This is a genomic window from Streptomyces sp. NBC_00400, from assembly GCF_036048035.1.
GTDB lineage: Bacteria > Actinomycetota > Actinomycetes > Streptomycetales > Streptomycetaceae > Streptomyces.
On record NZ_CP107940.1, the window covers coordinates 7868223 to 8098908 of the forward strand.

General features: G+C 68.5%; 187 protein-coding genes, 25 pseudogenes and 3 riboswitches (2 of these 215 only partly in view). Of the genes and pseudogenes, 102 read left to right on the forward strand and 110 right to left on the reverse strand.

All coding sequences use genetic code 11. The annotated features are described in order from the left end of the window. The 3 genes from OHS81_RS34475 to OHS81_RS34485 all read left to right on the forward strand — a co-directional run. Window positions 1-234, forward strand: partial view of an alpha-keto acid decarboxylase family protein gene (locus tag OHS81_RS34475; protein ID WP_328389868.1) — the final stretch only. It extends 1653 nt beyond the left edge of the window; 234 of the gene's 1887 nt are visible here — the last part of the coding sequence; the start codon falls outside the window, past its left edge; it ends in the stop codon at window positions 232-234. 299 nt (window positions 235-533) lie between these two features. Then, window positions 534-1451, forward strand: a complete 918-nt coding sequence (locus tag OHS81_RS34480) for a LysR family transcriptional regulator (protein ID WP_328389870.1) — start codon at window positions 534-536, stop codon at window positions 1449-1451. A gap of 79 nt (window positions 1452-1530) precedes the next feature. Then, window positions 1531-1686 carry a hypothetical protein gene (locus OHS81_RS34485; protein WP_328389872.1) on the forward strand — a complete coding sequence of 52 codons (156 nt, stop codon included), beginning with the start codon at window positions 1531-1533 and terminating at the stop codon, window positions 1684-1686. A gap of 372 nt (window positions 1687-2058) precedes the next feature. Here OHS81_RS34485 and OHS81_RS34490 read toward each other — a convergent pair whose 3' ends face one another. The 3 genes from OHS81_RS34490 to OHS81_RS34500 all read right to left on the reverse strand — a co-directional run bounded on the left by OHS81_RS34490 (window position 2059) and on the right by OHS81_RS34500 (window position 4104). After that, window positions 2059-2292, reverse strand: a complete 234-nt coding sequence (locus OHS81_RS34490) for a hypothetical protein (RefSeq protein WP_328389874.1) — start codon at window positions 2290-2292, stop codon at window positions 2059-2061. Between the two features lie 343 nt (window positions 2293-2635). Continuing rightward, window positions 2636-3067 carry a hypothetical protein gene (locus OHS81_RS34495; RefSeq protein WP_328389876.1) on the reverse strand — a complete coding sequence of 144 codons (432 nt, stop codon included), beginning with the start codon at window positions 3065-3067 and terminating at the stop codon, window positions 2636-2638. 434 nt (window positions 3068-3501) lie between these two features. Beyond that, on the reverse strand, window positions 3502-4104 hold the full coding sequence (locus OHS81_RS34500) for a TetR/AcrR family transcriptional regulator (protein WP_328389878.1): 603 nt from the start codon (window positions 4102-4104) through the stop codon (window positions 3502-3504). 300 nt (window positions 4105-4404) lie between these two features. On the opposite strand from OHS81_RS34500, the gene OHS81_RS34505 reads away from it, so the two are divergent. The 4 genes and pseudogenes from OHS81_RS34505 to OHS81_RS34520 all read left to right on the forward strand — a co-directional run bounded on the left by OHS81_RS34505 (window position 4405) and on the right by OHS81_RS34520 (window position 9117). After that, window positions 4405-5220 (forward strand): SDR family oxidoreductase, encoded by an 816-nt coding sequence (locus OHS81_RS34505; protein ID WP_328389880.1) that lies wholly within the window; start codon window positions 4405-4407, stop codon window positions 5218-5220. A gap of 710 nt (window positions 5221-5930) precedes the next feature. After that, a pseudogene (locus tag OHS81_RS34510) lies at window positions 5931-6191 on the forward strand (ABC transporter substrate-binding protein); the annotation flags it as partial. 195 nt (window positions 6192-6386) lie between these two features. Next, window positions 6387-7286 carry a TauD/TfdA dioxygenase family protein gene (locus tag OHS81_RS34515; protein WP_328391634.1) on the forward strand — a complete coding sequence of 300 codons (900 nt, stop codon included), beginning with the start codon at window positions 6387-6389 and terminating at the stop codon, window positions 7284-7286. A 250-nt stretch (window positions 7287-7536) separates the two neighbouring features. Beyond that, on the forward strand, window positions 7537-9117 hold the full coding sequence (locus tag OHS81_RS34520) for an alpha/beta hydrolase (RefSeq protein ID WP_328389882.1): 1581 nt from the start codon (window positions 7537-7539) through the stop codon (window positions 9115-9117). Window positions 9118-9154: 37 nt separating this feature from the next. On the opposite strand, the gene OHS81_RS34525 is transcribed toward OHS81_RS34520, so the two are convergent. From OHS81_RS34525 to OHS81_RS34535, 3 genes are all read right to left on the reverse strand, one after another. Further along, window positions 9155-10558, reverse strand: coding sequence for an MFS transporter (locus tag OHS81_RS34525; protein WP_328389884.1), 1404 nt, complete (start codon window positions 10556-10558; stop codon window positions 9155-9157). 106 nt (window positions 10559-10664) lie between these two features. Then, entirely contained in the window at window positions 10665-11264 is a 600-nt protein-coding gene (locus tag OHS81_RS34530; protein ID WP_328389886.1) for a 2'-5' RNA ligase family protein, read from the reverse strand. A 152-nt stretch (window positions 11265-11416) separates the two neighbouring features. Next, a complete protein-coding gene (locus OHS81_RS34535) occupies window positions 11417-11842 on the reverse strand; it encodes a pyridoxamine 5'-phosphate oxidase family protein (protein WP_328389888.1) in 426 nt (141 codons plus the stop codon). Between the two features lie 84 nt (window positions 11843-11926). Between OHS81_RS34535 and OHS81_RS34540 the strand changes: the two genes are divergently transcribed. The 14 genes from OHS81_RS34540 to OHS81_RS34600 all read left to right on the forward strand — a co-directional run bounded on the left by OHS81_RS34540 (window position 11927) and on the right by OHS81_RS34600 (window position 24874). Further along, on the forward strand, window positions 11927-12082 hold the full coding sequence (locus tag OHS81_RS34540) for a hypothetical protein (RefSeq protein WP_328389890.1): 156 nt from the start codon (window positions 11927-11929) through the stop codon (window positions 12080-12082). 1134 nt (window positions 12083-13216) lie between these two features. Beyond that, window positions 13217-13870, forward strand: coding sequence for a hypothetical protein (locus OHS81_RS34545; protein ID WP_328389892.1), 654 nt, complete (start codon window positions 13217-13219; stop codon window positions 13868-13870). Between the two features lie 422 nt (window positions 13871-14292). Then, on the forward strand, window positions 14293-14913 hold the full coding sequence (locus OHS81_RS34550) for a sigma-70 family RNA polymerase sigma factor (RefSeq protein ID WP_328389894.1): 621 nt from the start codon (window positions 14293-14295) through the stop codon (window positions 14911-14913). A gap of 254 nt (window positions 14914-15167) precedes the next feature. Then, complete coding sequence (locus tag OHS81_RS34555; RefSeq protein WP_328391636.1) at window positions 15168-16046, forward strand: SigB/SigF/SigG family RNA polymerase sigma factor; 879 nt, start codon at window positions 15168-15170, stop codon at window positions 16044-16046. Between the two features lie 185 nt (window positions 16047-16231). Then, window positions 16232-16326, forward strand: a riboswitch (glycine riboswitch). Next, window positions 16327-16418, forward strand: a riboswitch (glycine riboswitch). It begins immediately after the preceding riboswitch. Between the two features lie 56 nt (window positions 16419-16474). Next, entirely contained in the window at window positions 16475-16894 is a 420-nt protein-coding gene (locus tag OHS81_RS34560; RefSeq protein WP_328389896.1) for a hypothetical protein, read from the forward strand. A gap of 48 nt (window positions 16895-16942) precedes the next feature. Beyond that, window positions 16943-17509 (forward strand): hypothetical protein, encoded by a 567-nt coding sequence (locus OHS81_RS34565; RefSeq protein WP_328389898.1) that lies wholly within the window; start codon window positions 16943-16945, stop codon window positions 17507-17509. A 162-nt stretch (window positions 17510-17671) separates the two neighbouring features. Continuing rightward, complete coding sequence (locus OHS81_RS34570; RefSeq protein WP_328389900.1) at window positions 17672-18052, forward strand: FAD-dependent oxidoreductase; 381 nt, start codon at window positions 17672-17674, stop codon at window positions 18050-18052. Further along, the gene (locus tag OHS81_RS37535) at window positions 18034-18522 is read left to right on the forward strand and encodes a hypothetical protein (RefSeq protein WP_443058809.1); all 489 of its coding nucleotides are present in this window, start codon (window positions 18034-18036) and stop codon (window positions 18520-18522) included. The genes OHS81_RS34570 and OHS81_RS37535 overlap by 19 nt, the downstream gene beginning before the upstream one ends. 238 nt (window positions 18523-18760) lie before the next feature. Beyond that, window positions 18761-19354 (forward strand): LysE family translocator, encoded by a 594-nt coding sequence (locus OHS81_RS34575; protein ID WP_328391638.1) that lies wholly within the window; start codon window positions 18761-18763, stop codon window positions 19352-19354. Between the two features lie 45 nt (window positions 19355-19399). Continuing rightward, on the forward strand, window positions 19400-19657 hold the full coding sequence (locus tag OHS81_RS34580) for an acyl carrier protein (RefSeq protein ID WP_328389902.1): 258 nt from the start codon (window positions 19400-19402) through the stop codon (window positions 19655-19657). Between the two features lie 19 nt (window positions 19658-19676). After that, window positions 19677-21068, forward strand: coding sequence for a TrpB-like pyridoxal phosphate-dependent enzyme (locus tag OHS81_RS34585; RefSeq protein WP_328389904.1), 1392 nt, complete (start codon window positions 19677-19679; stop codon window positions 21066-21068). A gap of 30 nt (window positions 21069-21098) precedes the next feature. After that, window positions 21099-23012 carry an FAD/NAD(P)-binding protein gene (locus OHS81_RS34590; RefSeq protein ID WP_328389906.1) on the forward strand — a complete coding sequence of 638 codons (1914 nt, stop codon included), beginning with the start codon at window positions 21099-21101 and terminating at the stop codon, window positions 23010-23012. Window positions 23013-23023: 11 nt separating this feature from the next. Further along, window positions 23024-24694, forward strand: coding sequence for an AMP-binding protein (locus tag OHS81_RS34595; protein WP_328389908.1), 1671 nt, complete (start codon window positions 23024-23026; stop codon window positions 24692-24694). After that, complete coding sequence (locus OHS81_RS34600; protein ID WP_328389910.1) at window positions 24695-24874, forward strand: hypothetical protein; 180 nt, start codon at window positions 24695-24697, stop codon at window positions 24872-24874. A 1154-nt stretch (window positions 24875-26028) separates the two neighbouring features. Here the strand turns inward: OHS81_RS34600 and OHS81_RS34605 are convergent. From OHS81_RS34605 to OHS81_RS34640, 8 genes are all read right to left on the reverse strand, one after another. After that, window positions 26029-26427, reverse strand: a complete 399-nt coding sequence (locus tag OHS81_RS34605; protein ID WP_328389912.1) for a hypothetical protein — start codon at window positions 26425-26427, stop codon at window positions 26029-26031. A gap of 147 nt (window positions 26428-26574) precedes the next feature. Continuing rightward, complete coding sequence (locus OHS81_RS34610; protein ID WP_328389914.1) at window positions 26575-26814, reverse strand: hypothetical protein; 240 nt, start codon at window positions 26812-26814, stop codon at window positions 26575-26577. Window positions 26815-26861: 47 nt separating this feature from the next. Further along, window positions 26862-28001: an inorganic phosphate transporter gene (locus tag OHS81_RS34615; RefSeq protein WP_328389916.1), complete on the reverse strand. Its 1140-nt coding sequence runs from the start codon at window positions 27999-28001 to the stop codon at window positions 26862-26864. Window positions 28002-28297: 296 nt separating this feature from the next. Then, window positions 28298-28846, reverse strand: coding sequence for a cysteine hydrolase family protein (locus OHS81_RS34620; RefSeq protein ID WP_328389918.1), 549 nt, complete (start codon window positions 28844-28846; stop codon window positions 28298-28300). Then, complete coding sequence (locus OHS81_RS34625; protein ID WP_328389920.1) at window positions 28843-29619, reverse strand: aminotransferase class IV; 777 nt, start codon at window positions 29617-29619, stop codon at window positions 28843-28845. Before OHS81_RS34625 ends, OHS81_RS34620 begins: the two co-directional genes overlap by 4 nt. 32 nt (window positions 29620-29651) lie before the next feature. Next, the gene (locus OHS81_RS34630; RefSeq protein ID WP_328389923.1) at window positions 29652-31127 is read right to left on the reverse strand and encodes an AMP-binding protein; all 1476 of its coding nucleotides are present in this window, start codon (window positions 31125-31127) and stop codon (window positions 29652-29654) included. Beyond that, complete coding sequence (gene pabB, locus OHS81_RS34635) at window positions 31121-33250, reverse strand: aminodeoxychorismate synthase component I (RefSeq protein WP_328389925.1); 2130 nt, start codon at window positions 33248-33250, stop codon at window positions 31121-31123. Before pabB ends, OHS81_RS34630 begins: the two co-directional genes overlap by 7 nt. Window positions 33251-33290: 40 nt before the next feature. Beyond that, entirely contained in the window at window positions 33291-34532 is a 1242-nt protein-coding gene (locus OHS81_RS34640) for a 3-deoxy-7-phosphoheptulonate synthase (RefSeq protein ID WP_328389927.1), read from the reverse strand. A 398-nt stretch (window positions 34533-34930) separates the two neighbouring features. On the opposite strand from OHS81_RS34640, the gene asnB (OHS81_RS34645) reads away from it, so the two are divergent. The 6 genes from asnB (OHS81_RS34645) (at window position 34931) to OHS81_RS34670 (ending at window position 41156) form a co-directional block, all read left to right on the forward strand. Next, a complete protein-coding gene (gene asnB / locus OHS81_RS34645) occupies window positions 34931-36766 on the forward strand; it encodes an asparagine synthase (glutamine-hydrolyzing) (RefSeq protein WP_328389929.1) in 1836 nt (611 codons plus the stop codon). Window positions 36767-36781: 15 nt separating this feature from the next. Continuing rightward, complete coding sequence (locus OHS81_RS34650) at window positions 36782-37483, forward strand: methyltransferase (RefSeq protein WP_328389931.1); 702 nt, start codon at window positions 36782-36784, stop codon at window positions 37481-37483. 27 nt (window positions 37484-37510) lie between these two features. After that, the gene (locus tag OHS81_RS34655) at window positions 37511-38452 is read left to right on the forward strand and encodes a diiron oxygenase (RefSeq protein ID WP_328389933.1); all 942 of its coding nucleotides are present in this window, start codon (window positions 37511-37513) and stop codon (window positions 38450-38452) included. A gap of 91 nt (window positions 38453-38543) precedes the next feature. Beyond that, window positions 38544-39071, forward strand: a complete 528-nt coding sequence (locus OHS81_RS34660; protein WP_328389935.1) for a hypothetical protein — start codon at window positions 38544-38546, stop codon at window positions 39069-39071. A 47-nt stretch (window positions 39072-39118) separates the two neighbouring features. Continuing rightward, a complete protein-coding gene (locus OHS81_RS34665) occupies window positions 39119-39523 on the forward strand; it encodes a transposase (RefSeq protein WP_328389937.1) in 405 nt (134 codons plus the stop codon). 460 nt (window positions 39524-39983) lie between these two features. Beyond that, the gene (locus tag OHS81_RS34670) at window positions 39984-41156 is read left to right on the forward strand and encodes a LuxR C-terminal-related transcriptional regulator (RefSeq protein ID WP_328389939.1); all 1173 of its coding nucleotides are present in this window, start codon (window positions 39984-39986) and stop codon (window positions 41154-41156) included. Between the two features lie 32 nt (window positions 41157-41188). On the opposite strand, the gene OHS81_RS34675 is transcribed toward OHS81_RS34670, so the two are convergent. The 4 genes from OHS81_RS34675 to OHS81_RS34690 are packed head-to-tail and all read right to left on the reverse strand — an operon-like array spanning window position 41189 to window position 57371. Further along, a complete protein-coding gene (locus tag OHS81_RS34675) occupies window positions 41189-41599 on the reverse strand; it encodes a winged helix-turn-helix transcriptional regulator (protein WP_328389941.1) in 411 nt (136 codons plus the stop codon). A gap of 5 nt (window positions 41600-41604) precedes the next feature. Next, window positions 41605-47595, reverse strand: coding sequence for a type I polyketide synthase (locus OHS81_RS34680; protein ID WP_443058881.1), 5991 nt, complete (start codon window positions 47593-47595; stop codon window positions 41605-41607). A 21-nt stretch (window positions 47596-47616) separates the two neighbouring features. Next, window positions 47617-53061: a type I polyketide synthase gene (locus OHS81_RS34685; protein ID WP_443058810.1), complete on the reverse strand. Its 5445-nt coding sequence runs from the start codon at window positions 53059-53061 to the stop codon at window positions 47617-47619. Between the two features lie 17 nt (window positions 53062-53078). Continuing rightward, complete coding sequence (locus OHS81_RS34690) at window positions 53079-57371, reverse strand: type I polyketide synthase (RefSeq protein WP_328389946.1); 4293 nt, start codon at window positions 57369-57371, stop codon at window positions 53079-53081. A gap of 1660 nt (window positions 57372-59031) precedes the next feature. Here OHS81_RS34690 and OHS81_RS34695 point away from each other — a divergent pair. The 8 genes from OHS81_RS34695 to asnB (OHS81_RS34730) all read left to right on the forward strand — a co-directional run bounded on the left by OHS81_RS34695 (window position 59032) and on the right by asnB (OHS81_RS34730) (window position 67718). Beyond that, window positions 59032-59925, forward strand: a complete 894-nt coding sequence (locus OHS81_RS34695) for a DUF4184 family protein (protein ID WP_328389948.1) — start codon at window positions 59032-59034, stop codon at window positions 59923-59925. A gap of 322 nt (window positions 59926-60247) precedes the next feature. Continuing rightward, a complete protein-coding gene (locus tag OHS81_RS34700) occupies window positions 60248-60373 on the forward strand; it encodes a hypothetical protein (protein WP_328389950.1) in 126 nt (41 codons plus the stop codon). 51 nt (window positions 60374-60424) lie between these two features. Continuing rightward, window positions 60425-61504, forward strand: coding sequence for an ABC transporter substrate-binding protein (locus OHS81_RS34705; protein ID WP_328389952.1), 1080 nt, complete (start codon window positions 60425-60427; stop codon window positions 61502-61504). Between the two features lie 14 nt (window positions 61505-61518). Continuing rightward, entirely contained in the window at window positions 61519-62589 is a 1071-nt protein-coding gene (locus OHS81_RS34710) for a FecCD family ABC transporter permease (protein WP_328391640.1), read from the forward strand. Next, window positions 62586-63398, forward strand: coding sequence for an ABC transporter ATP-binding protein (locus OHS81_RS34715; RefSeq protein ID WP_328389954.1), 813 nt, complete (start codon window positions 62586-62588; stop codon window positions 63396-63398). Before OHS81_RS34710 ends, OHS81_RS34715 begins: the two co-directional genes overlap by 4 nt. A 104-nt stretch (window positions 63399-63502) precedes the next feature. Further along, window positions 63503-64312, forward strand: coding sequence for a hypothetical protein (locus OHS81_RS34720; RefSeq protein WP_328389956.1), 810 nt, complete (start codon window positions 63503-63505; stop codon window positions 64310-64312). A gap of 114 nt (window positions 64313-64426) precedes the next feature. Continuing rightward, window positions 64427-65875 (forward strand): MFS transporter, encoded by a 1449-nt coding sequence (locus OHS81_RS34725; protein WP_328389959.1) that lies wholly within the window; start codon window positions 64427-64429, stop codon window positions 65873-65875. 16 nt (window positions 65876-65891) lie between these two features. Beyond that, a complete protein-coding gene (asnB, locus tag OHS81_RS34730) occupies window positions 65892-67718 on the forward strand; it encodes an asparagine synthase (glutamine-hydrolyzing) (RefSeq protein ID WP_328389961.1) in 1827 nt (608 codons plus the stop codon). A gap of 79 nt (window positions 67719-67797) precedes the next feature. Here the strand turns inward: asnB (OHS81_RS34730) and OHS81_RS34735 are convergent, their stop codons facing one another. Both OHS81_RS34735 and OHS81_RS34740 read right to left on the reverse strand, forming a co-directional pair. Further along, window positions 67798-68571: an MSMEG_1061 family FMN-dependent PPOX-type flavoprotein gene (locus OHS81_RS34735; RefSeq protein WP_328389963.1), complete on the reverse strand. Its 774-nt coding sequence runs from the start codon at window positions 68569-68571 to the stop codon at window positions 67798-67800. Window positions 68572-68636: 65 nt separating this feature from the next. Then, window positions 68637-69140: a flavin reductase family protein gene (locus OHS81_RS34740; protein ID WP_328389966.1), complete on the reverse strand. Its 504-nt coding sequence runs from the start codon at window positions 69138-69140 to the stop codon at window positions 68637-68639. Window positions 69141-69583: 443 nt separating this feature from the next. Here OHS81_RS34740 and OHS81_RS34745 point away from each other — a divergent pair, with 443 nt between their 5' ends. After that, window positions 69584-70837 carry a hypothetical protein gene (locus tag OHS81_RS34745; RefSeq protein ID WP_328389968.1) on the forward strand — a complete coding sequence of 418 codons (1254 nt, stop codon included), beginning with the start codon at window positions 69584-69586 and terminating at the stop codon, window positions 70835-70837. Here the strand turns inward: OHS81_RS34745 and OHS81_RS34750 are convergent. Both OHS81_RS34750 and OHS81_RS34755 read right to left on the reverse strand, forming a co-directional pair. Next, window positions 70821-72578 carry an asparagine synthase-related protein gene (locus tag OHS81_RS34750; RefSeq protein ID WP_328389970.1) on the reverse strand — a complete coding sequence of 586 codons (1758 nt, stop codon included), beginning with the start codon at window positions 72576-72578 and terminating at the stop codon, window positions 70821-70823. The two genes, OHS81_RS34745 and OHS81_RS34750, sit on opposite strands and share 17 nt — an antisense overlap. Window positions 72579-72639: 61 nt before the next feature. Continuing rightward, a complete protein-coding gene (locus OHS81_RS34755; protein ID WP_328389972.1) occupies window positions 72640-73194 on the reverse strand; it encodes a lasso peptide biosynthesis B2 protein in 555 nt (184 codons plus the stop codon). Window positions 73195-73748: 554 nt separating this feature from the next. Here OHS81_RS34755 and OHS81_RS34760 point away from each other — a divergent pair. Next, window positions 73749-74633: a DUF6424 family protein gene (locus OHS81_RS34760; protein WP_328389974.1), complete on the forward strand. Its 885-nt coding sequence runs from the start codon at window positions 73749-73751 to the stop codon at window positions 74631-74633. Window positions 74634-74747: 114 nt separating this feature from the next. Here the strand turns inward: OHS81_RS34760 and OHS81_RS34765 are convergent, their stop codons facing one another. Both OHS81_RS34765 and OHS81_RS34770 read right to left on the reverse strand, forming a co-directional pair. Then, window positions 74748-74996: a hypothetical protein gene (locus OHS81_RS34765; protein ID WP_328389976.1), complete on the reverse strand. Its 249-nt coding sequence runs from the start codon at window positions 74994-74996 to the stop codon at window positions 74748-74750. Further along, window positions 74993-76330 (reverse strand): S8 family peptidase, encoded by a 1338-nt coding sequence (locus OHS81_RS34770; protein WP_328389978.1) that lies wholly within the window; start codon window positions 76328-76330, stop codon window positions 74993-74995. Before OHS81_RS34770 ends, OHS81_RS34765 begins: the two co-directional genes overlap by 4 nt. Before the next feature lie 414 nt (window positions 76331-76744). Here OHS81_RS34770 and OHS81_RS34775 point away from each other — a divergent pair, with 414 nt between their 5' ends. Beyond that, window positions 76745-78319, forward strand: coding sequence for an esterase/lipase family protein (locus OHS81_RS34775; RefSeq protein WP_328389980.1), 1575 nt, complete (start codon window positions 76745-76747; stop codon window positions 78317-78319). A 99-nt stretch (window positions 78320-78418) separates the two neighbouring features. Here the strand turns inward: OHS81_RS34775 and OHS81_RS34780 are convergent, their stop codons facing one another. Further along, complete coding sequence (locus OHS81_RS34780) at window positions 78419-78910, reverse strand: hypothetical protein (protein ID WP_328389982.1); 492 nt, start codon at window positions 78908-78910, stop codon at window positions 78419-78421. A 159-nt stretch (window positions 78911-79069) separates the two neighbouring features. Here OHS81_RS34780 and OHS81_RS34790 point away from each other — a divergent pair, with 159 nt between their 5' ends. Beyond that, on the forward strand, window positions 79070-79594 hold the full coding sequence (locus OHS81_RS34790; RefSeq protein WP_443058811.1) for a TetR/AcrR family transcriptional regulator: 525 nt from the start codon (window positions 79070-79072) through the stop codon (window positions 79592-79594). Window positions 79595-79870: 276 nt separating this feature from the next. Here the strand turns inward: OHS81_RS34790 and OHS81_RS34795 are convergent, their stop codons facing one another. Together OHS81_RS34795 and OHS81_RS34800 are read right to left on the reverse strand one after the other, a co-directional pair. Continuing rightward, entirely contained in the window at window positions 79871-81595 is a 1725-nt protein-coding gene (locus OHS81_RS34795; protein ID WP_328389986.1) for a styrene monooxygenase/indole monooxygenase family protein, read from the reverse strand. Between the two features lie 75 nt (window positions 81596-81670). Continuing rightward, a complete protein-coding gene (locus OHS81_RS34800) occupies window positions 81671-82891 on the reverse strand; it encodes a styrene monooxygenase/indole monooxygenase family protein (RefSeq protein WP_328389988.1) in 1221 nt (406 codons plus the stop codon). A gap of 527 nt (window positions 82892-83418) precedes the next feature. Here OHS81_RS34800 and OHS81_RS34805 point away from each other — a divergent pair. Continuing rightward, complete coding sequence (locus OHS81_RS34805) at window positions 83419-84399, forward strand: AraC family transcriptional regulator (protein ID WP_328389990.1); 981 nt, start codon at window positions 83419-83421, stop codon at window positions 84397-84399. Between the two features lie 209 nt (window positions 84400-84608). Here OHS81_RS34805 and OHS81_RS34810 read toward each other — a convergent pair whose 3' ends face one another. Both OHS81_RS34810 and OHS81_RS34815 read right to left on the reverse strand, forming a co-directional pair. Continuing rightward, a complete protein-coding gene (locus OHS81_RS34810) occupies window positions 84609-85790 on the reverse strand; it encodes an acyl-CoA dehydrogenase (protein WP_328389992.1) in 1182 nt (393 codons plus the stop codon). Window positions 85791-86053: 263 nt separating this feature from the next. Beyond that, window positions 86054-86992, reverse strand: coding sequence for an alpha/beta fold hydrolase (locus OHS81_RS34815; protein WP_328389994.1), 939 nt, complete (start codon window positions 86990-86992; stop codon window positions 86054-86056). 218 nt (window positions 86993-87210) lie between these two features. Here OHS81_RS34815 and OHS81_RS34820 point away from each other — a divergent pair, with 218 nt between their 5' ends. Continuing rightward, a complete protein-coding gene (locus tag OHS81_RS34820) occupies window positions 87211-87795 on the forward strand; it encodes a TetR/AcrR family transcriptional regulator (RefSeq protein WP_328389996.1) in 585 nt (194 codons plus the stop codon). Between the two features lie 337 nt (window positions 87796-88132). Here the strand turns inward: OHS81_RS34820 and OHS81_RS34825 are convergent, their stop codons facing one another. Continuing rightward, complete coding sequence (locus tag OHS81_RS34825; protein ID WP_328389998.1) at window positions 88133-88627, reverse strand: cupin domain-containing protein; 495 nt, start codon at window positions 88625-88627, stop codon at window positions 88133-88135. 81 nt (window positions 88628-88708) lie between these two features. Here OHS81_RS34825 and OHS81_RS34830 point away from each other — a divergent pair, with 81 nt between their 5' ends. Then, on the forward strand, window positions 88709-89560 hold the full coding sequence (locus tag OHS81_RS34830) for a LysR family transcriptional regulator (RefSeq protein WP_328390000.1): 852 nt from the start codon (window positions 88709-88711) through the stop codon (window positions 89558-89560). Between the two features lie 272 nt (window positions 89561-89832). Here the strand turns inward: OHS81_RS34830 and OHS81_RS34835 are convergent, their stop codons facing one another. Next, window positions 89833-90789, reverse strand: coding sequence for a LysR family transcriptional regulator (locus tag OHS81_RS34835; protein WP_328390002.1), 957 nt, complete (start codon window positions 90787-90789; stop codon window positions 89833-89835). 71 nt (window positions 90790-90860) lie between these two features. Here OHS81_RS34835 and OHS81_RS34840 point away from each other — a divergent pair, with 71 nt between their 5' ends. Beyond that, the gene (locus OHS81_RS34840) at window positions 90861-91775 is read left to right on the forward strand and encodes a 4-hydroxy-tetrahydrodipicolinate synthase family protein (RefSeq protein WP_328390004.1); all 915 of its coding nucleotides are present in this window, start codon (window positions 90861-90863) and stop codon (window positions 91773-91775) included. A gap of 88 nt (window positions 91776-91863) precedes the next feature. Here OHS81_RS34840 and OHS81_RS34845 read toward each other — a convergent pair whose 3' ends face one another. Next, window positions 91864-92451: a TetR/AcrR family transcriptional regulator gene (locus tag OHS81_RS34845; RefSeq protein ID WP_328390006.1), complete on the reverse strand. Its 588-nt coding sequence runs from the start codon at window positions 92449-92451 to the stop codon at window positions 91864-91866. Between the two features lie 79 nt (window positions 92452-92530). Between OHS81_RS34845 and OHS81_RS34850 the strand changes: the two genes are divergently transcribed. Next, the gene (locus OHS81_RS34850; protein ID WP_328391642.1) at window positions 92531-93424 is read left to right on the forward strand and encodes an NADP-dependent oxidoreductase; all 894 of its coding nucleotides are present in this window, start codon (window positions 92531-92533) and stop codon (window positions 93422-93424) included. A gap of 306 nt (window positions 93425-93730) precedes the next feature. On the opposite strand, the gene OHS81_RS34855 is transcribed toward OHS81_RS34850, so the two are convergent. After that, the gene (locus tag OHS81_RS34855) at window positions 93731-94126 is read right to left on the reverse strand and encodes a helix-turn-helix domain-containing protein (protein WP_328390008.1); all 396 of its coding nucleotides are present in this window, start codon (window positions 94124-94126) and stop codon (window positions 93731-93733) included. Between the two features lie 113 nt (window positions 94127-94239). Between OHS81_RS34855 and OHS81_RS34860 the strand changes: the two genes are divergently transcribed. Next, window positions 94240-95586, forward strand: coding sequence for an LmeA family phospholipid-binding protein (locus tag OHS81_RS34860; protein ID WP_328390010.1), 1347 nt, complete (start codon window positions 94240-94242; stop codon window positions 95584-95586). A gap of 25 nt (window positions 95587-95611) precedes the next feature. Here the strand turns inward: OHS81_RS34860 and OHS81_RS37540 are convergent, their stop codons facing one another. Next, on the reverse strand, window positions 95612-95845 hold the full coding sequence (locus OHS81_RS37540; protein ID WP_443058812.1) for an SDR family NAD(P)-dependent oxidoreductase: 234 nt from the start codon (window positions 95843-95845) through the stop codon (window positions 95612-95614). Between the two features lie 84 nt (window positions 95846-95929). Further along, on the reverse strand, window positions 95930-96769 hold the full coding sequence (locus OHS81_RS34870; protein WP_328390012.1) for an SDR family NAD(P)-dependent oxidoreductase: 840 nt from the start codon (window positions 96767-96769) through the stop codon (window positions 95930-95932). Window positions 96770-96958: 189 nt separating this feature from the next. On the opposite strand from OHS81_RS34870, the gene OHS81_RS34875 reads away from it, so the two are divergent. Beyond that, window positions 96959-97879 (forward strand): helix-turn-helix transcriptional regulator, encoded by a 921-nt coding sequence (locus tag OHS81_RS34875; protein ID WP_328390014.1) that lies wholly within the window; start codon window positions 96959-96961, stop codon window positions 97877-97879. A gap of 100 nt (window positions 97880-97979) precedes the next feature. Here OHS81_RS34875 and OHS81_RS34880 read toward each other — a convergent pair whose 3' ends face one another. Beyond that, window positions 97980-98381, reverse strand: a complete 402-nt coding sequence (locus tag OHS81_RS34880) for an erythromycin esterase family protein (RefSeq protein ID WP_328391644.1) — start codon at window positions 98379-98381, stop codon at window positions 97980-97982. Window positions 98382-98441: 60 nt separating this feature from the next. Next, the gene (locus OHS81_RS34885; RefSeq protein ID WP_328391646.1) at window positions 98442-98906 is read right to left on the reverse strand and encodes an erythromycin esterase family protein; all 465 of its coding nucleotides are present in this window, start codon (window positions 98904-98906) and stop codon (window positions 98442-98444) included. Between the two features lie 320 nt (window positions 98907-99226). Here OHS81_RS34885 and mdlC point away from each other — a divergent pair, with 320 nt between their 5' ends. The 4 genes and pseudogenes from mdlC (at window position 99227) to OHS81_RS34905 (ending at window position 104863) form a co-directional block, all read left to right on the forward strand. Further along, window positions 99227-100846, forward strand: a complete 1620-nt coding sequence (gene mdlC / locus OHS81_RS34890; RefSeq protein ID WP_328390016.1) for a benzoylformate decarboxylase — start codon at window positions 99227-99229, stop codon at window positions 100844-100846. Between the two features lie 308 nt (window positions 100847-101154). Continuing rightward, window positions 101155-101397: pseudogene (locus OHS81_RS34895) on the forward strand (LysR substrate-binding domain-containing protein); the annotation flags it as partial. A gap of 1137 nt (window positions 101398-102534) precedes the next feature. Then, entirely contained in the window at window positions 102535-103533 is a 999-nt protein-coding gene (locus tag OHS81_RS34900; RefSeq protein WP_328390018.1) for an NAD(P)H-dependent flavin oxidoreductase, read from the forward strand. Window positions 103534-103960: 427 nt separating this feature from the next. Beyond that, window positions 103961-104863, forward strand: coding sequence for an FG-GAP repeat domain-containing protein (locus tag OHS81_RS34905; RefSeq protein WP_328390020.1), 903 nt, complete (start codon window positions 103961-103963; stop codon window positions 104861-104863). A 320-nt stretch (window positions 104864-105183) separates the two neighbouring features. On the opposite strand, the gene OHS81_RS34910 is transcribed toward OHS81_RS34905, so the two are convergent. From OHS81_RS34910 to OHS81_RS34940, 7 genes are all read right to left on the reverse strand, one after another. After that, the gene (locus OHS81_RS34910; RefSeq protein ID WP_328390022.1) at window positions 105184-105315 is read right to left on the reverse strand and encodes a hypothetical protein; all 132 of its coding nucleotides are present in this window, start codon (window positions 105313-105315) and stop codon (window positions 105184-105186) included. A 214-nt stretch (window positions 105316-105529) separates the two neighbouring features. Continuing rightward, entirely contained in the window at window positions 105530-106555 is a 1026-nt protein-coding gene (locus tag OHS81_RS34915) for a hypothetical protein (protein WP_328390024.1), read from the reverse strand. Window positions 106556-106838: 283 nt separating this feature from the next. Beyond that, on the reverse strand, window positions 106839-107534 hold the full coding sequence (locus OHS81_RS34920) for an alpha/beta hydrolase (RefSeq protein ID WP_328390026.1): 696 nt from the start codon (window positions 107532-107534) through the stop codon (window positions 106839-106841). A gap of 187 nt (window positions 107535-107721) precedes the next feature. Next, the gene (locus OHS81_RS34925) at window positions 107722-107958 is read right to left on the reverse strand and encodes a hypothetical protein (protein ID WP_328390028.1); all 237 of its coding nucleotides are present in this window, start codon (window positions 107956-107958) and stop codon (window positions 107722-107724) included. 124 nt (window positions 107959-108082) lie between these two features. Continuing rightward, the gene (metE, locus tag OHS81_RS34930) at window positions 108083-110401 is read right to left on the reverse strand and encodes a 5-methyltetrahydropteroyltriglutamate--homocysteine S-methyltransferase (RefSeq protein ID WP_328390030.1); all 2319 of its coding nucleotides are present in this window, start codon (window positions 110399-110401) and stop codon (window positions 108083-108085) included. A gap of 165 nt (window positions 110402-110566) precedes the next feature. Continuing rightward, a riboswitch (cobalamin riboswitch) is annotated at window positions 110567-110794 on the reverse strand. A 170-nt stretch (window positions 110795-110964) separates the two neighbouring features. After that, window positions 110965-111834 (reverse strand): 3-hydroxybutyryl-CoA dehydrogenase, encoded by an 870-nt coding sequence (locus tag OHS81_RS34935; protein WP_328390032.1) that lies wholly within the window; start codon window positions 111832-111834, stop codon window positions 110965-110967. Next, the gene (locus OHS81_RS34940) at window positions 111831-113186 is read right to left on the reverse strand and encodes a malate synthase (RefSeq protein WP_328390033.1); all 1356 of its coding nucleotides are present in this window, start codon (window positions 113184-113186) and stop codon (window positions 111831-111833) included. Before OHS81_RS34940 ends, OHS81_RS34935 begins: the two co-directional genes overlap by 4 nt. A gap of 369 nt (window positions 113187-113555) precedes the next feature. Between OHS81_RS34940 and OHS81_RS34945 the strand changes: the two genes are divergently transcribed. Continuing rightward, entirely contained in the window at window positions 113556-114962 is a 1407-nt protein-coding gene (locus OHS81_RS34945; protein WP_328390035.1) for a short-chain fatty acyl-CoA regulator family protein, read from the forward strand. Between the two features lie 267 nt (window positions 114963-115229). On the opposite strand, the gene OHS81_RS34950 is transcribed toward OHS81_RS34945, so the two are convergent. Further along, window positions 115230-115880, reverse strand: a complete 651-nt coding sequence (locus OHS81_RS34950; protein ID WP_328390037.1) for a carbonic anhydrase — start codon at window positions 115878-115880, stop codon at window positions 115230-115232. A 374-nt stretch (window positions 115881-116254) separates the two neighbouring features. Between OHS81_RS34950 and OHS81_RS34955 the strand changes: the two genes are divergently transcribed. Beyond that, window positions 116255-117511, forward strand: a complete 1257-nt coding sequence (locus tag OHS81_RS34955; protein WP_328390039.1) for a PP2C family protein-serine/threonine phosphatase — start codon at window positions 116255-116257, stop codon at window positions 117509-117511. Window positions 117512-117685: 174 nt separating this feature from the next. Here OHS81_RS34955 and OHS81_RS34960 read toward each other — a convergent pair whose 3' ends face one another. Together OHS81_RS34960 and rpmF are read right to left on the reverse strand one after the other, a co-directional pair. Next, window positions 117686-118861, reverse strand: a complete 1176-nt coding sequence (locus tag OHS81_RS34960; RefSeq protein ID WP_328390041.1) for a GTP-binding protein — start codon at window positions 118859-118861, stop codon at window positions 117686-117688. Between the two features lie 9 nt (window positions 118862-118870). After that, a complete protein-coding gene (gene rpmF, locus OHS81_RS34965) occupies window positions 118871-119041 on the reverse strand; it encodes a 50S ribosomal protein L32 (protein ID WP_328390043.1) in 171 nt (56 codons plus the stop codon). Window positions 119042-119304: 263 nt separating this feature from the next. On the opposite strand from rpmF, the gene OHS81_RS34970 reads away from it, so the two are divergent. Further along, window positions 119305-121221, forward strand: a complete 1917-nt coding sequence (locus OHS81_RS34970; RefSeq protein WP_328390045.1) for an NAD-binding protein — start codon at window positions 119305-119307, stop codon at window positions 121219-121221. Between the two features lie 159 nt (window positions 121222-121380). Here the strand turns inward: OHS81_RS34970 and OHS81_RS34975 are convergent, their stop codons facing one another. After that, window positions 121381-121941, reverse strand: a complete 561-nt coding sequence (locus OHS81_RS34975) for a universal stress protein (RefSeq protein ID WP_328390047.1) — start codon at window positions 121939-121941, stop codon at window positions 121381-121383. Between the two features lie 370 nt (window positions 121942-122311). On the opposite strand from OHS81_RS34975, the gene OHS81_RS34980 reads away from it, so the two are divergent. After that, a complete protein-coding gene (locus OHS81_RS34980) occupies window positions 122312-124945 on the forward strand; it encodes a sensor histidine kinase (RefSeq protein ID WP_328391648.1) in 2634 nt (877 codons plus the stop codon). Between the two features lie 383 nt (window positions 124946-125328). Here OHS81_RS34980 and OHS81_RS34990 read toward each other — a convergent pair whose 3' ends face one another. The 5 genes and pseudogenes from OHS81_RS34990 to OHS81_RS35010 form a co-directional block, all read right to left on the reverse strand. Further along, window positions 125329-125469 carry a hypothetical protein gene (locus tag OHS81_RS34990; RefSeq protein ID WP_328390051.1) on the reverse strand — a complete coding sequence of 47 codons (141 nt, stop codon included), beginning with the start codon at window positions 125467-125469 and terminating at the stop codon, window positions 125329-125331. A gap of 22 nt (window positions 125470-125491) precedes the next feature. Further along, entirely contained in the window at window positions 125492-126268 is a 777-nt protein-coding gene (locus OHS81_RS34995; protein ID WP_328390053.1) for a GNAT family N-acetyltransferase, read from the reverse strand. A gap of 195 nt (window positions 126269-126463) precedes the next feature. Further along, window positions 126464-127273 (reverse strand): SDR family NAD(P)-dependent oxidoreductase, encoded by an 810-nt coding sequence (locus tag OHS81_RS35000; RefSeq protein WP_328390055.1) that lies wholly within the window; start codon window positions 127271-127273, stop codon window positions 126464-126466. A gap of 501 nt (window positions 127274-127774) precedes the next feature. Further along, window positions 127775-129580, reverse strand: a pseudogene (gene kdpB / locus OHS81_RS35005) (potassium-transporting ATPase subunit KdpB). After that, a pseudogene (locus OHS81_RS35010) lies at window positions 129580-129747 on the reverse strand (potassium-transporting ATPase subunit KdpA); the annotation flags it as partial. The pseudogenes OHS81_RS35010 and kdpB, both read right to left, overlap by 1 nt. 148 nt (window positions 129748-129895) lie before the next feature. Here OHS81_RS35010 and OHS81_RS35015 point away from each other — a divergent pair. Continuing rightward, window positions 129896-131209: a cytochrome P450 gene (locus OHS81_RS35015; protein ID WP_328390057.1), complete on the forward strand. Its 1314-nt coding sequence runs from the start codon at window positions 129896-129898 to the stop codon at window positions 131207-131209. A gap of 104 nt (window positions 131210-131313) precedes the next feature. On the opposite strand, the gene OHS81_RS35020 is transcribed toward OHS81_RS35015, so the two are convergent. Further along, entirely contained in the window at window positions 131314-131736 is a 423-nt protein-coding gene (locus OHS81_RS35020; protein WP_328390058.1) for a MerR family transcriptional regulator, read from the reverse strand. 55 nt (window positions 131737-131791) lie between these two features. On the opposite strand from OHS81_RS35020, the gene OHS81_RS35025 reads away from it, so the two are divergent. Both OHS81_RS35025 and OHS81_RS35030 read left to right on the forward strand, forming a co-directional pair. Then, on the forward strand, window positions 131792-132763 hold the full coding sequence (locus OHS81_RS35025; RefSeq protein ID WP_328390060.1) for an SDR family NAD(P)-dependent oxidoreductase: 972 nt from the start codon (window positions 131792-131794) through the stop codon (window positions 132761-132763). Further along, window positions 132760-133433, forward strand: a pseudogene (locus tag OHS81_RS35030) (DDE-type integrase/transposase/recombinase); the annotation flags it as partial. The gene OHS81_RS35025 and the pseudogene OHS81_RS35030, both read left to right, overlap by 4 nt. Here OHS81_RS35030 and OHS81_RS35035 read toward each other — a convergent pair. Beyond that, the gene (locus tag OHS81_RS35035) at window positions 133405-134721 is read right to left on the reverse strand and encodes an erythromycin esterase family protein (RefSeq protein ID WP_328390062.1); all 1317 of its coding nucleotides are present in this window, start codon (window positions 134719-134721) and stop codon (window positions 133405-133407) included. The pseudogene OHS81_RS35030 and the gene OHS81_RS35035 sit on opposite strands and share 29 nt — an antisense overlap. A gap of 304 nt (window positions 134722-135025) precedes the next feature. Between OHS81_RS35035 and OHS81_RS35040 the strand changes: the two genes are divergently transcribed. The 3 genes and pseudogenes from OHS81_RS35040 (at window position 135026) to OHS81_RS35050 (ending at window position 136705) form a co-directional block, all read left to right on the forward strand. After that, on the forward strand, window positions 135026-135550 hold the full coding sequence (locus OHS81_RS35040) for a DUF1877 domain-containing protein (protein WP_328390064.1): 525 nt from the start codon (window positions 135026-135028) through the stop codon (window positions 135548-135550). A gap of 101 nt (window positions 135551-135651) precedes the next feature. Then, window positions 135652-135792, forward strand: a pseudogene (locus tag OHS81_RS35045) (DUF4265 domain-containing protein); the annotation flags it as partial. Between the two features lie 127 nt (window positions 135793-135919). Continuing rightward, window positions 135920-136705, forward strand: coding sequence for a hypothetical protein (locus OHS81_RS35050; protein ID WP_328390066.1), 786 nt, complete (start codon window positions 135920-135922; stop codon window positions 136703-136705). 182 nt (window positions 136706-136887) lie between these two features. Here the strand turns inward: OHS81_RS35050 and OHS81_RS35055 are convergent, their stop codons facing one another. Next, entirely contained in the window at window positions 136888-137652 is a 765-nt protein-coding gene (locus OHS81_RS35055; RefSeq protein ID WP_328390068.1) for a YqjF family protein, read from the reverse strand. A 375-nt stretch (window positions 137653-138027) separates the two neighbouring features. Here OHS81_RS35055 and OHS81_RS35060 point away from each other — a divergent pair, with 375 nt between their 5' ends. From OHS81_RS35060 to OHS81_RS35070, 3 genes are all read left to right on the forward strand, one after another. Continuing rightward, window positions 138028-139932, forward strand: a complete 1905-nt coding sequence (locus OHS81_RS35060; RefSeq protein WP_328390070.1) for a S9 family peptidase — start codon at window positions 138028-138030, stop codon at window positions 139930-139932. Window positions 139933-140234: 302 nt separating this feature from the next. Beyond that, window positions 140235-141938, forward strand: coding sequence for an amidohydrolase (locus tag OHS81_RS35065; protein ID WP_328390072.1), 1704 nt, complete (start codon window positions 140235-140237; stop codon window positions 141936-141938). 31 nt (window positions 141939-141969) lie between these two features. After that, the gene (locus OHS81_RS35070) at window positions 141970-142743 is read left to right on the forward strand and encodes a helix-turn-helix transcriptional regulator (RefSeq protein WP_328390074.1); all 774 of its coding nucleotides are present in this window, start codon (window positions 141970-141972) and stop codon (window positions 142741-142743) included. A 276-nt stretch (window positions 142744-143019) separates the two neighbouring features. Here the strand turns inward: OHS81_RS35070 and OHS81_RS35075 are convergent, their stop codons facing one another. Further along, window positions 143020-143613: a TetR/AcrR family transcriptional regulator gene (locus OHS81_RS35075; RefSeq protein ID WP_328390076.1), complete on the reverse strand. Its 594-nt coding sequence runs from the start codon at window positions 143611-143613 to the stop codon at window positions 143020-143022. 90 nt (window positions 143614-143703) lie between these two features. Between OHS81_RS35075 and OHS81_RS35080 the strand changes: the two genes are divergently transcribed. Both OHS81_RS35080 and OHS81_RS35085 read left to right on the forward strand, forming a co-directional pair. Then, on the forward strand, window positions 143704-144129 hold the full coding sequence (locus tag OHS81_RS35080) for a nuclear transport factor 2 family protein (RefSeq protein ID WP_328390078.1): 426 nt from the start codon (window positions 143704-143706) through the stop codon (window positions 144127-144129). Beyond that, window positions 144126-144974 carry an NAD(P)H-binding protein gene (locus OHS81_RS35085; protein ID WP_328390080.1) on the forward strand — a complete coding sequence of 283 codons (849 nt, stop codon included), beginning with the start codon at window positions 144126-144128 and terminating at the stop codon, window positions 144972-144974. Before OHS81_RS35080 ends, OHS81_RS35085 begins: the two co-directional genes overlap by 4 nt. A 178-nt stretch (window positions 144975-145152) precedes the next feature. Here the strand turns inward: OHS81_RS35085 and OHS81_RS35090 are convergent, their stop codons facing one another. From OHS81_RS35090 to OHS81_RS35100, 3 genes are all read right to left on the reverse strand, one after another. Then, window positions 145153-146121 (reverse strand): alpha/beta hydrolase, encoded by a 969-nt coding sequence (locus OHS81_RS35090; RefSeq protein WP_328390082.1) that lies wholly within the window; start codon window positions 146119-146121, stop codon window positions 145153-145155. 399 nt (window positions 146122-146520) lie between these two features. After that, the gene (locus tag OHS81_RS35095) at window positions 146521-146967 is read right to left on the reverse strand and encodes a cupin domain-containing protein (protein WP_328390084.1); all 447 of its coding nucleotides are present in this window, start codon (window positions 146965-146967) and stop codon (window positions 146521-146523) included. Between the two features lie 30 nt (window positions 146968-146997). Then, on the reverse strand, window positions 146998-147729 hold the full coding sequence (locus OHS81_RS35100) for an SDR family oxidoreductase (RefSeq protein WP_328390086.1): 732 nt from the start codon (window positions 147727-147729) through the stop codon (window positions 146998-147000). Between the two features lie 343 nt (window positions 147730-148072). On the opposite strand from OHS81_RS35100, the gene OHS81_RS35105 reads away from it, so the two are divergent. Beyond that, window positions 148073-149656 (forward strand): MFS transporter, encoded by a 1584-nt coding sequence (locus tag OHS81_RS35105; RefSeq protein WP_443058813.1) that lies wholly within the window; start codon window positions 148073-148075, stop codon window positions 149654-149656. A gap of 138 nt (window positions 149657-149794) precedes the next feature. On the opposite strand, the gene OHS81_RS35110 is transcribed toward OHS81_RS35105, so the two are convergent. From OHS81_RS35110 to OHS81_RS35145, 8 genes and pseudogenes are all read right to left on the reverse strand, one after another. Then, a complete protein-coding gene (locus OHS81_RS35110; RefSeq protein WP_328390088.1) occupies window positions 149795-149920 on the reverse strand; it encodes a hypothetical protein in 126 nt (41 codons plus the stop codon). Between the two features lie 148 nt (window positions 149921-150068). Then, window positions 150069-150908: an enoyl-CoA hydratase/isomerase family protein gene (locus OHS81_RS35115; RefSeq protein ID WP_328390090.1), complete on the reverse strand. Its 840-nt coding sequence runs from the start codon at window positions 150906-150908 to the stop codon at window positions 150069-150071. A 231-nt stretch (window positions 150909-151139) separates the two neighbouring features. Then, window positions 151140-151652, reverse strand: coding sequence for a hypothetical protein (locus tag OHS81_RS35120; RefSeq protein WP_328390092.1), 513 nt, complete (start codon window positions 151650-151652; stop codon window positions 151140-151142). Between the two features lie 278 nt (window positions 151653-151930). Beyond that, window positions 151931-152848: a transposase family protein gene (locus tag OHS81_RS35125; protein WP_328390094.1), complete on the reverse strand. Its 918-nt coding sequence runs from the start codon at window positions 152846-152848 to the stop codon at window positions 151931-151933. A gap of 62 nt (window positions 152849-152910) precedes the next feature. Then, window positions 152911-153366 carry a hypothetical protein gene (locus OHS81_RS35130; protein ID WP_443058814.1) on the reverse strand — a complete coding sequence of 152 codons (456 nt, stop codon included), beginning with the start codon at window positions 153364-153366 and terminating at the stop codon, window positions 152911-152913. A gap of 35 nt (window positions 153367-153401) precedes the next feature. Further along, a pseudogene (locus tag OHS81_RS35135) lies at window positions 153402-153860 on the reverse strand (winged helix-turn-helix domain-containing protein); the annotation flags it as partial. A gap of 570 nt (window positions 153861-154430) precedes the next feature. Continuing rightward, on the reverse strand, window positions 154431-155378 hold the full coding sequence (locus OHS81_RS35140) for an NAD(P)-dependent oxidoreductase (RefSeq protein WP_328390096.1): 948 nt from the start codon (window positions 155376-155378) through the stop codon (window positions 154431-154433). A gap of 507 nt (window positions 155379-155885) precedes the next feature. Then, window positions 155886-156281 (reverse strand): VOC family protein, encoded by a 396-nt coding sequence (locus tag OHS81_RS35145; protein ID WP_328391656.1) that lies wholly within the window; start codon window positions 156279-156281, stop codon window positions 155886-155888. Between the two features lie 757 nt (window positions 156282-157038). On the opposite strand from OHS81_RS35145, the gene OHS81_RS35150 reads away from it, so the two are divergent. Both OHS81_RS35150 and OHS81_RS35155 read left to right on the forward strand, forming a co-directional pair. Next, window positions 157039-157347: a hypothetical protein gene (locus OHS81_RS35150; RefSeq protein ID WP_328390097.1), complete on the forward strand. Its 309-nt coding sequence runs from the start codon at window positions 157039-157041 to the stop codon at window positions 157345-157347. Continuing rightward, on the forward strand, window positions 157344-158279 hold the full coding sequence (locus OHS81_RS35155) for a proline iminopeptidase-family hydrolase (protein WP_328390099.1): 936 nt from the start codon (window positions 157344-157346) through the stop codon (window positions 158277-158279). The genes OHS81_RS35150 and OHS81_RS35155 overlap by 4 nt, the downstream gene beginning before the upstream one ends. 215 nt (window positions 158280-158494) lie before the next feature. On the opposite strand, the pseudogene OHS81_RS35160 reads toward OHS81_RS35155, so the two are convergent. Next, a pseudogene (locus OHS81_RS35160) lies at window positions 158495-158638 on the reverse strand (IS256 family transposase); the annotation flags it as partial. Between the two features lie 175 nt (window positions 158639-158813). Here OHS81_RS35160 and OHS81_RS35165 point away from each other — a divergent pair. Together OHS81_RS35165 and OHS81_RS35170 are read left to right on the forward strand one after the other, a co-directional pair. Next, window positions 158814-159125, forward strand: coding sequence for a hypothetical protein (locus tag OHS81_RS35165; protein WP_328390101.1), 312 nt, complete (start codon window positions 158814-158816; stop codon window positions 159123-159125). 148 nt (window positions 159126-159273) lie between these two features. After that, window positions 159274-159582, forward strand: a complete 309-nt coding sequence (locus OHS81_RS35170; protein ID WP_328390102.1) for an RICIN domain-containing protein — start codon at window positions 159274-159276, stop codon at window positions 159580-159582. 129 nt (window positions 159583-159711) lie between these two features. On the opposite strand, the gene OHS81_RS35175 is transcribed toward OHS81_RS35170, so the two are convergent. The 3 genes from OHS81_RS35175 to OHS81_RS35185 all read right to left on the reverse strand — a co-directional run bounded on the left by OHS81_RS35175 (window position 159712) and on the right by OHS81_RS35185 (window position 162695). Beyond that, window positions 159712-160152 (reverse strand): VOC family protein, encoded by a 441-nt coding sequence (locus OHS81_RS35175; RefSeq protein WP_328390103.1) that lies wholly within the window; start codon window positions 160150-160152, stop codon window positions 159712-159714. A 115-nt stretch (window positions 160153-160267) separates the two neighbouring features. Next, window positions 160268-161026 (reverse strand): alpha/beta hydrolase family protein, encoded by a 759-nt coding sequence (locus OHS81_RS35180; RefSeq protein ID WP_328390105.1) that lies wholly within the window; start codon window positions 161024-161026, stop codon window positions 160268-160270. 124 nt (window positions 161027-161150) lie between these two features. Then, window positions 161151-162695, reverse strand: a complete 1545-nt coding sequence (locus tag OHS81_RS35185) for an FMN-binding glutamate synthase family protein (RefSeq protein ID WP_328390107.1) — start codon at window positions 162693-162695, stop codon at window positions 161151-161153. A 335-nt stretch (window positions 162696-163030) separates the two neighbouring features. On the opposite strand from OHS81_RS35185, the pseudogene OHS81_RS35190 reads away from it, so the two are divergent. The 3 genes and pseudogenes from OHS81_RS35190 to OHS81_RS35200 all read left to right on the forward strand — a co-directional run. Continuing rightward, a pseudogene (locus tag OHS81_RS35190) lies at window positions 163031-163162 on the forward strand (flavin reductase family protein); the annotation flags it as partial. A gap of 317 nt (window positions 163163-163479) precedes the next feature. Continuing rightward, a pseudogene (locus OHS81_RS37545) lies at window positions 163480-163755 on the forward strand (hypothetical protein); the annotation flags it as partial. Between the two features lie 354 nt (window positions 163756-164109). Further along, window positions 164110-166242 carry a virginiamycin B lyase family protein gene (locus OHS81_RS35200; RefSeq protein WP_328390109.1) on the forward strand — a complete coding sequence of 711 codons (2133 nt, stop codon included), beginning with the start codon at window positions 164110-164112 and terminating at the stop codon, window positions 166240-166242. A gap of 607 nt (window positions 166243-166849) precedes the next feature. Here the strand turns inward: OHS81_RS35200 and OHS81_RS35205 are convergent. Then, window positions 166850-167050, reverse strand: coding sequence for a hypothetical protein (locus OHS81_RS35205; RefSeq protein WP_328390111.1), 201 nt, complete (start codon window positions 167048-167050; stop codon window positions 166850-166852). A gap of 92 nt (window positions 167051-167142) precedes the next feature. Here OHS81_RS35205 and OHS81_RS35210 point away from each other — a divergent pair. From OHS81_RS35210 to OHS81_RS35235, 6 genes and pseudogenes are all read left to right on the forward strand, one after another. Continuing rightward, window positions 167143-167906, forward strand: a pseudogene (locus OHS81_RS35210) (transposase). 376 nt (window positions 167907-168282) lie between these two features. Next, on the forward strand, window positions 168283-169890 hold the full coding sequence (locus OHS81_RS35215) for an IPT/TIG domain-containing protein (protein WP_328390113.1): 1608 nt from the start codon (window positions 168283-168285) through the stop codon (window positions 169888-169890). Window positions 169891-170697: 807 nt separating this feature from the next. Next, a complete protein-coding gene (locus OHS81_RS35220; protein ID WP_328390115.1) occupies window positions 170698-170940 on the forward strand; it encodes a hypothetical protein in 243 nt (80 codons plus the stop codon). A 173-nt stretch (window positions 170941-171113) separates the two neighbouring features. Next, window positions 171114-171392, forward strand: a complete 279-nt coding sequence (locus tag OHS81_RS35225; RefSeq protein ID WP_328390117.1) for a hypothetical protein — start codon at window positions 171114-171116, stop codon at window positions 171390-171392. A gap of 138 nt (window positions 171393-171530) precedes the next feature. Next, window positions 171531-172025: pseudogene (locus tag OHS81_RS35230) on the forward strand (IPT/TIG domain-containing protein); the annotation flags it as partial. Between the two features lie 1027 nt (window positions 172026-173052). Further along, complete coding sequence (locus tag OHS81_RS35235) at window positions 173053-174783, forward strand: IPT/TIG domain-containing protein (RefSeq protein WP_328390119.1); 1731 nt, start codon at window positions 173053-173055, stop codon at window positions 174781-174783. 699 nt (window positions 174784-175482) lie between these two features. On the opposite strand, the gene OHS81_RS35240 is transcribed toward OHS81_RS35235, so the two are convergent. The 3 genes from OHS81_RS35240 to OHS81_RS35250 are packed head-to-tail and all read right to left on the reverse strand — an operon-like array spanning window position 175483 to window position 178501. Then, window positions 175483-176430, reverse strand: a complete 948-nt coding sequence (locus OHS81_RS35240; protein ID WP_328390121.1) for an MBL fold metallo-hydrolase — start codon at window positions 176428-176430, stop codon at window positions 175483-175485. 50 nt (window positions 176431-176480) lie between these two features. After that, window positions 176481-177149 carry an NAD(P)-dependent oxidoreductase gene (locus OHS81_RS35245; RefSeq protein WP_328390123.1) on the reverse strand — a complete coding sequence of 223 codons (669 nt, stop codon included), beginning with the start codon at window positions 177147-177149 and terminating at the stop codon, window positions 176481-176483. A 26-nt stretch (window positions 177150-177175) separates the two neighbouring features. Beyond that, the gene (locus tag OHS81_RS35250; protein ID WP_328390125.1) at window positions 177176-178501 is read right to left on the reverse strand and encodes an MFS transporter; all 1326 of its coding nucleotides are present in this window, start codon (window positions 178499-178501) and stop codon (window positions 177176-177178) included. 198 nt (window positions 178502-178699) lie between these two features. On the opposite strand from OHS81_RS35250, the gene OHS81_RS35255 reads away from it, so the two are divergent. Together OHS81_RS35255 and OHS81_RS37550 are read left to right on the forward strand one after the other, a co-directional pair. Further along, on the forward strand, window positions 178700-179311 hold the full coding sequence (locus OHS81_RS35255) for a TetR/AcrR family transcriptional regulator (RefSeq protein WP_328390127.1): 612 nt from the start codon (window positions 178700-178702) through the stop codon (window positions 179309-179311). Between the two features lie 118 nt (window positions 179312-179429). Then, window positions 179430-179839: pseudogene (locus tag OHS81_RS37550) on the forward strand (Tn3 family transposase); the annotation flags it as partial. Window positions 179840-179899: 60 nt separating this feature from the next. On the opposite strand, the gene OHS81_RS35265 reads toward OHS81_RS37550, so the two are convergent. Beyond that, on the reverse strand, window positions 179900-181033 hold the full coding sequence (locus OHS81_RS35265) for an epoxide hydrolase family protein (RefSeq protein ID WP_328390129.1): 1134 nt from the start codon (window positions 181031-181033) through the stop codon (window positions 179900-179902). 460 nt (window positions 181034-181493) lie between these two features. Then, window positions 181494-182156: a TetR/AcrR family transcriptional regulator gene (locus OHS81_RS35270; RefSeq protein WP_328390131.1), complete on the reverse strand. Its 663-nt coding sequence runs from the start codon at window positions 182154-182156 to the stop codon at window positions 181494-181496. A gap of 516 nt (window positions 182157-182672) precedes the next feature. Here OHS81_RS35270 and OHS81_RS35275 point away from each other — a divergent pair. Then, window positions 182673-183062: a DUF317 domain-containing protein gene (locus OHS81_RS35275; protein WP_328390133.1), complete on the forward strand. Its 390-nt coding sequence runs from the start codon at window positions 182673-182675 to the stop codon at window positions 183060-183062. 8 nt (window positions 183063-183070) lie between these two features. Then, a pseudogene (locus OHS81_RS35280) lies at window positions 183071-183286 on the forward strand (transposase); the annotation flags it as partial. A 71-nt stretch (window positions 183287-183357) separates the two neighbouring features. Here the strand turns inward: OHS81_RS35280 and OHS81_RS35285 are convergent. From OHS81_RS35285 to OHS81_RS35295, 3 genes are all read right to left on the reverse strand, one after another. Beyond that, window positions 183358-184452 carry a winged helix DNA-binding domain-containing protein gene (locus OHS81_RS35285; RefSeq protein ID WP_328390135.1) on the reverse strand — a complete coding sequence of 365 codons (1095 nt, stop codon included), beginning with the start codon at window positions 184450-184452 and terminating at the stop codon, window positions 183358-183360. A gap of 7 nt (window positions 184453-184459) precedes the next feature. After that, window positions 184460-185491 (reverse strand): aldo/keto reductase, encoded by a 1032-nt coding sequence (locus tag OHS81_RS35290; RefSeq protein ID WP_328390137.1) that lies wholly within the window; start codon window positions 185489-185491, stop codon window positions 184460-184462. Window positions 185492-185602: 111 nt separating this feature from the next. Further along, window positions 185603-186025 (reverse strand): VOC family protein, encoded by a 423-nt coding sequence (locus OHS81_RS35295; RefSeq protein WP_328390139.1) that lies wholly within the window; start codon window positions 186023-186025, stop codon window positions 185603-185605. 157 nt (window positions 186026-186182) lie between these two features. Here OHS81_RS35295 and OHS81_RS35300 point away from each other — a divergent pair, with 157 nt between their 5' ends. After that, window positions 186183-187190 carry a helix-turn-helix transcriptional regulator gene (locus tag OHS81_RS35300; protein WP_328390141.1) on the forward strand — a complete coding sequence of 336 codons (1008 nt, stop codon included), beginning with the start codon at window positions 186183-186185 and terminating at the stop codon, window positions 187188-187190. Between the two features lie 690 nt (window positions 187191-187880). On the opposite strand, the pseudogene OHS81_RS35305 reads toward OHS81_RS35300, so the two are convergent. Further along, a pseudogene (locus OHS81_RS35305) lies at window positions 187881-188087 on the reverse strand (ATP-binding protein); the annotation flags it as partial. An 851-nt stretch (window positions 188088-188938) separates the two neighbouring features. Here OHS81_RS35305 and OHS81_RS35310 point away from each other — a divergent pair. The 4 genes and pseudogenes from OHS81_RS35310 to OHS81_RS35320 all read left to right on the forward strand — a co-directional run. Further along, window positions 188939-189271 carry a MerR family transcriptional regulator gene (locus tag OHS81_RS35310; protein WP_328390142.1) on the forward strand — a complete coding sequence of 111 codons (333 nt, stop codon included), beginning with the start codon at window positions 188939-188941 and terminating at the stop codon, window positions 189269-189271. Window positions 189272-189332: 61 nt separating this feature from the next. Continuing rightward, on the forward strand, window positions 189333-190136 hold the full coding sequence (trhA, locus tag OHS81_RS35315) for a PAQR family membrane homeostasis protein TrhA (protein WP_328390144.1): 804 nt from the start codon (window positions 189333-189335) through the stop codon (window positions 190134-190136). 32 nt (window positions 190137-190168) lie between these two features. After that, window positions 190169-190298, forward strand: a pseudogene (locus tag OHS81_RS37555) (SCO5918 family protein); the annotation flags it as partial. Further along, window positions 190295-191254, forward strand: a pseudogene (locus OHS81_RS35320) (IS1380 family transposase); the annotation flags it as partial. The pseudogenes OHS81_RS37555 and OHS81_RS35320, both read left to right, overlap by 4 nt. A gap of 9 nt (window positions 191255-191263) precedes the next feature. On the opposite strand, the gene OHS81_RS35325 reads toward OHS81_RS35320, so the two are convergent. Further along, window positions 191264-191467, reverse strand: a complete 204-nt coding sequence (locus OHS81_RS35325; protein ID WP_019072426.1) for a cold-shock protein — start codon at window positions 191465-191467, stop codon at window positions 191264-191266. 240 nt (window positions 191468-191707) lie between these two features. Next, window positions 191708-192046: a helix-turn-helix domain-containing protein gene (locus OHS81_RS35330; RefSeq protein WP_328390146.1), complete on the reverse strand. Its 339-nt coding sequence runs from the start codon at window positions 192044-192046 to the stop codon at window positions 191708-191710. 1002 nt (window positions 192047-193048) lie between these two features. Between OHS81_RS35330 and OHS81_RS35335 the strand changes: the two genes are divergently transcribed. Both OHS81_RS35335 and OHS81_RS35340 read left to right on the forward strand, forming a co-directional pair. After that, complete coding sequence (locus OHS81_RS35335; protein ID WP_328390148.1) at window positions 193049-193261, forward strand: hypothetical protein; 213 nt, start codon at window positions 193049-193051, stop codon at window positions 193259-193261. A 46-nt stretch (window positions 193262-193307) separates the two neighbouring features. Further along, window positions 193308-193664 carry a hypothetical protein gene (locus tag OHS81_RS35340; protein WP_328390150.1) on the forward strand — a complete coding sequence of 119 codons (357 nt, stop codon included), beginning with the start codon at window positions 193308-193310 and terminating at the stop codon, window positions 193662-193664. Window positions 193665-193769: 105 nt separating this feature from the next. On the opposite strand, the gene OHS81_RS35345 is transcribed toward OHS81_RS35340, so the two are convergent. The 11 genes from OHS81_RS35345 to OHS81_RS35395 form a co-directional block, all read right to left on the reverse strand. Continuing rightward, the gene (locus OHS81_RS35345) at window positions 193770-194078 is read right to left on the reverse strand and encodes an SCO5918 family protein (RefSeq protein ID WP_328390152.1); all 309 of its coding nucleotides are present in this window, start codon (window positions 194076-194078) and stop codon (window positions 193770-193772) included. Between the two features lie 49 nt (window positions 194079-194127). Beyond that, the gene (locus OHS81_RS35350) at window positions 194128-194532 is read right to left on the reverse strand and encodes a CBS domain-containing protein (RefSeq protein WP_328390154.1); all 405 of its coding nucleotides are present in this window, start codon (window positions 194530-194532) and stop codon (window positions 194128-194130) included. 46 nt (window positions 194533-194578) lie between these two features. Further along, the gene (locus OHS81_RS35355) at window positions 194579-196072 is read right to left on the reverse strand and encodes a DEAD/DEAH box helicase (RefSeq protein WP_328390156.1); all 1494 of its coding nucleotides are present in this window, start codon (window positions 196070-196072) and stop codon (window positions 194579-194581) included. 342 nt (window positions 196073-196414) lie between these two features. Beyond that, window positions 196415-196618, reverse strand: a complete 204-nt coding sequence (locus OHS81_RS35360; RefSeq protein WP_003973099.1) for a cold-shock protein — start codon at window positions 196616-196618, stop codon at window positions 196415-196417. Window positions 196619-197388: 770 nt separating this feature from the next. Beyond that, entirely contained in the window at window positions 197389-198381 is a 993-nt protein-coding gene (locus tag OHS81_RS35365) for a diacylglycerol/lipid kinase family protein (protein ID WP_328390158.1), read from the reverse strand. A gap of 202 nt (window positions 198382-198583) precedes the next feature. Further along, window positions 198584-199630, reverse strand: coding sequence for an NAD(P)-dependent alcohol dehydrogenase (locus OHS81_RS35370; protein WP_328390161.1), 1047 nt, complete (start codon window positions 199628-199630; stop codon window positions 198584-198586). Between the two features lie 23 nt (window positions 199631-199653). Then, window positions 199654-200919 carry a cytochrome P450 gene (locus tag OHS81_RS35375; protein WP_328390163.1) on the reverse strand — a complete coding sequence of 422 codons (1266 nt, stop codon included), beginning with the start codon at window positions 200917-200919 and terminating at the stop codon, window positions 199654-199656. A 61-nt stretch (window positions 200920-200980) separates the two neighbouring features. Beyond that, a complete protein-coding gene (locus tag OHS81_RS35380) occupies window positions 200981-202384 on the reverse strand; it encodes an NAD(P)/FAD-dependent oxidoreductase (RefSeq protein WP_328391660.1) in 1404 nt (467 codons plus the stop codon). Beyond that, window positions 202381-202599, reverse strand: a complete 219-nt coding sequence (locus OHS81_RS35385) for a ferredoxin (protein ID WP_328390165.1) — start codon at window positions 202597-202599, stop codon at window positions 202381-202383. Before OHS81_RS35385 ends, OHS81_RS35380 begins: the two co-directional genes overlap by 4 nt. 493 nt (window positions 202600-203092) lie before the next feature. Continuing rightward, window positions 203093-204922, reverse strand: coding sequence for a glycoside hydrolase family 15 protein (locus tag OHS81_RS35390; RefSeq protein WP_328390167.1), 1830 nt, complete (start codon window positions 204920-204922; stop codon window positions 203093-203095). Between the two features lie 227 nt (window positions 204923-205149). Next, the gene (locus tag OHS81_RS35395) at window positions 205150-205590 is read right to left on the reverse strand and encodes a hypothetical protein (protein ID WP_328390168.1); all 441 of its coding nucleotides are present in this window, start codon (window positions 205588-205590) and stop codon (window positions 205150-205152) included. A gap of 197 nt (window positions 205591-205787) precedes the next feature. Here OHS81_RS35395 and OHS81_RS35400 point away from each other — a divergent pair. Then, a pseudogene (locus tag OHS81_RS35400) lies at window positions 205788-206087 on the forward strand (transposase); the annotation flags it as partial. Window positions 206088-206134: 47 nt separating this feature from the next. Here the strand turns inward: OHS81_RS35400 and OHS81_RS35405 are convergent. From OHS81_RS35405 to OHS81_RS35430, 6 genes and pseudogenes are all read right to left on the reverse strand, one after another. Then, window positions 206135-207166, reverse strand: coding sequence for a protein-L-isoaspartate(D-aspartate) O-methyltransferase (locus OHS81_RS35405; RefSeq protein WP_328390170.1), 1032 nt, complete (start codon window positions 207164-207166; stop codon window positions 206135-206137). Window positions 207167-207251: 85 nt separating this feature from the next. After that, the gene (locus tag OHS81_RS35410; protein WP_328391662.1) at window positions 207252-207587 is read right to left on the reverse strand and encodes a lasso peptide biosynthesis B2 protein; all 336 of its coding nucleotides are present in this window, start codon (window positions 207585-207587) and stop codon (window positions 207252-207254) included. A gap of 64 nt (window positions 207588-207651) precedes the next feature. Next, window positions 207652-209388, reverse strand: a pseudogene (locus OHS81_RS35415) (albusnodin/ikarugamycin family macrolactam cyclase); the annotation flags it as partial. Window positions 209389-209503: 115 nt separating this feature from the next. Beyond that, window positions 209504-209839: pseudogene (locus tag OHS81_RS35420) on the reverse strand (transposase); the annotation flags it as partial. A gap of 167 nt (window positions 209840-210006) precedes the next feature. Further along, window positions 210007-210984, reverse strand: coding sequence for a NucA/NucB deoxyribonuclease domain-containing protein (locus OHS81_RS35425; protein WP_328390172.1), 978 nt, complete (start codon window positions 210982-210984; stop codon window positions 210007-210009). An 838-nt stretch (window positions 210985-211822) separates the two neighbouring features. Beyond that, entirely contained in the window at window positions 211823-212494 is a 672-nt protein-coding gene (locus OHS81_RS35430) for a hypothetical protein (RefSeq protein ID WP_328390174.1), read from the reverse strand. Window positions 212495-212694: 200 nt separating this feature from the next. Here OHS81_RS35430 and OHS81_RS35435 point away from each other — a divergent pair. Then, window positions 212695-213695: pseudogene (locus OHS81_RS35435) on the forward strand (IS5 family transposase). A 730-nt stretch (window positions 213696-214425) separates the two neighbouring features. Here OHS81_RS35435 and OHS81_RS35440 read toward each other — a convergent pair. The 5 genes and pseudogenes from OHS81_RS35440 to OHS81_RS35460 all read right to left on the reverse strand — a co-directional run bounded on the left by OHS81_RS35440 (window position 214426) and on the right by OHS81_RS35460 (window position 218677). After that, entirely contained in the window at window positions 214426-215259 is an 834-nt protein-coding gene (locus OHS81_RS35440) for a PIG-L family deacetylase (protein ID WP_328390176.1), read from the reverse strand. 1119 nt (window positions 215260-216378) lie between these two features. Further along, window positions 216379-216831, reverse strand: a complete 453-nt coding sequence (locus OHS81_RS35445; protein ID WP_328390178.1) for a VOC family protein — start codon at window positions 216829-216831, stop codon at window positions 216379-216381. A gap of 87 nt (window positions 216832-216918) precedes the next feature. Further along, complete coding sequence (locus OHS81_RS35450; protein WP_328390180.1) at window positions 216919-217209, reverse strand: hypothetical protein; 291 nt, start codon at window positions 217207-217209, stop codon at window positions 216919-216921. A 447-nt stretch (window positions 217210-217656) separates the two neighbouring features. Continuing rightward, window positions 217657-217920: pseudogene (locus tag OHS81_RS35455) on the reverse strand (IS5/IS1182 family transposase); the annotation flags it as partial. A gap of 88 nt (window positions 217921-218008) precedes the next feature. After that, complete coding sequence (locus OHS81_RS35460) at window positions 218009-218677, reverse strand: HAD family hydrolase (protein WP_328390182.1); 669 nt, start codon at window positions 218675-218677, stop codon at window positions 218009-218011. A gap of 194 nt (window positions 218678-218871) precedes the next feature. On the opposite strand from OHS81_RS35460, the pseudogene OHS81_RS35465 reads away from it, so the two are divergent. Next, a pseudogene (locus OHS81_RS35465) lies at window positions 218872-219978 on the forward strand (transposase); the annotation flags it as partial. Window positions 219979-219988: 10 nt separating this feature from the next. Here OHS81_RS35465 and OHS81_RS35470 read toward each other — a convergent pair. Then, the gene (locus OHS81_RS35470; RefSeq protein WP_328390184.1) at window positions 219989-221071 is read right to left on the reverse strand and encodes an amidohydrolase family protein; all 1083 of its coding nucleotides are present in this window, start codon (window positions 221069-221071) and stop codon (window positions 219989-219991) included. 96 nt (window positions 221072-221167) lie between these two features. On the opposite strand from OHS81_RS35470, the gene OHS81_RS35475 reads away from it, so the two are divergent. Next, window positions 221168-221812 (forward strand): TetR/AcrR family transcriptional regulator, encoded by a 645-nt coding sequence (locus OHS81_RS35475; protein WP_328390186.1) that lies wholly within the window; start codon window positions 221168-221170, stop codon window positions 221810-221812. Window positions 221813-222377: 565 nt separating this feature from the next. On the opposite strand, the gene OHS81_RS35480 is transcribed toward OHS81_RS35475, so the two are convergent. Both OHS81_RS35480 and OHS81_RS35485 read right to left on the reverse strand, forming a co-directional pair. Further along, window positions 222378-222599: a hypothetical protein gene (locus OHS81_RS35480; RefSeq protein WP_328390187.1), complete on the reverse strand. Its 222-nt coding sequence runs from the start codon at window positions 222597-222599 to the stop codon at window positions 222378-222380. Further along, a pseudogene (locus tag OHS81_RS35485) lies at window positions 222589-222732 on the reverse strand (cytochrome P450); the annotation flags it as partial. The pseudogene OHS81_RS35485 and the gene OHS81_RS35480, both read right to left, overlap by 11 nt. 59 nt (window positions 222733-222791) lie before the next feature. On the opposite strand from OHS81_RS35485, the pseudogene OHS81_RS35490 reads away from it, so the two are divergent. From OHS81_RS35490 to OHS81_RS35510, 5 genes and pseudogenes are all read left to right on the forward strand, one after another. Then, window positions 222792-223013 (forward strand): annotated as a pseudogene (locus tag OHS81_RS35490) (ribonuclease BN); the annotation flags it as partial. Between the two features lie 312 nt (window positions 223014-223325). Beyond that, window positions 223326-223595 carry a hypothetical protein gene (locus tag OHS81_RS35495; protein ID WP_328391664.1) on the forward strand — a complete coding sequence of 90 codons (270 nt, stop codon included), beginning with the start codon at window positions 223326-223328 and terminating at the stop codon, window positions 223593-223595. Between the two features lie 103 nt (window positions 223596-223698). Continuing rightward, window positions 223699-224115, forward strand: a complete 417-nt coding sequence (locus tag OHS81_RS35500; RefSeq protein WP_328390189.1) for a YjbQ family protein — start codon at window positions 223699-223701, stop codon at window positions 224113-224115. A 287-nt stretch (window positions 224116-224402) separates the two neighbouring features. Continuing rightward, window positions 224403-224993 carry a DUF5994 family protein gene (locus tag OHS81_RS35505; protein WP_328390191.1) on the forward strand — a complete coding sequence of 197 codons (591 nt, stop codon included), beginning with the start codon at window positions 224403-224405 and terminating at the stop codon, window positions 224991-224993. Between the two features lie 1985 nt (window positions 224994-226978). Next, complete coding sequence (locus OHS81_RS35510; protein WP_328390193.1) at window positions 226979-228493, forward strand: ice-binding family protein; 1515 nt, start codon at window positions 226979-226981, stop codon at window positions 228491-228493. A gap of 391 nt (window positions 228494-228884) precedes the next feature. Here the strand turns inward: OHS81_RS35510 and OHS81_RS35515 are convergent, their stop codons facing one another. Further along, window positions 228885-229025, reverse strand: coding sequence for a hypothetical protein (locus OHS81_RS35515; RefSeq protein ID WP_328390195.1), 141 nt, complete (start codon window positions 229023-229025; stop codon window positions 228885-228887). A gap of 113 nt (window positions 229026-229138) precedes the next feature. On the opposite strand from OHS81_RS35515, the gene OHS81_RS35520 reads away from it, so the two are divergent. The 3 genes from OHS81_RS35520 to OHS81_RS35530 all read left to right on the forward strand — a co-directional run. Then, entirely contained in the window at window positions 229139-229885 is a 747-nt protein-coding gene (locus tag OHS81_RS35520; protein WP_328390197.1) for an RICIN domain-containing protein, read from the forward strand. Window positions 229886-230287: 402 nt separating this feature from the next. Beyond that, window positions 230288-230578 carry an SHOCT domain-containing protein gene (locus OHS81_RS35525; RefSeq protein WP_328390199.1) on the forward strand — a complete coding sequence of 97 codons (291 nt, stop codon included), beginning with the start codon at window positions 230288-230290 and terminating at the stop codon, window positions 230576-230578. Further along, on the forward strand, window positions 230575-230686 hold the 5' portion of the coding sequence (locus OHS81_RS35530; RefSeq protein ID WP_328390201.1) for a tryptophan-rich sensory protein. 95 nt of this gene lie beyond the right edge of the window; only the first 112 of its 207 coding nucleotides appear in the window; the start codon lies at window positions 230575-230577; the stop codon falls past the right edge of the window. The genes OHS81_RS35525 and OHS81_RS35530 overlap by 4 nt, the downstream gene beginning before the upstream one ends.

Consider the following 230686-nt stretch of genomic DNA (forward strand, 5'->3'; position numbering starts at 1 on the left):
GCGGAGGTCTTCGGCTCCGCCAAGCACCCGATGAACGGCGTCACCGTCCGCACGCACGACGAACTCGCCACCCTGCTCCAGCGGATCGCCGAGCCCACCGACACCATCAACCAGGGCCCGGTCGTCGTACGGGTGCAGCTCGGGCGGCACGACTACCCCCAGGCGCTCAAGTACAAGATCGCCGAGAATTGTCCGCCGCCCGGCGGTGTACCGGGGGAGGGGGCCGCACGATGACCGGAGCCGCCGAACGGCGGACCGGAGCGGTGGGCCGGAGCGGCGGACCGGAGTGGCGGACCGGAGTGGCGGACCGGAGTGCCGGTGCCACCGCCGATTCTCGCGAAGGCGCTCCGGCACGCCATGAGCGGTCCGTCCGGGCCGCCTGACTGAGCGGTCCCGGGGCCGGCTCGCCGACACCTTCGGCGAGCCGGCCCCTTGCGTTCGGCCTGATGGGCCGCCAGTAGTCGTTCCGGAGCAATGAAAAGATAGGCACTCAATAATTGACTCAGCCGTAAAAGTGCAGCTCAGGAGCGTTAATGGATCTCAACCTGCTGCGAGCCCTGGACGCCCTGCTTCAGGAGAACAGCGTGACCCGCGCCGCGGAGCGACTCGGTACCTCCCCCGCAGCGGCCAGCCGCACGCTGGCCCGGCTCCGCCGTGCCGTCGGTGACCCCCTGCTGGTCCGCGCGGGCCAGGGGATGGTCCCGACCCCGCGGGCCCTGGAACTGCGGCAGGAGGTGGGCGTGTTGCTGCGCCACTGCGACAACGTCCTGCGGCCCGGTGCCGGTTTCGATGCCGTGCATCTCCAGCGGACCTTCACCGTGCAGGCCGCCGACCTGCTCCTGACGGGGCTGGCCGGGGTCCTGACCGACCAGGTCCATGCGGAAGCTCCGCATGTGGACGTGGTCTTCCTGCCGGAGGCGCTGGAAGGGGGCCCCGCATTGCGGCAGGGCTGGGTGGACGTCGAACTGGGCGTCCTCGGAAACCTGGACCCGGAGATCCGGACCCAACAGCTCACCCGGACGACGCTGGTCGGCATCGCCCGCAGCGGTCATCCCCTCTTCGGCGGGCGGATCGACGCCCGCCGTTTCGCCGAGGCCGACCACATCGGCATCTCCCGGCTCGGCAAGCGCCTCGGGCCCATCGACAGTGCGCTCGCGGAACTCGGCCTGCGGCGCCGGGTCGCGGTCGTGGTACCCAGCCATACGAGCGCGATGATGCTCGCCCGGGACACCGACCTCGTTGCGCTCACCCTGGCCGACTGGCTCCCCGACACCACCTCCGCACTGGGACTGCGCACCTTCCCCATCCCCCTCGACCTGGCGCCTCTCGACCTCGGGATGGCCTGGCACCCCCGCAACTCGAGCGACCCCGGACACCGCTGGTTCCGTGACCGCTTGGCGGCCGCGGTCCTGGCGCCGTCGGGGACGGGGACGACGACGGTTCGGCGCTGACACGGTCAGGCTCATCTCCGCCTGTGCGAAGCTGTCGGCGCCTGCTCCGGTCGAAGAAGTCCTGCGTACCGTCCGCGCGGTGGCGCTCGCCGATCGGTATCACGTGTGCCAGGACGCCGCAGTCCGGTTGCAGAAGGCGGGCAACGAGGAATTCCTGCGGCGGCTCAACCGGGGGCTTCCGCAAGCCGACCTGATCCTCGCTGACCGCGCGGTGCGGCACTCCCCAGTCGCGTGAGTGACAGCTCTCGACGGGATACCGCCACTGCTGTGGCCAGGCACTGGGGGACGGCTAACGGATGAACCCGTGACCCGGGTTCACCAGCTCGCCGGCGCCGCCGGTTCCACCACATCGGATGCGATGTACGCGGCGTATTACGCATCGATCGCTCAGGCCGACGAGAGCAGCGACGGCACCGTCCGGCACCGACTTCGTCCGGAGGTCGGTGATCACGCTTGTCCGACCGTGGCAGGGCCTGGCGAGACGCTACGGACCGGACAGGAGCGGCGCGCACCGGGGGCAGCGGCCGCTGGGGCCCCGAGGGGCAGGCGGGTGTGCTGAGGGAGCGGGTGTGATGAGGGGACGAGCGTGACCGTGGGGAGCCGGTGACTACGAGGTGTATGTGCAGCCGTGCCCACCGTAATACCACTCGTACTGGCCCATCACCCACGGGTCCGCCGTGATCGTGAAGGTGCCGTGCGGGGCGGGACAGTGGAACGTCGTGGTGACGAGGTCACGGCCTGGTGGAGGAGGCCCCGGCGACGCGGTGGCCGCGGAGGCGATGCCGGCGCTTCCTCCGCCGAGCAGTGCAGTGATGAACGCAATCGCGATGATCTTCTTCATTGTGTCTCCCAGTTCCCTCGCGTGCCGGAACTGCCTCTGCGGACGATACACGCAATCGCCCAATTCGGGACAAGAGGAAAATCTCCCGATATACAGAAGGGGCGGTCGAGCCCAGCCGCCGCAGGGCCTGAGGGCCGGAGCGAGCCCCGGCCCCGGGGCGGTTCCCGGTCTCCGGTCTCCCTGCCCTGTCTCCCTTCTCTGGTCTCTGGTGACGGCACGGTGCGGTGTGTGCTGCGGCGACTCGTCGAGGCCGTCCGTGCGCGATCAGGAGCAGCGCGGCGTGGGTGCTCAACCGGCTCGACGACGGCCCGGCTGCGGGGTGACGGCCCGGACACCGCGGTGGTCAGTGGGCGAAGGGTGGGGCGAAGCAGCCGGTCTCCAGGTAAGGACCGTTGACCTGCACCTGGTAGTTGGTCTTCTGGACGAACGCGGTGACGCAGGCGTCCTTGTGGACGTAGAGGCCGATCCGGGCGCCTTCGGGCGTGACGTAGTGGTCGGTTTCGAAGCGGGGTTCCATCCCGCGGACTTCGAGATACGCGCCGAGTTGCTTGCCTGTGGGGCCGGTTCGTTGTTCTTTGTAGCCGAGCGCGAGCATCGCCGAGCGAACGGTCTGGGGATCCCACTTTCTCTGCGTCCACAGGCGTTTGAGGACGGGGTCGATGCGGTGGGCTTCCCGTTGGGCGTCCCTTTCCCTGGCGGGGGACATGTCGCGGGGTTGGCGGCCGGCGTTGTTCTCGTTGTAGTGCGGGGCCCCGTCGTGCGCTCCGGGCTCCACGTAGGGGGAGGAGGCGCCGGATGCGGAGGGGCCGGCGCTGGGGGATGCGCTTTGGGATGTGCTGCGGGAGGCATCAGGGGATGCGCTGGGCGCGCCGGCCGCGACGCGCTGCCGGCCGCAGGCAGTGAGGGGTAACGCGGCGCTCAGGAGGAGCGCGGTGGCGAAGCGTCTTCGGCGTCGAAGTAGGGAGAGAGCCATGCGGATCACTCTGCCATGAGGGCACCCGCATGCGTCGGCATCGTGATAACTCTCGTCTGCGGCTGATGAATCACGAAATGAGAGGTCGGCCTGGTGACCTCTCCAGGGGAGAGGCGGATGGTGTATCACCGGCTGTACGCCGAGTCGCTGTTGCACCTCGGTGCCGAAGTCTCACCGCGAACATGCGCTGACCGTGGTGAGCAGGGGGGCCGGTTCCAGGGTCTTGCCGCAGCCTCCTACAGCTCATCAATGCGCAGATAGTCGAGCGCCCGACGCGTCAGCTCGGCGATGCCCTCCGGTTCATCCTGCTGGGCCCAGTACTCCAGGGCGACATGGATCGCGTCGAGCAGAGCGGTGGTCAGGAGTCGTACTTCCAGGCTGTCCGGTGACGCTCCCGTGCGGGCTGCGAGCACCGGCAGCAACTGGTCCTGCAGGTCCCGCCCGGCGGCCAGCCACCGCATCCGAATCGCCGGCACGCTGCCCATGACGCGCACCAGCCGACGGGCGCGCTCCGTGTCCGCGAGGTGCGGGAGCGAGGCCGGTGCGTCGAACGCCGCCTGCACCGTGCTGGTCAGCGGCTCATCGGCCGGCCAGGTGGCCAGAGCGTCGACGAGCCGGCCGAGGCTGTCGGTCAGCAGGGGAGTGAGTGCGTCCTCCTTGGCCGCGCAGTAGCGGTAGAAGGTGCGCAGCGAGATACCGGCAGCCGAGGCGATGTCCTCGACCGTGGTCGCGTCGTACCCCTGCTCGGAAAACAGGGTGGCCGCGGTCTCCGCGATCTCCAGCCGGGTCTCCTGCCGCCGCCGTTCGGTCAGCGACGGTCTCCCTCGCGCCGCCGTCATCCGTCTCTCCTCGCCGCGCGGTCCTGCCCCCGCCGCTGCCCCTGTCGCTCTCGCTGCATGCCGCGATTCTGTCACAGACCAGCTACTTGGCACGTTGTGTCAAAAAAGAGGTATGTTGACTCCGCTGGATCCATCGGATCGGTCGGATCGGTCGGATCGATTGGGTCGATTGGGGCAATCGGATCGACCGGATCGCTGAACGCCCGTACGGGCCCGGCAATTTGGGGTCAGGCGGGGGCAGGCCGGCGTGCGGTATGCCATCCCAACGGGCCAACCGGGCGCATCAGCAAGGAGCCGACCATGTTCCGTACCCCCTCTACCTCCCGCGCCTCCCGCACTTCGGGGCGTACGTACCTCATCACCGGAGCCGCCTCCGGCATAGGCAAGGCCACCGCATCCCACCTCCGTCAACAGGGCCACACCGTGATCGGGGCCGACCTCGCAGACGCCGACATCTCCGCGAACCTCGCCACCCCCGAAGGTCGTACCGAACTGATCGACCGGGCCCATGAGTTGACCGCCGGTCGGCTCGATGCCGTCGTCGCCTGTGCGGGCCTCGCGCACTTCGCTCCGGCCACTGTTCAGGTCAACTACTTCGGCGTGATCGCCACTCTCGAAGGGCTGCGCCCGCTGCTCGCTGCCGGCACCGATCCGCGTGCCGTCGTGATCTCGTCCGTCACTTCCGTCCACCCGCACGACACGGCCATCGTCGACGCCGCGCTCTCCGGCGACGAGGAGGCGACCGTTGCCGCGGCCCAGGCCGCCATCGACCGGGGCGAGGGCTATGCGATCTACCCCTCGTCCAAGGCTGCCCTCGCGCGCTGGCTCCGTCGCACGGCAGTCACCTGCAACTGGGCGGCCGCCGGCATCCCGCTCAATGCCGTTGCCCCCGGCACGGTCGTCACGCCGATGACGGAGGGCATGCTCGCCGACGCCGGTATACGCAAGGTCGTCGACACCAGCGTCCCGATGCGGCTGCACGGCCACGCCCGCCCTGAACAGATTTCCCCGCTGCTGGCCTGGCTGACCTCCCCGGAGAACTCACACGTCACCGGCCAGGTCGTCTTCATCGACGGCGGTGCCGAAGCCGTCCTGCGAGGCGACAGCACCTGGTAGTCGTCGTGCGGCTGCAATTGTGAACGAAATGCTGCGCGCGCATGGCAGGAGAATCAGAACGTGAGACAAGGGCTCTCACCGCATTGACGTGGCTGAATTTCGCTGCCAGCCTCCCAAATGTGAGCCACTCGGAGAACTTCACCGCACGCCTGCACGTCGATCTGCGACACCAGGCCAGTGCCCTTTGTGCCGCCGGTCGCTAGAGCTGCCGGCCGGCGTCAGCTCCTGAGCGGCCCCTGAGCGGCCCCTGAGTCCGGGCCCGGTGCACTTGCCCGCCTGGGAATTCCTCGTCGCTCGGTGACTCTCACCGCATACCCACCTGGAATCTCCCGGGTTTAGGCGCACGGGCCGAAATGGTTTCACCCCGCCATGCGTGCGCCCATCCCCTTGCCCTTCCCTTGCCCTTCCCTCTTCCCTTTCCGTTTTGGCACCTCGGGTGGTGTTGACGCCCTCCGGAAGCGGAACTGCTTCCGCCGCGCTCCACCCCCATTCGAACAGGACCTTTCCATGGGCACGCTGATCACCCCGTCGAGCCGACGACAGTTCCTCACCCTGCTGTGCCTCTCGGCGGTCGCGGTCAGTTGCGGCTCCGAGGGTGGCGGTGCGGCCAAGGACCAGACCAAGACCCTGCGATACCAAGGGTGGGCGGGGTCCGTCATCCTGCCCGAACTGGCCGAAGACCTCGGCTTTCTGGAGGACGTGAAGCTGAAGTGGGTCGGCAACACGATCAGCGGGCCACAGGACATCCAGTCGGCAGCCACCGGGCAGGTCGACCTCGGCGGCGCGTTCAACGGAGCGTCGTCAAACTCGCTGCGAGAAAAGCTCCCATCACGGCGGTCATCAGCTACTACGGCGTCGACAAAGCCGCGTACAACGGCTTCTACGTGCTCAAGGACAGCCCGATCCACACGGCCCGTGACCTGATCGGCAAGAAGGTCGGGATGAACACCCTCGGCGCGCACTCCGAGGCCATGCTCGACATCTACCTGCAACGTCACGGACTGTCGCAGGCGGACATCAAGAAGGTCGAGCCCTTGGGGGTGCCCCCGGTCAACGCCCCTGCCCCGACCCACCTGAATCCCGCGCCCCCAGCCCTCCCTGCCCCACCCCTTTCCCCCCTGCCCTCACCTCCTGAGATTGCCGAAACCCCTGAAAGGAATGCGCACATGAGCACCAGCACAGGCTTCGACATCCGCCGCATCGGCGGACGCGTCGGCGCCGAGATCGTCGGCGCCGACCTCTCCGCCGACCTCGACCCGGCGATCGTCGCCGAGATCAACGCGGCTCTGCTGGAACACAAGGCGCTGGTCTTCCGCGGCCAGCAACTGGACGACGCGGCACAGCTGCGCTTCGCCTCCCTCTTCGGTGAACTCACCACCGCCCACCCCACCGTCCCGTCCGTGGACGGGCAGCCCAACATCCTGCCCGTCGACGGGGACGAGGGCATCCGCGCCAATCACTGGCACACCGACGTCACCTTCGTCCGCACACCCCCGAAGGCATCGACCCTGCGCAGCATCGTCGTCCCGCCCTACGGCGGCAACACGCTGATCGCCAACTCGGCCGCGGCCTACCGGGACCTGCCCGAGCCGCTGCGCGAGCTCGCCGACAAGCTGTGGGCGGTGCACACCAACGCCTACGACTACGCCGCCCCGAAGACCGACAAGGCGGCCCAGCACCGCAAACAGTTCGTCTCGCGCACGTACCGCACCGCCCACCCGGTGGTACGCGTGCACCCCGAGACGGGGGAGCGCGGCCTGTTCATCGGCGGCTTCGCGCAGACCATCGAGGGACTGAACCCTTCCGAGTCCCGGGACCTGCTGCGCATCTTCCAGTCGTATGTGACGCGGCCGGAGAACATCGTCCGGATCACCTGGACACCCGGTGACCTGGTCCTCTTCGACAACCGCAGCACCCAGCACTACGCGCCCGACGACTACGGAGACCTCCCGCGCCTGCTGCACCGGGTGACCGTTGCCGGGGATGCCCCGGTGGGCATCGACGGCACCTCCAGCCGCGCCCTCGAAGGCGGTGACGCAGCCCACTACACACCCGCCGTGGCCTGACGCCCCCGGGCCGTCAGCCGCCGAGAGCCGGCTCCCTGCACCTCCTGGGGCACTCCCAGGAGGTGCACGCTGAGTGGAGCGTCGTATCCACCGGGTGATCAGGAGTGGCCGGTGTCACCCGGGCTGATGGCGATGTGTGGTCCCCCGTAGACGCTGCGTATGCCCTGTGCGCGATTGTGACGGGGCCGATAGCGCGGCCGTGAAGCCTGTGCGCATCCTTCCCGGGACCAGCGAGAGAGCGAGAACGGCGATGTCCATCCCCCGCAAGTCCATGGCCTTGACGGCCGGTGTGCTGGCCGGCACCACGTTGGTGGTGACGGTCTGCGCCGTCGGTGGCGCCGCGGCGTCCCAGTCCGGCAACGGCAAGGGCGGGAATGCATCCGCCCCGGTGCTGCCCGCGCGCTTCGCGCAGCAGAAGATCCAGTGGACGGCCTGTGGCGCGGATGTCACCGCCAAGGCCGTACCCGGCGCCGAATGCGGCTGGGTGAAGGTGCCGGTGGACTACGCCGCCCCGGACGGGAAGTCCGTCAAACTCCGGGTGTCGCGGGTGCGGGCAAAAGACCACAGCCGTCGGCTGGGGTCACTGCTCTACAACCCCGGCGGGCCCGGCGCGGGCGGTGCGGCCGACGTGGCCGACGGAAACTGGCAGGCCGGCACCCAGGCCCGGGCCCGCTACGACCTGGTCGGCTTCGACCCCCGGGGCATAGCCGGTTCCGGGCAGATCAAGTGCCCCGACGGCGTGCCGCAGCAGCCCGAGAACCCGCCGCGCACCGAGGCGCAGGCCAAGAAGGCGTTCGCCGACGCGACCAAGCGCGGCCGGGCCTGCCAGAGGGCGAGCGGCGCTGTTCTTGCGCATATGGACAGCGTGAGCGTCGCGCGTGATCTGGATGTGCTCCGTACGGTCCTGGGTGATGCCAAGTTGAATTACACCGGCTTCTCCTACGGCACCTTCCTCGGCCAGCAGTACATGAAGCTGTTTCCCGACAAGGTGGGCCGGATGGTGCTCGACAGCGTCGTCAACCCCGCGGCCGACATGCAGCAGGTTGCCCGCCGTGACGTCAAGACGTCCGATGACGCGATGCGTCGGTACGCCCGGAATCTCGTCGCCTGCGGGGACGACCGTCTGGGAACCACGGCCGGAGAGATTCTGCGGAGGGTCACCGGGTTCGCCAAGAAGCTGGAGCGGAAGCCACTGCGAGGGTCCGGCGGCGAGGAATTCACCGACGCCACCCTGTCCATGTATCTGGACACGGCGGTGACGGACGAACAGAGCTGGAAGCCGCTGACCAAGGCACTGGTCGCCGCCCTGCACGGGGACGGGGCCGCCTTCGAGCGCTTTGACAAGGAGACAGCCGGCGAGAGCGGTGGCAAGAAGCCGACGCCGCAGGAGCAGCAGGCCCAGGAAGACGAGTCCGCGAGCATGCCGGCGGTGCTGTGCCTGGACTCCCCGTCCGCGCCGAAGTCCCCGAAGGCGATGCTTGACATGGCCGACGCGTTCGCGAAGCAGTCGCCGCTGTTCGGGCGTTCCTTCGCCTGGCAGATGATCGACTGCGCGACGTGGCCGATCGCCCCCACCGGCGCGGCCGAGCCGATCAAGGCATCCGGGGCGGCGCCGGTGCTGCTGGTGTCGTACACCGAAGATACGCAAACTCCGCTGGCCAACGCGCAGGCGGTGCACCGGCAGCTGGCCCATAGCTCGCTGCTGGTCCGCAAGGGCCACGGGCACGCGGCGTACGCCTCGGAGAATCCGTCCACGTGCACCGACCGAGCCGTCGACAGGTATCTGGTCGGAGGAAAGCTGCCGGACAAGGTCGCCAACTGCCCGCGGTGACACGGTCGTGCCGCCTACTGCGGGTGGGGCGGACGCCTCACGTGGCCGCCGGGGACACCCGTTCTCCCGGCCGCTGAGCGCGCGGGCCGCGTCGCCGGACCCACCCCCACAGGGCCAGCAGGAGGCAGGCCGCCAGGCAGCCGGCTCCTGCCACGGCCAGCGGCCCGTTGCCGCCGGTCGCCGCGGCGCCACCGGGATCGGCCGCAGGGCCTGCGGCGACCACGCCCAGCCCGGCCGCGACGGTGATGACGGTCTTGGTCAACCCGGAGGCCTCACCGGCGCGTTCGGGCCGGATGACGCTCTGGGTAGCGGTCAGCGTCAGGGCATTGCCGACGCCCAGCGCCGCCCCGCCGCCGGTGACCGCCGCGAGATACGACGGCATTCCGGAGACGAACGCCGCGCCCAGCAACATCACCGCGCCCGCCCCCAGGCTCGTCGCCATGACCGGTACGGCGTGGGCGCTGGTCACCCGCCCCGCTAACGGCCCCGCGGCCGCCATGGCCACCGCGGGGCCGAGGAAAGCCGCCCCGGCCGCCAACGGCGTGAGCTGCCGGCCCTCCTGGAGCGAGAGCGGTACGACGAACAGGAACACCACCGTCGCGGCGTTGGCCACCGCGCCCGCCGCGGTCAACGCCACGAAGGCGCCATGACGGAAGAGCGCGGGGCTGATCAGCGGCTCGGCCGCGCGGAGTTCGATCCGTACGAACGCCGCCGACGCCAGCGCCATCAGGCACAGCGTGCCGACGCCGGCGGGGGACACCCAGCCCCACACCGGGCCGCGGTCGACGAAGACGGCCAGGGCCGCGATGGCGCCGGTCCCGGTGGCCAGCCCCGGCCAGTCGACGTGCCCGGACGCCGTGGTGTCCCGCGATTCCCGGGCCCGGCGGGCACAGAGCGCAGCCACCACACCCAGCGGCACGTTGAGCCAGAACACCGCCCGCCACGACACCGTCTCGGTCAGGGCGCCGCCGACGAACGGGCCGCAGGCGGTGGCCAGCCCGCCGATGCCCAGCGCCCACCCCGTGGCCCGGCCGCGCAGGGCGGGCGGGAACACGTTCGTCAGCAGCGCCAGTCCGGCCGGCATGATCAACGCGCCGCCCGCGCCCTGCACCACGCGGGCCGCCACCAGCAGCGGCAGCGAGGGCGCCAGTGCACACCACAGCGACGCCAGTGCGAACAGCGCCAGCCCCGCGATCAGCAGACGGCGCCGGCCGCACAGGTCACTCATCCGGCCCGCGCCCAGCATCAGCGTGCCGCATGACAACAAGTAGGCGCTGACCGCCCATTGCAACTGCCCGGTCGATACGCCGAGTTCCGCCTTGATGTGCGACAGGGCCAGGTTCAGGGCGAAGGAGTCGAGCTGGATGCAGAAGACACCCAACGCGACCGAGACCAACGCCCACCGGGCTCCCCTTCGCCCCTCGGCTTCCCCCGCAGACACATCAACTCCCGGCACCGTCGCAGCACTTCCCTCCCCGCTGCCCGGCCGGGCAGCAACGTCATCTCCTCCACCGCAGGGTGATCCACGGAGACCGAAGAGACACCCCCTAATGCTCCAGCAGCCGGCGGACCTCGCCCGTGCCCAGCGTGATCACGGCCCTGGGGCGCATAGGTCCCTTGCCGCGCCGGGAGAGCAGGACGACCTCCTCGACCACGGCCGACAGTGCGCCGAGCTGACCGGCGCACTCGATGGCCAGAGGCCGCGGATCCTGAGTGCGGCCGAGGGAAAGATGCGGAATGAAGCGACCGCCACGCCCGCGGCAGAGCGGGAACCGCAACCCCAGCTCCCGGTGCAGACGAGCCCACGGTGCCAGGCCCGCCGCGGCCGGATCGAGCCACACCGTCGCGTAATGCCGGTGCCGGAAGTACCGAACGCCGGCCAGACGCGCCGTGAACGCCGCGCTCTCCGCTGCGCCGGCGGAGAGCAGCGGCACAGCCCGTGCGAACTCCTCCTCCGGCGCGAAGCCGAACAGCAGATTGACATGCGGCGGCCACCGCCGTACCTGCGGATCATGCTCCCAGCGGATTTCCTGAATTGCCGGCCAGAGCTCCTGCGGCGGCAGCCACGCCACCGCCGTCCGGGCCGTCGGCGCCACCTCGAGCACATCCAGCGGCGCAGCCCCGCCGAACACCGGATTCCATCCCACGCTCCCATGGTCCGGGCCGCGCCCGCATCGCACGAGCCGACATGCCTGCAACGGCAGACTTGGCCGGCCGTGCATTGGGTGACGCGGAGCGAGGTGGAGTCCCCCCGCTGGGCATGACCAGAACAACGAGTCACTGATCGAAGAGACAACCTCTAGGCGGAACCCAGATCGGCCGACACCCAGTGTTCCGGCTGCATGTAGAGGACGACGTGCTCACCGAGCTGGGCGTGGTCGTACTCCACGAAGTCGGCGACCTTGTCCTGTGGGAGGTACCGCGCGGCCATCTCCCAGGACCGCTCGCGGCTGTCTGATTCCGTCCTGGTGACCGGTCCCTCCACCGATACGTAGCGCACGGTCGGCTCGCTCCGCTGCACCATCAGACTGAAGCGCCCTGCGGACCGGATTGCTCGCGCTTTCCGGGAATCGGGCCCGGTACGCACCCACAGTTCGCCGCCCGGCGTGTAGTGATACCAGATGGGAACTGTCAGCGGTGCGCGGTCGGGCCGCTCGACCACCGACAGCGCACCGATGTGAGGTTCCGCCAGAAACTGCTCTCGTTCCCGCATCGACAGTGCCATGTGCCCGACCCTAGTCCGACCCACGGCTCACCGACGTGACATGACCCGATCCGGTGCTTGCTGACACCGAGGGCACCCCACCGTGTGGCGGCCGGCCCAGCGTCCGCTGCGGAGCCGTTCGCGGCAGCGGGGACGGACGGGATCGGCATCGTCACGGCGACCACAGAGATCAACGACGCCCTGGCCGCCGCCGACCGCATTCTGGCGCAGTCCGCTTCTCCTGCCCTCAGCCGCCCGTGAGGGCGTGCGGCATGGCGGTGCCAGTGTTCTGGATGCCGCCTGCCGGCTCACCGGACGTGGACGGGTATTGCCCATGGCAGAGCCGCCGGGAAGGCTGACCGAAGAAAGGATGTGCAGCCGACTGCAGCACGTGGACGAGAGCAGCCCGGACCCTGGCCTCAACGCCTTGGAACGGGATTCGCCGGGCATACGTCTGCAATGGACCAACGTAGCGCAAGCAGGACACCGCCGGCGGGGCCCGTCTGGGCAGGGTGGCTCTACCTCGGGCTGGCGGTGCTGGCCGGTACCCAGCTCTTGGCGACCCTGCTGCAGTCGGGAGCCGGCGATCCGAGTTTCGTTCCCAGCCTGGTCGGAGTGATCGCGTTTCCAGCCCTGGCCGGGGTCTCGGAAACCGGCCGGGGACTCAGGAACCGGCCGGGAGGAACTTGTCCCTGACCTTGTCGCGCCGCGGGGCGGCCGGACGGGGGAGAGGCAGACGCCGGAGTGGCGGGACACGCCGCAGGCAGGCCGGGCGGGCCAGGCCGTGTACGGGCCGTGGTGGACCAGGCCCTGCGCGGGACGTGCCAGGGCCTGGCCGTCGGCGGAAATACCACCGACCCGCGGGAACTCGTCGCACCGTCGGCCCGCATGCCGCGGCCGGGCCGTGTCGCCGTCGGGCCCAGCGGATCCCGATTCCGTCCCACGCTTCACCCGCACCGCAGCCCTCCCGAAACACCGGCCCCTGCCTCTCATGAGGCCGGGCCCAGCCAGTCGTACGGACCGGGTCATCGGTTCCCGGTGAGACCCGCCGGGTGGGGGAGCCCCGATGAAAGGGAGGAGACCCGCCGGGGGGAAGACCCGCCGAAGGGGAGGAGACCCGCCGAGCGGAGGAGCCCCCTCGGGCAGGGAGACCCGAGCGGAGGCGCCCCGCCGGACGGAGGAGACCCGCCGGAGGCGTAACGCCCGCCGCCCTCCATCTCGCGTGCTCTGCCACCCAGTTGACCACCCACGAGCTGGTTTAGCGGATCCGGACAACAACTGGGCCCGAGGCGCCATGCACCCTCCCCTACGGATGAACCGGCTGGCACGATGACCAACATGACTGCCGGGTCGGTTTCACGAGCTGCGCGCGCCGCAATCTTCGCGGTGGTGTGCGTGACGACCGCAGCCCTGGGACATGCGTTGATGTCCGCGCAGGCGTTGCCCGTATGGGCGCTCGTAGCCGCACTCGGGGCAACGGGCTCGGCGGCTTGGTGGTCGGCGGGGCGGGAACGCGGCGGGTTCGCCGTGACCGGTTCCTCCGTCGTGGTCCAACTGGCTCTGCACTCCCTGTTCGGCCTGGCGCAGTCGTGCCGGTCCGTCCTCGGCCTGGAAACCGCCCCCTCCGCGTCCATGGCGCCAAGGGGCGAGATGACGGGGATGAGTCATCTGGCGGGCATGGCCGGCACGCTCGCCGCCTCCACCGCGCACCTGGGCGATATCGGTGCCATGCGCGGCGAGATGAGCGAGTTGCGGATGGTGCACTCCGGCCACGGCACCTTCGGTATGTTCCTCGCCCATGTGCTGGCCGCGCTGGTGTGCGGGTTGTGGCTGTGGCGCGGCGAGGCGGCCGCGTTCCGGCTCGCCCGCAGTGTGGCCGCGGTGTGGTTCGCGCCCCTGATGCTGGTCCTGGCGACGCTGGGCCGGACGGGCCTGAAGCCGACCGCGCGTCCGGTGGCCGGTTGCGGCCACGTCCTGCGCCTGCGCGGGGTGTTCCTGCATCACGTCCTGTCCCGCAGAGGCCCGCCGAAGCCGTCCTTCTGCTGCTGACCGCCCGCCTGACCTGGGACCCTCCCCGGCAGTGCCCGGCACTCCGCAATGCGGTCATGGACGCCACTTCCGTCAATGACGCGCTGTTGCCGATGGAGTCCGGGACCCCCACTCCCTTTCTCCGTAAGGTCCCTTTTCCGCAAGGTCCCTTGCATCTTTCCGCAAGGTCCCTTGCATCGGTGGCGGGCGGAGTACCGGCGTGTCCACGCGGCTGCCGCTCTCGTACCTCCGGGTACCTCGGTGAGCGCCGCCGGACCACACGCCGGCCCCTTGCCCCGCGGCCCTCCGGCCTGCCCGTAGCGCCCGTCGACCGTCGCCCCTGGACGGTGTCACCGGCCGTCGCACGGGTTCCCGGAATGCCGCTCACCGACGAGGCCGTGCCATGCCTTGGTACGCCCCGCACCTCCGAAGGACGTGTGGCGATGATTCCTGCCCTTTTCGATCCGGCCGGCGGCAAGCGGACCGTCGCGGACGACGAGCAGTTGACCGCCCTTGCACTGGCCGCCCGGAAGGGCGACCCCGAGGCCGTCGAGCGTTTCATACGTGCCTCCCACCGCCATGTGTGGCGCTTCGTGGCCCACTTGAGCGGCGAGACGAACAGCGCCGACGACCTCGCCCAGGAGACGTTTCTCCGTGCCCTCACCGGTCTGCCGAGATTCGCCGGCCGCTCCTGTGCCCGTACCTGGCTGCTGTCGATCGCCCGCCGGGTGGTGATCGACCGCTACCGGTCTGCCGCCGCCCGTCCGCGCATCGCCGATGTCGACGACTGGCAGGCGGTCGCGGAACGCCGCCAGCCCAGCGGACTGCCGGGCTTCGACGACGGTCTGGCACTGACCGAGCTGCTGGAGGCGCTGGACGGCGAACGGCGCGAGGCATTCGTGCTCACCCAGTTGGTCGGAATGCCGTACGCGGACGCGGCGGCGATCGTGGGCTGTCCCATCGGCACGGTCCGCTCCCGGGTGGCCCGTGCCCGCGCCGACCTCACCGGCTGGCTGAGGTCCGCCGAGCGGTGCGCACGACGCCCTCAGGCGGTTGCGGCGTGACCCATCCCGGTTCCGGGTGATCACTGTGTTGCCGGTGCGCCGCCCCGTACGGCGGATGGCGCCCCTCCCGGGGTGGCGTACCGGCAGTTCCCGAAGATTCATGGACCGCAGCCGTTCGCTATGTGCCCGGCTCCGGAGCCCCCTCCATAGTTTCCCCACGGAAATAGTTGCCGCATGGCAGTTTTACGTGCGGTCATCGGGTAGGTGAGGGCGTGACGGCATGACGGGGAGATCAGGGAGGAGTAGCCATGGCAATGGCAGCGGCGCAGGCCCACATCTCGGTGAAGCGCTCGGACAGGGGCGCCGCATGTGAGGCTGCTCGGTCGGCTGTGCCGCAGGTGGAGGAGGCCCAGCGCGTTGCCCCGCAGGATGCGCGTCGCCTGTCGAAGCTGTTCTTCGAGCAGCTGTCGGACCTGGAGGAAGGCACCCCGGAGTACCAGTACGCGCGCAACACGCTCATCGAGATGAACCTGTCGCTGGTGCGCTATGTAGCGCGCCGATTCCGCAGCCGCGGGCAGGAGATGGAAGACATCATGCAGGTCGGGACGATCGGTCTGATCAAGGCCATCGACCGCTTCGATGTGTCGCGCGAGAACGAGTTCACCACCTTCGCCATCCCCTACATCACCGGCGAGATCAAGCGGTTCTTCCGTGACACGACCTGGTCCGTGCATGTCCCGCGGCGTCTGCAGGAGTTGCGTGTGGACCTTGCCCGCGCTCGCGAAGAGCTCGAAGGGCGTGGCAATCCCGAGCCGTCCGTCGCCGACTTCGCGGTTCACCTGGGGCTCGGGGAGGAGGAGGTCATCGAGGGGCTGGTCGCCTGCAACGGTTACGACGCAGGCTCCCTCGACCGGCCCATCGAAGCGGGTGGCAGCAAGCAGCAGACCGGCCTCGTCGCCGACCTGATAGGCAACGAAGACCCCGCTCTCGCACTGGCCGAGGACCTTCAGGCCCTCAAGCCGCACCTCGCCCAGCTGGACGAGCGTGCGCGCACTCTCCTCGAACTGCGCTTCGGCTCGGAGATGACACAGACCGAGATCGGCGAGGAAATGGGCCTGTCCCAGATGCACGTCTCCCGTCTCCTCACCCGCACATACGCCACCCTGCGCGAAAGCCTCCTCGCCGAGGCATAGCCAAGGACTTGCTTGCACGGTATGCGGACAGCGGCGTCCCCGCCAGCGTACAAAGTGCCATTTCTCCAGGTCAGGGCCGCGTCGTGCGGGCGAGTGCACGGCGACGGGCCCGCTGCGGACAGCTCTTGACGGCGGCGTGCCGATCACCGCACGGTGCGGCGAACCACAACAGAAAAGACCACCGACGATTCTGCGCGGGAGAGCCCACACCCCAGTGGCGTGGCGCCGAAGGAGCAAATCCTCCCCGGAAACTCTCAGGCCTCGTTACCGCGCAGTGGAGGTGGACTCTGGAAAGCAGGCGCTGATGCGCCTCGCCCACGGTGCAAGCCGCGCTCGTCGCGGTGAAGCTCTCAGGCCCATGACAGAGGGGGAGGCTCACTCGATCGCGTGCCCCGTCCGACGGTGCGCGCCAGGCCCGAGGAGTCTCCATGGTGCACCCTGACTCGCACCCCGACACCCCGTCCCACCGGTCACTCGCCGCACGGGAGCGGACCGCGCCCTTCTCCGTACGCCACATCGGACCGGGCGCCGAAGAGCTGTCCACGACGCTCTCCCACCTCGGCTTCGGTTCCCGGCTCGCACTGATCGACGCCGCGGTGCCCGGCCCACGGCGCGACCGCCGCGGGCTGCGGCCGCCCGCCCCGGCGTCCGAGGCCCGGACCGAAGCCGAGCTGCGCGCCCGTCTCCACCTGCACAAGACGCTCTGCACACCGCACGGCGGGGGAGGGCCCGGCGTCGGCCCCGTGGCCGTGTATGAGCACTTGGTGCCGCATCCGCCCTCACACCCGATCCACCCGGACCCCGCCCAAGCGAGGGCGGAGGCCGGAATGCGGCGGTCTACCCCCTGACGACGGCCGGCCGCAACAAGTACCGGCCTCCGGACCGCCGGGCCGACGGTGCACGCGGCGACCGCCATCCCGTCTGCTCCTGCTCGACGATCGACGCCTACGAGAGCTGAACGCCGCGCAGGTCAGCGGTGCTTCGGCCGGCGGCGCGCCGCTCGCTTCGCCACAGCACCCTGCGCCCTGCCCTTCCCTGCCCACGGGCCCGCACCGCTCGTTCCGCACCGGCTGACCCCGCCCCGGCTCCACCTTCCCTCCTCCCCTCCTCCGCGGAGGGGCGGGCTGCCGGGGCAGCTCCTCGCGGCGCAGGCGGTCGCCCTTCGCGGGGCCACGTCGTCGGCGTTCCGGGACCGGCAGGAACGCGCGCTCCGCGGTGCCCGGATCCTCGCCGGGCGGCTCCTCGCCGATGACGTGGCCGAGACCGGTGCCCGGGTGGTCACCGGCTCGACCGAGACGCCGCTCGTGCTCATCGATCTCGCGCATTCCGTGCTGGACGCCGGACGGGCCGGGGAGCGTCTTCGTTCGCTCGGCATCAGGCCGAACACCGCGGGGGAGCACGGCCTTTTCCTCGGCACCACGGCACTGGCCGGCCGCGGATTTGATGACGCCTCCTTCCGCTAGCTCGCCGACGTGATCGCCCGAGCGCTCCTGCACCCACCTCACGTCGCCGAAGTGGCCGAACTCGACGATCGAGTAGCCCGCTTGACGACACGTCATCCCATAGCCGCCTGCGTAGAAGCCCCTCAAGCCCACCAAGCCCACCAGGAAGAGGAGTAACCCCCCATGAGTCAGCACCAGTTCGACGTTCTCGTCATCGGCGGCGGCCCCGGCGGCTACGTCGCCGCCATCCGCGGCGCCCAGCTCGGCCGTTCGGTCGTCCTCGTCGACAAGGAGCGTCCTGGCGGCGTCTGTCTCAACTGGGGCTGCATTCCGACGAAGGCCATGCTGCGCTCGGCGGAAGTCCTGGAGACCGTGCGCGGCGCGGAGGAGTTCGGCGTGCGGACAGCGGGTGTGCAGCTGGATTACTCCGCCGTTCTGCAGCGCAAGGACGGTATCAGGCCCTGGTGGCGGCGTCCGTCATCAGCGGCCACGACGAACGTATCGACTACCGGGCCGTACCGGCGGCCACCTTCACCCACCCCGAGGTGGCGAGCGTCGGCCTGACGGAGGCCCAAGCGCGGGCGGGCGGCCACGGGATCACCACCGCACGCTTCCCGTTCGCCGCCCTTGGGCGTGCTCATGCGTATGGCGCCACGGACGGCATGGTCAAGGTGGTCGCCGACCGGTCGAGCGGTGCGGTCCTGGGGACTCACATCATCGGTCCCGGCGCGAGCGACCTGATAGCGGAGGCGGCGCTCGCCGTGACACACGGTGTGACGCTCCCGCCGGTCTACCAGGTCCGATCCGCCGGCTGCCCCGAACCGGCGCGCGCCCGGGGCCTGCCCGACCGCGGCCTTCTGCAACACGCTTACAGTTCATTTCCCTTCGGATGGTTCCACGGGAAGCGAAAGTGTGGTGATGGACACGCCTCCGGCATGCGGACGAGGACGTGCTCTTGGCCGGATGTGCACTACCGGAAGCAGTGCATCCGACGTGGCGAGCTCGTGGTCGCACCCCGGGGTGACCGAAATTGATTCCTACTGGCTCGTAACTTCCCCTCTTGCCCGGGAAATTGTTTTCCCAGCTTGTTGCCTGGGGTCATCCCAGCAGATAGCGTTCCAATCGTGGTGATCAAGATCCGGGACTTTCGGACCTTGCAGGGGGGTCGATTCGATTGGATGCACTAACGTTGACTGCGCCCTCCGGTCGAATGACGACGGACATTGCGGAAGCCTCATGGTGACCTGGGTTTTCATCGCGACGATTTTCGCGATGGTGGCCGCGCCGGGGCCTTCATTCATGGTGTTGGTGAATGAGACGCTGCGTTTTGGACGTGGGGCCGGGTTGGTGACCATTCTCGGCAGCAGCACCGGGCTGCTCATGTGGGCGGCGACCTCCGCCCTCGGGCTGGCCGCACTGACGCAGACCTCTCCGCTGGTGTTCACCGCCTTCAAGCTGGCGGGTGCCGCCTACCTCTGCTATCTCGCGGTGATGACGGTGCGCAACCGGTGGAAGTTCGGCCACCAGCCGGAAGCGCCCGAGGAGTACGGCGCCGCCGACCTGTGGCGGTCCTACCGGTCAGGGCTGGTCACCAGTGCCGCCAACCCCAAAATGGCCACCGTCTACCTGGCACTGATCCCGCAGTTCCTGCCGGCCGGCGGCGGTTCGCCCGCCGACGTGGTCACGCTGACCGCCGTGCAGATCTTGATCAGCGCCGGCTGGTACGCGGTGGTGGTCACCCTGGTCGGCCTGGCACGGCGGCTGCTGGCCATGCCGGCGATGCGGGTCGGACTGGCCTGGGTGAGCGGGGCGGTTCTGCTGCTGCTCGGGCTGCGCACCGCGGTGATGACGGGGCCCATGGCCTAGCGGAACAGCCGGAAAAGCGAACAACTCCAGGGAAGAGGAATTGCCTTGACGTCTCCTGTGAAGGTTGACACCCGGGTATGCGAGGTCATCGCAGACATACTCGGATCGTCCGCGCCGGCCGAAATCAAGAATGACGACGAGTTGCGCGGGATCGGAATCGACTCGTTGAGCATTCTTGAAATAGTCGTCCGAATCGAGAAGGAATGTGGCATCACGATCGGCGACAGTGAGATATTCGAGGCCGCGCTGTGCCGCGTCGACGATCTCGTGAAGTTGGTCCAGTCGCACGTGAAAAATTCCTAGAAACGAGGATCGGAAACGCATGGTGAATTCGGCAGAAGCCTCGCTGACCGCTGAAGAAATCGTTCCCACTCACTGGTACAACGTGCTGTCCGACCTCACCGGCGTCGAGGAGGCGGCAAAGCTGCGCCAGGCAAGGCCGGAGACCCGCGAGAGCGGTGGCGCGGTCACCCCGCAGATCCCGCTGTCGATGTACCGGCAGAGCATGGGCCGGGAACGGTTCGTCGAGATCCCGCAGCCGGTGCGTGAGGAGTACCTGCGCTGGCGGCCGACCCCGCTCCACCGGGCACGCCGGCTGGAGCAGCTGCTCGATACCCCGGCCCGGATCTACTACAAGTACGAGGGCACCAACACCACCGGCAGCCACAAGCTGAACACCGCCCTCGCCCAGGCCTATTACTACAAGCAGGCAGGCATCACCAGCCTGACCACCGGCACCGGTGCCGGCCAGTGGGGCTCGGCTCTCGCCGTCGCCTGCCGCATCTTCGGCCTGGAGTGCACCGTCTACATGGTCCGGGTCAGCTACGACCAGAAGCCCTACCGCCGGATCATGATGGAGATGAACGGGGCCAAGGTCATCTCCAGCCCCAACGAGAACTCCGAGGCCGGCCGGGCCGCGCTGGCCCGCGACCCGAACACCGACGGCAGCCTGTCCATCGCCAACGCGGAGGCCTTCGAGCACGCGCGCCAAGTCGAGCGCTGCAACCTCTCGGTGGGCAGCGGGGAGAATCACGTCCTGCTGCACCAGACCGTGATCGGGCAGGAGGCGGTCCGGCAGTTCCGTGCGATCGGCGACTTCCCGGATGTGGTGATCGGCTCGGTCGGCGCGGGCAGCAACTTCTCCGGCATCTGCCTGCCGTTCTTCCACGAGAAGGTGCGCGAGGGCCTGCAGACCCGGTTCGTCGCGGTGGAACCGGAGGCGTGCCCCAAGCTCACCAAGGGCCGTTACGCATGGGACTACAACGACTACACCGGCATCACGCCGATGACCAAGATGTACACCCTGGGGCACACCTTCGTCTCCCCGGGTATCCACGCCGGCGGCCTGCGGTACCACGGCGCCGCCCCCTTGGTCAGCGCGATGTATCACCAGAAGCTGATAGAAGCGGTGGCCTACGCACAGCGTCCGGTGTTCGAGGCCGGCCTCACCTTCGCCAATGAGGAGGGCATCATCCCGGCCCCCGAGTCGGCGCACGCCATCCGCGGCGCGATCGAAGAGGCGCTGCTGGCCAAGAAGGAACGCAAGGAGAGGGTCATCCTGTTCAACCTCAGCGGTCACGGGCTGCTCGACCTCTCGGCCTACCAGCAGTTCCTCAGCGGGAACATGACCGACATGGCGGCGTCGGACGAGCTGATCGCCGCCTCGCTCGGACGCTTGCCGGCCATGGACGACCTGGGCGCGGCTGCGCGCTGAAGGCGAGCCTTACAGATGGGGAGACAGGCCGTGCAACACCTGACTGACAGGGTGCTGGACGTCGCAATCGTGGGCACCGGTCCGCGCGGGATCTCGGTGTTCGAACGGCTCGCGGCCAATCTGATGGCCGAGACGGAGCCGCCGAGCGTCAGGATCTGGCTGATCGACGCGGTGGAACTGGGAGCCGGCCGGATCTGGCGGACGGACCAGGAGACCAGCTTCCTGATGAACACCGTCGTCGGTGAGATCAGCATGTTCTCCGGGGTCTTCGACGGTGAGCCATGCCGGCCGGGCGCCGGCCTGTCCTTCCAGCAGTGGTTACCCACACAGCCGGAACCGGAACTGTCCGGACTGGACCATGACGACTACGCACCGAGGTACGCCTACGGCCGGTACCTGCGGTATGTGTACGACTCGGTGGTGCGTGCCGTGTCCGGGCTCGGCGAGGTCGTCGAAGTGGTCGGCAAGGTGACCTCGTTGCGGGAGAACGGCACCAGCTACGAACTCCGCGTGTCCACCTCGGACGATGAGCGCACCGTGACCGCCGACGCGGTGGTGATCACCACCGGGCACGCCCAGGCGGAGCTGTCCGAGCACCAGTCGGAGCTGGCGCGGTTCGCGCAGGACCGGTCCGGACTCCGTTACCTCAGCGGGGATTCGGCCGCCGATCTGGAACTGCAGTCGATCCCGCCCGGCGCCGAGGTCGGCGTAGTGGGGCTCGGGCTGTCCTTCTACGACATCCTGATGTCCTTCACCGTCGGCCGGGGCGGGAAGTTCAAGGTGAACGGCGACGGAGCCATGTGCTACGTGCCCAGCGGCAACGAGCCCTCGGTGGTCGCGGGCTCGCGCAGCGGATTGCCGATCCGTTCGCGGGGCCGCAACCAGAAGGGGGTGACCGGCCGCGCAGCGCCGAAGTTCCTCACCTCGGCCGCCATCGGCCAGCTGCGCGAGCGCAACGCGGTGCACCGGGGCAACCCCGCCCTGGACTTCGACCGGGACGTGCTGTCCTTACTTCAGGCCGAAATCAACTATGTCTACTACACCACCCAGGCAAGGACCCAGCACGGGCCGGAGCGTGCCGAGACGGTCGGCGCCGAGCTGTACGCACTCGGCCCGGAACTGGCGCGCTGGCGCGAGGTGGTGGTGCGCCACGGCCTCGAAGACGTGGAGCCGGTCGACCTGGACCAGCTGTCCAGACCGCTGCACACCAAGCGGTTCGACTCCGGTGCCGACGTGGTCGCCGAGGTACGGCGCATCCTGCTCGCCGACATCACGGAGGCCGGTCAGGGCAACGTGGACAGTCCGCTCAAGGCCGCGCTGGACGCCATCCGCGATTCCCGCGAAGTGCTGCGGTACGCCGTGGACTTCGGTGGCCTGACCCCGCGATCCCATCGGGCCGACTTCCTCGGCCGGTTCGTCTCACGCACCTCGACGCTGTTCACCGGCCCCCCGCTGGAACGCACCGCGCAGTTCCTGGCCTTGATCAATGCCAGGGTGCTCGACGTGGCCGGGCCGGACGTGGTGCACGGATGCGACGCCGAGCAGGGCCGGTTCTTCCTGGAATCCCCGGCCGTCGAGGGCTCTCGCAGGCACTGCGACGTGCTCATCGACTCCCGGATCCCGACCGCCGGCCTGATCCGTAACACCGACCCGCTGATGCGGCAGCTGGTCGAGGAGCGGATGGCCGTCGACTTCGTGCACGGCGACACCGAAGAGATGTTTGCCACCGGGGCACTGCACATCACCCCGGCCGAGCGTCGGGTGATCGCCGCCGACGGCCGCCCGCACCGCGCCCTCTACGCGCTGGGCATCCCGACCGAGCGGGTGTGCTGGTTCACCCAGATCGGCAACGGCCGGCCGGGTGTGCACACCTCCTTCTCCAGGGACGCCGACGTGATAGCGCTCAGCGTGCTGCGCCGGGCCGAGTCCAACACCTTCCAGTGATCGGGGACAAGTTGTCCGGGCAAGACGATGCCTACCAGGAGTTCCGCGCGGCGCGGGACCTCCTTTTGCACCACGCCAACGACCAGGACGCCGCGCGCAAGGCGTTCCGGTGGCCGCGGCCACGGCAGTTCAACTGGGCGACCGACTGGTTCGACCGGATCGCCGAGGGCAACGACCGGGTGGCGCTGCGCATCGTCGGACAGGGGGAGCTGACCTTCCAGGAGCTTTCCCGGCGTTCCGACCGGGTCGCCGGCTGGCTGCTGTCGCAGGGCATCCGCCGGGGCGACGTGGTGATGCTGCTGATGGACAACCGGATCGAGCTGTGGGAGCTGATGCTCGCCCTGATCAAGGTCCGGGCCGTTATCGCGCCCGCCTTCATCACCATCTCGCCCGAGGAACTGCGCACCAGGATCGGCAGGGCCGGAGCCCGGCATGTGATCGCCGACCACCGGATCGTGCCGGGGCTCGCCGTGGACGGGCTCCGGACCAGGATCATCGTGGGCGGGGAGCACGAGGGCTGGGCCGACTTCGCCACCTCGGCCGAGCACGAGGACGACTTCGTGCCGGAGGGCCCCACCGAGGCCGACGAGCCGCTGTTCTACTACTTCACCTCCGGCTCCACCTCGCGGCCGAAGCTGGTGGTGCACACGCACGTCAGCTACGCGATCGGGCATCTTGCGAGCATGTACTGGAACGGGCTGAAGCCGGGGGATGTGCACCTCAACGTCTCCGCCCCGGCCTGGGCGAAGTACCCATGGAGCTCGCTGTTCGGGCCCTGGAACGCCGAGGCCACCGTGGTGTCCATGGACAACGCCGACGCGACCCCGCAGCGGCTGCTGGAGGTGCTGAGGACCGGGACGGTCACCAGCTTCTGCGCGCCGCCCAGCATCTGGCGGGCTCTGATCCGGACCGGGTTGCCCGACGGCCTGCCCGGGTTGCGGCACGCGGTCAGCGTCGGTGAACCGCTCATGGGTGACGTGGTCGAACAGGTCCGCAGGCTGGCCGGGGTGACCGTCCGCAACGGGTTCGGACAGTCCGAGGTCACCGCCATGGCCGGGGTCACCGCCTCCTCCCCGGCGGACCCGGTCTCCATGGGCTACCCGCTACCGGGCTACGAGCTGGTGGTGGTCAGGGCCGGCACCGACGAGCCGGCTCAGGAGGGCGAGCTGTGCCTGGACCTGGCCAACAAGCCCGTCGGCATGATGCGCGGCTACCTCGACCCGGAGGACAACGCCACCAGCCATACCCCGGGCGGCCTCTACCGGACCGGTGACCTGGCCCGATGGGACAGCGACGGTTCCCTGGTCTACCTCGGGCGCCGCAAGGACGTGTTCGAGGGACCGGACGGGGCGCTGATCGCTCCCCTCGAACTGGAACACGTACTGGTGCTGCACCCCGCCGTCGCCGAACTGTCCGTGGTACCGGTCTCCGAGGGCACGGCACAGGTACCCAAGGCGTACGTCGTGCTCAGCGCCGGCTGGAACGCCAGCCGCGCCACCGCCGAAGTACTCTTCGCGCACCTGCACAAACATCTGCCCGCGCCCAAGCTCGTACGGTTCCTGGAGTTCGTGGACGACCTGCCCCGCACCGAATCAGGCAAGGTCCAGCGCGAGGCCGTCCGGCGCCTGCGCAGGTCCCGCAACGTCGAGTTCGCCGCCGGCCCGCCGGCCGCCCTGGCGTAGGTGATCGACGCACGAGTCGTCGACGACGGGAACCTGGTGACCGCGGGCGGAGTCACCAGCGGAATCGATCTGGCGCTCTGGATGATCACCCGCGAGTGCGGAGCATCCATCGCCCCCCACGTCGAGTCCATCATGGAGTACGAGCAGCGCGGCGTCGTCCGGCGAAGCTCAGCAGAGTGACCTCCCCGTGAGCAACTGAGCCTGGCTGCAGTCCCCTCCGGCCGGAGGTGTGGAGTGGTGGCGAGGCAAGGAGCACGGATCGCGGACGTCACCTGTGCCGACGGCATCGCCTGACTCTTCCTCACCACTCCGCTGGGAATTCGGTGTTGGGCTCGTTATCCGCACCTCGGATACGGGATATCGGATTGCACGTGGTGCGATGAAATCGCGACGCCTGAAATCCGGCCCAACGGGGCGGGGGAAGTGGGAATTCGGAGAGCGAACAATGGCCACGTTGCGTACATAGGAAAACAGCAGATGTCCCTTAACGTTCAGACTTTTCCCGTTTGATTTCGACTCGTGTCGCGGCGTAGCGTGGGAAGTGGTCCGGCTGGACAGCTGGATGATCCATCAGGGATCAAGTCAGAGATTCAAGGAGGCACGATGAGCTTCCGAAGTGTGTTCCCCGGTAGGCATGGCGACGACTGGGACGACTACGGCTGGAGTGGATACGGCCGTGGACGTGGAGGCGGCTACGGCCGTGGTGGCGGCCGCGGCTTTGGTCGTGGACGCGGCTTTGGCCGAGGCGGCGGCTTTGGCCGCGGCGGCGGTTTCGGCCGCGGAGGCCGTTTCTAGCGACCCACGGGTCAACTTCGAGGCTGGTCCCCCTATGAGGGCTGGCCTCGAAGGCGCTGTGCGACAGGGGGGCGATCTCGCCAATTCCCCTTGGCGTTCTCCGAATTCTGAGCGCCATCGGATGCGGCCTCTTGACCTGCTGGCCTCGATGAGGAATGCGACCTCGATGAGGAATGCGACGTCGGCGGAGGCGGCTCTTCACCTTGCGGCGCCCGCGCACCCTGAACGCCGCTTCCTCAACAGCTCATTGAGCCGACGGAACGGCTCGACGTTCCGGCCGGCATTCCGACCGACGTGCTGAGAAAGAATCCGAGAAAGAATACGGGCAAGGGAAACGCTGCGTGAGGCACATATGGTCACACGCAGCGCGCTTCCGGGCCTTCCCTGCCCGTGGTATCCAGTATTCCCGTCGACGGCTTGCATCGCAATCGGAGCCCCTGCGCTCGCCACGGTGACGAAGACGTCACGCGTGGTGAGCGCAGGGGCGGGACGCGGAGGCGGCATTCCCGCCGCCCAGGCGTGCGGTGCCGTGGTGCCGGCTAGCGGACGACGTGGATGGTCAGCGGCGCGGATACGCGGTCCGTCTTCGGGTGCTGGTGGTTCTCGTCGGTCGCATACAGCACCGAACGGAACTGCAGCTCGCCCGCCTGGCCGGCCTTGACGTTCGCGCGCACCTCGAAGCCGAAGTCCTGCTTCACGGTCTGCCAATTGCTCCAGTGGCCGGGCCTGCCGGACCTCTGCTGTATGACGAGCGTCGTGTACCGCTCGGCGTCATCCCCACCCTGGCCGTGCACCTTCACGACCTGGCCGACATGCACCGTGTGGGGAGTGGCCTCGATCGAGATGTCGCTCTTCGCGAACGCCGGGGATGTTGCCAGTGTCGCCGAGGCCACACCCAGCGAGCCGATCACAACTAACCGCTTCAGGCCAAGCTTCATGCTCGTGTCTCCTTGCATGCCTACGTGCACAATGCGCCAACTAGGGCTAAAAATCGCTAATTGACGTGCTATCAACGAGATAGAGCTGCCTGCGCGCCACGCGGTTGACTCCCGATGGTCACTACTTCGTAACTGTGTTCGGCCGGGTCAGCTGGGAACGATCAGGTCGATCCCGTAGGCCGCGACCGCGAGGCAGGCGGCGAAGCACAGCACGGCCGTGGCGGTCGCCACCTTCCGGTGCCGGCCCCGGGGCATGTCGGGGGCGGGCTCTCCGTGTCCGGCACGGGCCCATGCGACCAGTCCGAGCGAGAACATCACGACCACCACCACGGTGATCCCGAGGCTGACACCGAAGACCCCGGCGAGGGTGCCCCAGTCGATGTCCATCCCGCTCCCCTTCCTCGACGACGGCCCGCCCGTTCGGTCGGGCCGGCTCAGGCGGCCGACTTGACGGTGGGCTTCGCGGCGGGTGCCGGCACCTCATTGACGTTCTCCGGGCTCACCGGACGGCGGCGCGAGAGCACGTAGAAGCCCGCCGCGGCAGCCAGCGCGACGCCCGCCACCAGGGCCACCCCCGCATCGCCCCGATCGGCCACCCACGCTGCCAGACCTCCCACGGCGGCCGCGGCGGGCAGCGTCAGCAGCCAGGACACCGCGATCCGCCCGGCGACGCCCCAGCGCACGTGTGCCAGCTTGCGGCCCAGCCCCGCGCCGAGGATGCTGCCCGTGCACACCTGGGTGGTCGACAGCGCGAAGCCCATGTGCGACGAGGCCAGGATCACCGCGGTCGCGCTGGTCTCGGCAGCGAAGCCCTGAGGGGCCTGGATATCGGTGAGTCCCTTGCCCATGGTCCGGATGATCCGCCAGCCGCCCACGTAGGTGCCCAGGGAGATCGCCAGGCCCGCGCTCAGCACCACCCACCAGGGCGGCCCCGCGCCATGGGCGAGCACCCCGCTCGAGATGAGCGCCAGGGTGATGACCCCCATCGTCTTCTGGGCGTCGTTGGTGCCGTGCGCCAGCGCCACCAAGGACGCCGACCCGATCTGCCCTGCGCGAAAGCCCTTCCCGGCGGCGCGTGCCGCAGTCCGCCGGGTGATCACATAGGCGAGGTAGGTGGCCAGCAGCGCCACCACGCAGGCCACCACCGGCGAGGCCACCGCAGGAATCACGATCTTCTCGATGATCGTGCCGAAGCGCACCGCGGAACCCCCGGCCCCCACCCACACCGCGCCGATCAGCCCGCCGAACAGGGCGTGGGACGAGCTGGAGGGCAGCCCGAGGAGCCAGGTGACCAGATTCCACAGGATCGCCCCGATCAGCCCGGCGAAGATCATCACCAGGGACACTTCGCCGTCCTGGACGATGCCGCCCGAGATCGTCTTGGCCACCTCGGTGGAGAGGAAGGCTCCGCCCAGATTGAGCAGACCCGCAACGGCGACGGCAACCCGGGGACTCAGCGCCCCGGTGGCGATGGAGGTGGCCATCGAGTTGGCGGTGTCGTGGAATCCGTTGGTGAAGTCGAAGGCCAGGGCGGTGAGGATCACGGCCACCAGCAGGAAGGAGACAGATGCCATCCCGGTCCTCCACATCGAGGGCGGTCCGGCCGCGCGGGCCCTCCGGAACCATCTGTGCGAAGCCGCCGTCCTCTCCCACGCTAAGCGCCGCTCCGAATCGTCGCCAATGCGGCGGCATGGGCCGGTCGGTGGCGGCCGGTGCGGCAGCGCCGTGCCGGACACGGCGGCGGGCGCCGGGCGGTACGACGACTTCGGAGCGCCGCGCCCCTTCGCCGTGGGCAGCCAGGAGCCGAGTCACGCCACGGGGGACAGGCCCACCGGCCGCTCTTCGCCCACCGGCCGCTCGTGTGTCCTCGTCAGACCGTTGCGGATGAGTGAGCGGAACCCCACAGGGAGCTCACGGTCGTCAGCTGCTCCGGTCCGATCAGCCGTGCGGCAAGCGCGAGCCCCGCCTCATGGGCCTCGACGCCCGCGTACGTCTGACTCGCGTCGGTGACGATCTGCGGCCTGAAGCCGCGTTCGAAGGCGTCGACGGCCGTCTTCAGCACGCACATCTCCGTCGCTATCCCGCAGATCACGAACTCCGTCCACGTGCGGAGCCGGACCAGCTTGTCCAGTTCCCCGGTGAACGCGGAGTACTGAACCTTGTCCACCACGGCGACAGAGCGGGCTGCGTGGTCCGTGAGTTCGGCGATCAGCTCGTTCTCCGGAGGCGACCGGAATCCTGTCCAGTGCATGAGCCGCTCGTAGGGGGAACCCGGCGGGTTGAGAAACCGGGTGAAGACGACATCCCGCCCGGTGCGCTCCCAGCGCTCGACCAAGTCGACCACCGTGGGCACGATGGAGGCCGTCTCCGCGGTGATGAATCCGTTCTGCATGTCGACGACCACCAGGACTTCGGTCACGCCCGCACCTCGCTGCTCTCGCCGGCCAGCCATTTCTGCCATGCGGGGGCGCGGCGGGCAGGTCCCGGCCGCATCGACGTCCCCACCCAGGACCGCACCGGTCTGATGCCGTGCAGCGCGTTCACCAGCCACACCTCTTTTCCTTCCAGCTCTTCCACCGGTACCTGTCGCTGCCCGATCGGAACACCGAGCTGCGCGGCCCGCTCCTGGATCACCGCCGTGGTGACTCCGCCCAGCACGGGCAGTTCCGGGGACGGAACGCAGAGCCGGTCCCCGTCCCACCACAGCACGCTGGCAAATCCGGCTTCCAGGACCACGCCCGACTCCGTGGTGAGCAGTGCTTCCTGCGCGCCCCTTTCCACCGCTCGCCCGCGCAGCGCGCCGAGTGCGTCGAGGTCGGGTCCCTTCAGATGCGCAGCCGTCCTGGGATCGGTGGTGTCCGACACCCACACCGTCACCTGGCCGCTCCGTGCCGGTGACGGCCGGACCCGCACACGCAGCTCGGCCGGCTCCCCGGCGGACAGCTCCACGCGGGGGAACCAGTCGCCGGCCCGGGGGAGCTTGCCGAGGGCAGCCTGCCAGAACGCTGCTGCGGTCTCCTGGGACACGCTCCCCACTTCGGCACAGCCCCGCAGGAATCGTTGCCGGTGCAGGTCGATGCGGCGCACACGGCCGTCGCTGAGCAGCCAGGAATCGGCCAGCGACAACCGTGTCCGTGCCGCGGGGGCCAGCGGGCCGGCCGGCAGCAAGGAGCCATCCCGCCATAGGAACACCTGGTCCCCTCCCGGGGGCGGGGCCACCTCGCTCACCACTTCCCACTTCTGAGGATGTGCCTGCGCAGCTTCCCGTTGGCCGTGCGGGGGAGTGTGTCCACCAGGTGCACGATGCGCGGGACCTTGTGGGGCGCGAGCCTGTTCCGCGCCAGGGCGACAAGCTCGGCCGGCAGGGAATCAGGCCGGCCGGCCCCTTCCGTGGGGACGACGAAGGCGTGCAGCTGGGTGATGCCTTGGGTATCCGCGAGCACGGTCACGCCGACTTCCTTCACCGCGGAATGATCGCCCAGCACGGCCTCCACCTCCAGCGGGGAGACGGTCACGCCACCGACCATTTCCATGTCATCGGCGCGACCGGTGTGCCGGTAGGCCCCGTCCTTGCCTCGCACCGCGCGGTCGTGGGTGGCGAGCCAGCCGTCCACCAGCGTCCGAGCCGTGTCCTGGGGGCGATTGAGGTATTCCGCCATCACTGTGGGGCCGCTGACCCACAGGTCACCCTCGACCTCGTCGGCAACCGGATTGCCCGCCTTGTCACGTACGTCGAGCCGGTATCCGGGGACGGCGCGGCCGATCGTACCGGGCAGGCAGAAGTCCACTCCGTTGGAACAGAAGGCGTGACCGACCTCGGTCGAGCCCAGTTGGTCCAGCACCGGCGCGGACAGGAACTCGGAGATGCGGCGGCCCAGGCCCGGACGCAGGTTCTCGCCTGCCGACACAGCGGCACGAACGGTGGCGAACACCGAGGGGTCACCGCTGCTGATCAGGTGGGCGTAGGCGGACGGCACGGCGTAGAGCAGGGTGACGCCGTGGCGTGCGATCGCTTCCCGCACCGCCCCCGGCGTCTGCCGGTCGCCGAGCAGCACGACGGAGGAACCGGTGTACAGCGGGAAGGCGAAGGCGTTCCCGAACCCGTAGGCGTAGTACAGCTTCGACAAGGACAGACCGACGTCGTCCGGACCGATGTGGAAGACCTCTTCGCCCACCGCACTCGCATAGACCGCCACGTCCTGGTGGCGGTGTGGCACCCCCTTGGGGACGCCTGTCGTCCCTGACGTGTACTGCACGTAGAGCCGCGCGTCGGGGGCGAGCGGCCGGGGCTCGGTGGCCGGTGCGTGTTCGGCCGTCGTCATCAGGGTCTCGATGTCCAGCACAGCGGTGCCGTCGAAGCCGCCCGCCCGTTCCGCCGTGGTCACCACCAGCGCTGCCTGGCAGTCGTCGACGATGAACCGGTGACCGTCGGCGGTCAGGTCGGGATTGACGATGACAGCGGTTGCGCCGAGGACGGCGGTGCCGAGGAATGCGGTGATCCACCCGATCCCGTCGGGGAGCGCAACCACCACGTGTCCGCCCGCCCGGACCCCGTGATCCGCCAGAACCGTCGAGGCCCTGGCGGCCAACTCGTGCACCTGCCCATGAGTCCAGGTGCGTTCGGCGGTGTGTACTGCGGGGCGGTGGAGCCAGCCCGATCGCGCGGCCCGTTCGGCCAGGTCAGCAGCTATGTTCACCATTGTGCAGTCCTTGTCGGTCCGGCGCCCGGCAGCTCCACCGGCTGCTCGGCCGCAGAGAACAGCGCACGGAGCGGCGCCGCGGCCTTGAGCAGCACCTCCGCGTACTCCTCTTCCGGGTCGGAATCCAGCACGATCGCTCCTCCGGCGCCGATGTGCATCATTCCGTCGGCGAAGACCACCGTGCGGATGACGATGTTCAGATCTGCCGTGCCGTTGCAGGACAGGTAGCCAAGCGTCCCCGAGTAGACACCGCGGGCCTGCGTCTCCAGCCCGTCGATGATCTCCATGGTCCGACGCTTGGGAGCCCCGGTCATGGAACCGCCGGGGAAGCAGGCGCGCACACAGTCCACCGCGTCAGCTCCCGGCCGGAGCTTGCCCCGGACCGTCGAGACGAGCTGGTGGACCGTCGGGTAGCTTTCGATCGCCATGAGCTTGGGCACGTGGACACTGCCCACCTCGCACACCTGCCCGATGTCATTGCGCAGCAGGTCGACGATCATGAGATTCTCGGCTCGGGTCTTGGCGCTGTTGGCCAGTTCGAGCTTGAGTTCGGTGTCCTTCGAGGGCACGGCATGGCGTGGGGCCGTACCCTTGATGGGCTTGGACTCCAGGATCCGCTGCCGGTCCAGCTTCAGGAACCGCTCGGGTGACGAACTCGCGATCTCCAGGTCGCCCAGCCGCAAGAAGGCGGCATACGGCGCCGGGTTGTACCTGCGCAGCCGCCGGTAGAAGTCGAAGGCGTCATCGACGGCGGGGAGCTCGGCGGCAGTGGTCAGGCAGATTTCGTAGCTCTCTCCCGCCACGAGTGCGTCCTTGCACCGGGCGATGTCGTCCAGGTACTGCTTCCGGTCCCGCATCAGCCACGGCTCGACCAGAGCCTCGTCCGTGGCCTCCGTGGTCACCAGCCGCACCGGTTCGGCGGGCGGAAGTTCGCGCAGGGACGTGAGGGTGTCGTCGAGCCAGTGGTTGGCGGACAACTCGCCCTCCACGCTGTTCTCGGCGAGGCACAGCAGGTAGGTCAGGCAGTCATGGTGGTCCACGACAACGAGCCGGTCGGCGAACAGCCAACTGGCGTCCGGTGTCCGGGCCTGGTGACGGTTGGGCGAATTGAGGCTGCCCTTGAGTTCGTAACCGAAGTAGCCCACGTAGCCGCAGGCGAAGTCGAACGGCAGCCCGGCCCGGTCGGTCCGACGCTGCTGGAGCTGGTCCTGAAGGTAGTCGAGAACGTTGCCGGGTATGCGGCGGGGGAGTTGGCCCTGCCGTTCGACGTGCACCACATCCTCGGCGCTGTCATAGCGCACGAACTCGGCCAGCGGGCCGCTGCCGTCACCGAGAAAGGAGAAACGGCCGCGCCCGGGGTCGGTTTGGGCACTGTCCAGCCAGAAGGCCCGTGAGGAGTCGGCGAACAGATGGGAGAAGGCCGACTCGGTGTCCACGGTGGACTCGAAGAGGCTGACGTGCAGTCGGTACTTCGCGTGGTGCGGAACCTCGACGACCGGCGCGGCCGGGCGTGGCCGGCTGGTGATCGGCGCCGGCCGCGGTCGGTGTTCGGCCGTGAGGTCCCGGAAGTTGGCGATGAGCTCCGATCCGAATTCGCTGGCTATCGACTCGGGGTGGAACTGGACTCCCCACAGCGGTCGGTGCCGGTGCCTGAGCGCCATCAGTACGCCGTCCTCGGACCAGCCCATGCCTTCGAGTTCTTCAGGCAACGGTTCCTGCACGCACAGTGAGTGGTACCGCACCGCGGTGAAGTGCTGCGGCAGCCCACGGAAGAGATCCCGCCCGTCGTGACGGACGGTGGTCAGATGGCCGTGTTTGGGGGCCGGAGCGGGCACCACCTCGGCCCGCGAGCCGAGTGCGATCCCCTGGTGCCCGAGGCACACGCCCAGCACCGGCACGGACGCCTCGGCCAGAACGCGCGCGGAGATGCCGAAATCCCGTTCCCTGCCGGGGTGTCCGGGCCCCGGGGAGATGACCACGTTGTCGAACGTGTCCCATGCCGGCGCGCCGCTTCCGGGAGCGTCGTTGCGCACCACCGTCGGCTCCTCGCCGTTGACAACGGCAAGCAGCTGGAACAGGTTGTACGTGTAGGAGTCGTAATTGTCGATCAGCAGAGTCCTCATTGAGGCAGCTCCTCCCGAGCCGTGTGCCCGCCGTTTCGGATCAGTGACGGGCGGCCAGATCTGCCACCGCTTCGGTCACCTGCATCGCCTGCGTGTCGTTGAGACGGGGATCGCACAGCGACCGGTAGCCGATTGCCAGGTCCGCTTCGTTGTCCGGGCCGCCATGGCCGACACACTCGGTCACCTGGTCGCCGGTGACCTCGAGATGCACTCCACCGGGCCACTGACCCGCGCGTCCCAGCACCTCGAAGAACCCGGTGAGTTCGTCGAGTATGTCCTTGGTGTGCCGGGTCTTGATCCCGTGGGAGGTGACGACCGTGTTGCCGTGCATGGGATCGCAGACCCATGTCACCGGGTGGCCCGAACGGCGTGTCACATTGATGAGTTCCGGAAGCCGTTCCCGGACCTGCTGTGCGCCGAGCCGGACGACCAACGTGAGCCGCCCGGGCCGCCGGTGCGGATCGAGGCGCTCGCACAGCTCCAGCACGTCCTCGTTGCGGATGCCGGCACCGACCTTGCACGCGACGGGATTGATCACGGCCGACAGCAGGGACACATGAGCCCAGTCGGGCTGCCTGGTCCGCTCGCCGATCCACGGCAGGTGCGTCGAACCGGCGAACCACTCGCCCGTGACCGGGTCGAACCGGGTGAGCGGTTCCTCGTAGTCGAGTACCAGGGCCTCGTGGCTCGCCCACAAGCGGTCCCGCCCCGACGCGGCGTCGAGCCGGCGCAACCGGTCCAGCACCATGCGAGCGGTCTGGTACGCGGCGAGCATGCGGAAGGGATCGGAGCGCCTGCTCCGGACGTCGGGCTCGGACCCGTTGACCAGCAGACCACGGAAGCTCGGCAACACCGTCCCGTCCACCGTCTCCACGGGCTGCGACCGGGGCTTGGCGAACTGGCCGGCCACCCGCCCGATGGTCAGTGCGGGGAGCTTCAGCCGGGCCGTGACGGTGTCGGCCATCCTGCCGATCAGCCGGTGATCGCTCTCGGCGCTGCGCACCGCATGCCTGCCGAAGGGTTCCGCGCAGGCACCTGCCTGCAGCAGGAACGCTTCGCCGCGCTGCACCTGGGCCATGCGTACGAGCAAGTCCCTGGTCTCGTCGGCGCTGACCAGGGCCGGCAGTGCCGACAACCGCCGCCGGACGGCAAGAGCGGTGGCCGGGTCCGGCCAGTTGGGCTGCTGGGCGGCGGGCAGGGAGCCGGCGGTGGGCGACGTCTTTAACGTGGTCCTTTCCCGTGCAAGGGACCGTTGTTCTCCGATGCGGGTCGAGATCGGCATAAGGCGTGCCACTATTCCCCTCTTCCTGCGTATGAGCCTTGTGACGCAGGCCAAGATTATTGGAACATCCCGTTCAATCCGGATTCAAGTAGGTACCTTGAGGTACGCGAAAGGTGCAAGAGGCTTCACGCGCGGGCACTCAATTGAGTGCGCGGGGGCACTCGTTAAGTGCGCGGGGGCACTCGCTAAAGTCCGCGCGACCTCCCAACCGGGCGCCGGTGCCGCCCGGTTCGGCCATGGCCACGCACCTTGAGGTACGTAGTTGTGCGGCTTCGCTCACGCAGGGTACTTTTCTCACGTATAGCGTCCGCAATTGCGGAATTCCCCGTCGCGCGCAGGCCACCGCTTGCATGGCGCTCCCAGGCCAGCGACCAGCGAACTTTCCAGGAGGACGGCAGATGTGCGGTGTCGCCGGATGGGTCAGTTTTCGTCAGGACCTCTCGCATGAGGAGAATATTCTTGCGGGAATGACCAACTCCATGACCTGCCGCGGCCCCGACGCTTCCGGGCAGTGGCTGTCGAGGCACGCGGCCCTCGGGCACCGACGGTTGTCGATCATCGATCTGCCCGGTGGGACACAGCCCATGACGGTGGATACGCCCGGAGGGCCCGTCACCCTGAGCTACAGCGGCGAGACGTACAATTTCGTCGAGCTGCGCGATGAGCTGTGCAAACGCGGTCACACATTCCGGACCAGGAGTGACACCGAGGTCGTGCTGCGCGGATACCTCGAATGGGGTGCTGCAATTGCGGAACGCATGGTGGGAATGTGCGCCATCGCAGTGTGGGATTCGCGGTACGAGCGGCTCACTCTGATCAGGGACCGCATGGGAACGAAGCCCATGCACTACTACCGGACCAAGGACGGCCTGCTCTTCGGATCCGAACCCAAGGCGATTCTCGCGCATCCTGACGTCAAGCCGGTCGTGGACATGGAGGGAATGCGTCAGCTCTTCAGCTTCTTCACGTCCTCCGAGAACGCGGTATGGGCCGGCATGAAGGTGATGACGCCCGGGACGGTTATCGAGTTCGACCGCAACGGGCTGCGCGAGCACACCTACTGGCAGCTGTCCGCCGAGGAGCACACCGACGACCTGGACACGACGGTGGCCCGGGTGCGGCAGATGGTGGAAGACAACGTGCGGCACGAGCTGGTCGCCGATGTGCCGCTGGGCCTCCTGCTCTCCGGCGGCCTCGACTCCAGTGCGCTGGCGGGGCTGGCCAGTCAGCACCTGACCGCCAAGGGGGAGCGGGCCCGTACCTTCTCGGTGGACTTCCCCGGCCAGAGCGAGAACTTCCAGCCCCATGAGATGGCCGACTCCGCCGACGCGCCGTACGCCAAGGAGATGGCCGCGCACATCGGCTCCGAGCACCACGACATCGTGCTCGACCACCGCAGGCTGTCCGACCCCGACCTCCGACGCTCCGTCGTGGCGGCGTGGGACCTTCCCTGGGGCATGGGCGATATCAACGGCTCGATGTATCTGCTGTTCAAAGCCGTACGTGAGCACGTGACCGTGGCGCTCAGCGGCGAGGCCGCCGACGAGATCTTCGCCGGCCACGTCTGGCACCAGTCGAAAGCCGCGCGGTACGGCAGCACCTTCCCGTGGCACACCACCTGGCTCAAGCGGGTCGACTGCTCCGCCTACCTGACGGGCGAGTTCAACGCCGCTCTGGACTCCGACGCCTACACGGCCGACCGTTTCCAGGAGGCAACCGCGCGCGTGCCGTATCTGGACGGCGAGGACGAGGAACAGCGGATGTACCGGCGGTCGCTGCACCTGGGGCTCAACCACTTCATGCGGGTGCTGGAGGACCGCGTCGACCGGATGGCGATGGCGGTGGGCCTGGAGACCCGGGTGCCGTTCTGTGACTACCGGCTGGCCCAGTACCTGTACAACGTGCCGTGGACGATGCAGACCTTCGACGGCAGGGAGAAGAGCCTGCTGCGCGCCTCGGTCAAGGACGTGGTGACCCGGTCCGTGGTGGAGCGCCGCAAGAGCCCCTACCCGTCCACCCAGGACACGCTGTACGTCGGCGCGCTGCAGGAGCAGGTCAAGCTCCTGCTCAAGGAGCCGAACAGCCCGGTCTTCGACCTGTTCGACCGGGCCAAGCTCGCCGAGGCGGCCGAGCTGTCGCCGCAGCAGATCGCCGGCGCCCCGCGAGCGGCATTCGAGAAGGTCCTGGACCTGGCGGTGTGGTTCGAGATCCGCAACCCGGAACTGCGGTACTGACCGTACGGAGGACCAGTGAGCGACGACCTCAGTCTGACCCGGGGCTACAACCTGCTCCGGATGAACGCAGACACCGAGAACCGTGATTCCACCTTCACCCTGAACGGCCGCGAGTTTGAGCTGCTGGAGGGGGTTTTCTCGCCGACCCTCTGCCCGTCCACGGAGTTCTACGCACAGTGGCTTCCCTACCCCGCGGGCGGCAGTTTCCTGGAGATCGGAGCAGGAGCCGGCGTGATCTCCGTGACCGCGGCCCTCAGCGGTTGTGCTCGGGTGACCGCGCTGGACATCAACGAGACAGCTGTGGAGAACACCAGGCAGAATGTGGCGCGGCACGGTCTCGCCGACCGGGTGCATGTGCTGCACAGCGACATGTATTCCGCACTGGACCGCCAGGCGCGCTTCGACCTGGTGTTCTGGAGTTCCAGCTTTATTGAACCGTCGACGGACTTTGCGCACGAGACTCCCCTGCACCACGCGATATTCGACCCCGGATACGTCATGCACCAGGAGTTCTTGCGGTCGGCAGCCGGCCATCTCGAACCCGGCGGCCGGCTCCTGCTCGGTTACAGCAACATGGGAAATCGCGAACTCCTCACCGAGGTTGCCGACAACGCGGGACTGCGGTTCGAGCAGATACGCGCGGCGCAGCACCCTCAGCTCGCCGATGTCGAATACCAGTTGCTCGAGTTTCATGCGGCGGATCGGCCTGCGAGCTGAAGGAAGAATGGAGACGGGGCGCATCCAGTGAACCGAACAGAAGAATCCGGCTACCGTTCACTTTTCGAACAGTGGGATAACCGGTCCTGGGTGCGCTCGAAACCGCGCAGGAACGGCGCGTTCGCGGGCGAACTGCACTACTTTTCCCCCGACCTGTGCCCGCTGCTCGCTCACCCGGAGGTGCGGGCAGCCCCGGAACAGGTCCGGGAGGAGATTCTGGTGCACTCCCTCTACGTGTACCTGGAGTTCACGGTTCAGCTGGAACTGGGACCGGTGAACGAAACGTGCCTGCTGTTGCACTCACCAGACTTCTGCCCGTGGCTGCCCGCAGAGATGAAGGAAGACCTCCTGCGCATCTACACCGACGAGGCAGCGCACGCGGAGATGTCGCACACCCTGCTGACGACGGTCCGGGATCACACCGGTGTGGCACCGATTCCCCACACGCCGTACTTCCTGCAGGAACTCTCCCGACTGTATGCGGCGGAACTTCCGGTGTACCGGCCCCTGGTGAAGCTGTTTTTTTCCATCGTATCCGAGACGTTGATCACCGGGAGTCTGACCAAGCTGCCGAAGGATCCCTCGGTGCAGCGGGCGGTACGGGAGCTGGCCGCCGACCACGCGACGGACGAGGGCCTGCACCATGCCTACTTCCGGCGTCTGTTCAAGTCGCTCTGGCCGAAGATGCCGGCTCCACTCCAGACCAAGATCGGGGCCATTCTGCCCGAGATCATTCTGGCATTTCTGCGACCTGACGAAGTAGCGATGACGCGTATGCTTTCCTGCTACCCCGACGTCTTTGGAGAGCCGGCGCGCGTGGTGGCCGAGACCGTGGAATTGCCATGGGTCCGCAAAAGCCTTGTCGACAATGCGACCCCCACACTGAGGATGCTGGCCCAGGAAGGTGCGTTCTCCGACCCGGCGATCTCCGCAGCGTTCGACAAGCACGGTCTGCGCCAGAGCGCATGACCCATCGGCTGCGGGCGTACGGAGCCGGGCAGGTGGCCCTTCGCGTCGGCAGGCGCGTCGTCGTCCCGACCCGCAGAGGCAGGAGACCGTGGTGATCAACGACTACATACTCGCTCTACTGTCCGCACCGCCGGCGAACGCCACGGAGTTCACCAACGCGCAGCCGGCGTTGTGGATGGACAACTTGCGGAGGTGGCTCGACCGCGCCGCCGAATTGGACCACAGCTTCCGCTTCGACGAACCCGTCCAGGATCAGGACAACCGACGGCTCCGCCTGAGGACCCGTCTGCCCATAGCGTCCAGCACGGACTTCGTGCTCCACACGTCGGCCGGCTTCGACGAGCCCACTCCCTCTCGCGCCGGCCCGGCAGACTGCGACCTTGTCGTCCATTTCCTGTGCGTGGCGAATCGGCCCGCTGCGCCACCGTCACAGCCGCGCGAACACCCCTGCGCACCGTGGGCCGGTCGCCAGGGCCTCCTCATCGTGGAGCCCGGCTGGGCGGCCGCCGTGCTCATGGCGCACTCGGCCCCGTTGTTCTGGGGCGCGTCAGCGCGCGAGGAGAACAGATCGCTGCTGGACAGTATGCGTCCCGGCGCCGACGGCGCAGGAGACCCGTGAACCGCGTCCACGTCACGTGTTAAAAGAATCTGAAGCCTTGTGATGGTGTGAGTACTCGACCCTGGATTGTGGACGACGCCTTGTGGGCGCTGATCGAGCCGTTACTGCCGCCCTGGCCCGAGCGGTCGCCAGGGCCACGACCGGTGGCGGACCGGCTCTGCCTGCAAGGCATCCTGTACGTCCTCCACCACGACATCGCCTGGCAACTGCTGCCTCTGGAGCTGGGGTTCGGCTCCGGACAGACCTGCTGGCGCCGCCTGGAGCGATGGCAGCAGGCCGGCATCCTCGACCAACTGCACCGCATTCTGCTCGCCGAGCTGCACGCGGCCGGCCAACTCGACTGGTCACGGGCCTCCGTGGACAGCCCCCACATCCGCGCGAAAGAGGGGATGCGGACACAGGTCCGTCGCCGGTCGGCCGGCGCCCGACGGGCGGCAAACACCGCCTCCTGATGGTGAGTCACCGGGCTGGTGATGCCTGAAACGCCACCGGATTCGGAGCCCTTTGGCCCGGAGGGGTTCACCAGCCCGGTGTCGTGGTGGCGGCATCCTTCCCGTCATCTCCCGCAAGGGCGCGCCCCGGACAGCAAAGGCGCGGGCAAACTCCGCTACGTCGTCGAGCGGGCCTTCGCCCTGCCTCACCACGTCAAACGCCTCACTGTCCGCTGGGAACCGCACCGAACTCCACGGCGTCTTAGTCTTTTTGGCCTGCAGTGTCATCTGCAGGCGACACGCCAAGAAAGCCGACTCATGATCGTGTTACAAACTCTTGGGAAGTGATAACGTTCCGAAGGGTCGGGGGATTCGCCACACTTGGAGCAGGGTCATGCAAGTTTACCCTCATCGTACCCTTCGCGAGACGCGTCACATTCCGCCCGCGGATTGCCCCACCTGGCAGTGCATGCAGTCCTCGATGGAGAAATGGGTTAACGGCCAGCCGAAGCAAGCTTTAAATTCGGCCCGGGAAGCCGCACGCCGTGGAATTCACTGCACATCCGAATGGGATGTCCCACTGCAGGCCGAGATATGGCTCGCCACACTGGCCATCACCCTGCGTCAAGACAGCGAAGCCGAACGCAGTATTGCCGCTGCCGAGCGTTCCGCTGTGGTAACCGGCAATCACCGGCACCACGCCGTTCTCCAGCTTCTCCGAGCCGCTATGAACTGGAACCTGGGCAGGGTTTCCACCGCTCTCGAGCAGGCGCAGGCAGTCTTGGAAGCCCCTGAGGAGACGGCGAAAAGCTGGAAACCATACGCCCGTGTTCTCCTGGCCTTGGGCGCGCTGAGACGGGCAGACCTGCGCACCGCCGGCGCATATGCGCGGCAGGCCGCAATGGACTGGGCACTCGGCAACACCTACGGCCCGGCCTGTGCGTGGATGGTGGTGCAGACAACAGAGGCGGAGCACGGGGCGGAGGCGGCTGTCCCCCTGGTGGACCAGCTCATCTCACCGGGCCAGGCCCGCGAGAGACTTCTGCTGACGGATCCGGCGGCCGCAGCGTGGCTGGCACGCTTCATGGTGCTCCGCGATGGGAGAAACGCCGAAGCGATCGCGGTCACCGCCCGGACGCTCTCCACTCGCAGCGGGGGTCTGCCGGCGCTGGAGGCCGCCGCCCGCCATGCCGAAGGGCTGGTCCACCGCAGCGCCGCGGATCTGCTCTTCGCCGCCGACCATCACCCCGATCCTTGGGCCGCTGCCTCCGCGCGGGAGGACCTCGGAGTGATGCTCGCTGCACAAGGGGCCTCGGGCCGGGCCATCGCGGTGCTGGAACACGCCGCGAGCGGGTATCTCACCGCACAGTCCCCCAGAGACGTGGCCCGGCTCGAGCGCAGGCTCCACCGGCTCGGCCGCAGCTGCGACCACGCGGTCCGGCCCGAGGAACCCGGCACGGGAATCCGGGGTCTGACGAAAACCGAGACCGCCGTGGCCGAGCTGGTCGCACTGGGACTTTCCAACGCTCAGGCCGCCCAGAAATTATTCATTTCCCGGCATACCGTTGCCCATCACTTGCGGAGCATCTTCAAGAAGCTCCACATATCGTCTCGTGTCGAGCTTGCCCGTACCTGGATGGAAAGCTGCCGATAGAAGGCCGGGAACGGTGCTCCGTCGTGCGCACCCTACTCTCTCATGAATTCCATCTCCCGCTTCGTCCAGTCGAAGTCGGTCCGCGCGCTGACTATTTTCTGCTCGTGCTCGTCAAGCCATTCCCTGACACCGTTGACGAGTTGGAGCAGGGTCATTCCCAGCTCGGTCAGTTCGTATCCGACCAATCTGTCGGCGGAATTCCTCGACGAAGTGAGGGGGCCCCTGACGTACCCGTCACGCTGAAGCTTGTGAAGCGTTTCGATGAGCACCTTGTGATTGATTCCTTCGAGCCTCCGGGTGAGCTCGTTGAACCGGCGCTTACCTCCGTCTAATTCGGCCATCACCTCAAGTGACCACCTTGCGGAAAGGGTGCACAGGACTTCCTTGATGGGAATCTCCGTGCCTTTCTGCATCGGCGTTGATTCATGGATTGACTGTGTCACTGGGATCACCGCTTATTGCTGTGTCGATCACTGTTGATCACTTGGGAAGTGCATTTTCGAAGCCAGTCCTCAACGAGACCGGCTGCGATGTCGCTGTGCTGTTCCAGCATGGTGAAGTGGTTGCCGGGAACATCCAGCGCGACATGGTCCAAGGTCCAGGAGGTCCGCCACTGATCTCCGTCCGTCTCCGCCTCCTGGACCATCGATTCCGATGCCCGCAGGAACAGGGTGGGCGCATCGACGACGGTGGGCTTCCACCCTTGGAACAACCTCAGATACGCGCCCATCGCGGTCAGGCGGGTGTCGTCGACCGGAACATGTACGGTGTCGCGCTCGAGAATCGCCGAGATCAATGCGGGGGCGATGGTGTCCCGGTCGTCACCTTCGGACAGATCAAGCACGTCCGCCAGCACCACCCCTGTCGGCCCCGTCCCCTGTGCCTCCAGGTGTGCGGCCAGCGCGTGGGCCAGAATGCCGCCGGTGGAGTGGCCCAACAGCACGAACGGCTCCGTGAGGCGGGCCTCTCCGAGCCCTGAGGCCAAGGCTTCCAGCACAGCCTGCCGAGTTGCCGGCACCTGCTCCTCACGGCTGAAGCCGGGCAGGGGCAGCGCCCACACATCGCGTTCGCCCCGGAACGGAGCGGCCAAGCGGGCGTACTGGTGCGGCCCTGACACTGCCAGCATCGAGGGCACGCAGATCACGGCAGGTCCACGGCCACCTTCGCTGAGCCGCACAGGATTGCTCGCCACGCCGGTGTGGAAGGCGGGCCTGAACTGCGACATCTCGGTGAGCAGTGCCAGGAACGCCCCTGCCTGGCGGGTGTCGGCGGCCTGCCGGAGCAATGTGCCCATCATGAAAGCTGATGTGTCGGGGGCGGGCGCCCGCTCGGTGAGTTCGTTCCGCAGGTGTTGGGCGAGTGCCATGGGTGTGGAGTGGTCGAAGAGTGCCGCCGGTGCAAGGCGCAACCCTGTTGCCGCGGTGAGTCCGTTCCGCAGTTCGACGGTGGTCAGAGAATCGAAGCCCAGCTCAAGGAACTCCCGGTCTGCCGGGACGTCGTGCGTGGGGCCATGTCCCAGAACCGCGCGGATGTGGGTGCGCAGCAGGTCCAGCAGAACCAGGTCCTGCTGGTCAGCCGGCTTTCCGGCCAGCTGGTCGGACAGGGACGGCCCCGGGCCGGCCGCGACGGCTCGGCGTCCACGGGAGACGAGCCCCTTCAGCAGGGCGGGTGCCGCGACGTCAGTGTCGTCGGCGCGTCGCACGGTGGCCAGGTCCAGCCGGATGGGCACCATCACCGGTTTGCCCGTCGCCCGCGCCGCGTCGAACAGCGCGAGACCCTCCTCGTCGGACAGGGGCCGCACACCGGAACGACTCATCCTGCGCACGTCGACCTCCGCGAGGTCCCGGGTCATCGCACCGCTCTGTTCCCATGGCCCCCAGGCGAGCGAGAGCGCCGGAAGACCGGATGCGTGGCGCTGCTCCGCCAGCGCGTCCAGCATCGCGTTGGCGGCTGCGTAGTTGCCCTGGCCCGGTCCGCCGAAGATGCCCGCGGCGGAGGAGAACATCACGAACGCGGACAGGCCGAGGTCCCGGGTCAGCTCGTGCAGGTGGAGAGCGCCGTCCACCTTGGGTCGCAGGACCTGGCTCATGTGCTCTTCGGTCAGTGCCGGGACGACAGCGTCGGCCAGCACACCTGCGGTGTGCACGACGGCGGTGAGCGGCCGGTGCTCGGGCACAGCCCGGAGCACTGCCGACAGTGCCGCGGAATCGGCCACGTCGCAGCGCACCTGGACGATGGTGCCGCCGAGCGCGGTCAATTGCTCACCGAGCGCCTGATCCGGGTCGCTTCTGCTGACGAGCAGAAGGTTACGCACGCCGTGCTCGACCAGGAGATGCCTGGCCAGCAGCCTGGCCAGCGCGCCGTTGCCTCCCGTGATCAGCGTCGTGCCGTCGCGGTCCCAGGCGGTGGCCTGCCCGAGGTCCCGCCCTGCCCTGGCCAGCCGGCGCGCGTGCGCCACACCGGCCCGGATCACCAACTGCGGCTCGGCCGAGGTCAGCGCCGCCGGAACCGCGGTGGCGGAGGCATCGTGCTCGTCCACGTCGACCAGGGCGAACCTGCCGGGGTTCTCCGATTGGGCCGAACGCACCAGGCCCTGGACCGCGGCTGCTGCGAGGCCGGACCGGTCGTCCGTGCTCCGCGTAAGGAACACCAGGCGGGCGGCGGCGAGTCGTTCGTCGGCCAGCCACGCCTGGAGCAGGGCCAGTGTCCTGGCCAGGGCGGTCCGAGCGGTGTCCGCCCGCGGTACCTCGACGATCACCGCCTCCGGCACCGCGGTCCCGGATCCGATCTCCGCGACCAGCGCGGCGAGGTCGGGCAGCGAGCGTGCTCCGGTGGGCAGTTCGCCGGACCCGAGCTGCACACAGGAAACCGGAGCCGCTGTGACCTGCTCCGGCACCAGGTCCACCTGGAACAGCGCGTTCGAGTGGCCGCTGGACAGCGTCGGGACAGGCCGGGCCGTCAGGGACTCGGCCGCCGCCACCGCCCGCCCGGAGGTGTCGGTCACCAGCACCGACACCGATGCCGGTCCCGTGCGGCGCAACCGTACGCGCAACGCCCTGGCACCCGTGGCGAACAGCGACACTCCCGTCCAGGCGAACGGCAGTGCCCCGTCCCCGCTCGCGATGTGCAGCGCCGCGTCGAAGAGCGCCGGGTGCAGCCCGAAGGAGCCGGCCTCGTCGTGGCGCTCTTCGGGCAGACCGACCTCGGCGAACAGATCGTCTCCTTGCCGCCAGGCCGCGCGCAGTCCCCGGAACGCCGGACCGTAGTCGAACCCGTCGTCGGCGAGCCGGTCGTAGAAGCCGCTCAGGTCAACCGCGGTCGCCGACGCCGGCGGCCACTGCGCCAGCTCCTCGGTCCCGGCATCGACGGCGTGTGTCAGGACACCACTGGCGTGGCGTGTCCAGACGCCGGGCTCGGTACTGCCGTACACCCGCACTTCCCGCCGGCCGGCCTCCTCGGGCCCGACGGACACCTGGAGTTCGACCTGGTCCTGTTCGCCCAATGTCAGCGGTGTTTCGAGGGTCAGCTCCTCGACCGTGGGGCTCCCGGCCTGGTCGCCCACGTACAGCAGGAGATCGACGAAGGCCGTTCCGGGCAGCAGGGCTGTGCCGTGGACGAGGTGATCGGCCAGCCAGGTGTGCGTCCGCAGCGACAGGCTGCCACTGAACACCAGCGTGTCCACATCATGGGCGAGGTGTACCGAGTTGGCGAGCAGGGCGTGGCCGAGCAGGTCGGCACCCCGTGGCGCGCCGGGCGTGTCGGCCAGCCAGTAGCGCCGGTGCTGGAAGGCATAGGTCGGCAGTGCCTGCCTGCGGGTGTCCGTGTCCTCCCAGAAGGCGGGCCAGTCGACGCGCACACCATGGGTGTGCAGCCGGGAAACGGCGGTGACGATGCTCTGGGGTTCCGGCCGGTCCGCACGCAGCGCGGTGGCGAACACCGTTTCCTCGACGTCGTACAGGCAGTCCTGCCCCATTCCGGAAAGCGCCCCGCTCGCGCCCAGCTCCAGGAAGGCGCGCACGCCTTGGGAGGCAAGCCGGCGCATGCCGTCGTGGAATCGCACGGCTTCCCGCACGTGCCGGGCCCAGTAGTCCGGAGAGGACAACTGATCGGCAGTGGCAAGAAGCCCCGTCACATCCGAGACCACCGGGATCCTGGGTGGGTGGAACGTCACGCCCGCGGCAACGCGTCGGAACGCGTCGACCATGTCATCCATATGAGCCGAGTGGAAAGCGTGGGAGACCCGCAACCGCTTGGTCTTGCAGCCACGGCGTTCGAACTCCTCCTTGATGTCGAGCACCGACTGTTCGTCACCGGAGATCACCACGGCCGATGGTCCGTTGATCGCGGCGATGGACACCCGGTCGCCGGCCGCGGCCACGAGCGGAGCGACTTGGTCCTCGGAGGCTTGGAGGGCAACCATCGCCCCGCCACGGGGGAGAGCTTGCATCAGCCGCCCGCGAGCCGCCACCAGTGCGCACGCGTCCGGCAGCGAAAGGCATCCGGCGACATGGACGGCAGCCAGTTCGCCTATCGAGTGGCCCAGCAGGAAGTCGGGCTTGAGGCCCCATGAATCGACCAGCCGGAAAAGGGCCACGGAGAGCGCGAACAGCGCCGGCTGGGTGTAACCGGTCTCATCGAGGAGCGATGCCGCTTCCGAGTCGGGTGCCGCGAACATCACCTGACGCAGCGGGACGTCCAGGTGGGGGTCGAATGCGGTGAGGACCGAGTCCAACGCCTCGGCGAACACCGGGAATTCCTCCGCGAGCTGCTTTCCTGCCTCCAGCCGCTGGCTTCCCTGCCCAGGGAACAGGAACGCCGTCCGTCCTGCACGAACACTCGTGGTCTTGGCAGTCCCGAGCGCTGCCAGCAAGTCATCCCGGGTCTCTCCCACCACCATGGCCCGGTGCTCGAAGTGGGCGCGCCCCGCGGCGAGGGTGTAGCCGATGTCGGCGGGGTCGAGTTCGGGGTGGGCTTCGAGGTGGGTGCGCAGGCGGCTGGTTTGGTCGCGTAGTGCGTCTGGGCTGCGGCCGGACAGCAGCCATGGGACCACGTGGCCGCTCGTGCGGGTGGGCGGTGGTGCTGGTGGTGCTTGTTCGATGATGACGTGTGCGTTGGTTCCGGAGACGCCGAAGGAGGAGATGCCTGCGCGGCGTGGTCGGTCGGATTCGGGCCATGCCTGTGCGGCGGTGACGAGTTCGACGCCTTCGCCCCACTGCACATGTGGTGAGGGGGTGTCCACGTGCAGGGATGCGGGTACCACGCCGTGTTGCATGGCCTGGACCATCTTGATCACGCCTGCCACGCCGGCGGCGGCCTGGGTGTGGCCGAGGTTGGACTTCACCGACCCGAGCAGCAGCGGGGCGCCGGAGCGCTGTCGGCCGTAGGTTTCCACCAGGGCGCCGACCTCGATCGGATCGCCCAACCGCGTCCCGGTCCCGTGCCCTTCGACGACATCCACGTCACCGGGCCCCAGTCCGGCACTCGACAGCGCCTGGCGCACCACCCGCTCCTGGGCCCGTCCGCTGGGCGCGGTCAGTCCGTTCGAGGCGCCGTCCTGGTTCACCGCGGAACCCCGTACCACCGCGAGCACCCGATGACCGTGCCGCACCGCATCGGACAACCGCTCCACCACCAGCACACCCACCCCCTCGCTCCAGCCGGTGCCGTCAGCCGCCGCGGCGAACGACTTGCACCTGCCGTCCCGGGCGAGCCCGCGTTGGCGGCTGAACTCCACGAAGATGCGCGGGTGGGACATGACGGTGACACCGCCCGCCAACGCCAGGGAGCACTCACCGGAGCGCAACGACTGCACCGCCCAGTGCAGCGCCACCAACGACGACGAACACGCCGTGTCCACCGTCACCGCGGGCCCCTCGAGCCCCAGCACATACGACACCCGACCGGAGGCCACGCTGCCCGCTGTGCCGATGCCGAGGTACCCCTCGATCTCCTCGGGCAGTGTGCCCACCCCGGAGCCGTAGTCGTGGTACATCACCCCGGCGTACACGCCGGTGCTGCTTCCGCGCAGTGCGAGGGGATCGATCCCGGCGTCTTCGATGGCTTCCCAGGACGCCTCCAGCAGCAACCGCTGCTGCGGGTCCATCGCCAGTGCCTCCCGCGGTGAAATGCCGAACATTTCCGCGTCGAAGTCACCCGCACCCGCCAGGAATCCGCCCTCGGCGGTATACGAGGTGCCTGCCACGTCCTCGGAACTGAACAACTGGTCCAGATCCCACCCACGGTCGTCGGGGAACGCGGACACGGCGTCCCCGCCCGACATGAGCAGCTTCCAGAGGTCTTGGGGGGTCTGCACACCGCCGGGGTAGCGGCACGCCATCCCCACGATGGCCACCGGCTCGTGCTGGGCGTCCTCGACCTCCTTGAGACGGCGACGGGTCTGCCGGAGATCGGTGGTCAGCCGTTTGAGCGTGTCGAGGATCTTCTTGTCGTCAGCCATCGGCTACTTCGTGTCCTCTCCTGCTGAGAGGCCTTCGAGTTCGTCCTCGGCGAGATCGAGCATTTCGTCGATGGTCGACACGTCCAGGTCGGCGTCGGCGTCGTCGGATTGTTCGGGCAGCCAGGCTGCGGCCAGTTCTCTCAGGCGGCGGACCAAGGCTTCGTGCCGGGCGTCACCGGGGGGTGTGCGCCGCAGTTCGGCCTCGACCTCGTCCAGCCCGTCCCTCGTGGGGCTGTCCTGGCTCTCGAGTATCCCGGCGAGCAGGTGCTCGGTGAGCGCCGACGGCGTCGCGTAGGTGAAGACCACAGTGGTCGGCAGTCGCAGGCCGGTCGCAGTGACCAGACGATTGCGCAGCTCTACGGCGGTCAGCGAATCGAATCCCAGGTCCATGAAGGCCCGTTCCGGATCGATCGCCGCCGCTTCGTCATGGCCCAGGACGGCAGCCACCTCCGCCCTGACGAGTTCGTTCAGCGCCGGCGCCCGCTCGGATTCGGGAAGCGCCGCCAGCCGTGCTGCCGACCAGCGTTGGTCGGGCTCGGCCGCTGTGCGACGCGTGGGCACCCGTACCAGGCCCTGGAGTACGGAAGGAACACCGATGTGTCCCGCCTGGGCACGTAGCGACGAGAGGTTCAGCTTCATCGGCAGCACGGCCGGGGCGTCCAGCGCCCGCGCGAGGTCGAACAGGGCCAGACCTTCCGCGGTGGACAGCTCCGTGACGCCGGCACGTTCCAACCGCCGTACGTCGGTGTCACCGAGGTGTGCGGTCATGCCGGTGCGCTGGGCCCAGAATCCCCAGGCCAGGGCGATTCCGGGCAGCCCCTCCTCCCGTCGGCGCAGTACCAGAGCATCCAGAACCGCGTTGGCGGCGGCGTAGTTGCCCTGGCCCGGTCCGCCGAACACCGCTGACGCGGAAGAGAAGAGGATGAAGTCCGCCAGGTCGAGCCCCTGAGTGAGCAGGTGCAGGTTGAGCGCCCCGTCCACCTTGGGGGCCAGCACCGCCGACACCTGTGCGGGCGTCATGTCCGTGATCAGGGCATCGTCAAGTACCCCGGCGGCGTGTACGACAGCGGTCAGCGGATGCGCTCCGGGCACCGCCGACAGCACCTCGGCCAACGCGTCCCCGTCCGCCGCGTCGCAGGCCACGATGGTTGCCTCGGCACCCAGCTCCTGCAACTCCGCCTTCAGCTCTTCGGCGCCTTCCGCGCGCGGGCCGCCGCGGCTCAGGAGAAGGAGGTGCCGGACGCCGGACTCGGTCACCAAGTGGCGTGCGAGCTCAGCGCCCAGCACACCGGTACCACCGGTGATCAGCACGGTCCCCTCCGGGTTCCATGCCCTGCCGGTCCGTTGACCGCTCGCGCTCGTCCTGACCAGCCTGGGTACGAACAGCTCTCCCCGGCGCACTGCCACCTGTGGCTCGCCGGATTTCACCACGGCGGGCAGCTGCTGGTAGTCCTCGTAGGTGTCGTCGGCCTCGACCACGACAATCCGGTCACCGTGCTCGGACTGGGCGGAGCGCACCAGCCCCCACACGCCGGCGGCCGAGAGCGCCGACGTCCGGCCGGTGAGGAGTACCAGCCTGGCATCGGCGAACCGATCCTCGGACAGCCAGGTCTGCAGCATGTCCAGCGTGTGCAGTACGGCGGCTCGCACGGCCACCGTGTCATCGGGATCCCTCAGAGGGACAGGGACGACCACGACGCCAGGTGCGGCACGGCCGGCGCCGATGTGCGCGGCCAAGTCCTCGAAGGTCTCGTAGGAGCGGTCTGCCACCCCGGTGTCCACCAGCGCGCCGGACTGCGGTTCCACGTCGCCGACGACGACCCATGGGCCGGTGTCCTGCATCGGCTCGCGGACGCCGAGCTTCGTCCACTCCAGCCGGAACAGTGACTGCTCGCCGGCGGACCGCAGGAGGTCGAGTTGCTTGGCGGGTGCCTCCCGTACCAGCAGGGAATCCACCGACAGTACGGGCCGCCCGGCCGCGTCGCTCGCCACCAGCGCTACGGCGTCGGCGCCCTGCGCGGTCAGATGCACGCGTAGCGAGGTGGCACCGGTCGCGTGGAGCGAGACGCCGTTCCAGGAGAAGGGAAGCATGATCTGGCCGGAATCCGAGCCCGTATTGAGCAGTCCGCCTGCCACCGCCGCCTGGACCGCCGCGTCGAGCAGGGCCGGGTGTGACTGGTACGCGTCCGCCTCCGGCAGGCACTGCTCAGGGAGTTCCACCTCGGCCAGGACGGCTTCGCCGTTTCTCCACACCGACCGAAGCCCCTGGAATGCGGGACCGTAGTGGAAGTCGTCGGCTGCCAGTTGTTCGTACAAGCCCGCGATGTCGACCCGCTCCGAGCCGGGAGGCGGCCACGCGGCGTTGTCGACGGCGACGTTCTCCGTACCGGCCGACAATGTTCCGACCGCGTGCCGTGTCCACCCTTGGTCGATATCGGCGCGACGGGAATGGACGCTGACCGAGCGGCGCCCGTCGTCGCCGGACGCGCCGATCACGAACTGGATGTGCACCTCCGTGTCCTCGGGCAGCACGAGCGGCGTCTCGAATGCCAACTCTTCGATCCGGTCGCAGCCTGCTTCCTCTGCCGCGTAGAGCGCCATCTCGACGAACGCGGTTCCCGGCAGCAGCACGGTTCCCAGCACGGCATGGTCGTTGAGCCAGGAATGCTCACTTGCGGACAGGGTGCCGGAAAACACCAGCCCGCCTTCGGGCTGCGCCAGTGCGACGACATCGGTCAGCAGCGGATGGGCTGTCGAAGCGTCCTTCGCGGACACGTTCTCGAGCCAGTAGTGGTGGTGTTGGAAGGGGTAGGTGGGGAGTTGGATGCGTTGGGCTGTTTGGTCGGTGAAGGCGTTGTGCCAGTTGATGTTGACGCCGTGGACGTGGGCTTCGCTGAGTGAGGTGAGGAAGCGGTCCATGTCTCCGTCGTCGCGTCGGAGGGAGGTCAGTGTGATGGCGGGGGAGTCGGGGTGGTTTTCGAGGGTGTCCTGTAGTCCCATGCCGAGGACGGGGTGTGCGCTGATTTCGATGAAGGTGTCGCGTCCGTCGTCGAGGAGTCGGTGGGTGACTTCTTCGAAGCGGACGGTGTGTCGCAGGTTGCGGGTCCAGTAGCCGGCGTCGAGCGTGAGGGTGTCGATGGGTGTTCCGGTCACTGTTGAGTAGAAGGGGATGGGTGAGGAGGAGGGCTGGAGGTCTGCGAGTGAGGTGGTGAGTTCTTGTTCGATGCCATCGACGTGGGCGGAGTGGGAGGCGTAGTCGACGGCGACCATGCGGGCGTGTGTGCCTTCTGCGGTCCGTGTGGTGACGAAGTTTTCGACGGCGTTGACGTCGCCGGAGATGACGACTGATCGTGGGCCGTTGACGGCGGCGACCGAGAGTCCTTCCAGGCCGGTGAGGTGTTCGCGGACCTGGTCCAGTGGCAGGGATATCGAGGCCATGGCGCCGGAGCCGGCGAGTTTGTCGCGGATCAGCTGGCTGCGTAGTGCGACGATGCGGGCGCCGTCGTTGAGGGAGAGTGCGCCTGCGACGCAGGCTGCTGCGATTTCTCCTTGGGAGTGGCCGGTTACTGCGGAGGGGGTGACGCCCATGGACTGCCATAGTGCTGCCAGGGAGACCATTACGGCCCAGGAGGCGGGCTGGACGACGTCGACGCGTTCCAGCATGGAGGCGTTGCCGAGGACTTCGGACAGGGACCAGTCGACGAAGGGGGCGAGTGCTTGCTCGCATTGGGCCATCGACGCCGCGAATACCGGGGAGGATTGCATGAGGGCTTGCCCCATGCCGACCCATTGCGCGCCTTGTCCGGGGAACACGAAGACCACTTCACGGTGGGCGACGGCTGTCCCTTCGGCCACCCATGTGGTGAGGTCTTGGTTCATGGCCACGGCGCGGTGCTCGAAGTGGGCTCGTCCGACGGCGAGGGTGTAGCCGACGTCGACGGGGTCGAGTTCGGGGTGGGTGTCCAGGTGGGTGCGCAGGCGGTCGGCCTGGTCCCGTAGTGCGTCCGCGGTGCGGCCGGACAGCAGCCATGGGACCACTTGGCGGCTCGTGCGGGTGGGCGGTGGTGCTGGTGGTGCTTGTTCGATGATGACGTGTGCGTTGGTGCCGGAGACGCCGAAGGAGGAGATGCCTGCGCGGCGTGGTCGGTCGGATTCGGGCCATGCCTGTGCGGCGGTGACGAGTTCGACGCCTTCGCCCCACTGGACATGTGGTGAGGGGGTGTCCACGTGCAGGGATGCGGGTACCACGCCGTGTTGCATCGCCTGCACCATCTTGATCACGCCTGCCACGCCGGCGGCGGCCTGGGTGTGGCCGAGGTTGGACTTCACCGACCCGAGCAGCAGCGGGGCGCCGGAGCGCTGTCGGCCGTAGGTTTCCACCAGGGCGCCGACCTCGATCGGATCACCCAACCGCGTCCCGGTCCCATGTCCTTCGACGACATCCACGTCACCGGGTTCCAGTCCGGCACCTGCCAATGCCTGGCGCACCACCCGCTCCTGGGCCCGTCCACTGGGCGCGGTCAGCCCATTCGAGGCGCCGTCCTGGTTCACCGCGGAACCCCGTACCACCGCGAGCACCCGATGACCGTGCCGCACCGCATCGGACAACCGCTCCACCACCAACACACCCACGCCCTCAGCAAACCCAGTCCCATCAGCTGCCGCGGCGAAGGACTTGCACCTGCCGTCCGGGGCAAGGCCGCGCTGCCGGCTGAACTCCACGAACCGTGAGGGTGAGGACATGACGGTGACACCGCCCGCCAACGCCAGGGAACTCTCACCGGAGCGCAACGACTGCACCGCCCAGTGCAGCGCCACCAACGACGACGAACACGCCGTGTCCACCGTCACCGCGGGCCCCTCGAAGCCCAGCGCATACGACACCCGACCGGACAGGACGCTGGCGGCGCTTCCGGTTCCCAACTGCGCTTCCAGCGCGGCTGGGTAGCGCCTCAGCCGGGAGGCGTAGTCCTGCCCGTTGGACCCGATGAACAGGCTGGTGTCGCTTTCCCGCAGTGTGAAGGGGTCGATCCCGGCGTCTTCGATGGCTTCCCAGGACGCTTCGAGCAGCAACCGCTGCTGCGGGTCCATCGCCAGCGCCTCCCGCGGAGAGATGCCGAAGAACTCCGGATCAAAGTTCTTGGAATCCTCCAAGAACCCTCCGTGCCGGGTATAGCTCGACCCCGCTTTTTCGCTATCGGGGTTGAACAGTGTGTCGATGTCCCAGCCTCGGTCCTCCGGAAACCCGGACACCGCGTCCCGTTCGGAGATCACCAGGTTCCACAAGTCAGCAGGGCTGGCCACTCCACCGGGGTAATGGCAAGCCATTCCCACGACTGCCACCGGCTCACGACTGTTTTCGACAAGCTCGCGATTTCGTTGTCGTAGACGTTCGCTTTCCTTCACAGATGCGCGTAGTGCGTTGATGAGCTGCTGTTCAGACATCATTACCCCAGGCTCGTGACTCAGCTATCGCCGACTTGGTGTGCCATCTCGATGAGTGCGGCGAGATCAGCTGAATCAGCATCAGCGCCGGCTGCCGCAGGTTCATCCGGCGCGTTTTCAGGTTCCGTGGACGGGGAGGAATTCGGGAACAGCTCGGCACATAGTTTCCGCGCCATCGCCTCAGCGGTCGAATACTCGAAGGCGAACGTGGTCGGTAGCCGCAGGCCCGTAGCCGCATTGAGTTTGTTGCGCAGCTGTACGGCCTCCATGGAGCCCAGGCCGAGTTCGGTGAATGCTGTCCTGGAGCCGATCTCTCCCGAGCCCTCTTTGTATCCCAGGACGGCAGCGGCGTGTGTGCGGACAACGTCCACAAGGGCGCGGATTTTTGCGTTTGCGGAGAGATTGGCCAACCGGTGCCGGAGAGATGTGTCGTCCGGCCTGTTCGTCTGCCGAGGGCGCACTTTCCGGACCGGTTCGGCAGTTCCGATTTTCTCAGCAGATATCGGCCGCAGCACCAGGGACTCCACCGATGCCACGGGGCGGCCCGTGGTCTGCGTAATGCTCAGTGACAGAGTGTCCGGCTGCCGCCTTGAGATCCTGCACCGCAATACGGAGGCTCCCGGCTCGTACAACGATACCCCCGTCCAGGCGAAGGGCATCCGAATCTGTTGCGCTTCCTCGTTCAGATCAGCGACCAACAGGGACTGAAGGAGCGCGTCCAGCAGCGCGGGGTGCAGGAGAAAAGAGCCGGACCCACTGACTTCTGGTCCGGGCAGCGCGACTTCGGCGAACACGTCCTGGTCGTTGTGCCACGCTGCCCGAAGACACCGGAACGCCGGACCGTAGTCGTAACCGCGCTCGACCAGGTCTTCATAGGCACCGCCCAGATCGAGAGCGGTGGCACCCATCGGTGGCCACTCCGCCACTTCGGCAGTGGACTTGCCGGCGTCCTGCGCGGACGACCTCACCATGCAGCCGACCGCATGCCGCACCCAGCCCGATTCGCTTCGGGAATATATGTTCACCGCTCGTCTGTTGTCCGCGTCCGGCGCGGACAGGGCGACCTGGAACTTGACCCTGCCGCCCTTGCGGAAGACCAGCGGCGCCTCCAGGGTCAGTTCCTCGATATGGTCTGCCCCGACTTCCGCACCCGCCCGGAAAGCCAGTTCAAGCAATGCCGATGCGGGCAAGATCATGGCGCCACCGACTATGTGGTCGGCAATCCAGGGGTGAGTGCTCTCGGAGAGGCAGCCCGTGAGGAGAAGGCCATCCGTCTGCGCCAGTTCTACCAGCGCGTTTGCCAGGATGTGGTTGACCGCTTGCTGTCCCGCAGCGTCGACATCCGGCCTGCGGCTCACGTTCTCGAGCCAGTAGTGGTGGTGTTGGAAGGGGTAGGTGGGGAGTTGGATGCGTTGGGCTGTTTGGTCGGTGAAGAGGTTGTGCCAGTTGATGTTGACGCCGTGGACGTGGGCTTCGCTGAGTGAGGTGAGGAAGCGGTCCATGTCTCCGTCGTCGCGTCGGAGGGAGGTCAGTGTGATGGCGGGGGAGTCGGGGTGGTTTTCGAGGGTGTCCTGTAGTCCCATGCCGAGGACGGGGTGTGCGCTGATTTCGATGAAGGTGTCGCGTCCGTCGTCGAGGAGTCGGTGGGTGACTTCTTCGAAGCGGACGGTGTGTCGCAGGTTTTGGACCCAGTAGCCGGCGTCGAGCGTGAGGGTGTCGATGGGTGTTCCGGTCACTGTTGAGTAGAAGGGGATGGGTGAGGAGGAGGGCTGGAGGTCTGCGAGTGAGGTGGTGAGTTCTTGTTCGATGCCATCGACGTGGGCGGAGTGGGAGGCGTAGTCGACGGCGACCATGCGGGCGTGTGTGCCTTCGGTGGTCCGTGTGGTGACGAAGTTTTCGACGGCGTTGACGTCGCCGGAGATGACGACTGATCGTGGGCCGTTGACGGCGGCGACCGAGAGTCCTTCCAGGCCGGTGAGGTGTTCGCGGACCTGGTCCAGTGGCAGGGATATCGAGGCCATGGCGCCGGAGCCGGCGAGTTTGTCGCGGATCAGCTGGCTGCGTAGTGCGACGATGCGGGCGCCGTCGTTGAGGGAGAGTGCGCCTGCGACGCAGGCTGCTGCGATTTCTCCTTGGGAGTGGCCGGTTACTGCGGAGGGGGTGACGCCCATGGACTGCCATAGTGCTGCCAGGGAGACCATTACGGCCCAGGAGGCGGGCTGGACGACGTCGACGCGTTCCAGCATGGAGGCGTTGCCGAGGACTTCGGACAGGGACCAGTCGACGAAGGGGGCGAGTGCTTGCTCGCATTGGGCCATCGACGCCGCGAATACCGGGGAGGATTGCATGAGGGCTTGCCCCATGCCGACCCATTGCGCGCCTTGTCCGGGGAACACGAAGACCACTTCACGGTGGGCGACGGCTGTCCCTTCGGCCACCCATGTGGTGAGGTCTTGGTTCATGGCCACGGCGCGGTGCTCGAAGTGGGCGCGCCCCGCGGCGAGGGTGTAGCCGACGTCGACGGGGTCGAGTTCGGGGTGGGTGTCCAGGTGGGTGCGCAGGCGGTCGGCCTGGTCCCGTAGTGCGTCCGCGGTGCGGCCGGACAGCAGCCATGGGACCACTTGGCGGCTCTTGCGGGCGGGCGGTGGTGCTACCGGTGGTGCCTGCTCGATGATGACGTGTGCGTTGGTGCCGGACACGCCGAAGGAGGAGATGCCTGCGCGGCGTGGTCGGTCGGATTCGGGCCATGCCTGTGCGGCGGTGACGAGTTCGACGCCTTCGCCCCACTGGACATGCGGGGACGGGGTGTCCACGTGCAGGGATGCGGGTACCACGCCGTGTTGCATGGCCTGGACCATCTTGATCACGCCTGCCACGCCGGCGGCGGCCTGGGTGTGGCCGAGGTTGGACTTCACCGACCCGAGCAGCAGCGGGGCGCCGGAGCGCTGTCGGCCGTAGGTTTCCACCAGCGCGCCGACCTCGATCGGATCACCCAACCGTGTCCCGGTCCCATGCCCTTCCACGACATCCACGTCACCGGGTTCCAGTCCGGCACCTGCCAATGCCTGGCGCACCACCCGCTCCTGGGCCCGTCCACTGGGCGCGGTCAGCCCATTCGAGGCGCCGTCCTGGTTCACCGCGGAACCCCGTACTACCGCGAGCACCCGATGACCGTGCCGCACCGCATCGGACAACCGCTCCACCACCAGCACACCCACGCCCTCAGCAAACCCAGTCCCATCAGCGCTACCGGCATACGAACGGCACCGGCCATCCGCGGACAGGCCCCGCTGCCGACTGAACTCCACGAAGGTCGCCGGGTTGGACATGACGGTGACACCGCCCGCCAACGCCAGGGAGCACTCACCGGAGCGCAACGACTGCACCGCCCAGTGCAGCGCCACCAGCGACGACGAACACGCCGTGTCCACCGTCACCGCCGGCCCCTCGAGCCCCAGCACATACGACACCCGGCCGGACAGGACTCCGCCGGATTTTCCCGTGGTCAGGTGTCCTTCGAGCTCGCCGGGGATCTGGTCGACCGTCGACGCATAATCGTGGTACATCAATCCGGCGAACACGCCGGCATTGGTACCACGGAGTGCACGTGGGTTTATCCCGGCCGACTCGATGGATTCCCAGGACGTTTCCAGCAGCAACCGCTGCTGCGGGTCCATCGCCAACGCCTCATGCGGTGAGATGCCGAAAAAGCGCGGATCGAATTCCGCTGCTCCCTCCAGGAAACCGCCCCGCCTGGTGTAGCTGGTACCTGCGTGATCGGGGTCCTCGTTGTAGAGAGCGGCTACGTCCCATCCGCGATCGGTAGGGAATTCTGTGGTGGCATCCTTGCCGGCGGATATCAGATCCCATAGACCCTCAGCCGACCGCACGCCTCCGGGATAGCGGCATGCCATCCCCACGATGGCGATGGGGTCGCCGACGGATACCTCACCCTCTCGCACGGGACTTTCCTGGGACGAGCGTGATTCGGCTGGAGGTTCCGTGGTCGCTTCATCGCCGAGCAGCGTGAAGAGATGCTCAGCCAAAGCCAGTGGGGTGGGATAGTCGAAGGCCACAGTGTCAGGCAACGAAAGGTTGGTGACATCATTCAGCCGGTTGCACAACTGGACGGCAGCGATGGAGTCGAACCCGGCGTCCTTGAACGACTGATCCACCGTGACCATGTTCGGCTGCACATAAACGAGCACCTGAGCCACTTGGTCGCATACCAGGTCTACCAGAGAGTTGAGATCCGGGAAGCGTCGTGTGGCGGAGCAGTCCTCGGCCGGGCTGGGAAAGTTATCCTGATTCACCTGAGCACCTCATCGAAAACATTGATGTCACCCCGGCACTGCGGGGCGAGGGAATCCGTGGTGATGACACCTTCAACATGACCCGTATGACGACGAGTCGTCCGGGGCGAGTCATGGACTTGTCTGCGAGGACGGTGCCTTCGGTATGGTGTTCGCGGATATGTGCGGTCTAGGCGTGACGGGGCGGTGTGGCTGTGGCAGGGCGCCGAATGTACTGAGAGGCCCCCGTCCCACCGCAGTGGCTTCATGCCCTCATCGTCACCAACAGTCGGGCCCGCCCCCCTGCCCTGCTGGTCAGGCCGGCTTTTCGCGTAGCGCGCCCAGGCTTCCAGTAAGTAACTCCAGCGTCAGATCCATCTCGAATGATCGACCATATTGGGTTTCATTGCTCCCGCAGTTCACAGTTATTTACAGGTGCCTGAATCGTTTTCTCAAATTATCAATAACTGTCGCGACTTGCCATCATCAACATTGACGGTTTCTGCCGTGGGCGTGGCCGCCCCAGGGCTGCCGCGGCGCTGCAGTGCCCGGCCGGTCATGGGCTTCGCCCTGCTTCCTCAGCGTCGGCGGTGGCGAGGCCGTTCAGCCCCGGGTGTCCGTTTCCGGAGCGCCACAGCCGCGACCAGGCGTGCAGCGGCGTGGGATCGACCAGGGGGCGGCGCGCAATCCGGGGACGTCCGGCAGCGGCACATCGGCAGGCACCAGCGAAAAGCGTCGTGGCTCTGCCGTCACCTCGGTCCGGCGGTGTTCGCGATGGACGGTCCTGGTCAGGGCGTGCACGCATCCACCACCACCTTTGTGCCGGACTACGAACGGTGGTGGGCCGGACCATCGATGCCCTCGGCGTCGCACGCATCGGGCTCGTCGGCCTGAGCCTGGGCCGTGGCGCTTGAGTCTCGTGTGGCGGCCGTCGCCTTCGTCAGCGGTCTTCCGCCTCGATTGGGAGGAACTACCCCCGCCGGTAAGGGGCATCATGGTCCGGCGCACCGGAGGAGCTGACGCCGCCCGCGAGTTCGCACAACAGGTGGGCCCGAACCCTCGCCGCCGGAATCCAGTCAGCTGATGGCTTCCGGATTCGCCGGACAGTCACACACCGGCAACCTGGAACATGGACCAGAGCAGGGCCCGATGGGAAGGCGCCTACAACCTGGCAATCACTCACGACGTGGTCGCCCTGCAGGAAGTCCCCGGTGTTCCACCGGCCGGCGCCCGCCACCAGGGCACGGTCAACGGTGTCGACCACTACCTGTGGCGGGAAGGCCGACGGGGCGTAGAGCGTCACCTGTACATCCTGCGCACGCCCCAGCCGGAACCTCGGAATGGTCACCTCGTGGACGCCCGACGACGTCCTGACGTGAACGGCAGCGAATACGACTACATGGTCGCGAACTTGACCACCGACAGGTGGCAGGCGACCGTGCAATCCAACCCCGGCAGTGACCACTGGCCCGTACAGTTCGGCGCGCTGCTGGGCGCTGCCGGGCCCCGTCCCGGGGGACACGGGCGCGGGTTCCATGAAGGGCGCGGATACACAAGTCCGCCCGCTGTGCGGTGCGGTGACCGCAGCTCCTCGCGCAGGGAGAGACCTACGACAACTCGTGCCCGGCACCCAGCCCCTCCATCGAACACATAATGATCAGAGTCGATCAAGGAGAGGCGTATGCCCTTCACGCTCAGCCATGCCGCCGCCGTGCTCCCGGCGCTCCGGCGGACCGGCACGGCACGCGGTCCGCTGGTCGCCTCGGCGCTCGTGGCGGGGTCGTTCGCACCGGATATGACGTACTACGCCGACAGTCTGGTCCCGGGTGCCATGGCCTTCGGTGAGGTCACCCACGCGCCCTCGGGGGTGCTGACCGTGGATGTGCTGGTCACCGTGGCCCTGGTCGGCGGCTGGCGGCTGGTGCGCGAGCCGCTGATCGCCTTGTTGCCCCGGGCGTGGCGGAGCCCGGTCCACACCTTCGTCCGAGGCCGGCCCCGGCGGCCCCGGGGCCTCCGCCAGCTCCTCACCCTGGCAGCCTGGTTCGTGGTCTCCGCGGTGCTCGGGGCGACGACGCATGTCGTCTGGGACGCCTTCACCCACCCGGGCCGCTGGGGCACCCGGCTGGTGCCCGGCCTGAACCAGGTGGTGGGCGGCCTGCCCGTTTACACCTTCGTGCAGTACGGCACTTCGGCGCTCGCGGCGGCGGCGCTGGGGTGGTTCGGGTGGTCGGCCCTGCGGGGGCGGGGCGGTGGCGCCCACGACGGCGTGGCGTCCGGGGCCGCTGCGTCCGGGGCAGCCGCGATACCGGCGCTGACCGTACGGCTGCGGCTGCGGCTGCTGCTGACGGCCCCGGTTGCGCTGTGCGTACTGGCCGGTGCCGTGCACCGGGTGGTGCGGGCGCACGCCGTTCTGGGCCCCACGGCGCATTGGCTCGACTACCTCCCGACCGTGCTCTTCGGCGCGGGTGCGGGCCTCACCCTCGGGCTGGTGCTCTACGGGGTGGCCGTGCGGCTGCTGCACCGCCGTACGTGCCGCACCGGGGCAGCCAGTGGTGGCACCACGGGGCACAGATGACTGGACCATGCGTCGATCGTTCGGCTAACGCCCAAGGGTGGGTGCCGGTGCGCCGTCGGGCGCGGTGGCGCACGTGGGGCGCCGTCCTTCACCGAGAGGGACCTCGACGCCGCGGCGGCCGGCCGCCCACCGGTTGCGTGGGTGGACGAGCTGACGCGCTCCCACGTTGGGTGGCTGGAAGCAGCCCGAGTGCGAGGTGTGGGCGGGTGCCTTGCACCATGCCGACCTCGACGTCCTCAGGCAGCGAGGGTGCGAGACGCCATGGCGCGAGCCGAACCCGGTCCAGCTCTTGGTGATGGATCAGGAGGACGGGTTCTTCCGCATGCGGATGATCCGAGGCAACGAGCTGCGGCAGTTTGCACCACAGCAGCCGAACGAGGCGGACGACGACTTCTCCCTGGACCGGTCGCGTGGCGGGAACTCGGCAGGAGATTGTCCCGACTACTGAAGCAGGTAACGGAGGTTCGTCCGCTTACCGAGTGGATCTGGGAGGGTATGGATGCGTTCTCGTGTGTGGGGCGGTACGGCGGCCGTTGTACTGGGCGGCCTGCTGGCCGCCGGCTGCGGCGGTGGGGAGAAGGGCGCGGCGGAGGAGAGCACCGGGAACGCCGGGAAGTCCGCAGGCGGGTCCTACCCGGTCTCCGTCACCGACTGCATGGGCGCCAAGACCACCTTCTCCGACGCCCCGAAGGGGATCGTCACCAGCAACGCCTCCAGCCTGGAGCTGCTGCTCCGCCTCGGCGCCGGGGACAAGGTGATCGGCACCGGCTTCCCGCCCGGTAAGGGCACACTGCCCGGCGCGCTGGATGCGCAGGGGCAGAAGGTGAAGGTGCTCAGTCAGAACGTGATCCCGAAGGAGAAGCTCCTCGGTTCCGGCGCCGACCTGTACATCGACACGTTCGCGTCCATGGGGGGCATGGGCGGGGGAGGGATGGGGGATGCGCCGACCGGGGAGGAGTTCAAAGCGGCCGGAATCAAGCACCTCTACCTGAAGTCCACCGCCTGCGCGGCGCAGGGCAAGAAGCCTGTGAGGGATCTGTCGGGGGTGGAGGCCGACATCACCTCGCTCGGCGCGGTCACCGGCACGAGTGCCAAGGCGAAGGAACTCGTCGCCGGGATGAAGGAGAAGGTCGGCGCAGTCCAGAAGGCGGTCGGTGGTACGGCGGCGGGCAAGCGGCCGACGTACTTCTTCTTCGACTACGACGCCGGCACCAAGCAGCCCACCGTCGTCTGCAACCGCCAGATCGCCCACGCGGTGATCACCCTGGCCGGAGCCCGCAACGCCTTCGCCGACTGCGATGGCGACAACAAGCAGGTGGGCTGGGAGGACATCATCGCCAAGAACCCGGACTGGATCCAGCTCGGCGTGCGCAACCGGGGCAGCGAGGCGGCGAACAAGAAGGCGTTCGACGACGCACAGAAATGGCTGGAGACCAACCCGGCGGCCAAGGGCCTGAAGGCGGTCAAGGAGGGCCACTTCCTGCGCATCGGATCCGAGCCGACCACCATCGCCGGCGTCGAGAACGCCGAGACGGTCGAGAAGATCGCCAAGACCCTCTACCCGGGCAAGGTCGGCTAGCCGTGCTCTCCACAATGTCCGCGTCCCGCCGCAAGACCACCGACGAGAAACCGGACGCGCGCAGTCTGCCCGCAGGGCCGCTGGCGTTCGTTCTCGGCGTCGCACTCCTTGTCGCGCTGACTGCCGCTGTGGCCTGGGGATCGACGTCCATCTCGCCCGGCGAGGTGTGGGGCGTGGTGTGGCGGCGACTGTCCGGTGAAGCCCCGCGGCCGGGCACGAACGACCTGATCGTGTGGCAACTGCGCGTCCCCCGTGCCGTGCTGGCCGCGCTCGTGGGCGCCGGGCTCGGCGTCGTCGGTACGGCGGTGCAGGCGCTGGTGCGCAACCCGCTGGCCGACCCGTACCTGCTGGGCATCTCCAACGGAGCGTCCCTGGGAGCGGTCGCTTCCCTCGTCCTCGGCCTCGGCACAGGCGGGGTACTCGGATGGGGGCTGTCCGGCGCGGCCTTCGCCGGAGCCCTGGCCACCTTCGCCCTCGTATGGGCCGTCGCCCGGAGGGGCGGGGGGTTCGCACCGCTGCGACTGGTGCTGGCCGGGGTCGCGATCGGCCAGTTCCTGTCCGGCTTCACGAGCTTTCTGGTGTTGCAGGCCGGGGACGAGCAGCAGACGCACAGCGTGCTCTTCTGGCTCATGGGCAGTCTGAGCGGCGCGAGTTGGCCGGTCCTGGCCATGCCCGCGAGCGTGGTGCCGCTCGCCCTGCTGTGGCTCCAGGCGCGGGCCCGGGGGCTGAACGCCCTGATGATGGGCGACGAGACCGCGGCAGGGCTCGGCGTCCACGTCACCCGGCTGCGCCGGGAGCTGTTCACGGTGACCAGCGTGCTGACCGGTGTCCTGGTGGCGGTGTCCGGCGCGATCGCCTTCGTCGCGCTGATGGTGCCGCACGTCTGCCGCCTGGTCGTCGGTGGTGACCACCGTCGCCTGCTGCCGGTCTCGGCGCTGTTCGGGGCGCTGCTCCTGGTGGTGGTCGACATCGTCTGCCGTACGGCGATGGACTCGCAGGAACTGCCGGTCGGCGTGGTCACCTCTCTCATCGGGGCTCCGGCCCTGCTGTACCTGCTGGACCGGCGCCTTGGGAGCGGCAGTTGAGAATCGACATCGAAGACCTGAGCGTTGCCTACGCCGGCCGTACGGTCGTGGCGGGGGCCCATCTGGTGGCGGCCGAGGGCGAGATCACCGGCCTGGTCGGGCCGAACGGCAGTGGCAAGTCCACGCTGCTGCGCACCGTCTACCGGCACCTGAAGCCGACCGCCGGACGGGTTCTGCTGGCCGGTACCGACCTGCGCGAGCTGTCCGCGGTCCGGTCGGCGAGACATGTGGCGGCGCTGCCACAGGAGAGGCAGAGCGACTTCGAACTCACCGTCCACGAGGTCGTCGCGATGGGGCGTACACCGTACAAGCGGGCCTTTGCGGGGGATGACGCCACCGACCGGGACATCGTCGCCCGAGCGCTCGCGGATGTGGGCATGGCAGCGGCGGCCGGGCGCCGGTTCACGGCGCTGTCCGGCGGCGAACGCCAACGCGTCCTGCTGGCCCGCGCGTTCTGCCAGGACCCCGACGTGCTGGTGCTGGATGAGCCGACCAACCACCTCGACATCCGCCACCAGGTCGACCTGCTCGCCCTGCTGCGCGCCCAGCGCCGTACGACGCTGGTGTCACTGCACGACCTCAACGCAGCCGCCTCCGTGTGCGACCGGCTGCATGTCCTGCATGCCGGAGCTGTGACCGCCTCCGGGCCACCGCGCGAAGTCCTCACTCCCGCCCTGCTGGCCGAGGTGTTCGGGGTGCGGGCCGCTGTGGTCGACCACCCGCTCACGGGTGATCCGCTGATCGCCTTCGACCACCGGGCGCCGGTCGGCACGGAGACGCCTGCGCCGGCAGAGGTACCCACCGGATGAACACGGCCGGGCAGGAGGCGGCGACGTCCTGCCCGGCCCGTGGCCAAGTGCGGCGTCCGGTTTCTGAGTCTGCCATTCCATCCCCTTGATCCAGGAGTACGACCATGAGTGAGACCGGTCCGGGCGCCACTTTCATCGTGGGACTGCACGGGGTACTGGACCGGCATCCCTGGATCGACCGGGTGAGCGCCGAGTCCGACCTCGGCGAGGACGTCTTCAGCCTCGCGGTGAAGCGGGCGTCCGCCTACGCCTGGAGTTCCACCGCCCTTACGGACAAGCCCGCCGACAACCTCTGGGACCACAACGACGCGGACGGCGACTGGACGCAGGACGGCCGGGTACGTCAGCTGGCCTGGCTGCAGTCGTCGCTTCCACGGCCCGTGAACCCTCGGGGCAGGAAGCAGCGCGCCCGCCGCCTGCCGGTCCTGCCCGTCATCACGGTCCTCTCGGACGCGCTACGCCGCGTCGGCACCCTCCGCCTCACCGGCACTCACGCCCTCGTGCCGCTGCACCGTGCCGGGGACGCGCGCGTCGAACTCGCCGAAGTGGCCGGCTGGTTCGCCCTCGCCGACCCGTCCGGCGCGGCCTCGCTGACGGTCACCGTGTCCGCCCTGCCGTCGGCCAACCTCGCCGCGCGGGCCGCCGAGATCCGCGAAGCAGTGCTTGAACGCACGTATCAGCACATGGCGGTTGAGGCCGTCAAGCCCGCCGGCACGGTGCCTCCGGGGCTCGCCCGCCCCCTCGCCGGAGAGGTGCAGGCCGAGGGCTTGCGCCGGGCGCTCGCCTTCCGCTGCGATGTGCGCGAGTGGTCCACGGACGTGGCCGCGTGGACGACGGAGGTGTTCGCGGACTCGGTCCGGGCGGTGACGGGACTCTCGGGCCTGATCCTCATCACGGTCTCTTCGGAGGTCTGACCATCCCCGTGGTCATGCTCGTGGACATCACCGGGAACTCACCGCATTTCCTCCCCGACTTATGGAGCGAGGCTGCTGCCCGGCAGCCCTGCCGTGGCGGTGAGGGGGAGAAGGGTGACCAACGACGGTCCCGGTGCGGAACAGGCCGGTCACATACCCATGGGAGCGGACCGCTGGCCGCTGGTTGCCGTGGCGGGCGTGCTGGCGTTCGTGGCGATGCTCGACATGAACATCGTCAATGTGGCCCTGGCCGACATCGCCGAGGGTCTGCAGGTGTCCACGGCAACGGCTCAGTGGGCGGTACTGGGCTACCAACTGCCCGTGGTGGCGCTGCTGTTGCCCGTGGGCCGGTGGCTCGACGGGGTGGCGCTGCGCTCCGCCGTGCTGGCGGCGACCTGCGGCTTCGGCCTGTGCAGCGCCCTGGCTGCCGCGGCGCCCTGGATGGCCTGCTTGATCGCCGCCCGGCTGATGCAGGGCGCGTTCGGGGCGGCGCTGTTCGTGCTGATGCCGGTTCTCGCGGTCCGCTCCGTACGACCGGAGCTGCGCGGACGGGCGATGAGTGTGCCCGCCACCCTGGGCCCGCTGGGGGCGGTGATCGGGCCCGCCGTGGGCGGAATGCTGCTGGACCACCTGGGCTGGCGTTCCGTCTTCCTGGTGAAGATCCCCTTCTGTGTGCTCGCCCTGGTCGTGGTCCGGAGGGCGATGCCCCGGGACGGAGGGCTGCGGGCACCTGACCGCCGGTCGGTGGCCGACGCGCTGCTGGTTGCCGCGGGTGCCGCGAGCGTGCTGCTGGCGTTGACGCTGGCGCCGGACGGCCCGGCCTGGCTCCTCCTCGCCCTCGCCGCCGTACCGCCGCTGTGGTGGTGGCTGCGCGGGCCGGGCGGACGTCCGGTGGCCGGCGTGCTCCGGACGGCGGGGCTGTTCCGGGCGCACGGGGCGGTGCTGACCCTCGCCGCCGGATTCGCCGCCATGCACTACGTCGTCGCCCTGCACCTCCAGCGCGACAACGGTGTCAGTGCCACCACGACCGGGCTGACCATGCTCGCTTTCCCCCTCGGGATGGGGGTGGCCGGACCACTCGGCGGACGCCTCGCCGATCTCCGCAAAGCTCTCGGCTCCGCTCCAGCAGGGGGGACCCCCATCGGCGCCCGGCCGGTCGCGGTCACCGGCGCCGCCCTCACCGCCACCGGCCTGCTCCTGCTGCTCCCCCTGGGCGACGGCTGGGCACCGCTGGACGTGGCATGGCGGCTGGCGTTGGCGGGCGTCGGGCTGGGCCTGAACGGGGGCCCGACCCAGGCCCTCGTCATGGGCGCGGCCCCACCGGACCGGATCGCGACGGTGGGGGCCACGGTGCAGCTCGCCCGCAGTCTCGGCTTCACCCTCGGTCCCGCCCTGGCCACCGCCGCCTGGGGGCTGACCGGACCTCATGAGGGCGTACGGGCCGCGCTCGCACTGGCCGCCATCGTCGCGTGCCTGTCCGTGCCCCTACTCGCTCTGCCGGGCAGCAGGCCCGCTTCCCTCCCCGAGAAGACGACCGACGCGACGTCGGCCGCTCACGACTGACCCAGGAGGCACTTCTATGTGCGGAATCACCGGATGGGTGTCCTTCCACCACGACGCCCGCACCCAGGGCCCGGTACTCGAAGCCATGACGGCCACCCTCACTCCACGAGGCCCGGACGCGTGCGGCGCCTGGCTCGGCGAGCACGCCGCGATCGGTCATCGCCGCCTGGCCGTCATCGACCCGGCCGGTGGCGTGCAGCCGATGACCGACCGGCCCGCGCACCCGACCACGGTGCTCAGCTACAGCGGCGAGGTGTACAACCACCACCAGCTGCGCGCCGCACTGCGAGGCCGCGGGCACCGCTTCCACACCCGCAGCGATACCGAGGTGGTTCTGCGCGCGTACGCCGAATGGGGTGCGGATCTGGCCGACCACCTGGAGGGCATGTTCGCCTTCGCCGTCTGGGACGACCGTGCGCAGCGGCTGCTGCTGGTACGCGACCGCCTCGGCGTCAAACCGCTGTTCTGGGCCGCCGTCGACGGCGGCCTGGCCTTCGCGTCCGAGCCCAAGGCCCTGTTCGCCCATCCGGAGATCCGGCCACGGGTGGACGCCGACGGGCTGCGGGAGGCGTACAGCCTTCTTTTCAACACCGGGCCGACGGTGTGGTCCGGGGTGCGCGAGGTGGAACCCGGCGGCCTGCTCGTACTGGACCGCGACGGCATCCGCGAACGCCGCTACTGGCAGCTGGCGGCCGACGCTCACGACGACGACCGGGACACGGCCGTCGAACGGATCCGTGAGCTGGTCGGCACGGCCGCCCGCAGCCAGCTGGAGGCCGATGTCCCGCTGTGCAGCCTGCTGTCCGGCGGCATCGACTCCACGGTCCTGACCGCGCTGCTCGCCGACGAACTCCGGCTGCGCGAGGGGCCGGACGCCCGCATCCGCTCCTACGCCGTCGACTACAGCGACCAGGCCGAGCAGTTCACCGGCGACGTCCTGCGTACCGGTCACGACACCCCGTACGCCGCCGAGGCCGGCACCTACATCGGCACCGAGCACAGCACGGTCGTCCTCGACCCGCTCGCGCTGCTCGACCCCGAGCACCGCAAGGCGGTCGTCGTGGCAAGGGACTCACCGATCGGGGTCGGCGACATGGACACCTCCCTGTATCTGCTCTTCGGCGAGATCCGCAAGCACTCCACCGTGGCCCTGTCCGGCGAGGCGGCGGACGAGGTGTTCGGCGGCTACCCCTGGTTCCATTCCCCGAAGGCACTGAACGCGGCCACCTTCCCCTGGCTCCTCGTGACCGGCGACGAGGCCGCCATGCCGCTCAACCCGGCGCTCGACCTGCGCATGGGGGAGTTCCGCGAGGACACCTATCACAGCGCGCTGGCCGCCGTACCGCACCGTGACGACGAAACCCCGGCCGAGCACCGGCAACGCGAGATGCAGCACCTGTCCCTGACCCGCTGGCTGCGTCAACTCCTGCACCGGAAGGACCGGTTGAGCATGGCGCAGGGGCTGGAGGTCCGCGTCCCCTACTGCGACCACCGCCTCGTCGAGTACGCCTTCGCCACGCCCTGGAAGCTGAAGAGCTTCGACGGCCGGGAGAAGAGCCTGCTGCGCGCCGCCGGCGCCGAACTCGCGCCCGACTCCGTGCTGCACCGGCCCAAGAACCACTACCCGGCCACCCACCACCCCGACTACAACCGCGGCCTCCAGGACCTGGCCCGCGACGCCCTGGCCGCCGATCAGGTCCGGGCCCTGGCCGACGAGACCCACCTCAAACCCTGCCTCGACACCCCGCCCGACCGGCTGGAATGGGGCCACCGCCTCCGCCTGGAACGCGTCGTCGACCTGGCCCTGTGGCTCGACCACTACCGGCCCGAACTCGTCCTCTGAGGAGTCTGCGCATGGCCCTACCGGTCAGGCGGCCCGAAACCCTGACCACCGAGGCGTAGCTGAGGACGGAGGGCACAAGTCAGAACAATCCGTTCCGGTAATGGTCTTCGGCGACCGCGTCCAGGGCCCCCGCCTCACTGCCGAATTTCGCGGCCAACTTTTCCGCCATTTGCGCGGTGACCTGGGCGTAGAAGGTGCTGCCCAGGGTCAGGGAGTCGGCCAGACCCCGGGGATCGTTTTCCCAGAGCCGGGCGCGGATCACGGCTTTGCCGCACTGGAAGAACGCCTCGCGTACCTTGACGATCGTCGCGAGGACAGCGGGTTTCCCCCCTGCGCCGAGCCGTTCCAGCAGGCCGGGGTCGTCGGTGAGGAACGCGTCGCCGTTCACCCGGACCGTCTCCCGTATGCCGGGCACGAAGAAGACCATGCCCACGGCCGGGTTGCGGGTGATGTTCTCGAAGGTGTCAGCGGTGCGGTTGCCCGGACGGTCGGGGACGGCCAGAGTCCATGGGTCCAGTACCCGGACCGCGCCCGGCGGGTCGCCTTTGGGGCTGGCGTCCACACCCCCGCTGTCGTCAGCGGTGGCCAGGCAGAAGAAAGTGCTGTGGGCGATGAAGCGGCGCATGAAATCGCCGAGGAACGGCTCTTTCTTCTCCGCGATGAAGGGTTCCGGGTACCCCAGGATCTCCCGGACGCGCGCCATGCCGATGGCACGGTAGGCGTCGGCAGCGGTGTGTTCGGGGGCAGGGCTGCGGAGGTCCCAGACCTCCGCGGCGGTGTCAGCGGTGCTGCCGGGGAAGGCGTCGGACGTGTCGCCGCCGGGGGTGTGCCGGGTGACGGTGGCCGAATCCATGGAACGCTCCTTGAGGGGTGGGCGGAGGGGCGGAGGTTCGGTGTGCGCAGCCGGTGGGCGCGGAGTCAGACATCGAGGACCAGCCGGGGGGTGCGTGCCCGGGAGACGCAGAGGTACATCCGGTCGCCCTTTTCCCGCTCTTCCTCGGAGAGGATGTCGTCGCGGTGGTCGGGAACGCCTTCGAGCACCCGGGTCTGACAGGTGCCGCAGACCCCCTCGCGGCACGAGGCGGCCACCGGCAGGCCCGCGTCGGCGAGTGCGTCCAGAAGGCTCCGCTCTGCCGGTACGCCCACGGTTCGGCCGGACCGGGCGCAGACCACCTCCACTTCTGTGTTGCGTGTGCGTTCCCTGGTCCGCGGCCTGAACCGCTCCATGCGCACGGTCCCCTGGGGCAGATGCGCGGCACCGTCCGTCACGGCGTCCAGCAGCGGTTCGGGACCACAGGCGTAGACGGCCGTGCCCGGGTGGGTCCGGCCCAGCAGCGAGGCCAGCGGGATGCGCCCGGACTCGTCCCCGGCGTAGAGACGGACGGCGTCGCGGTGGGGTGCCAGCTCCTTGCGGAACGCCATGGAGGCTGCGGACCGCCCGCCGTAGACGAGGCTCCGGCCCTGCTCGATTTCGACGCCAGATTCGCGTTCGGGCTGCGGATGATCACAGCCGGACTCCGGGAGGGAGCGCAGGGCCTTCCACCCGCGTGAAACCGCCCCCGGGAGAGGCATCGGTGCGACTGCGGACAGTCCCACCGATGAAGCACCAGCGCCAGCACCAACGCCAAGAACCACACCTTCCCTCCCTCGCGGGAAGGCTGCTCCGGCTCGCACGTCCGGGGGCATCCGGATGGCGACCCGATGGATCGCCACGGACGATGGTGGTCGAACCCTCGGCGCGGCGGCAGATCTCCGGAGTCCGCGCTGCGCACGTGCAGGGCATGACCGGTGGCCTCAGGAGGTGATCGCGTGCGGACTTCCCCAGGGCTCACTCCCGCTCGCACCCGGAAATGAGACCGCCCTCGTTGAGAACCTGGCAGTCGCGGGTGACCCTGGCAGTGATCGTGCTGGTCCTCTTCATGACCACGCTGCCGGTGGCTTACTTCGGCCTCGAGGGCTTCGTCCATGATCTGACCTTCGCCGGTCGCCTCACCGGTGCCGTCCTTCTGGCGGTCTCGTTCACCACGCTCGTGGGCGTCGTCGCGGTCCTGGACCACTGGATGCGGCAGAGCTTCCCCTATTCCGGCATGGTCGCGCTGATCGGTACGTTCGCGGCCTTGCTGACCAACGCCATGCTCCTGGCACAGACACTCAAGGACGGCGAGTCCGCGGCCTACCCGGCGCTGTTCGGCGTGCTCACGGCGGGTTCGGCATACGCCGTCTTCGCGGTGTGGCGGACGTCGGTCGTGGTCCCCGCTCCGAAGCGGGTGGCCGCCGCGGTGGTCGTTTCCTCGGTCATCGCCGTCGCCAATTTCGGCTACCAGAACCTCTTTCAGCCGTACCAGCGACAGACCCAGCCTCTCATCACGGTCTCCATGGGAAAGCCGGTACTGAGCAAGGACCGTACGGCATTCGCCGTACCGGTCGACATCACTCTCCGGAACCACGGCGACGTGGGTTTCTACGTGCTCGGCACCGAGTTCCACGCCATGGGGAAACAGGTGCCGCTGAGCCCGAAGGACCGGCTCCGCCGGCAGTGGCGAGCCGATGCCGAGCAGTGGGGCAAGTCCTCGGAATGGAACCCGCTCTCCCGCCGGGAGGTGCACCAGCCCGGCGAGTTGGTCGAGGCGAAACCGTGGATGCCCCCTGGAAACTGGGTGGAGTCGAACGACACCTATGCCACGCGAGTGGTGGTGCAACTTCCCATCAACACGCCGTACGACCAGGTGGCGTTCTATGCCTCCGCGAGCCTCGCGCGCAAGGACCGGCTCGTGCTGCAGCCACCACTCGACTTCGTGGCGTACTCCTGGGGTAGGGAAAAAGTCCCCGGATGGGTGAAGGAGCAACAGAGGGGTGGTCGCGACTCTCTCCTCTACCGTGCCAGGGTGCACGAGAACAATGCGCTCGACGAACACACAAGGGACCCGCGTTTCATCACCATCTACTGGCAGTTCGGTACGCACGGCGCCGACGTGCACTCATCCGTCAAGCGAAAAGGTGAGGAAGACCGCATCCCCAACCCGGAGGTAGACCGGGAGGTGTCGAGCCGGTACGGCCTCGTCGACCTCATCACCGGCCCGGTAGAGCGGACCCTGTGGGACATCAAGAGCCAGCGGTGACGGGCACCGCCGCGCCGAGCGCGCCGGACCGCCGGTCCAGTCGCTCCAGCCAGGCCACCAGGGCGAGCGAGCTGTTCACCCGGTCCCAGGAGTACGAGTCCCCCAGGCCGAGCTGGGCCTCCCGCACGGCCCGGCACAGCGTCTCGACGTCGAACATCTCCGCGACCAGCGGATGCCGGGCGGAGCGGCACAGTGCGATGAGTTCGTCGCCGTGTCTCCGCAGGCCCCGGGCATAGAGGTCGTTGAAGGGCACCTTGACCGCCCTGCCGCGGATCGGGGCCGGGAGCAGATCCGCCATGGCCGCACGGAGAACGGCCTTCGGACGGCCCGGCCGGAACGTGGCCGCGGCGGGCAGGCGGCGCATCGTGGCAACGACCTCCGGGTCGAGGAAGGGGTGCGAGAGGAAGAACCCGTCCTGTCGTGCACGCAGCCAGGACAGCAGGTCGGGAGCGGCGAGGTAATTGGCGGCGTCGTAGAGCGACCGTTCCGGCTTGCGTCCGAACATGAACCGGCTCTCCGCGATGCCCGCGTCCCGGTAGCCGTGAGCGCGCGCGAATCCGGACCGCAGCCATCGGGGGCGGTTGAAGGTGCCGAGGCCGCCGAGCACCGTTCCGCCGCCGCGGAGCGCGGAGATCCGTTCGGCTGCCAGCGGGAAGGCCGGCTGCACCACGTAGGCGCGGACGATGTCCCGCAAGCCCTGCTCGCTTTCCGTGGCCCAGGCACGCGCCTGCTCGGTCATCTGCCGGAGCGCTCCCGTGCGCGCCAGCCTGTGCAGGTGGAACGGGTTGGCGTCCGCGATCGGATCGGCCCCGCAGCCGGTCAGGAGCGTGTCACAGCCCAGTTCCGCGGCAGCGGCGTGAAGCCTGGCCCAGAACGGGGCGCGGAAGGCGTGCGCATGAGGCTCGTCGGCGTCCCCCGCATGGTGCTGGAAGTCGTCGAAGTCCGCCACGTCGTCGGCATCGACGATCACCGGACGGGCCGTGGGGGTGTGACGGCGGATCTCCTTCATCGCGACGTCGAGGTACGGCCGCTCCGCGGCCAGCTCCCCTCGGGAGAAACGCCCGGCGAGCAGGACCAGGTCCCCGGCGCCGCCCCGTTCCGCGGCCAACAGGCGTGCGGCGAGCAGCGCGACGCTGGTGGAGTCGGTGCCGCCCGACACATGGCATGCCGTCGTCGTGCCCAGGCGGCGTCCGACAGCGTTCTCCAGCGCGAGACGCAACTCCTGCGCGGCCTCATCGAGGCAGGAGCCGTCTGCAGTTGGCTCGGGCGGGTCGGTGGCCCGATGGGCGCGTCGCAGCGTACGACTGCGCAGCTGCCCGGTGGGGGACAGCTCGACCACCTCGCCGCCGAGGACGCGGTGCACCCCGGCGAAAGGGGTGAGGTCCGAGTGCGGTTGCGCCAAGTTCCCGGTGAGGTATCGGCAGAAGTAGCGGGGTTCCAGTTCTGTGCCGCTCCCCAGACAGCGGACCGAGGTGCTTACGGCGCTCACGCGGCCACCGGACTCCCGGAAGAACAGCGGGATGCGTGCCTGCTCGTCGCGCCTCAGAAGGATGCGGTCGCGGTACACCAGAACAGCCGCGTAGTCGCCGGCCGGCACGGGCGGGGCGGCCCCCTGCCTGCCGGAGTCGTCGAGGAGGCCGCGCGCGCCCGCCGCCCGGTCACGGGCCGAGCCGACCCAGCCGACGACGGCCGCAGTGCCGGCCCGCGAGAAGACCGTCGTCACGAGTCCCTGACGCGCCATGGCCTCGCTCGTCCGGAGCCTCGGTGTGCCCCCGGCCCACTCGAGGCGGAGCGCTTCCACGTCACTGTCCTCCGCAGTCGATCGAGAGCACCGGTGTGAAGGTGTGCCCTCGCGGAACGGCGTCGGGGACGCACAGGCCGCCCGAGGCCGTCCACGCGTGCAGGGCGAAGGGGTGTTCATGCACGCCGACATGGAGTACGGCTTTCAGGCCGCATCGCCGTAGCAGGACGAAGGCCGTCACCGCCTCGGACTTGCAGTCGCCGTTGACGAACCAGCTTCTGCTGCTGTGTGACTGCACTGCGCGTTTCAGCCGTCCTACCTCCTCCGCGGAGGGGAGGTCCGCACGGGCGTAACCCGGGGCGGCCAAGGACAGCAGCCGGAGGACGCGCCCGAATCCCATGGTCCGGATCAGCAGGTGCACTCCACCCAGCCAGAGCCCGACGCCGACGTCCGCGGACTTCTTCCGGCGGCGCGTCGCGCACCCGGCACGCATGAGACCGGTGACAAGTTCGGCGCGTTCCTCAGGGGTTCCGGAGGAGAATTTCTGGACTTCCGCCGTTGCCAATCCGAGAAAACGCGTCCGCTTCCAGTCCGCGATCAGCGCTCCGTCGGACATCCGGGTGACACGGCAATGCGGTGACAGGATCCTTGCCATAGCTGCCAGGGCATCGGTTTCCTCTGCCACCGCATATCCTCCAGGGTTCCACCGTGCACGGTGTCAGTGTTGGTATCCGTGACCGTGTCAGTGCTGGTATCCGTGACCGTCGTAGAATCCACCGCTGAAGCCGTGGATCAGACGGCCGTTACCGAGAAGGACGAGCCGATGTGACTTACGGCGCCGCAGCAATCGGGAAAACATCGCTTACCTCCAGAACCGGCAGCAGATCAACTCCAGGCTACTCTCCCTCGAATTCCCCGCAACCGGACTGCAGGACGTCAACCAGCCGATGTCCAGCACCTTTTCGGAGACGTCCAGCACCTTTTCAGACCGGTGACGAGGATGAGATCGGCGACGAGTCTGGTTGAAGACATTTGTGGTCATCGTTCTCCAGTCGCGGCCGTCCGGTTCGCGGAGCACGATGGAAACAGGGGGGTTTCGCCCCGACAGGGGGATTTTCGCCCCGCGAGCCGGTGGCCAGGCCGTGAGGCCGAGCCAAGGAGATTTCTGCCATGGGCCGCCACCCCCAGCCCCGGCCGGGCGGCATCGAATCGGAAAACCATCCGTGGAAGATTCGTCTGGTCGAGCACCCGAAACGCTTTGAATCGTCGCATTTCCGGGCCGCCAAAGCGACAGCCCGGAAGATTCTTCAGGCCATGGACGACGCCGACCTGCCCTACGGGCCCAGGCCGACAGATCCGAACCAGGAGCCGAGGAATTCCGAGCGCTGGGAGATGCACCACGGCGGCAGCCTGTGGGTCAAGGGCTCCCGCGGTTGGTGCATGTACCGCGCCCGAGTCGGCATCGAGTGGAGCATGCAGTTCTGCGCCGACCCCGAGAAGGTGGACCGGCTCCGGCAGGATGCCGCCGAATTGGTCGACGCGTTCCCGCTCACGCTGCCCGCCCTGGCGGAATGGGGATACAAACGCGCCGAGGAGCTGCTGCGCACGCCGATCAGGGATGCTGACGGCGTCGAGGCGTGGACCGACTCCCTGTTCAACGCCTGCGTGCCCCTGAGCCACGGGAACCACCAGGGCATCCTTCCCAGCGTGCCCGGTGAACACCACTACCCCTGGCCGGTGAAGGGCGCGGACTTCGTCCGGTACGAAGACTTCCAGCTGTGGGTGACCCTGCCCGACGGTACTCACGGTGCCGTCGCGCCGGTGGACCGCCGCGGCTCCGGCGACGGGCACGTCCGCCTGGCCTTCGTCCCCGAAGGAAGCGCCGCCGCCCCCGCGCTCGCCGAGGCGCAGGACCGCGGGTTGATGGCTGTCGTGCCTCCGGACAGCGAGGTGGCCCTGCAAGCCTTCGCCCAGCAGGTCCCGCCCGGCCGGCGCACCGCCTCCGGGCCGCTGTCGCCCGGCGCGACACGGCGCGGCAGCGACACCGTCGGCTAGAGACAGGGGCACTCTCTCCTGTGGAGACAAGGGCGCTCTCTCCCGCTCGATGTAGTTCTTCCGGGAGAAAGACGCTCCGGACTCAGGCCCAGGGCGTTCCTGAGGCTTCGAGACTTACTGGATGGGGGAGTCGGGCGGGGGAAGCTGGATGATGCGTTCCCGGTCGACGGATTCGACGCCGTCGACTGTCTCCAGGGCCGGTATCCGGTTTTCCGCGACGGTGCCGGAGAGCGTGCCGAGGGCCGCCTGCTCGCCCGTGACCGTCAGCCCGGCCCGTCGCAGGGCCTCGACCACTTCCGCGAACCGGCCGGGGTCGACCGCGAGGATGACCCCGACCGGCGCGGACCGGGACGACTGGGTCACGGCGCCTGCAGCAGACCCGAGCCGACGTCCCTGACGGGCTGCGTCAGCGGGAAGGCACCGGACATCAGACTGACTTTGAGGTCGGCCGCGGAAGCGTTGGGGCTTGCCTGGGCGAGCAAGGCGAGGACGCCCGCGACGTGCGGCGTGGCCATGCTGGTGCCGCTCATGCTCTGGTACCCGCCACCAGGGGCAGTCGAGTGCACGTCCCTGCCGGGCGCGGCGATGTTGACCTCGCCGCCCTGCCCGTTGATGCCGCCGTTGGAGAAGAACGATGGCGTGAGTGCCTTGTCGAGCGCACTCACCGCGAGGATGGAGGGGCAGTTGGCGGGCCGGCTGACGGGCTGGATCTCCGGGGGCCGATGGCTGTCGTTGCCCGCGGCAGCGACGATCACCGTCCCGCGTTCGAGCGCGCGCTGGGCCAGCTTCTCGTACGTCTGCGGGAAGAGCTCACCCGGTCGGACCTGAGCGCCGAGCGACATGGAGATCACCCGCGCACCGTGGGCGACGGCCCAGGCCATGCCCGCCAGGATCTGGCCGTCGGTGCCGCTGCCCGCCGCGTTGCTGAGCACCTTCGCCGCGAGGATCCGGGCCTCGCAGGCCACACCGTAGCGGGGTCCCTGCCGGGGGTTGGCCGGGCCGGCAGCGGTGCCGATGCAGTGCGTGCCGTGGCCGTGGCCGTCCTCGACGGTCTCGCCGGGTACGAAGGAGACCGTTGCCTCGATGCGCCCGGCCAGGTCCGGGTGGTCGGTGTCCACACCGCTGTCGAGGACGGCGATCTTCACATCGCGTCCGGTCAGGCTGGACAGATTGGCCCGGATCGCCTGCAGGCCCCAGGTCCATTTCTGCTCGTCCAAGGCCGGGCCCTGGGCAGCGGCGATTTCGGCCCTGGTGTGATGGGCGACCACTTCCTCGTCGCTGCGGTAGGCCGGGAAGAACTCGGTCGGCGCCTGCTGCGGGGCGGTGATCGGCGAGGCGTAGACCATGCGCTCCGGCTCTGCCGCGATGATCGAGGGTTCCGCCTCGGCCGTGGTCACCAGCGCATGGCGCTGTTCGGGCCGTACCTCGACGACGGCGGCGCCGAGTTCCTCGAAGAGCACCGAGACGTCAGGGCGCTCAAGGAGTTCGGCGACGTTCGCGCCTTCGGTTCCTCGGACACGTTCGACGGACGCGATATCGGCGGAGGAACGCAGTGCGTTCAGCCCGCTCTCCTGGTCACGCGGGTCGAGCAGGACCACATATCGCCCTGTGTACTCCGTGCCCTGGCCCGGGACGGGGCCCTTGCGGTGACCGGGATGCTCGCCGAAGGCGCGCCTGTCCATGGGTCCGTTCGCCATTGCATTTCCCGCTCTCTGTGCGCTTCCGGTTCGTGGACGCGCGCCGATTCACGGATGGTCAGGCGCCAGGGATGGTGGGGCGCGGATCAGTCGCGTATCGACGCGTAGTGCCGTCGCCTGCAAGGCTGTCTTTGCCAGGCCGCCGGCATGGCCCCCCGTAAACCGTCTCACTGGGTGCGACGGCCCGCAACACAGCGCCACCACCCATGGCAGGAGAACGCCGCCCCTCACTGACCGGTGTTTCCGACGGCGCTTCCGTCGGCATCTGCGATCGGTGGCCGGCACCTGGCCCGGGCTCCCCGTCCGGCTCAGACGGGTTGGTGCTCCTCACGCTGCTGCCGCAACCTGGCCTGGTCATCGATTGACCGCGCGCCGGCCTCAGCAGCCGTACGTGCCCCGGGAGGGCGTTTTCACATGGCGGAGCGATCGCCCATCATCTACCTGCGGGGATATGCCGGTCCGCCGAGTGGTGTGGACAAGCAGGTCGACGACCCGTTCTACGGGCTCAACAGTGGTGCCACCCACATTCGCGTCGGCGGGGAGGGGACGCCATGCTTTTACCAGTTCGAGGGCCCCCTGCTGAGGCTGATGAGCGACGAGGGCTATCAGCTCCTGGTGCGCGGCGACCAGCATGCGTATCTCCAGTCGCAGGCCGACGGCGCGGTCGCGCCCGAGTCCATCTGGGTACACCGCTTCTACGACTATGCCGCGTCCACCTTCGGTACGTCCGTCACCACGGCACCGGAGGAATTCGACCTCGAAAGGGCGGCAGAGCGCCTCTATGACGTCGTCCAGCTCGTCCGCCGCAAGACCGGCGCGCCCAAGGTGCATCTGGTCGCCCATTCCATGGGGGGCCTGCTCGCACGCTGCATGATCCAAAAGGTTTCCCATACGGCCGATCCGTGCACGGGCGAACCCCGGCGCGCCGGCAGCGAGCTCGTGGACAAGCTCTTCACCTACGGAACCCCGCACGGCGGCATCGCCTTCGACCTCGGCGGAGGGCTCGTCGACTGGGCGAGGGAGACCTTCGGGCCGAATGGTTCGGACATCTTCGCCCCCGACCGGATGTACACCTATCTGACCCCCGGGGCGTCCACCGGTGACGATCCCCCGCCGGGCTGGCGGCCCAACGAGATTCCGGCCGGGGCCTTCGACGCGCGCCGGGTGTTCTGTGCTGTCGGGACCAACGCGGCCGACTACGGACTGGTCGAGAAGGCGGTCGGACCGCGTAGCGACGGGCTGGTCCACATCGACAACGCCTATGTGCGCAACGCCCACCGGGCCTTCATCCACCGCTCCCACTCGGGCCGCTACGGACTGGTGAATTCCGAAGAGGGCTACCAGAACCTGCGCCGCTTCCTCTTCGGGAGCTACCAGGTCCGGGCAGACCTTCGCGGCCTGGATCTGCCCGAGCAGACCTCCGGTGCATCACGGGTGTGGCAGGCAGAGGTGCGGCTGGCCGTCCGGGGCCTGCCGACCGTCCTGCATGAGCAGCGCGCGGCCCACTACTGCCCCATCCAGTTGAACCAGGAAGCCGCCCAGCACAGCTCTGCGCAGGGCGACACCGGCGGCGTACCCCTGACCACGGCTTTCCTCCTCGACCCGGTCAAGATCCGTGGCGGCCGGGAGGACGACCGGCCGACGCTCCGCTCCCGCTACACGCTGGTGCTGCGCGTCTTCCACCTCGTGGAGAAAAGCGGCCGGTTCTTCTGGGAGGACCACCTTGAGCAGGTGCCCGACTGGGAGGACACGCTCATCGTCGACGTCGGCCGGCACGGCTTGTACGAAGAGACGGGGACGCAGGCCTGGGCGGCATGGAATTCAGGAGTCCCCGGCAGCATCGACGACACCGACCCGATCGCCACGGAACCATGTCGGATGGCCGAGGACGGCGAAGGCCTGTACACCGAGATCCCGCTGCCCGAGGTGGTCCATCCCATCCTCGGCAGCGGGTCCCGACTCCGCCTCACAGTGAGCCGCTTCAACTGAGCTGCAGCCGAAGCGCACTGCGCCGAACGCCCTCGCATGCAAGGCTGGCTGGGGCGCGTCTCAAAGGTGGTGTACCTGGGCGGAATTACCCACCCAGTGTCAGTTCACCGGGTTGTACTGCCTCTTCAGCGCGGTACGCCCCCTCCCGTAGCCCTTCAGGGCGGCCTCCACCGCGGCCGCCAGGCCGTCGAGTTCCTTCGGCACCGGTACGCGGAGCAGCAGGTGCTGCTTGCGGTGGGCGAGGAGAAGTTCGCCGGCGGGCGTGCACTCCAGCAGGGTGAAGTGCGTAAGGGCCTTGAAAGGCTTGTCCGAGGAGATCAGGTGGGTGCTTCCCGGCTTCGAGCTGACAGCCACCGTCCCATCCGGGAGGACCGCCAGGTTCGCGTCCTCTCCCTCCGCGATCGCCGAGGGGGTACCGTCCGGCCAGGGCTGCCCGAACAAGGCGGTGGCGGTGGGCGTTCCGTCGGGGGCGTGCCGGGTGACCATCTGGTAGCCGAAGTTCTGCTCAGCGGGGTCCGTCGAGCCAACGGCTTCCCAGCGGTAGCGCCGCGCCCCGGACAGCGCGTACGTCTCACCGGCCGGCGTCGCCACGGCGTGGTGTGTCCCGAACGCCCACCCGTCGGCGGTTGGGTCGACACGAGGGCATGCTGAGGAACGCGTTCCCGCTGCGGGGTATTCGGTGAGCAGCGCGGGTGTCCCGGCCGCTCGCAATCGTTCCGCGTAGCGGCGGCCGTGATCGGCCAATGGGTCGTGAGTCGGCACCACCACGAGCGCTGGGGCCAGCCCGTTCAGCCCGGCTACGCGTGCGCCACCGTTGAGCGCATCGCTGCCGCGGCCGGCGTCGCGAAGTCGACGGTCTATCGGCGCCGGCCGTCGAAGGGCGCGCTGATTGTGGACTGCCTCCTGGACGCGTTCGGCCCGGCGCCGCTGGAGGGCACCAGTCGAGCCGAGCTCATGACCTCGACCATCCGCTGGATCGCGGCGAAGATTGCCGAGCCCGGGGTGGGTGACGCGTTCGCCGGTGTGTTCAGTGACGCCGTCAGCGACCCGGCCCTGCGCGAGATCCTGTCCACGCGGTTGCAGGACCCGTACCGGCTCACGCTCCAGGACGCGCTCGGCGAGCCGGAGAAACGGGTCCTGTTCTTCATCGACGTCGTGGTCGGAGTCCTGCTGCACCGGAGGGGCATGACCGGTGAACCAATGGCCGATGCCGACGTCGCCGCACTGGTCGAGATGGTTCTGGCGCACTTCGCTGAGGGCCCCGGCCCGGCTTAGTGCTGCGGCAGGACAGGCCGGTCCTGCCGGCGGTCTTTCGTGGACGGGGCTTGCCGGTGTCGCGGTTGGGTCAGGCGATGTGTCAGCGGACAACGCTGCCCTGCTCGCGGTGGCCGGCGTGGTCGCCGCTGTCGATTGCTTCGAGCGCGGCGACGCATCGTGCTACGGCCGTTGTCGGAGCCGGCCGGTGCACACCCATGAAGAATCCGGTACGGGCCGCAGCCCACCCGGCCTCGTCACGGCTCGGCGCGAAGAACAGAGGCAACTCGTGCGCGGTCACAGATCCGGATGCTTCGTCGCCACGTGGTAGTACCCCGAGTGGAACACCAGAGGGGTGCCGCCGCCGGCCTCGTACTGTTCGACCTCGCCGAGGAAGACGATGTGGTCGCCGGCGTCGAGGCGTTGGACGGTGCGGCATTGGAAGCGGGCGACCGCGCCGTCCAGGAGGGGGGTGCCGGCGATGCCGGGGGTGGTGGGGGTACCGCGGAATTTGTCGTCGGCCGGGGTGGCGAACTGGCGGGAAAGGTGATGCTGGTCGGCGGCCAGTACGTGGACGGCGAAGTGCGAGGCGTCGGTGAAGTCCGGGAGGCTCGGGCTGTTTTTGCCGGGGCACCACAGGACGAGGGGCGGGTTCATCGAGACGGAGGTGAAGGAGTTCGCGGTCATGCCGACGTTGCGGCCATCGGGGGCGCGGGCCGTCACCACGGTCACTCCGGTGGCGTACTGGCCGAGCGCGCGGCGCAGTTCGCGGCCGTCGAAGCGGGTGGCGTGCTGGGCGCGCTTCTCGGCGAGGAAGCGGTGTGCCTCGGCCTCCTCGAACCACCAGCGGTAGAGGGTGCGCGGGTCGTCGAATCCGGCGGCGAGGGCACCGGCGACAGAGGGGATCTCGGCCGCCGCTGTCAGGAGGTCACGGTGGTGGGGACTCAGTTCGGTCAGGAGGGAATTGGTCCAGCCGACAGCCCATTGAGCCCAGCCGCGCCAGAAGTTGTCGAAGGTGCGCTGCATCCACTGCGGGGTGAATTCGGCGGTGCCGTGGCGGAGGATGCTGTCGAGGTAGTGGGTCGCGGCCTGGGCCGCGTTGTTCGAACCCTGGCCGGTGATCGGATCGTTGAGGACGACGGCGTCGGCCATGCCCAGGACGTGCCGGCCGGAGGCCAGGCGGGCGACGGGGTGCCGGACGGTCGGTGTGATCCCGCCGCGCAACACGCCGCCGCTGTCGGTGAGTCGGGCGTGCCGGTAGCGCTCGTATTCATCGGGGAAGAACCGGCGGAGGATTTCCAGTGAGCGGGTGAGGTGGCCTTCAGGCGTGCGGATGTCGTCCCAGCAGTCCATCGGGCCGCCGGGGACGCCTTCGAAGACCATGATGTCGCAGGGCCCGGTGGTGGTGAGGGCCGGGAAGGAGAAGTATTCGCCGACGCCTGGGACCAGGCGGTAGTGGACGGCGCTCTCCCCCTCCCGCGGTGCCGGTCCCATGACGTAGGTCAGGGCCAGCGCGCGGCGCGGCCGGTCGTACGGGGAGAGTTCGGAGTTGCGCGGGAAGAGCTGGCTCAGCTCGCCCTTGCCTGTGGAGACCACGACGAGATCGTGCGTACGGGCGTACCATTCGAGGTCGTTGACGCCCGCCTCGTGCAGCACGATCTCGCCGCGGCCGCCGTCCGCGAACTGCTCGATCCAGGCGGCACACTTGACCCGCTGGTCGACGGAGTGGGCAGGGCCCTCCAGCGGCGCCTGCCAGGATACGTCCGGAGTGCCGTGCGGACCGATGAGAGACAGCGCGATGCCGGAGATGTCCGGGGCCTGGTCCTCCCAGTGGTGCAGGCCGAGTTCGCGCTCACTCTGGAGCGCCGTATCGAACATGCACTGGCTGGACATGACCGGGCCGCGACGTATCCCGTCGGGATCGCGGTCGGTGACCAAGGTGACGTCATAGCCGTGCGCCTGAAGTCCCAGGGCGAGTTGGGCACCCGCCTGCCCGGCTCCGACCACCGCGATCCTTCTCATGTCCTGCTGTCCCGCCCTAGTGACGTATCTATCGCTGACGTAGCGTCAGTCTGCTGTGTCCGCTCTTGACGGCCCTCAGGCGCCGACCTCGGTCAGGTAGTTCTTCGCGGCGACCGGGTCCATGAACCAGTGGAACAAGTCGCGCGGGTCGTCGAAGCCGTTGACGAAGCGCGCGGCGATACGGGAGTTGGCGCTCGCCGCGCCGAAAATCTCCAGGACGTGCTGGGGCGGGGCGCCGAGCATCGCGTTGGTCCAGGCCGTGGCGGACTGCGCGTTGTCCCAGAAGCGGCCGAAGGCCAGCTCCATGAACGCGGCGTCGTACGGGCGCTCGCCGTGGTCCAGGATGGTGGCGAGGTAGGCGGCCGCGCACTTCGAGGCGTTGTTGGACCCCTGGCCGGTGATCGGGTCGTTGAGGACGACGACGTCGGCGAGGCCGAGCACCTGCGCGCCGGAGGGCAGCGTGGCGACGGGCTTGCGGACGGTCGGCGCGAAGCGGCCCGCGAGGGTGCCGTTCTCGTCGGTGAGCGTGACATCGGTGCAGCGCTCGGCCTCCCACGGAACGTACGTCCGCAGCAGTTCCTGGAACTTCGCCAGCTGCTGGTGGGGGGTGAGCCCGTCGAAGCAGTCGAGCGGGCCACCCGGGATGCCCTCGAAGAACATGATGTCGCAGGGGCCGCTGGTGGTGAGGCTGGGCATGGTGAAGTACTCACCCACGCCGGGGATGACGTTGAAGCTGACGCCGGGGCGGTCGGGCAGCGGTGCCATGCCGGTGACGTACGCCAGGGCCAGCGCGCGCTGCGGAGCGCCGTACGGGGAACGTATGGCGTCCCGCTCGAACAGCCCGGCGATCTCGCCCTTGCCGGCCGCGACGATCACCAGGTCGGACTCGGCGGCGTAGCGCTCCAGGTCCTCGATGCCGGCCTCACAGAGCTCCAGACGGCCGCCGCGGCGCGCGAACTCGCCCATCCAGAGTGGCATTTTCACGCGCTGGTCGATGGAGCGGGCGGTGGCCTCGAGGCGGGCGTCGAAGGAGAGCGCCCGGCCGCCCTGGCCGTCGGCGATGCTCACGCCGAGACCGTCGATCGACGGGCAGGCGTCGCCCCAGAAGTCGAGGCCGAGGTTGCGCTCGTGGGCCAGCGCGGTGCCGAACATGGCCTGGCTGGACATGACCCGGCCGTCGCGGATCTGGTCTCCGGTGCGGTTGGACACGACGGTGACGTCAAAACCGTGGTCGATCAGGCCCACGCCGAGCTGGAGACCGGCCTGGCCGGCTCCGACGATGGTGATCTTGCGCATGAGGGGGACCTCCGGGGATTGGGGTGTGCGTTTTTTGAGCGGTGCCGTGCAGTGTCGTGCGCTGTGCACCGTTTCGGCACGCGGTGGCGTCGACGAGTGGGCGGCGGTTGTGCGGAATGCGGCTGCCCGCCGGAGGGGGGATGGCGGGCAGCCGCGGGAGGCCGGGTCACCCGTAGGACCGGGGGAAAGGTCCCCGGGTAACCCGGCCGGCTAAAGGGGCCCGGCCGAATCGGCGAGCCGGGGAAGCAGAGGCAAGGGTGCCGCGACGAGCGAGGGCAGGGCCTTGGCAGCCCGCGCCGCGCCGGTCGCGCGTAATGCGCGCAGCGCGCGTGCGGCGGGCTGTCCGCTGGGCGTGACTCCGTCTCTGACGAGCACAGTCCGGCCCGGCACTCCCTGCATTGTTGATTCCCAGGATTCTCTCGGGTCCGCGGTGGCCAGGGGTCAATCTTGGTATGGCAAGATCACCTCCGCTATCCGGATCACGCGGGTTGCTGTCCCGATCGCGCATCTCGGCGGTGGAGGTTTACATGCCCGCTGAAGAGTCCCCCCTCGCAAATCACCAGCGGTTCCATACAACGGACATTTGGGAGGCGCGGGCCGAGGTCGGCCGCGCTTTCTGTCCGCATGAGCTGCGCATCATGCGGCGCTCGGCGACGCTCGACGCCCGGCTGCACGGTGCACCCTTCGACCGGACAGGTCTCTATTACCTCGATTACGGAACGGAAGTCCGGATCACACCGGGCGATCTGGAGAGCTTTTTCCTTGTCCAGATCCCGCTCGCCGGTTACGCCGAAATCACCTGCGGCCGTGAGGAGATCATTTCCTCCCCGGAACTCGCTTCTGTCCCCTCTCCGACCGGAAAGTTGGACATGCGCTGGGGTGACGGCAATCCGCAGCTGATCGTGTGGTTCGACCGACCGTCGCTGGAATCGCATCTGGGCAGTTTGCTCGGCCGCACCGTGCGCCGCCCGATCTTCTTCTCGCTCGGCATGAACCTCACCACACCGGGCTCCCGGTCGTGGCTCAACATCGTCGACCTCATGCGCCGGGAGGCGGAGGGACCTGGTGGAATGACAAGCCAGCCCGTCGTGACAAAGCAGCTTGAATCGCTCCTCATGACCCAGCTGTTGATGGCCCAGCCCAACAACTACACGTCGGCGCTGCTCGGCGAGCAGCCGCGCATCGCACCGCCCGCGGTCCGCCGCGCCATGGAGGTCATCGAAGGACACGCCGCCGAGCCGCTCACGGTCGCGGAGATCGCGGAGTGCGTCGGCGTCGGCGTACGGGCCCTTCAGGAAGGCTTCCGCCGGCACCTCGACACGACACCGCTCGCGTACCTGCGCGAGGTCCGCCTGGACCGCGTACGCAAGGAACTCCTGGCCTCCGACCCGGGTGCCACGACCGTCACCGCCGTCTCCTCCCGCTGGGGTTTCCTGCACCCGGGCCGTTTCTCACTCGCGTACCGCCGGCAGTTCGGGGAGTCGCCTTCGGAGACGTTGCGGGCATAGGACTACCGGGAGATCCGTCGCACTCGGGAGTTTGGTGGTGCCGTGGATCCGCTGTATACCCCCCGGTCGCCTGTGTGGATATTGATCACCCTGCGCATCAGCTTTGATCCTGCTGCCCAGCGGTGGCGTGGCAGCAGGCACCATGACATCGGGGAGCCGGGCGGACGCCGGCTCCCTCTCGTGCCGGTGCGCACTCGCCGGCCTGGTGGTCACGGCGTCAAGTCGAGAAATTCCCAGTGCGCTCGGGGTTGTGCGCCGCTGAGCCATTTCCCGCAGTGCTGCAGGACCGCAGGGCTTGAGGTGATGTGCTGGGTACCGGTGCCGAGATCACGCAGAAACCGGTCGATCGGCCCGCGCCGGATCGCCGCCGTCCCCGCCCATCGGTGCACCGTCTGGCCCACGTCCTGCACGGTCCACGTCGCGTGGTTGAGCGCCAGCCTGAGCAGAGTGTCCTGCTCGGTACTCGGCAACTCGCCTGCATCCAGGGTGTCTTCGATACCTCGCCACACCTCCATCGCCCACGCCCGTGCCGAACGAAGCTTGGCTTCGGCGGTCGCGTACTCCGCGTGGAACTGGGCGGTGCCGACGGCAGCGTTACGTGTGCCGGATTTTGCCGCGGCGACCAACTTCAGTTCATCGAGCAGGCGCCGCCCGGCACCGAATGCCCAACCGGTGTGTCCGATTGCGGACATGTTGACCAATCCGAGGCGGTAGATCGCGCCGCCGTTGGCCGGGTTCGTCGTCGTGGCGAGATAGGTGTACGTCTCCGGGACAAACTCATCGGCGCAGTGGTAATCAATGCTGTGCGTCGCACGCAGCCCGAGCACATCCCAGTTGTCGACGAGTTCCACCTGCGACTTCGGCATCGCCAGTACCCGCAGCTCCCCGGTGCCCTCGACCTGGATCGCACTGTGGATATGGGTGGCGTGCGCCATACCGGAGGCGAACTGCCAACTGCCGCTCACCAGATAGCCACCCTCCACCGGGACGGCCCGGCCGGGCCGGGTGCCGTGACCGGCCAGCAACGCGTGGTCCCCACCCGCGACATCCGGGAACAAGTCGGCCGCCGCAACGGCATCGAGATAGGCCGCAGTGGTCCCGGTCATCAACTGCAGCGCCATCATCGTCCAGCCGGCCGCGGAATCGTGGTAACTGACACGCTCGACGGTCTCTATCAATTGACGTGGGGAGAACTCGTAGCCGCCGAGGCTCTGCGGCAGTGCGGCCCGCACGACACCGGCACCCAGCAACGCCCGCGCGATGTCCTCGGTGAGTCTGCCGAGTTCCTCGGCCGCGTCCGCCTCCGCCTCAAGCACCCCGCCGAGTGCGTCAATCCGCTCGAGCATCGCGGGAAATTCCGGGCTGACATGCAATCCGATCGAGACGGCCATGGATGGTTGCTCCTCGCCTGTCAAGAGTGAGTCAGCGTCACCATAAGTGTGGAGAGGTACCGTTCCTCGACCTGTCCAAGGAATTCGCTTGCTTCAGGCAGGCTGTTACAGCTCAAGCGCCGGTCCGTGTAGGGTCCGGATCTTGTCGTCAGCCATCCGAATGCAGGGACAGGGCTGTCGGTACCGCCCAGTACGGCAGCCGGACTTCGTGGTCCGGGTTTCGCGCGGCCTCGGGCGGCGCGGTCGGGCAGGTTCGACGGGCGTCAGTCGCCGTCGGCGATGAAGTCTGCTATCGCGGCAGCGATAGCTTCGGGCTGCTCGTCGGGGATGAAGTGTCCAGCGTCGGGCACGACGATTCGCGTGGTGTTGTCGGCCCAAGGGCTGATGGCGGCGGCCATGTCCGGAACGGAGCCGTGGCTGCTGGAGATTCCGAGGATGGGCACGGTCAGGTGCCGCCGCTTGAGCGCCTCGCGGTTCTTGCGCGCTGACTCCGCGGCGTCTCGGTAGTACGCGAGGGAAGCGCGCAGGCCGCCGTCGACGGCGACGGCCGCCGCGTAGTGGTCGAGCTCGGCGTCGTCGAACGTGTCGGGAGACAGGGCCTTCACCTTCAGGAACCAGCCGACGTACTCGCGTTCGCGGCCGGCAAGCAGCGTCTCGGGCAGATCGGGCACGATGTGGAACGCGAAATGCCAGGTTTTCCACGCTCGGTCCGGGTCGGTGGGAATCGCCTCCGGGAGAGTGATACCGGGAATTCCGGCGTCGAGCAGAGCCACCCCGCGCAGGTGGCTCTCGAAGTTGAGGGCGAGGGAGAAAGCGACCCAGGCGCCGATGTCGTGGGCGACCAGGGAGTAAGTCGACACGCCGAGAGCCTTCACGGCGGTGTGGACGTGCGCGGCGACCGCGTGCGTGTCGTAGCTGCGCTCCGGACGCTCGGAGTGGCCCTGACCCGGCAGGTCGATCGCGATGACGTGGAACCGGTGGGTGAGGCCGGGCATCACCTTTCGCCAGGCCCACCAGGTTTGCGGGAATCCGGCGAGCAGGACGACGGCCGGGCCGCTCCGCCGTCCGCCTTCGACGGCATGAAGGCGGACGCCGTCCGCGTCGACCCAGCGGTGAGTGAATCCGGCCAGATGCTGCAGGGGCAGGTCGCGGATGGGGTTGCTTTCGGAGACATGCGGAGTGCTGGTTGCGGGGCCGGTCACGGGGATCCTCCATCGGTGTCAGGTGTGCGGTGGGGACCGTGTGGCTGACGGCGGTGGCTGGGACCACGTGGTGTGTTTCTCGCGCGGTCGCGAAGTGCGCGCGGTATGCGCTGGCCCTCACCACGCCTGAAGGCTAACACATCTTGAACTGATCAGTTCAAGATAGAATGGTGCGCAACACAGCCCGAACCATCGACGCATCGGCAAGGAAGTGCCGCGTGGCAGGCAAGAAGCAGTTCGACATGGACGCGGCGCTCGACGCCGCGATGATCCAGTTCTGGCGCGACGGCTACGCCGACACCTCATTGGATGATTTGTCTCGGGCAACCGGCCTGAACCGCAGTTCCATCTACTCCTCCCTCGGCGACAAGGACACGCTCTTCCTGCGCTGCCTGGATCTCTACGCCGCGCGCTATGGCGAGAAGTACGACGCCGCCCTGTCGTGTGCAGCCTCGGAACCCGTTGCCGCTGTTCGTGCGTTCTTCGACGTCACCCTCGAGCGCATCGCCGATCCCGAACTGCCTGATGGATGCCTGATTGCCCAGTCAGCCATGGCAATTCCGGTGCTGAGTCCGAGCGTCGCAGCGCACGCTGAGCAGGCGCTCGGCTTCCAGCGCCTGCGCCTGCGCGCCGCACTGAAGGCCGGCCGGCTGACCGACCAGGACGCCGAGGCCTTCGCTGTACACGCGGCGGCTGTGAACCAGTCGCTCGCCGTCATGAGCAGGGCCGGGGCGAGCCCGGCGCAGCTCCTGGCTATCGTGGGCGTGACCGTGGACGCGCTGTCGCAGGCGCTGCGCGCGTAACGAATCTGATACGGCCGTCGGACTCGCAGTCTGGTACGCACAGTCATTTCATGCGTTCGAGGCGTGCGCGGTAGTGCTGCCAACGGCCTCGGGCCTGGTGGCTTCATCGCCAAACGGACCAGGCCAGAGGGAACGCGAGGTCCGGGGCCTGTTGTATTCCCCGTGTGATCACGATGAGAAGGCGCTGGATCTCGGGGCCCGTCGATTGCGTCCGTTGCCGGTGCGGAAAGGCCCTGGGCGAAGGCCCGGTCCACGACCGGCGGGGCCCTGCCGCCGAAAGGCGGGAGCGCCCCGGCCTGCCGGTCGGGAGGAGCGTGGCCGGGCCTTCCCGCCGGGTTCAGGTGGAGTCGGCGGCGGGCTCGGTCGCGTAGCGGCTCATCGTGTCGATGCCTGCCTGTGGCGTCAGCGGCCGGCCGGTGGCGAGCACGTCCTGGAGGTCTCGGAAGTACTGCACGTACAGATCGGGGGTGAACGTGCTGAGCATGACGGCGGGTTGGTCGGTCGGGTTGGCGAAGGTGTGCGGGGTGCCGGGCGGCACCATCACGAACGTGCCCACGGAAGCGTCGTGGTCCTCGTCCCCGACGGTGAACCGCACGGTGCCGGAGAGGATGTAGAAGCCCTCGTCGTGTTCGGCATGGCGGTGCTGCGGCGGTCCCTGGGTATGCGGGGCGAGGACGGACTCGGCGATCGCGAGGCGGTGCCCGGTGTGGCTGCCGTCCTCAAGGATGCGCATGCGCGTGGGGCCCAGGACGATGGACTCGCCGTCGCCGGGACCGACCACCGATACGGCGGGGCCGGCCTGCGGCTCGCTGGTCTTTGTTTCTTCGGTCATGCCCACAAGTGCACTGCCAAGGCCCCACGGCTGTCCAAGACCCTTTCCGCAACGCCGATATCCCGTGGGTATCGTTGCAGCGTGGAGCTACGGACCTTGCGCTACTTCGTGGCCGTCGCCGAGGAACTCCACTTCGGCCGGGCGGCCACCCGACTGCACATGAGTCAGCCGCCATTGAGCCGGGCGATCAAGCAGTTGGAGGCCGATGTCGGGGCCCTGCTGTTCGCCCGCTCGGCCGCCGGCGTCACGCTCACCCCGGTCGGTGCGGTGCTGCTCGACGAGGCGCGGGCCCTGCTCGGCCATGCCGACCGCGTCCGCCTGCGTGTGAGCGCGGCGGCCGGCGTCGCCACCCTCACCGTCGGCATCCTGGGTGACGGCACCGACCCGGCAGCGGCCAGGCTGGCGGCCGCATACCGCCGACGCCACCCCGGTATCGACATCCGCATCCGCGACACCGACCTGACCGACCCGACCTGCGGGCTGCGCACCGGGCTGGTCGATGTCGCCCTGACCCGGGCGCCGTTCGACGAGACTGCCCTGACAGTGCGTGAGCTGCGGGCAGATCCGGTCGGCGTGGTCCTGCGCGCCGACGATCCGCTGGCCCACCACGACCGACTACGGCTGGCCGACCTGAACGACCGCCGCTGGTTCCAGTTCCCGCAGGGGACCGACCCCGTCTGGCAGTCGTACTGGAACGGCGGCAGACCGCGCGAGGGCCCAGTGGTGCGCGCCGTCCAGGAATGCCTGCAGGCCGTGCTGTGGAACGGCACGGTCGGCCTGGCCCCGCTCGGACACGACCTGCACGCGGAGCTGGCCGCGGTGCCGCTGATCGACATGGCGCCGAGCCGAGTGGTGGCGGTGTGGAACAAAGGTGACACCAACCCGTTGATCCGATCCTTCATCGAGACCGCGACAGCCGCGTACCGGGACTGAGCCCCGGCAGGTGGCGCCGGGGCTGACTCGGAACGGCTGGGGAAGGCGGCCGGCGCATGGTGGCCGCGATTACCTGAACCATCGTCAGATGCACCTCTTCGGAAGTGTGAAGGCTGGGGCCGGTCGAAAGTACGGCCGCTGAGATCGCCGTGTCCCTCGCATTTCACGTCCTGCCCGGACGCGCCTCATGCGATGCGGGCAGCCGGACGTCCGACGGCTGACCGCGCTAGAAGCAGGCTCCAGCGTGGAGGAGGGCGACGAGACGAGGGCGTTCACGGTGCGGAGTCCGTGTGGCGCACCGGGCTCTGCTCATCGAGCCCTGAGCCGGTCATGCATCGCACCGCCGCACTTGCCGCAGCCACGAAGGCGGCGATCGCCGGGTGCGTACCGCCGCCGGCGCGGAAGGCGACCTTCGACCGGCGGAACAAGGGCAACTTGGTCAACACCACGCCTTCGGGGCTTTGAGCAGTGGCCATCTCCGGTACAAATCCGGCTCCTTGTCCGGTGGCGGCCAGGGCCAGCACTGTGCGGAAATCGTTGACCTGGTGGCGGATTCTCGGCTGGAACCCGGCTGCCTGGCAGGCGCGTACGGCCATCGCGTGACCGGTCGTGCCGTCCCGTGCGGTGATCCACGGGGCCTCGGCGTAGGGCCCGAGCAGCTTGGCGAGGGTGTCGCTGCGGCTGGATTTCTCGGGCGCGGTATGGGTGACGAGGTACATCGGCTCTTCCAGCAGGGGCACCTCGTCCACGGTGGTGTCCGGTGAGGCGGGTACGAAGTCGTAGTCGTGGACAAGGGCGACGTCGAGTTCGCCGGCTCGCAGGCCGTCGGACACCCGGGCGGAGTCGATTTCCTGCACCATCGGCTCCAGCGCGGGATGCCGTTGAGCCAGCTCGGCCAGCGTGGCGGGCACGATGGTGTGGCCGCCGGAGGGGAAGGTTCCGATGCGTAGCGGCCCGCCGATGCCGTCTCGGGCGCCGGCCAGCTCGGCGACCGCCCGTTCGAGGCGTTCCAGCACGGCGTCGGCGTGTGCGACGAGGGACCGGCCGGCAGGCGTGAGGACCACGCGCCTGCCGCTGCGTTCCAGCAAGGGCACGCCTGCCTCGCGTTCCAGCACACCCAGCTGCTGGGAGACGGCGGATGCGGTGAAGGTCAGCGCTTCGGCCACGGCGGCGATCGTGCCCCGCCGGTCCAGTTCGCGAAGCAGGTGGAGACGACGAACATCGAGCATAAGTTCAGCTTAGGCATAAAGGTAGAAATCAGAAATGGATCTACCGGGTCGGTGTGAGTCAGGCTGGGACCATGAACCCCGATCCGGTCTTCAACGGCCTCTACGTCCCCTTGGTGACCCCGTTCACCACCGACCTGCGCCTGGCCCCCGATGCGCTGGCCCGACTCGCCGACGAGGCGCTGTCGGCCGGCGCCTCCGGGCTCGTCGCCCTCGGCACCACCGCCGAATCGGCCACCCTGACCGCGGAGGAGAAGCAGACGGTGGTGCGCATCTGCTCGGCCGCCTGCCGGGCACACGGCGCCCCGCTGATCGTCGGGGTCGGCACCAATGACACCGCCGCCGCCCTCACGTCGCTGCGAGAGCTGGCGGCCGCCGGCGACGTGGCTGCGGCGCTGGTTCCCGCGCCGCCCTACATCCGGCCCGGCGAAGCGGCGACTCTGGCGCATTTCACCGCGCTGGCCGAACACGGCGGCATGCCGCTGATCGTGTACGACATCCCCTACCGCACGGGACAGAACCTCAGCGCCGGCACGATCGCAGCGCTCAGCCGCCTGCCGGGGGTCGTCGGGATCAAGCACGCGACCGGCGTGATCGACGCGACCACGGTGGAGGTGCTCGGCGCCCCTCAGCCCGGCTTTGCCGTGCTCGGCGGCGACGACGTCGTCCTCTCACCGCTCGTCGCGGCGGGCGCCCACGGCGGCATCGTCGCATCGGCCAATCTGCGCACCGCCGAGTATGCCGAACTGATCTCGTTGTGGCATCGCGGCTCCGCCGCAGCCGCCCGCAGGCTCGGCGCCGAGCTGGCCCGGCTGTCCGCCGCCCTCTTCGCCGAACCGAACCCGACAGTGATCAAGGGAGTACTGCACGCGCAGGAACGCATTCCCAGCCCGGCCGTCCGGATGCCGTTGCTGGCCGCCTCCGCCGGTACGGTCCGCCGAGCGGCACTCCTGGCCGGCAGCCGTGTACGCCAGGTGTCCCCGGCTTGACCTCAGGTCCAGGAGCGCGTGCGGGGCGTTGTGGACGAGAACTGCGCCGTCGCTCCGTGTCACCGGTAGGGGAGTGAGGCGGAGTTCCTCACGCGCGTCGAGAAGGGCCGGTGACCTCCCAGGCCGCCTCGATCATCAGGAAGATCTCGTCCACCGCGGCCTCCGGATCGTCCGCCTCACGGGCCAGCGCATAGGCGTCGATCACGAATCTCGCGATCGTCCGGCAGGCCGTTGTGGTCTGTGGCAGGTCGGGATCGGCGTCGAGAGCCGTTGCCAGCGACTCCGCATGACGCAGCCTCATCGACTCCTCGTACTCCCGCAGGGCAGGTGAGGCGTCGATCATGCGCCAGATCGGGGCGGCGCTGTCCGCCGTGCAATGGCGCACCAGGGCCTGGATCTCGCGGCGTAGTGCAGGGATGAGCGGCTCGTGCGGCGTCCGGGCGGTGACCGCCTGCGCGAGGCGGTGCTCGAAGTCTGCGTCCTGCTCGAAGACCAGGGCCTCTTTCGAGGCGAAGTGGGAGAAGACGGTGGTGACGGCCACGTCGGCCTCGGCGGCCACGTCACGGATGCCCACCGCGTCGTAGCCGCGTTCCAGGAACAGTCGCAAGGCGGTGTCGGCGATCTTCTGGCGGGTCGCGGCCTTCTTGCGCTCGCGGCGTCCGGACTGCACGGTCATGCCCTGAAGCTATCAGGAACAAAGACGTAGCTGCTTCAAAACACTAACCGTTAGTGTTATGTTCGGCGGCATGAAGAGCATGAAGAGAGTGAGCTTCGCCGAGTTCGGCGGTCCGGACGTGCTGCAACTCGTGGATGTCGAGGAGCCCCACGCGGGCCCCGGTCGGATACGTATCGCCGTGCGGGCGGCGGGCGTGAACCCCGCCGACTGGAGAGTCCGTGAAGGCCAGGTCCTGGGGGCCCATCCGGTCGAGTTGCCCTCCGGCGTCGGGCTGGACGCCGCCGGGGTGGTGGACGAGGTAGGCGAGGGTGTCGAAGGGGTCGAGGTCGGCGACCACGTGTTCGGTGAAGGGGCCGGCACCTATGCCGAGTTCGCTGTGCTGACGGCCTGGTCCCGTATGCCCGAGGGCCTGACGTTCGAAGAGGCGGCCGGGTACCCCTCCGTGGTGGAGACCGCGCTGCGCATCATCCGTGAGGTCGGTGTGCAGTCCGGGCAGACGCTGCTGGTCAGCGGTGCGTCCGGAGGAGTCGGCTCGGCGGTGCTGCAGATCGCCCGCGACCGCGGCATCACGGTGATCGGCACGGCCGGAGCCGCGAACCAGGACTATCTGCGCAGCCTGGGTGCCCTCGCCACGACATACGGCGAGGGCTGGGTCGAGCGGGTGCGGCAGCTCGGCCCTGTCGACGCGGCTCTCGATCTGGCCGGCTCGGGCGTGATCCGCGAACTCGTCGAGCTGACCGGGGACCCGCAGAAGGTGATCTCCATCGCCGATCTCGCCGCGCCGGACCTCGGCGTACGATTCTCCGGCGTGGCGGGGAGCATGCCGGAAGCGTTGGCCGAGGCCGCCGGGCTCATCTCACGGGGAAAGCTCCACATCCCGGTCGAGAAGTCGTACACGCTTGCCGAGGCCGCGGCGGCGCACATTGACAGCCATGCCGGTCACACACGCGGGCGCCGGGTCATGGTCGTCTGAGCTGTTGCCTGTGAGCCGTGGCCCGTGAGCCGATTTCCTGCGCCGTTGCACGGACCGGCGCGGTGGGTTTCGTCGTGCACTTCACGTCCTCGGGCGCCCTGCCCCTTCCGTCCGGGAGGGGGCCGGTCCATGTCTGTGGCAGACGCAGACGCAGACGCAGACGCAGAGGCAGGCGCCGGACGATCAGGGCGTGCCTGTTCCCGTTCCCGTACGCATACGTCTGACGGACCGCGACCTGGGACTTCTCGATCCGCCCGAGCGGTGCCGGTGTGCCGGCGTGGCGCATCCGCCGTGGCACTGGCCTTTTCAGCCAGTCGCGGGTCTCACCGATCGTCCGAACCGCGTTCGCGTCCGCCATACCCAGCCGAAGCATCCATCAGCCGGCCGGAAAGCCGGTTGTCGAGTCCTCAGCAAGTCGGCGGAGGGTGAGGCCGCGCCGAAGAGCTGTACGCCGTGTGTGGTGTGCGGGTCCAGGCCGGTGAGTTGGGCGGCTCGGGCGAGACGGTTGTCGACGGTGTTGGGGTGGACCCTGAGCGCCTGGGCAGTGCGGCGTCGGTCGAGGTCGCAGTCGAGGAAGGCGGCGACGGCCTCGACCAGACCGGCGTGCCCGTCCAACGGGTCAAGAAGCGCGGCCAGTTCGGCGGCGCTGTCCTTGGATCCGGCCAGATGGTAGTCGAGCAGTACGTCCTGGAGCCGGTGCACGCCGGGGGTGCGGGCGAGGGCGGCGATCCGGTGTACGGGCTCTCTGCGGAGGTGTCTCGAAGACTGTGTGTACGACTTGGTTCGGGTGCCGGGGCTGTGGTCGCATGGTGGCGATGCTCTCCAACGAACCTTCCGCAGACTCCAAGGCGCGGGTACCGGCGAGTCGTGCTCCCCAGGACGGCCCGGCCTCGAACAACCAGGGCCCGGACGACCCGTCGGCCCAGGGCGGCGTAGAGCCGGACGCCTCGTCGACCCAGGGCAACACTGCCGGCCCCGACTTGGGTGCCGACACCGGGAGCGCCGCTGCCGACACCGCCGTCACCGGCAACGGCACGGACTCGGGCGTCGGCGCTGACCTCGGCACCGGCACCGCCGCTCCTGCTACCGCTACTGCCGCCGACAGCGGCACGACCTCGGGCACGGCCACTGGCGGCGACAACCGCGTCATCGGCACAGCCGCAACCGTAACCGCAACCGACGCAGGCACTGACAACACGATCACCGGCGACGGGAAGGAGCCCCCGCGGGCCGGGCGCACGTCGCGGCGGATCGTGCGGAGGACGGCGAAGGTGGTCGTCACGCTGGCCGTCGTTCTTGCGTTTCTTGCGCTCGGTGACCGGTGGGCCGTGCTCTACGCGGAGAACCTGGCGGCCCGGCAGGTGCAGAAGGCGCTGAAGCTGCGCGCCGAGCCCGAAGTGCACATCGACAGCGTCCCGTTCCTCGGGCAGGTGCTCGCGGGCAGCATCGACCATGTCGAGGTCGACGTCCCCGATGTCGATGCCGGGCCGGTCTCCGTCGCTCAGGTGAAGGGGACGGTGGACGGCATCCGGATCGTCGGCAGCCTGCCGTCCTCGGTCAAGGGTGCGGTGCTGAGCCGGGTGCGCGGTGACATCATGCTGGACTTCAAGGACCTGAACCGCGAAGTCGGCGCGTCGCAGATCCACTTGAGGCCCGGTCCCGGGAAGAGCACGGTGCTGGCCGGCGGTGATCTGCCGGTGGGCGGCAAACAGGCCCGGGTCCGGGGGCGTGCGCAGTTGCGGCGCACCGGGGACCGCGGCCTGCGCATGACCGTGCAGGACGCGCGTGTGGTGGTGCCCGGCCTGCTCACGTACGTACCGGGCAAGGGCGGTGGCGTGCAGCTGACTGCACCCGTCGCCGACAGGATGGACGAGGGCGCGCTGCAACAGGCGGCCGGGAAGCACGTCCGTCCGCAGCAGTTGATGAAGGGTCGTGTGCTGGACACGCTCGTGGACCACCCCTCGCTGCTCGAGCCCACCGGCATCGATCCTTCGCTCATCCAGGGCCTGCAGAAGCTGCGGGAGCCGAAGGTCGCGCAGCAGATGGAGTTCTCCGCTCAGCTGCCGGACAACCTGCCGGACGGCATTCGGCTCCGCGGCATCTCCGTGACGAAGAGCGGCATTCGGGCGGAGCTGACCGGCAAGGACGTACCGGTGGGCTGAGACCACTGCATGGGCGCCGGCGATGTCACGCGGGCGCGACGGGGCAGACGCAAGGCGGCGGCACGGAGGCGGAGGCAGCGCCCGTGCCGCCGCTTCTTGTGTACGGGCCGATCACCTCCCGGTGTGCGGACCCGAGAATGTCCTCACGGAGTCCGGCGAGTCCGTGCTGACGCCGTGCGACGACGGTGACCGAGGCTCCTCGTGTTGCCAGGCCGTGTGCGGTGGCCGCGCCCATGCCGCTGGAGGCACCGGTGACCACGGCTATCCGGCCGTCAAGCGGCCGGCCCCATGATGAGTGGGGACATGGAAGGATTCACTTCCTGCTGGTGTTCCGACGGTCTGGTCAGACGGCGTCGTCGTGGGCGGTGGCCGTGGACTTCGTCTGCCATGCGGTGAGGTCGTCCTGGAGCCGGCCGATCTTGACCTGCCGGCGCTCGACGGCATCACGGCCGAGCGGCAGGTGGGTGGGCAGCTTGTTCCGACAGGTCACTTCGTAGATCAGCGCGGCCCCCTTGACCGGATCGCCGAGCTGGGCGTGGTTGGCCTGGCCGATCCAATCGAGGGTGTCGTGGGCCGGGGTGCCGTCGTAGGCGGGAATACGGTGGGCGGCGGTGGACAGTGAGCTGCCGTCGAGGAAGTCGGTGCGGAATACGCCGGGTTCGACGACCATGCTCTGGATGCCGAACGGTGCGAGTTCCACGGAAAGGGCTTCGCTGATCCCGGCGACGGCGAACTTCGAGGCGCTGTACATGCTGACGCCGGGCTCGCCCTCGAATCCGGACCGCGATCCGATGTGGACGATCTTGCCGTGCCCCGCCTCACGCATCACGGGAAGGACCGCACGGGTGACATTGATCAGGCCGAAGACGTTGAGGTCGAACAGGGAGCGCGCTTCGGCGTCCGTGATCTCCTCCAGAGCACCGAGCAGTCCGCGCCCGGCGTTGTTGACGAGCACGTCGATACCGCCGAACCGGCCGACGGCCGCTTCGACGGTCCGCGTGATGTCCTCGCTGCGGGTGACGTCCAGCGCGAGGCCGAGCACACGCTCGGACCGCTTCAGGTCATCCGGCAGGCTGTCCAGGTTACGGGCCGTGACCACGACCGCGTCACCGCCCGCCAGCGCGGCTCGGGCGATCTGCAGACCGAACCCGCGGGAGGCTCCGGTGATGAACCAGGTAGACATGAACGACTCCTTCTCTCGTCAGTGACGGAACGGAAACGGGGAACGGGACCGTGTCCCCGCCGTCTGCCCCTCCACTGAACCAGCCCTGAGCAGGGAAAAGGGGGGCAAAGAGGGCCCGGCCGATCGGGGGACGAACTGGGCCACCCTCTCGTGCCCCATGCAGGGTGCGAACGCGCGAGACTCGGTGGCATGAACCGTGAGGAGACAAGCTCTCGCCTGGCGGAGTTCCTGCGCTCGGCTCGCGCCCGCCTCAGCCCGCAGGAGGCCGGACTGGAGGAGGAAGGCTTCGGCCGCCGCCGGGTGCCCGGACTACGGCGGGAAGAACTCGCCCGACTGGCCGGCGTGAGCGTGGACTACTACACCCGCCTGGAACAGGGCCGCAGCCCCAGCGCCTCAGCAGAAGTCCTTGACGCGCTCGCCACCGCCCTGCGCCTCGACGACGCCGAACGCGCCCACCTGCACACCGTCGCCCGCCCCACGTCAGCCCAGCGCAAGCGTCGATCCCGGCCGCAGCGCGTCCATCCCGGCACCTGGGACCTGCTGGAAACCCTGGAGGCCGCCTGCCGGCCGGGCTTCGTCCTCGGCAGGCGCCTCGACGTCCTTGCCCACAACCGCCTCGCGGGCCGGCTCATCACCGACTTCCGTGCCCTGCCCGCCGCGCAGCGCAACCAGGCACGCTTCGTCTTTCTCGACCCCCACGCCCGCGAGCTGTACGCAGACTGGGCCACCGTCGCTGCCGACACGGCTGCCATGCTCCGCCTCGACGCCGGCCGTCACCCCGACGACCCCGCCCTCAGCGCTCTCGTCGGTGACCTGTCCATACACAGTCAGGATTTCCGCCGCTACTGGTCCGACAACAAAGTCCACCAGCGCACCACCGGCACCAAGGACTACCACCACCCCCTCGTCGGCGACCTCACCATCAGCTACCAGGCCCTCACCCCCGTCGACGACCCCGACCAGATTCTGTTCATCTATCGCACCGAACAAGGCAGTCCATCGGAAACGTCACTGCGGCTGCTGGCCTCCTGGAACAAACCCACGACACCAGCGGCAGAGTTGGAGCACGACCCCACCGCTCCACGTAGCACCGGAAACCGCAGGCACTGACAGCGGTCGGCCTCCCCGCCCATCACCGTCACACGCAAAGTCAGGCAGCCCGCCGTACATCCGGACGCGCAACGGACCAGACCGGATAGTGGGGTGCCGCTCACGGCAGCCATCGCACTGGGGTCACTCGGCGGATGTGGATGAGCACGTCGAATGCATCGGCGAGAGAAGCAACGGCGATGTGCTCGGCGGCGTCCCGGGACGGGTCATAGACCCCGCTGATCACGCGGGCCTTCGCCGGTCCGTCCCACCGGCGGCGTACCGTGTCGCGGCGCAAGTCCAGCCAGTGGGCGGGCAGATCCACCTCGCCGAGCTTCGCGTCGATCAGATCGCCGGCCGGCTGCGGGACGGTGACGACACCGAGATCTCCGTGATGGAATCCGATCGCCACGGAGACGTACTGCGCGCCGTACCACTTGCGCAGCAGACTGCCTTCGCTGGGCTGGGCGCCACGCTCGGGAGCCAGCGGGCTGGTCACCGCGGCCGCCGAAGTATGAGCGATCCCATCCTAGTAGACCACGCGCAGACCGGTCCGATGCTGATAGTCGCCGATCGCACCAGCTCATACTGCGACATCGTCCGTGGAGAGGCCTTGCCCGGCGATGCTGCGTTCATGGAAGTCCACGATCAGACGCATCCGCGTCAGGATGCCGTCGTCATGGTCGGCGTCGGGCAAGGACCGGATCAGCGCGAGCGCGTCGCGGGCATGGTCGGCGAACGGGCGCCCCGGGTGAATTCCCCGGGCGCGCTGCACATGCTCCGCGGTGTGGTGAGCTGTCCGGATCGGTGCCAGGTGAGACGCCACCTCTGCCAGCCGTTCCGGGGCCGACCCGCGTACGTGATCCAGGACGGCGTCGTAGTCCTCGGGCTGCGCCTGCACGGGGATCACGCCGAAGATCCGGATGGGGTCGTTCGGGTGCTCCCGGTTGAACGCCCGGATCCACTCCCATGCCGCGGCCATCTCGACGGTGCGCCAGGGACGCCAGGCACGACACTCACGTGGGCCGACTCGGCCGCGAAGCGCCAGCTCAAGCGGTCAGACGCAAGCCGAGGAAGATGTCGAGGCGGCACGGACCGGGCGGAAGGGCACGCTCACAGAGCAGGGCTCATAGGTGGGATCGCTCGGGCCCGGGCGAGCTCACCACGCCGACGCTTCCCCGTCACCCACGTACCGGAAAACACGCGAGCGGTACGCCGGGTTTTTCTCTCTCGCTGCTAAATTCGCGACCAAGGGTTGCATCAATGCCCTACCGGTTCTGCATGCAGACTGGCGGCCGGATCCGGAACTCCGTGCATCGACGACGTTCATGGGAACGACGACGCAAATGCGCGACGAAGGAGAATGCTGTGACGAGTGTCCGTGAAGCCACCATTGATCTGCTCAGGAAGCACGGTCTGAACACATGGTTCGGCAATCCTGGCTCCTCCGAACTGACCCTGCTGGAGGAATTCCCCAGCGACTTCCGTTATCTCCTGGGTCTGCAGGAAATGGTGCCGGTCGGTATGGCCGACGGCTTCTCGCAGGTCACCGGACGTCCCGCGCTGGTGATGGTGCACACCGCGCCCGGCCTCGGCAATGCTGTGGGTGCCCTGTACAACGCCTACCTGAACAAGACGCCTCTCCTCGTCATCGCGGGCAACCAGCGTCGTGTCATGCAGAATCAGAAGTGCCTCCTGACCAACGAGGACGCCGTCCTGGTCCCGCGTCCGTTCGTTAAATGGTCCGCCGAGCCGGCCATCGCGAGCGAGGTACCCGCGGTCCTCGCCCGCGCCCTCCACGTCGCGATGTCCCCGCCCACCGGTCCGGTCTTCGTCTCCGTGCCGATGGACGATATGCACCATGAACTCAACGACACTCAAGTCGCGGAGATCGAGGTAATCCGGAATCGGGAGATCACCCATGCCGGAGGGTTCCGCAAAGACCTGGCGAAGGAAATCGCCGGTCGGCTCTCCGCCGCGAAGTCACCCGCTTTTGTCGTCCATGGCGACCTGGAGCACGCCGGGGCCTGGGACCCGTTTGTGAAGCTGGCCGAGCGCAGCAAGGCCGCCGTGTGGACGGCACCGCTTCCGGGCCTGTCGGGGTTCCCGGAGAACCACCCGCTGTACCAGGGCCTGCTCCCGCCCGGCGCCGGCTGGATCTCCGAAGAGCTGAAGGGCCACGACCTCGTCATGGCTCTGGGCGGCCCGGTCTTCCGCTACTACCCCTATATCCCCGGCCCGTATCTGCCCGAGGGCACCTCCCTCATCCACATCACGAGTGACCCGGACGAAGCCGCCCGCGCCCCCGTCGGCGACGCCTACGTGGCGGACGTCCGGGCCTCGGTGGAGGCCGTGCTGGCCGAGACCTCCGAGTCGTCGCGCACCGCCCCCCAGGCCCGGCCCGACGTACCGCGTCCGGAACGGGCCGAAGCCCCGATGCAGGCCGCGGACCTGTGGGCGGCCGTCGGCCACGCCGCCCCGGCGGACGGCCTGTTCGTGACCGAAGCCGGTTCCAATGAAATTCCGATCACGTCGTACGTACGGCCCGGCGCCTCCCTCTCCCACATGTCCGCTGTCGGCGGGGGCCTCGGATTCGGGCTGCCCGCCGCTGTCGGCGCCCAACTCGGTGCCCCGGACCGCCCGGTGCTCGCCCTCATGGGCGACGGGTCGATGCACTACGCGATCACGTCCCTGTGGACCGCGGCCCGCTACAAGATCCCGCTGACGATCGTCGTCTCCTCCAACGAGGAGTACGGCGTCCTCAAGCAGTTCGCCGACATCGAGAGCGCCACCGGCGTCCCCGGACTGGATCTGCCCGGGCTGAACATCGTTGCTACTGCTGCGAGTTACGGCATCGACGCGCACGAAGCCACCGACACCGACCAGGTCGCCGAGATGGTCCGCGCCGGAGTCGACGACCGGGAACGCCCGACCCTCATCAACGTCCGGACGAACAAGGCCAGGAAGGTTACCCCTCGCCTGACCTGAGCCCGCCCGCCGGGGCCACGCAGGTGCTCAGTACCGGGTGCATGGCGTCCAAGGCGACGAGCTGGACAAGCAAGCCCGCGGCGACGATGAGAAGCCCGGCCCGACCTCACGCTGAGCGCCACCGACAGGCTCTGTGATCCAGCCTCCGACAGCCCCGGCCACCGGAGGTCGCGGTGCAGGGCGGTGCGCCAGGACTCGACGGCGTACCCGACCTGGCTGCGCCCGGTGAACAGGACCAGGTCGTCCGTTCCCATACGGGCCGCAAGGCCCTCGACGAGGGCCCGGCCGAGGCCCTGGTCGGCGCCCGTGACGAGATCGATGCGACCGCCCGCGAACTGTCCGGCCTGCCCGAGCACGGCGGAACCGTGCGCCTGGGCTGGGTGCCCAGTGCCGGTACGACTCTGGTGCCGCACGCCCTCGCCGCGCTGCGGCGCAGCGATCCCGGCCCGCACGTGATCAGCCGCGAAGGAGGCACCCCGGCGCTGGCGCGCGCTCTACGGGCGGGCTCCATCGATCTCGCCCTGCCGGCCTCCGCCCCCAGGTGGTCGCCATGCGCTTGCCGGACCTCGGAACCGATGCGGAAGATCGGTCCAGGACGTCTTGCTGACCGGCTGTCGACGACTGGTGCAGCGACTGACCACGGCTCGACTGGCACGCGGCAGTGGCAACTGTTCCTGACGTGCCGGCGGCTTCGCCTGACCATTCCTCACTGATGTGATGGGAAAGAGGTGTTGGTCTCGAATCCTGTGGCTCGGGTGCAGGAATCCGGAGCGCAAATGGCGTGAGGAGATCCGATGTCTGAATCCGATGGGGCGGGCCGAAGAAGTGGGAATTCAGAGAGCGACCAGCGGCCACGTTGTGTACACGAAAATCGGCATATTTAACTTAACTTTCAGCCATTCCGTTTGATTTCGGCTCATGTCGCGGCGTAGCGTGGGAAGTGGTTCAGCTGGACAGCTGGATGATCATCAGAGATGCAAGGAGGCACAATGAGCTTCCGAACCGTATTCCCCCGCAGGCATGGCGACGACTGGGACGACTATGGCCGACGCGGGTACGGTCGTGGACGTGGAGGCGGCTATGGCCGTGGTCGTGGACGCGGCTTCGGTCGTGGACGCGGCTTTGGCCGAGGTCGCGGGTTCGGCCGCGGAGGCCGTTTCTAGCGACCCCAACGGGGCAACTTCGAGGCTGGTCCCCCATCGTGAGGGCCGGCCTCGAAAGGTGCTGCGAGGCCGGGGCTGCCGATCGTGCCAATTCCTGCGTGAGGGCCGGCCTCGAAAGGTGCTGCGAGGCCGGGGCTGCCGATCGTGCCAATTCCTGTTCGCGCTATCCGTATAGGGAGGACGCGCGATATCGGCGAAGGCGGCTCAGCGCGCGCTCGCGTCGGTCAACAACTCATTGAGTGTGCCGAGCCCCCGGCGTTCCGGGTTTCTGCGCAAGGGAAACGCTGCGTGAGGCACACATTGGGTCACACGCAGCGCGCTTCCGGGCCTTCCCTGCCCGTGATATTCAGTATCCCCGTCGACGGCTCGCATCGCAATCGTGGATGGGCAACGTGCCGGAGCCGAAACCTGCCGCCGACCGGCCGCTACGGATGGCCCCCAGGGCGCCGCCACGGTCGCCCCGTCCGCCCTGCCGCCCCGGGCATGTCACCCGGCGGAATGTCGTCCATCCGTTAGCGTACGTCCATGTTGCAGACGAGATTCACCGAGATGTTCGGACTTGCTCATCCGGTGATGTCGGCCCCCATGGCCCTGCACAGCGGCGGGACACTCGCTGCCGCGGTTTCCGTCGCCGGCGGGCTCGGCTGTTTCGGGGGTACGCACCCCTGGAAGGGGCCCGACTGGATCCGTACGGAGATCGCGACGATTCGTGGCACCACGGACCGGCCGTTCGGAGTCGGGTTCATCACGCCGCTCCTCCCTCTCACCGAGCCGCTGTTCGACGCCACGCTGGAGGAGCGGCCGGACGTCGTCGCGTTGTCGTTCGCCGATCCCCGGCCGTGGATCGCCCGGGCCAAGCGGGCGGGAGCCCGGGTGATGTGCCAGGTGCAGAGCTATGAGGACGCCGAGACGGCTGTTGCCGCAGGTACCGATGTCCTCGTGGCGCAGGGCAACGAGGCCGGCGGCCACACCGGGACGATGGGCCTGCTGCCCTTCCTGGCCGGGATCGTGCGGAGGTACCCGGATGTCCCGGTGCTGGCCGCAGGCGGCATCGGCGACGGACGAACGCTCGCGGCCGTCCTCACCGCCGGTGCGGACGGTGCCTGGCTGGGTACGGCCTTCCTCGCCACCCCCGAGGCCGTCGAGGTGCACGACATCCACAAGAGCCTGATCATCGAGAGCGACGGCGGCGACACTGTGTGGACACGCACCTACGACATTGTTTCGGGACTGCCGTGGCCCGCAAGTATCGGCGAACGCGTCCGCCGCAATCGCTTCACCGACGAGTGGTCGGAGCGCGAATCAACGCTGCGGGACCGCGCGGAGGAGATCAGGCCTGCGGAAGGCGCCAGCCCCTTCGGCGCCCCGCCCGACCCCGAGACGAGCGAAATCATCTACGGTCAGTCGGCGTCCTTCGTGGAGGGTGTGCGCCCGGCCTCCGACGTGGTCCGCGTGATCAGCGAGGAGGCGGAAGCAATCCTGCACTCACGGCCTCGCTCGCTACTCGGCCGGCCGGCAACCTGAACGGCGTGCCGGCCGTCCCCGAGGGAACGGCCGCACACGCCCGTGCTGAGTGGCCCGGGCGCAGAAGGACGACACCTCCGGGCGAGGATCAGGCATGTGCTGCGATGAACCGGACGCGCCGCTCGATCGGCGAGTGCCCCGTCGGCAGCGGTCCGGGTGGGATGCCCGGGGAACCGACGAAACTCGCTGCCCTGCGGGGTTAGGGGGCCTGTACGGGTTTCTGATCCGGTCCGGGTCATCACCGAGGGCGGTTGTCCCCAACGGGGTTGCCGCCCTTCCTTGTTGCCGTCCGGGCGGAATTCAGAATTCCCCACCCCACCGCAAAACCACTGGGACAGACGTGCAAAGATCCGGACAATGATGCGGGCGCTTCCCACACTTATGCGGAGCGCACCGACGGATTCCCGCATACTTCATGGAGTCATACGTGACCCAGTCTTCCCGGCGTGCACGCGCCCTGTCGCGTCTCGCCACCTCGGCGATCGCCGTAGTCCTGGTTGGTGCCACCGCCGGCACCGCTCTGGCCGATGCTCCTGCGACGACCGGTCCGGAGAAGAACGTCGCCCGGAGCGCCGCCGCGGCCGGGCAGCACAAGCCCACCCCTGCCGCGCCGTTCTTCTTCCTCTCCGGGATCCTGCCGTCGGGCCAGATGTACGCCTACATGCCCGATGGGAAGGGCGGCTTCGACGAGCGGTCGGGCGCCTATGTCTGGCCGCACTTCAGGTACGGGGTGTCGGTCGACCCCGATCTGACCGGCTACCAGGACGGTGCGTACCACGTCATGGACGACGGCGCGCTGAATCTCTGGCGCAACGGGCGCCTCAAGAAGGTGGCCACCGGGTGGGGTCAGTACAACGTCGCCTTCTCTCCCGGCACCCTGGGCGGCGCCAAGCACCCCGACCTGCTGGCCCGCGACAAGCAGGGCATCCTGTGGCGCTTTCCGGCCAAGGCGGACGGCTCGCTGGCACTGCGCGTCAAGGTCGGCCCCGGCTGGAACCAGTTCACCCAGATCGCCGGTCAGGGTGACCTGACCGGCGACGGCAAGCCGGACATCGTCGCCCGCGACAAGCCGGGCGTCCTCTGGCTGTACAAGGGCACGGGCGATCTGCGGAAGCCGTTCGCGTCCCGCGTGAAGGCTGGTCCCGGCTGGAACCAGTTCAACAAGCTGGTGGCGACGGGTGACGTCGACGGCGACGGCCACAGCGACCTCCTCGCCCGCGATCCCCAGGGGAACCTGTGGTTGTACAAGGGCACGGGCAAGGCGTCGTCGCCGTTCGCGTCCCGGGTGAAGGTCGGCTCTGGCTTCCACCAGTACCGCGATCTGTTCTAACCATCCTTATGGGGCGAGGCGATCGCGTTATGCCCCGTAGCGCGACACAGGACCTCTACGCGGTCTACGCGGCCCGTTCTCCGGCGAGCCGTCTCAGCTTTCGCCGGTCGGCGACGAGGACTCCGTAGACGTGCCGGCTGCCTCCGCCTGGGCGGAGAGGAGTTCACCGCCCCGTCCTCGGCGCCCGCCACCTCGGGCCGCCGTCCGCCGGCTGTTGGAATGTGCTCCAGCGCATGTGAGTGCGGCGCACCGAGCGGCCGCAGTCGGCCTGGCGAGCCAGGGCGTCGCTACGCCAGGGCAAGGGGTCTGTTTGGTTGTGGTCAGGCGGTCGTCACAGCGAATGGGCCGGTGCCGACGGTGAGGGTGGTGGTGACGGTGTTGGCCGTTGTGTCGATCACCGACACCGCGGACGAGCCGTTGTTGGTGACGTAGGCGCGGGTTGAAGGTGACACCGGCACCCGTCAGATTCGACCCGGTGAGAGTGAAGGCGGTGCCTCCCGAAGGGGCGCGTCCTGACGTGCGGCCACCCATGAGGCCCAGCGCACACCGCGACCATCCGGCGCACATGTACCCCCAGCGCTCACCTCTCCCTTCCGGTGAGGTCGACGGTGGTGCTGCGGCCGGCAGCTACGGGAGGCTCGGTGCAAGGCAGGAGGGATGGGGGCTCTATCGTGCCACCGGCTGGTGGAGCCAGGGCGCGCTGGTGGCCCAGAAGATGGCGTCGACTCCGAGGGTGTTCGTGCCGAAGTCGGTGAACTCCTGCCGGGTGTACGGCTTCTTCGTCTTGGGGCTCTTGTACTGGAAGTCGGGTTCCTGTACGGCCATGGCCACCATGGGAAGCTGCCCCCGGTACTTCTTGAAGAAGGGGTACGAGTTCTCCATCTGCGCCGGGCGGTCCGGCAGGATGTCCGGTCCTCCCAGGCCGATTCCGTGCGCCTTGGCGAACTCGAAGGTGCGGCTCATGTACTTGCGGCTGTTGTTCCATTCACCGGGCCAGAAGTTGACGTACTGGATGAACGGCGTCTTGGTGAAGACCTTCTTGCCATAGGCCATGTTGTCGAGTTCCGCCTTGAAGTAGGCGTCGTCGCTGTAGCCGGTGTGGTCCTTCTCGGTGTCCACCTCGGTGGCGGTTTCCGGCAGGTTCACCCCGGCGAGGCGACCGTCGAACCGTTGTGACATCACCTTCAGCAGCTGCTGGAAACGGCCCCGCACCTGCGGGTTCCATTGCGCCGCGACCGTCCCGGGCTCTCCGGGGCCGAGGCCGCTCTCGTTCTTTGTCGGAGCCGCGCCGCCCTTGTACTCCGGATCCTTCAACAGATAGTCCGGGAGCCTCGTCGGCGGCGCGAAGAACCGGTCCTGGACCTGGATGAACAGCTTCTTGTGGCGGGACTGCACAGCGTTCAGCGCCCGGTCGATCTCCGAGAAGTCGTACTGATTCTTCTTCCGCTCCAGCGCCTTCCACGGCACCACCAGCTGCACGCCGGCGACATCGGGGCGATCGATCAACGGCTTCACATTGGCGTCGAAATCCCCGATGGAGGCGTAAAGGTAGTTCTTCGCCTTCTTTCCGGCCGCTGCGGCGGAAGCCTTTCCGGGCACCGGAGCGGGAGCCCCAGAGGCCACCGCGGCCGCGCCCGTCAGGCCTATCGCCACGAGAATTCCGACACCGACAGCAATTCGTTTGGTCACCATGAACCCCACGGTGCTGCACAGTTGTGAGAGGAATGTAAGAAGGCCGGACAACCCTCTGACCAAGAGGCCGACTCAAGTGGCTGGTGGACAGTGAGAAGGACACGGTCCGAGGTGTAGGTGCAGCCACGCTCGATGCGCACTGGAACTGCCTCCATCGTTGCCCGTGAAGACGACGAACAAGACCGCCAGGAACCACCGGGGTCCGGCCGCAAGCGCGTCGGGGTGCTCTACGAGCAGGCGGAGGCCCGGCGGATGGCGGGCTCGGCTCGTCCTGCGGCTGTCGTCACAGGCTCAGCAGCAGGTCCCGGACTGCTGCAGGCCGGGACAGGAACGGGTGGTGGCCGGCGTCGAGCTCGACGATGCTTCCGGCCCGGCGGGCGAACTCGCGCTGCAGCCGCGGCGGGGTGCCCCGGTCCTGAGCGCAGACGAGGTACGTCGAGGGCAACTGCTGCCATGCGGCCGCCCCGACCGGCTGCCCGGTCACCTGCATGTTCTGCCGGGCGAGGTGGTCCGCCGCCTGCGCCTGGACCTCGGGGTCGCAGTCCTGCAGAAATGTGTCCACGAGCAGTTCGGGACGGACCCCGAACGTGCCGGTGCCGGGGTCGACGTCGAGGAACGGGGCGGGGCTGCCGTCCCCGAAATCCGACAGGCTCTGCCCGGCCTCGGGCAGGTAGCTGGAGACCAGCAGCAGGTGGCGCACCGCCCCGATTCCCGCAGCGGCCTCCGCAGTGACGACACCGCCGTAGCTGTGGGCGACCACGACGGTCGGCTCGTCGCCCGCCTGCAGCTCCTGCCGCACCGCGGCAACATCCTCGGGCAGCCCCGGACCGCCGACGCCGCCGGGCAGGCCCGTCTCGCCGCAGCTCGGCAACGCCGGGGCCACGCTCGGCACGCCCTGCTCCTGCAGCAGCTCGGCGGTGCGGTGCCACCACCACGACCCGTCCCGCACGCACGCCCCGTGCACGAACACGACTCTCATCGCCACCTCCAAGTCGGCTTCGACTGCCCCGGGCCGGTTTGCCGATCGTCAAGTTCCCCGTGCATGCGTCCCGGTGATGAGGGAGCGGAGGACGGACCATCGGTCACGGTCAGCCTCCCCCGCGGAGCAGGAGGCACGCCGGTGCAGGGCCAGTTAACCGGATGACGGTGCGCTCGATCCACAGGCGCTACCGCGCGTGTGCCGGGACGGCGAGTAGGTTGTCGATGACTGGTGCCTGCCGGGGCTGGTTGCCGTACTCATCGGCCGCCCGGTCTTCCTGCTGCAGGGCGTCGCCCAGCGCTTCGACGAAGTCCGTCATGGCGACGAGGGTGTCCCGCACGAACCGCAACTTCGTGCCTTGCCCACCGAGCCGGCGGCGCACGGCGGTCAGCCCTTCGAAGTCGCGGGGTGGCGCGGCGGCCATCGGGACGCCGTCGATGACAACGTGCTGAGGCTGTTCTCAACGTGGGATCTTCCTCGCGCAGCTGCATGGCGGCCCGGGACGGCCGGGAGGGGGCGGCTGCGTTCCCTCCCGGCCGTCGGCGGGATCAGGAGCCGGCGAGCTCCGTTCGGACGGTACGGGCCGCGGTGACCAGGTTCTCCAGCGAGGCGCGGGTCTCTGGCCAGCCGCGGGTCTTCAGGCCGCAGTCCGGGTTGACCCAGAGACGCTCGGCCGGGATGGCCTCAAGTCCCTTCCGCAGCAAGGCCGCTGCCTCTTCGGCGCTCGGGACGCGCGGGGAGTGGATGTCGTAGACACCGGGCCCGGCCTCGCGCGGGTAGCCGTGGGCGGCCAGCTCCCGGGCGACCTGCATGTGGGAGCGGGCGGCCTCCAGGCTGATGACGTCGGCGTCGAGGTCGTCGATGGCCTGGACGATGTCGCCGAATTCGGCGTAGCACATGTGGGTGTGGATCTGGGTGCGGTCCTGTACGCCGCTGGTGGTGAGGCGGAACGCCTCGGTGGCCCAGGCCAGGTATGCGGGGTGGTCGGTGGCCCGCAGCGGCAGCGTCTCGCGCAGCGCGGGCTCGTCGACCTGGATCACCGAACTCCCGCCCTGCTCCAAGTCGTTCACCTCGTCACGCAGCGCCAGCGCCACCTGGCGGGCGGTGTCGCCGAGCGGCTGGTCGTCGCGGACGAAGGACCAGGCGAGCATGGTGACCGGGCCGGTGAGCATGCCCTTGACCGGGCGGTCGGTCTGCGACTGCGCGTAGGACGTCCAGGGGACCGTCATCGGCTCGGGCCGGGAGATGTCCCCGGCCAGGACCGGCGGGCGGACGTAACGGGTGCCGTAGGACTGGACCCAGCCGTGCTGGGTGGCGAGGTAGCCGGTGAGCTGTTCGGCGAAGTACTGGACCATGTCGTTGCGCTCGGGCTCACCGTGCACGAGGACGTCGATGCCGGCCTTCTCCTGGAAGGCGAGGACGTCGCGGATCTCGGCCTTGATGCGCTCCTCGTAGCCCGCGGCGTCGAGGCGTCCCGCCCGCAGGTCGGCACGGGCGGTGCGCAGTTCGGCGGTCTGCGGGAACGAGCCGATGGTGGTGGTCGGCAGCAGCGGCAGCCCGAGGTGGGCGCGCTGGGCCGTCGCCCGCTCGGCGTACGGCGCGCGGCGGCGGCCGTCGGTGTCGGTAATGGCGGCGGCACGCGCGCGCACCGCCGGGTCGTGGGTGATCGCGGAATTCGCCCGGGAGGCCAGGTCGGCACGGTTCGCGGCGAGTTCGGCGGCGATGGTTTCGGTGCCCTGGGACAGGCCCCGTGCGAGTGTCACCAGCTCCGCGGTCTTCTGCTTGGCGAAGGCCAGCCAGCGGACGATCTGCGGGTCGATGTCGCGCTCGACGGCCGCGTCCAGCGGCACGTGCAGGAGCGAGCAGGAGGCGGCCACGTCGACCCGGTCGGCGAGGCCGAGCAGGGTGCCGAGGGTGGTCAGCGACTTTTCCAGGTCGTTGATCCAGATGTTGCGGCCGTTGACCACACCCGCGACCAGGCGCTTGCCCGGCAGTCCGCCGACGGCCGCCAGCGCGTCGAGGTTGGCCGCGGCCGCGTCGGTGAAGTCGAGCGCCAGACCGTCCACCGGAGCCTTGGCCAGGACGGGCAGGGCGTCGCCGAGCCGGTCGAAGTACGACGCGACCAGGAGCTTCGGGCGGTCGTCGAGGGTGCCCAGCTCGCGGTAGGCGCGCGCGGCGGCGCTCAGCTCGGCCGGGGTGCGGTCCTGGACGAGGGCGGGCTCGTCGAGCTGCACCCACTCGGCGCCGGCGGCGCGCAGGTCCGCGAGGACTTCGGCGTAGACGGGCAGCAGCCGGTCCAGGAGGGTCAGCGGCTCGAAGTCGGCGGCCACACCGGGAGCGGGCTTCGACAGCAGGAGGTAGGTGACCGGCCCGACGAGCACCGGCCGGGCGGTGAGACCGAGGGTGAGGGCTTCGGTGAGCTCGGCGACCTGCTTGGCCGAGTCGGTGGTGAAGACGGTGTCCGGGCCCAGCTCGGGGACGAGGTAGTGGTAGTTGGTGTCGAACCACTTGGTCATTTCCAGCGGTGCGACGTCCTGGGTGCCGCGGGCCATCGCGAAGTAGCCGTCGAGGGCGTCGGCTGCGACGGCGTCGCGGTGGCGGTCCGGGACAGCACCGACCATGACGCTGGTGTCCAGCACATGGTCGTAGTACGAGAAGTCACCGGTGGGCACCTCGTGGATGCCGGCGTCGGCCAGGTGCTGCCAGTGCGAACGGCGCAGGTCCTTGGCGGTCTCCAGCAAGGTGTCCGCGGTGACGCGGCCCTTCCAGTAGCCCTCGATGGCCTTCTTCAGTTCCCGGTGCTGTCCCTGGCGGGGGTAGCCGTACACGGTGGCCCGTGCTGCCGCGGCTGCGGGCTTTGCTGTCACGGAACTCTCCTTCGCGAATACGTGTCATGAAGTCCCGGAGACGGAACGAGGCACGCGAAGGGATGACGAACCGGGCGGAACCACGGTGCGCTCGCGACGCACGTGTCCGCCTGGTGTGTACGCCGACCCGCCCTCGAGGTCACCGGGATAGCCGTCCACACATGGGGTGTGCACGGGCAACGGGCAGGTCTTCGGACTCGCGGGCGCGCCTGCCGGAGTCTTCCGGCGGGCACCTACTGGCCGTCGCTTCCCGGATCCGCGGCCCGGATCCAGTGCGTATGACGGCGGTCGTTCCCACTCACCGCTGCGGGGCAGTCCCGGATTTCCACCGGGTTCCCTCTTACGACGCGGCCCGTCTGGCGGACGGGGCGAACCAATTGCCCGGCCAGCGTAGGGCGTGATGCCCGTATCGGACACCTCTGTTCGCATGTCGGACTGTGAGATGAGACACCGGCGCGACGGGGTTCACACGCGACAGGGCGCGGAACGGCCCCGTTGCTCCGTTCCGCGCCCCGTACCGCACGCCCGCCGGGCCCTTCAGCCCGGCGGCGATCCAGGGCCCCTCAGCCCTGGTCGTAGGTGTGGAACCCGCGGCCGGTCTTGCGGCCGAGCAGCCCCGCCTCCACCATGCGCTGGAGCAGCGGTGGCGGTGCGTAGAGGGGTTCCTTGAACTCGTCGTAGAGGGACCGGGCGATGGCGGCCACGGTGTCCAGGCCGATCAGGTCGGCGAGCTTGAGCGGGCCCATCGGGTGGGCGCAGCCCAGCTCCATGCCCGCGTCCACGTCAGCGGCGGTGGCGAAGCCGGACTCGGCCATCCGGACCGCCGAGAGCAGATACGGCACGAGCAGGGCGTTGACGACGAAGCCGGCCCGGTCCTGGGACCGTACGACCGTCTTGGCCAGGGTGCCGGTGACGAAGTCCTCGGCTGCGGTGACCGCCGCCGGCGCGGTGTGCAGGGAGGGGACGACCTCGACGAGCGGCAGCACCGGCACCGGGTTGAAGAAGTGCAGCCCCAGGACCCGGTCCGCGCGACGGGTCGCCATGCCGAGCCGCATGACGGGGATCGCCGAGGTGTTGGTCGCCAGGATCGCCTCCTCGGCCTCGACGACCTTGTCGAGTGCGCTGAAGACCTCGGTCTTGGCCTCGGCGTTCTCGACGACGGCCTCGATGACGAGCTGCCGGTCGGCGAGGTCGTCGAGACGGCCCGTGAAGACCATCCGGGTCAGGGCGTCCTCCGCCGAGATGCGGTCCAGCTTGCCGCGCTGCACGGCGCGTTCGAGGGAGACGGCCACCCGCTCCCCGGCGGCACGGGCGGCTACCGCGTCCGCCTCGCAGACCACGGTGTCGAGTCCGGCGCGGGCGCATACCTCGGCGATGCCCGCCCCCATCTGGCCGCCTCCCACCACACCGACCCGTCGGATGCTCTGCCTCATGAGCGTGCCTCCGCGCGTCGGACGAGGTGCCGGGAGTAGGCATCGGGAGTGAAGAAGGGCGGCAACTCCCGTGCCATGGCTGTTCGTTCGAAGAGAGAGCTGACCTCCTCGACCTGAGCCCAGGGAAATTCGGCTCCCAGGGCGGCGGCCTCGTCGTCGAGCACGCGCAGTACCGTCTCCCGGTCGATGACCCGGTGCCGCAGCCACTGCCAGATCTGCACCCGGGCGATCTCGGCGGTCGCCGCGTCCTCCATCAGCCCGTTCACGGCGACCGCTCCGCTGCCCCGCAGCCAGGCGTCGAAATAGCGCAACGCGACGGCGATGTTGGTACGCACACCCTCCCGGGTGGGCGGGCCGCTGATACGGCGCACGGTCAGCAGGTCCGCGGCGGTCACCTCGGCCTCGTCACGGGTGCGCTCCATCTGGTGCGGCCGGTCGCCGAGGACGTCGTCGAAAGCCGTGCGGCAGACGGGGGCGAGACCGGGGTGGGCGACCCAGGAGCCGTCGAATCCGTCCTCCGCCTCCCGCTCCTTGTCCAGCCGGACCTTGGCCAGTGCGGCCTCATGGGCGGCTGCGTCCTTGCTGGGCACCGGGGCCGCCATGCCGCCGATCGCGTGGGCGCCCCGCTTGTGGCAGGTGCGCACCAGCAGTTCGGTGTACGCCAGCATGAAGGGAGCGGTCATGGTGACCTTCGCCCGGTCCGGCAGCAGGAAGTCGGTGCGGTGGCCGAAGGTCTTGATCAGGCTGAAGAGGTAGTCCCAGCGGCCCGCGTTGAGTCCGGCGCTGTGTTCGCGCAGCTCGTAGAGGATCTCTTCCATCTCGAAGGCCGCGGTGATCGTCTCGATCAGGACGGTGGCACGGACGGTGCCGCGGGGGATACCGAGGAGACCCTGGGCGAGGACGAAGATGTCGTTCCACAGGCGGGCCTCGTACCGGTTCTCCAGCTTGGGCAGGTAGAAGTACATGCCGTGCTGGGCGTAGCCGCGGGCCAGGTCGAACATGCCGTGATTGAGGGAGTGGAAGCCGGCCAGGGTGATGAACTGGAAGCGGTAGCCCATCGCGGCCAGTTCCCGCTGGAACGTGGCGATCTGGTCGTCGTCGAGGGCGGCCTTGACCTGCTGCACCGCCTGACCGCCGGTCAGCGCGCCGAGCGCATGGATGTAGTCCTGCTCGTGCAACTGCCGCCACAGCCGCTCGGCCCCGCGCCGGGCCGGCGTGTGCTCCTCCCGGACGCTGCCCGACAGCCGCACCACGTCCTCGGCCGTGTAGGTGCGCTCGATGTCCTTCCAGCGCGGGTCGGCCGCCCACCGCTGCGCCAGCTCCGCGGCCGTCGCCGTGCTTGCCTGTGCCATGACCGTCTCCCGGTTCTGTCTGAGTCTTTGTCAACGATGCGAATGTGGCACGGAGTGCCGCATTCGGGTGTGGCCCGCCGGAGGTCCTTGCGCGATCAAAGGTGAGCAATGTTGCGCGAACTTCCGCGCGGAACGGCCGGCGTCTCCGACGTCAGGGCGTGAATCGTGCCCGGTGTTCCGCTCCGGTCGCCGGTTCCGGCGGGCCGTACTCAGACTTTGACACCGGCACTGAGTGCCATCAACCATGGATGCGTGCCAAGTTCTGCGTATCTTCCGGCCCGTCTTTGCCAACGTTGCGAAGGTTCGACGGGGCGAGGCTGCGCTGAGGATCCAGGGCAGAGACACCTGCGCAGAGGGGCGACGATCACCGTGAGCAAGACCTATGCCGGAGCACGCCTGCGCCGGCTGCGCGAGGACCGGCGGCTGAGCCAGGCGGCCCTGGCGCGGATGCTGGAGATCTCGCCCAGCTACCTCAACCACATGGAACACGACTCGCGCCCGCTGACCGTCCCGGTCCTCCTCCGCCTCGCCGAAGTGTTCGGCGTCGATGCCGGTTTCTTCTCCGAACGCGACACCAGCCGGCTCGTCGCCGACCTGCGTGACGCCCTCGCCAACGAGATCACTGCCGACCGGGTATCCCGCTCGGACCTGGCGGAACTCGCCTCCCGGATGCCCGCCGTCGCCGGAGTGCTGGTCGACCTGGGCCGCCGCAACCACCAGCTCACCGAGCGGCTGGCCGAAGCCGCGGAGGGGAGGGGGAAGACCGTCGCCGCCCTGCCGCGTTCCCCGCACGAGGAGATCCGCGAGTTCTTCTACCGCCGCCAGAACTACCTCCACGACGCCGACCTCGCCGCCGAGGAGCTTGCCACGGAGATCGGCATCCGCCCTGGTGAGGTCGTGCGCGTCCTGACCGCCCGCCTGGCCGAACGCCACGGCGTACGGGTGTCAGGGGACTCGCGCGTGCTGCACCATTACGACCCCGGCGGCCGCGTCCTGCACCTGTCGAGCAGACTGCGCCCCGGTCAGCAGGCGTTCCGGATGGCCACCCAGCTGGCGTTCCTCGAATGCGACGACGAACTGTCCCGGCTCGCATCGCAGGACTTCCCGGCGGACTCCGCCGCCTGGTCACTGGCCCGCATCGGCATCGCCAACTACTTCGCCGCCGCCCTGATCCTCCCTTACCGCCGCTTCCACGCGGCGGCCGAAGAGGCCCGCTACGACATCGAGCGGCTCACCGACCAGTTCGGCTTCGGCTACGAGACCGTCTGCCACCGCCTGAGCACCCTCCAACGTCCACGACTGCGGGGCGTCCCGTTCTCCTTCGTACGGGTGGACCGCGCGGGCAATATGTCCAAACGGCAGTCCGCGACCGGCTTCCACTTCTCCCGGGCGGGCGGCACCTGCCCGCTGTGGAACGTCTACGAGGCGTTCGCCGCGCCCGGCCGTATCCATGTCCAGATCGCCGCCATGCCGGACGGGCAGCGTTACCTGTGGACCGCACGAGCGATCACCCGGCACCGCGGGGGCTGGGGCGAGCCCGGCAAGACGTTCGCCATCGGCCTCGGCTGCGAGGTCCGGCACGCTTCCCGCATCGTCTACTCCGACGGCCTGGACCTCGGCAACGCCGCGGCGGCCACCCCGATCGGCATGGGCTGCCGCATCTGTGAACGCACCGACTGCCCGCAGCGGGCGGTCCCGCCACTGGACCGCCGGCTCGCTGTGGACGAGAACAGCAGCACGTTCGTGCCGTACCCGATCACTGAACCGGAAGTCTGAGGGCGCGTTCAGCGGCCGGAACGCGCGGTGGCCGCCGGTGCCCCGGGTGCGGATTTCAGCTGTGCGGTCCGTGGCGGGGTGGACTTACCAGGACGTCCAACGTCAACTCCGCCACTATGTAGTCCCTTGCGCCGACTGGCCGGGTAGCCCGCCGCCGGCCCGGCCCGGCCCGGCGTTGCGGGAGGGGCCCCTCACCCATCGGTGTCGGGCTCGTCGCCGTGCAACACGCGTGCCTTGATGCCGGGTTCGACGCGCTGCCCGGACTGTTCAGTCGGCCGTCCCGCCGGTGGCGGCTTCTGTCTGCAGACCGTGAGAGGTCACCAGCCGGGCGCTGCCGTCGGCCAGTCGGTAGGACAGGCCCACTACGGCCGCGCGTCCGGCGGCAACTTGGCCGGCGAGGGCTCGGGAGCGGTCCAGGAGAAGGTCGACGGTGTGCCGAATGTGCTCGGCGATGATGTCGTCATCGCTGGTGAGCCCGGCTGCGCGAGCGGCCAGGACGCTGGGTGTGACGCGTTCGATGACGTCGCGTACGTACCCGCCGGCGGCGACGCCGTCGGACAGGGCGGCACGGGTGGCTGCGACCGCACCGCACGAGTCGTGGCCCAGCACCACGACCAGCGGGCAGTCCAGCACGCTCACCCCGTACTCGATGCTGCCCAGCACCTCGGGCCCCGCGACGTGGCCTGCGGTGCGGACTACGAACAGGTCGCCCAGGCCCTGGTCGAAGATGATCTCGGCGGCCAGGCGTGAGTCGGAGCAGCCGAAGAGCACGGCGAAGGGGCGCTGGACGGGGACCGTCTCGGCGCGGCGTGCGGCATCCTGGTTCGGGTGCTGTGGGGCGCCGGCAACGAAGCGCTGGTTGCCGGCCAGTAGCAACTCGACCGCTTCGGCTGGGGACGGTGGCGGAGCGTCAGTCATACCTGCAGGCTACGACCGGTCGCAGCCCGCCGCAGTGCCGGGGCCGCCAAAGGCAGGCACAGGCGCGGCCGCCTGTTGTCATCACCAGCGGTAGACGGTGCCGGAGGCGGCATCACCAGCACACTGCGGAATGCACGCTCACCACACTCCGGACGATCCGTCCGGTCCCGGCTGACTCGGGACCGCCACGCTGCGACCATTACCACCGCGAAGAAGATATTCTCCGCACAGAGGGGCAAACAGCATCGATTGACGAGGGATGCGTCGTCCCGAGCGGTCCTGGCCGGGGACCTGCCGACTGGTCGGTTGAGACCGCCGAGGAGGTGCACCGCGTGGCAGATGAGCGGGCGTGGTTGGGCGAATTGTTGAGATCAGTGGAATCGGCGCCCCCGGAGACGGCCGTCTCCGTGCTGGCCCAGCTGCTGGCGAGGAGGCTTGCCGCGACCGAGGTGTCCTTTCTGATCACGGACCTCGGCGGCAAGGCCGTCGTACGGCTGACCGGGGCCGCTGCGGAGGGCGGGCCGAAGCAGCCGCGGCGGATCCAGCTGCGCGGCTCGGTCTACGAGCGAGTGGTCCGCTCCCAGCAAGCGCACGTGGCGAGCGGCGATCGGGAGGGAGCGGGCGGACCGGGCCTGGTCCAGGTCATCGCGCCGGTGTCCGACCGCGGGGATGCGATCGGTCTGCTGGAGCTGACCGTGCCCGCCCGCCCCGACCGCCAGACGATGCAATTGATCGTCGATGCCGCCCATGCGCTCGCCTACGTGGTGATCGTCAATCGACGCTTCACCGATCTGTACGAATGGGGTCGGCGCACCACACGCCTGTCGCTGGCCGCCGAGATCCAGCACCGCCTGCTCCCCGACTCCTTCACCTGCGACACCGGCCGGTTCATCGTCGCCGGAGCACTGGAGCCGGCTGCCGACATCGGCGGGGACACCTTCGACTACACGCTCGACCGTCATGCCCTGCACCTGTCCCTCACCGACGCCATGGGGCATGACGTACAGGCGGCACTGCTGGCGACCATGGTTGTCGGAGCCCTGCGCAATGCCCGCCGGGCCGGCGGCAGCCTCCTCGACCAGGCCCAGGATGCCCACCAGGCCGTCGCGGACTACGCAGACCAAGCGCATCAGGCGTTCACCGACCGATCGGAGCAGGTGCGCCAGGCCATCATCCGGCACGGTGGCCAGGTCATGGCCACCGGCCAGCTGCTGCGCGTCAGTCTCGACACCGGACAGACCACCTTCATCAACGCCGGGCACGTCTGGCCGCTGCGCCTGCGCGACGGGCAGGTCGAAGAGCTCACTCCCCTGGTCGACCTGCCCTTCGGCGTCACCCCGAACCCGGGCTACCGCCTCCAGAGTCTCGACCTGCGCCCAGGCGACCGGTTGCTCCTGCTCACCGACGGCATGCTGGAGCCTCAGGGGACCGAAGCCGACCTGAGCGATCTGCTCCGGCAGACCAGCGAGTGGCACCCACGTGACGCCGTGCGCCTCTTCACCGAAACCGTTCTGGAACTTTCGCATCACGACCCACGCGACGACGCCACCGTTCTGTGCCTGGACTGGCCGGTCCCCAACGCCCCCTACACCGGCCCCAGGAACAGTGACGAACAGACCACGCCGTCCTGAAGACTGCTCCCGAGCCCGCCACCGTGTTCGCCATACGGGGCGCCCCCGGCGCCGGCCCCAACTGACCGACCGATCGGCGTGGCACGCACAAGTCCGGCAACCGGGTGTACTGCACCGTCGTGCCTACCGGGTTGGGCGGTGCCGTGGCTGCGACCACCGCCCAACCCGGAACTTTCAGGCCTGCGCGACCAGGTCGAGGCCGTGGTGCTCGTGTTCGCAGGCGTCGTCGATTCCGTACGTGTCCCATGCGGGGAACGGGTCCTCGGAGGGCTGTTCCCCGTCGGCCAGGAGACAGTCGGCCAGGGCCGCTCGCAGCGCTTCGGCGCGCAACTCCGTTCCGATGAAGACCAGTTCCTGGCCCTGGCTGTCGCCGACGGCACGGGCGCCGGACGGCTCGAAGCGGGCGACCGCGCCTGCCTGCGACCACAGCCCGGTGACGTTCGGTCGGCTGGCCAGCCAGAAGAAGCCCTTGGAGCGCAGGATGCGGCCGTAGGCGCCGCTGTCGAGTCCCTCGGCGACGAAGGTCCACAGCCGGCCGGGATGGAACGGTGTGTCGGCGCGGAAGACCGTGCTGGAGATGCCGTACTCCTCGGTCTCCGGTACGTGGTCGCCGTTGAGTTCCCGCACCCAGCCCGGGGCCAGCTGGGCCCGTTCCAGGTCGAACAACCCGGTGCCAAGGATGTCGGCAGTGGCCACCCGGCCGTGCCGGGCGGCCACGATGCGGGCGGCCGGGTTGAGGCGGGCGAGTGCCGCCTGCAGGCGTTCGGTGCCTGACGCGTCGACGAGGTCGGTCTTGTTGAGGACGATGACGTCGGCGAACTCGACCTGGTCCATCAGCAGGTCACTGACGGTGCGTTCGTCCTCCTCGTACTGGTCCAGGCCCCGCTCGGCCAGCCCGTCGCCTCCGTCCAGCTCGGGCAGGAAGTTGGCGGCGTCCACGACAGTGACCATGGTGTCGAGCCGGGCGAGGTCACTGAGGGACGCCCCGTCATCGCGCGGAAAAGCGAAGGTGGCGGCGACGGGCATCGGTTCCGAGATGCCGCTGGACTCGATGAGGAGATAATCGAAGCGGCCCTCGCGGGCCAGCCGGTCGACCTCTTCGAGCAGGTCGTCGCGCAGGGTGCAGCAGATGCAGCCATTGGTCATCTCGACCAGGCGCTCCTCGGTACGGGAGAGGGCGGCCTCGCCGCCGCGCACCAGCGCCGCGTCGATGTTGATCTCGCTCATGTCATTGACGATGACCGCGACGCGCAGGCCCTCCCGGTTGCTCAGGACCTGGTTGAGCAGGGTGGTCTTGCCGGCGCCGAGGAAGCCGGACAGGACGGTGACGGGCAGTCGGTTGTGCATCATTTCGTCGGCTCAGCTCTCCGGGCGAAGGAGTCCGCGTCGGCATGCCGTGGCCGGCCGCTGCGGTACGGGGCGGGACGGGCCGTCGACGGTGACGGGCACGAGCTGGGTGGTCGTGGCCTTCCACTGGGCGCGGCGGTGGCGGGTGTTGCTGCGGGACGTCTTTCGTTTGGGTACGGCCATGGGGGACCTCCGGCGTGGTGGCGTGAGGTGCACGCTATATGAAAATGGATTCCATTATCAAGTTGAGCTTGCCTCAACCCCTGGTCTCGTCGTCCGCCCCCTGTGGTGCCCCCTGTCACTGCAGGAGCCCTTTACGCGAGTGCCGGCATATGCCGGCACTCCAGCGGCGGAGGTGGGCCGAACCAGGCCACCCATACGCAACCTTGACGCCGAACTGTTGTGCGTACCGGAACCGTGCGCCCCACCCCGGCAATCTTGATGACGTGACGTCAACTCTCCAGCTGCGTATGCCATTCGGTCAGCGCTCCCGGCACATGGTCATCTGCGGAGACGACGGGCTCGCACGTCGTCTGGCGGTGACGATGGATGCCGTGTGCGGTGAGGCGGTCACGGTCGTGCTGCCCTCGCGGCGTGAGGGGCACGCGCCGGAGATCGCCGCGCTGCACCGCGATCCGCAGTCGCCGGTCGAGCTGCTGGTGTCCGCCCGTCCGGACGAGCAGACGCTGCGTGCTGCGGGGGTGGAGCGGGCCGCCGCGCTCGCCCTCACCTACCGCGACGACCAGGTCAACGTCACCGCCGCGCTGCTCGCCCGCACCCTCAACCCGACCATCCGCCTGGTCATCCGCATGTACAACCGAGAGCGTGGTCAGCACCTCGAACGGCTTCTGGACCGCGCCGTGTCGGCGCTTGGCCGGAACGAGGACATGGCACTGGACATGTCCACCACGGTGCTCTCCGACACCGACACCGCGGTGCCCGAGCTGGTGGCCGCGGCCGCCGTCGGCCGGGGGCACACGCTCCAGGTCGAGGGACAGGTCTTCCGCGGCGTGGTCCGCCCCGCCCGCACTCCGCCTCACCCCGCAGACCTGGCCACACTCGCCGTGCTGTCCGGCGCCCACCAGGATGACCCGGCCAGCGAGGACAGCCCCGAGACCCCCGGCGAAGAGGGCACCCAACTACTGCCCGACACCGTCACCTCCTACCACCGCCAGTTCACGCACGGCCGGCTGATGCTGGAAGAGGTCACCCATCACCACCCGCCCGAGTCCCCGCCGCGCGCCCGGCGCAGCTACGGCGCCTGGCTCCGGGACCGGCTGGCGCATCTGCCGTGGACCGTTTTCCTCTCCCGCGAAGTCATCGCCGTCTTCGGTGCGCTGGCCGCGATCGTGCTGGTGCTGGCCGGTGCCACCGCACTGGCCGAGCCCGGCCCGCTGTGGAAATCGCTCTACCTGCCCCTGTTGGACATCTTCACCATGGGCGACCCGGCGACCGACGAGTCGCCCGCCCGCCGGGTACTCCAGCTGATTGCCGGTTTCGTGGGCCTGGCCGTACTGCCGCTCGTGGTCGCCGCGACGATGAACGCGACCGACGCATTCCGCAGGGCCTCGGTCGGGCACCCGCCGGCCGAGGGCCTGACCGACCACATCGTGCTGGTCGGCCTCGGTAAGATCGGCACTCGCGTACTGGCCCAACTGCGCACCACCGAACATCAAGTGGTCGTGATAGAACGCGATTCCAGCGCCCGCGGCGTAGCCCTCGCGCGCGAACTCGGCGTTCCCCTGCTGCTGGAGGACGCCGGCGCCCCCGGCGTGCTCGACCGGGCGCGCATCCGCCAGAGCAAATCACTGCTGGTGCTCACCCGTGACGACGGCGAGAACCTCGACATCGCCATGGCCGCCCGCGAGAGCAATCCCCAGGTGAGGGTGGTGCTGCGGCTCTATGACGACGACTTCGCGGCCACCGTCTCCCGTACGATGCGCGCCTCCTACCCCGACGCCACCACCCGCAGCCGCTCCGTCTCGGCACTCGCCGCGCCCTCCTTCGCCGCCGCCATGATGGGCCGCCATGTTCTGGGCGTCATGCCGGTCGAGCGCGGCTCGCTGCTTTTCACGACCGTTGATGTCGGAGGCCACCCGGAGCTGGAGGGTCGCTCCATTCACCAGGCTTTTCGTGAGAACGAATGGCGCGTCCTGGCCGTCGGCACCGCCGTCGAGCCCTCGTCGCCCGGCTCGACGGACACCCTCGGCGGCCTACGTCTCGACCGCCCCGGCTTCAACTGGCGCCCGTCGCACGGACGGATCCTGCGCTCCGGCGACCGTGTGGTGGTGGCATCGACCCGGCGCGGTCTGGACTTCCTGATGACGGGAGTGCAGCGGCATCCGGCAGACCCGTGTACGTGAACGGCGCCCGGCGAGCCCGCCCGCCGGGGCGCCGATCCAGCTGGGTTCCGCCGTGATCCACCGCGAGACGGTGTGTGAGGGCCGCCTGGGGTCCGAGTACCAGTGCAGGCCACGGATGGTGATCTGATCACCGTGGCCGGCCTGCCGTAGGTGATGGACTCAGTCCGCCAACTCCCGTGCGTCGAGCGGTAGTTTCCATGCATTGCGGCGGTGTACCGCATCGAGTGCGTGGTGCAGGGGGGAAGGGGGCACGGCCAGCACCGGGCAGCAGGCGCGTGCGAGGCAGTACCGGGAGACGGAGGGCCACACCGCTCGGCGCAGCCTGCCGCGGGCTCCGGCTCCCACCACCAGGAGGTCGTCGGGCCGGTCGGCGGCCGCCAGCAGGGCATCGCCCGGTTTGCCGCGTATGACCAGGCACTTCAGTGGCACCTCGGGCCCGGCGCTGCCGAAGGCGTCTTCGAGAGCGCTCAGCAGGCGCTCATTCGCCATCCGGCGCCAGGCGGCCATCGGCGCCGGGCACGGCCCGCCGCGGGGGGCAATGTCGCCCCCGGGAGGCTCCCAAGCCAGTACGGCCCACAACTCGGCTCCGGTGACGCGGGCCTCGGCGGCGGCCCGGTGCAGAGCCGTCAGGCTCCCCAGTGAGCCGCTCACACCGGCCACGACGCGTCGGCCGCCGGGTCCGCCCATGGGGCCACGCTCCTCGTCGTCTATCACGTTCATGTCGTGATTCATCGAAATCCCGGCGACAGGGCGATGGCGACGTGTTGGCGCTTCCCTGACGAAAGGAGGGGAGTCCCTGACGACTCCATGACGGCAACACGCGGCGGATGACACCGAGCAGCAGGGGCGGTGGCCCAGGCCCCGTCATCGGCGGGCGGGGCACCGCACAGCCACGGGGGAGCGGGCCTTCTGATGCCGGCACGGGTCAGAGTTGCGTCAACGTCTTCGCGCGCCATCGTGGTATTTGCCACCGTGAAGTGACGATGCTCCTCAAGGACCTCGCACGCCGTCCGGTGCATGTCGCAAGACATCTTCGCCATGCCACCCGGCGTGCCGCTTTCCCGAAGAGGGGTACGTGGAGGAGTACGTGATGGCGCGGGGCAGCGATGTGACCGACGGGCCGGGCTCGCGTCCCGGCAGGCTCAAGGTCTTTCTCGGGGCCGCTCCAGGGGTGGGCAAGACTTACCGGATGCTGGACGAGGGCCGGCGCCGGGCAGCGCGCGGCAAGAACGTGGTGGTGGCCTTTGCCGAATGCCATGGCCGTCCGTCCACCGAGGCCATGCTCGACGGGCTTGATGCGCTGCCGCGTGCGACGCGCAGGAGCGGCGGTGCGGACGTCGGTGAACTCGACCTCGACCTGGTGCTGACGCTGCGTCCGCAGGTGGTGCTGATCGACGAACTCGCCCACACCAATGCGCCGGGCGGCCGCCACACCAAGCGGTGGCAGGACATCGAAGAGCTGCTGGGCGCCGGGATCGATGTGGCGGCCACGCTCAACATCCAGCACCTTGACTCGCTCAGTGATGTCGTCGAGAAGATCACCGGCGTGCCGCAGTACGAGACCGTGCCCGACGAAGTCGTCCGCCGCGCCGACCAGATCGAACTGGTCGATCTGCCGGCCGAGGGACTGCGACGCCGCATGGCACACGGCAATATTTTCCCACCCGAAAAGGTCGATGCGGCACTGTCGCACTACTTCCGGGTCGGCAATCTCACCGCGCTGCGGGAGCTGGCGCTCCTGTGGGTGGCGGGCCGGGTGGACGAGGCGCTGCGCACATACCGCTACGAGCACAGCATCGGCCGGGTGTGGGAGACCCGCGAACGCGTGGTGGTCGCGCTCACCGGCGGCCCGGAGGGCGCAACCCTGATCCGCCGCGCCGCCCGGATCGTGGGCCTCCCCCGAGCTCACAGCTCCGTTCCAACAGGGGGCACCCCCCTCTCCGGCGGCGACCTGCTGGCCGTCCACATCACCCGCAGCGACGGTCTGTCCGGCTCCTCGCCCGCCGCACTGGCCGAGCAGCGTCAGCTCCTGGAGCGTCTCGGCGGCAGTTACCACTCGGTGGTCGGTGACGACGTCCCCGCCGCCCTGTTGGACTTCGCCCGGGCCCAGAACGCCACTCAACTGGTCATCGGTGCCAGCCGTCGAGGAAGGCTGCGGCGGGTGCTGGCGCCCCGAGGCGTGGGGGAGACGGTCGACGGACTCTCCGGCGACATCGATGTCCACACGGTCAATCATGAACATGCCGGTCAGGGGAGAAGATGGCCCACCCCTGGCGGTGGCCTGCCGCGTTCGCGCCGCGTGGCCGGACCGGTTGCGGGCCTCGTACTGCCCCTTCTGCTCACCCTGGCACTGCGGGTGACTTCCGGCCCGCTCGCGCTCAACCTCACCAGCGAGGCTCTGCTCTTCCTGCTCACGGTGCTGGGCGTGGCCTGCATCGGCGGCGTGTTCTCCGCGCTGCTCGCCTCGGTGACGACCTCGCTGCTGCTGAATTACTACTTCATCCCGCCCATCGGCCACTTCACCTTCGCCGAAGCCAATATCGTCGTCGCCCAGGCAGCCTTCACGATCGTGGCCGTCACTGTCGCCGCCATCGTCGACCGGTCGCTGCGCCTGAGCCGGCGGGCCGCGCGGGCGACCGCGGAAGCCGAGGCACTGACCTCGTTGGCGGGCGGCATCCTGCGAGGGGACCGGGCCGTACCCGTACTCCTGGAACGCACCCGCGAGACCTTCGGCATGGACAGCATCGAACTGCGGCCCCGCAGGGGAGAGCCAGAGCGGGGAGCCGTAAGCGGCCCGGTGTCCGGGCCCGAGACCAAGGTCGCGATAGGGGACGACAACCTCCTGGTGCTGAGCGGACGCCGGCTGCCCGCCCCCGAGCACCGCGTGCTCACAGCCTTCGCCGCGCATCTGACGGCCGCCGTCGAGCGCGCGCGACTCGCCGAGGCCGCGGCCGAGGTCGAACCGGTCAAGGCGGCCAACCGCATGCGCACCGCACTGCTCGCCGCGGTCGGACACGACCTGCGTACGCCCCTGGCCGGCTGCTGGGCCGCGGTCAGTTCGCTACGCAGCCAGGACGTGGACTTCTCCCCCGAGGACCGGGAAGAACTCCTCGCCACCGCCGAGGAATCCCTGGCCAAACTCAGCCGCTTGGTCGACAACCTCCTCGACATGAGCCGGCTCCAGGCAGGTGCGCTGACCCTGCGCCTGGAACCCATCGCGCTCACCGAGGTGCTCCCCACGGCGCTGGATACCCTGCCCGACTCACTCCCACAGGCGCTCGTACACGTCGTGACCCAGGGGCTGGAGACCACCCCCGATGTGCTCGCGGACCCGCCGCTGCTGGAACGCGTCATCGCCAATCTGGTGTCCAACGCGGTACGCCATTCGCCCGCCGGGCGCCCGGTCACCATCGGCGCCAGCGCGCTGTCCGGGCGCGTGGAACTGCGGGTCATCGACCGTGGCCCCGGCATACAAATCACCGACTGGGAGAGGGCGTTCGAGCCCTTCCAGCGTCTCGGGGACACCGACAACACCACCGGACTCGGGCTCGGCCTCGCGCTCTCCCGCGGCCTCACGGAGGCGATGGGCGGCACGCTCACGCCCGAGGAGACCCCCGGAGGCGGCCTGACGATGGTCGTCTCCCTGCCGGCCGCACCCGTGCCCCTCGCGGACTCCCCCGGGAAGGAGTGTCGGACGAGGCAGGAGACATGGACTGAGGCGTGAGAGAGCACGCACAAGGGACGCGGGTGCATCGCGGGCGTGGTCCAGTCGGGTGTATGCGCCGTTCGAATGCCGTTAGGGAACCGGCCGCCGTGTTCGTAAGTCGTCGCGTGGGCCGTCACGGTGGAAGGGATCGGGGAAGTGGGCAGCGAATTGAGGAGGTTCCTGATGCGCCGAGACATGATGTCGGCGGTGGTGTCGTGAGCGCGGAGCGCATCGTGGGGCTGCTGGTGGCGGCATCGCTGGTCGTGCTGCTCGTGATCGGGGTCAAGTTCCCGGACCGGTTCTGAGGTTGTAGTCCGCGTCCCTGCCCGGGAAAACCGGGTGAACCGTCGCCGACCAGAATTTCCGGCACTCCGCAAGGAAATCTACCGGGTGTTGTCGGGTTACTGCGGCGTCCGGCAGGGCGGGCTGATCGTGTAATGGAGGGTGAAGGAGTCGTCCCGCCGGTTGAGGTCGTGGACGGACAGTTCGTGGGCGCCGTTGAGGATCTTCGCTTTGGCGAGGGGTGTGCGGTGCGGCTTCATGGCTCCTTGTTCCGGGCGGTGTTCAGGCGGGGAAGCCGACGACCCGGCGGGCGGGTTGTCCGGTGAGGTGGTGAACGTACTCGTGCTCCAAACGGAAGCCGGCGGTCCAGGCGAGTAGCCGGCTGGGACGGTTGTCGCGGGAGCAGGTCCAGCTCGGGGTGTGGCCGCGGGCGGCGATGTCGCGGCACAGGGCGGTGACGCAGGCCAGGGCGAGGCGCCGGCGCCGGTGTTCGGGGACGGTGACGCAGGCGACGTCTTCGTACGCGGTGCCACGGAAGTACGTACAGGCTACGGCGAGGACGCGGTCCTTCTGAACGGCCGCCCAGCCGTGACCGGAGGCGGCGAGACCTGCCGGAGAGCCCCAACTGGCATGAATCCAGGCCATGTCCGGGGCCAGCGCGATGAGCGCCGGGGCGTCTCCGGGTGTCAGCCGACGTACCGTCACGCCGTGGGGCGGGCGCGGAGGCGACACGGGGACGCGGTGCACGTACGCCATGCGCTCCCAGGGCACGAGCAGATCGAAGGCGCTGCCCAGCAGGGGCAGGAAGCGGGCCGGGGCCTGCACATAGTGTGCAGAGAAGGGGGCCAGCGCGATCGGAGCGAGGGCGGTGGGTTCGCCGCGGAGCAGCAGGTGGTCGGCGCAGGCCACGGCCACGGCACGGGGATCGACGGCGCGGTCGGCCCACCAGCGACCGGCTCCCGAGACCAGCGCATGTTCGGCCGGCGCTGTCGCCCCGGGGAAGTCGGCCTCGAACCATGACGGAAGCAGCGGGAGTTGGTCGGGGGAGAGTTCGATCACGGAGGGCTCCTTCTGGCGGTCGCGGGGTGGCCCGAGCGGGGCCACCCCGCTCGGCGGTCAGCTCTGTCCGGCCCTGCTGCCGTGGTCGGATTTCGCGGTGCGGCGGGCTCTCTTCTTCCGGGCGAGCTGGGACACCGGCGTCTGTGCCTTTCGTTCTCGGGAGGCTGTCTTGTAGTAGTTCAGGCGGGGTGTTCTTCAGGTGGTGTGGCCGGTCAGCTGGTCGGCCAGTTTGCTGAGGCGCTTGACGGTGCGGTCCTCGGTCGCGGCCTGTGCGGGCTCGATGCGCTGGTCGCAGTCGTAGTAGGCGCCGTTGACGATCTCGGTGGCCGGGTCGCACAGCCGCACGACATGGGCCGCGCCCTCGGCCGCCGGCGTACCGCTGATCGCGTAGAGCGACAGCAGCTCCGTCTCGCAGACGCCCGGGTGGACGGAGACGGCCGTCACCCGGGGATCGGCGGCGAAGACGGTGAGTGCCAGCTGTGACTGGGCGTAGGCGGCGAGCCGGGAGTAGCGGCGGGCGCGCTGCGGGTCGCTCCACTGGATGGAGGCGGTGCGGTGCAGCGACGAAGACACATTGACGACCCGGCCGCCAGGGTCGGTGGTGAGCGCGGGCTCCAGGAGGCAGGTCAGTAGGTAGTGAGCGAGGAAGTTGACCTGGAGGGCGATCTCGTTGCCGTCGGCCGTGAGGGTGTGTTGCTCGGGGGCGGCGATGCCGGCGTTGTTGACCAGGACGTCCAGGTGGGGGTGCTCGGCCACGACGCGCCGTGCCATCGCTTCGACCTCCTCCAGATGCGTGAAGTCCGCTGCGGCCCCGCACAGTTGGCCGGCATCGATGCCTGCGGTGGCGATGAGCTTGTCTGTGGCGGCCTGGGCTTCCTCAGGGGTGCGGCCGTGCACGAGGACGGTGGCGCCGCGCTCGGCGAGTTGCCGGGCGGTTTCGAAGCCGATGCCGGAGGTGGCGCCGGTCACCAGGACGGTACGGGAGGAAAGGTCGGAAGCGGACATGATCCATTCCATGAGGGGAGACGAAGGGGAGGGGCACACCCGATGGCCCCGGGAGGGCTTGAAGGCTGCGGGAACCCCAAACGGGGCGCCGGTTCAGGTCACGGCGCCCCGTAGGGTTGCGGGAGATGGCTCAGCAGGAGGCGGAGGTCTCCGGGCAGCGCGGCGCACGCAACAGATCCGCCGGATGAGGCGGACGGTCGAGAAGAAGCCAGGCGCTGTTCACATCACCCATCAAATGCCCTACCGCGCACGGCTTCAAGAGTCCCCGGGGTCTCTTGACGCACCCCTGATGAGCTGCGGTTTCGGATGGTGCCGAGCGGAGACCGGGTGGCCTGAAGGCGGCCGAGCGGAGGGTCCTTGGCCATCGGCTCGTCACCACGACCGCGAGCAGGGCCAGGGAGAGCAGCACGGCCACCGCGCCTGCGTCCATGCCTCTCCGATCTCCGACAGGCGTACGCCGCCTGGGCTACGTGAGCCCGGCCCCCGGTCGCTTCGCCTTCCTCAGCGCAGGCCGGGGATGAACTGGATGACGAGGTCGATGAGCTTGATGCCGAGGAACGGCAGGACCAGCCCGCCGAGTCCGTACATCCAGATGTTGCGGCTCAGCAGCTTCGCCGCCGAGGACGGCCGGTAGCGCACACCCCGCAGGGCGAGCGGAATCAGCGCGACGATGATCAGCGCATTGAAGACGATCGCCGAGGAGATCGCCGAGGTCGGGCTGTGCAGCCGCATGACGTTGAGCTCGTCCAGCCCCGGATAGACGCCGGCGAACATCGCCGGGATGATCGCAAAGTATTTGGCCACGTCGTTGGCGATGGGGAATGTCGTCTCCGCCGCAACTCGTCGAAGCGCTCGCGCATGCCCTCCTTGACGACGTCCTTGAGATGGATGACTCCCAGGACACGGGCGGCCACCTGAGCATTGCCGTGCCGGGTCACTTCCCCGACGACCAGCGGGGTGCCGCCGCTCGCCGAGATGCCGTCGACGAGCTGGCCGACGTCCGCGGTGGGGTGTCCGTCGTTGTCGCGGACCCAGCGCATCACCGCCGTCGCCGCTCCCTTGCGCAGCGACCGGGCCTCCTGAGGTGCGTCGAGATCCACCCCGCTCATCCGGCTCTGGGCGGTGAAGGGGACGAACGCCGCTTGGGCCAACTCTCCTTCACTGCGCCCGCGCAGCGCGTACTGCTGTTTGGCGAGGACGACGATCGAGCGGCCCTCGGGTGTCTCGTCGGCGATCGACGACAGCTGAGCGGCGTCCGCGAGTTCTTCGGTGGTCACCCCTTCCACCGCCAGGAATTCGGCGGCTTGGCGATTGCCGAGGGTGATGGTGCCGGTTTTGTCGAGCAGCAGGGTGTTGACGTCGCCCGCGGCCTCCACCGCGCGGCCCGACATGGCGAGCACGTTGCGCTGGACGAGCCGGTCCATGCCGGCGATGCCGATCGCCGAGAGCAACGCGTCGATCGTGGCCGGGATCAGGGCCCACGACGAGGGCAACCAGGATGACGAGGGTCTGCCCGGCGCCCGCGAAGACGGCGAAGGGCTGCAGGGTCACCACTGCGACCAGGAAGATGACCGTCAGCGACGCCGGCAGGATGTTGAGCGCGATCTCGTTCGGGGTCTTCTGCCGGGCCGCGCCTTCGACGAGCGCGATCATCCGGTCGATGAACGTTTCCCCCGGCTTCGAGGTGTTCTTCACAACGATCCGGTCCGAGAGCACCTTGGTACCGCCCGTCACCGCCGACCTGTCACCGCCCGACTCGCGGATCACCGGCGCCGATTCACCCGTGATCGCCGATTCGTCGACGCTCGCGACGCCCTCGACCACATCGCCGTCACCCGGAATGATCTGCCCGGCCTCGACGACCACATGATCGCCCAACCGGAGGTCGGCGCCGGGGACTTCCTCCTCGGCGACGTCGGCCGCATCCGACTCCCACCCGGCGAGACGCCGGGCCATCGTGGCGGTCTTCGTCCGCCGCAAGGTCTCCGCCTGCGCCTTGCCGCGGCCTTCCGCCACGGCCTCGGCGAGATTCGCGAAGACCGACGTCAGCCAGAGCCATGCAGTGATCACCCAGGCGAAGACGCTGGGTGTCTTGATCGCCGACAGTGTGGTCAGGACCGCCCCGACCTCGACGACGAACAGGACCGGATGGTGGAACATCGCGCGCGGATCCAGCTTGCGTACGGCGTCGGGGAACGAGGTCAGCAGCTGCTTGGGGTCGAGGAGCCCACCCGAGACCCGTTGTCGCTGAGGGCCGGCGGACGGACCGGTCGGTGAGGAGGGAGCGGGAACGCCGGTCGTGGGCATCAGCGCAGACCCTCCAGACCTTCCGCCGTGGGGCCCAGTGCGAGTGCGGGGAAATACGTCAGGCCGACGACAATGAGCACCACGCCGGTCAACAGCCCGGCGAACTGCGGCCGGTGGGTGGGCAGCGTGCCCGCGGTGACCGGTACCGGCTGCTGTTGGGCGAGCGATTTCTCCGGATTCGGTCACGGGAGCGGAAACCCGGAGGGCTCACTTGAGGTAGGGAAGCGGGGACGGGGGAAACTGGTTGATGCGAGAGCGAGTTGAGTGGCTCCTCGGGCAGATTCGAGGGCAGGACTTGGGGCAGGAGGAACCGTTATGCGCATCCCCGGACCCGAGGACCAGGAGGACGGCGGGCTGAGCGCCGTTGCGGCTGCGGGCGGGCTGCACCGGTACCAGTTACGCCTGCACGAGGCGCACGGACCCGTTGTGCGCTTCCAACTGCCGGGCGCGGATACGGCCGTGTCGGTCGCCGATCCCGTGCTTCTGGAGGCCACGGCGCACATCGACACGCGGCCCGCAGAGCTGTTCGCATTTCTGGACCCGCTGTGCGAGGCCGGCAACCTGCAAGTGCTACCCGTCGACGAGCACACCCCCTGGCGCCGACTACTGCTCTCGGTGCTCGCCGGACGGCCGGCTCACGAGCGGCACTTCGCGCGCTTCACCAAGCTGGCGCGGGAGCTCGCGGACCGCTGGGCGGGGCAGGCCGACGGCGAACCCGTCGAGCTGCAACACGAGTTGACCGCGCTGTCGCTCCGTATGATCTGTGGGTTCGCGCTCGGCGGCGCGGAAACCGACACGGACCGTGTCGTCGCCGCGTTCGAGGAGGTGCTCACCGAGCACCTCGGGCGGCTCTACCAGGTGCCGCGGGCCGACCCGCGCTCGGCGGAGCGGGCCGAGGTGGCCCTTGCATATCTGCGTGAGACGGTCGACCGCGTGGTGGCGGCGCACCGCTCGGGCGGCCGCACCGACCGCAGTGACCTGATCGGGGCGCTCGTCGAGGCCGGTCAGAGCCCGGCGCGTATCCGGGACACCGTGATGGTGACGCTGCTCGCCGCCCATCACACCACCGGCGTCGCCGTCTCGTGGACGCTGCACCTGCTGGGCCGCCATCCCGAAGCGGCCGATCGCGTCGCCGCCGAACTGGACCGGGTGCTGGGCGAGCGCGCCACGCCCGATTACGGTGATCTGCGGCGGCTCACGTATCTGGACATGGTGCTCAAGGAGTCGATGCGCCTGTTCCCGCCCGGCCCGTACGGTGCACGCGAGACGACCGAGGACCTGGTTCTGGGCCCGTACGAGATCCCGGCCGGGACGACGGTGTTCTATCCGTTCTGGGCGGTGCACCTGAACGCTGAGCACTGGCCCGAGCCGGAGCGGTTCGACCCCGAGCGGTTCACACCGCAGGAGGTGGCCAAGCGGCCGCGGCTGGCGTACGTCCCCTTCGGGATCGGGCCACGCAGCTGCGAGGGCGCAGCTTTGGCCACGGTCGAGGCCCAGCTTGTCCTGGCCGTCCTCCTCAAGCACCTGCGCTTTCGGCCCGCGCCGGGGCACGAAGTGACGCCGGTGGAACGATTCGTGCTGTGGGCACGGGACGGCATCCGGATGATGGTGCGGCCACGGGACCTTTAGGTGTGGTGGGGCAAGAGGTTGATGACGTTGTCGATGAGCGGGAGATGCCGCTCATCGGTGACGGCGGCAGCGGCTCCGTCAGAAACGGAGTGCTTGCCGTGGCCTCAGGCCGTCGGGTCCCAGAGCCCGTCGGCCTCGCCGCGGGCGAGGTGGTCGGCGTAGACGCCGACTTTCCAGGAGATGACGGACCGACACTCCTCCAGTGCCTGGATCTGTGCGTCGACGCGCTGCCGGTGGGCTTCGAGGAGCTGCAGGCGTTCCGCCTCGTTGCCCGGACCGTGCCGCACGAGCTCGGCGAAGCGCTTGAGGTCAGCCAGCGGCATCCCGGATTCCCGTAGCTTGACGCAGATCAGCAGCCAGTCGACATCGAGCGCGCGGTACCGGCGTCGGCCGCCGGAGGTGCGCTGCACCGGGCCGACGAGCAGGCCCTCCCGCTCGTAGAAGCGCAGGGCGTGCACGCTGAGTCCGGTCTGCTCGGCCACCTCGCCGATGCTCAGTGGCTTTGCGGGAGTCTCGATGATTGCCATGCGCCACAGACTAGGACTTGATCTAGACCTCACTCCAGATCGTACCTTCGACGGCATGACCAGCACTGATCAGCAGCCGCTCGGCTCGCCCTTCTCCGTCACCAGCACCGCCCAGGATGTCACCGCCAGCATCGACCTCTCCGGCACGAGCGCCGTCGTGACCGGGGGCTATTCCGGACTCGGCCTGGAAACCACCCGCGCCCTCGCGGCCGCCGGAGCCCGCGTCATCGTCCCGGCACGTCGGCCCGACATCGCCCGCGCCGCACTCGCCGACTTGCCCGGCTGCGAGGTCATTGCCATGGACCTGACCGGCCTCGACAGTGTGCGCGCTGCGGTCGCACACATCCGCGACTCCCTGGCCAAGCTCGACCTGCTCATGGCCGTCGCCGGTGTCATGGCCACCCCCGAACGACACGTCGGACCGGGCTGGGAGAGTCAGCTCGCCGCCAACCACTTCGGACATTTCACCCTCGCCTGCGAGCTTTACCCGCTCCTGGCCGCCGCCGACGGTGCGCGCGTCGTGGTCAACAGCTCCGCCGGCCACACCCTGACCGACATCCGCTGGCACGACCCGCACTTCCGCACCGGCTACGACAAGTGGCTGGCCTACGGCCAGGCCAAAACCGCCAACGCTCTCTTCGCCGTGCACCTCAACGCCCTCGGCCGAGAAGACGGCGTCCGGGCCTTCTCGCTCCACCCAGGAAAGATCATTACAGGGCTGCAGCGGGACATGGCACTCCAAGAGCAGATCGACCGCGGGTGGGTGGACGAGCACGGCAACGTGATCGCCGCCGACTTCAAGACGCCCTCCCAGGGCGCCGCCACCGGCCTGTGGGCCGCCACCTCCCCCCTCCTCACCGACCGCGGCGGCCTCTACCTGGAGGACTGCGACATCGCCGGCGTCTCCGCCCCCGAAGCGCCCATGGACGACGGCGGCGTCCGCGCCTACGCCATCGACCCCGATGCGGCCGCACGGCTGTGGGAGCTGTCCATCGCCGCGACCGGCACCACGCCGATCACCCGATGACGCCACCGCACCGCAACGCACCACTGACCGTCGAAGGCCGGCGTCGCCTTGTCGAACGCTGCCGCACCCGCCCGATCGCGCACGTCGCCTCCGAGAGGGGCATCTCACGGGCGTGCGCCTCGAAGTGGGTCAACCGGTGGCGCCGTCATGGTGACCTCGGTCTGCTCGACCGTCCGTCGGCCCCGCACCACATTCCGCGTGCGACGCCGGCGTGGGTGATCGAGAAGATCGATTCCTGGCGGCGGGGGGAGAAGCGGTCCGGTCGGACGGATTCCCCACGGGGGCGGCTGGCGTATCCATGGTCGCGACTCCGAACAGGCCGAGGCAGAGCAGGCCGCGCGAAATCAGCGGGCGCGAAGCGTGGCTACGTATACCTCCACTCCGCCATCGACGGCTTCTCCCGGCTGGCCTACTCCGAGGCGCTCACCGACGAGAAGGGCGCCACGGCAGCCGCCTTCCTGACGCGGGCGAAGGTCTGGTTCGCCGCCCGCGACATCAACCACCTCCACCGCGTCGTCACCGACAACGGCGCCTGCTACCGCTCGCACGACTTCACCCGCATCATCGGCACCGAACCCGGCACCAGAAGACCAAGCCCTACACGCCCCGCCACAACGGGAAGGTGGAACGCTACCCACGGATCACGGCCGAAGAGAGTCTGCTTCGGCGAAGTCCACAGTGAGCGTGGTGCGTGGCACGCTGATCACCGCGTCGTAGGCATCCAGGGCCGGCACGGGCAGGAAGCCGTTGTCCATGCGGATCCGGGCCGGCTCCGGCAGGCCATGTCGCCGGGCGTGCGTGCGCAGCGCGCGGGTGTCCACCAGCGCCGGCGCTTCGAGCACGCCTGCGAACAGCGACTCCACGCTGTCAGGTGTCGCTTCGGGGGCGTCGGCCGCAGATTGGCGCATCCCGGAAGGGTGCGCCGGATCGGGGACGTTCGCCACGGTCCGGCCGCCACCGCTGGTCAGCGCCACGGACACATAGTCCGTCCCGAGCTCTTGGGCGAGGGGGTATCCCATGGGCGTCCGGGCGAGCGGGCCGCCCTCGGGGTTGGGGGTGCGTTGGATGTGGGCGTTGTGCGCGGAGACGATAATGCGGGTACCGGGTGCGGATCGGTCGATCAGGTGCAGCAGGCTGTCTGCCAGGTAGCGGTCTCGGGCGGCAAGGTCGGCGGCGTCGGGTGCGCCGCCGAGCAGTTCGGACATCGCGCGCTGCATCTGGTCGGTGCGCCAGGCCGCCCAGACGTCCGAGAGGGCATTCTCGTATGCCTGGCGGCCGCCGTTCTCGACATAGACCTCACGCATGACGGTGACCCGATTGAGCAGCCGGCCGAGGATGGCCGAGAGCCGATCCTGGACTGCGGGATCGAGGCGGAGGCGGGCGTGGGCGGGGACCAGACCCGAGCCGCCCGCAAGCGGCTCCGACAGCTCCAGAGCGGTACGCGCATAGTGCACCGCGCCGGAGTCGACGTCGGTCAGATACCTGGCGACCGGCTCCAGTACGGGCGCCAGCGAGCCGCCGGCCGCCGGGACGTCGAGCCCGGCGAAGCGGACCGGATGCGGCGCAGTGGCATTGTGGGCGCGCAGCCACCGCAGGGTGTCGCGGCCCTCGGCGGACTGGCCCGGACAGCCGTCGCTGCGAGGCGTGATCAGCGCGTCGAGATCACCGTCATCGCCCCTGACCCAGGCGTCAACGGCCCGGCCGGAGGCAGCCCCGAACTCCACCGCGTAGACGGTGAATCCGCACTCCTGGACCAAAAAGCGCAGCATCCGATCGCGCATCAGCCCGAACTCGCGTATCTGGTGCGAGTTCTCGCCCAGCGCGACCACTCGCGCGTCACCGACGAGTCGGCGCAGCGGCTCCAGGTCGTCGAGCGGGGCGGCAAGGTCGGGAGTGGCAAGACGGACGGCATTGCGCATAGTCCACTCGGCGAGGGGGAGTGGGCGTGGCAGGCTCATGATCGTGACACTAACAACCCGTACTCGTACTCGAGTGCCCTGATTCAGAAGTTCCCTGACAGTTCCCGCTTGGGCTGAGGGAAACGCCGAGATCCAGCCGAGAAAAACCGACTCGGAACACTAGCAACAATCTGATTGCTCCTCACACGCTTACCTCCGCCTGAGCGGAGGTGAACCCAGCCCGCAGACACAGGCGCCGGCCGCAGCGAACGCCACTACGCCGTGGTCTCCGTGCGGGCGGAGGCGAACCGGTATGGGCGACCAAGTGAGGAAAACCGCTGGACGTCGTCGGGATACTGCCGTCATGGCCATAACCCAGCAACTTGCCCGCATCTCGGTGGAGTATCTCGCCGACTGCCGCCAGTCAGCCGGCGAATCGCCGGATGGAGATCCCCACTGGGATCCGCGGCCGGCGGACGTCTTGGACCTGGACTGGGCGCCAATCTTGCTGGAACGGGTCTGCGAACTCGCGGAGCTCGACGACGTCCGCCTGGACGCCCTGCGGCAGGCCACCGCGGGTGACTCGGCGATCGACCTGGACTTCCTCACCACACACCCGCATGCCATCGGCCCCTTCGGGCCTGCGCCCACATCCCTTTCCGCAGTTCAAGCCGCCCGCGTCGCCGAACTGCTTATGCGTATGAACATGCCGACCATGTTGGCCGCCCTGCCGGCCGACGACGCACAAGCCGCTTCCTTGATCGGTCACGGAGCCGACCAGATCGTCGGAGACCCGAGGAAGTACCTTCTGAAGCACTTCCATGCCCTGCGCGAGTTCTACCTCGGAGCATCCCAAAGGCACCTTCTCATCGTGCTCTGGTGGGACTGACCCAGGACCTCACCCCAACCCGCCACTCCTGGCGTCGCAGGTCGCGAAGGGGGCTCTCCGCGCAGGCGGAGGGAGGTCCGAGTCGGCCAGGGCAACTGAGGATGGAGGTGGGCGAGGACGGCCGGCCGCCTGCGAGCGTCGAAAGCCTGTGGTCGGTGGACCTGGGCGATGGAACTGTCCGCCTCGACAACACCCCGTGGTGCGTGCGAGGGGTCGCGAGCGACGACATCATCCGAGTGGAGATCGACGAGGATGGTCTGTGTCGTCACACCGACTGTGATCGGCGGGGGCAGCCGCAAAGGTGCCCCCGCACCATTCTGAGTACCCGCACGGGTACACGGCGCGAGCATGCGTTGCCACTATGGCCGCATGACTGTGAAGCAGACGCAGGGCGCCGTGACCGCCTTACGAAACGCAGCGAAACGCCTCTTCGGAATTCTCTCCGTCCTCCTCCTCTTTGCCGCCACCCTCTGCTCCTCCCGAAACCGCGCTACCAGTCCCAAAGAAGTACGCAGGCTCGCGGGAAGCGGTCAGGCTGAAGAGGCCCGGGAAGAGGCAGAGAAGCGCCTTCAGGCCATCGCAGACGCCTACGACAAGAAAACGCCTCTCACCCTGGCCCTGGTCACGGTCAGCGACGTCTGCAAAGGAGGAGCAGCGAAAGAGTGGTTCTTCCGGACCGGCGACGACCAGTACAAGATCCGCTGCTCCCTGCGCTTCACCGCCTACTACGGTGCTGACCCCCACCGCATCGGAGACGTCCTGGACGCCATCTTCACCGCCGGCGACCACTACTCCACCGGCGGCGCACCAGAGAGAGCCATACCGTTCAACCACGACTTCTACCGCAGGAACCTTGTCACCTACTACCGCGGCCACGGCCCGAACCCAGCCGGCTCCAACGCGACGGAACCTTCCCAAGTTTTCAGCCACCCGCAGACCTTGTCCTGGGACACCGTACGCAGCAGTAAGAGGCAGCTGGTGCCCGAGCATGACCCGTGCATGGAGAGCGATCCGCCGGTCAGCCGATGCCTGCACAGGCCGGCGCAGACGACAGTGGCCGACATACGCAAACAGTACGGATTGGTATTCAAGCTGGAGCTCTGGGCTGATGGATATTGTAAAGTATCCAAAAAGGGGGAAGTGGTTATGAATTAGAAAGCGCACTTGCGTGAATTTCCCGCACCGAGCCTGCCATCCCGGAGAAAACCGACCAGGCGCGTCGCCGAGATCTGCGTTGACCGTCGCCGGGCCGTTGCCGGCGAGGACGTGGTCTCGCTGACTTCGAAGACCGGGCCACCACGCTCCCGGCTGACGTTCGACCGCCGCGCTGCGTGGGCTCAGGGGGTGGGCAGGCCGCCCGGGCGGGCAGGGCGGCCGAAGCGAACCGGCACGCCGGGGGAGTACAGGACGCTCACCGGCGGCCCGGTCGGCGACGGCAGCCCGGCTGCGGTCACCAACTCATCCTCACAGTGCAGGAGTTCGGCCCGATGCAGTGGCCAGCGCGGGTGGATATTGGGCAGATACACCGGTCGGCCGAAGAAGGCGTTGTGCATGCCCCAGCGGGCGGTGAGGAAGTGTTCGAGGGCGGTCGGCTCCTCGATTCGCTCGCCGATGCGCACCGCGATCCGGCAGCGCGCCCCGCGCGGCCCCGGCCAGCGTCGGCTGCTGGTGTAGCTGATGGTGTCCGCGTGACGGTGGATCGCCATCCTGGCCCACATGTAGGGCAGCCGGAAGGTGCTGCGGGCGAGGGCCACCGGCAGCAGCCGCGAGGCTTCCAGGGAGCGGAACACCACGCCGCGTCGGCCGTGCCGGTCCACAGAGTAGAGCCGCACGTTGGTCTCTGGAAAGGTGCCGAGGTACGGGATGCCCGGCCCCCTGAACCATCCCACCCGGTGCATCCGGAACGCCACCAGGCCGATGTAGGTGAGCCCCTCGTGGGTGTCCGGCACGGTCCCGGCCGGCAGCAGCGGCGCCACGTCCGCAGGGTCGGTCGCCCAGTGCAGGAACGACAGGTCGAGCCAGGACTGGGTGAGCAGTGTGTCCGGAATCTCGCGCACCGCATCGGGTGTTATCGGCTCCGCGGGGGGAGGGGAGAGCGACATCACGTCAGCCTCGCACACCGCCTACGACCGCCGCCAGGCACCCCTCGTCGGCTGTGAGGTAGCCCGACGGACGGGCGGGCGTGGGTGGCAACCTGGACCTGGGCATGGCATCCGCGTGATCGTGCCGACGGTGAACTGCCGCAGCGAACCGAAGTGCGCCTCGATCGGGTTGGCCCAGAAGGCATAGGTCGAGGGAAGCACAGCTCCACCGTCGGGGCAGGGGCGTTGAGCGGCTTGCTCTACTTCTCTCGTATGAGATGGGGATGAGCGGTGCCGCTTGACCTTGTCGTGGCGACAACGTTTCTACTGGCGCCATGCGAACCGGAACGCTCGCCGGCATCGTCGGCATCACCACCCGCGCCGTGCGGCACTACCATGGCACTGCCAGAACAGATCACGATCGAGGAGCTCTTCGGCCCACCCGAGCGCACACGGGCCTCGATCTCGCCGGACGGCAGGCGGATCGCCTGGCTCGCGCCGTGGAAGAACCGGCTGAACGTGTGGGTGGGCAGCGTCGAGCGCGACACCGACGCGCGGTGCGTGACCGCTGACGAGACCCGCAGCGTGATCAGCTACTACTGGACCGACGATCCGCGCCGGCTGCTCTACACCCAGGACACCGACGGCGACGAGAACTGGCACGTCCACCGGGTCGACCTCGAGGATCCGGACGCCCCCGTACTCGACCTCACGCCCTTTCCCGGGACGAAGGTCCTGGAACTGGACCTGCCCGCCGAACGCCCTGGCAAGGTGATCGTGCAGCTCAACGCCAGGAAGCCCGAAGAGTTCGACCTGGCGGAGATCGACATCGTGACCGGTGAACTCGCCGTTCTGGCCGAGAACCCGGGCCACGTGTACGGCTGGCTGTGGGGCGCCGACGGCGAGCTCTTCGCCCGCACCCTGACCGCGGAGGGCGACTTCGCGCTGTCGCGCTGGAACGCGACGGCGGGCGAGCTGGAGCTGATCACCACCTTTGACGGCGCCGACTACCCGGTGGGGATCAACCCGTTCGAGATGGCCCCGGACGGAGCCGGTGTCTGGATCGGGTCGATGCGAGGCGCCGACCTCACCCGCGTGGTCCGGGTCGACCTGACCACCGGAGCGGAAACCGAAGTCGACAGCCACCCGACCCTGGACCTCGACGGGTCGCGGCGCGCCGTCGCCGGTCTGTCGTCGCCGCTGATCCGTAACCGGCGCACCGGGGCGCTGCTCGGTGTGCGCTACCTCGGGGAACGGCAGGAGATCCGGCCGGTGGACACGGGCTTCGCCGCCGTATTGCGGAACCTGGAGGAGCTCTCCGACGGAGACCTCGGAGAGCTCTCGTCCGACGACAGCGGGCAGCGATGGGTCGTGAACTTCGTCCACGACCGTGACCCCGAGGTCACCTACTACTACGACCACATCACCGGCGAGAGCCGGCTGCTGTTCCGCCCCTACCCGCACCTCGACCCGGACACAATGGCCCCCACGAGGCCGGTGACGATCACCGCGCGGGACGGGCTGGCCCTGCCGTCGTACCTGACGCTGCCGGTGGGCATCGAACCGTCCGCGCTTCCGATGGTCCTGCTGGTCCACGGTGGCCCCTGGTTCCGGGACAGTTGGGGATTCGACCCTGAGGTGCAGATGCTGGCCAACCGTGGCTACGCCGTGCTTCAGGTCAACTTCCGCGGCTCCATCGGCTACGGCAAGTCCCACACGCAGGCTGCGATCGGGGAGTTCGCCGGCGCGATGCACGACGACCTGATCGACGCCGTCGACTGGGCGGTCGCCCAGGGCTACGCCGACCCGGGCCGGATCGGTATCTTCGGCGGGTCCTACGGCGGCTACGCCGCGCTCGTCGGCATCGCGTTCACCCCGGACCGCTTTGCCGCCGCCATCGACTACGTCGGCATGTCGAACCTGGCAAACGTCATGCGCTCGCTGCCCCCGTTCCTCCAACCCGCGCTTGTTGCCAACTGGTTCCGCTATGTGGGCAACCCCGCCGACCCCGAGCAGGAGGCCGACATGCTGGCCCGCTCGCCGATCAGCCGGGTGGAGCACATCCGTACACCGTTGATGGTGGTGCAAGGCGCCAACGACCCCCGCGTCGTGAAGGCCGAGTCCGACAACATCGTCGCCGCGCTGCGGGAGCGCGGGGTCGAAGTCGCGTACATGGTCAAGGACGACGAAGGGCACGGGTTCCTGAACCCGGAGAACCGGATCGACATGTACCGAGCGGCCGAACGATTCCTGCGCCGATACCTGGGCGGACGGCACGGGCTCCTCGAACCGGCCGGGTAGGACACGGTCTGGTACTCCAGTGAGAATTCGTGTGCAGCTGACTGCACCCGTCGCCGACAGGATGGATGAGAGCGCGCTGCAACAGGCGGCCGGGAAGCACGTCCGTCCACCGGTGGACGAGGCGTACGCGGTCGTCGGAGACGCAGCGGGGATCGGCCGCCACTGCGATGGGGCGTCGGCTGCCACGGCAAGAGCGCGCATCGGTGGGATGACCGATGTGCGGGAGGCAGGGGCGCGGTCATAGTCCTCGGGAGATCGTTCGCGGGTGCCCGTGGTGCGCCCGGTCTGTGAAAGGAACTTCTGTGGACACGTATGCGGATCTGGTGTTCTTCGGCGGGCGGGTGGTCACGGTCGATGCGGAGTTCTCCGTCGCCTCGGCCCTGGCGGTGACCGGTCAGTTCATCAGTGCCGTCGGCGGGCGGGATGACGTCGCGCCGCTCGTCGGACCCGGCACCCGCGTCGTCGACCTCCGGGGGGCGACGCTGCTTCCCGGTATCAACGATTCCCATCTGCACGGATGTGCCTTCGGCATGACGACGCCGCCACTCGCCCTCGACCTCGGCCATCCCGCCGTGTCCTCCCTCGCGGAGGTGGCCGAGGCGGTGAGCGAGGCCGTCGGGCGGGTTCCGGGCGGGCAGTGGATCATGGGGCACGGCTGGGACACCGGTTACCTCGACGAGTGCGTCGTCGACCCGTCGCGGCTGCCCTCGCGGTGCGACCTCGACGCCGTCAGTCCGGACCACCCCGTCGTGCTGTATTCCTTCTCCGGGCACGCCACCTGGGTCAACTCCAAGGCACTGGAGCTCACCGGGATCGACCGGCACACCGTCGCGCCGCCCGGCGGAGCCATCGTCGCGGACGAAGCGGGGGAGCCGACAGGGCTGCTCCACGAGGGGGCTCAGGCCCTCGTCCAGAACGCGCTGCCGCCACTCAGCCGGCAGGAGAGGACCGACGCGATCAGGTCGGCCCTCGCCACGCTCGCACGGCTCGGCGTGACCAGCTACACCGAGCCCGGGCTCGGCCCCGGCGGCGACGGCATCATGCGCGGCGCGCTCGGCACAGAGACCCTTGACATCTACCGTCGGCTGCTGGCCGACGGCGAACTGACCGCCCGCCTCGGTGTCCTGCTCCTGCCCACCGGAATGGCGGGCACCGCCGAAGAATTCGCCCGCAGCCTCACCGCCCTCGGCAAGTCCGGCGACGCCGATCCGCGCCGCCTCGCGATCCACGGAGTCAAGATCTTTGCCGACGGCATCGTCCCCAACAAGACGGCCTGGATGCACGAGCCGTACGTGGGTGGCGGCTGTGGCTCCCTGTGCGTCGGTGGCACAACCGACGCCGAGCGGATCGCGGAGATCGATGCCATGATCCGGCATGCCCACGCCGCCGGGCATCAACTGGGCGTCCACGTCACCGGCGACCGGGCCATCGACACCGTCGCGGACGCCTTCGCCGCGGCCATGGCTGAGCACCCGCGGCCCAACGCCCGCCACTACGTCATCCACGGCGACTTCCTCACCGCACACAGCATGAAGGTGCTGGCCGCACACGGCTTCGGCGTCAACATGAACCCCACCATCAAGTGGACCGTCGCCGACATGGAGGAGGAGTTCGTGGGCGTCGGCAGGGCCGCGTACGCATGGCCCTATCGCGATGCCATCGACGCCGGCGTGCGGGTCGCGAGTGGGTCCGACGCCCCCGTCACGTACCCGGACTGGCGCCAGGGCGTCGCCACCATGGTGCTGCGCGAGTCGAAGGCCGCCGGCCGGGTCAGCGGCCCCGGGCAGCGGATCGGCCTGGCCGAGGCGATCCGTACGTACACGATCGACGCGGCCTGGCAGGACTTCGCCGACGGCTGGAAGGGCTCCCTGGAGCCGGGCAAGGTCGCCGACCTCTGCGTGCTCGACGGGGATCTGCTCGCCGCCGACCCCCACGACATCCCGGAGATGCCCGTCGTCCTCACCGTCGTGGACGGGCAGGTCGTGCACGACACCCTTCGCGATTGACGTATTCCGGACGCATGATCATCCTTGGGGAGTGGCAGCACAGCGAAGCACGACGGACATCCTGGACGCGGCCGTCCACGTCCGCGAGGCCGCCAGGAGCGCCACCAGCGGCGCCACCGGCATCGGCACGGTCCTGGCGGCGCTGTCGGAGGTGATGGAGTACGACCACGCCTCCCTGACCCGGTGGGATCCGCTCCGCCGGCGCCACACCACCCTGGCCGGGAGCTACCCGGACGACGCCACGGCCTACATCGAGACCCGCCTCCACCACGACCCGGTGTTCGCCGTGCTCCGCGGCCCGGCCCGCGGCGGTCTCTGGCTCAGAGACGTCCCCCGGCAGCTCCTGGCCGCATCCCCCGGCTTCCAGGAGGTGCTGTCTCCCCTCGGCATCCAGGACGGCGTGGCCCAGTGCCTGTTCGCCACCGACGGCCGGTACGTCGGCATGCTGAACGTCAGCACCCGCCGGCCACGGCGCACGCCCGACCCGGCGCACGCCGTGGTCACCCTGCTCACCGAGGCTTTCGCCGCGGCCGTCGACCCCCGCTCGGGCCCGTCGCCCGAGGAGACCGCCGCAGCCGGCCCCACCGCGGACGTACGACCGCCCGGCGGACTCTCGCCGCGGGAGCTCCAGGTGCTGGCCGAACTGACCACCGGCCGCACCAACCGGGAGATCGCCGAGCGGCTGTACATCACGCCGCGCACCGTAGGGACCCACATCGAGCACATCCTCGCCAAGCTCGATCTCCCCAACCGCGCGGCCGCCGCCGCCCGGGCCGCCGCCTGGGGAATTGAGCCCTCCCGCTGACGCGAGCCCCACAACGCACCGTGCTCGGACCGCGGCGCGCGCTGCGGGACACTCCGTCACCCCCGCCGTGCGACTGCGGACCGTGGCCGGCGGTCGACCGCCTCGGCGCCGGCGGGAGGCAATGCTCTTCGCACCGGGACTGTCTGATGTCCTTCCGCGGCAGTTCACGGAGTCCGCGCTCGACGGGGTCCGGGGGTGGGCGGTGACCGAGGGCCGGGACAAGCCGTGGCGGCTCCGTGCGACCAGCCGCCCGGCCGCTTTGCCGGCCCCGGAAGATCAGCCCCCGCGGGGGCGAGTTCCCAGCAATGCGGCGGCGAAGCTCGCCAGGTGCCCCCTCATTTCTTCGCGGGGTAGGCCCTCGTGTCCGGCCAGGTGCTCGACGAGGTCCGCTCGGACGGCGGCGAGCAGTGCGTGCGCGGTGAAGGCGCTGTCGGTGAGGCCGGGAATCCGCTCCAGCATGTCGTGGAGCAGGGTGTGCCATCGCTCATAGTGCTCTGCCCGGTAGGGGCTGTCGCTGCCGTTTCCCTCCAGGGCCAGCGCGAGGTGGCGGTTGTCGAGTTTGAAGCACAGGACGGCGTCGAGCAGGGCGGGTACCCGCTCAAGCGGCGGGGTGGCGGGCCCCAGCGGCGGCGGACCCTCTTCGATGGCCTCCCTGACCGGTTCGAGTCGTGCTGCGTACAGCGCGCGGATCAGCCCGGTGCGGTCACCGAAGGCACGGAAGAGCGTTCCTTTGCCGACGCCGGCCGCTGTCGCGATGTCGGCCATGGTGACGTCCGCGGGACTCTCGCAGCGAGTGAAGAGGACGTCGGCGGCTGCGAGGACGGCCTCCCGGTTACGGACGGCGTCCTTGCGTGGCTTGCGCTCGGTCATACGGCTCCCTGTGCTTGCGATGCGGACCAGCGGTCCGTATCGTCTGGGGAAGCGGACCTCGGGTCCGTATCGTACGGGACGGAGAGACCCATGCCCGCAAACACCTCACCCGCAGATCTGTACCGACACAGCCTGCAACTGCTGCTGGACAAGAACATTCCCGGCTGGGTCGCCCTGTGGGCCCAGGACGGCATTCTGGAGTTCCCCTTCGCCCCCAAGGGCTGGCCGGAGCGGCTGGAAGGCAAGGAGTCCATCGCCGCCTATATGCGCCACTACCCCGACCACATAGACCTGCACGACTTCCCCGACGTGCGGATCCACCAGACCACCGACCCCGAGACGATCGTGGTCGAAATGCGCGGCGTGGGCCGCCTGATGGAGAACGGCAACCCCTTCGACATGACCTACATCGCCGTCGTGACCGTCAAGGACGGGCGCTTCACCACCTACCGCGACTACTGGAACCCCCTCGCCGTCCACGAACCCGGCGCCGACTTCGCCGGGGCCACCCGATGACCGACAGCCACACCACTTTGGTCATCGGGGCCACCGGCACCACCGGCAGCCGCACCACCGCACAGCTGATCACCGCCGGCCACCACGTCAAGGCCGCCAGCCGTCACGCCACCCCGGTCCCGGGCGCATCATCGGCCCGTTTCGACTGGTACGACCCCACCACCCACGCAAAGGCCCTCGACGGAGCCGACCGTGTCTACCTCATCCCGCCCCTGGGCGACTCCGACCCGGCCTCGGTCATGCTGCCCTTTCTCCGGCAGGCGCGCGCCGCAGGCGTACACCGCGCGGTGCTGCTCAGTTCCTCGGCCATCCCCGAGGGCGGCCCGGCGGTGGGAGTGGTGCACCAGGCCCTGCCCGGTCTGTTCGACGAGTGGGCGGTGCTGCGGCCCTCCTGGTTCATGCAGAACTTCACCGGCACGCACGCACACGCCCAGAGCATCCGCGCAAACGGCACCATCCTCACCGCTGCCGGGACCGGCCGGGTCGGCTTCATTGACGCCGATGACATCGCCGCCGTCGCCGTACGCGCCCTGACCGGCGACCAGGCGCCCAACACCGACCTGCTCCTGACCGGACCGGAGGCGCTCAGCCACGACGACATCGCCACGACCATCACAGAGGTCACCGGCCGGCCCGTGGCCCACCGCCACCTGACGTATGAACAGATGCGTGACCGTCTCACGGCGCAGCTGCCACCGGAGTTCGCCGCGATGCTCGCACGCATGGACCGCACCATCGCGAAGGGAGCCGAAAACCGCACCACCGACGCCGTCCAGCGACTCACCGGCCGCCCGCCGCACAGCTTCCGCGCAGTCGCCGAACGCGAGATGACCCGAAGCACCTGACGCTCAGCCCCCGGGGCCGGCCTCCCGGGCCTGCTCGCCGCAGGCTACGGCTGGCCGCACGGTCGGCAGAATCAATGGCTGTGGTCCCGGTTGCCGTATGCGGGTTGGCGTCGCCCGGCCGGAACCGGGCACCGGCATCTGCTTGAGGCCACGACGCATCGCATTCTGAATCGATCAGTTAGGACCCGGCGGTTCCAAGGGCGTTGCGCAGGAACGCCGTTGCCTGGTCGATGGCTCCGCGAGCGGCTTTGGAGTGGCTCAGCGAGTTGAGCATCATGAAGTCGTGGACCGTGCCGTCGTAGCGCACCGTGGTCACCGGAACGTCGGCTGCTCGGAGCTTGGCGGCGTACGCCTCGCCCTCATCGCGCAGCACGTCGGCTTCGTCGACGATCAGCAGTGTTGGCGGCAGTCCGGACAGCTGCTCGATGGTGGCGTGGTTGGGAGACGCGGTGATCTCCGCGCGTTGGTTCGGGTCGGTGGTGTAGGCGTCCCAGAACCATTCCATCAGCTTGCGGCTCAGGTAGTAGCCGGTGGCGAATTGGTCGTAGGAACCGGTGTTCATGGCCGCATCCGTGACCGGGTAGTACATCGACTGCTGTACGAACCTGACGTCGCCGCGCTCCTTGGCCATGAGGGCGAGTGCGGCGGTCATGTTCCCGCCGACCGATTCCCCGGCCACTGCCATGCGCTGTGCATCCAGCCCCTTGAACGCTCCCTCGCGGACGATCCACTGCGCGGTGGCGTAGCCCTGCTCGATGGCCACAGGGTAGTGCGCCTCGGGCGATGGCGTGTACTCCACGAAAGCCACCGCGGCACGGGCGCCGACTGCCAACTCGCGCACCAGGCGGTCGTGGGTACCGGCATTGCCCAGCACCCAGCCACCGCCGTGCATGTACAACACGACGGGCAGCGTTCCGGTGGTGCCCTGCGGTTTGACGAGGCGTACCCGTACGTCGCCCACCCTTGCCGGAACCGAGACCCACTCCTCGTCGACCGGCAGCTTGTCGACCGGCGCGGCCTGGAGGTCGTCGAGCACCTTGCGCGCTGCGGTCGGATCCAGCTCGTACAGGAACGGATGGTGCGAGGTTGCGGCGGCGAGATCCTGTGCCTCGGGCTCGAGGATGACGGACGCGGTTTGACCAGCCATGGGAATGCTCCCTGAGAAAACCGAGAAGCGCATACACAGAGCGCGGGGCGCTGAAGAGGGCCGCGCTGCGCCCCGCTGCGGAGCGGTCGGCTGAGCCTCCGCCCTTGTTCAAGCCCCTGAACGGGTATGTTTGTCCATTGTAGTTGCCCATCCTCCGCAGACGCATTCCAAGGAACCGCCTGATCGTCCGCCGGGTGCTCGGCTCGGTGACGAGACGGCCTCGTCGGTGACGGGCTCACCGACGAGCGGATACGCCGATCGACTGTCACTGGCGCGATCGCGTGTGATGCAAGGGTGATGCTTCAACGCCGTGGTCCGTCCCTCACCGATGGTGGTCCCGACCGGGGCACCGGGGGACGCCACAGCTCATCGCGGTCAGTCCCGGCTGTGAGTGGCGGGTCAGGTGCCCGGGCGGGGAGCTCGTAGGTGCCGGCGCCGGGCCAGCTCTTCGTCGTCGACGAGGGTGAGCATGGGCTGACCCGGTGCGCACATCATGGTGACGAGGAAGCGGCTGGGGGTGTCCGTCCGGTTGTTTCCGTCCTGGTAGTGGATGACATCGCCGCCCGGTTCCCAGAACGTCTCCCCGGCCTTGATGACGCGCTCCGGCTCACCTTCCAGCTCGAAGAGCATTTCCCCTTCCAGGATGTAGCCGAAGGCGGGGCCCGAGTGCCGGTGCGGAGGGGTGCCGGGATCGCCGGGAGGGAACTCGACGACCACCGTCATCGCCTCCGCCCCCTCCGGAACGTGCGGCGGTTTCGCCGACTGCAGCACGGTGAGCGCCGTCTTCCACGCCTCCGAGCGCGGCTTGCTCCCGTTTCTGCCTGCCGGCTGTTCGTTGTGGGACATGGCGGGGCCTCCAGTGGTGGGCCGGCCGGGTCAGGTGAGCCAGTCGGTGTAGTGGGTGGGGGCGATGCGTGCGTCGCCCTTGGTGGTGAGCACATCGCCGGGGACGGCGGCGAACATGCCGGCGGTGTCGTCGGTGACGACCGTGCGGCCGTCGGGCCGGGCGTTCAGGGTGATCCGGCCGAGTTCGTCGAGGGGAAAGGTGTCGGGCCCGCCGACGTCGAGGGTTGCGTTCAGAGGGGTACCGGCGGCGACTTCGGCGACGGTGTCGGAGACGTCCTGGGCGGCGATCGGCTGGAGGGGGGTGGTGGGCAGGCGGACGGTGTCGCCCTCGGTGGTCCAGGACATGAAGGCGGCGATGAACTCCATGAACTGGGTGGCGTGGACGATCGAATAGGGGATCGGCCCGGCCTTGAGGATGTCTTCCTGCAAGACCTTGGCGCGGTAATAGGCGAGGTCGGGCACCTGGTCCGCGCCGACGATCGAGAGGATGACGAAGTGCCCCACCCCGCCCTTGTGGCCGGCGGCCAGGAGGTTGTCCATCGAGGTCTGGAAGAAGGCGGGAGAGGCGTCGTCGAAGGTCGGGGAATTGGTCAGGTTGACGATGCCGTCGGCTCCGGCCACCGCCTTCTCCACGCCCTGGCCGGTGAGCACGTCGACACCTGTGGAAGGCGAGTGCGGCACGGCCTCGTGCCCGGCGGCGTTCAGCTTCTTCACGACCTGCGACCCGATCAGACCGGTACCGCCGATGACTGCGAACTTCATGGGTCACCTTTCGTCGCGCACCGATAGGTCATGCGTCCAGATTGGGGCGATGCAGTGCACGGCGCATGCCGGCCGGTGCACTCCTGGGTACGTCGGTCACGCTGCATGCTTACCGCATCGCTGAGGGCAATCCACGCAAGCGCCATCCCCCGGATCATCCTGGACTCCCCGTAGGCCGAATAGCCCACCAGCGAACCACGGCGACCGCAAAATCGTGCCACCACGCCCATCTTCCCTCCGGGTTTTGGAGCTCTGATAGTCAGCACGCCTGACTCCGGTGCTGGTTCGGTGCTGACTATTCTCGCCCTACGACCGGAAAGCCGTAGGTCCTTGCTCAGCTCGGATGAGTTGTCGTACTTCATTCACGCGATGTCCGGCCTGTTGTGTGCACGGGCACCGGGCCGTGACTTCGTCGAAAGGAGCCCCCGTGGGACCAAGGAGGCGACCACCAGGCACGGCGACGTCAGCAGGCCGGCCAGATCCGAGCCGGTGTCGGGCCTTGTGGGTCACGCTGGTGGCGGGCTTCATGATCCTTCTCGATGTGACGATCGTCGCCGTCGCGCTGCCCTCGATGCAAAGGGATCTGGGAGCCTCCCCGGCCGCAGTGCAATGGGTGGTGTCCGGGTATGCGCTGACGTTCGCACTTGCGCTGGTGCCGGCCGGACGTCTTGGCGATGCGATCGGCCGACGCCGGATCTTCCTCGGAGCGCTCGCGGCCTTCGTCTTGTGCAGCACCGCAGCGGGGGCGGCCCCGACGATCACCCTGCTCGTCATCGCCCGCATGGCGCAAGGAATCGCCGCAGGCTGCCTTGCTCCTCAGAATTCTGCGCTGATCCAACAACTGTTCACCGGAGCCGAGCGTGCTCGCGCCTTCGGCTTGTTCGGCGCCACCGTCGGCATCTCCAGTGCGGTCGGTCCGATCACCGGAGGCCTCATTCTCGCCCTGGCCGCCGGACCCCAGGGCTGGCGCTGGATCTTCTTCGTCAACATTCCCGTCGGCGCCGTGGCACTCGTACTCGGCTACCGGCTGCTGCCCCGCGTTGCCCCGGGCAAGAGAGGACACCTCGACCTTTCGGGCGTTGCCCTGATCGGTTGCGGTGTCCTGGCGGTCCTGTTGCCGTTGGTCCAGGCCGACTCCGGCGGTGTGCACCGTCTGTGGTGGCTTTTCCCAGTAGGGGCACTGCTGCTGGTCGGCTTCGGGCGGTGGGAGCGCCGCGTCGCAGCCCAAGGCGGCGAACCGCTGCTGGATCCAAGGTTGATCACCGAAACCCGCGGCTATGCGACCGGTGCCGGCCTGGCGACGCTCTACTTCATGGGATTCAGCGGCGTGTGGATCGTGTTCGCACTGTTCTTCCAAAACGGCCTGGGCTATTCGCCGCTGCAGTCCGGACTGGCCGTGACACCGTTTGCGGTGGGCTCCGCGGGAGCGGCCGTCGTAGCCGGACGGCTTGTGGAGCGGATGGGCAGGCTGCTGACCGTGCTCGGCCTGGTCGGCGTCGTTGTCGGGCTCGCCGCAACGGCCCTGCTGCTCAGGTTCGCCCCGCCGTCGGTTGCCGTCTGGGCCGCTGTCCCCGCCCTCCTCGTGGGCGGTATCGGCAGTGGCTTCGTCATCTCCCCGAATGTGACGATGACGCTGCGGGAGGTTCCGGTGCGGATGGCGGGCGCCGCCGGCGGTGCGCTGCAGACCGGGCAGCGACTGGGCGGGGCAGTGGGGACGGCCGCACTGCCCGGCACGTACTACCTGGTACTGGCCTCAAGCGCGGGCGACTACCGGCTGGCCGTGGCAGCGTCCGTCGGCGTCGGCATCGCCGCCATCTTGACGGCTTTGGGCATCGCGCTCATCGAGCGGCGTACCGACCGTGGCGCAACAGCCGCCCCGTGCCCGCCCGAAGTCGCCCATGGGCACTGTCATGCCGCCCAAAGCTGAGACTCCTCGGACTCCGCCCGGAAGGGCTACATGCCCAGTCGCTGAGCTGGTCGCGGAGACCGGACAGGGCGTGTTTTTGAACTTCTCCGTGCCATGCCCCGCGCAGTGAGCCCACTGGACGGGGGAGAGCAGCTGCGGTTACTGCGGTGCGGCCACCGTGGACGCCACTTGCTTGATGAGGTCGGCCACCGCGACCGGTTGTGACATGCGGATGGAGTGGCTGCCCGCGACCTCGACGGTGGTCGAGCCGGCTCGCGCGGACATGGTGCGCTGGGCAGGAGGGGGATCATCTTGTCGTCGATAGTGACCAGGTACCAGCTTGGCTTGGTTTGCCGGGCGGGTTCGGTGACCTGCTCACCGAGGGCGTCGACGCCCCGGGGGACCTGCGAGTCAGCCATGAGTGGGGTCCCGGTCAGTCGACGGCCGGCAAGTCGCCCAGCGCGTCACCGAGGTCGAGTTCGGTACGGCCACGAGTCTGGAAGCCCTGCTTGAACAGCTCTGCCGTGCGTTGCTGGGCTGCCTCTCCCCGTACGAGCTGCTGGAACAGAGCGGCATCCGCGCGTACCACGGCAGGGGGCGGCAGGCTGATGGCGTTGACGGCTGCTTTGGCCGCGATCAGCCCATCGCGCGGGAAGTTACCCATGCGCATGGCGAGGCCGGCTACGAACTCGTCCAGCTCGGCGTCGGGCACCGCGCGGTTGATCCATCCGTAGCGTTCGGCAAGTTCGGCATCGAAGTCGGCCGACGTCAGCACTGCTTCGAGCGCTCGGCCCCGGCCCAGCAGACGGGCGAGGTGTTGAACCGCTCCCGCGCCGGGCGGGGTGCCGATGCCGACTTCGGGCTGGGCCAGGACAGCGTTCTCGCGGGAGGCGAAGCGCATGTCGCAGGCGAGGAGGAATTCGCTGCCCGCCCCACGTGCTCGGCCGCGCAGCTTGGCGATGGTGACGGCCGGGATCTCGCTGAGCTTGCGGAACAGCATCCCCAGGGAGGCGTCGCCCGGGCCGCCGGCTTTCGCGGCTTCAGCGGTGTATTCGGGCACTTTGGTCAGGTCGACGTGCGGGAAAAAGAAGTCGGGATCCGCGCTGTCGAAGACCACCACCCGTGCACTCGCCGGTTGGGAAACCTCATCGAGCAGCCCGGCCAGGTCGCGCACGACCTCGGGACCGATGAGATTGATCGGCGGGGCGTCGAAGGTGGCGAACAGGACGTTGCCGTCCAGTCTGGTGCTGATGGTTGTGAACGAGGCGGTCATGTTCTCTGTCCTCTCGGCACTCGATCCTCCTCGCTCACCCGCCCGCACGGCCCCACGGCCCCGCAGTTCTTCACTGTGTGCTCCTGTGCCTCGCGGTGGGTACCTCGCGCCTTGCTACGCGCCATGCACCCTGCACCAAGCCTGAGCAACGGCCCTCCCGTGCGTTCACTCGTACCGATCAGCAGAGTCATCGTGACAGCCCTCCATCCGGCCGAGGACGTCGCCGCGGTCTCACGGGCTGTCAGGAGTCACGCTGCGCACGGTGGGCGAGAAGACTGCCGCCGCTGCCGTGAGGCGTAGCGTCTCCAGCATGTCGATCTGGCCCCGAGCCCGGTCCAGGAGATAGTGGAGCTGGGATTCATCCAGACGGGGCTCCCCCGCAGCCACGACGAGGAGCGTGCGCCAGATAAGGGCCTTCCCTTCGACTCCCAGCCGCAGGGTCTCCAGCTCGATCAACGTGCTCAGCCCGGAACGCCGGTACAGGGCACCGTTCGGCTTCAGGCGTCGTAGCCTCTCGGCCGCCCAGCCGCCGTAGATCTTGTAGTGGCGTGCGGGGACGCCGAGGGCTTCCATGACGTCGAGAAGGCTCTGCCGGTCCTGAGCGATCTCGTCGGAGATACGCTGCAGGTCGGTGCTGCGTGCCGAGCTCCGGTGCTGGTGGGCAATGCGCTTCGCCAGCCCGATACCGAGGGTGGCACCGGCCAAGTGGTCGTTCAGATAGATGCCGAGTTTGTCGCGATGCATGCTGGGCCCCGTTCTCGCTTGTCCTCGGCGATCTCCTCGACGGTGCGACCGCGTACACACAGCAGGCGGGAAACACCGGCGCCGGACTTCCTCGCACCACGACAGCAAACCGCGAGAGGACGCAGCCGACGTGGCGAATTGCCGAGAACGGACCCGAACGGCTCAGGATCCGGGTGCTGGAGCGTTGCAGCAGATTTCTCGACGTCGGCCAGGCAGTACCTGCCCGCGTTGGCTCAGCCTCCGATGCCTTTGAGGGGTGTGCATCGTGAAGTTGCAGGTCACGGGTCTGGTGTGAGTCGTCTTCGGGATTCTCGGGCTGATCGTGGGCGGATGCCTCTCGCGAAGATCATCGGTCGGCGGGCGATTTCGCGGTTGGTCAGCACCAGCAGGGCCCTGACCAGGGCCGTCGCCGACTTCGGGTCGGTGCGGAGCTTGGTGAGCACGCGCCAGTTCTTCAGGTGGGCGAAGCCGTGCTCGACCGGGGCGCGGACTGCGGCCAGCACGGTGTTCGACCGTTTCTGGCCGGGGGCCAGGGGCCGGCTGCGGGCGGCCTTGTAGCCGGTGATCACGGCCGGGTCGGCGTCCGGGTCGTCGTTGTCGTCGAGGCCGATGAAGCCCAGGTCGGCGATGGCGCCGAGGCCGGTCGCACGCAGATGGGCGGTGAGGTGGTCGTGCCGGCAGGCGGTGATCTCCGAGGTGCGTCCGGGCCGGGCCGCGGAGACCCAGAGCAGCCGGCCACGATCGTCGGTGAGTGCGATCACGAGTAGTCCGTGGCATTTGCTCTTACCGGAGTAGTTCTTCCGGTTCGCGTCTCCGGTGCGGCGTCGGGTGCGTATCAGCGAGCCGTCTAGCAGTACGATGCCGCCGCCCTTTCGGGCGATCTTCTTGAGCGCGCGGTCCAGGCGCGGGGCGCGGGCGGCCAGCAGGCCGACGACCTCGCGCACCCACCGGCTCACGGTGGTGCGGTGGATGCCGTTGCCGCCGGCCAGGTCGCCGGGCCGCTGGTCACAGCGCAGCACCGCCAGCACGATCCCGGCGATCTTCCCGGCGGGCAGCGCCCGCCACGGCGAGCGGATCTTCTTGCAGTGGCCGCGGATCAGATCGGCGAGACAGTTCGAGGTGGCGCTCGACAGCGGCAGACGGGCGGTGTAGACAAGGCCGTCAGGGCCCTCGACGGTTTCGTTGTTTTTCTTCACACCAAACTCAACTGCCGCCGGGGGCCCGACGGTTACGCCCACCCGCTCTTCGAGTCCGGCGACTACGGGCCCACGGTGAACTTGCCGTCACCCCGCTTGTGCAGCCAGCCGCGATCGGCCAGCTTGGTCAACTTCCCGCGCAGCGGCTCCAGCTTGCCCCGCACCCCGGTGTCCAGACCCAACGCCTCACCGACAGCCCGGGTGGTGACCGGCCCGCCTGCCTGCCGCACGGCGGCCAGGATGCGCTGGTAGTCCGTCGGCAGCGCGGGCTCGGCCACCCCTGACGCCCGGTCCGGGACCAGCCGCACCGCCCGACCCGCCACCTGCACCACCGGCGACCCGGCCGTTGCCCGCTCGTCAGCGAGCTGCTCGCTCATCCGCTGCCACACCCGGACCGCCACGGCCAGCTCGTCCCGCTCGGCCCGCACCTCGGACAGCTGCTTGACCAGCTGCTCTTCGAGTTCATCCAGCTCCGCGCGGCGCGCGGTGATCCGCTCATGCACCTCGGGGTCCACCATGCGCCGGAGCGTACAAGCGCAACCCGAGACAGCGGATACACGGTGACGGCCTGCTCGTCGCGCTCGGCCACCCGGCGCGCGGGCACCTGCGGACTGAAACCGAGCCGGCGCATCAGCCTCGTTGCGCCCGAGACGCTGTATGAGACATGGAACTTCCTGCCGATCAGCGTGGACACCCGCGCCGCGGTCCACACCTGGTCCTCCACCCAGCCATGCGCGGCCGGACCCTGCTCCAGATATGCGGCGAGCTTCTCCAGGCAGCGCGGCGACAGACGGCACCGTGACCCGCTCGCCCCACGCGAGACCAGGGCCTGCATGCCGCCGTCTCGCCACAGCTGCTGCCACTGGTAAGCCGATTTCCGGCTCACCCGCAGTCGCCGGGCCACCTCCGGCGGCTTGATCTTCTGCTCGAACAACTCGGCCGCCTGCATCCGCACCGTCTCGCGACGCTGACGCCCCATCGCGGTCAGCCCGCCCCCATCCGCATACCTCACACACCACGAACTACTACCAACACCCCAGCCACATCATCGACTTCCACAAAGATCACCCTGACGAGCCGAAGTCAGTAACCGGGCCGGCCGCTGCTCCCGCAGCGGCCCACCAAGAGCTTCTGCTCCCGCAATAGCCCAGCAGCTTCGGTACCCCCCGTTCCGCGCGGCGCGCGGCGATCCGCTCATGCACCTCGGGGTCCACCATGCGCCGGGAGCGTACGAGCGCAACCTGAGACGGCGGGCGAGAAATCGCAAAACCCGCACCTGCCAGACGATCTACACCTCAGACTGCCGCCCACGACCAGCACGAGTACGCCGAAGACAACTCACGCCAGACCCGTGACCAGCACCTTCACGATGCACACCGCTCTTTGACGTGTCGGCAGTCTTGGACCGTGTCGATCGTGGAGCGTGTTGTCCCGAGCGCGTCGTGGGAGTTGCTCCCACGCCTGGTGGCACTGACCTGCAACTGGAGGGCACGGACGTAGTGATGCTGGACGCGGACATCGACGGTTGCGTGACGATCTGGCGCAACAACGGCGGGTCGCACCGGTGGTGTCGGTTGGCACGTCAGGTTTGCGGTGACAGACCGTCGTCCACTGGCACGTTCTGGGCTTCCAGCGTGATGCCGGAGTTCCTGGCCTGTTCGAGGATCAGAGAGGCGAAGTCCTCTTCGACATGCCCCGCGCCGATGGCACCCGCGACGAGCTGAGCGGTGGTGGCGGCAAGTGGCATCGGGACCTGCAGCTCGCGGGCCGCGGCGAGCCCGAGGTCGAGGTCCTTGTGCAGCAGCGGCATGGTGAACGTCGGAGTGAAGTCCAGGTTGACCAGTGCGGGCGACTTGTAGCGCGTGAAGGCCGAACCCATCACGGAGTCGTTGAGGAATTCCAGGAAGGCGGCACGGCTGACACCGCCCTTCTCCGCGAGGATGGTGATCTCGGCGAGCGACTGGGTGACGATGCCGAGGAAGACGTTGTGTGCGATCTTGACGAGACGAGCGGCTTCGCCCTCGCCGACGTAGGTCACCCCGCGCCCCAGCGCGGCAAGCACCGGCTCGACCCGGCCGAACACCTCGGGTGAGCCGGAGACCGCGATCGTCAGCTTGCCTGCGGTGATCACCTTCGGGTTCCCGCTGACTGTGGCTGCCAGGAAGTCGGCCCCGTGGTCGGCGGCTTTGTTCCGGATCAGCGCGGACACCTGGGGGGACACCGTGGAGCTGTCGATCAGGACCCCTGGCGTGGCGTTTGGCGAGGTCAGCACGCCGCCGGGGCCCGTGGTGACCGCCTCCAGGGCGGCCGACGCGGTGACCATGGTGAAGACGACGTCCCGGTCGGCCAGGTCGGCCGGCCGGTCGGTGATCGTCGCACCCCGTTCAGCCAGCGGTTCGGCCTTGGCGCGCGTCCTGTTGTGGACAGCCACGTCGTACCCCGCGTCCAGCAGCCGGGCCGCCAGTTCGAAGCCCATGCGGCCAACACCGATCCAGCCGATACGCGGGCGGTCCTGGGCGGCAATCGTCATTTCTGTACCTCAATCCTGGATGACGGCTCGACCCGTACGACCCCCACAACCGACCGGCCGGACGCGGGGGCATCGCCATCGCGGCGTCGAGTGCGCCTGCTCCGAGAACAGCGACAGTGGACGCGTGAGACGTGGAAGATCCCTTTCCATTTACCGTTGCTCATCTTCCGCTGACATCCGGGCGTTCCCTGGCAAGGAAACGCGCGGAGCCATTCACGAGCAATAAGAGCTCGTAACGGGATCTTGTTGAAGTGCCCTGGCCGGGCGTGACTGATGTGACGATTCGGCCGTTCGAGAGGCTGCGAGCACTCGGCCGTGGATCGTGGACGACGACCTGCGGATCGGCTGAAGTGCAACACGCGGACGGGGAATGCGCGCGCTTCTCTTGGTGGAAGATTCCCGCGTAAGGGCCTTCGCAACTGACGAAGTCTATAAGCCATGCAGAGGCCCGAGCCTGATGAGAACGGGCTCGGGCCGTGTGCGCGGGTGCTGACGTGGTGAGGCTGATCAGGAACCAGCGCCGGGCAGCTTCTGCGACAGTTCGATCATGTTGCCCCACGGGTCACGGAAGAACGCCAGTCGCCGGCTGATGTCCTCGATCTCGAAAGGTTCACCGATAAGGTCGACGCCACGGTCGGCGAGCTCGGCGCGTGCTTCGTCGACATCGTCGACATGGACGCACATGTGCTGGTAGCCGCCGTGCTGCAGGCTGACTCCGAGGTCGTCGAGGACCTCGTTCGGGAAGGGCACCGGTCCGGCCAGCAGTTCCACGTGGAAGTTTTCGTCGTTGGGCGGGCAGAGGTAGGCGAGCTTCAGCTCACCGTAGGGCCATTCCTGGAGCACTCGGAAGTCCAGCTTCTCCGTGTACCAAGCCTTCGCCGCGTCGTAGTCGGGAACGCGGATGCCAACATGGTGACCACTGAAGGACGAAAAGGGGCTTGATGGGTTTTTTGCAGAATAATCAGGCTCCGGATATTCGTGGTCAGATTCGCTGGCTCGCCGTTCAGAGCTGGTAACACGATGGTGATCGGCGCTTCTTCAATCGCCGTCGGCAGGTGAGGCTGCAGGCCAATGAGACGAAGGCGTGGTGGAATTCCGTTCGGCGTTCCCGGCGGACGGCGAGGCGCTGAACCGGTGGAGCAGGGCGAAGCTCTGCTGGACGACGTAACGGAGGCCGGCGATCTGCTCGTCGGGTTCGACTGCGGCGTGCGCCAGGTGCCAGGCCCGCTGCTCGGGAACACCGGTCCAGGCCTCCGCGAGCGCACGGTGGGCGCTGCGGCGCTGGTGGGGTGGGCCGCCGGCCGAGCGGCTGTCGCCGACCAGCGTGGCGGACGGGCAGACGAGAGGTGCGGTGCGCTCCCAGGTGCACAGTGGTCGTCAACCGGCCGTCGCGGCTGCCGCCTTCCACAGCGCTTCCCACGGGATCAACTATCGATTTTCCCCAGGAGGCGTCCTCTCGGACGTGCCGTCACCCCCTCTGACTTGCGGGTTTTTCGTGCTTGCTGTCCAACTGCCCGAAGCGCGGAACCAAGTCAAGACTTATCTCTGCGGGCCTTCTTTCCTATGTTGGGGGTCATCGAACCAGTCCCCTCAGAGGAATGTGACATGAGGAAGAACATCGGCAAGATGGCGAATCGGTGCCTGCGGCACCTGGAATCGTATGACTTCGACGAAGTGCGGGCCATGTGCACGGAAACGGCCACCGTATGGCACAAACGACGGCAAGGGAGACCAGACGATCGACGAAAAACTGGAACAGCTCAAGCCCCTTGCCGGCACGGTCGGTTCGCTGCGGTTCGATATCACACGCCAATTCCACGGCGCGAACGAGGTACTTCAGCAGCACGTTCTTCGTCTGACCATGCCGGACGGGTCGCGAAGTGAGGTCCACGCGGCGATGTACTTCCGGTTCGATGGATATCTCATCGACCGGATGGAGGAGTATGTCTATGAGGTGGGGCCGGTATGACGGAAGGCAGGATTTCCGTACCGGGGGGCAAGGTGTGGTACCGCAGAACGGGCGGCGGCGGTGTGCCGTTGCTGCTTGTCCACGGCGGACCGGGTTACCCGAGTGACCTGCTGTTCGACGCCTTCGCGCCACTTGCCCAGGAGCGCGAGGTCGTCTGGTACGACCAGCTCGGCGTAGGGCGTTCGGATCCGGTCGACGATATCTCGCTGCTGACGGTGGACCGCTTCCTCGACGAACTGGGCGCGGTTTCCGAGGAGCTCGGCCTGGAACGCCCGCACGTCTACGGCCACTCCTGGGGAGCGATGCTTGGCCTTCAGTACGCCGCGGAGCGGGCGCCGGAATGGACCAGCCTGGTCTGTGCCAATGGCCTGGCGAGCGTGCCCCGGTTCGAGCAGGAGGTACGGGACCTGATGGCGAAACTACCGGGCAACGTACTCGACCGCACCTACGGCCGGGAGCTGAGAGGCGAGACAGGCGATCCCGATTACTGGGTGGCCCAAGAGGAGTACATGCGCGCGTGCGTGCTGCGTACCTCTTCCGTGAGCCTGGACCCGGAACTCATGAGTTTGACGACCTTCCGGACAATGATCGGGCATGCGGACTACCACGTGACCGGCACTCTCAAGGACTGGGACGTTTTCGACGCCCTTGAGCGGATCCAGGTCCCAACACTCGTTCTCGGTGGCGAGTTCGACGAATGCGTTCCCGCGCATCTCGCCGATATCGCCGAAAGAATTCCGGATTCCGAGCATGTGACGCAGCCCGGCGCAGCCCATATGGGATATCTGGAGGAGGAGCCGCTTCGCGGGGCGTACGTCTCCCTCATTCAGGACTACATGGCGCGCGTCGAAGCGCGCTCGTGTCCGAACGACTGCCCATCGGGCGGCACCGGCGGCCGTCCCTGCCGGCCTGGATGCCCCTGCTCGCCCTGACCGGCCAGGCAAGGCGACGGGAACCCCGCCGCCTGCGGATCCGCCTGTCCCTACGCGAATGAGGTTGTCAATACCTGTGGACCGGTTGGCTTTGAGGACGCCGTGTGCGGCAACCGCGCAGTGACGCGGTTGCCGTATGGTTCCCGCAGCCGGCCGGTTACCTCCGCTCGGGACGCAGCAGAACCTCGCCATGGACCGGTTGAGGTTGTTCATGCCGCGAAGGTCGACTCGATCGGGGTGGTGGTCCGCAGGCGGATCCAGTGCTCGGCGGGGAGGTTGAAGAACGCCAGCAGCTCGTCCTCGTCGTCCGTGATCCGCTGGACGACCTTGGGGTTTTTCGCCCCGCAGACCCGCTCGAAGCCCCAGTCCCGCAGCAGGCCCGCCCATGCCTCGGACGATTCTCGGTAGCCCTCCGCCATCGTGATCAGCTCCTTTTCCGGGCACCGTTGATTGGCGGGGTGGTTTAGCTCTGCTCAACCTGGAGTTACCCATCGGGCGTTGTTCGAGGGGGCGTCGGATGTCAGCGTGTAAGCGTTGGTGGATGATCTGCGCCGCGCGGCCCGCGACTACGAGTCGCCGGCGCTGAAGGTCCGCGATCTCCGGGCGGCTGCGGACTTCCTGACCGCCCATCCGGCGGTGGGGGACAGGCAACTGGGCGCGTTGGGAGTGTGTGCCGGGGCGATGTACGCGAGCGCCTTCGCCGCCGAGGACGCACGGGTGGGGTCGCTGGCGCTGGTGGCGCCGTGGCTGCACGACCGCCGTATCTGCGAGGAGAACTACGGCGGCGCGGAGGGCATCGCCGCGAAGAAGGCGGCGGCGGCCGCGGCCCGGCGGCGGTACGAGTAGAGCGGGGAGGTCGCCTATGTGCCGGTGGTCAGTGGCAGCGACCCGGACGCGGCCATGCCGTTCGACATCGACTTCTACCTCAATCCGGAGCGGCACTGCGCTTGAGCATGACCGGTACCAGAATCTTCCCTCCCAGCGCTTCAAGGTCATGAGCAATGGCCCCGCGAACCCGAAGCACGAGATCAGGACGTTCGCGGAGGGCATGTGCCTGACCCCCCACGCCCCGTTCCTCGGTGACGGCGCTCGTCAGCCGATCGTGCAGTCGCATTGCGACGGTTCTCCGTTGCGGCGCTTTACGTTCTTCGGCCAGTACGGTGAGCCACAGATCGGGTTCAGGACGGCCACGGATCTCTGCTGGACCGTGGCGGGCGGCGGCCAATACGGTGGCGACATCAAAAAGTTTCCCTGCGAAAGCTCAGGACCTGGGTATCAGCGCTTCACACTCGTCCATGTGTGAAGCGCGCGCACTTGAAACTGACGGGCGCCATAGCCGTAGCGGAAGGGTTGATCACCCCTATACGGCTACGCAGCCGAACCGCCAGAACATGCAGAGCGGTGATGCACCAGCCTTCGAGACGGTGAGCACCTAGCCGATCCGTTCGGCCAGAGCGACGATGATTCCCGAGGGGCCGCGGAGGTTGCAGAGCCGGTAGCTGTTCTCGTACTGCGCGACCTCGCCGAGGAGTTCGGCGCCATGGCGGCGCAGGCGGGTGATCGTGTCGTCGATGTCGTCGACGGCGAACATGACACGGTGCAGGCCCAGGGTGTGGGGTGGCGGGTTGAGCGGTCCGGAAGTGATCGCCGCGGGGGTGTGGAACTTCGTCAGCTCCAGCTTGCCGTGGCCGTCCGGGGTGCGCATCATCGCGATGGCGCTGCGGACCCCGTCGAGGCCGACCGTCTGGTCTGCCCAGACTCCCTCGATCTGCGCTTCGCCTTCCAGCTCCAGGCCGAGCTCGGTGAAGAAGGCGATGGCCGCCTCCAGGTCGTCGACGACGATGCCTACGTTGTCCATCCGCTGAATCGTCACGGGGTGCTCCTTCTTCGTCGCGCGGCCCGTTCTGGCTACCGCCCCACCTGTGACCCTGACCCCGTACCTATCCGAGCGAGCACTTAACCACCGGAGATGTCTCTCCTGCGGGCGGTCACCCGTGGATGTACTGGTCGGCCCAGGCGCTGATGATGTGGGCGGCTCGCTGTGCTTGTCCTCGGGCGGTCAGGAGATGGTCTGCTCCTTCGAGGGAGACGAAGCTTCGCGGGTGTCGTGCCTCGCGGAAGATCTCTCCGGCGTTGTCGATGTCGACGGTGTTGTCGGTCGGCGAATGCAGGACGAGGAGCGGCAGGTCCAACTCGCCGATCCGGTCCCGCAGGTGAGCACGGCGGACGTCTTCGACGAAGGCGCGCTTGAGGACCAGGGTCCTCCCGCCGACGAACCACTCGTGCGAGCCTTCACTGAGCACGCGATCCACGACCGCGTCGTACTGTCGCTCGACATGGCTGGGGTCGACAGGCGCCCCGATCGTGGCGACCGCGCGGACGCCGGTTGCCTCGGCCGCCGCGGCGAGGACGGCGGCGCCTCCCCAGGAGTGCCCCACCAGCAGGTCTGCCGGAGTCCCCCGCTCCGCCATCATGGCGGCGGCACGGATCGTGTCCTGGACCTTGACGGTGAAGGAACCGTCCCCCCAGTCGCCGTCGGAGTCCCCGATCCCGAGGTTGTCGAAGCGCAGCATGCCGATCCCCTCGCGTGCCAGCTGCTTGCTGACACGCGAGGCGGCCGGCGAGCCCTTGCCGAGGGTGAATCCGTGCACGAAGATCCCCCAGCCGCGGATCTCGCCGTCCGGCAGGTCGATCACTCCGGCCAGTTCGGGGCCGACGACGCTCGGGAATCTCACTTTTTCGCTCATGTTGTGATCACCTAGGCAGGGGCTGTACGTGGAGCAGGGAAGACAAGGGTGCCACCGGCCGGCGCCACGCGCGCGCTCCGGGCAGGGGAGCAGCGAGCGCGGTGCCTGCCGTGATCGGCGTGTGTCAGGCGTTCGGCTTCTGGTCGGAGGACTGCTCGGTGGTGAGCAGTGCGGTGATCTCCTCGGCGAGGCGCGGGCCGAGCTCGCCCCAGCCGTCCTTGTAGCCGTAGACGCCGGCCAGGGTGCGGGCCTCGTAGTCGCCGTTCATGATCTCGATGTCGGTGGCCGTGATGAGTGCCGGGTGGGCGACGCCGACGGCCGCCGAGACCTTCAGCAGCTCCTTGCGGAGGGTGCGCAGGTAGACGGCGGCCCGGGTGGCCTTCGAGGCCGGGTCGAGGCCGCGGGCCAGCCACGGGCTCTGGGTGGCGATGCCGGTGGGGCACTTGTCGGTGTGGCACTTCTGCGCCTGGATGCAGCCGATCGACAGCATGGCCTCACGGGCCACGTTGATCATGTCGGCACCCAGAGCGAAGGCGACCGCGGCGTTCTCGGGCAGGCCGAGCTTGCCGGAGGCGATGAAGGTCAGGTCGTCGGTCAGCCCCAGCTCGGCGAAGGCGCCGTAGACCCGGGAGAAGCCCATCCGGAAGGGCAGCGACACCGAGTCGGAGAAGGTGAGCGGCGCCGCCCCGGTGCCGCCCTCGCCGCCGTCGATGGTCACGAAGTCGACACCACGGTCACCTCGCGCCATCAGCGTGGCCAGCTCCTGCCAGAACTCCATCTCTCCCACCGCGCTCTTGATCCCGACCGGCAGGCCGGTCTCGGTGGCGAGCAGTTCGACGAAGTCGAGCATCGAGTCGACGTCGCTGAACGCGGTGTGTCGCGACGGGGAGGCGCAGTCCTCGCCGAGCGGGATGCCGCGGATCTCGGCGATTTCCGGTGTCACCTTCGCGCCCGGCAGCATTCCGCCCAGCCCTGGCTTGGCGCCCTGGGAGAGCTTGATCTCTATCGCCTTGACCGGGGCGCCGGCGACCACATCCTTGAGCTTGTCGATGTTGAAGCTGCCGTCCTCGTTGCGGCAGCCGAAGTAGGACGTACCGATTTGAAGGACGAGGTCGCCGCCGTTGCGGTGGTACGGCGAGAGACCGCCCTCGCCCGTGTTCTGCAGGGTGCCCGCCAGCGCCGCCCCCTTGTTGAGCGCCGTGATCGCCGCGCCGGAGAGCGATCCGAAGCTCATCGCCGAGATGTTCACCACGCTCGCCGGCCGGAACGCCTTGGCGCGCCCGCGCGGCCCGCCCAGCACCTTGGCTGACGGCAGTGGGGCCTGCGGGTCGTGTATGTCGGGCAGCGCGCCGGCGAACGTGCGCTGCTTCAGGTAGGCGTGCCCCTGCGTGTGCTCGACGTCGTTGTCGGTTCCGAACCCGAAGTAGTTGTTCTCCCCCTTCGCCGACGCGTAGATCCAGGTGCGCTGGTCACGACTGAACGGGCGCTCCTCGTCGTTGGAGGTCACTATGTACTGCCGCAGCTCCGGCCCGATCGTCTCCAACAGGTACCGGGCGTGCCCGAGCACGGGGAAGTTCCGGAGCAATGCATGCTTCTTCTGGACAAGGTCACGAGCGGCCACCAGCGCCAATGCTGTTGCGGTGGCCGTGGCGATGCTCCGGGCGCGCATGAACGTTCCTCTCTTCGATGCTCGACTCCATTGCCATGCGGTGGAGTCGTCATGCCGGGCGCTGGGCGGCGGGCCCGGCCCAGCGGGCGTCAGCGTCCGTCGGAGAACGCCAAATGATATTAGGGGCTCGCTCGGATCGGTACGGGGTCAGGGTCACGAGTGGGGCGGTCTTCCCAGCGGTGGGTGGTCCAGGTGCGTCGGCACAGGCTATGCGCGGTGATGCTGGTGTAACGCGGCGTAACGTCTGGGCGCCTGGCCGGGGGCTGGACAAGGGCTGCCCGTCGGGCCGCGAAGATGATCGCCGCCAGCCTCGGAGTGGAGTGACACCGATCACCATGCGCACGGACTTTGATCCCGCTGCCATGTCCCGCAACGACTTCCACAAGCTGCTGACCTCGGCGGTGGGGCCGCGGCCGATCGCCTGGGTGTCCACGGTCTCGGCGGACGGGACGCACAACCCCGCACCTGCGGGGATGGTCCGGATCTTGATTGATGCGGGCCGGGAACTGCGGCTTGGCTTGGACGGGTTTTCTCCTCGCTCCTTGATGGATGGTCGGTCCCGATAGGCGACTCTGGCCCGGGACGGCCGCCCGACAGCGTGCAGCGGTCGGGCGTGGGCGGAGCCGAGTGCCGGCGGCCCGCTCCATGGCTCCCGCCTTGGCGAGAGCCGCGGTCAGGGACTTGTCGGCCCCCGGGACGCGGCGCTCGGTACCAGCGGAGCGACGTTCGACGCCTGTGGATCACTCCTGCCGGAAGGAGGCGCACCTTGCCGCTGGGGGCGGTCTTCGACTTCCCGGCCGAGCACTGGATCCCCTTGCGGGCCACAAATCCGATCGAGTCGACCTTCTCCACCGTCCGGCTGCGGACCCGTGGCACCGCAGCCCTGGCCATGGTCTTCAAGCTCATCAAGTCCGCCCAACAGCGGTGGCGGGGGCGGGCGGTCAAGGCGGCTCACCTCGTTCCCCCCTGCTCAGCTCCGCGTTCCGGGCCACATTGCGTGCCAGTTCGTCCTCTCCAACGACGTGCCCGGGTGGGGCTGTGTATTGGTCTGTCCGGGTGATAGTCGAGTCAAGAGGGTGGTGTTCCATTGGCCATTTCGGGTTAATGGTGGTGACCGTTTTCCGGTGGGTTGCCCATCTCTCCGGGGAGAGATGGGCAACCCTTGTGGTGCGCGTGTGCGTGGTACATGTCGGCGTGCCCTCTCTCTGTCCCGGTGTGCAAGCGGTGATCCGGTTCGCGTATTCCGGCGCCGTGCGACGCGGGCCCCGGATGGGATTTCTTGGGCGGCCCTCTCAGCTGAGAGAGGTTTGTCATGAAGCCGACTACGGGTTGGTTGGGAGCTCCGGCGGTAGCCGGCGGGGTTCGGCCGGTTGTACCGGCCAGTGGGTCTGTGGTGGCCGCTGTACGGGGGCTTGTGGCCGCGCCGTTCAGTGCGGCGTTCTCCACGGTGACGATCCCGGCGGGCACGAGCCCGCTGGCGGTGGCCGTGGCGCCGAACGGCAACGTCTACGTCGGCAACGCCAATTCGAACAATGTGACGGTGATCAGCAGCGTCACGAACACCGTCCTGGCCACCGTCCCCGCCGGCTCAGGCCCGGCCATGATTGCGGTGGCGCCGAACGGCAACGTCTACGTCACCAACCAGAGCTCGAACAACGTGACGGTGATCAGCAGCGCCACGAACACCGTCCTGGCCACCGTCCCCGTCGGTGGGGGCCCGTTCGCACTGGCGGTGGCGCCGAACGGCAACGTCTACGTCGCCAACAGCACTTCGAACAATGTGACGGTGATCAGCAGCGTCACGAACACGGTCCTGGCCACCGTCCCCGTCGGCGCGGTGCCGGACGCGGTGGCGGTGGCGGCGAACGGCAACGTCTACGTCGCGAACCGGAACGCGAACACCGTGACGGTGATCAGCAGCGCCACGAACACCGTCCTGACCACCCTCCCCACCGGTGGTTTCCCGGGCGCGGCGGCGGTGGCGCAGAACGGCAACGTCTACATCGCCAACCAGACCTCGAACAACGTGACGGTCATCGACAGCGCCACGAACACCGTCCTGGCCACCGTCCCCGCCGGCACGGTCCCGGGAGTGATTGCGGTGGCGCCCAACGGCAACGTCTACGTCACCAACACCGTTTCGAACAATGTGACGGTGATCGACAGCGCCACGAACACGGTCCTGGCCACCGTCCCCACCGGCGGGGGCCCGTTCGGGGTGGCGGTGGCGCCGACCGGCAACGTCTACGTCGGCAACAGCAGTTCCAACAATGTGACGGTGATCAGCAGCGTCACGAACACGGTCCTGGCCACCGTCCCCGTCGGCGCGTTCCCGTTCTCGGTGGCGGCGGCGCAGAACAGCAACGTCTACGTCACCAACGCCAATTCGGCCAACGTGACGGAGATCTCGCCGTTGACGGTGACGACCTCGCCGGCGTCGCCGTTGTGCGGGCAGCCGGTGACGTTCAACATCTCCGGGGGGACTCCGAACGGGACAGCGGTGGTGAACTTCGGGGACGCCAGCCCCACGGTCACCGTCCCCCTCGACGCCACCGGGAGCGGGCAGACCACCCACACCTACACCGCCGGTACGTTCACCGTGACCGTGAACGGCAACCCCACCCCCGTCACCGTGAACCCCAACCCCACAACGACGACGCTGTCGGTGACGCCGAACCCCTCCACCTGCGGGCAGAGCGTGACGGTATGCGCCACCATCACCCCGGCACCAGCCACCACCTCAGTGCCGACCGGCACGGTCACCTTCACCCTCCCCAACAGCCAGACCCAGATGGTCCCCGTCAACGCCTCGGGGCAGGCCTGCTTCACCACCACCGCCCTGACCACCGGCACCCTCACCGCCGCCTACAGCGGTGACAGCTGCTTCACCGGCTCCACCACCAGCACCCCCGTCACCGTGAGCCCGAACCCCACAACGACGACGCTGTCGGTGACGCCGAACCCCTCCACCTGCGGGCAGAGCGTGACGGTATGCGCCACCATCACCCCGGCACCAGCCACCACCTCAGTGCCGACCGGCACGGTCACCTTCACCCTCCCCAACGGCCAAACCCAGATGGTCCCCGTCAACGCCTCGGGGCAGGCCTGCTTCACCACCACCGCCCTGACCACCGGCACCCTCACCGCCGCCTACAGCGGTGACAGCTGCTTCACCGGCTCCACCGCCGGCACCCCCGTCACCGTGAACCCCAACGCCACAAAGCTGACCGCGCAGCCAGGCACCATCCGGCTCCGGCTGACCCCGCTGCCCGAGTTCTACATCCCCACCCTCAGCGCCACCCTGACGACCACCTCGGGGATGCCGGTGGCCGGTCAGCCGGTGACCTTCACCGCCACCACGCTCTTCGGCCCGGTCAACCTCGGCACCGCCGTCACCGACGCCAACGGCACCGCCACCATCCACAACGCCATCGTCCCCGTCTTCGCCATCGCCACCCCCTTCTACACCGCCACCTTCCCCGGCACTTCCTGCTCCACCGCCGCCACCGACCACGGCATCCTGCTGTTCATCCCCCTCCCGGGCTGATCTCACCGGCTCCGAAACCCCACGTCACCTGGTCTGCTGCGACGGGAGGAACACGCCGCTGCCCAACTGGAGGAGCCGGCCGACCAGTCGAGGGGTTTGGCGGCACGCGTGGATTCCAGAGGCGGGGCTCCGGCCATGAGGGCGGCTCCAGCATCGGCAGACCACGGCGCAGGAAGGGCGGCAGAACAACCCGACTCCGCGTCGCGAGCTGCGCCTGGAGGGTGCCCCAGCGACGGTGATGACGGCAACGACGGCACACATCGGCTGCCAAACGGCCACTCCGAGAAGGTGGTTTGAGAGCTTTTGGTGGGCGGTCGAACACGAAACCCCGACCAGTGTCACGTTGTCCACCGGCAACGAGTCCTCCCACACCGAGTTCTACAAACGCCCGTCACCGCGGGGCCCATCAGCTCCCAGGCCCCGACTGTCGACGTTCGCTCGCCCACCAGAAGAAGGCTCTTGTGGTGTGTGACTTCCTGACCTCTGATTTCTGCAAGTGTCATTCGCGGAGTCCCCGTGTTCCTGTGGGAACCCGCTGAGTGCGATTACGAGCTCGTGCATGGTTAAGGGCTGTCCCGTAACTGCCATTGGCAGTCCGCGCGACGGTCTACGGCCGGACGCACCGCGCCGGCTCGCCGTACTTCATACCGCTGGAGTAGAGGGCCCCCTGGTGATTGCGCCCCATGAACTTGATGCCTTGGGTACGCCGCTCCACATGAGTCAACCGGAGGATCTGGGTGCCCAACTCGGTCGAGAGCTCCAGGAGGTCGCCGGGCTGGAGATCCTCGGCGAGGACATCGATTGTCATGGCGGGGATGGTACGACGTGATCGCGCGATGGATCAGCGAAGGGCGACTCTGAGGCGCCTGAGCAAACCGGTCACAGTGGGATGATCTTGTTGTGGCTGGTGCGATCACGGCTTCGGAGCTGTCCTGGATAGCCCGTTCACCGGGCTGGGCCCGCGGCAGTTCGGGAAGCTGGTGACGGTGCTGCGGTGCGAGGGTGCGGACGCGGTCCGCAAGGGCCGGCCGTGGAGCCTGCCGCTGGAGGACCGGACACTGCTGGTCGCGGCCTACTGGCGCACGAACCTGACCATGCAACTGTCCCCACTGTTCGGGGTTTCCAAGTCGGCGGCGGACCGGCTCATCGATCACCTCGGGCCAATGCTCGCCCTCGAGCCCCGCAAGCGGTATGCCAAGGACACCGTGTTGATCGTGGACGGCACCCTGGTGCCCACCCGCGATCACGCTGTCGCCGAGCAGTCGAAAAACTACCGGTACTCCACCAATCACCAGGTCGTCATAGACGCTGACACCCGCCTTGTCATGGTGGTCGGCCGGCCCCTGCCCAGCAATCGAAACGACTGCCTGGCGTGGGAAGAGTCCGGCGCGAAAGCTGCCGTCGGCACGACAACGACGATCGCCAACGGTGGCTATCCGGGCACCGGACTCGTGATGCCCCACCGGCACTGCAAGGGCGAGCAGCTTCCCGACTGGAAGCAGGCTCACAACAAGTCCCACAAACAGGTCCGCGCCCGCGTCGAGCGCGTCTTCGCCCGAATGACGACTTGGAAGATCCTCCCCGACTGCCGTCTCAAAGGCGACGGCGTCCACCACGCCATGCTTGATATTGCACGGATGCACAACCTCGCCCTCGCCGGATAGGCCACCTGGTTATACAGCAGCCGACCATACCCAAGGCCACTCAGGGATCATTTACAGGACAGCCCTTAGGCGTGCGGGAGTGAGTTCGCGGGCAGCGGCTCCGGCGCGTTCTCAACGCTGCAGGGAGACGCGCGCATGGGCGCAGCGCAGTCATTCACCTCTATGCCACCTGTTGGTGAATTGCTCCTAATGGTGGAATTAAGTCGATAGGGGTAGTGCAGAATCTCCTGATTCCTATTGTGCTTTCCCGCACTGGTGGATTCCCCTTGACCACCTCGAACCAACGCATGGCAGGTGCATGATGAGTACACCGAAAGTCTTACCCCTCCCACGGCCGAGCCTGGGCGAAGCTTCGCTGGACTTGGCCACTCCCAGGGTGGTGCTGACTCTCCCGGTGGGTGCCAGCCCGCTCGGCCTGGCGGTGAGTCCTGTCGGACTGAACGCCTATGTGGCCAACAACGGTTCGGGGTCGGTCAGTGTCGTGGATGGCGGAACGCTCACGGTCGCCACCGCCCTGGCACCGCTGCCCGGCCCCGCCGAGGTGGCAGTCGCCCCGGACAACGCCCACCTCTATGTGGCCGACATCGCCACCAACGCCGTCACCGTCGTGCAGCGGGACCTCTACACGGTCGTCGGCACGGTCCCCGTGGGAAACACCCCCTCCGGGATCAAAGTCGACCCCAGCGGGCTGCGCCTCTACGTCGCCAACCAGGGCTCGGACACTGTCAGCCTGATCAATACGCTCAGCGACAGCGTCATGGCGACCATCCCCGTCGGGGACCAGCCCACGGGTGTCGCGGTGGCACCCACCGGGCTGGAGGTATATGTGGCCAACAAGGGGGACAACACCCTCAGTGTGATCAACCCGGTTACCCAGTCGGTGGTGGCCACCGTCACCGGCCTGTCCGCTCCGCTCGGGGTGGCTGCCTCCCCGAACAACGCCCGCCTCTACGTCGCCAATAGTGCCGCGAACACCGTCAGTGTCATCGACACCGTCACCCGCAGCCCCATCGCCACCGTGCCGGTCGGCAGCACTCCATGGGGCCTGGCAGCCTCCCCCGACGGCCAGCAGGTCTATGTGGCCAACAACGGGTCGGACAACGTCAGTGTCATCGACACCAGCACCAATGCCGTCACGGACACCATCACCGTCGGCCACCAGCCCACCGGAGTTGCCATCACCCCCAACGGCCTGTCCGTCTACGTGGCCAACAAGGGTTCCAACACCGTCAGCGTCATCCAGACCCTCAACGTCATGTCACCCACCCTCGGCCCCCAGGCCGGCGGCACCATCGTGACACTCACCGGCACCAGTCTGCCAGGAGCCAGCGCGGTCAGGTTCGGCACCACCCCCGCCGTCATCATGGCCAACACGGCCAACCAGATCGTCGTGGTCACCCCACCCGGAGTGGGTGTCGCCCAGGTCACCGTCACCACTCCGGGCGGCACCAGCAACCCCAAACCATTCGTCTACTACCCCCGTGGCGATGTCCAATCCCTGGCCCCCAGCGCCGGCCCGACAGACGGCAGGAACGTGATCACCCTCAGGGGCGACCAACTCGCCACGGCCTCCCAGGTGCTGTTCGGCTCTGTGCCGGCCCTGCCCGTCGTCGTCTCCGACAGCCGGCTCGATGTGCCCGTCCCACCCGGCGTGTCCGCCGGCTGCGTCCCCCTGACCGTCACCACCGCCGGCGGCCTCACCACCGGAACGCTCTCCTACAGGTACATCGAGCCACCCACGGCCGGTGTCCTGAAGCCCACCACCGGCTCCATCTTCGGCGGGAACGTCATCACCATCACCGGCCAGAACCTCGCGACCACGGCCATGGTCACCATCAGGGGCACCGTTGCCCAGTTCAGCATCGGATCCAACATCCTCCTGTCCGTCGTGGTGCCCCCTGCCCCTGCGCCCGGGCCCGCCGACGTCATCGTCACCACCGCAGCCGGCACCCTCACCCTCACCGGCGCATACCTCTACACATGAATCACCCCGAGGACACCATCCACCCCGTGTTCCTGCCCCAGGTGTGTCAGCGGACGATGCGGTCCAGATGAGGAGATGGTGCCGCCGAGGATCCCTGCCTGGCCGCGCCCTTCTCGTGGCACGTGTCGTGGCAGCCGATGCGGTGCCGGCGCAACCTGCCGGCACCCTTCGGGCGCACCTCTGCGACCGCGGAAGGGTCGGAAGCCGGGCATCCCTTGTGCCCATCGGCGGTGGCTTCCCTGCGTGCCCGGCGGGCCAATCTCCCGCACCGTGGACCGGCCGGTCGGACCGGCGCCGACCTGATCACAGAAACACGGCATGGGGCTGAAAGCCCCGATGGCCCGCAACTGGTTCGCCTCTGCACGCTGTCTGTGGGTGATCGGCGGTGCGGGTGCTTCGCCATGCCTGTGTGGGCATGGCGGTGGCGGCCACTGGCCGACGCGGACAGGCGTCCTGGCCAGCCTGCAGGCGGGGCAATCGAGGGGCGGTGGGCGGGGCCCGGGCCACCTTCGGCGTTGAGTCTCCCGGCTGATGCGTGCTCTGTCATCCGGGTGATGAAACGTCAAGGGCATTGCAGGTCCGCTCACTCCGATGGGTTACTGATGCCATCCCATCCAGGTGGGCAGCCCATCCTCTCGGGGGAGGGCAGCTGGCCTACCTTGGCTGAGCCCAGTTGAGAGTCGGGCGGCGGCGCAGCTCTGGCGCCGCGGTGGAGCCTTTCCGCTCGGAGGAGTGAAGGCATCGTCCTGTGCCGCTTGCCGGCAACGGGTGGTGCGGCGGCTCACGTCACCTCTTTTTGGGGACGTCATGCGAGCTGTCCGTTCTTTACGCTCCATCCTCGGTGGCTGCGCCCTGATTGTGGCGCTGACCGCGGGGCTGGGCGCAGTCCCGAACGCGGCGCACGCTCAGACGCCGGTGCTGTGCAGCGAAACCTCGCTGGTGAACGCGATCAACGCGGCCAACGCGGCCGGCGGCGACACCTTGGCGCTCGTTCCGTCCTGCACCTACCAACTCACCAGCGCGCAGGCAGCGGGCCCACCGGCCCAGTGAGTGGGACTACCGCCCATCACGGCTCACATCACCCTGCTAGGGGGAGGGGCACCATTACCCGTGACCCGAGCGCGCCGGCCTTCCGGGTTCTGCAGGTCCAGGGGTCGCCGAACGTGCCAGGAACCAACGGCCAGTTGAGCCTGGTCGGGGTCACCGTTCGAGGCGGTAGTGCCGTGCCTCCTTTTCCGGGAGGCGGCATCTCGAACCTGGGTGGCAGCGTCTCTCTGCTCACCAGTTCCGTCACCGGCAACACCGCCGTCGCCGGGGGCGGAATCTACAACGACAACGGCGTCGTCTCGCTGACCGCCAGTTCCGTCACCGGTAACTCCGCCGCAGCCAGCGGCGGCGGCATCTACGTCAACTCCGGAGGAGTAACCCTGTTCGCCACCACGGTGAGCGGCAACACCCCGGACAACTGTGCTCCGTCAGGCAGCACCATCGGCTGCACCTGACGGCTCGGCCGACATATCGACCGAATGCTCCGCCGGACAGCCTGCATCACCGCCGACGGCGAAAGCAGCCGTCCGGCTCGGTTCGTCTCTCCCACTCACACACCGCAATGAAGGAGGCAACACCATGCCTATCTCCCCAACCAGGGATCGACCGGAGGCGGGACCACCGTCACCATCAACGGCACGTGCCTGAGCACCGCCACCGCGGTGCACTTCGGCGCCGCCACCGCGACCCCGACCGTGATCAGCGACGGCCAGCTGACCGTCACCGTACCGGCGGGCGCGGCGGCCGGACCGGTGGGCGTCAGCGTCACCACGGCCGGAGGCACCAACAACGGTCTGACCTACACCTACGTCGACGCACCCACCATCGGCACGATCAACCCCAACTCCGGTCCGGCGTCCGGCGGAACCGCGGTCACCATCACCGGCACCAACTTCACCACCACCCAGTCGGTCACCTTCGGAGCCACGCCCGCACCGTTCTCCGTCATCAACGACACCACGCTGTCCGTCGTCACCCCGCCCACGCCGGACGGCGCTCCCGGTTCCGCCAACGTCACCGTGACCACCACCGGGGGCAGCGCCACCGTCACCGGTGGCTTCACCTGCGCGGCTGGACCTGGCATCTGACCCCTCACCTGAGCCGCTCACGGCCTGACCTGTGCCACCAGGCGAGCGGACACCCCGCCCGGGCAGGGGGTGCCCCTCACCCTGCCCGGGCCCCACTTCACGTCCCCTGACGAGCCTTGCCCCGGCGCATCTCCTCTGCGACCGGGGCCCATGGCTCGAAGGACCATGGCCGTGCAGAGCTCAACTCACCCGTCAGGCCCTTCTGCCGCCCCGAAGACCTGCGCCCGAGCCGCCTCCCCCCGGGATCTGAACACCGGGCTGGCCCATGGCGGTGGGGCCGGTGACCGGGGACGGCCGGGCGCCGAGCACCAGGTCCTGACCGGCGGTGGCGGCCTCCCGCTGCGGGTGTCGCTGACCGGCGTCCCTCACGACGGCCACCCAGCTACTGTCTCGGATCGGCTTGGACCTCGTCCGCTGGGCCCCGTCTCAGCGGCTGCCCACCTCCACGGGCCGCGCCGCTAGAGAGTCCGCGGGAAAGCACGCGACGACATCCACGACGCATTCCGCCCGCAGAACCCGGCTTCCTGAAACCTGGCCGGCGACTTCGGTCTCGACTACGTCACTTCGACGTGCCGGTGGCCTGTGCCGAATACCAGCTCCAGTCCACGATGCGGGAATCCACAGGGAGACCGATGCTCCTCTGATTCTCACCGATGGCTTCTCCTGCCGTAGCAACTCGGGCACCTGGGGATCGACCGGTGTCGCATCTGGCGGAGGCAAGAGCCAGGCGCGGAGGGCGCGAGACGAACCGGGTGGTCAAAATGCCGGAAGAGCCGGGAGGAGCGGCGAGCGCCCCGACTCGTCATAAGATAAAAATACTCACCACGTATGCTTCATGACGTGTGAACTCACTCCTTCCTTCGCATGGACAGGTTCAGTTCAATCGATTGAGGCCGCTTCGTAATCGCTTGCGTTCCGCCTTCATCTGACGGCCTGTGCCTCGCGATGTCGACGCGGCCGGCTTCTCGGCGCAGGCCAGCTGACCTGCGCGCGAACTGATCGCCCACGAAGGAAAGAAGGCTGTGGCATGTCTGCCCTCATCAACGCTCTCCACCCGAGCACAGGACCAGCCGCCGGCGGCAATACCGTCGCCATCAGCGGCTGTGGGCTCGCCGCTACCAGCGATGTCACCTTCGGCGCTGTCTCGGCCGCCGGCTTCACCGTCACCTCCGACACCACGATCACGGCCGTCGCGCCGCCCGGAAGCGGAAGCGTTCCGGTAGCCGTTGTCACCGCCTGCGGCGTCAGCAACAGCCTCACGTACTCCTACGGATCAGCGGGATTACCGGTCATCGAGGCGATTGCCCCGCAGGCGGGCGATCCGGCCGGTGGCAGCGACATCATCGCCGTGGGCTCCGGGTTCACCGGTGCCACGACGGTCGACTTCGGTGGTATCGCGGCGGCCGGTTTCACGGTCGCTTCCGACACCATCATCGGGATCACCACTCCGCCCGGGACCGGGACGGTGCCGGTGACGGTCACCACTCCCGGCGGTACCAGCAACGGGGTGTCGTTCACCTACAGCGCCTCGCTGCCGCCCAGGCTCGTGGCGGTGACGCCGAGGAGCGCCCGCCCTGGCCGCACCGTCGTCATCTTCGGCTGCAAGGTCAACCGCGCGACGAGGGTCGCTTTCGGTGGCCACCCGGCGGAAAGCTTCACCGTTCTGTCCGACAACGTCGTTCTCGCCGTCGTCCCGCCCGGAGACGGAACGGTGCCCGTGACCGTCACCACCCCCGCCGGCACCAGCAACCCCGTGCGCTTCACCTACGTCTCGACACCGGTCATCAAGGCGATTGCCCCGCAGGCGGGCGATCCGGCCGGTGGCAGCGACATCATCGCCGTGGGCTCCGGGTTCACCGGTGCCACGACGGTCGACTTCGGTGGTATCGCGGCGGCCGGTTTCACGGTCGCTTCCGACACCATCATCGGGATCACCACTCCGCCCGGGACCGGGACGGTGCCGGTGACGGTCACCACTCCCGGCGGTACCAGCAACGGGGTGTCGTTCACCTACAGCGCCTCGCTGCCGCCCAGGCTCGTGGCGGTGACGCCGAGGAGCGCCCGCCCTGGCCGCACCGTCGTCATCTTCGGCTGCAAGGTCAACCGCGCGACGAGGGTCGCTTTCGGTGGCCACCCGGCGGAAAGCTTCACCGTTCTGTCCGACAACGTCGTTCTCGCCGTCGTCCCGCCCGGAGACGGAACGGTGCCCGTGACCGTCACCACCCCCGCCGGCACCAGCAACCCCGTGCGCTTCACCTACGTCTCGACACCGGTCATCAAGGCGATTGCCCCGCAGGCGGGCGATCCGGCCGGTGGCAGCGACATCATCGCCGTGGGCTCCGGGTTCACCGGTGCCACGACGGTCGACTTCGGTGGTATCGCGGCGGCCGGTTTCACGGTCGCCTCCGACACCATCATCGGGATCACCACTCCGCCCGGGACCGGGACGGTGCCGGTGACGGTCACCACTCCCGGCGGTACCAGCAACGGGGTGTCGTTCACCTACAGCGCCTCGCTGCCGCCCAGGCTCGTGGCGGTGACGCCGCAGAGCGCCCGTCCCGGCGACACCGTCGTCATCTTCGGCTGCAAGGTCAACCGCGCGAGGACCGTCGCTTTCGGCAGCCACCCGGCGGACGACTTCACCGTTCTGTCCGACAACGTCCTCCTCGCTGTCGTTCCGCCCGGGAACGGAACCGTGCGCGTCACCGTCACCACCCCCACCGGCACCAGCAACCCTGTGCGCTTCACCTACGCCTGACCGTGCAGTCCAAGGAGCCGTGTCCACACCGGACTTGGTGGTCACGTGGTGAGCGTCGGCGTGAAGGGGGCGCTGGGGCCAGTCGGGGCGTGACCCTTGGCAGGTGGTCGTCTGCCACGTGACCGATTCCGGGTGCCGCGCAGCGGTGGCCTCCTCGTCTCCGGAGGAGGGGGCAGCCGCAGGAGGGAGCTACCCGCGGCGGATGTACTGGTGTGGGTGACGCAGCGGCGGGTGCCGCTGGCCGACCGCGCGGGGGCAGCTGCGAATGCACTCATGTCAGCCCTCGGAGGGGAACTGCGGAGTCCGTTCGGGAGTCAGGAGGTAAGGAGTCCTTCAGGAAGCCGAGTGACTGCGGGCGGAGCGTGCAGGGGGCGAGCCGGGGGAGGACGTCGTGGATGTCGTCGCGTGCTTCCCACGGACAACGCTGCCTTTCCGTACCTCTTCGGCTTCCATTGGCACCAGGTTGGCGGCCGTGTTGTGGGTGTAGTGGGTTGGCTAGCATCTTCGCAGCTCAGAGGCCGTACAGGTCGGATTGCTGCATGTGCATGTGTCGCCACCTGTCACCACCTCTGGCAGGGCGCAGGGCACATGCTGAGTCAATGCTGACTTTGCTGACGTCGTGTCAGATAGATCTGATGGTGCGTCATGATGTCCTTCGTCTGCCGTGGATTGGGGAACGGAGGACCTGCCAGGCACGCCTCAAGAAGACCCGCACGTGATCGTGTCACGAGCTCTTACCGGTTGTCCTTCTTGTTCCTCCCACGGGCGCCAGTGGCCGGTGTCGTCGACGGTGCCGAGTTGCTGGTCGGCGAAGTGCACACCGAAGCCGAAGACGTCGTCCTGGACCATGAATTCCACGAGTCGCCGACGTGAGTGCTCGGCCTGGGCACGGTCGTGGTCGAGGACGACTTCCCAGTCGGGGTGCTGGATTTGGACGGGTGAGTGCATGGCGTCGCCGAAGGCCACGATCCGGCGGCCGTCACCGGTGTCGAGGATCCAGGCCGTGTGCCCGGTGGTGTGTCCGGGCAGCGCCCAGGCACGTATTCCCTCGGCGATCTCTGTTCCGTCGGCGACGGCTGTGGTCCGTTCGCTCGGTCCGGCGAGCCGTGGGCCGGAGGCGGGGTCCAGGCCCTGCAGTTCTCCTTCCCCGACGATCCAGCGCGCGTTGGGGAACAGACTGCGCGGGTCGTCGACGGCGTCCGGCCGGGCCCATCCCGTGTGGTCGTCGTGCAGGTGGGTGAAGGCGACCGTCTCCAGGGTGGCCGGGTCGACGCCCAGGCGTTGCAGGTGATCGGGGAGGGCCTGTACGTGGTCGAAGCCGTGTTGGAAGTGTTCGGGGTCCTCGCCCGAGATGCGGCCGTGGCCGGCGTCCAGGAGCAGGCGTTTCCCACGGCGCTCGACAAGCAGCGCGCCGCATCCCATGGCCAGGTGACCCGCGTCCGTGATGTGGGGACCGTGGCCCGTCCAGTCCTCGTCGGCGGAGGCGGGGTAGACCCGGGTGGGGATCATGTGGACGCCGGCGTCGGGGACGTAGGTGATGGTGAGGGCGCCCAGGGTCCGCGTCCACAGGTGCGGCAGGCGGCCTCCCGAATCGTCGGCGGGATCGTGCTGCGGGTGGGCGGTGGTGGTCTGCTCGCTGGTGGTCATGATGGGTCCCTTTGCTCGTTCGTGTGGGGGTGGTGGGGCGCGTGGTCCGCTCATGGCGTGAGTAGGCGGACCGGTTCGTCGGCGGCGTAGGCGAGGAGGTCGCCGAGTGCGTCGCGGTAGAAGATCTCGAAGGCGTCGGCGGTGACGTAGCCCAGGTGTGGGGTGAGGACGGTTCGCGGAGCGCTACGCCATGGCGAATCGGTGGGCAGCGGCTCGGTGAAGTGGACGTCCAGGGCGGCGCCGCCCCACGCTCCGGCGTGCAGCGCGGCCAGCAGTGCCTCCTCGTCGACGACGGGTGCCCGGGAGGTGTTGATCGGCAGCGCCTCCGGCCGCATGAGGGCGAGTTCGCCGGTAGCGATGAGGCCGACGGTGTGTGGGGAGAGCCGGACGTGAAGCGTCATCACGCTCGAGGTGGTCAGCAGTTCCCGTTTGCTGACGGGGGTGACGCCCAGTGCTTTCGCGTGCCCGGGATCGAGGTGGGCGCTCCAGGCAACGACGTCCATGCCGAAGGCGACCCCGACCTGGGCCACGCGACTGCCCACGCCGCCCGGTCCGACAACGCCCAGGCGGGCGCCGTGCAGGTCACGACCCGCGGTCTGCTGCCAAGCGCCCTCGCGCAGGTTGCGGTCCTCGGCGGGGAGCGAGCGGGTCAGGGCGTGCAGGAGTCCCCATGTCAGCTCGGCCGTCGAGGTCAGTCCTGCGGCGCGGGTGCCGGACACCACGATTCCGCGCCACTCGGCGGATCTCAGGCATGAGCGGTCTTCTTGGCGTGTGCCTGGGTGCCGTCCGCGCGTGCACCAGAGGTACGGGCCGCGTGGACGTTTTCGTCCGCCGACGGGTCGGCGAGCGGTTCCGCGGGGCTCGGGCGGAGCAGTTCCAGGGACCAGATCGCGAGGCCGATCAACGCGATCGCCGCTCCCAGCGCGGAGACCCCTGCCCAGCCCACGAGCGGATACAGCGTGGCCGTCAGTGCGGACGTGACGCTACTGCCGGCGAAGGCGGAGACCATGAGCGCTGTGGTGACCCGGCTGCGTGCGTGCGGGATGCGGCGGTACAGGACGCTCTGGTGGCTGATCAGCAGCGCCTGCTGTGCCAGGTTGAGCGCCACGATGCCGACCATCAGCGCGCTCAGACCGAGTGGGCCTCCCCGGCCGGCGAAAATGAGCACGCCCCAGCTGCCCGTCAGCACGATCAGCCCGCCGGTCGTCACCTGGCGGGCGCGACCGCGGTCCGCCAGCCGGCCGGCCACCGACGCGGCGGCGGCCCCGACGACCCCGACCAGACCGAACAGGCCGATGATCGCCGGACCGTACCCGTAGGCGGGGCCGGCCAGCAGGAACGACGAGGCGGTCCACAGGACCGTGAAGCCGCCCATGCCGACCGCGGCCAGAGCCATGCGCCTGCGCAGCAGCGACTCGGTGCGCACCAGAGTCACCACCGAGTGCAGCAGCCGGGGATAGGGCGTCTTCGCGGCCGGCGGTACGAGAGGCAGAATCAGGCGCAGGGTGATCGCCAGCACCACCATGACGCCCGCCCCGAAGACGAACACCAGCCGCCAGTCCCCGAATCCGGCCAGCACCCCGGCAACCGTCCGCGCGAGCATGATGCCGATGAGCAGGCCGCTCATGACCGTGCCTACCACCGCGCCGCGTTCATGGTCGGCGGCCAGAGAGGCGGCCATCGGCACCACGATCTGCGCCACGGCGGAGGTCACCCCGACCAGCGCGACCGAGGCGTACAGCGCACCCAGCGAGGGGGCGGCCGCCGTGCCGAGGAGAGCGACAGCGCTCAGGGCGAGCAGCCCGCTCACCAGCCGGCGCCGCTCCAGCACGTCACCCAGGGGCACCAGCAGTGCCAGCGAGAGCGCGTAGCCGATCTGCGAGGAGGTGACGATCAGACCTCCTGCCCCCTCGGAGACCCCCAGCGCTTTGGAGACAACGGGCAGCAACGGCTGCGCGTAATAGATGTTCGCGACCGCCGCGCCGCACGTCACCGCCAGCAACAGCGCCATCGCGCGGCTCAGCGGGGAGCGGACGCCGGCGTCGTCCTCCCTGAATTCTGGATCGTTCATGCCGAAATGCTCGCCCCGACTCGACGTGCTGGTCAAGTAGTTTCAGATCGATTGATCCGTAAGTGATCAGGGTCACTGCGAGCCGTCGGCGTGCGGACACTTCGGCACTTGGCGCTTTGTGGAGCAGTTGGTCCAATATGGGAGGCGGGGAAGTGCTCCCCATGCCGGAACGCCCGTCTTGTGATGCAGGAGGTCCATATGCCGCCAGCCGGCCGTCCCCGCGCCTTCGCTATGGAGGCCGTACTGGAGGCTGCGATGCTGCTGTTCTGGGAGCAGGGTTACGAAGCGACCTCACTGGCACAGCTGCGAGCCGCTACCGGGCTGTCCTCCGCGAGCCTGTACGGCGCCTTCGGCTCGAAAGAAGGGCTGTTCAAGCAGGTCGTCGAGCACTACATGAAGGGGCCGGGCGGCGCCATCGACGTCATCGAGGACGAAACGGTCTGCCCGCGAGAGGCCGTGGCCGGCCTGCTGCACTGCTCGATCGACATGCAGGCCGACTCGTCTCACCCCACCGGCTGTCTCATCGCCCTGTCCGGCACGATGCGGGCACCGGGAGAGGAGCATGCCGGAGTGCGCGCGGCCGTCGCGGCACGGCGTGAAGCAGACCGGGTGCGCATCAGGGCCTGCGTGGAGCGGGGCATCGCCGCGGGCGAACTCGATGCCGACGTCGACGTCGACGGGGTGACCACCATGATTCACAGCTTTCTCCTCGGCCTCTCCACGCAGCTGCGCGACGGAGTGGCCACAACGACTCTGCACACTGCGGTCGACGTACTGCTGCTCAACTGGCGCCGCGCAGAGAGTTCGTAGCGCGATCATGAGCGGGTCTTGTCGAGACGGCGCCGGCAGATGAGGCCGCAGGCCAGGGAGACGAGGGCGTCGTGGAGTCCGGTACGTCGTTCCCGGTGGACAGCGAGGCGCTTGAAGGCGGATCGCCAAGCCCCTGCACACCCTGCGCCTGGCCGACGAACCGGTTTACCAGCGGAAGATCAAGGTGCAGCCCAACCTCCAGGAGGGCCGCCACGCACTCGCCCGGAAGATCTTCCACGGCAAGGCCGGGCAGAGCTCTACCCGCGTTACCAGGACGGCAGGGAGGACCAGATCGGCGCGCTCGGCCTGGTCGTCAACGCCCTGGTCCTGTTCAAGACCCGCTACATGGACGTCGCGGTCACCCAGCTCCGCGCCGACGGCCTCGACCTCCGGGAGGCGGACGTGGCCCGGCTCTGGCCGTTCGTCCGGCACCACATCAACATGCTGGGCCGGTACTCCTTCCAGCTCCCCGACCTTTCCGGCGGCCTGCGGCCCCTGCGGGATCCGGACGCCGACGACGACCGGTAGGCCGATCCGGCTACGGGCGCGTTGGCGCTGAGGCTCAAGAACTCTCACGGGTTTCGGTGTTCACCGGTGTGCGCGGAAGAACTCGGTGAGGTCGTGCGCGAGGAGTTCGGGTTCTTCGTGGGCGGCGAAGTGTCCGCCACGGGGCATGCGGGTGTACCTCGTGATGTTGTACGTGCGCTCGGCCCAACTGCGGGGAGGCTGGGTGAGGTCGGCCGGGAACAGAGCGAGGGCCGTGGGCACGGTCACCCGCTCCACCCGCCTCGTCAGCCGCTGGGCATATTCGTAGTAGGGCCGGAAGGAGGTCGAGATGGTGCCGGTGAACCAGTAGAGCGACGCCTGCGTGAGGAGGAAGTCGTCGCTGAACCGGGACGACAGGTCACCACCGCAGTCGCTCCACGCCCGGTACTTCTCGACGATCCAGGCAAGCAGCCCGGTCGGCGAGTCGGCCAGACCATAGCTCAGCGTGAAAGGGCGGGTGCTCTGTTGGTGCTGGTACCCGCCCTCTTCCGCGGACCACACCGCGACGGAATCGAGGTACTCCTGCTCCTCGGGGGTGACACCGGCCGTGTCATGGGCGACCGGGCCGGCGATCGCCATCAGATGGATTCCCACCACGGCCCCGGGGTGAGCTTCGCCGAGCCGGGAGGTGATGCCGGCACCCAGGTCGCCCCCGTGCGCGGCGTAGCGCTCGAAGCCGAGTTCGTCGTGCATGAGCCGGTGCCAGATCTCATGTGTCTGCGGCGGCTGAGCGAGCGAGGGCCGCTGAGGTGAGAAGGCGAATCCGGGCAGCGAGGGGACAATGACGGTGAACGCATCGGCGGCGTCACCCCCGTACCGCGAAGGCGTGGCCAGCCGGCGGGCGAGGGTGGTCAGTTCGAGGAAGGAACTGGGCCACCCGTTGGTCAGGACGATCGGCAGGGCGCCGGGGTGTTCGCCGTCGAAGCGGAGGTAGTGGACGGGGGTTCCGTCGATATCTGCGAGATGGGACGGCAGGGCGTTGATGGTGGCTTCGTGGGCACGCCAGTCGTACGCGGAGGCCCAGTAGGTGACGAGGCGTCGCAGTTCGCCGGAGTCGGTGCCGGCCTCCCAGCCGGTGGCGGGCCAGGGGGTCGGCCAGCGTGTGTGGAGCAGCCGTGAGCGCAGCTCGTTCAACTCGGCCTCGGGGACGGCGATCGCGGGCGCGTGGCGGGTCATGGGGGTCTCCAAGGGGTGCGTTAAGGAAGTGCCGCGCCGCCGCGGGTATCGCCCCGGCGGTGACCGCTGCGACCACGGCCACATGGATGCTCACCGGGAACCGCAGTGCGGTCGTCAGCACACCGACCGCGGCACCGGCGGCCGTACCGAGGCTGAACGCGGCGAAGAAGCGCGGCATGACGGGACGGCCGGGCTGCCGTTCGACCGCCGCGGCGTGCACGGTCATCGCGACGTCCCGGAAACCCGTAGCTGCGCCGAGCAGGAACGGCCCGGCCACCACAGGGATGCTGAGAGGGCGTATCCGAGTGAGATGACGCCGAGGCTCGCGCTGACGAGCAGGGCGACGACGGTGACGGCCCGGCGGGGGCCGATGCGTGTGACGATCGTCCCCGACAGAGGCAGCACGATTACGGCGCTGTCGGCGCTGTCGGCGCCGCCGGGACGGCGGCAGGCGCTCCGGTCACGATCCCGGCCGACCGGCTGGGCCGAGTGTCTGGTCGATCGCCTCCCGCGTCCTCTCAGACGACTCCGGCGCAGTCGTGAGCAGGGCATGCATGATCATTCCCTCAAGCAGGGCGTCCAGGCGGGCGGCGCTGTCCGGGCCGGTGAAACGGGCCAGAACGGTGCGGCTGTCCTCCGTCCATGCCTGCGTCAGGGCTCGCAGTCCGGGGTTGCGGAGCGCCGCCAGGTGCAGCTCGAAGCCGAGGACCGCACTGCGGTGCCTGGCAGGACCTCCGCGGACAAGATCGACCAGGACATCAACGAGTTGCTCGCGCGTTGTGACACCCTCGAACAAATTCTCGAACACCGCGGACTGCAGTGTGACATGCCGGGCAAACGCCTGCGTCTGGAGATCGGTCAAGCTGGCGAAGTGGTAGGTGATCGACCCGAGCGGCACGTCGGCCCGGGCGGCGATGTGCCGATGCGTCGTCCCGGCCACGCCATGCTCCGCGATGACGTCGAGGGTGGCATCGAGGATGTGCGTCTTGCGGTCGGGGTCGTTGCGACGGGTCCGTCGCCGCCCGCCCCCCGGTTCGGCGGAGGTCCGGCGCTCACCCCCGGTTATTTCCGTGGCCGTTTCACCTTCGGGAGGGTTCGCGGACGGCGGTTCGATGTGCGGCATGCGCGCAAACCTATAATCCTTAAGAACAGATGTACAAATGAGTGATGCTCATCGCCACCGCGCCGCGGCAGCACACCCGCACCTACGGCATCCCACTCACCTAACTCCCCATCTGCGTCGGGGGAACCATCGAGGCGGAGCGGCTGGGGCACGTTCGCGCTCTCACTCCTGGCGCCCTGGCGAACGTGCTCGACCGCCTGGTTGTTGCCCAGGCAGCGGATTGGTGGCCTTATGACCGGATTCGGAAGACATCACCTGGTCTCTTGGGCCCGGATTCGGGTCTCTTCCTGGACAGACACCGTTCGCAAGATCGAACTCGAAGGGCCCGAACAAATCGTCTCGAAGGGCTACGCCCTACAGGGCTCCATACTCACAACGATTTTCGGATGAAGTCGCCGGTCACCATGCCGCTGCGGGGCATGAGCCGCGAAACCCTGCACGCTCTCGGCCGCACTGCGCTCCCGGCGGTCTGATCCCCTTGGCGCCGGCCTTGGTGCGCGGCCGACACGACGCCGCGTGCCTGCCCTGACCGACAAACTCTATGGACAGGAGGGGGATGCGGCGAAGCGGCGCCGCGGCCACTGCCCCCCGAAGAGCGGGTACGCCCGCTGGTACGCCACCGCCTCTACGAACACTCCGATGCCGCTCGTGAAGGCCGTCACCGAGAGCGTGTCCGACCCCGCGCCGCTGCCGCGCTGGAAGGACGACATGATGCGCGGCCTGCGCGAACACGCCCAGCTCGTCCCCGTCAAGCCTCCGCCGGCCCCGGCGCCCACACTCCTCGACGTCCAGCGCACCGCCCCGAGACGGCAGCCCGCGCTCACCACGCGCAGCGTCCCGCGCTGGAGCACCACAACGACCCCGTCGGTCGACCTCCCTGTCAGGCCCGCCGGCCGCCGCCGCTGAACCTGCCAGCCATTCCCGAGCGGATCGACCAGATCGATGGCCTCATCCGGCGAGGCGAGAGCCGGTGCCGGCCCGACCGGACAGCCTACCGACGCCGCAACGTCGTTGAACGCTGCTTCAGCCGGCTCAAGCACAACAAAGCCCTGGCCACCCGCTACGACAAACGCGCCCGCCACTACCAAGCCATGGTCACCATCGCCTGCCTCCGACTCTGGCTGCCCTGACTTTGCGGACACAGCCCAGGACGACGTCGTCGTCGTTCAGGAGGGGCGTCGGGACCTGGAGTGAGTGTTCGTCAGTTTTCGGTGTCGAGTTGGATGTGCGCGATGTCGTTGTCCAGGAAGGTGGCCAGGTCCTGGGCTTCGGTGTAAACGGCCTCTTGTTCCAGGGCGGTGAGGGGGCGCAGGGAGCTGATGTGGAGTTGGTGGTCGCGCACCGTCCAGGTGGCGGTGACGCGTCCGTCAACAAGGACGGTGCGGTGGCCTGCGACGGACAGACCGAGGTGGGGGGCGTCGATGATACGGCTACGGTCGTGGTAGCCGAGGATGGCGTTGTCGAAGGCCGGGAGGAACCGGACGGGGGCGGGAGTGTCGGGGTGGGGGCGGGGTGCGTCGGGCAGGTCGAGCAGTTCGCGGCCGCGTTCGTCACGGAAGACGACGAGTTCTTCTCGGGCGGCTTTGATGGCGGCGGGAAGGCCGGCGAGGCCGCACCAGGCACGTAGGTCCGCGCTGGCGGCGGGCCCGTAGGCGGCGAGGTAGCGGTGCAGCAGTTGCTGTCCGACAGGATCACTGCCATCGGCCGGCAGCAGGTCCATGTCCCGTTCCAGCCAGGTGCTCAACGGCACATTGCGTACGCCGGCGGTCTGCTGCCACAGGCCGCGGGGCGGGAGTTGAGCCATGGGGATGAGGGCTGCGATGAGCAGCTCGCCCAGTGCACGGCGTGGCGGGCCGGGCCAGCGGTCTTCGAGAGCTTGTACGAGCTCGGTCATGGTGCGGGGCTGCTGGTCGGCCATGACCGCGCGGCCGGCGGCGGCGACCTCGTCGACGTCGATGCCGGCCAGTTCACGCCGGTAGGTTCCCAGCACTCGCCGGCGCAGCATTGTGTCGTGGCGGGCTCGCCAGGTGAGCACGTCGTCGGCGGTGACGAGGTGGACGGTGCGCCGCATCAGGTGAGTGCGCACCACCACGCGACCGGTCAGCGCATCGTCCAGTTGCCTGGGCTTGAAGCCGGACAGGCGGGACCACAGCCCGGTGAAGGGTTCCTGAGGCTCCTGTGCCTGCAGGCCGCACAGATGGGCCACTGCCTCCGACACGGATGTGTCGCTGCGCTTGAGCAGGTGCTGACGGGCGAGGGTGGCACGGTTGAGGGTACGGGCGTCAAGGACAGTCATGGCATTCTCACGCGGCGGCTCGCTCGTGGGACGGGCGTCGGCGCAGGTCCGTGTGGGTGAGGGAGGGGGATACGTAGGAGACGTCCAGAGGGCTGATGTCGGTGCCCGGCGGGACGATTGCGTCGATCTTGTCGAGGATGTCGTCGCCGAGGGTGAGGGTGGCGCCGACGAGCACGTCGTCCAGCTGGTCCATGGTGCGCGGGCCGATGATGGCGGCGGTGACGTCGGGGTGGCTGGTGGCGAAGGCCATGGCCACGTGTGTGAGGGAATGGCCGGTTTCTTCAGAGAGGGTGAGCAACTGCTCCACCGCGTCAAGCTTGCGTTCGTCGGTGAGATGCCGGGAGACCCACTGCATGCGGGCGTTGTCGGGCCGCGGGGCGTTCTTGCGGTAGCGGCCGGTGAGCAGACCCATGGCCAACGGACTCCACACCAGAACGCCCAGGCCGTAGCGGCGGCAGGTGGGCAGGATCTCCCGCTCGATGCCGCGGTTGAGGATGGAGTAGGTGGGCTGCTCGGTTCGCAGGCGGTGCAGTCCACGCTGCTGGGACACCCACTGGGCCTCGACGATTTCCGAGGCCGGCAGGTTGGAGGAGCCGATCGCGCGAACCTTCCCGGCACGCACGAGGTCGGTGAGCGCGGAGAGGGTCTCCTCGATGTCGGTGTGCGGGTCGGGGTGGTGGATCTGGTAGAGGTCGATGTAGTCGGTTTGCAGCCGCTTCAGTGAGCCCTCGACCGCCTGGACGACCCAGCGCCGGGAGCTGCCGCTGTGGTTGGGGGCCTCGCCCATCGGTCCGTTGAACTTGGTTGCCAGCACGACCTCGTCGCGGCGCCCTTTGAGGGCCTTTCCGACGATCTCCTCGGTCTCGCTGTAGCCGTACACATCGGCGGTGTCGACGACATTGATGCCCGCATCCAGCGCCCGGTGGATGATGCGCACGCAGTCGTCGTGATCAGGATTGCCCATTCTGCCGAACACCATGGTGCCCAGGCAGTAGGCACTGACTTCGATGCCGGTCCGTCCCAGCTTCCGCATCCTCACGGTGCCCCGTTTCCTTCCGCTGCCGTACGTGTTCGGTGCCTGCGCCGTCCGGGACGCCGCAGCCGCACGGGCAGCCCGGACGGCGCAGGCATATCAGGTCGGTCGGTGGGTTCAGCCGTTGTACGGAGCGGTGACGTCCAGGACCCAGGTAATGCCGAAGCGGTCGGTGAGCATGCCGTACAGCGGTGCCCACGGCGCAGGCTCCAGCGGACGCCCGATGACCGAGCCCTCGGCGAGCTTGCCCCACAGGGCGCTGATCTCCTCGGAATCGTCGCCGCGCACGGAGACGAAGAACGGGTTCTCGCCCTGGTTCCAGGGCAGCTGCGAGGGCACGTCGTAGGCCATGACGTGGAAGCCGTTGTCGCCGGCCACCTCACCCCACATCACCCAGTCCGCCTCGCTCTCATCCTGCACGGCGCCCGCGTCCTTGTAGGTGACCGCGACAGTTCGTCCGCCGAAGACGGACCGGTAGAAGTCCAGCGCCTCACGTGCAGCGCCCCGGAAGTTCAGGTGAGTGGTGGTCTTGAAAGACATGACCTGCTCCTTGCTCCATGTGATGAATACGCCGCCGGCCATCCAAGATCCAGCAGCGGCTGCCGTGACCAGGAGCGATGCCTCCCGAACGACTCGTATGCCACGATGGCAGAGTTAGAGGACAGGTTGTGTCCTGTACTTCTGGGGAACGGGTGTCATGCATAAAACGTCCTCGCGGCTGCTCGCACTGCTCTCGCTGCTTCAGACGCACCGTGACTGGTCCGGCGAGGATCTCGCCGGACGTCTCGACATCACCTCGCGCACCGTGCGCCGTGACATAGACCGCCTGCGCGAACTCGGCTACCCGATCACCACCGTCAAAGGACCGGCCGGCGGTTACCGACTGGAGGCCGGCACTAACCTGCCGCCCCTGCTGTTCGACGACGGCCAGGCCATCGCCCTGGCTGTCGCGCTGCAGACTGCGGCCGCCGGCACCGCCGGCACCGCCGTCGCCGAAGACGCCTCCCGCGCCCTGGCCGCCCTCCGCCAGGTCATGCCACCCCGCCTACGCCACCGCATCGACCTGCTGCGCATCACGGCCGTCCAGCCGCCCGCGGCTTGCGACACCCGCCAGGTCGAGGCTGAGGTCCTGATGGACCTGAGCCGCGTCGTCCATGCCCGCGAGGAACTGCGCTTCGACTACGCCCCCAGCTCAAGCACCTCAGCCGATAACCCCCGCCGGGTACAACCCCACCACCTGGTCACGTGGCGTCATCACTGGTACCTCGTGGCCTGGGACCTCCATCGCGAGGACTGGCGTACCTTCCGCGTCGACCGCATCCGGCCCCGCACACCCACCGGCCCCCGCTTCGCCCCTCGTGAACTCCCCGGCGGCAATGTCTCCACCTTCATCACCAGCCGATTCCGCGGCAACGACGGCACCACCACTGACTGGCCCTGCCAAGGCGAAGTCATCCTCCGCCTCCCGGCCGCCAACGTCGCACCCTTCGCCCAGGACGGAATCGTTGAGGAACTCGGCTCCCGCCACTGTCGACTCATCCTCGGCTCCTGGTCATGGACCGGACTCGCCGCCGCCATCGGACGCTTCGACACCGATATCGAAGTCATCGGCCCACCCCAACTGGCCACCGCATTCGGGGACCTCGCCGCCCGCTACGCCCACGCCGCACGCACCACGAGACCAGAGACCGGCCCGGCGCGGTGAGAGCAGAACTCACCACGTCGCTCAAGCCCTCCGAACCACCGGGGCCGGCCCAACGCTCAGTTCGCCGTGACCTGCAAGAACGCTGATCTGATGCCTGTGCGGGCACCGCCCCATCCAGGCTCGGGCCAACAGTCCCATGGTGTGCTCGGGGGGCTGCTCCGGCTTTCGGCGCGACGGCCTGGTGGCCTTCGGCGGATTTCCGGCACGGACCATCGTCGAGGACATGGACTGCACCTGAATGCTCCAAACTGGGAGGACCCTACGATCTTCCCAGTTGAGGGGCAAACATGCAGGTCAGGTGGGCTGATGGTGTCTCTTTCGGCATGTGCAGGTTCAGCAGAGTGGAGCCCGTTCCAGCAGGGCTTATGCTGACTCACTGCTGACTTTTCTGATGGTGCGTCAGGCATCCGGGATGGCTGGGCGCTCATCATCTGCCAGCGTGCTCGGTGCGAAGCAGGTAGAGGAGGCGCGCAGTTGAGAGTCGCGACCTTCGGTTGCGCTCTGGCGCAGCGTGAGCGCGGCGCCGGTGAGGCCGTCGGCGGTGGCGACGGGCTGGTCGGCCCCCTGGCCAACTTCTCCCATTGCTGGCGGTAGGGAGCATGGCCGGTGAGGTGAGTGCCCCATGGCCTTCCGGCAGCGCACACCACATCTCGCTCTGCTGGGATTCTGATGCCACGCCGCAGATCGGGTGGCGGCCAGGCGGAGGGTGTAGGTGCCGCCGCCGTGGCGTAGGGCGTTGGTGACGAGCTCGGAGACGACCAGGACGGCGGTGTCGGCCGTTTCTGAGGCGACGGCCGGCTGCCGGAGGGCTTCGAGGAAGGCCCGGGTGGTGCCACGCGCATCGGCGACGGCGGTCGCGGAGCGGATGGTCGTGGCGTCGACGCGCATCGTGTCCATCAGGTTCACCCTGGCCTCTGGCTCGTCAATGCCCGGTCCTGCCTACCCGTCCCTCGTGCCTCGCCCGGTGCCCTCTTAACCCGGCAGGGCCCGATTACCTCACCGTTGAACACGCGAAAATCTATGTCGGCTGGAGTAGACATTGGGTGGTGGTGTCGTTATGGTTTCTCTCGTAGCCGAGATCGGCGAGGCCCGGCAGAGACGAACTGGCGGGCAGCAGTACACGCAGTTGCAGTGCGCAGGATGGTGCGGTGGTGGAGTTCCGAAGCCAGAGCGGTTGCAGGAAGGCGACGGGACTGGCAACCGGACCGGGTGGCCCGCAGTGATCAGGGGCCGCTGTGAGCAGTACCGCAGTGGCAGTTCAGTAAGTGCAGTTCGCAGTAACAGCAGTGCAGTTGTCAGTAGTTCCTCGGTAAAGGCGTCGGCTGCGGGCGCGCGTACCGGGAAGTTCGGCAGTGGGGTTCTAAGCCAGAGCAGACGCAAGATGGGCGACGGGGCTGGCTGCCGGAGAGTGGCGCTTCATCAGGTCACCAGCAGTTCGCATCACCAGTAGTACAAGCAGTACGCAGTCCCCGTTGGTAAGTAGTTGATCAAGAGGGAAGAACGGAGGAGCCCCGCGCCATCAGGATCGCCCGGGCGGAATCACTGAACCCGGGTACCGCAGGACATCGATAGTGAGGTGGTCTCCGGTCAAGCAACCGCGATCCCCGCACCCCCGACAGCATCTTGGTCGGGTCTGCGGAAACAGAAGGCCGGCGCAGTACCAGGGTCGGCAGATGGTGTAGCAGTTCCTTCGGGGCCCTGGTGCCAATGGCACCAGGGCCCCTCCACGCGTTCCACAGAGAGGTGTAATGACAGCAGACGACTCGTACGGCCGTCTCGATGACGACGACTACCCCGCCTACACGATGGGCCGGGCCGCCGAAATGCTCGGCACCACGCAAGGCTTTCTCCGCGCCATCGGTGAGGCCCGGCTGATCACCCCGCTCCGCTCCGAGGGCGGCCACCGCCGCTACTCCCGCTACCAGCTGCGCATCGCCGCCCGCGCCCGGGAACTCGTCGACCAGGGCACCCCCATCGAGGCCGCCTGCCGCATCGTCATCCTCGAAGACCAGCTCGAAGAAGCGCAGCGCATCAACGCCGAACACCGCCGCACCGCATCCCAGCACACAGCAGACATCTGACCCGCAGTCCGTGGCGACGCGCCGATACCGCACTCTTCCGCTGATTTCATAATATGAGGGCATGATCGCTGAAGACGCCCAGCCGTCGGCACACGAATGGGAGCCCCAGCACCGCTCCGGCACCACGCCCGACACCCTCCGCACCCCCGCGGTTGACCCGCCTGCTGGCACAACGAGCCGGCTGACTTCCGGACAGACAACCGCCAGCTTGGAAGGCGGCGTGGAGCAGGCGGCAGCTGCGCTGAAGCCGAGGATGCGCGGCTGGCTGCACGCCGGCATGTTCCCGCTCTCGCTGGCCGGCGGCATCGTCCTGATCGCCCTCTCGCGCTCGGCTGCGGCAGTGGCGGCATGTTCGGTGTTCGCGGTGTCGGCGTTGTTGCTGTTCGGGACGAGTGGGGTCTACCACCGCGGGACGTGGGGTCCGCGAGGTGAGGCAGTTCTGCGGCGGTTGGACCACGCGAACATCTTCTTGATAATCGCCGGCACGTACACGCCTTTGGCAATGCTGCTGCTGTCCGCGGGACAGCAGCTGGGGCTGCTGTCCCTGGTGTGGGCAGGGGCCGCGGCCGGCATCGCCTTCCGCGTCTGGTGGATCAGGGCACCGCGCTGGCTCTACACCTTGTGCTACATCGCACTGGGCTGGGCGGCCGTCTTCTACCTGCCCGACTTCGCGCGCACCGGCGGCACCCCGGTCGTCGTACTCATCATCACCGGCGGCCTGCTCTACACCGCGGGCGCCGTCGTCTACGGACTCAAGCGCCCCGACCCCTCACCGCGCTGGTTCGGCTTCCACGAGGTCTTCCACACTCTCACCATCGCCGCCTTCACCGCGCACTACACAGCGGTCTTCCTTGTAGCCACATGACCAGGCGGGCCACCGGTCTACCGTAGGTCAAAGCCGGTGAAGTCCTCCGGGCCATGAGCCAGCTCGGCTTCACCTGCCACGACCTTCCCCGCCGCGCCCATGCGCTTCCTCAACTCGTTCCAACAGGCCTCCGCCATGCTCGGCGCCCCTGCGGCCGTCTGACCCACGAGCAGGCGCGAGCGCTGGTCGAGACCGTCCGCAAGACCGGCCTGGACGGGGCGATATCGGCAGGCCTCGCACCGTGGCGGCGTCCTCGGGCGGTGCATGATCCGGGGAAGATCCTGCTGGATGTGGCGCTCGCGGTCGCGCTGCGCGGTGCTGCCTGGCGGATGTGGGCATGCTGCGGGCCGAGCCGGTCCTGTTCGGTCCGGTGGCCTCTGACCCGACCGTCTCCCGGCTCATCGACGCCCTCGCCAAGGCCGGGCCGAAGGCTCTGACCGTGATCTGCACCGCCCGTTCCGAAGTCCGCGAACACGTCTGGAAATTGGCCGCAGATACCGCTCCGGACACGGAGGGGCAGGTGGTCGTGGACCTGGACGGGGTGCTTGTGTTTGCGCACTCCGACCAGCAGGACGCGGCTGCGACCTGGAACAAGAGCTTCGGCCATCACCCGCTGATGGGCTTCGTCGACCATGGCCGCAGCGGGCCCGGGGAGCCGGTGGCCGGGCTGCTGACGGCAGGGCAACGCCGGGTCCAACACCGCCGCCGATCACATCGAAGCCGCGAAACTCGCCCTGGCCCAGCTGCCCAAAAGGTACCGGCGTGGGCGGCAGACGCTGATCCGCACGGATTTCGGCGGAGGCACCCACGCATTCGTCGAATGGCTCGCGAAGCAGGGCCGGTGGCTGTCGTACTCGCTCGGCATGACCATCACCGAGCAGCTTCACCAGGACGTGCTGACGGTCCCGCCCTCCGCCTGGACGCCCGCCATCGAACCCGGCAGTGAGATTCGCGACGGCGCCTGGGTCGCCGAGCTCGACGAAGACTGCCTGACGGGCTGGCCGAAGGGGATGCGGCTGGTCGTCCGCAAGGAACGGCCGCACCTCGGCGCCCAGTTGCGCTTCACCGAGGCCGACGGCCTGCGGCTCACCTGCTCCGTCGCGTCGCCGCAGGCACGGCTGATGAGGTCAGGCCGGGTTGATGTTCTCCGCCTGAGGGCCCTTCTGGCCCTGGGTGACGTCGAACGTCACGGCCTGGCCCTCTTGGAGCTCACGGAAGCCCGAGGAGTTGATTGCGGAGTAGTGCGCGAAGACATCCGGGCCGCCGCCGTCCTGGGCGATGAAGCCGAAGCCCTTCTCCGCGTTGAACCACTTCACGGTTCCCGTAGCCATAGTCATGCCTTCCAGTCGATGAACGCCTCCCACTCCATGTGGAAGGCAGAGGTGATCGCCCTGGTTCCTGCGGCAGAGCACAGCAAAACGCCCACACCAAGGCGTGGGCAATGGGGAACTCCGAACCACGACAGCTACGCAGACGCTACACGCCCGCACACCACGTCACCACAGGAACGATCACGCCGCACACCGGGACTGTGCGTGCGGTGCCCGCCGATACTGGCGGGCACGCTCATCTCATGCCGCAGTCGGGGGGTTGGGTGATCCGACGGTGCGGCGGTGTTCGGCGTTGATGCGCTGCGCTTCTTCGAGCTGGTCTTCGAGGATGACGATGCGGCAGGCGGCCTCGATGGGGGTGCCCTGGTCGACGAGTTCCCGGGCGCGGGCGGCGATGCGCAGCTGGTAGCGGGAGTAGCGGCGGTGGCCGCCCTCGGAGCGGAGCGGGGTGATCAGCCGGGCCTCACCGATGGCGCGGAGAAAGCTGGGGGTGGTGCCGAGCATCTCGGCAGCTCGGCCCACGGTGTAGGCGGGGTAATCGTCGTCGTCGAGACGGCCGAAGGAATCGTCTGCTGTCATCTCACCTCTCTGTGGAACGCGTGGAGGGGCCTTGGTGCCATTGGCACCAAGGCCCCGAAGGAACTGCTACACCATCTGCCGGCCCTAGTGCTGCGCCGGCCTACTTGTTCCGCGGGCCCACCCGGGAGAGGGCGGGCAATGCGGGGATCGCGGATGCGTGACCGGAGACCACCTACCTATCGATGTCCTGCGGTACCCGGGCTCAAGCCTTCCGCCCGGGCGATCCTGATGGCGCTGAAGTCCTCCGTTCTTCCCTCTGAACCAATCACTTACCAAACGGGTACTGCGTACTGCTTGTACTGCTGATACTGCGAACTACTGGTGGCCTCGCGTAGCGCCACTCTTCGGCAGCCAGCCCCGTCGCCCGTCCTGCATCTGCTCTGGCTTGGAACCCCACTGCCGAACATCCTGGCACGCGCGCCCGCAGCCGACGCCTTTACCGAGGAACCACTGACTACTGCACTGCTGGTACCGGCAACCGCAACTGCTGAACTGGCACTGCGTCAGCTGCGGTACTGCTCACGGCGGCCCCTGATCACTGCGGGCCACCCGGTCCGGTCGTCAGTCCCGTCACCGTCCTGCGACAACCCTGGCTTCGGAACTCCACCACCGCACCGTCCTGCGAACTACGTGTACTGCTGCCCGGCAGTTCATCTCTGCCGGGCCTCGCTCGATCTCGGCTACGAGAGAAACCATAACCAGACCACCACTCAATGTCTACTCCAGCGGGTATAGATTTCTAGACGCTCGAAGGTGAGGTAACTCGCCTCGACTGGTCCATGGATGGTCGCGGCAGCCCCGAAGCTCAGGTCCGGCGCCCGGAGTGACCCACAGCCGCGCAGCCCGTCGGGATTCCCGGGGCGCCGCCGACGGCGTCACGGCTACCGTCGACAGGCCCTGGCCACCACTGTGCATTCATGCTTCCGGCCGTATCACCCCGACGGGTCGGCCGGTGACGGGCGTGGCACGAGGGCCTGCGCTGGCCTTGACGGTCCTGGCCCGATGACCGAGCAGCTCGTGGAAGCGGTGCACGTCGGCGCTGGTGCCGCGATTCGGGGACTGGCGCTCCTGCTGCCGCGTCAGCGCCTCGACGAGGATCCGATTCTTCGGCCCGCGGCCTCTCTCTGGCCCATGGTCAACCGCCTCACCCACGCCACCGCGGTCACCCGCCGGGCCTCCGACGGCAAGACCATAAGCGCCCGTCTTGCCCGGTAGCGCCACCGCTCAAGCTGCCGGATGGCCGGTAAATATAATCTGCCTCATGTCGAAGCCTGACGAGCTGCTGGTTGACGTCGCCGCCCTGGTGGAGTCCCGGCAGAGCAATCAGATGTCCCTGACCGTGGTCACCGGTGGTGCTGTCCTCACCGGTCGGCTGGCTCCCGAAGCAGTGTGGCGGCAGAGGGTGTCTGAGGTACTGAGGGATTCGGACCGCTTGGGCGAGTTCTCCGCCGTCTTCGACACCCCCGCGACGAACGGGCCGCCTACGCACCTGCACTTCCATGTCGCCCGGATCCTGCAGGGCACGGTCGGGATCCCGGAGACGGGCGGGATGTACCGCGTCGCGATCGAGGACGTCAGCGCCTGGACCGTGGGCGACTTCAGCTATTCCGACCGCTGAGCAACCACTGCGAGGAGAACCCGCTGTACGCGGTGTGGGCCCGACCGGCGCGCGCCGGTCGGGCCCACACCGCGTACAGGTGTCGGCTCGTGACTGTTCCCTCGGTCAGACGGAGACGGGGGTGCCGAGCATCGCGGAGGCTTGCTGGAGCGGGCTGAGGATGCGTACGGGTGCGGCCTTGGGGAGGGGGCGGCAGGTGAAGCCGAGCTGAGTCATGGCCCGGAGGACTTCGGCGGCGCTGAAGTCACGGCGGTCCTGGCGGGTGATGACCTGGCCGACTTGCTTGACGGGGTAGTGGCGGCGGCCGATGGTCACCGTTTCGCCGGCGTCCGGTTCGGGCTTGATGCCCTTCATCGATTCCAGCACGCCGCTCTTGGTGAGCTCGAAGGGGAAGCGGGCGATGATGCAGCGCATGTGACCTCACAGCGAGAAGGGGAGAACGGTCCGACCAGGCAGAGACGGTTCAGCGGGAGAGGGCGAGGATGCCCAGGACGCTGCCTTGCTCGCCGGCCACCGGCGGGGCACCGAGCCGACGGGAGCGCATCACGGGCTCGGCTTCGGCCGCAGTGGTCACGGCTGAGGTGAACGACCCGTGGTCGCCGAGGATGTCGCGCAGCCGGACGCGGTCCGTGTAAGCGGAGCTGCCGCGGACGGCGGTGAGGTCGGTTCGGGTGACCAGGCCTGTGCACTGGCCGTCCTGGTCGCAAACAGCCAGTCGACCCGTGCGGGCGGCGGCCATGACGGCCAGCGCCACCTCGACGCTCATGTCGTCACAGACCTGCGGTCCGGCCGCGTCCATGACCTCAACCACCGTCCTGTGCACGGGGTTGGCGCTTGCCGGGCGGGGCTGCATCTGAACCAGCGACAAAAGGTGCCTCCTGCAGAGATGGGTCAGCTTCCTGATCACGAAGGTTCTAGGCCACCGCATCGAAGACGGACTGGCGTACGGGCTCGCGCCGGGTCGCCGAAGAGGGGCGGCGCCGGCCTCGGGAGGAGGCACTGCGCTTGGGACGTTCGGCCACCGGGGCGGTGATGACGACCGGGATGCCGGACGGGGCCTGAGCGCCGGTGATCCGGCTCAGGGCCTCTTCGCCCGAGCGGATCTGGGTGGTCTGCGGCCGGATACCGGCGTCCGACATGAGGCGGACCATGCCTCGGCGCTGGTTCGGTGTGACCAGCGTGACGACGCTGCCGGACTCGCCGGCGCGGGCGGTACGGCCGCCGCGGTGGAGGTAGTCCTTGTGGTCGGTGGGCGGGTCGACGTTGACGACGAGGTCGAGGTTGTCGACGTGGATGCCGCGGGCGGCGACGTTGGTGGCCACCAGCACCGTCACATGACCGGACTTGAACTGCGTCAGGGTGCGGGTGCGCTGCGGCTGCGACTTGCCGCCGTGCAGCGCGGCGGCCCGGACCCCGCTGTTGAGCAGGTCCTGGGTCAGCCGGTCGACGGCGTGCTTGGTGTCCAGGAACATGATCACGCGGCCGTCGCGGGCGGCGATCTCGGTCGTGGCGGCGTGCTTGTCGGCGCCGTGGACGTGCAGGACGTGGTGCTCCATCGTCGTGACCGCACCGGCCGACGGGTCGACCGAATGCACGACGGGGTCGGTCAGATAACGCCGCACCAGCAGGTCGACGTTACGGTCCAAAGTGGCGGAGAACAGCATCCGCTGCCCCTCCGGACGCACCTGGTCGAGCAACGCGGTGACCTGCGGCATGAAACCCATGTCAGCCGTCTGGTCAGCCTCGTCCAGCACCGTGATGCCCACCTGGTTCAGCCGGCAGTCGCCACGGTCGATGAGGTCCTTGAGCCGGCCCGGGGTCGCGACGGCGACCTCGGCCCCGCCTCGCAGCGCGCCGGCCTGCTTACCGATCGACATCCCGCCCACCACCGTGGCCATCCGCAGCTTGACCGAGCGGGCGTACGGAGTGAGCGCGTCGGACACCTGCTGCGCCAGCTCACGCGTCGGTACGAGGATCAGCCCCAGCGGCTGGCGGGACTCAGCACGCTGTCCGGCGGTGCGGGCGAGCAGGGCGAGGCCGAAGGCAAGGGTCTTGCCGGAACCGGTGCGCCCGCGGCCCAGGACGTCACGGCCCGCCAGAGAGTTCGGCAGCGTCGCGCCCTGGATCGGGAACGGCGCGGTCACGCCCTGCTTGCCGAGTTCGGCCAGTAGTTGCTCAGGCATGCCGAGACCGGCAAAGCCCTCCACGGCAGGCAGCGCAGGGGTGATCGTCTTGGGGAGCGCGAACTCACCCTGCACTGCGGCGGGCCGGCGGCCGTAACCGCCGGAACGGGCCGTCCCGCCGGAACGGCGCGGTGCCGGCGACCCGAAGCGGCTGCCGCCCTTTCCGGCGTCGGCACTGCCATTACGGGTGCGGGCGGAGTGGTCGTTCGTGCGTGTGCGGTTCATGCGGAACCTTCCTCGATGCGGCGCATATCAAGGAATTCCCGCCAGCGATGAGCGGCACGGGGAATTACAAGTATGGACCGATGGTAAAAGAAAGCAGGTCCGGCCGGCGGAAATCTGCGCGGGCGCGGGTGCTGAAATGGGAGACGCGGCGGGGGCATAAAATTCGGGCGTCGACTGCGGTATAGCTCTTCAGGATGCGCCTGCATCCCTGAAGGGTCCGCGCGTGGTGAGACTGCGGATTCCTCCGAGTCGTCCCGCAGGTGAAACCGCTGCGGGAAATGCGTGCAGCTGGGGCCCGCACCCCGAAGGATGCGGGCCCCAGCTACAAAGTGTGCGTCAGCGTCAGGCCGGAACGATGTTCTCGGCCGTCGGGCCCTTCTGGCCCTGCGCGATGTCGAAGTTCACCTTCTGGCCTTCGAGCAGCTCACGGAAGCCCTGGGCGGCGATGTTCGAGTAGTGGGCGAACACGTCAGCGCCGCCACCGTCCTGCTCGATGAAGCCGAAGCCCTTTTCCGCGTTGAACCACTTCACGGTACCAGCAGCCATGTCATATCTCCTTTGGGGCAGTACAGCGGAATCCGCACTGCGCGGACGCCGTGTCGCCGCGATGATTACCCCGCCCGGAAAATGACCGGAAATACAAAAGCGCTCTCACCGGCAGGAGCCGAATGGGGGCACTTGAAGTTTTGGGAACCACAACTGCAACTGAGAACGACAGTAGCACACTGGGACGGCCTGTGTACGCTGCATAATTTCATGCTGTTCGTTGCGGCAAAAACTCTGCGTGCGTGACCCCGCTAAACTCTCACTTCGCGGAAATAGATATTGATTCCCCGGAGCGCAACGTTTCCGGAAGGGCGCTGGGGTGTACTCAGCGTAGGCAGGCACGGGCGGCCGCGATCGTTTTGCGAGCCCCGTGAGTGCTCCGCGAGGCAGGCGAGCACGGTCTGCCGGTGCGCCTGCCGGTTCCTGAACGCCTCGTTCGCAGAGACGCTCCGGTCCTTCGAGTTGAGGAGGGTTCGAGGATCCTGCCTGCCAGGTCTCGCCCCCTGGCGATCAATGGGAGTCGATCTGTGCTCCCTTGAGCGCAGCCTGCAAGCCTGCCGGACGTTGATGGGCAGGCCGGAGCAGACCGCAGGCGATCGGAAGTACCCGGCGCCGGCGGAGTGCGCCGGGACCACCCGGGGCGGTGACACGGGAGACATCTCACGCGTTCGGTGGTGTGGCTCGCAGGCCACCGAGCAGTGTGGCCAGATAGCGGTGTGCGGTTTCGATCCGGTCGGCGGAAGTCCGCGCTCTGCCCGGTTCGGCTTCCGTCAGCCGGCATGACGGCCGTGAACAGCTCGCCCGACAGCCGAGGCCGCCCGGCGGATGGCGCCCCTGCCCGGCGGCCGCCCGGTGGGCGCGACGCCCGGACGATGGCGGGGAACCCGTACCCGTAGCGTCCCGGGGCTGATCCGGCACCGCACGGGAGTCGGCAGGGTGACGGCTTCACCGTCCAGCCCGACGGGGATGAACGGGATGTCGGCCTCGACGAGAACCTCTTCAGAGGTGGCCAGATTGGTCAGGCCGTGTGTCTGCCCGTCTCGCAGCCGGGCGGCCGTCTCGGCGGGCGTCTCCGCCCTGGCGGCCAGTACCCCCAGAAGCCCGGAGTCCAGTTGTGCACGCCTGCCGAGCCCGGCCGGGTCATCGGCCCGGTAGGGGTTGTTGCTCACCAGCACGGCATCAGGCCGGTCCACAGTGAGCAGCCCGGCGCGTACCACCAACTCCGGGGCCTCGTGGCGGGCCAGGTATTCCGGGAGGATCCGCACCGTCGTGCCGATCTTGTCGTCCCGATAGGCCGGGTCCTGTACCAGGGCGGCATAGGCACCGAACGACACGTTGTTGACGAACACCCGCTCGCCTGCGAACCCGAGATCCACGCACAGTTCGACGCCGTCGGTGAGGGCCTCCAGCGCGGCCGACGGGTCGTCACGGTCCAGGCCGAGGTCCATCGCGAAGTGGTTGCGGGTGCCGGCCGGAATGACCACGAAAGGAAGACCGCTCTTCGCAGCCACGCCGGCGACGAGTGCCTGCGTGCCGTCTCCGGCGGCCACCCCCAGCAGATCCGCACCGTCATCCACCGCGCGTCGGGCGACAGTCGTGAGGTCCTGGGGCTGGGAAGGATCGAGCAGGAGAACCTGAGCCCCCAGCTCACGGGCCTTTTCCGCGATCTGGAACCGGCTCGCCTTCCCTCCTCCCGAGCGGGGATTCACGATCAGATACGGCCGCAGTGCGGCGGCCACCGGTCGGGACGCGTTCTCGGTCATGGCAAGCGCCGACAGGCCGCGTTCATCAGCCCGGCGCTCGTCACAGTCACAGGCGCCGGCGCAGCTGCCGTTACCACGCCCGCTGCTGGCTGTGCCGTCTGCCACCGGCCCGGTCCAGCGATCGCGCCGGCCACAGCCTTCATGGCGTTTCCTCCGGCAGTTACGGCTTCCGGCACCGGCCCGGTCGCCTTGGTGAGAGTACTCATGGGTGGGGGGTGATGACGGCGCGTCCTTGGATCTTGCCGTCGTGCAGGAGCTGGTATGCCTCGTTGGCGCGTTCCAAGGGGAAGGGCTCGAGCAGCATCTTGATCTTTTGCTGCTGGGCGAGGGTGATCACTTCCATCAGTTCGGGAAGGGAGCCCCAGTAGGGCGAGGCGACTGAGCACTCGTGCGGCGGGCTCGAGAAGTTGACGGGCAGGGCTCCGCCGCCGAGGCCGACGATGGTCAGGTGGCCCAGCACCCTGGCCACCTGAGCAGCCATGCGCAGAGTCGGGTCTATGCCGACCATGTCCAGCACGAGCTGAGCGCCCTGCTGCCCCGTCATGTCCTTGATGCGCGTGACCGCCTCCCCGCCCGATAGCAGCACCTCGTCCGCGCCCATGCGCTTGGCGGTTTCGAGCTTGCCGGCATCGGTGTCCACGGCGACGACGGTGGTCGCCGCGCTGAGCGCTCGCACTATCTGGATGGCCATCTGGCCCAGACCGCCGGCCCCGATCACCACCGCGGTCGAGCCCGGGCCCAGCAGGTGCACCGATCGCTTGACGGCGTGATAGCTGGTCAGCCCCGCGTCGCTGAGCGGGGCGGCCTGGCGGGGGTCGAGGGTGCCCAGCGGGATCAGGAATCGCGCCGCCGGGACCAGCAGGTACTCAGCCATTCCGCCGTCGTGACCTCCTCCCAGGCCTCCGCCCTGACCACTGACCTTCTGGCAGTAGTTCTCCCGGCCCTCCCGGCAGTTGGCGCACGTCCCACAGCCCCAGGGGCCATAGACCATCACAGGGTCTCCGGGCGCGAATCCGGTGACACCCGGTCCCGGCCTTTCCACCCATCCCGCATTCTCATGGCCGAGTGTGAAGGGCAGTTCCGTGGCGAATCCGGGTGGTGGTCCGGGTGCCTGCATGAGGTGCAGATCTGAGTGGCACGCACCGGCGCCCCCGACCTTCAGCAGGACCTGTCCCGGCCCGGGTTCGGGCACTGGCACCTCGCGCAGCTCGGGCGGTTGCTGCCATCCGACCAGTTGAAAAGCTCGCATAGCGATCCTTTACGCATGCCGAGTCAGTCGCGGATGCCGTCGATGTCGACCAGGACGTGGCGTGGGCCGCGGAATATCTGGTTGTGGCGGTACGGCGGTGGGTCCGCGACGAGCCGGGGGTTTTCCACCCGGCGGATGAACTCGGCGACCGCGACCTGGACCTCGAGCCGCGCGAGCGGAGCGCCGAAGCAGAAGTGGATGCCCTGGCTGAATCCGAGGTGCTGGTTGTCCCGGCGTTCGAGGTCAAGCTCGTCGGGGTGGGCGAACCGTTTCGGGTCGCGGTTGGCCGAGCCGTAGGCCAGGAAGATCGGCGCGCCCTTCGGGATGGTGGTGCCTGCGATGTCGATGTCTTCCACGGCGGAGCGGGTGTGCCAGAACTGGACCGATGACTCGTAGCGCAGCAACTCCTCGACGCCGGGCACGATCAGCTCGGGCCGGCGGCGCAGCTTTTCGAGCGCGTCGGGGTGCCGCAGCAGGGTGAGCACGCTGTGGGCGATGAGATTGACCGTGGTTTCATGCCCGGCGAAGATCAGGAGCAAGGCATTGCTCACGAGCACGCCCTTGGGCATCCGTCCCTCCGGGCCGTCCTCGTTCACCATCGCCGAGAGCATGCCCGGGCCGGGCTGCTGGGCGTACCGGTCGAGCAGCTCAGCTGCGAACTGCCCGAACTCCTCCACGGCCTGACGACCCCCGGCCCGTCGGCTCTCTATCTCCTCGGAGGCAGCCTCGGGGCCGAAGTCCAAAGCATCCAGGGCCGTCTCGATCCAGCCGTGGAAGCGTGGCTCGTCTTCCAGTGGCACGCCCAGGATTTTGCAGATCACGGTCACCGGCAGGGGGTAGGCGAACTCGTCGACGGCATCGATCCGGGACTTGCCCTGCATGTTGTCCAGCAGGCCGTCCACGATGCGGCGGATCTCGGGCTCCAGGTCGGAGATCAGGTGAGGGGAATGGGGCGGGCCGACGAAATGCGGCGTCATCATCCGGCGATCCCGGTCGTGCTCGGGTGGGTCCTGGGTGATGATGTTCGGCTCCAAGATGACCGTCTCCGTGATCAGTTCGGCCTCCGTCGAGCCCTCGGCCGGGGCCGCAGCGGAGGCGGGGAGTTTCCTGACATCCGAACTGACCCGGGGGTCGTGCAGCAGCGCGACGATCTCTTGGTAGGTGCTGACGACGTAGGTGCCGTCCGGCTGCCGCGCCACCGGCGTCCTGCGGAGTTCCTCGTAGAACGGGTAGGGATTGGCGCGGTTGGCATAGCGGAGGGCCTGCTGCCAGGGGGTTTCCTCGACCACGAGCCTCCCCTCCTTCCTCCTGTCGTTGCTGTCCGTTTGCACGCCCGACCCGGCGGGCGCGTCAACGAGGGCGCGGCCGGAACTCGGCCCCCCGCTCGCTCGGGTCGTGGCCGGTCAGGACGACGTCGGGGAGCGCTGTCGGGACGCCGGGTTGCGGGAACTCGGCCGGCATCGGCTTCATGTCGGGGGGCTGGTCCCAGCCCGGCGGCGGAGGCGGGAACGGACCGGATTGCTCGATCAGCTTCCCGTAGTACTCCAGCCACTTGCCGTGATCGAAGGTGACGGCGGCGACGATGCGGCCCCGGCGACCGTAGGCGGCGGCGAAGTGGCGCTCCTTGACGGACCCCTGCGTGAAGACGATCTCGTCGCCGAAAGGCGGCACGCCGACGGACTTGATGTTGACGCCGAACTGACCGGACCAGAAGCCGGGCAGCAATAGATGCGGGCGATAGTGGGGCTCAAGGTTCACCATGTTGTGGGCCGCGGCCTCGGCGCCGAGAACGGCATTGTCCCAGTGCTCCATCGCGAGGAACTGGTACTCGTACAGCACGTGTGGCGCGCGCGCCACGTCGCCTGCCACCCAAATGCTGTCGGTGACCACGCCGTTGATGTCGAAGGCGCGACCGCCGGCGTCGCAGCCGACGCCCCAGAAACCGGACGCCAGCCCGGCGCCCTCCAGCCATTCCACGTTGCGGATCGACCCCAGCGAGGCCACCACCACGTCGGCGTCGACGGTGGTTCCGTCCGAGAGATGAACACGCCGCACGTGTCCGCCGGAGTCGCCCTCCAGTGACGACACGCCCATCCCGCAGCGCAGGTCCACCCCGTGGTCGCGCTGCATCTCCGCGGCGATCTCACCGATCACCCCGCCGAGCGCGCCGACCAGTGGCGCCGAGCCCCGCTCGACGACGGTCACCGGGAGATCGAGTTCCCGGCAGACCGAGGCCACTTCCGAACCGATGAACCCGGCGCCGATGACCATGACCCGCGACGGCGGCGCGGCCAGCGCCTTTTGCAGCTGCGCGGCATCATCACGCGAGCGCAGCGAGTAGACCCCGTCCAGGGCTGCCTCGTCCGGGTTCGGCCACTGTCGCGCCCGGGTGCCCGTGGCGATCAGCAACCGGTCGTACGGGATCTGCTCGCCGTCGGCCAGGCGCACCTGCTTGGCGGCCCGGTCCAACCCGGTGGCGGTCACCCCGAGCCGCCACTGCGCATTCACTTCTCGCAGGCGGGGCAGCTTGGTGTGGTCGGCCGGTACCCAGCCTTTGAGCACCTGCTTGGACAGCGGGGGACGGTCGTAGGGCTCGTACGGCTCGTCCCCGATGATGGTCAAAGACCCGGAGAAGCCCGCCTCACGCAGGGCTTCGCCAGCCCGCAGTCCGGCCAGGGACGCACCGACGATGACGATCCGGCCGTTGGCTCTGAACTCGCGCACCAGCCCTGCGACCGTTGCCGGCACGGTCATGATTTCGCGCTCCCCTTCGCGCCGTCCAAGCGGTCGATCACGATCGCCTGCACCGGACACGCCGCAGCGGCCCGCTCAACCTGCAGGCGCCGCTCGTCATCGGGATTGGGCTCGTAGGTGAGCGCCTCCTGGCCAGTCAATCTGAAGTCCTCGTGCGCCAAATACACGCATTGTGCGTATCCCTGGCACCGATTCAAGTCCACGGCGATGCGCATGGGCAGACTCCTTCCGATCGCCGCCCAGCTGGACAACCCACCCGTCGCCCCGCCGACGCCACCGGCTGAGCACCCGCATGTTCGATCTTCTTCGCCACGGCGGTAGATTCGCGGTGATGCTTACTGCTGGTGAGCGTCACGGTCTGAAGGCCGCGGTACACATCCGATGGCATCGGCATCACGCTTTGCCCGGCCGTTACCCCCTAAAAAAATGGTCCCCCTGTCTTCCGACGACCGCAAATGCGCTGTTACAGAAACCATCTCTCAGGGCAGCTGTGGTGCTTGATCACTGACCGGTTCGTGCAGGTCCGGGGGCTTCCGGAGTGCCTGCCCGCAGGGAAGCGGCCGCCGTGGTCATGAGCATTTGTGGCGACAATGCGGCCCCGGCCGACCGAGCCGGCTGAAGCCGCTGATCACGTCTTGCACGCCCGGTCACCACCCTCGAGGCTCGTTGGGCTGAACGGCTACCGGACGGAACACGGAGCGTGGCAGGTCACCCCAGGGCGCGGTCGAGATTGAAGGCGGCGCTGATCAGGGCAAGGTGGGTGAAAGCCTGGGGGAAGTTGCCCTGTTGCTCTCCGGTGTGGCTGATCTCTTCCGCGTACAGGCCGAGGTGGTTGGCGTAGGTGAGCATCTTCTCGAAGGCCAGGCGGGCTTCGTTCAGGCGCCCCGCACGTGTGAGGGCCTCGACATACCAGAAGGAACAGATGGAGAAGGTGCCCTCCTCGCCTTCCAGACCGTCCGGGCTGGCCTTGGGGTCGTAGCGCCAGACCAGAGAGTCGGAGACCAGTTCGTCGCCAAGGGTGTCGAGGGTGGAGAGCCATACGGGGTCGCTGGGGGAGACGAACTTGGTCAGCGGCATCATCAGCACCGCGGCGTCCAGCACGTCGCCGTCCTCGTGCTGGACGAACGCCTGCCGGGCCGGCGACCAGCCCTTGTCCATGATCCGCCAGTAGATCGCGTCCCGGACCGGCCCCCAGCGGCCGAGCTCGGCGGGGAGGCTGCGGTGCTGGGCGATGCGGATGGCGCGATCGATGGCCACCCAGCACATCAGGTGGGAGTAGAGGAACTTCTTGCGCCCGCCACGGGTCTCCCACACACCCTCGTCCGGCTGGTCCCAGTGCTCACAGACCCAGTCCACCAGTGCGCACACCGCGCGCCAGTGGCCGCTGGAGATGGGCCGGCACCACTTGTCGTACAGATAGACGGAGTCGAGCAGGGCGCCGTAGATGTCGAGCTGCAACTGGGTGGCCGCGCCGTTGCCGACCCGCACGGGCGCCGAGCCCCGGTAACCCTCCAGGTGGGACAGCTCGCGTTCGGGCAACCCGGTGCGCCCGTCGATGCCGTACATGACCTGCAACGGGCCGGACGGTCCGTGGCCACGCCGGTCGGTGTGCCGGGTGAGGAAGCCCATGAACGCCTCTGCCTCCTCGGTGAAGCCGAGCCTGAGCAGGGCGTAGACGGCGAACGCGGCGTCGCGCACCCACACGTAGCGGTAGTCCCAGTTGCGGCCGCCGCCGATCTGCTCGGGCAGGCTGGTGGTGGGGGCTGCCACGAGCGCGCCGGTGGGGGCGTAGGTGAGCAGCTTGAGGGTGAGGGCGGAGCGGTGCACCATCTCCCGCCATCGGCCGCGGTAGCGGGACTGGTTCAGCCAGCGCCGCCAGAAAGCGACCGTGGCGGTGAACTCCCGCTCGGCCTCGGCCTCGGCATGCGGGCAGCGGCGCGGCGGAGCCTCGCTGCTGACCTGCTCCAGGGCGAAGACCGTGGTCTCGCCCTGGGAGAGTTCGAACTCCGCCCACACGTCCTTTTCGTCGTACTCCAGCGGCACCGTGGCGGTCAGCGTCAGCGTCAGCTCCTCGGAGGCAAACAGGGCGGCCCGGTCGAGCATCCGTACGGTGTGCGAGCGGGCGCCGTAGCCGAACCGGGGGGCCACCCGAGCCCGGAACGGGATCGTTCCGCGGACGCACACCACCCGCCGGATCAGCCGGTCGCGGTCGGATGCGCCGGAGTCCGCCACGGGCATGAAGTCCTGGATCTCCCCCAGCCCGTCCTCGGTGAAGAAGCGGGTGATCAGCACATTGGTGTCCGGGAAGTAGAACTGTTTGGTGCCGGCCGGCACGGTGGCAGCCAGCTCGAATGCCCCGCCCCGGTCCGCATCCAGGATGGCCGCGAAGACACTCGGGGAGTCGAAGGAGGGGCAGCAGTACCAGTCGATGGTGCCGTCGGTGCCCACCAGCGCCACCGTGCGCAGATTCCCGATCACGCCGTGCTCAGCGATCGGCTGATACCGGACGGACTTGCGCTGTGCCGGTGCTCCAGACATCGCAGCACCTCCCTTTACTCCTGCCTCTCCTGCTCGGCCCCTTGTGATCGCACCATCCGGTGGAGATATGACCTGGCCGGTCAGGTCGCGGTGGGCATCGCGGCATTCCTCGACCGCGGCATCCATGATCGCGAACCGAGGGCCCGCCGACGGATCGGTTGCGGCTTTCCGCTTCGGTGCCTCGGATCGAGGCCGCGAAATAACCGCGTCCCTGTACCTCCAGTGTCCTACAAACGCCGGAGCAGGTGTCTTTTGCGCCCTGGCTGGTCCCAGCCGTTGTGGGAATCCCAGCCGATATTCGTTCCGATCTTCCTCGGCCCCCAGCACCCACCCACCACTGAAAACGCAAGATCGAACCGCACAGAGCTGGCTCCCACCCGGCACCGCAATCCTTTATCCCGCAGCTCGGCACCGCAGACGAGGGCAACAATCGTCATCAGCGGCACGTGCAGCTCACAGGTCGATGCCGGACTGACTGGCTGGCTGGCCGAGGTCCGGCGCCTCGACCAGGCGACGACGATCTGCCCTTGGCGCTGACCGGCTGGCCGGCGACGGAATGCCTCAGGATCGACGTGCGCCGTGTCGAAGTGGTAGCGGACCAGGCCGCGTCGGTGCTCGCGGACGATGTGGATGTCGTAGCGGGTGGAGTCGTTGGCGATGCAGATCAACCAACTGCTCCACAGCACCTGGCCGCGACCACGGTCCCGGACCGGTCGCGGCAGAGCCAACGCTCTGCTGAGCGGGGCCAGCCGTGGCAGTGCAGGTCAGCTGCCAAGATCGCGAGGACGATGCTGACAGTTTGCTGACTTGTTGGTGCGAGCTATTTTCCGCATCGCATGGTTTTGGGGTGCTTGCGAGATCGTCGATTTCCCAACTCGGGGACCCCGATGGAGTACTGATCATCGACGACACGGGGTTCCTCAAGAAGGGCACGGTCTCAGCCGGAGTGCAGCGCCAGTACTCCGGCACAGCCGGCCGCACCGGGAACTGCCAGATCGGTGTCTTTGCCGCCTACGCCTCGTCCAACGGCCGGGCCCTGGTGGACCGGGAGCTGTATCTGCCCAAGTCCTGGATGTCCGACTGGGATCGCTGCCGGGCGGCGCGGATCCCCGACGAGCGGGAGTTCGCCACCAAGGGACACCGAGCTCCACCTATTGCTCACCGCCGTGGCCCCGGGGCCCTGATCCGAATCTGGTCCTTTTCGTGGGCGGGTCAGCGGGACAGGCGTAGGTGCCAGCCAGCCGTGCTCCGGTCGTCGTCTGCGGGGACGAGGGTGGGGGTGTAGCTCTCAGGGGCCGGGCGGCCGGCCTTCTCCCAGGCCATGAGCCAGTCCCGCAGGGCGGAAAGCGAGGGGGAGTCGGGGCTGTCGGCGAGGATCACACCGTCCTGCTGAATCACGGCGGCCGTCTCGGTTGTGGAGTGGCCGCTGGCCCACAGGTCCGGCCGGAGCCCGGCCATCGTGAGCTGTGGGGTGCCGAGGGCAGCGGCGAAGGTCCGCCAGCTGGGCCAGTCGACGTCGACGTCTCCGCCCTCGTACGGCTCGGTGTGGGCAGCATTCAGCAGCCGGTCCAGGGTGGTGCGGGCGCCGGTGTGCAGCCGGTCGTCCTGTGCCCGCCAGGCGAGGGAGATCCAGGAGGGGCCGGGGACGCGGTTCTCCCAGTCCACCCACCGGCCGGGAAGGTCGAGGTCGCCCTTGGGGGAGACGGTCGCCTCGATATACCCCCCGGTGAACACCGCCTCTGCCACGGGCTCGCCGCCGCGGACGCGGACCTTGGCGACGACGGTCATGTTGGGCACGTCGGCGATCGGCAGCGGCGTGACGATCAGCCCGTCGTCGGCGACCTGATCCGTCCATGCTTTCGGCAGCAGCGGCGGGGTGCACCAGGCCACCACCCGGTCGTATGGTGCCCGCTCACTGAAGCCGGCCGTACCGTCGGCGGTGTGGCAGCGGACGTTGTCCAGGCCTCGCTCGTGGTGGATGAGGTTGGCCCAGCGCGTGAGGTAGGCGTCGATGTCGAGGCTGGTCACCTCGCCGGTGGCGCCCACCAGCCGGGCGATCAGCTCGGTGGAGTAGCCGGAGCCCGTGCCGTACTCGGCGACCCGCATGTGCGGTTGCAGGTCCAGGGTGGTTAGTTCGCGGTGGATGACGACCGGGTTCGAGCGGTGCGGCGTCGGACCGCGGCCTGCGTGGTGGGTGTAGTGGCGTTCGGGGACCTGCTCGGCGGCCAGGGCGACGGCGTTCACGGCTCACTCCTTCGAGGTTGGGTACGCGTATGCGGCAACTGCTCCGGGCGGGTGAAGGACACGGCGCCCGGGGCCCTTGGACAGGTCAGATCGTCAGGACGGTGTGGTGGTGCCAGCCGGCCTCGGAGTACTCGCCCACCGGGCCGTCTTCGGGCAGTTCGGCCCAGGCGTGGTACTCCACCGGCGGCGGGGCGAACCGCACGCCCAGACTCCAGTGCAGGCGGCGCCCGAGCAGGGCGGCGGCCAGGACCGCGCCGAGCGAGGTCTCCATGCAGGCGGCACGTCCCGGCCACAGCCGACTTGTGTGCCGCGCCGCCTCGACCAGTGCCTCCGCCTGCGCTGCGGTCAGCGGCCGACGTCCGGCCCGTCGGGCACAGCGCACGGCGCGGAGGGTGTGACGGAAGGGCAGCCGCAGCAGCACCAGGGCCAGCGCGAGGCCGGCCGCCGCGGCGCAGCGTTCGAGGAAGGTCAGCGACGGCGAGGTGCAGGGCGCCCTGGGCGGTCGGCTGTCCAAGCACGGCCCGCTGAAGCATCGCGGCCACCGGCGCCTCGGTGATCAGGCCGGCTGCGGCCAGCCGGGAGGAAGGGCCGAGCAAATCCCGCAGAACAGAAGCGTGTTCGCGCAGGCCGGCGTAGGCGAGGGCGTTGAAGCCACCCTTCGTCACCCGCGACAAAACGAAGGGCGGCAGCACGCCGGCCTGGGCGAACGCTTCACCCAGCAGCGGTTTGTAGCGGCCCGGGGCACCGCGCTGGTCGGCGGGCACGGCCAGGCAGGCCCGGATGACCTCGTTGTCCAGGAACGGGGCGGCGACCTCGACGCCGTGACCGGCGAGCGCAATGTCACGCCACCCGGTGGTGTCCGCCCCCACCCGCACGAGGTCCTGGCGGTCCGCCCACGCCGCCAGCCGGGCGGGCTCGCCAGTCAGTTCGGCGGCGACGTCGAGGGCGCTCGCGAGTCGGCCGCGGACGTCGGGGCTCATCCAGTCGGCGGTGGCCAGCAGCGGCGTCCAGGCCACCGGCCGCTCTGCCTGCGGCACCCACGGGCGCGGCGGGCGCCGCAGTTCGGCCGCTGTCTGCCGCCATGCCCCGGCCAGATCCGTACGGGCTGCGGGGCGGGCCCGCCGCAGCAGGGTCAGGGCGGAGGTGCGCCGCAGCCGGGCGTGGGCCTGTGCGTGCTGCCAGGCGCGTCGGTGCTGCCGCTCGCGCAGCAGGTCAGACAGATAGGTGGAGGGCGCGGACAGTACCGCGTCCCCGGCCGCGCCGGTCAGGTGCACGCCTGCGGGGTGGCGTGCGGTGGTGGTGTCCTGGACGGTGCGCTTGATGGCGGCCGTCACTACATACGCGTTTGGGGCGTCGGTGACCGGTAGCGCCGAGAGGTCCTCAAGGCCGGCGTAGTAGACGGTCTCCGGGCTCCCGGGCACCGTACGGTGGGCAAGGCCCGGCACCGTGGCCGCGGTGCGGACCGCGTAGGCCAGGTCGTCGTCCCGCAGACGTGCGTCGGCGAACGTCACCGCGGTCACCGGCCCGCGCTCGGCGGCCAGGCAGGCCAGCGTGGTGGAGTCCAGCCCCGCCAGATCCGCGCTGACCGGCCGGCCATCACACCGGGCACCGACCGCCTCGGTGAGTGCGGCGCGCACCGTCGGCGCGGCATCGCGCAGGTCCACCGGCTCGTACTCGGCCGGCTCGTACCGCACAGCGCACGCGCCCTCCGGGGTGATCAGCAACAGGTGTCCGGTCGGCACCCGGCTCACCGCGCGGAACAGGCTCCACTGCCCCAGGACGTCCGGCTGGGCCAGGGCAAGGTGGGCTGCCAGCGCAGTGGGATCGGGCGGAGCCCCGTCCAGCGCCGCCAGTGCGACGGCGGAGGTCGACCACCATGTCCCGGCGACGTCGGTGCGCCAGTACACCGGGTGCTGACCGGCCAGGTCACCGATCACCGCCAGCACCTCACCACTGCGGGCGACGGTCAGGTACGAGCCGGGCCAGCGGGTCAGCGCCCGCCACCCTTTCGCCCGCACCACCGGCAGTGCACGCTCCAACTGGTCGTCATCGGCGCCGCATTCGCCGACCACCGCGAGCGCGACGAGGCCCTGGCCCACGGCGCGGACCCTGACACTCGGCCACCCGACCGTCCATGTGCCGTCCAGGCCACACACCGCCCTGCCCCCGGCCGGCAACCGGTCATACCCGATGCCGCCGTACCATCCCGCGCTCCACCTCATCGGCCTCTCCCATCTACGCGTTCGTCGAAAGGCGAAGGCGCCGGGCCGCCCGTCCCGTGCCCCAGCACGAGAACGAACAGGCCCGGCGCCTCCTAGGGCGGGTATCGGGTCGTGATCAAGATGTTCGTGTGAGGTCCTTGACCCAGATCATGGAGGCGCGGAGATGAAGGCCAGCGAGGTAGCTGGCGGGGGTTTTGTCGTAGCGGGTGGCGATGCCTCGCCAGGCTTTGAGCCTGTTGATCAGGCGCTCGACGGTGTTCCTCGCCTTGTAGAGCTCAGCGTCGTGACTGACGGGTCGGCCACCCCTGCTGCCCTTGTTCTTCCGGTTGGCGGTCTGGTCCTTCTTCTCCGGGATGACCGCCTTGATCTGGCGCTTGCGCAGGTAGCCGCGGTTGGCGCGGGATGAGTACGCCTTGTCCCCGGCGACCGCATCGGGCCGCGTGCGGGGCCGGAAGCGTTCAGGGGGCGCCCAGGGCTCCCGACGCTGCCAAAGGACGTACAAGGCCCCGCGGTCGTGCTGGTGACCCGGCCCGCACAGAGGACGGACCGGGTCCATCTCGCTTCGAACGGATCTCAATCCGGGGGCGCGGCCGCAGGACGCAAGAAGGCGGCGTGTGGCTACTGGGGCCCCCATCCTGTAGAAACCCAGAATGGATCGTCGGTGAGGACGCGTTGCTGATTGTAAAAGTTGCTGATGATTCCACCGCCTGCTTTGTTGTCCAGCTCCGGAATGCTGTCGATGCTCGCCCCGGCTCCACCCTGGTATGTGGATCCAAAGGGGTATTCATCGCATTGGTCTCCGGTGTGCACGGGAAAGAAGTCTCTGCACGCTTCGGCGCTGCGTTCTTTGCGCGTTCCGGGCTCAGCTCGGTTCAATTGGTGACCTGGGCCGTAGGATTTGACACCCCAGTGCGGAAAGTCCGGATCCTCCTGGGCTCGCTTGATATGCGCCGCGTTTTCTGGAGCTGGCCCGTAGAGATCCCAGTACATGGTAGGCCAGACGTCAGGGAAGACGCATCCGCCGCTGGTTCCCTTTATATAGGAAGCGGAGTCACATCGAGGATCCTGCCCTTCTTCTAAGTAGCCGTAGATCGACTGCACTTGGTCCTGACCTGGCCACAGGGCCTCCCACTGAATGCTTGGAACGACCCGCGGGAGAGCTATCGCCTCGTCCAGATCCCCGCCCACGGACTGAACCACCCAGTCCGCGCGCAGCGGCTGCTTATAGGCGATGGGGACGAATGTACCCTGCTTGTCAGCGGGGATATTGCTGCTTATCTGGTTGCACTCCTGATCTTCGGCGACATAGCACATGCGGTCGGCGGCGACTTCGAACATTCCGGGTTCTGCCAGAGTGCCAGTGGCTTCGAAGACGTTGATCTTCTGACCGATCTCAATCTTGCGGTCCAGGGGATGCAGCTTCAGCCACATCAGCACCTGCGCGGAGGCGTGACCGACAGGCGTGTTCGAGGGGACGGCGACCATCTCGTACGTGAGGACATCGCGCCAGCACGCAGTGAATCGGTCATGGGGCTTGCCGCTGGAGTACACACACGCATCAGAGGGGAAGTCCCATGGAGTGGTGTCAGGCACCATGTGCGGGCCCCTCATTGTGCTGGAGCCGGCATGACCTCCGCTGTGTTCCCAGACCTGTTGCGACGTTGCGGCAGGTGACTTGGAAATGCCATAACACATGTAGATGCCAGCGCGAGGAGCGGTACTTGGCTGGTACTTCAGCCCTCTTTGCTCGCAACGCGCAGACAGGTCCCGCACGGAATGGACGTCAGCGTTCTTCGCATTGCTGCTGGGGGCCATAGCGAGAAGAAGAGCAATCACGAACCCGAAAGTGATCACGGGGCCGCGCGTGATCCATCTCTTCCTTTTCGTTCCTGCTCCAGGATTCATCGCAGCAACGTAGCGTCGCCAACGGGACCCGAGACAGCAGAGTTTGCGCCATAGTGAGGACTGGTGAATGGGACAGCGTGCGGCTGCGAACGGACGTCGCCAGCCACGACCAGACAGGCAACTTTGTTCGCGGCGAATCCAGTAAACAAAGTACGGGACGGCGTGCAGGACGCCGGTCCAGTGACCGAGACCGGCGTCTCGTGCAGCGCTGCACTGCGCCGCGCCGACGACTTCAGGGCAGTCGCACGATGCATGGTCGACGCCGGCTTCCACCCAAAAGCCAGCCGTACGACGCTGCACCTGGTGGAGTTCCCGCACCCCGACAGCATGCCGCGCTGCGCGATGGTTGAGGCAGAGACCCCGCGCCTGCTGCGAGCGCCGCTTCCGCCTCAAGGACGCCGTCCCGACGGCCTACCGCAACGACCCGCCATCTTGCGGGCCGTCCCCGCCGCTGAAACACACCACCTCGTCGGCCGGCCGAGCGGCACGACTGAGTCCGGCACCCCTGCGGGGTGCCGGACTCTTCACCTCACGTGCCCTGCAGCGGTTCGGTGCCGCGGCCGGTGTCGTGATCAGTGGGTGGTTCTCCGTTGTTGGTGGGTCGGGTGCTTCTGGTGCTGCATTCGTCACGGACTATCGGGCTGACATTTTGATATCGCTGTGTGGCCTTGCATGGCGGCAATGGCCGGTAGCCGTGCCGTGAAAGCCGAGACTGGATCGCAGGCCGCCCGACTCCCATGACACGTGACAACTCCATGATCGCCACCGCCTGCCGGTAGTGGAGATCAGCGAGGAGTGCTGCCAGCTCCTCGCCAGCCTTTCGCGCTGGCGCCGATGACGGCATACCGCCGCGGACGGTTGTGGCGAGTACTTGCAGCTCTCGAAGGCGCGCAGCAACAGCCGGGTTTCTGAACCTCTTCCTGCGAGCGCGGTCCGGTTGCGGCTCGGGATCGGGCTTTGGAGGCGGCAAGGGAATCGCGGGCAGGCTGACTTCCCGCTGCGCACGTGCCTGTTGCATGCGCTGTGCGACGTTCTGGTGGCTACAGCCGAGAGCGTTGGCCAGTGACTGCTTTGTCCAGCCGACCGCCACGGCCGCGTGGAGCACGGAGTTGAGGCGACGGTCTCGCTTCGTGCGCATCCGGCGCAGTACCGCCGCGAAGTCGGCAGGCAGTGCAAGATGGCGGCGCTGATGGCCCGGCATGGAACCCTCCTGGTCATGTGGATATGGGAGCTGGGCGTGGTGCTCCGTGAGTTCACCTGGGGATTTTGGCGCGTGCGGGACTTCTGCAGCTTCAGGACGGCAGCCCCGGCGACGGCATCACCCAATGAGCGGAGCCCGAGTCGTGGTCAATCTGAGGGATTCGCCTTCGCGGCGGGGCCTGGGCCGGTAGAGCTTCTTGCATGACCCGAGTGCAACTGTCCGACCCGGAGTGGGAGTTCATCGAGTCGTACCTGCCGATCGGCGCGTATGGCCCGTATCCCGGGCGGCTGCGGCAGCAGTTCGAGGGTGTGATCTGGCGGTTCAGGACGGGCGGGCAGTGGCGGGAGATGCCGGCCGAGTTCGGCCCCTGGCCCACCGTCCACAACCGGTTCCGGCAGTGGCGGGACGCCGGTGTCTTCGAGTCCCTGCTGGAGGGCCTGATCGCCGAAGCCGCGAAGCGGGACGAGGTGGACCTCTCGCTGGTCAGCGTGGACTCCACCACCACCCGGGCCCACTACGACGCCGCAGGGATGCACATGGACGACGAGATCCTGACCGCCATGGAGAAGGCCGCCGGCGAGGAGGAGAAGGCCTGGCAAAAGGGGGCGGCCCAGAAGAACAAGCCGGACAGGACGACGGCGACGACGCCACACGTGAAGAGCGAAGGCGCATTCGGCACCGACACAGAGTGCGGCTGAAGGCCGCTCTGCTCGGCCGCTCGCGGGGCGGACAGACCAGCAAGGTCCACATCGCCGCCGACCGCAAGTGCCGCCCGCTCGCGCTGATCCTGACTGCGGGACAGGCCGCCGACAGCCCGCAATTCATCCCCGTGCTCAAGAAGGTCCGGGTCCGCGGCCCTGCCGGGCGGCCCCGCACGCGGCCCGATGCGGTCGCCGGGGACAAGGCGTACTCATCCCGCGCCAACCGCGGCTACCTGCGCAAGCGCCAGATCAAGGCGGTCATCCCGGAGAAGAAGGACCAGACCGCCAACCGGAAGAACAAGGGCAGCAGGGGTGGCCGACCCGTCAGTCACGACGCTGAGCTCTACAAGGCGAGGAACACCGTCGAGCGCCTGATCAACAGGCTCAAAGCCTGGCGAGGCATCGCCACCCGCTACGACAAAACCCCCGCCAGCTACCTCGCTGGCCTTCATCTCCGCGCCTCCATGATCTGGGTCAAGGACCTCACACGAACATTTTGATCACGACCCGATACCCGCCCTAGGGGGAGTGCTGCCCTACCCTGAGAGGTCTTTTGTGGTGGCCATGGGGATCAATGTGTCAACAGCGTGCAATGACAGGGAGTTGAGCACCCCTCCGTTGTGGGCGGGGTTTGCCCTCTGGGAGATGCCTAATTTGGTTGTTCCATAAGGACATGGACTACACCTGCTACGCCCGGTGGAATGTCCTTGCGTTCAAGCCTGACAGGGCGGCAAACATGCTGGTCAGGGGCGCTTTTGGGTGCTCCTGTCGTGCGCAGGTGTGGTGGAGTGCAGCCCTTTTTGGCACGGTTCTTGCTGATCTGATGCTGACTCTCCTGATGGGTCATCAGGTCAGTGCGGTGGCGTCGATGCGGCCGACTGCGGGTGGTAGCCGGGCGGGGGAGAGGGCGAGGCGCCGACGGTCGGGGCTGTGACCGTGGGGCAGCGCCAAATGGTTCGGAAGCTTGCTTGAGGGCGGGCAAGGGGACATCGCGTTGGTCGCCAGGGTGACGGGGCGGGCTCGCCCGGCGGGGTCGCTCGTCGGCCGGGGCCCAGAGGCCAACCCCGCGGGCGCGGGCACGCGTCGACGCGGCCGGCGGGTGCCTGGAAGCGGGCTGCCGGAGCGGAACTCGCGTGGAGAAGCCTCCGGGTGTGTGACCCGCTCGATCGCGCCGTGCGGCCGATGAGCTTTCCCCGGGGCCCGGGGAAAGGCCTCGGCCGGACGGGCGGATCAGCGCAGTCCGGCGAAGAGATCGTTCTCGGGTACGGCCGCGCCGGTGGCGTCCTTGACGCGTACGAAGGTCTCCATGCCCATCAACTCGCCGAACCTCTCCTTGCCCATCTTGAGGAAGAAGATGTTCTCGCCCTGACTGGCGTGCGCGGCCAGTGCGTCGAACTTCTGACTGCTGAAGGCAGTGGTGTCCACCCACGTGGTGATCTCATCGTCGGGGAGGCCGATTTCGGCTATCGCGGCGGCCTCGGCAGGATCCGGCTCCGGCATGTCCTCATGGAACTCGCGCATGGTCTCCCCGAACCTCTGCATCATCGAGCGGGGCATCGTCGTCCAGTACACCTTCGGTGTCAGCGCGGTCATCTCCAGCGCCGCCATCGTGATGCGGTGGGCCTGGATGTGGTCGGGGTGGCCGTAGAAGCCGTTCTCGTCGTAGGTGACGACCACATCGGGTCGGTAGTGCCGCATGAGTTCCGCAAGTCGGGCGGCGCCTTCCTGCACGGGGGTCTGCCAGAAGGAGCCGGGGGCGTCGTTGCTCGGCCAGCCGATCATCCCGGAGTCGGCATAGTCCAGCATCTCCAGATCGCTGACCTTCAGGACGTCACAGCTCGCCTCGAGTTCTTGACGGCGCATCAAGGCGACGGCCGCCGGGTCGTGCCCGGGATCGCCCGGCTTGACACCCCCCGGTCCGTCACCGCAACCGCCGTCGGTACACGTCACGAGAACCGTGCGGATGCCCTCCGCCGCGTATCGCGCGAGGACCCCTCCGGTTCCGGTGGCCTCGTCGTCGGGGTGGGCGTGTACTGCCATGAGCGTCAAGGGCCGGTCGGTCATGAAACAGTCCTCCTGCAGAAATACGTCTTGTTCCGAGTGCGCGGCGGGCATACCGCGATCCTGGGGACCGGATCCTGGTGGGCGGACGACCTTGTGGTCTCCGTGTTCCCCGCCCGTGCGGCGCCGGTTCCTCGGTCGATGCAACCAGCCGACCGGCCCGGCTGTTCCCGGCGCGGCCATTGACTTCCAGGCGTCGGGTTTCCACGCGAACGAGGTACAGGCGCGAACTGCCCCAACTACAGCTACGGCGACTCCGGAGTGCCCCGGTGGGGCTATCGGGTCGAAATCCTCCGTCACACTCAATGGGTTCCGCTGCGACAACGCGACGGGCGGCAGGCCTACGGTCGGCTGTGTCGTGCCGTGGCATGCCTCACCGCTCATCTACCGCAGGAGCAGGGCGCCGCAACTGGCATCGCATATCACGCGTGCTCAGCGCTCCGGCCCGCCGGGAGCCACCCTCAAAGGCCCCCTGACTCGCACGACGAACGCGGCCACCATGAAACGCAACCGAGACCTGGCCTGCCCGAGCGACGAGTCACTGCCTCAGGGAAAGAAGGGAAAGAGCTGTGACGAGTACCCCCTGGCCACGTCCAAGGAGGGACTGTCTGCCGGCGGGCAGCGTCGTAGCTTCCCCGAGGACACTCGTACACGCGACCACATCGTCGGAAATGTTCGTCCTCACCGGCATCAACACCGGTTACGTGCGAGTAGAGCCCACTGCTTTGACGCCGCACCGCCCGTTGAGGCGACCGGCTGGGAAGAGATCGTAGAGATCAGCGTGCGGTCGACCCCAGGCGATCTGCGCATCAACTCCGGCTACGAGATCACGCCGACACCACATCCGAAGAGACCATTTCTCACGCCACCCCGGAGCCGGACGACGCAGCCGATGGGTGGTTCGGAGCCCGAGCGGCTGGCACAGGCGTGCACCTGATGCCGTGACCGGAGAGGTTCACCGCGGCGGTGCCTTCGGGTTGCTGAGGGCGGGCGTGAGTGAAGCCGGCGTGGTGGGCTGCACGGTGCCGGCTGCGGCGCGTCGACAGGCCGCGCCACTGCTTGAGCTTGTCGATGCCCCGTCTCGCCTTGGGTTCCGCAGCAGGCGGTCGCGGCTCGTCGGTGTCAGTTGTTGCCGGCGGGTGGGTCGGCGAAGACGCCCTTTTGCATGCCGGTGGCTTGTCCTACTTCGATGAGGTAGCCGTCGGGGTCTCGCAGATAGCAGCGCAGTTCGGCTTTGCGATCAAGCGGAGGGGTAAGGAATTCGGCTCCCTTGGCGCTCCACCGCCGGTGACATTCTTCGATGTCGGCGACGCGGATGTTGAGGAAGCTGCTGACGGTGTTCGGGTCGGTGGGCGGGCGCAGAGTGATGTCTGGCTTGTCGGGGGTCGGCCCGCCGCCGGGGTTCATGATGATCCATCCGTTGGCGAGCTTGACGATGCAGGGGTTCTCGGCGAGGACCACTTCACCGCCCAGAACGTCGGTGTAGAAGGCGCGGGATCGGGGGACATCGGCCACCGTCAGGAAGTGGGTGAGGAGCAGCCCGGTCTCTGGGTATGGAAGATCATCGTGGCTCATGCGCGACCTCCAGGCAAGTGAGATGTTTCCGCATATAGTGACGTATGGGCACCTGTGGCGGCGCAGGGACGCTCCGGCTCGGAGAGGTCATCCTCGGGAGGCGTCGTGCGGCTGGGCCACCTGGACCGGGGTGCAGGCCCGCGCGGTACCCCCGGCGGGGACGACGACCTCCAGGCGGCTGCTGTGCTTCAGCACCGCCTTGGCGAACCAGCTGTCCGGGACGTCCGCGATGCACGAGACGGCGACCAGCTCAGTCGGCTCGGTCTCGTGTACCGCATCGTCGAGGAGGCCGCGGACCTGCCGCTCTACGTCCCGGTCCAGGCCACGGCCACGGTGGCTGGTGCTTCCCCCACGCATCGAATCGCCCTTGCTGCTCACAGGTGGACGCCGTGGAGGCATGTGTCCAGGTCCCGCACGGGCCGGGGCGGGGCGCACGAGGTCAGCGACCGCCATACTGCGCGTACCCGCTCGACGATCCGCCCACAGCGGTACTGCAGACCGGTCTCCAGCGCCCGTCCGGCCGGCGCGCACGCCGCCTCGCCCCGCCCACCGGCAATGTGCCCGGCCGCGATGTCGTGAACCAGAAGGGCTGTGTGCGCGGGAGGTCGGGGATGACGGCGGCCGTGACCTGACCCTGAGCTGCGAGGTAGCCCCATTCCCGGCACATCAAGAAGACCAAGAACCGCTCCAAGTTCCTTGCATTCTGCCGCTACTTGCGCCAAGTCGATCACGTGCCTGGCCGCAACCCGTTTTCGCCTCACCCGTCGGCTCCCGGTCCACATGGGACAGTGTGGACGGCAGTGGGATGCATCTCTCCGGTTGCGAGCGAAGCCAGGTCAGGAGTGCCGCGGCGGTGACGGTGCCGAGGAAGACATATCCGCGCCTGTCGTAGCGGGTCGCGACAGCTCTGAACTGCGTCAGCTTGTTGATCGCGCGTTCGACGGTGTTGTGCTTCTTGTAGTGGTCCCGGTCGAATCCGGGAGGCCGTCCGCCGTGGGATCCTCGGCGCAGGCGGCCGGCTGCCTGGTCCCGATTCTCTCGGATCACGTGTCCGATACCGCGCTTGCGCAGGTAGGCGCGGGTTCTGCGAACGGGGCTATCCAGGACGGCTCGGACGCCGTGATCACGCCAGCCACACGAAGATCATCCCAGTGATGCTCGATGCCGGCGGACGGGCTCAGGCCGTGGCATACCCGTGCGGTCCGGACACGAAGGCCAGGATGTGGGGGACCGCGTCACGCAGGCTGTCGAAGTGGCGGTGTACGCCCTCCACCGCGACCGTGGCGTTCACGCCCCACACCGTCATCCCAGCCTGCAGTCCGGACTGCACTCCGGACGGTGCGTCCTCAATGACCAGGCAGTCTTCCGGCTCGGCACCCAGCTGTGCAGCGGCCCGCAGATACGGAACGGGAGAGGGCTTGCCCTCCTCGACAGTGGCCGCGTCCACGATCACGCCCGGCACCGGCAGGCCCGTCCTCAGGAAACGGCCGCGCACCCGGTGCTCGTAGTTCGAGGTCACCAGCGCCCAGGACTCCGTCGGCAGACTACGCAGCAGCTCTGACGCGCCGTCGAAGGCCGCATAGACGCCGGACCGCACATCCTCGTCCTCCAACTCGTGCAGCGCGGCCAGGCACTCATGCGGATCGAGGTTCCCCGAGACCGCAGCGAACGTCTCCATCGGCCGCATCCGCAGGGCCACTTGGTACACCTCGTCCGCATCCAGCCCGTATTGCTTCGCCCACGCTCGCCACACCTGGCGCTGGTTGCTCACCGCGTCCATCAACGTGCCGTCGACATCGAACAGCACGTACCTCGAGCGGCCTGACTGCGCAGATTCACTGGTCATACGTCGATCATGCCAGGCACCTACCGGACGATTACGGGACAACCCTTAGCTTGTTCTTTATGGTCTGACCTCGAAAGATGCTCCGAACGTGGTCGCTCGTACGAGGATTTGGGGGACGTGAACACGGCCTTCGTCTGATCCTGTGCTCCGACGAAAGAGGCACTTGACCAGTACGAAGGCCGTGGGGGACGAGTTTGCTGCATCACGATGTCCGGCGGGAGGCGTTCGCTGTGGCGTCACGCTTCCGGGGTGACTTCTTCGACTGCCTGACCACGCGCGGGGACACGCTGTTCGAGCTGACCGACGCGTTGCTGTGCGCGGACGGACCGGTGAAGGCACCGGTGGACCTCACGCTCACGGCCGAGCATCGGCGCGGGCATGGCGCGATGTACGAAGCCTTGAACAGTGGGAACGTCGACGTGCCGCAGTTGCGGCAGGTGCTGGCCAGGCTGCCGCAGCCGCAGGCCGCGGACGGGCGTCTGGTCCTGGCCGTCGACGTGACCCACTGGCTCCGTCCCGATGCGCTGACCAGCCCGGACCGCTTGTTCTGCCATGTCTACGGCCGCAGCGGACGCTCGTCGGACCAGTTCGTGCCCGGCTGGCCCTATTCGTTCGTCGCCGCTTTGGAGTCGGGCCGGACCTCGTGGTGCCAGATCCTGGATGCGCTGCGGCTGGAGCCGGTCGACGATGTCGCCGAGGTGACGGCCGCCCAGGTCCGCCGGGTGGTTGAGGACCTCATCGACATGGGCCGCTGGAAGACGGGTGACCGCGACATCCTGATCGTCTTCGACGCCGGTTACGACGCCCCGCGCATGGCCCACCTCCTGGCCGGCCTGCCCGTCGAGGTGCTGGGGCGGATGCGCACGGACCGCGTGATGCGCAAGCCGGTCCCGGTCCCGTGGATCTCACCTCCGCAGGGCGGGCGCCCGCCCAAGCACGGCAAGGAGTTCCGTTTCGCCAAACCCGACACCTGGGGCGAGCCCGATGCCGCAGCGACGCAGGTCACCGACCGCTATGGCACCGCTCACGCGATGGCCTGGGACCGTATTCATCCTCGTCTGACGACGCGCTCAGCGTGGATCGACCACACCGGAGAACTCCCCGTCATCGAGGGCACGTTGATCCGCCTTGAGGTCGACCGGCTTCCTGGCGGCCACGACCCGCTCCCGGCCTGGCTGTGGTCCTCGGCCAGCGGCATGACCGGCGAGGGCGTCGACCTGCGTTGGCAGGCGTTCCTGCGCCGCTTCGATCTGGAGCACACCTTCCGGATGATCAAGCAGACGCTGGGGTGGGCCGCGCCAGTCCCCGACCCTACTCAGCCGGCTGCGGCGGGGCGACGGGCTGTCCGGCGCACCAGATGGCGCGGATCTTGCGGGTGGCGGTGATGTCGACGAGGGGGTTTGCGTCGATGAGGACGAGGTCGGCGCGCAGGCCCGGTTCGATGCCACCGCGATCGGTGAGGCCGAAGGCGTGGGCGGGCAGGATCGTGGCGGCCCGCAGGGCTTGTGCGGGGCTGAGGCCGGCTTGGACGAGGAGCTCCAGCTCGTGGTGGATGCTCTGGCCGTGTTCGATGTTGGCGGGGGCACCGGGCTGGCTGTTGGCGTCGGTGCCCGCGAGGATCTCCACTCCTGCCGCGTGCAGGTCGGCGACACTCTTGAGAGGGCCGGTGATGGGGGCCCGGCCGGCCAGAACGGCTTCCATCATGGTGAGGGTGGGAACGGCGATCTGACCGGCCTCCTTCATCTTGGCGACGTCGGTGGCCGTGATGCCGTCGACGGGGATGTGGGTGATGAAGTCGGCGCCGCTGGCCACGGCTGCGGTGAATGCCCCGGTGGTGGCGGCGTGGATGACCGTCCGTTTTCCGTGGGCGCGGGCCGCTTCGACGAGGGCGCGGAGACTCTCCTGGTCGGGGCCGCCGTCTCCGGGGGCCTCTGCCATGCCTTTGATGTAGTCGGCGCCCTCCTCCACGCGGGCGGCGACGTGGTTCCGGGCGTCCTTGGCGGTGCGGATGATCGCGTGCTCCGGCATTCCGGGGATGTGCGCGTGCCCTCCGCCGGGGCCGATGGCAGGCAGCCCGGCGGTGCGGAAGTCCGCGAATCCGGTGGCCTTGCGCAGCGAGGCGACCAGCTCGGCCGGCCAGGTCGCCATGTCCAGGCCGGTGGTCACACCCCACGAGGCCAACTGCTCCAGTGTCTGAGGGCCGTGCAGGTGGACGTGTGCGTCGATCAAGCCCGGCAGCAGTACGGCGCCGGACGCGTCAATCTCCCGCGCGCCGGTGGGGTCAGTGCCGATCACGCGGCCGTCGATGACCACGGTGCGGGGCTCGGACAGCCGCTGCCCGTCGAAGACGCGCACGTTGGCCAGGGCTGTCTTGGAGGCTGATGTGGTGAGCACGGAAGGACCTCCCAATAGGGAACAGATTTGTCCACTAAACTGTACCCCGCCATGCCCGATCGACAAGCGTCAGCGCACACGGCTATAACCGGAGACGTGACCGCCCCTTCCGGACCTTCCAGCGCCCCCGCCGCCCAGGACGACGACCCTGGCCGCAGTAGGAAGTCCACGCGGCGGCGCGGGGCCGCGCTCACCCAGGCGATCTATCAGGCAACCTTCGAGGAAATCGACGACGTCGGCTTCGAAGGGCTGGCCTTCGACAAGATCGCCCCGCGAGCCGGAACCGGGAAGTCGGCGCTCTACCGCCGCTGGCGCACCCCGACCGAACTGGTTCTGGACGCCCTCTCCGACCCCGTCGCGGGCTTCGGCAAGCCGATCGTTCCGGACACCGGATCGCTGCGCGGAGACCTGATCGCCCTACTGGGAGCCTTCGCCCACGTCCTGGACGAGCCCCGCGGCCGCGCCCTGCGCTTCCTGATCATCCAGCGAACCCACAACCACGAGCTGCACCAACGCGTACGCGAGCTGGTCATGCTGCCGAACCGGCAGATCCTGCTGAGCCTTCTCGGCGCCGCCGTCGAACGGGGTGAAGCCGACCCCGCCTGCCTCACCCCACGCGTCGCCTCGGTAGGCCCCCGCATGATCCTCACCGAATCCATGGACACCGGAACGGTGACCGAGGCCGAAGTGCAAGCCATCGTGGACGAAGTGCTCCTGCCACTCACAGCACCCCGGCGGTGAGCTCCAGCAACGACACCGCCTGAAGCCCACTCACGCCCCCACCGGCCTCCGCAACGTGATGCTGTCGCACGCCGCCAACGCCAGCACCCTCAACCTCATCCGCGCCATCGCCCAGCCCGAACGGGTCTATTGCCCCTGTGAGACCGACCTCGGCATCCGGTTGCGTTCGTTGACGCAGACACCTCTGAGCTACCACGAGGCCCTGTTCCCATGCCCGGCACCGACCACGATCAACCCATCGAGACTCCCGTTCGACGGACACCGCTCAAGATCGGAAAGACAACAGCTTCTTAGATGGTGAAGTCGCCGCCGTGGGTGGCGTGGGGAGGGGCTGGCGAAGGTGGCGTCGCGGCTGGCGTTGAGGATGATCAAGGCGAGGCTGAGGACCTTCGGGTGCCGGGCGGTGCACAGGCGTCGGTGATGGCGGTGCCCAGGACGTAGCCTCCGGCGCTGAAGGTTGTGTTCTGGCCTGGGCGGGCAGCCCGGTGACGGTGTCTTCGCGCCGAAGCAAGCCGGAGTCCTTTCGTCGGCTGCGAGGGACGGAACAGAGCTGCGCGATCGGACGCTACTTCGAGCCGGTCGCACCGCCCACACCGATGGGCAGCAGGGTGATCGTGGCTTGTGCGGCGTGGGGGGCGCCGTCGTAGGAGCACGTGAGAAGGCAGGCCGCGCTGAGTTGGATCAAGGCCGCGGTGAGGGCCTCGGGGGACGTACGCAGCGCGAGTGCGGCCGGCCGTACGGGGAGGCTGATGATGTGTGCGGTGGCCCGGCCCAGTGCGGGGGCCACGGAGGACGGGGTCGACGCGGTAGGGCGGCGGGTCCGCCGGCAGCCGTGGGTTCTCGATTCGTCGGAAGAGGCGGGGCAGGGCGAGCTGCGCCTCCATCCGGGCCGGCGGGGCCCCGAAGCAGTAGGGGATACCTCATGTCCGCCACCACCACGCCGTGGCGACAGCCGTCGGCTCTCACGGCGACGGCACTGCTGAGCGCCGTTCTGTTCTTCTGGTGGTCGCAGCGGATGATGCTCGGTGGGCGGATCGGCTGGGGCGCCCTGCTGCCCGGTGCGGTGGTCACGGTGATCGGGCTGATCGGCCTTCGGTGGTTCTCCCGGCTCGTCTTCTCTCCGCTGATCGCGTCCAGCGCCGTCACCTACGGCGCCATCGGAACCGTCCTGGTCGTCCAGTCATGGCTGGTCGGTGTGGGAGTGGGGCTCGGCCAGGAGCCGTACTGCGGGCTGCACACGCGGGCCATCCGCCCTTCCAGGATTGGCGCGGGCGCGGGTTCGGTGGACCGCCGCCCGGGGTACGGTGAACAGGTCGAAACATTTCGAGCGCTCCCGTCCTTGCCGGAGCCGGAAGGCCGGCGGTGGGCCCGGTCGACTCTCCGTCCGTCGGTAGCTCGCCGCGGATGGCCGGGGTCCGTATCGTCGCCGCATTACCCGAGGCCGCGCGCCGGGTCGCAGAAGTTCACCGGCACGGCGGTGAGCGCGGCGCAGTTCTCCCCAGAGGTAGCAGTCATGGCATCACTGACCGAGCGAAGGGCGTACCGCGAGAAGATCATGCAGGCTCTGTACGAGGCCACAGAGGGCAACCGCCTTCTGGGTGTCACCGGGGCCAAGCTGGCGCAAGATCTCGCGATCCCGGCAGAGGATCTGGCTGCCGCCTGCACGTATCTGGTGGGCGAGGATCTGATCACAGTCGACTGGGCCGCGGGCAATACGCCGGCCATGGTCACGCTGACGCACCAGGGCATTCGGCGCATGGAGGCTGAGGAAGAGCACGGTTGACGCCATGCTCCGGCGGCGTCCGAACCCTTCGGCTGCGAGCGGAGGCCCGAAAACCACCCATCCGGCCGTTATGCCGTTCCTCCGTGGCGGGTACCGGTGAAGCATGGCTGGTACCTTCACCACCCGCACCATCACCACCGGCGCCACTGAGACCCTGCACGACCTGACGAACGCATGCTCCGCGTTCCTCCGGGAGGCCGCTCATGGGCGAAACGGACTGCTGAACATTTTCACCCCCCACGCGACGTCCGGCCTGGCCATCATCGAGACCGGCGCGGGCAGTGACGATGACCTGCTGGCAGCCCTCCGCGGCATTCTTCCCGCGGACGACCGCTGGAGGGACCGCCACGGTGGTCCAGGCCACGGCAGCGGCCACGTGCTCCCGGCTCTGGTGCCACCACACGCCACGTTGCCCGTGGTCGATGGCGAGCTGGAGCTGGGGACGTCGCAGTCCGTCGTACTGGTGAACACCGAGCGGGACGGCCCCGAGCGCCAGGTCCGGCTGTCCTTCCTCGGCTGACCGCACGACCCACGCGTCGTGCGGCCGGCAGCCCCGTTGGCAGCCGATGTCGCACGAGAGCGTCCGGCTGCCCGCACGGGAGGCGTTGCCTCTTCGCAATTCTCGGGCCGACTGTTCCAAGGGCTCCTGTGCCGTTCGCCCCGTCGCTCCGGCTCGGCCCGGCGAGCCTTACCAGGAGTAAGCTGGAACTACCGAGGGCAATTCGCACACCAGCCTCCACGCTCGTGTCGTTTTCGGCGATTCACGACACCGGGCCGGTGCGATCGGCCCGGGGCAAGGTCTGCGTCATGACCACGACCATTCCGTATACGCCGGCGGTCCAAGACCGGACCTCTTCGCCGCCCCTGCGACTCATGCTGGCACCGGCCGGCACCGCTCCAGCTCTGCTCGACGGTGCGTGGTGGCCCCGCTCCCGTGACCTCACGGCGGAGCTTCCCGCACTGATGGCCGTCCTTGACCCGCTGTGGGGGCGGATCACCCACGTCACGGTGAACCCCACCTTCTGGCCGGTCATCCCACGGAAGGTGCCCGTCGACGGGCATGTGGTGGGTGTGGGCTGGTTCAAGGCCGAGCAAGATCCCCACAAGCTGCTGCTGCTCTCCTACACCGTCGGCCGCTGGGACCTGCTGGTGATCCCTCCGGAGACCAGCCCGGCCACCGCCGCCCGGCTCATGACCGAGGCCGCCGATCCGCTGGGTACCCTCACCGCGAGTGCCCTGATGAACGAAGCGGAGCAACGCCGGATCGCGGAGGAGAGGGAACTGTCCCTGGTCTCGGTCTGGGACTCCGAAGGCGGCCATGGAGCACGCCTGCCGACCTCACGTTCCCCCGCCCGAGCAGTTATTGCTCAGGTGGCAGATGCGACGAGAGGCATCTGAGCGTCGTGTCAGTCATCGCGAGCGCGACGTCGGTCCCGCGGCCCGCTCCGGGGGAAAGCCCCAGGCCAACAGCCTGGGGCTGATCTCTTATCCGGACGGTCTTCCACCGTGCGCCATTCGCGCGCCGCAACACGCCACCTGGTCCTCGTTGGCACATAGTGCTGGATGGGCGGCAGCGACGCACCCGCGAAGGCTCCCATTCCCTTGCCCAGGCCCGGGCGGCAACGGCGGGGGCCGGGCCGACTGCTCGTCGGACCGGTTACCGCGCACGGGGCTGCTTGCCCTTCTCCCGCGAACAGCATTCCGTCCGGGCCCTTCTCCGCATATCAGCCGAGGTGCCGCCGAAGGGCGGTCCGTATAAAGGTCGCCCCGCGCCGTCGCTTCGGGCCTCCCGGTGACTGTGCAGCAGCAGCCGCTGCACGAGCCGCCGAAAGCCAGGACGGATTCTGAGGTCTGCGACGCCGACCAGCTACGCGACCTCAGTCCCCACGTACACCCTCCTCGTGGCCAGTTGGTCCACGCCGCACAGTGACCACGCGCCCGTGTACGGACCGGTAGCGACGCGTGCCCTGTCACGCCGGACCCGGAAACCGACGCTCGTCTGGGCTGTGTCGACTCCTTCGGGGGCGTTTACCAGTGTTCTCAGGAGGTGATGGCGTGCCGGGCAGTTGATCGACACCGTGGAGATCTGCGGTCGCTCGGGCGCACGAAAGGCACTGCGTTCGGATGGTGATCAGGTTGCAAGGAGACGGTCGCCGGTGGGTGACCGACGGGACGCAGCGGCTGACCTCCGACGTTCGTTTCCTGTGGCGCGGACCGCACCACAACTCCCCCTGATTCGCGGCCATTTACCGCAGCGCGGCGACGCTCTGGCACTACCAGCACCAGAACACCCAGCAGTGCCACTGCCCCCAGGGGTGTCCGTGCACGAACGGTTCCAGCCCGCGTTTTTGTGCTGGCCGTGAGTTCGCTCCGCTGCCAAGGCGTGATGTTCACGCACGCTCGCGGCAGCGGCCCTGGGTAAGCGCTCCGCCATTCGGGCGACATCTGGGTCCTCCCTCTATCCGGGGCCCGCCGGTGATGCCTTAAATAGCAATGGTGAGCCCGGAGGTCGCCCATCCCTCTCGGGGGCTCATGTTTTGCCGGTTGGCCGGTAGCGGTCAGCGGCATTTCCTGATGGGCGCTCCTTGGACAGCTGGTCAGTTGCCCCTGCCAGCTGTGATCTGACTGCCAGTCGGTCCTTGAGGAGCCCCCGAACTAGATCCACGCAGACCTAGGGGGTGTCGTTCGGATCATGGCGGGCTCGCGGGGTCTGGCACGCACTCCCCCACGCCTGAACGGCGCGGGGGGACCCCCATCCGCGTTGTCGTCACTCGCCGACGCTCCGCGTCGACTCCCTCCTCCGCCTTGCGATCGCACGCACCAGACCCCGCTCCCTGATCCACCATGATCCGAACGACACCCCCTAGATCGCGAGGGCTCGACATGCGAAAGGGTTTTCAGTCGAGAAGGCATCAACTGCTTTGAGTCGTGGTGAGTGAAAAATCAACTCACGCTGCCGACTCCGCTGAATTCGACCATACCGGTATCGGCGGATCTCATCTCAAGCTGGGCCCCATGGACCGTTAGCACGCCCAAGTGACCGACTCGGGCGACCGCTCCGCCGGTTTCCAGACTCCCCCTGTTCTTTCCACCAGACCTGGATGCGGGACACCCTCTGCGTCCGGTCCGGCATCAGGCGGCCTCCGGTGCGGCGTCACCAGGAGCAATCGGTACGAACGCCGACGCCTGAGTGCGCTCAGGCAGCTGTGGCGAGTGCGCACACCAGGCTCGGCCGAAGCCTTCATGTTCATCCCGGCGCGCAGCAGACGGCACAGCTCAACCCGTGTCCGAGGCGCCGGTCGCAGCGGTGCAAGCGCGCCGCTCTCCCACAGATCCAGGGCGGCGTCAGGGCTGCCCCGGAACCCTTGGAAAGGAAATCCACGATGGCAACATCCGTACCTCTGGGCACCGCCGCTACCTACGGGGTGCTCGCCAACACGGCGATCACCAACACCGGCCCCACCGTGGTCGCCGGCGACCTCGGAGTGAGCCCCGCCGGTGCGGTGACCGGCTTCCCTCCCGGAACGGTCACCGGAACCATCCATGTGAACGACGCTGCCGCGGCGCAGGCCCAGGCCGACCTGCTCGTTGGGTACGCCAACGCACTCTCCCAACCGGTCACGGGCACCGTCGCGACGGAACTCGGGGGGACCACCCTGAACCCCGGCGTGTACAACTCCTTGTCCGGCACGTTCTCCCTCAACGGGACACTGACCCTGGATGCGCAGGGCAACCCCAACGCCGTCTTTATCTTCAAGACGACCACCACGCTCATCACGGGAGCCGCCGGCAACGTCAACCTCATCAACCAGGCGCAGTCCGCCAACGTCTTCTGGCAGGTCGGCAGCTCCGCGACGCTCGGCGCCGGCTCCACCATCAGGGGCAGCATCCTCGCCTTCACCTCGATCACCGCCACGACGGGGGCCATCGTGGACGGCCGGCTGCTGGCTCTCGGCGCCGCCGTCACGCTGGACTCGAACGCGGTCAACGTGCCGCCCCTGTCCACCTGCCAGGTGGTGGTCCAGCCGGTGGCCGGGCCGGTGGTGGTCGGGCAGCCGACCCCCGTATCCGCTCTGGTGACCTGCAACGGCCTGCCGGTCTCGGGTGCTTCGGTGACCTTCACCGGTGGTGCGGTCCCGGTGACCGCCACCACCAACGCGGCGGGCATCGCCACCGGATCGCTGACGTTCAACACCGCCGGGGCCGCCACCATCACTGCCACCGTCACCGCGGCCGGCAGCGGGTGCGCGTGCACCGGCGTCGTCTCCGCGCCCCTCCCCATCACCGTCACTCCGCAGCCGTCCTGCCTGGTGGTGATCCAGCCGGTGACCGGGCCGGTGGTCGTCGGGCAGCCGACCCCCGTGTCCGCTGTGGTGACCTGCAACGGTCTGCCGGTCGTCGGTGGGTCGGTGACCTTCACCGGTGGTGCGGTCCCGGTGACCGCCACCACCAACGCGGCCGGTGTCGCCACCGGATCGCTGACGTTCAACACCGCCGGGGCCGCCACCATCACTGCCACCGTCACCGCGGCCGGCACCGCCTGCGCGTGCACCGGCGTCGTCTCCGCGCCCCTCCCCATCAGCGTCACTCCGGCGACGGGCCCGCTCAGCGTCGCGCCCGCCTGCTGGCACGTCAACCTGCCCATCCCGATTCCGAGCCTGTTCGCGGCGACGCTGACGGCCACCGTCACGCCGGCGCAAGCGGGCGTCACGGTCACCTTCTTCGTCTCCGGCCTGCCGGTGGGCACCGCGGTGACCAACGCCAACGGCATCGCCACCCTCAACGCCGGCCTGTCCATCCTGCAGATCAGCGCCAGCAGCTACACGGCGACCGCCACCGTCGGCGGCGTCCCGGTCCAGGCCACCGGCGCCCTGAGGCCCTGCTTCCCGCCGGTGTGAACCGCCGGTGCCCGATCGACCGGGGCGGCGTGACGGGTCCTGTCGCGGAACTCGCGAAGGGCGATCTGATCCACGCAGCGCCGACCCTGGCCTGACGGCCTTCCGGTGAGCGGCCTGCCCCCAGGGGCTGTCGCTCAAGGGCTGTCCCCCGTCGTGCAAGGACGGGGGACAGCCCGACTCCAAGTTAGTGGTGAGCCCGTCGGCATCACGCCCGTCGGCCGGATGGAGACGGGGGGCGGAACACCCCGGGCGCCGGTGGTGCGTGAACGGCTCACAGGTGAGGACTGGGGCCGGTGTTTCCCTGTCTCGGCATCGGCCCCGGGACGGCCAAGCGGCTCTCACAGCCCCAAGGTTCCGTGTAGAGCCCCCAGCGGGCCGGTCAGAGCCACGTTCAGAATTCCATGCCGCTACGGAGACGGCGGCTGACCGTCAGAGGATCGCCGGGGCGCCAGGTTCCCGGCCAGATGCCGGCTGCGTCGTTGCTCGCGCTGAGCAGTTGCAGCAGCTGGATCGCGGCGCGAGCCTCGCGCAACGTCGGCAGTCGACGCTGTCGACCAGGGCCAGGAACCGATCACCATGTCGCGCCACAACTGGCCGTTCTCGGTCCGGTCACGGCACCACGGGAGCAGCGCGGCACGGAGAGAAGTGAAGTTTGATCAGGCTGCGGAACGCGGTGGTGGTGTCCGCGATGACGGCCGCGTCGTTACTGTGCGTAGCTCCTGTGGCCGCCAGCGCGCCTGCCGGGGCAGTCCGGTGACCGCGAACGAGTTCCTCAGCTGTGAAGAGCTTGAGCGCAAGATGGATGAGTTCGATGGCTCGGGCAGCGGCGGCATGAGTGAGGCATTGGGCTATCTTGCGCTCTACGCCATCGCGAAGGCGAAGGGCTGCGCCTTCCTGGACGATCACAATCGCTACGGCAAGGACCCGTGGAAGGGGGGAGAGGGCAAGCTTCATATGCGGGCGTGGGACGACCAGACTGGCGACGAAACCCCCATGCTCACCGTGGACCCCGACAACCACTGGCTGTATGCCCGGGATCACAGCGACGCCTCACTCTTCAAGTTTGTGCCGACGGGCGAATCCGGCTGGAAGGGGAAGCGCTACTTCTTGGCCGTCGCCTCTGGCCCTGATGCCGGGAAGTGCCTGAGCAGCTTCGACGACCCGATAGCCCACATCGAGGCCCATCCATGTGACGAGAATTCCGACCGCTGGGCTATATCCGACAACGGTGGGAGCGGCTGGTCGGCTTGGTCGTTCGACAACTTCAGCAGCACGGGCGAGCACCGCGGTGTGCTCGATGTCCCCAGGAACGGGTTGCAATCGATGATTGTTTATCCCTGGAACGGTGACCCCAACCAGATGTTCCACTTCCGCCCGCCGAACTACAGGTGAGAACGGTCGCGTGCGGAGCCTGTCATGCCCTCCGCACGCAAAAACCGCCGTGGGACGTTCACCGGCTTCCTCCTGCTGAGCAAGAGCTTCCTGGCCACAGTCAGCAACATGCCTGTCAGTGAGGGAGACACGAAACCGCGACAGACCAGGGAAAACTGCGCTCGGTAGTTCTCATTGGTCCGCAGGGTCCTGTCGCACCGCGCCGTGGATGTGCCCGCCAGGGGCACGCCGGCTATCTGGTGGGCTGCTGGACATAGGCCATCTGTCGGCAGGCGGGGGCCGGACGGCGGATGGGGCGCAGAGCTGCCCGGCGGGAGGGTGGTGAGTGGGGCCTGGCTGCCTCCGACGGCGCATGCCGGAGGTAGGCCATGCCTGTCCACAGGCCGAGGGAAGGTGATCGGCATGATGTGGTTCGACGGCGGCTGGGGCTGGGGCTGGGGCTGGGGCGCCTGGCTCGTCATGGCCGTGATGATGGTGCTTGTCTGGGCATTGATCATCGCCGGTATTGTTGCGCTTATCCGCTACCTCACCGGCAGCCATCGCAGCGACCCGAGCGGACCGTCCCCCTCCTCCGCTGAGCCTGGCTGGGGAAGCAGGCGGGCTGAGGATCTGCTCGCCGAGCGGTTCGCCCGCGGGGAGATCGATGAGGGTGAGTACAAACGTCGGCTCATGCTGCTGCGGGAGCACCGGTGAGCGCGACGGTCGGGGCGGGGCGGCGCAGCACCAAGGCCGGCGTGCTGGGAACGCTCTTGCTGGATGTGAGCAACGTGGAGCTGATCCGCCGCACCGCCCGCTCCGACA

What these genes read in the sequence shown, in the direction of transcription:
- OHS81_RS35445 (WP_328390178.1), bottom strand. Translation starts at nt 216,831, where the DNA reads ATGAGCCACGATGATCTTCCATACCCAGAGACCGGGCTGCTCCTCACC.
- OHS81_RS35525 (WP_328390199.1), top strand. Translation starts at nt 230,288, where the DNA reads ATGATGTGGTTCGACGGCGGCTGGGGCTGGGGCTGGGGCTGGGGCGCC.
- OHS81_RS34570 (WP_328389900.1), top strand. Translation starts at nt 17,672, where the DNA reads ATGAGTCAGCACCAGTTCGACGTTCTCGTCATCGGCGGCGGCCCCGGC.
- OHS81_RS34810 (WP_328389992.1), bottom strand. Translation starts at nt 85,790, where the DNA reads ATGGCCGTCTCGATCGGATTGCATGTCAGCCCGGAATTTCCCGCGATG.
- OHS81_RS35050 (WP_328390066.1), top strand. Translation starts at nt 135,920, where the DNA reads ATGACTGTGAAGCAGACGCAGGGCGCCGTGACCGCCTTACGAAACGCA.
- OHS81_RS34630 (WP_328389923.1), bottom strand. Translation starts at nt 31,127, where the DNA reads ATGGTGAACATAGCTGCTGACCTGGCCGAACGGGCCGCGCGATCGGGC.
- OHS81_RS34755 (WP_328389972.1), bottom strand. Translation starts at nt 73,194, where the DNA reads ATGTCCGACGGAGCGCTGATCGCGGACTGGAAGCGGACGCGTTTTCTC.
- OHS81_RS34920 (WP_328390026.1), bottom strand. Translation starts at nt 107,534, where the DNA reads ATGAGAGTCGTGTTCGTGCACGGGGCGTGCGTGCGGGACGGGTCGTGG.
- OHS81_RS35100 (WP_328390086.1), bottom strand. Translation starts at nt 147,729, where the DNA reads ATGAAGTTCGCAGTCATCGGCGGTACCGGTCTGATCGGGTCGCAGGTC.
- OHS81_RS35035 (WP_328390062.1), bottom strand. Translation starts at nt 134,721, where the DNA reads ATGAGCCTGCCACGCCCACTCCCCCTCGCCGAGTGGACTATGCGCAAT.
- OHS81_RS35025 (WP_328390060.1), top strand. Translation starts at nt 131,792, where the DNA reads ATGACCAGCACTGATCAGCAGCCGCTCGGCTCGCCCTTCTCCGTCACC.
- OHS81_RS34875 (WP_328390014.1), top strand. Translation starts at nt 96,959, where the DNA reads ATGAACCGTGAGGAGACAAGCTCTCGCCTGGCGGAGTTCCTGCGCTCG.
- OHS81_RS35060 (WP_328390070.1), top strand. Translation starts at nt 138,028, where the DNA reads ATGGCACTGCCAGAACAGATCACGATCGAGGAGCTCTTCGGCCCACCC.
- OHS81_RS34480 (WP_328389870.1), top strand. Translation starts at nt 534, where the DNA reads ATGGATCTCAACCTGCTGCGAGCCCTGGACGCCCTGCTTCAGGAGAAC.
- OHS81_RS35105 (WP_443058813.1), top strand. Translation starts at nt 148,073, where the DNA reads ATGAGTTGTCGTACTTCATTCACGCGATGTCCGGCCTGTTGTGTGCAC.
- OHS81_RS34720 (WP_328389956.1), top strand. Translation starts at nt 63,503, where the DNA reads ATGAGTGAGACCGGTCCGGGCGCCACTTTCATCGTGGGACTGCACGGG.
- OHS81_RS34775 (WP_328389980.1), top strand. Translation starts at nt 76,745, where the DNA reads ATGGCGGAGCGATCGCCCATCATCTACCTGCGGGGATATGCCGGTCCG.
- OHS81_RS34845 (WP_328390006.1), bottom strand. Translation starts at nt 92,451, where the DNA reads ATGACCGTGCAGTCCGGACGCCGCGAGCGCAAGAAGGCCGCGACCCGC.
- OHS81_RS34515 (WP_328391634.1), top strand. Translation starts at nt 6,387, where the DNA reads ATGAGCACCAGCACAGGCTTCGACATCCGCCGCATCGGCGGACGCGTC.
- OHS81_RS35390 (WP_328390167.1), bottom strand. Translation starts at nt 204,922, where the DNA reads ATGTCTGGAGCACCGGCACAGCGCAAGTCCGTCCGGTATCAGCCGATC.
- OHS81_RS35345 (WP_328390152.1), bottom strand. Translation starts at nt 194,078, where the DNA reads ATGCGCTGCATCATCGCCCGCTTCCCCTTCGAGCTCACCAAGAGCGGC.
- rpmF (WP_328390043.1), bottom strand. Translation starts at nt 119,041, where the DNA reads ATGGCCGTACCCAAACGAAAGACGTCCCGCAGCAACACCCGCCACCGC.
- OHS81_RS35495 (WP_328391664.1), top strand. Translation starts at nt 223,326, where the DNA reads ATGGCATCACTGACCGAGCGAAGGGCGTACCGCGAGAAGATCATGCAG.
- OHS81_RS34735 (WP_328389963.1), bottom strand. Translation starts at nt 68,571, where the DNA reads ATGGATTCGGCCACCGTCACCCGGCACACCCCCGGCGGCGACACGTCC.
- OHS81_RS35000 (WP_328390055.1), bottom strand. Translation starts at nt 127,273, where the DNA reads ATGTCCGCTTCCGACCTTTCCTCCCGTACCGTCCTGGTGACCGGCGCC.
- OHS81_RS34770 (WP_328389978.1), bottom strand. Translation starts at nt 76,330, where the DNA reads ATGGCGAACGGACCCATGGACAGGCGCGCCTTCGGCGAGCATCCCGGT.
- OHS81_RS34795 (WP_328389986.1), bottom strand. Translation starts at nt 81,595, where the DNA reads ATGAGAAGGATCGCGGTGGTCGGAGCCGGGCAGGCGGGTGCCCAACTC.
- OHS81_RS34740 (WP_328389966.1), bottom strand. Translation starts at nt 69,140, where the DNA reads ATGGCGTTCCGCAAGGAGCTGGCACCCCACCGCGACGCCGTCCGTCTC.
- OHS81_RS35110 (WP_328390088.1), bottom strand. Translation starts at nt 149,920, where the DNA reads ATGTCCGCGCGAGCCGGCTCGACCACCGTCGAGGTCGCGGGCAGCCAC.
- OHS81_RS34555 (WP_328391636.1), top strand. Translation starts at nt 15,168, where the DNA reads ATGGCAGCGGCGCAGGCCCACATCTCGGTGAAGCGCTCGGACAGGGGC.
- OHS81_RS34940 (WP_328390033.1), bottom strand. Translation starts at nt 113,186, where the DNA reads ATGGCACAGGCAAGCACGGCGACGGCCGCGGAGCTGGCGCAGCGGTGG.
- OHS81_RS35430 (WP_328390174.1), bottom strand. Translation starts at nt 212,494, where the DNA reads ATGCCGGGCCATCAGCGCCGCCATCTTGCACTGCCTGCCGACTTCGCG.
- OHS81_RS34825 (WP_328389998.1), bottom strand. Translation starts at nt 88,627, where the DNA reads ATGACCGAAGAAACAAAGACCAGCGAGCCGCAGGCCGGCCCCGCCGTA.
- OHS81_RS34990 (WP_328390051.1), bottom strand. Translation starts at nt 125,469, where the DNA reads ATGAAGCCGCACCGCACACCCCTCGCCAAAGCGAAGATCCTCAACGGC.
- OHS81_RS35265 (WP_328390129.1), bottom strand. Translation starts at nt 181,033, where the DNA reads ATGACCCGCCACGCGCCCGCGATCGCCGTCCCCGAGGCCGAGTTGAAC.
- OHS81_RS34760 (WP_328389974.1), top strand. Translation starts at nt 73,749, where the DNA reads ATGGGCCGCCACCCCCAGCCCCGGCCGGGCGGCATCGAATCGGAAAAC.
- OHS81_RS35380 (WP_328391660.1), bottom strand. Translation starts at nt 202,384, where the DNA reads ATGACCGTGCCGGCAACGGTCGCAGGGCTGGTGCGCGAGTTCAGAGCC.
- OHS81_RS34700 (WP_328389950.1), top strand. Translation starts at nt 60,248, where the DNA reads ATGCGGATGATCCGAGGCAACGAGCTGCGGCAGTTTGCACCACAGCAG.
- OHS81_RS35255 (WP_328390127.1), top strand. Translation starts at nt 178,700, where the DNA reads ATGCCGCCAGCCGGCCGTCCCCGCGCCTTCGCTATGGAGGCCGTACTG.
- OHS81_RS34500 (WP_328389878.1), bottom strand. Translation starts at nt 4,104, where the DNA reads ATGACGGCGGCGCGAGGGAGACCGTCGCTGACCGAACGGCGGCGGCAG.
- asnB (WP_328389961.1), top strand. Translation starts at nt 65,892, where the DNA reads ATGTGCGGAATCACCGGATGGGTGTCCTTCCACCACGACGCCCGCACC.
- OHS81_RS35055 (WP_328390068.1), bottom strand. Translation starts at nt 137,652, where the DNA reads ATGTCGCTCTCCCCTCCCCCCGCGGAGCCGATAACACCCGATGCGGTG.
- OHS81_RS35205 (WP_328390111.1), bottom strand. Translation starts at nt 167,050, where the DNA reads ATGACAATCGATGTCCTCGCCGAGGATCTCCAGCCCGGCGACCTCCTG.
- OHS81_RS35075 (WP_328390076.1), bottom strand. Translation starts at nt 143,613, where the DNA reads ATGACCGAGCGCAAGCCACGCAAGGACGCCGTCCGTAACCGGGAGGCC.
- OHS81_RS35220 (WP_328390115.1), top strand. Translation starts at nt 170,698, where the DNA reads ATGCGAGCTGTCCGTTCTTTACGCTCCATCCTCGGTGGCTGCGCCCTG.
- OHS81_RS35040 (WP_328390064.1), top strand. Translation starts at nt 135,026, where the DNA reads ATGGCCATAACCCAGCAACTTGCCCGCATCTCGGTGGAGTATCTCGCC.
- OHS81_RS34670 (WP_328389939.1), top strand. Translation starts at nt 39,984, where the DNA reads ATGGAGAAATGGGTTAACGGCCAGCCGAAGCAAGCTTTAAATTCGGCC.
- OHS81_RS34805 (WP_328389990.1), top strand. Translation starts at nt 83,419, where the DNA reads ATGCCCGCTGAAGAGTCCCCCCTCGCAAATCACCAGCGGTTCCATACA.
- OHS81_RS35460 (WP_328390182.1), bottom strand. Translation starts at nt 218,677, where the DNA reads ATGACCAGTGAATCTGCGCAGTCAGGCCGCTCGAGGTACGTGCTGTTC.
- OHS81_RS34980 (WP_328391648.1), top strand. Translation starts at nt 122,312, where the DNA reads ATGGCGCGGGGCAGCGATGTGACCGACGGGCCGGGCTCGCGTCCCGGC.
- asnB (WP_328389929.1), top strand. Translation starts at nt 34,931, where the DNA reads ATGTGCGGTGTCGCCGGATGGGTCAGTTTTCGTCAGGACCTCTCGCAT.
- OHS81_RS35500 (WP_328390189.1), top strand. Translation starts at nt 223,699, where the DNA reads ATGGCTGGTACCTTCACCACCCGCACCATCACCACCGGCGCCACTGAG.
- OHS81_RS35250 (WP_328390125.1), bottom strand. Translation starts at nt 178,501, where the DNA reads ATGAACGATCCAGAATTCAGGGAGGACGACGCCGGCGTCCGCTCCCCG.
- OHS81_RS34560 (WP_328389896.1), top strand. Translation starts at nt 16,475, where the DNA reads ATGGTGCACCCTGACTCGCACCCCGACACCCCGTCCCACCGGTCACTC.
- OHS81_RS35085 (WP_328390080.1), top strand. Translation starts at nt 144,126, where the DNA reads ATGACCGACAGCCACACCACTTTGGTCATCGGGGCCACCGGCACCACC.
- OHS81_RS35155 (WP_328390099.1), top strand. Translation starts at nt 157,344, where the DNA reads ATGACGGAAGGCAGGATTTCCGTACCGGGGGGCAAGGTGTGGTACCGC.
- OHS81_RS35285 (WP_328390135.1), bottom strand. Translation starts at nt 184,452, where the DNA reads ATGACTGTCCTTGACGCCCGTACCCTCAACCGTGCCACCCTCGCCCGT.
- OHS81_RS34975 (WP_328390047.1), bottom strand. Translation starts at nt 121,941, where the DNA reads ATGAACGTGATAGACGACGAGGAGCGTGGCCCCATGGGCGGACCCGGC.
- OHS81_RS34840 (WP_328390004.1), top strand. Translation starts at nt 90,861, where the DNA reads ATGAACCCCGATCCGGTCTTCAACGGCCTCTACGTCCCCTTGGTGACC.
- OHS81_RS34615 (WP_328389916.1), bottom strand. Translation starts at nt 28,001, where the DNA reads ATGGCATCTGTCTCCTTCCTGCTGGTGGCCGTGATCCTCACCGCCCTG.
- OHS81_RS35015 (WP_328390057.1), top strand. Translation starts at nt 129,896, where the DNA reads ATGCGCATCCCCGGACCCGAGGACCAGGAGGACGGCGGGCTGAGCGCC.
- OHS81_RS35235 (WP_328390119.1), top strand. Translation starts at nt 173,053, where the DNA reads ATGTCTGCCCTCATCAACGCTCTCCACCCGAGCACAGGACCAGCCGCC.
- OHS81_RS35240 (WP_328390121.1), bottom strand. Translation starts at nt 176,430, where the DNA reads ATGACCACCAGCGAGCAGACCACCACCGCCCACCCGCAGCACGATCCC.
- OHS81_RS34505 (WP_328389880.1), top strand. Translation starts at nt 4,405, where the DNA reads ATGTTCCGTACCCCCTCTACCTCCCGCGCCTCCCGCACTTCGGGGCGT.
- OHS81_RS34640 (WP_328389927.1), bottom strand. Translation starts at nt 34,532, where the DNA reads ATGCCGATCTCGACCCGCATCGGAGAACAACGGTCCCTTGCACGGGAA.
- OHS81_RS34835 (WP_328390002.1), bottom strand. Translation starts at nt 90,789, where the DNA reads ATGCTCGATGTTCGTCGTCTCCACCTGCTTCGCGAACTGGACCGGCGG.
- OHS81_RS34915 (WP_328390024.1), bottom strand. Translation starts at nt 106,555, where the DNA reads ATGGTGACCAAACGAATTGCTGTCGGTGTCGGAATTCTCGTGGCGATA.
- trhA (WP_328390144.1), top strand. Translation starts at nt 189,333, where the DNA reads ATGATCGCTGAAGACGCCCAGCCGTCGGCACACGAATGGGAGCCCCAG.
- OHS81_RS35355 (WP_328390156.1), bottom strand. Translation starts at nt 196,072, where the DNA reads ATGAACCGCACACGCACGAACGACCACTCCGCCCGCACCCGTAATGGC.
- OHS81_RS34520 (WP_328389882.1), top strand. Translation starts at nt 7,537, where the DNA reads ATGTCCATCCCCCGCAAGTCCATGGCCTTGACGGCCGGTGTGCTGGCC.
- OHS81_RS35130 (WP_443058814.1), bottom strand. Translation starts at nt 153,366, where the DNA reads ATGGTGGACCCCGAGGTGCATGAGCGGATCACCGCGCGCCGCGCGGAG.
- OHS81_RS34850 (WP_328391642.1), top strand. Translation starts at nt 92,531, where the DNA reads ATGAAGAGAGTGAGCTTCGCCGAGTTCGGCGGTCCGGACGTGCTGCAA.
- OHS81_RS35270 (WP_328390131.1), bottom strand. Translation starts at nt 182,156, where the DNA reads ATGCCGCACATCGAACCGCCGTCCGCGAACCCTCCCGAAGGTGAAACG.
- OHS81_RS34925 (WP_328390028.1), bottom strand. Translation starts at nt 107,958, where the DNA reads ATGGCCGCCGCGCCACCCCGCGACTTCGAAGGGCTGACCGCCGTGCGC.
- OHS81_RS35295 (WP_328390139.1), bottom strand. Translation starts at nt 186,025, where the DNA reads ATGTCTTTCAAGACCACCACTCACCTGAACTTCCGGGGCGCTGCACGT.
- OHS81_RS34575 (WP_328391638.1), top strand. Translation starts at nt 18,761, where the DNA reads ATGGTGGCCGCGCCGGGGCCTTCATTCATGGTGTTGGTGAATGAGACG.
- OHS81_RS34960 (WP_328390041.1), bottom strand. Translation starts at nt 118,861, where the DNA reads ATGATGCACAACCGACTGCCCGTCACCGTCCTGTCCGGCTTCCTCGGC.
- OHS81_RS34800 (WP_328389988.1), bottom strand. Translation starts at nt 82,891, where the DNA reads ATGCGCAAGATCACCATCGTCGGAGCCGGCCAGGCCGGTCTCCAGCTC.
- OHS81_RS34870 (WP_328390012.1), bottom strand. Translation starts at nt 96,769, where the DNA reads ATGTCTACCTGGTTCATCACCGGAGCCTCCCGCGGGTTCGGTCTGCAG.
- OHS81_RS35180 (WP_328390105.1), bottom strand. Translation starts at nt 161,026, where the DNA reads ATGAGCGAAAAAGTGAGATTCCCGAGCGTCGTCGGCCCCGAACTGGCC.
- OHS81_RS35170 (WP_328390102.1), top strand. Translation starts at nt 159,274, where the DNA reads ATGAGCAATGGCCCCGCGAACCCGAAGCACGAGATCAGGACGTTCGCG.
- OHS81_RS35090 (WP_328390082.1), bottom strand. Translation starts at nt 146,121, where the DNA reads ATGGCTGGTCAAACCGCGTCCGTCATCCTCGAGCCCGAGGCACAGGAT.
- OHS81_RS35080 (WP_328390078.1), top strand. Translation starts at nt 143,704, where the DNA reads ATGCCCGCAAACACCTCACCCGCAGATCTGTACCGACACAGCCTGCAA.
- OHS81_RS35325 (WP_019072426.1), bottom strand. Translation starts at nt 191,467, where the DNA reads ATGGCTACGGGAACCGTGAAGTGGTTCAACGCGGAGAAGGGCTTCGGC.
- OHS81_RS35505 (WP_328390191.1), top strand. Translation starts at nt 224,403, where the DNA reads ATGACCACGACCATTCCGTATACGCCGGCGGTCCAAGACCGGACCTCT.
- OHS81_RS34550 (WP_328389894.1), top strand. Translation starts at nt 14,293, where the DNA reads ATGATTCCTGCCCTTTTCGATCCGGCCGGCGGCAAGCGGACCGTCGCG.
- OHS81_RS35330 (WP_328390146.1), bottom strand. Translation starts at nt 192,046, where the DNA reads ATGACAGCAGACGATTCCTTCGGCCGTCTCGACGACGACGATTACCCC.
- OHS81_RS34860 (WP_328390010.1), top strand. Translation starts at nt 94,240, where the DNA reads ATGCTCTCCAACGAACCTTCCGCAGACTCCAAGGCGCGGGTACCGGCG.
- OHS81_RS34695 (WP_328389948.1), top strand. Translation starts at nt 59,032, where the DNA reads ATGCCCTTCACGCTCAGCCATGCCGCCGCCGTGCTCCCGGCGCTCCGG.
- OHS81_RS34950 (WP_328390037.1), bottom strand. Translation starts at nt 115,880, where the DNA reads ATGACTGACGCTCCGCCACCGTCCCCAGCCGAAGCGGTCGAGTTGCTA.
- OHS81_RS34585 (WP_328389904.1), top strand. Translation starts at nt 19,677, where the DNA reads ATGGTGAATTCGGCAGAAGCCTCGCTGACCGCTGAAGAAATCGTTCCC.
- OHS81_RS34605 (WP_328389912.1), bottom strand. Translation starts at nt 26,427, where the DNA reads ATGAAGCTTGGCCTGAAGCGGTTAGTTGTGATCGGCTCGCTGGGTGTG.
- OHS81_RS34710 (WP_328391640.1), top strand. Translation starts at nt 61,519, where the DNA reads ATGTCCGCGTCCCGCCGCAAGACCACCGACGAGAAACCGGACGCGCGC.
- OHS81_RS35300 (WP_328390141.1), top strand. Translation starts at nt 186,183, where the DNA reads ATGCATAAAACGTCCTCGCGGCTGCTCGCACTGCTCTCGCTGCTTCAG.
- OHS81_RS35095 (WP_328390084.1), bottom strand. Translation starts at nt 146,967, where the DNA reads ATGTCCCACAACGAACAGCCGGCAGGCAGAAACGGGAGCAAGCCGCGC.
- pabB (WP_328389925.1), bottom strand. Translation starts at nt 33,250, where the DNA reads ATGAGGACTCTGCTGATCGACAATTACGACTCCTACACGTACAACCTG.
- OHS81_RS35425 (WP_328390172.1), bottom strand. Translation starts at nt 210,984, where the DNA reads ATGGTGCCTGACACCACTCCATGGGACTTCCCCTCTGATGCGTGTGTG.
- OHS81_RS35360 (WP_003973099.1), bottom strand. Translation starts at nt 196,618, where the DNA reads ATGGCTGCTGGTACCGTGAAGTGGTTCAACGCGGAAAAGGGCTTCGGC.
- OHS81_RS35385 (WP_328390165.1), bottom strand. Translation starts at nt 202,599, where the DNA reads ATGCGCATCGCCGTGGACTTGAATCGGTGCCAGGGATACGCACAATGC.
- OHS81_RS34750 (WP_328389970.1), bottom strand. Translation starts at nt 72,578, where the DNA reads ATGGCGCGTCAGGGACTCGTGACGACGGTCTTCTCGCGGGCCGGCACT.
- OHS81_RS34900 (WP_328390018.1), top strand. Translation starts at nt 102,535, where the DNA reads ATGTTGCAGACGAGATTCACCGAGATGTTCGGACTTGCTCATCCGGTG.
- OHS81_RS35365 (WP_328390158.1), bottom strand. Translation starts at nt 198,381, where the DNA reads ATGACCGAGAACGCGTCCCGACCGGTGGCCGCCGCACTGCGGCCGTAT.
- OHS81_RS35185 (WP_328390107.1), bottom strand. Translation starts at nt 162,695, where the DNA reads ATGCGCGCCCGGAGCATCGCCACGGCCACCGCAACAGCATTGGCGCTG.
- OHS81_RS34705 (WP_328389952.1), top strand. Translation starts at nt 60,425, where the DNA reads ATGCGTTCTCGTGTGTGGGGCGGTACGGCGGCCGTTGTACTGGGCGGC.
- OHS81_RS35440 (WP_328390176.1), bottom strand. Translation starts at nt 215,259, where the DNA reads ATGACCGACCGGCCCTTGACGCTCATGGCAGTACACGCCCACCCCGAC.
- OHS81_RS35310 (WP_328390142.1), top strand. Translation starts at nt 188,939, where the DNA reads ATGACAGCAGACGACTCGTACGGCCGTCTCGATGACGACGACTACCCC.
- OHS81_RS34935 (WP_328390032.1), bottom strand. Translation starts at nt 111,834, where the DNA reads ATGAGGCAGAGCATCCGACGGGTCGGTGTGGTGGGAGGCGGCCAGATG.
- OHS81_RS35140 (WP_328390096.1), bottom strand. Translation starts at nt 155,378, where the DNA reads ATGACGATTGCCGCCCAGGACCGCCCGCGTATCGGCTGGATCGGTGTT.
- OHS81_RS35120 (WP_328390092.1), bottom strand. Translation starts at nt 151,652, where the DNA reads ATGCATCGCGACAAACTCGGCATCTATCTGAACGACCACTTGGCCGGT.
- OHS81_RS35370 (WP_328390161.1), bottom strand. Translation starts at nt 199,630, where the DNA reads ATGCGAGCTTTTCAACTGGTCGGATGGCAGCAACCGCCCGAGCTGCGC.
- OHS81_RS35150 (WP_328390097.1), top strand. Translation starts at nt 157,039, where the DNA reads ATGACTTCGACGAAGTGCGGGCCATGTGCACGGAAACGGCCACCGTAT.
- OHS81_RS35020 (WP_328390058.1), bottom strand. Translation starts at nt 131,736, where the DNA reads ATGGCAATCATCGAGACTCCCGCAAAGCCACTGAGCATCGGCGAGGTG.
- OHS81_RS35335 (WP_328390148.1), top strand. Translation starts at nt 193,049, where the DNA reads ATGACCGAGCAGCTCGTGGAAGCGGTGCACGTCGGCGCTGGTGCCGCG.
- OHS81_RS34685 (WP_443058810.1), bottom strand. Translation starts at nt 53,061, where the DNA reads ATGATGTCTGAACAGCAGCTCATCAACGCACTACGCGCATCTGTGAAG.
- OHS81_RS35510 (WP_328390193.1), top strand. Translation starts at nt 226,979, where the DNA reads ATGGCAACATCCGTACCTCTGGGCACCGCCGCTACCTACGGGGTGCTC.
- OHS81_RS34490 (WP_328389874.1), bottom strand. Translation starts at nt 2,292, where the DNA reads ATGAAGAAGATCATCGCGATTGCGTTCATCACTGCACTGCTCGGCGGA.
- OHS81_RS35340 (WP_328390150.1), top strand. Translation starts at nt 193,308, where the DNA reads ATGTCGAAGCCTGACGAGCTGCTGGTTGACGTCGCCGCCCTGGTGGAG.
- OHS81_RS34610 (WP_328389914.1), bottom strand. Translation starts at nt 26,814, where the DNA reads ATGGACATCGACTGGGGCACCCTCGCCGGGGTCTTCGGTGTCAGCCTC.
- OHS81_RS34535 (WP_328389888.1), bottom strand. Translation starts at nt 11,842, where the DNA reads ATGGCACTGTCGATGCGGGAACGAGAGCAGTTTCTGGCGGAACCTCAC.
- OHS81_RS35115 (WP_328390090.1), bottom strand. Translation starts at nt 150,908, where the DNA reads ATGACCGCCTCGTTCACAACCATCAGCACCAGACTGGACGGCAACGTC.